The sequence below is a fragment of the Hymenobacter cheonanensis genome (assembly GCF_030581075.1).
Taxonomy (GTDB): domain Bacteria; phylum Bacteroidota; class Bacteroidia; order Cytophagales; family Hymenobacteraceae; genus Hymenobacter.
Window position 1 is genome coordinate 170125 of sequence record NZ_JAUQSW010000004.1, and the last position, 230686, is coordinate 400810.

A 230686-nucleotide genomic window follows, 5' to 3' on the forward strand; every position below is an offset into this window, starting at 1 on the left:
CCTGGCCCACCGGGTCGGCCGGCGGCTGCAAAAACGCCACGAACGGCGGCACCCACGGCCCGTAGTTGGCCCCGCTCAGCACGGCCGAAAAGATGTCGACCACCGCGCCCAGGCCGTAGCCTTTGTGCGAGCCGGTGGCGCCGCCTAGCGGCTGCAGCGCGCCGCCGTTCTTCACGGCGTTGGCGTCGGTGCTGGGGTGGCCCTCGGCGTCCTGGGCCCAGCCTTCGGGAATGGGTAGGTTCTTGCGCTGCGCGATTTCGAGCTTGCCGTTGGCGGCCGTGGTGGTAGCCATATCGAGCACAAAGTCGGGCTGCTCGCCGGCCGGCACGGCCACGGCTATCGGGTTGGTTCCCAGTAGTCTATCGAGCGAATACGTGGGCGCTACCAGCGGCGAGGCGTTGGTCATGGCAATGCCAATCATATCCTGCGCCAGCCCCAGCATAGCGTGGTAGCCGGCAATGCCGAAGTGATTGGAGTTCTTCACCGACACCCAACCGGTGCCCACCTGCACGGCCTTGCTCATGGCAATGCGCATGGCTTTGGGGCCCACCACCAGGCCCAGCCCGCCGTCGCCATCGACCACGGCCGTGCTCGGCGTTTCGTAGCTGATGCCTACCCGCGGCCGGGCATTGATGCGGCCCGCCTCCCAGAGGCGCACGTAGCCCGAAAGCCGTGCCACGCCGTGCGAATCGACGCCCCGCAAATCCGCCGAGAGCAGCGTTTCGGTGGCTAGGGTGGCGTCGGCCTCGGGGCAGCCGAGGGCCAGAAACACGCGCTCGGCAAAGGTGAACAGCTGCTGATAAGAGAAAGTAGACATAAGAAAAGTAGGCCGGCCCGCGCAAGCAAAAGCACTGGGTAAAAGGGCGCGTTGCGAGCCGCAAACCTACTGCCGCCGTGCCGAGGCCGTTGCTTTGGTTATTTGTTGTCAAATTTATGCCTTGATAACGAACGGGTTAACTTATTTCAACGTAAAATTTAGTTTAAAACTAAATTTTACGTTGAAAAGTCACGTACTTCGCTTTATCAATTGCTACCCCGCCTTATGCAACCGCCATTTCCCGAACTTACCCGCGCCGAAGAGCAGGTGATGCAGCTGCTCTGGCAGCGCGGCCCCAGCTACGTTAAAGACCTGCGCGAGGCGCTGCCCGCGCCGCTGCCCGCCCTCACTACGGTGAGCACCATCGTGCGCATTCTCGAGCAAAAGGGCTTTGTGGGCTACGAGCCGGTGGGGCGCGGCTACCGCTACCACGCCCTGGTGGCGCAGGATGATTACCGGCGCTTTTCCTTGCGCAAGCTGCTGCGCGGCTACTTCGGCGGCTCGTTTGGGCAGCTGGTTTCCTTTTTCGCTCAGGATGAAAACCTCGACGCCACCCAGCTCGATGCCCTGCTGCGCCAGGCCCCGCCTGATGAGCCAGCCGAACCCGACCCGTCTGCCGAAAATTAGCCCTGGTTTAAGCAAGCAGCGCCATGCCACGTCTTTTGCTACTGAGCTTATTGCTGGCCCTGGCCACGGCCTGCGCCAGCACCCGGCCCACCGGCCGCACCGACCGCCAGGGCGACCGCCAAGGGCGCTACCGCACCTACTACGACGACGCCCGCACGCAGCTTTTTATGCGGGGCCGCTACCGGCACGGGCAGCCGGTGGGGCGCTGGCGCTACTACGCGCAAGCCGGCGAGTTGCAGCACAAGGAGCACTACCGCCGGCACGGCCTCAGCGACATCACCTATTACTACCCTAGCGGCCGGGTGTCAAAACAGGGCCACGCGCGCCTGGCCGACGAGCCGGATGGCCTGCACTTCTACTGGTTCGGCGCCTGGAACTACTACTCGCCCGCCGGGGCGCTCGATAGCGTGCAGGTATATAAGCTGGGCAAGCGCATCAGCACCCGCCGCCTGGCTGCAAGCCAAATCTTGCTGGCTAACTAACTGGCCTACTACCATTTGCCACTACTTGCCGTTTGTGTTATGAATACTTCCTTTTTGACGGGCTGGCTGGCGGGTACGCTGCTGCCGCTCGGGGCCGTCTGGCTCTTGTTTCGGCTGGGGCTGCGCGGCGAGCGGTGCTTTGGCTACAACCGGGCCTTGCTGCTGCTGGCGCCGGTGGTGGCCGTGGTGCTGCCGCTGCTGCCCCGCCCTAGTCTGGCCGGCTGGCTAGCCCCTGCTGCCCCGCCGATGGTTATAGCGCAGGTGGTAGCGCTGCCCACGCCCCGTGTGGGGCTAGCGTCTGCGCCAAGCTGGCAGCCCGGTACATGGCTGATTAGCTTGTACCTACTCGGGGTGCTGATGGCGCTGAGCTGCCTGGCTTACCGCTATGTGCGGCTGCGGCGCGCCACTCGCCAGTTGCCCCGTGAGCGCCGGCCCGGCTACGTGCTGGCCTACACCGGCGGGCGGCTGCCCACCAGCTCGTTCGGCCGCACCATTTTTTGGGATGATACAGCCGACTTCACGCCCGCCGAGGCTACGTCGGTGCTGGCCCACGAGCTAGCGCACGTGCGCCAGGGGCACAGCTACGAGATGCTATGGCTCGAAGTGTGGCGGGCGCTGCTCTGGTTCAATCCCTTCGCTCACCTGCTGCTGCCCGCCCTGCGCCTTACCCACGAGCTGCTGGCCGACTGGGAGGCCATGCTGCTGGTGGCTAGCCCTGCCGATGCGCTGGCCCCGGCGCCACCCTACCCGTCGCTGCTGGCCCGGCTGGCCGTGCGCCGCATGGTAGGTCCGAGCTACTCTTCACTGGTTCAATCGTTTGCCTTTTCCTTCACCCTAACCCGAATTGCCATGTTGCAGAATCAGATTCCCGTGCGCCGCTGGAAGCAGTGGCTAGCCTTGCCGATAGTGGGCGGGGTTTTTTTGGCCACGGCTTGCCAGTCGGCCACCGACCAGCCGGCGCCGAGTACCGCCAAACAAGCGGCTGCCCGCGCAACCGAAGAAATAGCTCCCCCTCCGCCCCCGACGCTTACCACGGTGCCGGTATCAGCAGTAGATGCCGCTGGCCGCATCTACACCTACGTCGAGCAGATGCCCCAACTGCCCGGCAATCCTGGGGTAACGCCCATCGTCCAGCAGATTCAAGCTAATTTGGTATACCCGACCGGCGCACAGCAGGAAGGTAGGGTCTTTGTCAGCTTTACCGTGCAGGCCGATGGCCACGTGAGTGATACCAAAGTGGTGAAGGGCCTCGCCCCGGCCTACGATGAGGCGGTGGTAGCGGCCATTGAGAAGCTGCCGCGCTTTGTGCCGGGTAAGCAGTCGGGCAAGGCAGTGGCCGTGAGTTTTACGGTGCCGGTGCTATTCAAGAGCCAGCCATAAATAATTGAAGAACAGTAAAAAGCCTGGCTTTTTGCGCAAAGAATCCCGCGCCATCGAATACCACTAGGGTTTTACGGTGCTAATTTGCGGCCAGGCAGGCAGCTACTGCTGTTGTTGCTGCTGTTGCTGCTGTTGCTGCTCCCAGTCGAGGTATTTACGGTAAGAGTTGACGGCAGGGGCGGGGCTAGGGGCTTGCTGCACGTAGGTAGGCTTATCAGATGGCTCGTTGCCGGCAATGGGACGGCCGTTTTCGATGTGTACCGTCACTTCCAGGGTGTGGGCGCCGGTGCCTTTGTAGGTGCCCTTCACGGGGGTGCAGTCGGCAAAGTGGCGGCCGAGGGCCATGCGCACGTGCCCGTCGTTCACGATGCAGTTATTGGTGGGGTCGAGGCCTAGCCAGCCGTAGAAGGGGATGTAGGCCTCGACCCAGGCGTGGGTGGCGCCGGCCCCGCGCACGCCCTCCTCGCGGGGGCACACGTAGCCGCTCACGTAGCGGGCGGGCAGGCCATTGAGGCGCAGCAGGTGCAGCAGCAGGTGGGCAAAATCCTGGCACACGCCCGCCCGCAGCCGCCAAATATCTTCAATGGGCGTTTCAATACTCGTCACGCCCTGCTGATACTGGAAGTTATCGTGCACGTACTCCGATAGTTCGAGCGCCTGCTTCAGCGGCTTGGCCCCGAACGTGACGATGCCCCCTAGCGCCGCCCGCAGCTCGGCTTCGACGTCGGCGGGCGGCACTTTCAGAAAGTCCATGAAGGCCACGTCGGCGCGCAGGCCGGCCAGGTGGGCCCACTGGGCCTCAGCGGTTTCGGCATCCATCGGAAACTGGATGGCGTGGGTTTCGACCTCGGCCAGCGAGTCGATGACCAACTCCGAATGCGGCTGAATAAGCGAAAACACGCCCACCTGGTTGCCAAAGTAATCGGTGAACAAGGCCACTTCGGGCTGCCCGGTAATGTTGACGGTGTGGTTTTTCACGGTCAGGCGCGCATCGGGCAGCGGGTATATCATCAGCTGGTTGGCACAGTCGATAACGGGCGCGGCGTAGGCGTAGCGCGTGCGGTGCTGAATTTTATAAGTAGCCATACCTGCTCACTATCAGTTGAAATAAGACGTGCTGAGCGCCGCCGTAATATCGAGCAGCTCGCCCTTCACCTGCCCCAAAAACGACCCTAGCGCGCCGCCCTGCTGGGCCTGCAAGGTGCTGTAGGCCACTGTAGTGCGCGCCTTGCCGATAAGAAAGCGCAGCTGCTCGTAGCTCTCGGGCCGGCTCTTATCCTTAAGGCGCTCGCAGTAGCGCAGCAGCTGGCCCAGGCTATAGAGCAGCGAGTGCGGGAAGTCGGGATTATACAAAATCAGCTCCAGCACGCTGCTCGCGTCGAGTTGGCCCTGGTAGGTTTTTACGTACAATTCATACCCTAACAGGCTGTAGAGCAGGTAGCGCAGCTCGTGGTTGCCGGCCTCGGGCTCGCGCTCAAACAGGTGCTGATTGAGGCGCAGCAGCTCCACGGTTTGCAGGGCGCGCTCCAAAAATTTGCCCAGCTTGAGGAAGATATAGCCTTCATCGCGCGGCATGGTGTTTTGCACCGTGCCTACGTACAATACGCTTTGCCTCAGTAAATTATCTAGGCCCGACACGGGGTCTTCGCCCAGCGTTTGGTGGGCTAGCGCATCGTGCCGGATAAGGTGGTAGTAGTCGTTCAGCGTCTGCCACAGTTCCTTGGTAATGTGGTCTTGCACAGCGCGCGCATTCTCGCGGCCCTGCACAATGTTGCGGTAGGCCGAGGCCGCGTTGTCGCGGTCGAACAGCAGGTGGTAGAGTACCTGCGGCGTGTGCGGCGCGCGCCTGGCCAGCTCCTTTTCACTGAGGTCGCCGTAAGTCAGCAGCAGCGGCTGCCAGCCCCAGTAGTGCGGCTCATCCTGCGAGGCAATATACTGAATACGAATAGTTTGCAGCATGACCTGGGTGCGCTCCATGTAGCGGCCCAGCCAGTAGATAGTATCGGCAACGCGAGAAAGCATAGGTAGGGGCTAATGAGTCGATTAGGCGCCTAGCACCCAGGTATCTTTGCTGCCGCCGCCCTGCGACGAGTTTACAATCAGCGAGCCTTCGCGCAGGGCCACCCGCGTGAGGCCGCCCGGCACAATATCAATGCCGCCAGGCCCGCACAGCGCAAACGGCCGCAGGTCGATGCGCCGCGGCTGGAGCTTGCCTTCGATGTAGCACGGCGTAGAAGAGAGGCTGATGATGGGCTGGGCGATGAAGCTGCGCGGGTCGGCCAGAATGGCGGTGCGGAAATCGTCCATTTCCTGCTCGGTGGCCGCGCTGCCAATGAGCATGCCGTAGCCGCCGCTTTCGTTGGTGCGCTTGATAACCATCTTATCCATGTCCTTGAAAACCAACTCGCGGTGCTCCGGATGCTCCAGTTGGTAAGTGGGCACGTTTTTCAGAATTGGCTCCTCGTTGAGGTAGTAGCGTATCATGTCGGGCACGTAGCAGTACACGGCCTTGTCGTCGGCCACGCCGTTGCCCATCGCGTTCACTATCGCCACGTTGCCCTTGCGGTAGGCCCAGTACAGGCCCGGCACGCCGAGCGCACTATCGGGCCGAAAGGCCAGCGGGTCGAGAAACTCGTCGTCGACGCGCCGGTAAATGACGTCTACTTTTTCCAGGCCGCGCGTGGTTTTCATGTACACAAAGTGGTTGTGCACAAGGAGGTCGCGGCCCTCTACCAGTTGAATGCCCATGAGGCGGGCTAGGGTGCTGTGCTCAAAATAAGCCGAGTTGTAGATGCCCGGTGAGAGCAGCACCACCGTGGGGTCGCTCGTTTGGCGGTCGGCCAGGGCCAGCAGGTTGCGGTACAATAAATCGGGGTAGTCCTTGACGGGCAGCACGTTGCTCTTGGGTAGCAAGTCGGGGAAAATGCGGTACGTAATGCTCCGATTTTCCAGCATATACGACACGCCGGAGGGCGTGCGCAGGTTGTCTTCGAGCACGTAAAACTCGCCGTCGTGGTCCCGAATAAGGTCCACGCCCGCTACGTGGGTATACACGTCGTGCGGCACGTTCACATTCACCATCTCGCGCAAAAACTGCGGGCACGAGTACACCAGCGCCGCCGGCACCACGCCATCCTTGATGATAAACTGCTGATGGTAAATGTCTTTGAGAAAGATATTGAGCGCCTTCAGCCGCTGCTTAATGCCCGCCTCTATGCGCAGCCACTCGCTGTTGGAGATAATGCGCGGAATAATATCGAACGGAAATATCTTTTCAATACCCTCGCCGCTGCTGTACACGGTGAAGGTAATGCCTTGGCTCATAAAGAGTTTCTTGGCCAGCTCGTCCTTGCGGGTCATCTCGGCCCCCGCCAGGCCCGCAATGGCTGCCACAAAGTGCTGATACTCGGCCCGCACACCTTCGGTCCGAAACATCTCGTCCCACACCTGGGGCTGATTCTGGTAAGAAGCTAGTAATGGGTTAGACATTAGGGGCAGCAGTTTGGTAAAAGGCCATCAGCCAGCAAAACATGCACGTATGCGGCTAGCTAGGGGCTAAATAAACGGCTAAAAAATTCAAAAGGCTACTGTCTCGGGTGAATGCCCCTTCCGTTATAGGGTGCTTTAGGTAAAATACCGATTTCGTAAGAAAATAAGGGCTAAGCCCAACCACTGCCTTTGGCTCCCCGTTGAGCAAGGCAATTTTTAGCGCTATTTCCGTGAAGCTTTTTACCTGCACCCACTGCGGCCAAGTGCTGTATTTTGAAAACAGCCGTTGCGAAAAATGCCAGTATTTGTTAGGGTTCGAGGCTACCCGGCGGCAGCTGCTGCCGCTGGAGGCGCCGCCCGATGGCCATACCTTCCGCCTGTATGGTGAGCCCGATGGCCCCACGTACGCCTACTGCGCCAACCACGAGCACGGTGTGTGTAACTGGCTGGTACCCAGCGAGAGCACCACGCCGTTTTGCCCGGCCTGCGCCCTCAACCGCACCATTCCCGACTTGGCGCACCCCGGCTACCTGGCCCGCTGGCGCGACCTGGAAACGGCCAAGCACCGGCTCATTTATAGTTTGCTGTGCCTGCACTTGCCCGTGGTGAGTAAAAGCGTGTACCCCAAAGAAGGTCTGCAATTCGACTTCAAGGCCGATGAAAGCCCCGGGCAGCGCGTGCTTACGGGCCACGACAACGGCCTCATTACCATCAATATCGCCGAAGCCGATGCCATCGAGCGCGAGCAAGCCAAGCAGTCTATGAACGAGGTGTACCGCACGCTGCTGGGGCACTTCCGGCACGAGGTAGGTCACTACTATTGGGACCGCCTTATTGCCGACTCGCCCAACCTGGATGGCTTCCGGCAACTGTTTGGCGATGAGCAGCTAGACTACGGTGAGGCACTCAAAAAGCACTACGCCCGGGGCGCCCCGCCCGACTGGCCGCAGCACTACATCAGCGCCTACGCCAGCAGCCACCCCTGGGAAGACTGGGCCGAAACCTGGGCCCACTACCTGCACATTCTCGACACGCTGCAAACCGCTTATGCCTTCGGCCTGCGCCTCGACCCGCTCGACGCGGCCCCTGGCCAGGGCCTGCGCGCTGCTATGCAAGACCCCTATCAAGTGGCTGACTTCGGGCAGATTATGGCCATGTGGCTGCCCCTGACCTTCGCCATGAACAGCCTCAACCGCAGCATGGGCCAGCCCGACCCGTACCCGTTCATCATCAGCCCGGCGGTGGCCGATAAGCTGGCCTTTATTCATAAGGTGGCCGGTGGCCGCGGGGGGCTAGCTCCGGCCCAGCAACTCGGACAGTAAGCCTTCCTTGAGGGCGAAGGCGGAGGTGGTAATCTGGGTTAACTCGTAGGTAGTCAGTACGTACTTTACAATAACGCTGGCTACTACCAGCATATCGGCCCGCATCGGAAACATGCCGGGCAGGGCCACGCGCCCATCGTGGTCGAGGGTGAGGAGCTGGGCGAACTGCTGCTCGAAGTCGGCCAGTGGCAGTGCGGTGCTGGGCGGCAGGTCGGCCTCGCGGCGCACCTGGCCCACGCTGAGGTCGGCCAGGGTGTCGAAGCTGCCCGAGCTGCCTACCAGGCTGGCCAGCGGGCCGTGCGCGGCCACGGCGGCAGTGAGGGGGGCTAGCTTATCGGCCAGGTATTCGAGCTCGGCCGCCACCTGCTCGCGCGGAAACACGCCGCTAGGGTCAGGGAAAAACTTGTCGAGCAGGCGCTGAGCGCCAATTTCAAAGCTGTGCTTCCAGAAAATGCTGTCCTCATTAGCGATGATAAACTCGACCGAGCCGCCGCCGATGTCCATCAATAAATGCTTGGCCTGCCCCAGCGGAATGGCCTGCCGGATGCCTTTGGCAATAAGCTCGGCCTCGCGGCTGCCGGCAATCACTTCGACCTGAATGCCGGTGCTGTCCAGGATATCGCGCACGAGGTCGGGGCCGTTGCGCGATACGCGCATGGCGCTGGTGGCCGTGGCGCGCACCTCCGTAACCTGGTGCAGCTCAATCTCTTCCTTGAAGCCGCGCACCGTTTGCAGGGCGCGGGCGTAGGGCAGGGGCGCAATTTCACCCTTGCTGATGCCGCCTTCGCCCAGGCGCACGCCCACTTTGGTGCGCACCAGCACGTGCGGCGGCTGGCCGGGCCGGTCTTCCACAATCAGCAGGTGGAAGGTATTGGTACCCATGTCGATAAGGGCTAGCCGGCGGTGATGAACGGGGGCGTGCATAAAAAATAAATCAAATCAGAGTTGCTTGTGCATCTGCACAATAGGAAGGGTTTGCCCATCGGGCAGCACCGGCGAAAGCCGCGCACCGGCCGCGTAGCCCAGCGCGGCATACAGCGGTTCGCCGGGCAAGGTAGCCGCTAATTCCAGGCGTTGAAAGCCGGCCTGGCGCGCCGCGGCCTCGCACACCGCCAGGATGGCCCGGCCCACGCCCTGCCGGGCCCAGCTCGGGTGCACAAAAAATGCCCGGATGCGCGCCGCATCCTGGGCGGGGTCGAGGAGCGGGTCGGCGGCGACCTTGTGCTGGTCGCCGCCGTAGAGTGTGTGGCGCCGGCTCCAGCCGCCGCAGCCCGCCAGGTGGCCGTCGATTTCGGCTACGTAATAGGTGCCATCAATTATTAGCTGCGTATCCACGCCAAAAACGTAGCGCAGGGCACTGTCAATTTGGGCCGGAGCGTAATACGCCACGCTCAGCTGCCGCACCGACTGCTCGATGAGCGCATTTAGCTCGGCCACTTCACCGAGGCGGGCGGGGCGCGTGTGCACCGGCATGGCTAAAGGGCGCTAGGTGGCAAAGCGGCAGAAGGTGCCCAGCGGCAGCTTGCGCTGGCCGGCGTCGTGCAGGTATATCTCACCCAGCTCGCGCACGGCCTTTTTGCCCGGGAAAATAGCCTGGGTCAGGTTGTCCAGTATCAGCCCCGAAAAGCCTAGCGAATACAGGTTCACCACAAAAAAATGGTCTTCCGGGTCGAGCAGCTGCTGGCTGAGCTTGAGCAGCTCGTTCAGTTCATCTTCGAGCTGCCACTTCTCGCCGTTGGGGCCGCGGCCGTAGGCGGGCGGGTCCAGGATGAGGCCCTGGTACTTGCTGCCGCGCTTCACCTCGCGGCGCACGTATTTCATGGCGTCTTCCACGAGCCAGCGCACGCCGTCGAGCTGGCTGGCCTCCATGTTGTCGCGGGCCCAGAAGTTGACCTGCTTCACCGAGTCGAGGTGCGTAACGTCGGCGCCGGCGGCGCGGGCCGCTAGGGTGGCCGCGCCGGTATAGGCGAATAAATTCAGCACGCGCGGCAGCTGGGCGCGGCGCGCTTTCGTCTGGTTATAAATGAATTGCCAGTTGGGGTCCTGCTCCGGAAACAGGCCCACGTGCTTGAACGAGGAGAGCCCTAGCCGAAACTTCAGCCGGAGGCCGCCGGGCCGCTCGTAAGCGATAACCCATTGCTCGGGCATCCCTTTCTTGAGGCTCCACTGGCCTTTTTCGGTGCTGCCGGGGGCGCGGGCAAAGGTGGCATCGGCCTGCTGCCACTCGCTGGCGGGCAGGTGCGCATCCCAGATGGCCTGCGGCTCGGGGCGGGCCAGCACGTACTTGCCAAAGCGCTCGAGCTTCTGAAAATTGCCGCTGTCGAGCAGCTCGTAGTCGGGCCAGGGAGAGGTGGTGAGAAAATCGTACACGAGCCAGGAAACGGAATGAGCGGGCGCGGGGCCCATGCTAGAATCGGCAAAGGTCGGGCGAGCGGCGGAAAGATGCAGATTCTTTCAGTCTTTTTAAACCAGCTTGGGTGGATTGCGTAAACACAGCCAGACCTGCGGCTTATTTAATAAGCCTTTGATTACCAAATAATTAATCTAAAATTCATTTTTATGCCTGCCACCCAAGAAAAGCTCGCCAAGCCTACGTTGTTGCACACGCCTTCAGACCTCGACGAGCAAGGCCGCGCCAAACTCAGCGACAGCCTGAACCTGCTGGTTTCGGACTTGTTCGCGCTTTACCTCAAGACCAAAAATTACCACTGGCACATGAGCGGTCGCCATTTCCGCGACTACCACTTGCTGCTGGATGAGCAGGCTGACCAGATTTTCGGTATCACCGATGAAGTAGCTGAGCGTGTGCGTAAGCTGGGCTACCCCACCATTCATTCGATTGGTGAAATAGGCCGCAAGCAGCGCGTAAAAGACAACGATGACGTGTTTGAGAACCCGCTCGATATGCTCATCGACCTGCAAAACGAGAACCGCACCCTCGTGCACAACATGCGCGAGACGCACGAAATTGCCGATGATATCAAGGACGTAGCTACTGCTAGCCTGCTCGAAGTGTATATCGACCAGGCCGAGCGCCGCGCTTGGTTCCTGTTCGAGGCTAGCCGCGATATCAACTAAGCAGCTGCTAAGTAGGGTTATAAGAAAAGAGGGCTGCCCGGTACGTACCGGGCAGCCCTCCTTTTTTTGCTATTGCGCGGCAGCCAACTGGCTTTAGGGCTGGCCGCCACCGCCGGCCGAGCCGTACACCTGCCCGGTGGCATAGCTGGCGTCGCTGGCGGCCAGCTGCACGTAAATGGAGGCCAGTTCGGCGGGTTGGCCGGGGCGGCCCATCGGCGTTTTGCCGCCAAACTCCTTGAGGTTTTCCTGGGTCGAGCCGCCCGCTACCTGCAAAGGCGTCCAGATGGGGCCGGGCGCCACGCCGTTTACCCGGATGCCCTTGGGCGCGAGCTGCTTGGCCAGCGACTTCACGTAGTTCATGGTCGCGGCCTTGGTCTGGGCGTAGTCGTACAGGTTGGGGCTAGGGTCGTAGGCCTGCTCGGAGGTGGTGCCGATGATGGCCGAGCCGGGCGGCAGGTGCGGCAGGGCAGCCTTGATAATCCAGAAGGGCGCGTAGATGTTGGTTTTCATCGTGGCGTCGAAGTCCTCAGTGGTGAGGTCCAGGATAGACTGGCGCTGCTGCTGCCGGCCCGCGTTGTTCACCACAATGTCGAGCCCGCCGAGCTGGCGCACGGCTTCGGTCACCAGCTTTTGGCAGAAAGCTTCCTCGCGCAAATCACCGGGAATGGCAATGCCCTTGCGGCCTTCTTTACGAATCAGGGCAATAACTTCTTTGGCATCAGCCTCTTCGGCTGGCAGGTAGTTGATGGCCACATCGGCGCCCTCGCGGGCGTAGGCAATGGCTGCCGCGCGGCCCATGCCCGAGTCGCCGCCCGTGATAAGTGCTTTGCGGCCCGCCAGGCGGCCCGAGCCCTTGTAGCTGGTTTCGCCGTGGTCGGGGCGGGGCGTCATTTGGCTGGCTAGCCCCGGAAACGGCTGCGACTGCCCCTGAAAGGGCGGCTTGGGATATTTGGTGGTGGGGTCGACGAGCGCCGCCGGGGCGGCATTGGTACTTGTGGGTGCGCCCTCGGCGGGCAAGATAGGCGCTACGGCCGCCGCGGCCAGGCTAGCCCCCAGGCCGCCCAATATCTGGCGCCGGCTCATGTTATTTTCCTTATCCATGGGTAAGAATGATGCTTGAAAATTGCTTGGTAAACACCCCGTAGAATACGCTGGCTACCCCCGGCGGTTGCTACGGTGGCGCTTATACTAAGACGCTATCCGGGAAATAAGCAGAAGGGCCTTGCTGAGCCCGGGGAGGCTACTCGCAGCTGGCGCCAACGAGCTGGCACGGGCGGCCTGCCAGCTTTTTGAAAGCACAAAGGGTGCCCTCCGCAGAAGGGCACCCTTTGTAAAAGGTAAGCCAGTGAGGCGGGCTAGCGCTTGGCAGTTTGCAGTTGCAGCACGCCGGCTTGCAAGCCGGCCGCCGTGGCTTTTACCTGCACGGGGCCAGCGGTTTCGCTAGCCTGCACAATGGCCACCAGCTGCCCCTGGAAGGCGTGCATCTGGGGCTCCTGGAAGGGCTCCAGGTTGGTAGCATCGCCGTTGCCGACGGCCCGAAACTTGCCCGCGCCGCTCACCGTGAAGTGCAACTGCTGGGTAGCGCCGGGGCAGAGGTTGCCCTGCGCGTCTTCGACCCGGGCGATGAGGTAGGCGAGGTCCTCGCCATCGGCGGCAAGCCTGGTATGGTCGGCCAAGAGGCGGATGTGGTGGGGCGCGCCGGCCGTGCGAACTTCTTCGGTGCCAAGGATGTTGCCCTGCGCATCGTAGGCCACTACCTTAATGCTGCCGGGCTGGTACACCACGTCTTTCCACTCGAGGCGGTAGCGGGTTTGCGGGTCGGTGGCGCCGGGACCGGCTTTGGTTTGGCGGCCCTGGCTTTTGCCATTTACAAAAAGCTCGGCCGAGGCGCCGTTGGTGTAGCAGAACACGGGCGTAACCTGGCCTTCGCGGCCGGGCCAGGTCCAGTGGGGCAGCAGGTGCACGGTGGGCTGGCTAGGGTTCCAGCGGGCGCGGTAGAGGTAGTAGCGGTCCTTGGGCTGGCTGGCCAGGTCCAGAATGCCGAAGTACGAGCTGTGCGAGGGCCATTTTTCGTCGTAGGGCGTGGGCTCGCCGAGGTAGTCGAAGCCGGTCCACACAAACTCGCCGGCCACGGCCGGCCCGTCGTCCTGGGCCGCAAACTCGATGTCCGGAATCTGCGACCAGTTGCAGGCTTCGAGGTCATAAGACGACGATTGATTGTCGTCGTACTTCTTGTCCTTGCCCAGCACGGCCGGAAACTTGTACACCCCGCGCGAACTCACGGTGCTGGCCGTTTCGGTGCCTAGCAAAAACCCCTGCGGCAGCTTGGCCAGGGCCTCGGCATAGCGGTGGGGCTTGTAGTTGAAGCCCGGTATATCGAGCACGGCGGCAAAGCCATACTTGAAATCGTCGTCGAAGCGGTCCATACCGGCCGTTACGGGGCGGGTGGGGTCTTCGCGGTGCACAATGTCTTGCAGGCGCCTGGCAATGGCCGGGCCTTCGGGCGTGCTCTGGTCGGGCACCTCGTTGCCAATGCTCCACATAATGGCGCTGGGGTGGTTGCGGTCGCGGTGCACCATGTTCACGAGGTCTTTCTCCACCCACTGGTCGAAATACTGGCTGTAGCCATTCTTCACCTTGGGCGCCTTCCACTCGTCAAACGACTCTACCATCACCATAAAGCCCAGCTCGTCGCAGAGCGTCATCAGCTCGGGCGCAGGCATGTTGTGCGACGTCCGGATGGCATCGCAGCCCATGTCCTTGAGCAGCACAAGCTGGTGGCGCAACGCGGCCGTATTGATGGCCGTGCCCAGCGGCCCGAGGTCGTGGTGGTTGCACACGCCCCTAAACTTGCGCGGTTGGCCATTGAGCGAGAAGCCTTTGCCCTTTTCAAAGGTAAAAGAGCGAATGCCAAACGGCGTCTTGTACGTGTCCTGCACCGCCGTGCCCGCCAGCAGCTTCGACTCGGCGGTGTAGAGCGTGGGCGTTTCGGGCGACCACAGCTTGGGCGACTTCACCACAAAATTCTGCTCTGTTTCCCGGCCCGCTACTACGGCCGTGGTGGCGGTGGCTACCACCTGGCCGGCGGCGTTGCGCAGGTCGGTTTGCAGCTTCAGGCCGGTGGTGCCGGCGGGCGCCGCTACCTGCGTTTTGAGCTTCACCGTGGCCGCGCTGGCCGTGATGCTAGGCGTGGTAACGTAGGTGCCCCATACCGGCACGTGCGCGCCTTTGGTGGTGATAAGGTGCACGTTGCGGTACAGGCCCGCGCCCGGGTACCAGCGCGAGGCTTCGGCGAAATTCTCCAGGCGCACGGCCAGGGTATTGGGGCCGCTAGCCCGCAGGTAGGGTGTGATATCGACCGAAAACGAGTTGTAGCCATACGGCCAGAACATCACTTCCTTGCCGTTGATATACACGCGGGCGTTGCTCATGGCGCCGTCAAACAGCAGCACGGCCTGGCCGCCCTTGCCCAGCGCGGGCACGGCTAGCTGGCGCCGGTACCAGCCCACCCCAATGAAGGGCAGCCCGCCCGTGCGGCCGGCTTTGAGGGTGGCTTGCTGCTCGTTATTCTGCTCAATCTTAACGGCTTGCAAGTCATTCTTGCCGTCAAATGGCCCGCTGATGGCCCAGTCGTGCGGAATGCGCACAGTCTGCCACTGCGCGTCATTCAGCTCGGGCTTGGCGCCATCGGGCTGGTCGCCTTTGGTAAATTTCCAGTTGGTAGTGAGCAGCGTTTCCTGGCGGCTTTGGGCGGCGGCGGGCAGGCTGGCGGCCAGCAGCAGCGCCGCCGCGAAGGATTTAGGAAGAGACATAGGGCAGGCAAGTAGGGCCGCAAAAAAGCAGCCAGCGGGGCCGGCAAGTTACGGCCAGGGTCCCCAAACGCTGGTTGGCGAGGGCTAGCGCCTGTTCGGCTAGGGCCTGTGCCGGTTGGGCTAGCCCCCTGGCCGAAGCTGGGCAGCAAAGCCCTAGCTTTACATGATGCGTAGCTTTTTGCGAAGAAAATCGGCGGGCTGGCCGCGGCTGCTTATGGCGCTAGCCGGGCTAGGGGCCACGGCGTGCGCCAGCCCCAGCACGCCCGTTGCCTCTCCCGAAGAATACCTGCACTGCCGCGAGGTGTACCGGCCCGTGCGCGGCCAACTCTACGACCGCCAAGGTACCTTGTTGGTAGCTAATGAGGTAATATACACGCTTAGCCTGCCGCGCCTGCCGCAGCTCGATACCGTGGCCTTCAACCAGCTAATGGGCTGGCCCGAGGGCGCCTTGCAGGCGCGGGTGTTTGCGGCCCGGCTGCCGGCCGGCCCGCCGCCCCACCGCCCGGCCCCGGTGGCCGACTCGCTGGGCGTGGTGGCCCCCGACACGGCCAAGCCTAAGCCAGCGCCGCCCCGCGTGCAGCGCTGGCCCATCGAGCTGACCCTCACCAGGCCCGAGGCCGACAGCCTGCGCCGCCACGCCAGCCAGTGGCCTGGCCTGGCGGTGCGCCAGCGCCGCGCGCGCACCTACCGCACCACCGTGGCCGCGCCGGTGCTCGGCTACCAGCCGGCGGCGGCTCCGGAGTTCTTATACCTGGCCCAAAGGCTGGAGCGGGGCCGCTTCTACCGCCTGCGCAACAGCGGCATCGAGGGCTACTATAACAGCCTGCTGGCCGGCCACCGGGGCGCCTACCACCCCCTCACCGATGGCCACGGCCGCGTGCACGGCACCTGGGCGGCCGACACGGTATTTCGGCAGGGCCAGGACTTGCACCTGACCATCGACCTGGGCCTGCAAGCCTACGCCGAGCGCCTGCTGGGCGAGCGGCGCGGCTACATTGTGGCCCTCGACCCCACTACCGGCGAAATTCTGGCCTGCGTGTCGGCGCCCACCTACGACCCCGCCGCCCTCACCAGCCCCGGCCGCAACCCCGAGCGCCGCGCCCTGCTGCGCAACCCCGACCAGCCGCTGCTGAACCGCCCCGCCGTGCTGGCCCAGCCGCCGGGCTCGGTATTCAAGCTCGTGAATGCGGCCGTGGCCTTGCAGCTAGGGGCCATCACGGCCAACACGCCCTTTCCGTGCGACCAGTCGCTCATCAACTGCGTGCACCCGCACCCGGCGGCCCGCAACCTTACGATGGCCCTGAAATACAGCTGCAACCCGTATTTCTACCAGGTATTGCGGGCCGTGGTAGAGCCCCGGCCCGACTCGGCGGCCACGGCGGCCGATACCGTGGCGGCTCGCCACGCCCACCTGGCCGCCTGGCGGCGCTGCGTGCGCTCGTTTGGGCTCGACACCTTGCTAGGGGTCGATGTGGCCCGCGAGCAGCCCGGCTTTCTGCCCACGCCCGCCTACTACGACAAAGCCCGCCGCACCCGCAACTGGACCTTCAAGTCTATCTACTCGCTTAGCATCGGGCAGGGCGAAATCAACCTCACGGGCCTGCAAACGGCTAATGTGCTGGCCGCCATTGCTAACCGGGGCTGGTTTATCACGCCGCATTTTGTGCGCAGCATCGGCCGCTCGGGGCAGCCGCTGGCGCGCTTCACCGAGCGCCACCGCCCCCTGGTAGATAGCACCAACCTGGCCGCGCTGGTGCCCGGCATGGTGGCCGCTATGCAGCGCGGCGGCACCGCCGAGCTGGCTAGCCTCGCCGATGTAGGCATCACCATCGCTGGCAAAACGGGCACCGTGCAAAACGATGAGGGCGACGACCACGCCACCTTCGCTGGCTTCGCCCCGGCTACTAAACCCAAAATCGTGGTGGCCGTGTACCTCGAAAATGCGGGCTTCGGCGGGTTGTCTGCCGCGCCCTGCGCCGCGCTCCTCATGGAGAAGTATCTGAAGGGCAAAATCGCGCCCAAGCGCAAAAAATGGGAGTACTGGTTGCGCTGCGGCGACCTGGCCAGCCAGGGGCACTAAGGCCACGCGTTGCCGAAAAGCCGCAGAAAATTCTGCCGGCGCGAGCGTAGCGACAATTCTCTCAGTACGACCTTTGTAAAAAGGCCTTAGCCAGGCAGGTTTGGCTGGCAGCGAAGCGCGGGCACCTAGCCGCGCCTGCCGCGCCAGAGCTACCGTTATAGTAATTGACCCAAAAATGACCTTCCATAAATACCAGGGCACCGGCAACGACTTCGTTATCCTCGACGACCGCGCTCAGCAGTTCGATGAAACTGACCACGCCCGCATCGCGCACCTGTGCCACCGCCGCTTCGGCATCGGGGCCGATGGCCTGATGCTGCTGCGCAACCGCGCCGGCTACGACTTCGAGATGGTGTACTTCAACGCCGATGGCCACCCTAGCACCATGTGCGGCAACGGTGGCCGCTGCCTCGTGGCCTTTGCCAAACACCTGGGTATCATCACCGATAAGGCCTATTTTCTGGCTGTGGATGGCCCCCACGAGGCCCGCGTGGAAGCCGATGGCACCGTGCGCCTCAAGATGATAGACGTGGCCGCCGCCCAGCCCGCCGGGGTGGGGGAGGAGGACGTTTTTCTGCACACCGGCTCGCCGCACCACATCCACTTTCTCGACCTTGAGGAACATCATTCGCTGGCCGAGTTCGATGTGTACGGCCACGGCCACGACATTCGCTTCGACCAGGCCTACGACCCGGCCGGCGTCAACGTCAACTTCGTGGAGGTGCCCGCCGACCCTAGCCACCCCTGGCCCGTGCGCACCTACGAGCGGGGCGTCGAAAACGAAACGCTGAGCTGCGGCACCGGCGTCACGGCTGTGGCCCTGGCAGCCTCGGCTAGGGGCGCTGTTTCGCCGGTGCAGCTGCAAGCAGCGGGTGGCCTGCTCGAAGTAGCCTTCGACCACCGCCCCGACGGCGGCTTCGAAAACGTGTGGCTGAGCGGCCCCGCCGTGCGCGTTTTTGGCGGCGAAATCTAGGCCGTATGGTGACGCTGCGTGCCCTCGAACCCGACGATTTAGAATTTTTATTTCAGCTCGAAAACGACCCCGCGCTGTGGGCCGTGTCCGATGTACTGCCGGCCCCCATTTCGCGCCACGCCCTGCGCGAATACCTGCGCCACGCCGCCGCCAGCCTGGCCGAAGCGGGCCAGATGCGCCTGATTATCACTTCTGAAGAAAAACTGCCCGTGGGCACGCTCGACTTGTTCGACTACTCGGTGCTGCACCAGCGGGCGGGCGTGGGCATTACGGTGCTGGCGGCGGCGCGGCGCCGCGGCTACGCCCAGGCCGCGCTCGCGGCCCTGCTGCCCTACGCCCGGCAGGGCCTGCAGCTGCACCAGCTATACTGCACCGTAGCAGCCGATAATGGCCCTAGCCTCAGCCTGTTCAAAAAAGCGGGTTTTCGACGTGTGGGCGTGCGCCAGGACTGGCTGCGTAAAAACACCGCCACCGGCTGGGTAAATGCGGTTGAGCTACAGCTTATACTGAGCGAGGAAGGCTAGCTGGTCCGAAAAACTAGCATTTTAAGCGCCGCCATATCCTTTTTGAGGGTTCTGCGTAGAAAAGGCTAGGTTACCGTCCGCCGGATGTTTTTGCCCGGCTGTTGCGGTTCTTAAAGCTCTTTCCTGTCTTTTTTCATGCCGCTTTCTACTCCGGCGGAGGCACCTGTGCGTGCCGCCACCACCGCCCCGGCTGCGGGCCAAGCCGACGCTACTTCTCTTACGTATTCGCTACCCGATTTGGTGTGTTTTGCCCACCTGCATTGGGATTTTGTTTGGCAGCGCCCACAGCATCTGCTGTCCCGCTTTGCGCAGCACGGCCGGGTATTTTACATCGAGGATGCCTTCTACCACGCCGATGACCTCATCGAGCCGCATATGGAAGTGAAGGAGCGGCAGAATGGGGTGAAAGTACTGGTGGTGCACCTGCCCCAGCGCTTGCGCGGCAACGAGCAGGCTAGCGACGAAGCTCAGGTGAAGGTGCTGAAGCAGTTTTTTGCGGATAACGAGGTTAATACCTACGTTTTCTGGATTTACACTCCTATGGCCATGAGCCGGGCGCGCCAGTTTGCCCCCGTCCTCACCGTGTACGACTGCATGGATGAGCTAGCCCAGTTTAAGTTTGCCCCGCCCGAGCTGCGCCAGCGCGAGCAGGAGTTGTTTCAGCAGGCCGACCTCGTGTTCACCGGCGGCCAGCGCCTCTACGAAGCCAAGCGCGAGCAGCACCACGATGCCCACGCCTTCCCGAGCAGCATCGACAAGGCCCACTTTGGCCAGGCCCGCGACCCCCAGCTGGCCGAGCCCGCCGACCAGGCCGGCATTGCGCACCCGCGCGTTGGCTTCTTCGGCGTGGTTGATGAGCGCCTGGATATTGAGCTGCTGGGCCACCTGGCCACGAACCATCCGGAGTGGCAATTTGTCATAATCGGACCGGTGGTCAAGATTGACCCCGCTTCGCTGCCCCACAACAAAAATATTCATTACCTCGGCGGTAAGAATTACCAGGAACTACCCGCATATTTGCGGGGCTGGGACGTAGCCACGCTGCTTTTTGCGCGCAACGAAAGCACCGAATTTATCTCGCCTACCAAAACGCCGGAGTATTTGGCCGCCGGCCGGCCGGTAGTAAGCACCAGCATCCGCGATGTGGTTCGCCCCTACGGCGACCTCAACCTGGTTCAGATTGCCGACGACCCGAAGGAATTTGGGCAGGCCATTGCCCGCGCGCTGGAGCAGGGCAAGGATGCCGATTGGCGCACCCGCACCGACGACTACCTGGCTACCATTAGCTGGGACCTGACCTGGCAGAATATGGTGAACCTGATGCAGGAGCGCTTGGCTGCCAAGGCCTAGCCTACCCGCGCTGGCCCACCCGCCTACCCATAAGCTACCGAATACGTATAAACTTCTAATCTTACCTCCTCTAAATTTTCCTCCCATGTTTGACTATCTCATCGTCGGGGCCGGCTTCGCTGGCAGCGTGCTGGCCGAACGGCTAGCCACCCGCAGCAACAAAAAAGTGCTTGTTATCGACAAGCGTAGCCACATTGGGGGAAATGCCTATGACCATTATAATGAGGATGGTATCCTGATTCACAAGTACGGCCCGCACATCTTTCACACCAACTCGAAGGACGTATTTGACTACCTCGGCAACTTCACCGACTGGCGCCCCTACGAGCACCGCGTGCTCGCCTCGGTAGATGGCCAACTGGTACCGATGCCGATTAACCTCGATACTATTAACAAGCTCTACGGCCTGAACCTGACCAGCTTCCAGGTAGAGGAGTTCTTTGCTTCGGTAGCCGAGGAAGTACCCGTAGTGAAAACGTCGGAGGACGTGGTAGTGAGCAAGGTGGGCCGTGAGCTATACAACAAATTCTTCAAAAACTACACGAACAAGCAGTGGGGCCTAGACCCCTCGCAGCTGGATAAGTCGGTGACGAGCCGCGTACCTACCCGCACCAACCGCGACGACCGCTACTTTACCGATACCTACCAGGCCATGCCGCTGCACGGCTATACCCGCATGTTTGAGAAGATGCTCGACCACCCGAACATCAAAATCATGCTCAATACCGACTATCACGAGGTTATTAAATTTATCCCCTTTAAGGAGATGATTTTCAGTGGCCCGGTAGACGAGTATTTCGACTTCCAGTTTGGCAAGCTGCCCTACCGCTCGCTCGAGTTCAAGCACGACACCCTGAACAAAGAGCAGCACCTGGCCGCGCCGGTAGTAAACTATCCCAACGAGCACGCTTACACCCGCATCACCGAGTTTAAGGCTCTCACCGGCCAGAGCCACCCTAAAACGGCCATCGTGTACGAGTACCCGCAGGCCGAGGGCGACCCCTACTACCCGGTGCCCATGCCCGAAAACGCCGAGCTGTATGCCAAATACAAAAAGCTCGCCGACGAAACGCCTAATGTACACTTCGTAGGCCGCCTGGCTACCTACAAATATTACAACATGGACCAGGTGGTAGCCCAGGCTTTGACTTTGTATAAGAAGCTGACTGACAAAGAAGAAGCTAACAAGCCCGTGCGCCCGGCCATTGCCGGCTCCACGGCCCTGGTGGAGAAGCTCGTGAACCGCGAGCCGGCCAAAGAATAAGTATAGTGCGAGCCAGGCAACGCAGGCTCAGCTAATCCGTTAGAGAAATGGTGGTGCTTATCGGTTGATAAGTGCCACCATTTCTTTCTTTTAGCCCCCTGCTTTATGTCTTTCCGCACCGCTTTTGCCGCGCTGGCTCTGTCAGTTGTTGCGCTGGCCGCCCAGGCTCAGTATCATGACCGCGACCACCACGACCGTGGCCGCCACGAGCGCCGCCACTACGACCGCCGGGCCCCGCGCCGCGTGGTAGTGGTGCAGCCGCGCCGCAACGTGATTGTGGTGCCGCGCCACCGCTAGGCCACCCGGCGGCAGTATTTTGCCACCTGCCAATATTTCCGCCTCGTAAAACCCTGCACTCTTTTTGAGAGTGTGGGGTTTTATAGTTTAGGGCTAGTCGCCCGGTTCGGCGGGTAGGCCGTAAATTTGCCCAATACGCGCTGTCCTTTTTAGTCAATTTGTTTACCCAATGTTAGATTTCTTCGGCAAAACCGTCGCCAAGCTGTTTGGCTCCAAGGCAGAAAAGGACCTCAAGGACGTGGTACCTTACGTGGCCCTCATTAATGCGGAATATGCCAAACTGGCCGGCCTCACCGATGACCAGCTGCGCCAGCGCACTCAAGAGGTGCGCCAGCAAATTGACGGCAAGCTAGCGGGCATTGATGGGCAGATTGCTGGCCTGCAAAGCCAGATTGACACCCAGCCCAATCTGGATGTGAGCCGCAAGGAGGCCATCTTTGAGCAAATCGACGCCCTCGAAAAGCAGCGCAACAAAGACCTCGAAGCTGCCCTCACCGACGTGCTGCCCCAGGCCTTTGCCATTGTGAAGGAAACCGCCCGCCGCTACGCCCAAAACGGCCAGCTGGTAGTAACGGCTACCGACATTGACCGCGACATTGCCCGCACCAAGTCGAACGTGACCATCGTGGGCGACAAGGCCACTTGGAGCAACAAGTGGCTGGCCGCCGGCGCCGAGATTACCTGGGACATGGTGCACTACGATGTCCAGCTAATTGGCGGCGTAGTGCTGCACCAGGGTAAGATTGCCGAAATGGCCACTGGTGAGGGTAAAACACTCGTGTCGACCCTGCCCGCGTTCCTGAACGCGCTGGGCGGCCGCGGCGTGCACCTCGTAACGGTAAACGACTACCTGGCCAAGCGCGACTCGGAGTGGAATGCGCCGCTGTTTGAATTTCACGGCCTGACGGTGGATTGCATCGATAAGCACCAACCCAATACCGACGCCCGCCGCAACGCCTACCTGGCCGACATCACATACGGCACCAACAACGAATTTGGCTTCGACTACCTGCGCGACAATATGGCCCGCGACCCTAGCGAGCTGGTGCAGCGCAAGCACCACTACGCAATGGTCGACGAAGTGGACTCCGTGCTGATTGACGATGCGCGGACGCCGCTCATCATCTCGGGCCCCGTGCCTAAGGGCGACGTGCATGAGTTCTTGCAGCTCAAGCCGCGTATTCAGCGCTTGGTAGATGAGCAGAAAAAGCTGGTGCAGAACTACTTGGTGCAAGCTCGCAAACTCATTGCCGAAGGCAAAACCGGCGCCGAGGAAGGCGGTAAAAACGGCGATGGCGGGCTAGCCCTGTTCCGCGCCTACCGCGGCCTGCCCAAGAGCAAGCCGCTCATCAAATTCCTGAGTGAATCGGGGATGCGCGTGGTGTTGCAGCAGGTCGAGAACCACTACATGGCCGACAACTCGCGCCAGATGCCGGAGGCCGACAAGCCGCTGTTCTTCACCATTGATGAGAAAAACAACCAGATTGAGCTGACCGAAAAAGGCATTGACTTGATTACGGCGCAGGGCGAAGACCCGCACCTGTTCATCATGCCCGATATCGGCGTTGAAATTGCCAACATCGAGAAGGCCGAAGCCCTGACTGCCGAGGAGAAGCTCCAGCAGAAGGAGCAGCTCATGAGCGACTACCAGGAAAAAAGCGAGCGCGTACACACCGTGAACCAGCTCCTGAAAGCTTACACCCTGTTTGAGCGCGACGACCAGTACATCCTGAGCCAGGAAGGCAAGGTGATGATTGTGGACGAGCAGACCGGCCGCGTAATGGAAGGTCGCCGCTACTCCGACGGCCTGCACCAAGCCATCGAGGCCAAGGAAGGCGTGCGCATCGAAGATGCCACGCAGACCTACGCCACGGTGACGCTGCAGAACTTCTTCCGCATGTACCACAAGCTGGGCGGCATGACCGGCACGGCCGAAACCGAAGCCGGCGAGCTGTGGGAAATCTACAAGCTCGACGTGGTGGTGATTCCGACCAACCGGCCCATCTCGCGCAAAGACGACCACGACAAGGTGTACCGCACGGTGCGCGAGAAGTACAACGCCGTAGCCGAGGAAATTCAAGCCCTAGTGCAGGCCGGCCGACCCGTACTGGTTGGTACGACTTCAGTTGAAATATCCGAGCTAGTGAGCCGGATGCTGAAGCTGCGCGGCATCAAGCACCAGGTGCTGAACGCCAAGCAGAACCAGCGCGAAGCTGAGATTGTGGCCGCCGCCGGCTACCCCGGCACCGTGACCATCGCCACCAACATGGCCGGCCGCGGCACCGACATCAAGCTCCGCGAGACCTCGCGCGAGGCGGGGGGGCTAGCCATCATCGGCACCGAGCGCCACGAAAGCCGCCGCGTCGACCGCCAGCTGCGGGGCCGCGCCGGCCGCCAGGGCGACCCGGGCTCGTCGCAGTTCTTCGTGTCTTTGGAAGACAACCTGATGCGTTTGTTCGGCTCGGAGCGCATTGCCAAGCTCATGGACCGCATGGGCATGGAAGAAGGCGAAGTGATTCAGCATTCGATGATTACCTCGTCGATTGAGCGCGCCCAGAAGAAGGTAGAAGAAAACAACTTCGGCACCCGCAAGCGCCTGCTGGAGTACGACGACGTGATGAACGCCCAGCGCGAGGTGGTGTACCGCCGCCGCCGCAACGCCCTCTTCGGCGAGCGCCTGGAGCTGGATATTCTTAATTTGATTTATGACGTGAGCGAGGACATCGCCGCCGGCCATAAAATCACGAACGACTTTGAGGATTTCAAGCTGGCCATCATCAAGGACTTCGGCTACGATACGCACATCACGGCCCAGGAATTCAGCGCCCTGACGGCCGAGCGCCTCACCCAGAAGCTCTACGACGAAGCCACCGGCTACTACGAAAGCAAGAACGAGCACATCGGCCAGAACTCGCTGCCGATGATAAACGACCTGCTGAGCCAGAACACACCTTACGAGAATATTGCCATCCCGTTCACCGATGGCCACAAGCACACGCAGGTAGTTGCCAACCTGCGCAAGGCGCAGGCTAGCAACGGGTTGGATATTATTCGCCAGATGGAAAAGGGTGCCGTGCTCTCGACCATCGACGAGGCCTGGACCCAGCACTTGCGCCAGATGGACGACCTCAAGCAGGTGGTGCAAAACGCAGTGTACGAACAGAAAGACCCGCTCCTGGTGTACAAGTTCGAGGCCTTCGAGCTGTTCAAGCGCATGCTGGCTAAGGTGAACCACAGCACCAGCGGCTTCCTCTTTAAGGCCGACGTGCCGGTGGCGGCCGAAGCCGGCTTTGCTGAGCCGGATTTCTTCTACGAGGATGACATTTCGGAGCCGCTGCCCAAGCTGAAGGCCGAGAAGGCGGTGTCGGACGTGAGCCTCGGCGCTGGCCAGGAAGACCTCGACCAGGCCGCCGAGCTGGGGCTAGCCCCGCCCATCAAGCAAGAGCCGGTGCGCAGCCAGAAAATCGCTAACCGCAACGACAAGGTGACCGTGCAGTACATGGACGGCCGCGTGGTGCGCGATGTCAAGTTTAAGACGGTGGAGGAAGACCTCGCCGCCGAGCGCTGCGTGCTGGTAGAAGAGGCGTAGTTGCTTAAACTATTGGTAGAATAGAAAAGGCCCGCTCGTGCGGGCCTTTTCTATTGCTGGCTGGTGCAAGGGTATATTCACTGAATAAACCCGGCAGATTAAATGATTCGACAGCTGTTTATCCTCTTTGCGTCAGCAGTACTGCTGCTGGCTGGGCTAGCGGCGCGGGCACAGGCCCCGGCCTGGCAAGACATAGAGCCGCTGCCGAATTATAACATAGATGCTACCGCTGCTGCGGCCAGTGGGGATGTGTATCTGGCGGGCACGCTCCTGCACTATGCCGATGATGGAAACGCCGACCCCGTAAGGGGCCCAACCTACCTGGGCAGCAACGCTTTTGTAGCTAAATGGAGCGCCGCTACCCGGCGCATAGCCTGGCTGGTGCCAACGGGTACCGCTTACGAAGACTACGCCACTGCCCTTGCTGTTAAAGGGGACACGGTGTACGTAGCAGGTTCCTTTTTGAAGGAAACCGAGGGGTTTGGCCGCCCGCTGAAAGCTATCGGTGACCGCGACGTATTCGTCACCCGTCTCATCGACCACGGCTCCCGCGCCACTGTCGACTGGACGCAGCAGCTAGGGTATCTGAACAGTCATACGACAGTTAGCTTCTTAACGCTGAGCGGCTCGGCGCTCTACCTGGCCGGCAACAGCCAGACCCATCTGGATAGCCTCAGCGCTAAAACCGGCAAAAGCGTGCCGCACGGCTATACGTTCGTGGCTAGGGTAGCCGCCAACGAGGCCACCGGAGCCATCAATTGGCGCCGCACCTGGCCCACCGATGTTGACTACCACGCGCTGGTGGGGCTAGCGGCCCAGCCGGGCAAAGTGTACCTGGCCACCACTACCTGGCAGCAAACGCCCCCGCGCACCCAGCCCCTGGAAGGTGCCCACCAGGAAGGCGCGTTGCCGCACAACGCCGACTATCGCCTGCACCTTACCCAGCTCAGCGACCAGGGCCAGGCCTGGCACCTCGACTGGACCCGCACCGAAGCCGGGGCCGCTACCGGCCTGGCCGTGGCGGGGGCGGCGCTCTACGTACTGGGCCGCGAAGATGCCGACCGTGCCTTCGAGGCCCCGCATCAGCCGGCCGTGGCTCCCGCGGCATCGGGCGATATGTTCTTGGCTAAGCTCTCGCTGGCTAACCCCGCCGCCCCGCCGGTGTGGGTGCAGCGCCTGCCCGGCAGCGGCTTCGACGAAAATAGCATCCTGAAGGCCGTGGCCGTGCGCGGCGAGCGGGTGTACGTGGGGGGTACTTTTGGCAGCCCGCAGCTAGCGCTGGGCCCCTGGCTGCTAACCAATGCCAAGCCGTACTCAGGAGGAGAGCGCAATTTGTTTGTGGCCCAGCTCACCGACTTCGGGGCTAGCAGCCGCTTTGATTGGGCCCAGCGCATGGGCAACGAAAACTATGCCCGGCTGCGGGCATTCGCGCTGGTGGGCGCACGGTTATATGTGAACGGCCACTACCAGGGCTATCACGGCCAGCCGGTATTGCTGGGCGAGCAGCAGTTTTTACTGCGCAACGACCACGAAGTATTGTTGCAGGGCTGGCTGCCGGTGGGCAACTAAAAGCCGAGGCTACGCCTGGGTAGCTGCCTGGCCCGCTGAGCGCTATCGGCCCGCTCGCTACCGGATGCCTCTGCCCGTGCCCGCCGTACCTTTGCCCCATGCCCAACCTCGCCGCTACCTTCGACCACACCTTGCTGCGGCCCGACTGCACCGAAACCCAGATAATTCAGCTTTGCCAGGAGGCCCGGCAGCACGGCTTTGCCAGTGCCTGCGTGCCGCCGTGCCACGTGGCGCTGGCCGCCCGCGAGCTTAGCGGCGCGAGCGTGGCGGTGTGCACGGTTATCGGCTTTCCGCTCGGGTATAGCAGCAGCCGGGTCAAGTTTCGGGAAGCCGAAATAGCCCTGGCCGAGGGCGCCACCGAGCTGGATGTAGTGCTGAACGTGTCGCTGCTCAAATCGGGCCAGCTCGACGCCGTAAAGGCCGAAATTGAAGACCTCGCTGACCTGGCCGACGTGCACGACGCCCTGCTCAAGGTCATCATCGAAACGGCCCTGCTGAGCGAGGAGGAGATGGAAACGGCCGCCAGGCTCTGCGCCGAAGCCGGCGCCCACTTCGTGAAAACCAGCACCGGCTTTGCCAGCCGCGGCGCCTCGGTGGCCGATGTGGAGCTGCTGCGCCGCGTGCTGCCCGCCGGGGTGCGCATCAAGGCGAGCGGCGGCATCCGCACCCGCCAGCAGGCCCTGGCCATGCTGGCCGCTGGCGCCGACCGCCTGGGCACGTCTAACAGTTTGGCTATTTTGCAGGAAGATGAAAATGCGCCTTCGTAACGCCGTGTTATTCTTGAGTTTGCCGCTGTTGGCGGCCTGCGCGGCTACCTCTCCGGCCGCCCCCGCTGCCCGCGCCCAAACGCCGGCCGACACCACCCGCAAGCCCGTGCCGGCTAGCCCCACCGAGGATGTGGCCAAGTATCGGCCCGTGTTTGCGGCGCCTGCGCCTGCTGGCCCTGCAGCGGCTGGCTTGCCCCGGCCCGCTAGCCCCACCGCGCCCACTAGCCGGCCCGCGGCCATCCCGCCGCCCACCAGCCACGTGACGGCGCAAGTGGAGCAGCGCCTGCGCGACCAGGCCTTCACCAACCAGAACGTGAAGTACGCCAGTGGCTTCCGGGTGCGGGCCTACCTGGGCCTGGAGCGCGACCAGGTGATGAATATTCGCCGCCAAATCATCAGCCGCTACCCCGACGAGACTGACTATATTACCTTCAAGCAGCCCGTGTACCGGCTCTATGTAGGCGACTACCTCACCAAGCTCGACGCCGCGCGCGGCCTGGCCCGGGTGCGGCAGTTTGTGCCGCGCGCCGAACTCGAGCCCATGCAGGTGCTGCTGAATAAGGTACCGTAGCGAACCATATAAAAAAAGGAACGTCCTGCTCATCTGGCGTCCGCTTGCCGAAGCAGCTCGCTCGTGCCGCTAGGGTCACTACCGTATCGATGCGAGCGAGAGGCGTCACTGCGTCCAGCAGGACAATAAGTTAGGATTGTGTTATGCTTGATACCTTAAAATCCCGCGCCGCGGCGCTAGCCCCCGAGCTGTCGGCCGTGCGCCGCCACCTGCACGCCCACCCCGAATTGTCGTTCAAGGAAACCGAAACCTCGGCTTTTGTGACCAAACAGCTGCAAGCCATGGGGCTGGCCCCCTACGCCGTGGCGGGCACCGGCGTGGTGGCCCTCATCGAGGGGCAGCCGGGCGGGCCGGTAGTGGCCCTGCGCGCCGACATGGATGCGCTGCCCATTCAGGAGCTGAGCGAGGTCGAGTATAAGTCGCAAAACCCGGGCGTGATGCACGCCTGCGGCCACGATGTGCACACCACCTGCCTGCTAGGGGCTGCCCGCCTGCTCACCGAGCAGCGCGCCAACTTCCGGGGCACGGTAAAGCTGATTTTCCAGCCCGGCGAAGAATTGCTGCCCGGCGGCGCCTCGCTAATGATAAAAGACGGCGTGCTCGAAAACCCCGCCCCGGCCGAGGTGCTGGGCCAGCACGTGTTTCCGCGCCTGCCGGTGGGCCAGATTGGCCTGCGGCCGGGCCGCTACATGGCCAGCACCGACGAGCTGTACCTGCGCATCAAGGGCCAGGGCGGCCACGGCGCCATGCCCGAGCTTAACCTCGACCCGGTGCTGGTAGCGGCCCACCTTATTGTGGCCGCCCAGCAGATAGTAAGCCGCCGCGCCAACCCTAAAATGCCCTCGGTGCTAAGCTTTGGCAAGGTCATCGCCAATGGCGCCACCAACGTCATCCCCGACGAGGTGTACATCGAAGGCACCTTCCGCACCCTCGATGAAGCCTGGCGCGACGAGGCCCACCGGCACCTGCGCCAGCTCTGCGAGGGGCTGGCCGCCAGCATGGGCGCCGTGTGCGAGCTGGAAATCCGCCGGGGCTACCCCTGCCTCGACAACAACCCCGCCGTGACGGCCCGCGTGCGCGCCGCCGCCGAGCAGTACCTGGGCGCCGAAAACGTGATTGAGCTTGACCAGTGGCTGGCCGCCGAAGACTTTGCCTACTTCTCGCAGGCGGCGCCGGCCTGCTTCTACCGCCTCGGCACCCGCGCCGCCGATGGCCGCTTTGCCGCCTCGGTGCACACGCCCATCTTCAATATCGATGAGCAGGCCCTGAGCCTGGGCGCGGGGCTTATGGCCTGGCTTACCTTGCAGGAGCTAGGGGGCTAGTCGGCTCTTAATCAATTTACTGCCTGGCATTATTATTCCTGATTTATGCGTTATCTGCTACTGGCCGGCCTGCTACTGGCAGCTTCGGCTGCCGCTGCCCAAACTACCCGCACGGTGCAAGCCACCGAGCTATGGCCGGAGGCCCAGGGTGAGCTAGCCCTGCAAAACGGCGATTACCTGCTGCTAGGCCTGCGCGGCGAGCGTTCGCAGGCCGATAACTCTTACACGAACAACAACCGCAGCCTGGGCTTCAACGCTTACCGGCTCATGGCGGGCTACGAGCATTTCTGGAGCCCGGCCTGGAGCGTGGGCGGCACGCTGCGCCTCACCGGCGGCCCGGGGCAGCTCAACCTGCTGGTACCCGAGGTATTGCTGCGCCACCGCTCGCCCATTTTCGGGGGTATCACCTTTGGCCAGCGCCTGAGTGTGGAACGGCTGTTTTTCGTTAATACCCAAACCGCGGCGGGCATTGAGGGCCAAACGTGGACGCGCCTGCGCCTGGACCTCGAAAAGCTGCTGCCCCTGGGTACCGAGGCCGCCGGCCTGGCCCTGCGCCCGCGCCTGAGCTACGAGGCCAGCACCCACCTGCGCCTGCAAAAAGCGGCCGGCGACCCTGACGAGCGCACTATCCAGTTTACCAGCCTGCGGGGCGAGCTAGGGGTGCGCGTGTCGCCGAGCTTTGATTTTACGCCGTGGTTTGCCTACCAGACGAGCTATGGAACGTCTCTACCCCAATATGATAATAATGGGAATCAGGTGCGGGGCGGGAAGTACAACGACGTATACCCTACGGTGGGGCTCGACCTGCGCTACACCCTGCTGCCAGCCGGCGGCAAAGCTGCCCGGCAGCAGCTGCCCACGCAACACTAAGGCAAATATGATGTCAAATTGGCATCAAATAAAAATATCTAAAACACTTTTAATTTCGTTGAAAGGCATTTATTAGGGAATTTAACTCGGTTGAGTTGGCTGGTTGATGTAGCGGCGAAGACATTTTGTCGTTATAAACAGTCCGGCATAAAATTTAAGGAGTACTGGTAGCGCTGCCCGTCAGGCGGTTCGCTGTTAACCTAAACATCTTCCTTTTATCATGTCTGCCCTTTTGTATAATAACCGGCCTGCCGTTCGCCCTACCCGCGCCTTCAACTCCATGCTGAGCGAGCTGCTGCGTGATGCCCAGCCGGCCACTCCCCAGCCTTCGACCTCTTTCGTGCCCGCCGCCGACATCTTCGAAACGGCCCAGGGCTTTGAGCTGCACCTGGCCCTGCCGGGCGTGGCTAAGGATGCCGTGAGCATCGACTTCCAGGACAACCAACTGGTAGTAACCGGCAGCCGCCCCGCCCCGGCCACCGAGGGCGAAGACGCCCCCAAGCTGCGCCGCGTAGAAACCCGCTTCGGCGAGTTCCGCCGCACCTTCCGCCTGCCCGAAACGGTGAACGTGAAAGCCATTACGGCCGAACTGGCTGATGGCCTGCTGCGCGTAACGCTGCCCTTCGACACCGAGAAAGTAACCAAGCAGCACATCGAAGTGCGCTAGGCCGCTCCCGACCAGAAAGGCACCCACCGGGTGCCTTTTTTGGTCCGGGGTTTGTACAGAATCGGGCGGCACGCAACCGTTGCGCACTAGCCAGGCTCTTTTTTGCGTTGAGGCTGCGAAAAAGTAAACTCTTTGTTATTTTCGCGGGTACTAAATAGGGAGCCGCCTGGTGGCCGTGCTCCGTTTGCTGTTTCTTTCTTCCTTTCTCTTTTTAACTCAACCCCAATGCAAGCTAAACAAATGATGCTCGGCCTCTTGACTTCTGCCGTACTCGGTGGGGGCGTGGCCGTGGGGGGATACAAGCTGCTGGAATCCGAGCCGGGCAACGTGGCTCAAACGACGGTGGCTTCCGACCCCCAGGTTCGTTATACTTCGGCCATGCGTAGCAGTGCCTACGCCGCGCCCGAAGGCCTGAATTTTGTAGCCGCCGCCGCTGCTACCACGCCGGCCGTAGTGCACGTAATGACGGAGTACAAGGCTGAGCCCCAGCAGCAAAGCCGGATGCAGATGGACCCCTTCCTGCGCCAGTTCTTCGGCGACCAGTTTGAGGGCCGGCAGCGCGAGCCGCAGGGTGGGGGCGAAGGCTCGGGCTCGGGCGTGATTATTGCCGCCAACGGCTACATCGTGACGAATAACCACGTGATTGACAAGGCCTCGAAAATCACGGTGGTGCTCGACGACAAGCGCAAGTACGACGCCGAGCTGGTGGGCGCCGACCCCAGCACCGACCTGGCCGTGCTCAAGGTAAAGGCTGATAACCTGCCGTTTATCAAGTATGGCAACTCCGATGATGTGAAAGTAGGCCAGTGGGTGCTGGCCGTGGGCAACCCCTTCAACCTGAACTCGACCGTAACGGCCGGCATCATCTCGGCCAAGGGCCGCAGCATCGGCATTCTGGCCAAGGAGCAAAATGGCATGGGCGTGGAGTCGTACATCCAGACCGACGCCGTGGTGAACCCCGGCAACTCGGGCGGCGCCTTGGTGAACACCAACGGCGACCTTATCGGCATCAACTCGGCCATCTCGTCGCACACCGGCTCGTTTGAAGGCTACGCTTTTGCCGTGCCCAGCTCCATCGTGAGCAAGGTGGTGGATGACCTGCTGAAATACAAAGTGGTGCAGCGTGCCCTGCTAGGGGTGCGCATCCAGGAAGTGGATGCCCGCCTGGCTTCGGAGAAGAAGCTCAACACCCTGAACGGCGTGTATGTGCAGGGCCTGGGCGAGAAAAGCTCGGCCGCCGCGGCGGGCCTGAAGGTGGGTGACATCATCACCGACATCAACGGCATTCCGGTGAACACGGCTTCGCAGCTGCAGGAGCAGGTATCGCGCTTCCGCCCCGGCGATAAAATCAAGGTGAACTACCTGCGCGGCGCCAATAAGGAAGCCACGACGGCCACGCTCTACAACGCCTCAAACACCACGGCCGTGGTGAAAGAGCTGCCCGCCGAGGCTGCCATTACGTACGAAGGCGCCAAAATAACCCCGGTAAATGCGCGGCTGCAAAACCTGCTCGGCATTGAGGGCGGGGCCCAGATTACGGGCATCAAGGGCAGCAACTTCAAGGAAACCGGCATGGCCGACGGCTTCATCATCACGCGCATTGATAAGAATGCCGTGCGCAAGCCGGGCGATGTGCAAGCCTTCCTCGACGAGGCCAAGGACAACTCGGGCGCGCTCGTAGAGGGCGTGTATCCCGATGGCCGCAAGGCCTTCTACCCCATCGGCCGCGAGTAGTCGCTAGCCGCTGTTTCGCAAAAAAGCCCCCGCCAGCTACTGGCGGGGGCTTTTTTGTGGCTGTCAAATTTCCAGCGGTCAGGGCTGGCCGTCCTGATAAGGTCAAGGGCACCGACACAGACAAGCCGTCAAATTTCCAGCGGCTACGGCTGGCCTGTGCTAGTCTACCGCCAGGTGCGTGGTAGCGGTGGTGCCGCCCGCCGCCACGCGCAGGGCGTACACCCCAGGGGCTAGCCCGGTAAGGTCAAGCTCGGTAGCAGCTGCACTGGCCGCCGCCGGGGCCAGCCGCGTGCGCACCACCCGGCCCAGCGCATCGAATAGCGTAAGGGTGGCCGGGCCGCCGGTGGTGGGTAGCACCACGGTAGCCCGGCCGTGCGCCGGGTTGGGGTAGGTGAGGAGCGTAGCAGCCGTAGCGGCAGCAGGCACCGTAGCCAAGGCCTCGGCCGACCCCAGCGTAGCCGCGAAGCTCGTGTAGTAGGGTGCATTTGTGGTGGGGGTAAGGGCGCCGAAAGTGGCCGGCTGGCTGGCATCGCCCCCCACGTAAAGCAGGTTGGGCGCGGGCAGCAGGGCCAGCGTGCGGGCATTGTCTTCGGCAGGGCCGCCGGCCGTCTGGACCCAGCCGAAGCTGGCGCTGGCCCCGGCATCGGGCAGGTACGCCACAAACCCGTCGTAGCTCCCCTGGCTGGTGCGGCTGAGGGCGGCGCTGCCAAAAGTGGCCGTGCCCTGAAAGCTGCCGGCCACGTAAACCCGGTTGCCGGCCACGGCCAGGCTGCGCAGGCGCTCATCGGCCGGGCCGCCCGCCCGCTGGGCCCATTGAAAATCGGCGCCGGGGCCCGCATCCACGAGCTTGGCCACGAAGGCATCGTGGCCGCCCGCCGTAGCAAGGGTTTGATTGCCAAAGCTGGCCGTGCTGCTGTTGAAGGTGCCGGCCACGTAAAGATTTGGCCCCACCGCGGCTAGGGCCGTGGTATAGTCGTAGCCGGTGCCGCCCGCCCGGCGCACCCAGCCAAAGCTGCTGCTGGCCCCGGCATCGGTGAGCTTGGCCACAAACACATCGGGGTTGGGGAAGGTGGGCACCGGGTCGGCATTGGCGAGGGTGAACGGGCCGAAGGTGGCCGTGCCGCTGGTGAAATTGCCCGCCACGTACACGTCGCTCCCCACCACGGCCAGGGCCACGGCGTAATCGTCGCGATTGCCGCCCGCCTGCTGCGCCCACACCGGCGCGGCGCCCGTGCCGGCATCGGTCAGCTTCAACACAAACGCGTTAGCGCCGAATACGGAGTCGTAATCGCGCAGCAGCGTGGTGCCATCCATCGCCAGCCGCCCGTTGAACGAGCCGGCCAGGTACAGGCTGCTGCCGGCCACCACTAGGGCATTGGCGCTGCCGCCACTGGTTTGGAAGCCGTGCGCCCACACAAAGCTGGCGCTGCTGCCCAGGTCGGTGAGCTTGGCGATAAACGTGCCGCTGCCGCCCAGGGAAAGGGTTTGCACGCTGAGGCTGCCGAAATAGGTGATGTAACTGTTCGAGACGCCCGTAACGTACACCGTGTTGCCGCTTACGGCCAGCGCCGTTGCAAAGTCGCCATCGTTGCCGCCCATGCGTTGGGCCCACACAAACTGGCCGGTAGCCGGGCTCCACTTGGCTATAAAAGCATCCTGCAAGCCCTCGCAGGGCAGCGTAGTAGCCCCGAAGGTAGCCGGACTGTTGTAGTAGGTGCCGGCCACGTACACGTTGCCGCTGGCATCGGTAGCCGAAGTAGTGATTGAAGAAATGCCACCACTAGCCAGCACAGCCTGCCGCCAGGCCGGCGCCTGCGCGGTGGCCAGATGCGGCAGTACGGCCACCAGCAACAACAGCTTCAGCAGCCGCAGCGGGCTGCCAGGCCCGGCAAAAAGTAGAAAAGCCATGCGGAAAAGGGGTAAGGGTGAATGAGTAATGAAAGCCCGGCCGGGGCAGCCTGCGGGCGGCCAGCCCACCGGGCCGGCGGCAATGCGAAGATATTCGGCAGCCAAGCCAGCGTTGCAGCCCGCCGGTTATTTTTTGCCAGCCCCCCCGCCGGCCGCTGTGCGCGTTAGCACGCTTGCCAACCAGCCCGCCGCCGGCCCCTCTGCTAGCCGTGCCCCGCGCCGGCAATGCCCAAACCCGCTAGTTTTGTACTGGCGCCTCCGAGCGCCTGCTGCTTATGTCTACACCCGCTACTTACGCCCCCGATAGCTTTACCATCGACTACCGACCCGAGCAGCATTTGCTGGTGGGGCGCTGGCTGCGGCCCGCGCCGCTGGCCGAGCTAAAGGCCCACTACGCCGCTTTGCTGGCCGCCGCCGTGGCCCACGGCCACTGCCGCCACTGGCTGCTCGATGTGCGCCGCCGCCACATCAACGATGCGGCGGCCATTGCGTGGTTTGGCGAGTTCAGCCACCAGCTGCCCGAGGCGCTGGGCCAGCCCGTGGCGCTCGCCTACTTCGCGATGGTAGACCAGCGCGCCGCCACCGAAAACGCCGGCCTGCGCGAAAACATGCGCCAGGGCGCCGTGCAGGGCAATCGATACTGCTACTTCAACCAGGAGAGTGAGGCGCTGGCCTGGCTCTTGCAGCAGCCCTAGCCCGGCGGCGGCCCTGCTACCTTTGGCTTCTCCCACCCCTTTGTTTTTTCCCTTAGATATGAAGCAGGCCCTCGAAGAAGCCACCACCCCCGACGTAACCGTGCCGCACCCGCACCAGGACCCCCACGGCATTCGCGACGTGCTGCGCCAGCTCGGCGTGCAGCCCGAAAACCCGGCCTACAGCACCGGCCGCGCCTGGGGCGGGGCTAGCAACGCCTCAAGAATAATTGTGTCGCCGGCTGATGGCCAGCGCATTGCGGCCGTTGCCCAGGCCACCGTGGCCGACTACCACACCGTGGTAGCCGCCGCCGAGGCCGCGTTTCCGAAGTGGCGGCTGGTGCCCGCGCCCCAGCGCGGCGATGTGGTGCGCCAGATAGGGCTAGCCCTGCGCCAGCACAAAGAAGCCCTGGGCAAGCTGGTGAGCTACGAGATGGGCAAAATATTGCAGGAAGGCCTGGGCGAAGTGCAGGAGATGATTGACATCTGCGACTTTGCGGTGGGTTTGAGCCGGCAGCTGCACGGCTTCACCATGCACTCGGAGCGGCCCGCGCACCGCATGTACGAGCAGTACCACCCGCTAGGGGTGGTGGGCATCATCTCGGCCTTCAACTTCCCGGTGGCCGTGTGGAGCTGGAACGCCATGCTGGCCGCCGTGTGCGGCGATGTCTGCATCTGGAAGCCTTCGGAAAAAACGCCGCTGGCCGCCGTGGCCGTGCAGCACCTCATCGAGCAAGTGCTGGCCGACAACGACGTGCCCGAAGGAGTCTTCAACCTCGTGCTAGGCCACGCCGACGTGGGCCAGGCCCTGGCCGCCGACGAGCGCGTGCCGCTGGTATCGGCCACGGGCAGCACCCGCATGGGCCGGGCCGTGGGCGCCGCCGTGGGCCAGCGCCTGGGCCGCGCCCTGCTGGAGCTAGGGGGTAATAATGCCATCATCCTCACCCCGCAGGCCGACCTCGACATGGCCATGCGCGCCATTGTGTTTGGGGCGGTGGGCACGGCCGGGCAGCGCTGCACCACCACGCGCCGCCTCATCATCCACGACAGTATTTACGACGAGGTAACCCAGCGCCTGCTGGCCGCCTACGCCAAGCTGCCGGTGGGCCACCCGCTGCAAGCCGGCACCCTGGTAGGCCCGCTCATCGATGCCGACGCGGTAACGCTGTTTACCAATGCCTTAGAGGCTGTGCAAAAGGAAGGCGGCACGCTGCTCACCGGCGGGCAGGTGCTGAGTAGCGCCGAGCTGCACGGCGGCCACTACGTGCTGCCAGCCCTGGTAGCCGCCGAAAACCACTACGCCACCGTGCAGGCCGAAACCTTCGCGCCCATCCTCTACCTGCTGAAGTACTCGGGCGGCGTGGAGAATGCCGTGGCGCAGCAAAACGGCGTGAAGCAGGGCCTCTCGTCGTCCATCTTCACCCTGAACCTGCGCGAGGCCGAAGCCTTCCTGGGCCACGCCGGTTCCGACTGCGGCATTGCCAACGTGAACATCGGCACGAGCGGCGCCGAAATCGGCGGGGCCTTCGGTGGCGAGAAGGAAACGGGCGGCGGCCGCGAGTCGGGCTCCGATGCCTGGCGCGTGTACATGCGCCGCCAGACTAACACCATCAACTACGGCACCGAATTGCCACTGGCCCAAGGTATTAAGTTTGATATCTAAGCTGCTAGCCTTGGCCGAAGCCAGGTGCTGACTGCGAACAAAAAACACGGCCACTGTGCCCTACCTGATGGGTAGGGCACGGTGGCCGTGTTGCTTAATTAATGTTACCGCCCACGGGTAGGCCGCTGGGTACTTTGGCCGGCACGGTGCGGTCGTAGCTGCTAGCCGTCAAGGAGTTGAGGAAGGCAATAATCGCCTGCTTGTTCGTAACGCGCGTCGGAAACTGCGCGTCGCGCTGGTTAGTAGCCACATGCGGGTTGGCCGAGCGCGACCCGCCGGGGCCGGGGTCGTAGAAATCGAGCACGCCCGCCAGGTTGGGCACGGTGCCGCTGTGCATGTAGGGTGCCGTGAGGGCCACATTGCGCAGGCTAGGGGTGCGGAAGGCGTAGGTGCCGTTAGCGCCCGTGTCCGAGGCCGCGTTCTTCGGGTTGTCGGCCACGCCCATTACGTGTAGCTGGTAGTCGCTGAGCATGGGGCCGCTGTGGCAGTTGGCGCAGCCGCTCTGCACAAACGCCTGCATACCCTGGACCTGCTCGGCGCTGAGCGCCGAGGTAGTACCGCGCATGTACTGGTCGAAGGGCGAGTCGGTGGCCACCAAACTGCGCTCGAAGCAGGCCAGCGCCTGGCTCAGGGTTGTGGCCGTGATGGGCTGCGTCCCCCCAAAAGCTGCCTGAAAAAGCGTGGTGTAAGCCGGCACGCGGCGCAGCCGCGCCACGGCCGAGTCGAGGGCCAGACCTTCGGCGTAGGCGTGGCCGCGCATTTCTTCCAGGGTGCTGAGCGGCCGCAGGGCCTGCGTTTCGAGCGACTGGGCGCGGCTGTCCCAGAACATGCTGGCCAGCGCCGGGTCTACGCTGCCGTTGGTAGTGAGGCCGTTATAGGCGGTATTGAGCACCGTTTGGGTGTTGCGCTGCCCGAACGGGATGGTGTTAGGGGCCTGGAAGTGCCGCGCGGTGCCCAGCCCCCGCCCATTCTCGCCAATGGCCAAATCCAGGGCGTCGGCGTAGCCGGTGGCGGGGTGGTGGCAGCTGGCGCAGCTCACATCCTTGCCGCCCGAGAGAATAGGGTCCCAGAACAGGGCGCGGCCCAATTCTACCTTGGCTGGGCTGCTGGGGTTGTCGGCCGGGGCCAGGGCCGCGAGGGGCAGGGCCGCCAGGTTGTTCGGAAAAGGCGAAGTAGCCTGCTTTTGGCAGGCAGCCGCCGCAACGAGCAGCAGCGCCGAGGCTAGCAAAGAAGTGAGCTGAGCAGTAGAGTTAGCGGCCATACCGTCGAAAGAGAAAGACGTGTAATCTATTTTAAATCTACTAATCAGGCCGCGCTGAAACTGCTGATTATCGACCATTTTGCCCCTTGGCCAGACGAATGGCTGACCGCCGGGAATGCCTCCTGCGCTCCGACACCGCCGGGCGTAAGGCAGCGGGTACCCAAAGAGAGGCTAGCCGGGCGTGCAGCGATACAGGCTAGCCAAGCGCCGCCCGCACCCGCGGCCGGGCGGCCAGGGTATCTTTGCCCAACGGCTATGGCAGCACTTTTTGAGGCGATTTTTACTTGGCTAGGGGCGCGGGTGGCGCACCGGCACTGGCGCTGGGGGCTAGCCGCGCTGTGCCTGCTGGTGGCGGCCACGTTTCAGTTTCCCAAGGTCAACCACGCCTACGCCCAGCTTTTTGCCCACACCGAGGCGCTCGATGAAAAGCTGCGCCGCATCGGCGAACAGATTGCGGCGCCCTTCGCCCGGCACTCCGATGTGTCGTCGACGCACCTGGCCAAGATGAGCTTTCGGCTGGCGGTGCCGCTGCTGGCTAGGGTGCTGCATTTGTCGCTGGCGCAGCTGCTGGCCTTGCAGGTGCTGGCGGGCTTCGCCGTGTTTTACCAGGTGGCGGGCCTGCTCGAAGCCAGCCTGCGCGACCGCGTGGCGGCGGCGCTGCTCACGCTGGGGCTGGCGCTCACGTACTTCGGCTACGAGTATACCTATGATTTGAGCGGGTATTTCGACGGACTGGGCTACGCGGCACTCATCGTGGCGCTGGGTTCGCGGCGCTGGCCGGCCATTTTTGGGCTGGTGCTGGCCGGCGGCTTTGTTGATGAGCGGGTGCTGGCCGCCTCGGCGCTGCTGGTGTTCTGGTACGGCGCCCGGCAGCACGAGTGGCAAGTGCCTGGCCTGCTGCGCTTTATATGCACGCGGCCGGCCACGGCGGTGTACGCGGCCTGGCTCGCCTACGGCGCGCTGCGGCTAGCCCTGGCCTGGCGCTACGGCCTGCACACGCCGGGCGGACTGGTGGGCGCGTCGGCGCTTTTCCACAGCAGCTGGCACGAGCTGCTGGCGCTGGGCTTCGTCACGGGCTTGTCGAGCTACTGGCTGCCGGTGGTGCTGGCGGCGGCCCTGCTGGCCTACCAGCGGCGGTGGCTGATGCTGAACTTGTTGCTGGGCAGCTTCGCGCCCATTTTTGGGGGAGCATTTGCCGTTACTGACATCACGCGCAGCCTGGCTTTTGGCATGCCGGTGGCGCTCATCAGCCTCGATTTGCTGGGGCGCCACACCACGCTGGCCGAGCGGCGCTACCTGGCACTGGTGGTGCTGTTCTTCGCGCTGCTTATTCCGGCCTATTTCACCACGGGCTACCTGCAATATGCCGGCCCGGTGTGGCTGGTGCTGCTACGGGCGCTGGCGGGCCGGTCGTATCAGTGAGTAGCCTTCGAGGCTGGCGCCGATGGCGCGGGGCTCTGCCCCGTGCCTATTATTGGCAGGCGTCTGGCCTGCGGGCGTAGGGTTGCTCGTGCAACGAGTGCCGGCCAGAGGCCGGCGAAATAGTAGACACGGGGCAGAGCCCTAGCCAGCACGCTGGTGCGCGAGCTAAAAAAAACGGCCGGCTAAATAGTAGACACGGGGCAGAGCCCCGCGCCATCGGAGCTTTTAGCTGGCCTTAGCGCGAGGCTACTTGTCGTAGCGCACGTCGCCGTGGCCCTTCAGGATAAGGCCGTTGTTGTTAAAAACCACGTAGTAGAGCCGGTAGCGCTCGCCGGGCGTCAGCCCCAGCTTGGCATAGTCGAATGTTGTGGCGTAGTAGCCGCTGCCGGCGTAGCCGTGGGGCAGGCGCAGCACTTCCTTGAAGTCGCGGCTCACGAGCACGGCCGCGGTCGAAAACGGGCTGGGGCCGCTAGCCCCGTTTTTGCTGACGACGGCCCAGGTGGCCCCGGCGGCGGGGTTGGGGTACAGGGTCAGCCGGTCCAGGAAGCCGGTTTGCGGGGTGTCGTCGAGCGAGATGCTTAGCTCCGGAAACAGCGCCTTTTCCTGGGCGGTCCAGGTGGCGTCGGCGGTCCAGTCGGTGGGGTCCTGGGTGCCGTTGGCCATGCCACTGGCGTCGCGGTAGGAGATGCCGTCGCCGGCCCCAAAGTCGAGGCCTGGGCTAGCGTCGTCCGATTGGTGGTGGCAGGCGGCCAGCATCAGCCCAAGGGCGGCAACAAGTAAGGGTTTTCGCATAGCGGAAAAGAAATTATTCGACCAAGATACGCGCTGGCCAGCCCCTCAATTTGCCTTCTTAAAATCGCCCCGCGAAAAGTATTTCTCAATCAGGCAGTACACCAAAATGAAGAAGTAGCGGCTGCCCATCTCCTTGATTTTGAGCTTCGATTCGCCGTATTTGCGGTTGGTCCACGAGTTGGGCAGCACGGCGTAGGTGTAGCCGCGCACAATGGCCTTGAGCGGCAGCTCCAGCGTGAGGTTGAAGTGCGGCGAGAGGAAGGGCTTGAGCCCATCCATGGTGCTGCGCCGGTACAGTTTAAAGGCGTTGGTGCAGTCGTTGTAGCGCAGCCGAAATACGGCCCGCACAATGGTGTTGGCCACCCGGTTGAGGGTTTTTTTGTGGGCCGGGTAGTCTACCACGCGCCCGCCCTTCATCCAGCGCGAGCCAAATACGCAGTCGTAGCCTTCGAGCAGCTTGTGGTAAAAGCGCACGAGGTCGGCGGGGTCGTCCGAGAGGTCAGCCATCATCACGGCCACGCAGTCGCCCTGGTAGCGCTCCAGGCCGTAGCGCACGGCGTAGCCAAAGCCGTTGGGGCCGGGATTGGTGTAGTACGTGAGAGTCGGAATTTCCTCGGCTAGGGCCGTGAGGCGGGCCAGGGTGCCATCCTTCGAGTTGTCGTTGGTGACGACAATTTCGTGGGCTATGCCTTCCTGCACCAGCTTGGCGTGCAGTGTGCGCAGCGTTTCCGCTATGCTTTCTTCCTCGTTGTAGGCCGGGATTACGACGCTGAGCTTCATACCGCTTGGCGCAGGCGCAATTCGTTGAAAATCTGCGTCAGCGTGCTCACCAGGTCATATTCGGGCTGCCAGCCAGGGTAGTGGCGCTGAAAATGGCCCACGTCGCTCACGTACCAAATGTGGTCGCCCACCCGGTTTTGGTTTGAGTAGGTGTACTGCATTTTGTTGCCCGTAATAGTTTCGCAGAGCGCGATGGCTTCCTGCATCGAGCAGTTGGCAAAGCGCCCGCCGCCGGCGTTGTACACCTGCCCGCCCGCCCGCGGCGCCTGGTAAAAATGCCAGAACATATTCACCAGGTCGTGGGCGTGAATGTTGTCGCGCACCTGCTTGCCCTTGTAGCCAAACACCGTGTAGGGCTGCCCCGTAATGGCGCACTTCATGAGGTAGGAGAGGAAGCCGTGCAGCTGCGCCCCCGCGTGGCGCGGCCCCGTGAGGCAGCCGCCCCGAAACACGGCCGTTTTCAGCCCAAAGTAGCGGCCGTACTCCTGCGCCAGCACATCGGCGGCCACCTTGCTAGCCCCAAAAACCGAGTGCGTAGTGTGGTCAATGCTCAGCTGCTCGTCGATGCCGTTCTCGAAATAGGCGTGGCGCGGGTCGATTTCCCAGCGGGTTTCCAGCTCTACCAGGGGCAGCAGGTTGGGGTTGTCGCCGTATACTTTGTTGGTCGAGGTGAAGATAAATACCGCCTCGGGGCAGTGCAAGCGGGTCAATTCCAGTAGGTTGAGCGTGCCGGTGGCGTTGATGCTGAAGTCGGTAAACGGCTCGCGGGCGGCCCAGTCGTGGCTGGGCTGGGCGGCGGTGTGCACCACCAGGGCCAGGTCGGCGCCGTACTCCTGAAAGATGGCCGTGAGCGCGGGCACGTCGCGGATGTCGGCGGCGTGGTGGCGGTAGTTGGCGTAGTCGGCTTGCAGGCGCTGGCGGTTCCAGTCGGTGGAGGCGGCTTCGCCAAAAAAGTAGCGCCGCATGTCGTTGTCGACGCCCACCACCAAGTCAAACTTATCGCTGAAAAACGCCACGGCCTCCGAGCCAATCAGCCCGCCGGCCCCGGTAACGAGGGCAACTTTCATATGTGTACGCAACCAGTATAAACCACAAAAGTAAACGTTCGTCATGCTGAGCCTGCCGAAGCATCTTGCTTGTATCGTTAGGCTAGTAACCTAGCGGCGCGAGTGAGATGCTTCGGCAGGCTCAGCATGACGAACGCCTTTGACGAATGCCTGTAAGAAATTCAGCTTGCGCTACATGCCCAAAATGGGCTTTAAGTCGGCTTCATTCGCCCGCAGCCAGTCGTATACGTCCTGCACCAGCTGGCGCACCGGGCGGCTAGGGGCCCAGCCGGTGGCGGCGCTCACGCGGGCATTGTCGGTGAGGTAAAGGGCGATGTCGGCGGGCCGGGTTTCGGCTTCGGCATGAATAGGTACTTCATTGCCAGTGATTTCCTGGCACAGCGCCGTGAGTTCCTGCAGCGACACGCTGCCGGCTAGCCCGCCGCCCACGTTGTAGGTCTGGCCATTGTGGCTGGCCAGGTTGGCTAGCTGAATTTCGAGCAGGTCGTACAAGTCATCGACGTGCAGCACGTCGCGCACCTGCTTGCCGGTGCCGCCGAAGCCGATATAGCCCAGGCCCTGCCGCCAGAAGTGGCGCGCCACCCACAGCACCACCACGCCCTGGTCGACCTTGCCCATCTGCCAGGGCCCGGCCAGCACCCCGCAGCGGTTGATGATGGTTTTTAAGCCGTAGAAATGGTGGTACTCCTGAATGAGATATTCCGAGCACAGCTTGGTGGCGCCGTAGAGCGAGCGGTAACCTTCGAGCGGAAAATTCTCGGCTAGCCCCGCCGGGCTCATGCCGGGCATGGGCTGGGCGGGCGCCACCTCGAAGCGTGTGGCGCCTTCGGTGAGGGCTATCTGCTCAATCTGGTTGATGGGATACACCCGGCTGGTCGACAGAAACACGAACGCCGCCCCGTGCTTTCGCGCGTAGTTCAGGCAGTTGATGGTACCCAGCAGGTTGGTATTCACCAGGTAATCGGGCGCCGAGGTGAGGCCGGCCAGCACCGACGGCTCGGCCGAGGCCTCAATGACGACCTCCACGGCGGGCAGGGCGTCAAAATCTTCCTGATTGCGGATGTCGCCGTGCACAAACTCCACGCCGCCCTGGCGTAGGCGCGGCAGGTTCAGCTCCGAGCCCCGGCGCTTGAGGTTGTCGAGGGCAATCACGCGGGCCTCGGGGTGCGCCGCCTTGAAGCGCAGCGCCAGCGTGGCGCCCACGAACCCAGCCCCGCCCGTAATCAAAAAAGAAGTCAAGTCAACCAGCAATTAAGTAGAACAGGCTGCAAAGTTGCACCCGCTGGCCGGGAGTTGCGGGCTAGCCCCGCGCTCACTAAAAAGCCCGGCGAACCAAGCATTGCTTGGCTCGCCGGGCTGCTGAATAGTAAGTAGCTTGGGGCAACCAACTATTTATTGGTGGTTTGCACTACATCGGGCAACACTTTGCTCAGGGCTTCGGCCTGGGCGCGGGTGAAATTGCCTTGTACCTGCACCAGCACAAACGAGCCGAGCGCGTCGGGCATGGTGCCGGTAGCTACCAGCTCGCTCACGTTGTCGCCGTTGGCCTTCACTACGTAGTGGTAGTCGGTGGCTCCGGCGCTGGACGTAACGAGCGAAGTATAGCGCTCGGCTTGCAGCAGGCCATTCACTTCGCTGTTAAGGCCGGCATCGACCAGGTTGCGGGCGCTGCCCGAGGTGGGCGTAAAGGTCATGGCCCGCGCCGTGCGAATGCCGGTGATGGCATTAGTCAGGTCGTTGCCACCCAGCAGCTTGCCCACCCGCACCAGGGCTAGCCGCTGCAGCAGGTCGGCCGACCACTCGGTGGTGCGGAAGCCCGGGCGGTCGCGGTACTTGGCAAAAAACGCGGGCACCGTGCGGGCCGGCGTATCGGGGCCGCCCCGGCTGGCCTGGCAGCCCGCCAGCAGGGCCAGCGCAATAATCAGCGCCAGCAGCTGCAAGCCCAGGCGGCTGCGCAGCGGCCGGTGGGGGGTAGGGGCACAGTCTAAAAAATGCATGGATGCGGCGGGCTAGCTGTGGGCGCCAGCCGTCGAGCCTGCGTCGGTCGGGTCGGTTTCGCCGCGGCGCTGGCCCTGGCTGTCGCGCGGGCCTTCGGCCTGGCTTATCTCATCATCTTCATCCGTCGAGACGTATTCGTTGGTGATGGGGCCGAGGCCGCCGGTTTTCTGGGCCAGGTCGGCTTCGGCCTGGGCAAACTTGAGGTTGAGCAGCGAGTCGTCGGCGGGCTTTTGGGTGTTATCAGCCATAAAAAGCAAGCCGGGCGGCTGAATGGTGAGCGACCGCCGGGCTAGGGGTAGTACGCGCCAGCTTGGCGCGGGGTTGGGGCGGCGCAACGGCGGGCCAGGGGCTATTTTTGCGCCCGCACTACTCCGCTACCTTCGCTATGCCACATTCGCACCCGCACCACGACCTCGACGAAACCCACAACCCCTGGCAGACGCTGAGCACCGAAATTAAGTACCAGAACCCCTGGATTCGGGTGCGGCAAGACGAGATAATCAACCCCAGCGGCAACCCCGGCGTCTACGGCGTGGTGTCGATGAAGAACAAAGCCATCGGCATCGTTCCGGTTGATAGTGAAGGCAATACCTGGCTCGTGGGCCAGTACCGCTACACCCTGAACGAGTACACCTGGGAAATTCCGATGGGCGGCGGCCCCGTCGAACTCGACGTGCTGGAGTCGGCCCAGCGCGAGCTGCGCGAGGAAACCGGCCTGCTTGCCGCCCGCTGGACGCGCATTGCCCGCCTGCACACCTCCAACTCGGTTACCGACGAAGAAGGCTTCGTTTTTCTGGCCGAAGGCCTTAGCCAGGGCGACTGGGAGCCCGAAGAAACCGAAGACCTGCGCCTCTGGAAGCTGCCGCTAGCCCACGCCGTGGACCTGTGCATGGCCGACCGCATTACCGACGCCATCAGCGTGGCCGGCCTGCTCAAGGCCGAGAAAGTGCTGGCTGCCAGGGGCAAGTGATTAGCTGCCAGGGGGCAATTGCCACAAGAAATTCTGCTGGCTGCTCCCCGTTCCCTGCCACCTGTTCGCTGTTCACTGTAAATTTGCCCGTATGCCTGCTTTCCTGCGCACCCTCGGCCACCGGCTTTACACCACGTGGGCCACGTTCTGGTTTGTGCTGCCGTTTTTCCTTACCTATCCACTCCAGCTTATTCTGGTGCGCCGGCCCGAGTGGCGGCATTATTTGCACAGCATCAACCGCAACTGGGCCAAGCTCTCCATTTTTATGTGGGGCGTGCCGCTCGAAATAGTGCGCGAGAGCACCAAGCCCGTGCCGCAGCCCTGCATTTACGTGGCCAACCACGGCTCGTACATCGACATTCTGGTGCTCTTTTACACCATTCCGGGCTTTCTTAACATGATGGGCAAGGATGCGCTGGTGAAATTTCCGCTGTGGGGGCCCATCTTCGGCAAAACCTACATTCCCGTTAATCGCCGCAGCGTGGTAAGCCGGGGCCGCGCTTTTGCCCTGGCCAAGCAGGGTTTGAAGGAAGGCCGGCCGCTCGCCCTTTTCCCCGAGGGCACCATCGGCCCCAAGCCCGGCGAGGAGCTGCAGCCCTTCCAAGACGGCGCGTTTCAGATGGCCATCAGCCTGGGCGTGCCCCTGGTGCCGGTGAGTATGCCCTTGAACCACAAGTTTATGCCTTCGGTTGCGGGCCTGCGGGTGCGCCACGCACCGCTGCGCGTCGTGTTTCACGAAGCCATCGAAACCAAAGGCCTCACCGAGGCCGACGTGCCCGCCCTCAAGGCCAGGGTAATGGCCCAGATTGCCGACGACTTTGTGCCCGAAGGCCGGGGCATTCCGGAGGCGAGCTACTTTTTTAAACAGGCCTGAAAAGGAGCAGGGCCGAAGCCGGCGGGTTGCGCCGGGCTTTTTAGCTAGCCCTTGCTAGGCCTGATAATCAGCATTTTTAACATACGCATCATGAAAACCGACCTCGAAACCATCCGGGGGCTGGCTCACCTGGCCCGCCTCGAATTTGACCCCGCCCGCGAGGGCCAGATGCTTGCCGACCTGAACGGCATTCTTGATTGGGTAGCCCAGCTTGAGCAGGTCGATACCGAAGGCGTGGCGCCGCTGGTGCACCTCTCGCACGAAATCAACGTGCTGCGCGACGATGAGGCCCGCAACACCGTGAGCCACCAAGAGGGCCTGCGCAATGCCCCGCGCAAGGACTCGGACTATTTCCGCGTGCCCAAGGTGCTTGATTAGTGCCTGCTAGCCAAGCAAAAACGTCCGTCATGCTGAGCTTGCCGAAGCATCTTGCCCAAACTGCTAGGGGTACTAACTCCAACGGTGCGACCAAGATGCTTCGGCAAGCTCAGCATGACGGGCGTTTTTCTTCTTTGATACTGATAACCTGCTTTTTAGTAACGCTGCTCCTTGCCTGAATTTTCGTTTTTGCGCCGCCTGCCGGGGCTGCCCGCTTTGCTGGCGCTGCTGGCCCTGGCCGGCGCCCTGTATTTCTACTTCACCGGCGAAAGCGCCACGCTGCCCGTGCAGCTGGTGCCGCACCTGGCGCCCGTGCCCCTCGTGCTCGACTCGGTGGCAGTGGGCCCGGCGCGGCTGGCGCTGCCGGTAAGCGGCTTCATCACCACGCTCACCCACGATGTGGGCGGGCCCTACACCCAGCCGCTGGCGGCCGGGCTGTGGCTGGGCGTGCTGGCCCTGGCGCTAGCCGGGTGGCTGGCGGTGGTAAGCATGCTGGCGCGGCCGGCCTTTCTGGCTGGCACCGTGCCGGTAGTATTTCTGCTAATGTCGCTCAATGCCGATGCGCTGGGCATTTTCAGCGAATCCAAGCAATATTTTCTGTACCTGACCCTCGCCTTGTTAGGAGCGGCCGCGCTGGGCTTGCAAGCCTTCGGCGATAGCGTGCGGGTGGTGTGGCGGGTCGCTATTTTCCTGGTACTGGTGGGCGGGTTGGTGGCCCTGCTGCTAGCCCGCACCAAGCTGCCGCTGGATGAAACCGCCCTGCACCTCGCCGCCTACGCCACGCCGGCCGGGGCGGGGCTGGTGGCCGCGCTCATTGGGTGGGTAGGGGTGGAGAATATCCGGGCCCTGCTGTGGTTTAATACCCAGGCCGAGCGGCCCGAAGGGCGGTTTGGGCTGCTGCCTTTCGTGCTGGCCAGCTTGCTGTACCTGGGCGCGCTAGGGCTCTATTATTGGAACGACGGGGTGCTGGCCCTCGGGGGCGGCCTGCACCTCGACCCGCTGGTACTGCTGCTGCCGGCCATCGCCACCGCCGGGCTGGGGCTGCGCGAGCGGGCGCCCAGCTACGGTGGCTGGCTGCCCTACGCGGCGGCCAGGCCCCTGTATTGGCTGCTGGTAGCGGCGGCCGCAGCGGCGCTGGGCTACGCCCTGGCCACGGCCAATACGCCGTTGCTGGCCGCGGCGCGGGCCTTTAGCGGGCGGGCGCTGGGGCTGCTGGGGGCGGCCTTTTTGCTCTACGTGCTGGTCAATTTTGGCGCGCTCATCCGGCAGCGGCTGCCGGTGCACCGGGTGGTGTTTGAGCCGCGCCGGCTGCCGTTTTATACCGTGTACATTCTGGGGCTGGCGGGGCTGTTTTTGTTTGAGCTGCGCAACAACTGGCCGCTGCTCGACTTGGTGCAGGCCGGGCAATACAACCAGCTCGGCGACCTGGCCCGCCAGCAAAGCGAGGCCCGGCCCGACGACCTGCCGCTAGCCTTGCTGGCCGAGCGCTACTACGCCGAAAGCGGCGACGTGCTAGCCCGCTTCAACCGCACGGCGCAGCTGGGGCGGGCGGCCCTCTACCGCTTCCGCGACCAGCGCCAGAACGAGCTGAATGCCCTGCGCCGCGCCCTAAAGCGCCAGCCCGACGAGAAAATCAGCCTTAAGCTCAACGCCTTGCTCACCGAGCCTGCTGACTTCTTCGACGCGCTGGAGGTGATGCGCGAGGCCCGCCGCGCCGCGCCGGGCAGCTTCGCGCTGGCTTCCGACATGGCCCAGCTTTTCACCCGCTCGGCGCTCACCGATTCGGTAGCCTTTTACCTCGACAAAGCCGAGCGGCTGAAGTCGAACAGCTACGTAAGCCGTACCAATCAGCTAGGTTTCCTGCTGAGCCAAAGCCTCTTGCCCGCCGCCCAAAAGCTAGCCGCCGCTTCGAAAGCCACGCCTGCCGAGCCGGGCCTGCTGGCTAATAAGCAGCTGCTTCAACTGCTAGCCCCAGCACCGGCCGCACCTGCGCCCGCGCCAGCCGGCACTTCCGCTAGCCTCGACGGCGCGGCCTTCGCCCAGCTCTACCACACGGCGCTGCTAACGGCGCGGGCTGGCCAGCCCGGCGCGTGCCGCCGCCTCACCGGCGAGTTGACCCGCCTGGCCGGCTCCGCCGCCAACGAGCCGTACTACGAGCAGATTCTCTTTTTGCAAGCCTTGCTGCGCCACGCGGCCGGCGACGAGCTGGCCGCCCGCCAGACCCTGGCGCCGCTCACGGTGGGCACCACGCCCACGGCGGGCTATTACCAGTATGTGCTGGGGCTCTGGCAGTTGCAGCAGCAGCAGTACGCCACCGCGGCCAGCCAGCTGGCCCTAGCCGCCGGGCATGGTGCGGCCGATGCCCAGCTGCCCCGTGCCTGGGCCCTGGCCCTGGCCGGCCAGGTCGATTCGGCGCAGGCAGCCTACCGGCGGCTAGCCCGCGATTCGACCCAAGGGCGTGCGGCGGCGCGGTTGGGGCAGGCGCTGCGGGAGCCGGCTTTGCTGGCTCGGGGGCCAGGTACCAGGCTTAGCGGCAGCGCCGAGCTGGCCGCTGCCCGGCAGGCCGAGGCCGCCGGCCCGGCGGCGCAGGCTGGCAGGCTCTATCAACGGCTAGTGGCCGAAGCGCCCTTCAACGAAACAGCCGTGCTGGCGGCCGCCCGCTACTTTTCGCAGCAAAAAGCCTACACCGATGCTTACGATGCCCTCAACAAAGGGCTGGCCGAAAACCCCGCCTCGCTGCCGCTGCTGCAAGCCTACGCCCTGGCCGCCGCCGACGCGGGGCTGGCTGAGCTAGGCCAGTCGGCGCTCGCGCAGCTGCGCCCGCGCCTGAGCCCGGCTGCTTACGCTAACTTGCTGGCGCAATTTGCGGTGCGCCGGGCGGCGCACGCCGCCGCCGGGGCTGCTTTTGACCAGCCGCCCGTTCCTGCCCGCTGATTTTTGCCTTTTCTTATGACTCCTGCCAGCCCAACGCCTTACGTCATTCAGACCACCGACATCGCCAAAGAATACGTGATGGGGACGGAGCACATTCACGCCCTGCGCTCGGTGAGCATCGACATCAAGCGCGGGGAGTACGTGGCATTTATGGGCCCGTCGGGCTCGGGTAAGAGTACGCTCATGAACATTGTGGGCTGCCTCGATACGCCTAGCCAGGGCCAGTATATCCTCAATGGCCAGGACGTGAGCCGCATGAGCGACAACCAGCTGGCCGAGGTGCGCAACAAGGAAATCGGCTTTGTTTTCCAGACTTTCAACCTGCTGCCGCGCTCTACCTCGCTCGAAAACGTGGCCCTGCCGCTCATCTACGCCGGCCTGGGCAAACGCGAGCGCACCGAGCGCGCCCTCGAAGCCCTGCGCTCGGTGGGCCTGGCTGACCGCGCCGGCCACCGCCCCAACGAGCTTTCGGGCGGCCAGCGCCAGCGCGTGGCCATTGCCCGCGCGCTCGTTAACACCCCTAGCGTGCTGCTGGCCGACGAGCCCACCGGCGCCCTCGACTCGAAAACCAGCTATGAAATCATGGCTCTCTTCGAGGCGCTTTATGCCAAGGGCAACACCATTATTATGGTGACGCACGAGGAAGACATTGCCCACTATGCGCACCGCATTGTGCGCCTGCGCGATGGCCTCATCGAAACCGACGACGTAAACCACAACATCTCGCAGCCGGCCGTCAGCTCGCTAAGCGCTTAGCGCTACCCCAAAGCAGCCCCGCGTAGCGGCCCTGGCCGCAGCTCAGCTAGCCTGCCCGCGCAGCGGGCGCATCCGTTAAATCTGTTAATTCTGAGGTCCATGAAGATATACACCAAAACCGGCGACACCGGCCTGACCTCGCTCATTGGCGGCACGCGGGTGCCCAAGTCGAGCCTGCGCATCGATAGTTACGGCACTGTGGATGAGCTGAACTCGTACATCGGCCTGCTGCGCGACCAGGAGGTGAACGCCCCGCGCCGCGAGATTTTGAAGGAAATCCAGGACCGCCTCTTCACCATCGGCTCGCACCTGGCCACTGACCCGGATAAGGATGTGCGCCAGCGAATTCCGGACCTGCACGCCGCCGACGTAGCCCTGCTCGAAACCGAGATGGACCAAATGAACGAGGTGCTAGCCCCGCTGCGCGAGTTTGTGCTGCCCGGCGGGCACCCGGCCGTGTCGTTTGGGCACGTGGCCCGCTGCGTGTGCCGCCGCGCCGAGCGCCTCGTCATTCACCTGCGCGAAGAATCGCCGGTTGAAGATTTGGTGGTGATGTACCTCAACCGCCTGTCCGACTACCTATTCGTGCTCAGCCGCGCCATGGCCCACGACCTGGGCGTGGCCGAAGTAACCTGGAAGCCACGCGTCTAAGTTGCCGGGGCTAGCCACTGGCCAGCGCGGCGCTGCAACATTCGGCCGGCTCGTTTGTCCCTCTTTGTATCCTTCCCACCCATTCTGGTGCCGCTAGCCTGGCTAGCCTACCGTTTTTTGGTTTTAACCTCGCCTACTTATGCTTGACACGCTCGCTATCGACGTACAGCCCACTACCGCCTCCCGCCTCACCGAGCTGGACCCCGCCAACATGGAGTTTGGCAAGCTCTTCGCCGACCACATGCTGAGTGTGGAATTTACGGGCGGCGAGTGGCAGCAGCCGCGCATCGTGCCCTACGGCCCGCTGGCCATCAGCCCCGCTAACTCGGCCATCCACTACGGCCAGGCTATTTTTGAAGGTATGAAGGCCTACCGCCAGGCCGACGGCAGCGTGGCCCTGTTTCGGCCCCTCGACAACTGGCGCCGCCTCAATGCCTCGGCCGAGCGCATGGCCATGCCTACCATCCCGGAAGATATCTTTATGCAGGGCCTACGCGAGTTGGTGAAGCTCGACGCCGCCTGGGTGCCTAATATTGCTGGTAGCTCGCTCTACATCCGGCCCTTCATGTTTGCCACCGACGGCGCGCTAGGGGTGCGGCCGTCCGAAACCTACCACTTCGGCATCATCACCTGCCCGGTATCGGCCTTCTTCACCAAGCCGGTGCGGGTGCGCTTCGAGCAGCAGTACGTGCGCGCTGCCCCCGGAGGCGCCGGCTACGCCAAAAATGCCGGCAACTACGGCGCCGCCATGCTGCCCAGCAAGCTGGCCCAGCAGGCGGGCTACCACCAGCTCATCTGGACCGATGCCTCGGAGCACCAGTACGTAGAAGAGTCGGGCGCCATGAACGTGATGTTTGTACTTGATGGCAAGCTTATTACGCCCGAGCTATCTACTTCCATTCTCGACGGCATCACCCGCCGCTCGGTGCTGGAGCTGGCCCGTACCTGGGGCGTGCCCGTGGAGGAGCGCCGCGTGTCGAGCCGCGAAATAATTGAGGGCCTGGCCGCCGGCCGCCTCACCGAAGCCTTTGGTGTGGGCACGGCCGCCACCATCGCGCCCATTGCCACCATGGGCTACGAGGGCCGCGACCATGACCTGCCGGCGCTCACCGATACGTCGTTTGCCCGCCGGGTAGGGGCGGCCCTGGAGGCCATCCGCACCGGCCACGCCGCCGATGCCCACGGCTGGATGGTAGCCGTGTAAGCTGCCGGGCTAGCCCATTCTACGCCGTAAAAAAGCTGCTCGCCTGCCGAGCGGCTTTTTTTATGCCGACCTTTGTCCCCCGGCCGGGTGGTTTGCCCGGCCACTCATTTAGCCATTTCACCACATGACCCAAGACCAGATAAAGGACTTGAGGGGCCGCGCCGAGGCTCTGAGGAGGTATCTTTGACTACGATACCCGTAAAGAACAGGTAACCGCAGCCGAAGCCGAGACGCTGGCCCCCGATTTCTGGGATGACTCGAAGGCCGCCGAGGCCAAGCTCAAGGAAATCAAGAGCCTCAAAACCTGGACCGACGACTACGAAGCCGTGCAGCAGGCCGTGGCCGACACCGACGTGCTCTACGACTTTTACCGCGAGGGCGAGGCCAGCGAGGCCGAAATGCAGGCCGAGTACGATGCCACCCAGGCCAAGGTTGAGGCGCTGGAGTTCAAGCGGATGCTCTCCGATGAGGAAGACCAGCTAGCCGCCATCATCGACATCAACCCCGGCGCCGGCGGCACCGAAAGCCAGGACTGGGCCGAGATGCTCATGCGCATGTACATCATGTGGGGCGAGAGCAAGGGCTTCACCGTGAAGCAGCTAAGCTACCAGCCCGGCGAGGGCGCCGGTATCAAGTCGGCCTCGCTGGAGATTGACGGGCCCTTCGCCTACGGCTACCTCAAAAGCGAGATTGGCGTGCACCGGCTCGTGCGCATGTCGCCCTTCGACAGCAGCGGGCGGCGGCACACGTCGTTTGCCTCCGTTTTTGCCTACCCGGTGGTCGATGACACGATTAACATCGAAATCAACCCCGCCGACATTTCCTGGGATACCTTCCGGGCCGGCGGCGCGGGCGGCCAGAACGTGAACAAGGTCGAAACGGCCGTGCGCCTCACGCACGCCCCCAGCGGTATCATCATCGCGGTGCAGATTGAGCGCTCGCAGCTCATGAATAAAGAGCACGCCCTGCGCATGCTCAAGTCGCGCCTCTACCAGCAGGAGATGGACAAGCGCAACCTGGAGCGCGACAAGGTTGAGGCCACTAAAAAGCGCATCGACTTCGGCTCCCAGATTCGCAACTACGTGCTGCACCCTTACAAGCTCATCAAAGACCTGCGCACCGGCATTGAGCGCACCGACGTGCAAAACGTGCTGGATGGGGATTTGGACGAGTATATCAAAGGCTACCTGATGCAGAACTAGGCTAGCAAGCTTTGCTTTGGATTCAGGATATAAAAAAACCCCCGCATCAGGCAGATGCGGGGGTTTTTTAGTGCTCGTAACCGCGCTTGGCTACGGGTTAGCAGCATCCCACTGCTTTTCGGCAGAAGGCTTGTCCAGATTGGGAATCAGCTTGTAGGTGCCACCCACGCTGGCCGGCGCAGCACCTGAGCTGTACATCAATGTCTGGCCAGACGAAACCGTGGGCGCATAGCGACCCAAGCGACGCAGGTCAACAAGGCGGTGGCCTTCGTAAAACAGCGAATAGCGGCGCTGCTTCAGAATTTCATCGATGTAATCGGAAGCTTGCGTAAACGAAGCTGCCGTACGGGCAGCCAGGCCGCCGGCTCTTGTCCGAATCACATTGATGTCGGCTACTGCGCCGGCTAGGTCGTTTGACTTAGCCTTGGCTTCTGCCGATATCAGAATGAGTTCTTCATTGCGAATGATATCGAGGCTCGACGTCGGCGAAGTAAACAGCTTAGCATCAAAGTCGGCCGGTATAGTACCAACCGTTTGGCCGGGGCCTACGTGCGCCGGGGCCTTGGCCAGGCGCAGGTCACCGGCTTCGGCTTCCGACACGAAGTTGTCCGTTGCTACCACCAGTGTGGCTGGGTTAGAACCAGTTGAGGAGGTAGGCAGCGCTTGGTAGTAGGGGTTGCTGACGTCGTTGGCAATGGAAGGGTTAAACGTGATTTTCGGCCCGAGCGTCAAGCTAGCCGTTTGGCTATAGAATGACTGTGCCAGGGCAGCAAGGGCGCCGGCGTTATCACCTTGGTAAAGAGCCACACGGGCTGCCAGCGCCCGGTTTACCTTCAAGAAAGTGGCGGGCGTGTCGAACCCACTGTAGCCGCTGGAAAGCGGGAAGGGAAAGCTGCTTCCGCCAGCGGCTAGCTCCGTCGCGGCCTGGTCAAGCAGCTGGCGGATATTGGTTAGGGCATCAGCAGGCTTCACAAAAGGCCCGGGCTTCAAGATATTGTCCAGGTCTACCCGAATGCCGATATCGCCCATCAAGTCAAGCTCATGCAGCTTGCCCAACGCTTCGTAGGTGTGGCTGAAGCCGGCAGCAGCTTTCTTCTGTGCATCCGTAATGCTGTTGGTGCCATTAACAGAGGCCAAGAATACTTTGGCTGACCGCACCACGCGGGCAAAGCCATTGTAAGCGCCAACACTGTAAAAAGCGTTATCGTCGTAGGAACCTTTGGTGCCATAGATTTCGCCTACCCAACGCGACTCGCTTTTGGCAAGTACCGACACCTCGCGGCCTAGCGAGCCAATGACCATGTTATTGGCGCCGTTGTTGGCGTGGCCCAAGCGCAAAGAGGCTTCCAGCGCTACCCCGAGCGCGCTAATCTGCGTGGGAGTGGCATTGGCAGTTACGCTCTCCAGGCTGGCGTTGTTAGGGTCGGTAACCGGGTCAATGGTAGTGGGACTGCACCCAGCGCCTACCAGCAGCAGCGCAACGGTACCGGCAAGTACGGTGTTGCGACGCTGATTATTAAAAATAGTTTGCATACACAAGTGAGAAGTAAAAGATTAGAAATCAGCGCTGATACGCAGGAAGTACTTTCGCACCCCTGGGTAGCTCAACACATCTACTTGCGCGCCGGTTGCAGTCTGGCCAAAGTTCGATACTTCGGGGTCGTAGCCACGATAGTTCGTCCAAGTAATCAGGTTGCTACCCGATACACCAATACGCACGTTTTTGACGTAGTTCTTGAAAGCCCCCTCCCGAATGCTGGCAGGCAGTGTGTAGTAGATAGAGGCCTCGCGCAGGCGCACATACCCGGCATTTTCGATGAACTGAGCTGCTGATACAGCACCTTGGGCATTGCGGTAAGCACCGAAGGTGATAGGCGTGCCGTTAGCCGTAACCTGGCCGCTGTTCTGCGAATAATCGTAGCTGGTACCAAACGCGTCGGTTTGAGTGAGGGTCAGGTTGCTGATGTAGCCATCCTTCTTCCAGTGCAGCAAAAACGATACTTCGAAGTTTTTAGCAATGGTAAAGCTGTTGAGCGACGAGAACTGGAAGGTAGGCTGAGCATCGCCGTAGCGCGTCAGATTGCTAGGGGTGTTCGGGTTGTCAACGGCATTGCGGGGAGTGCCATACCAGCGGGAAGGGGATTCACCAAGGGCGAAGTAGGTAGTGCCATAGCTGGCGCCAAAGCTGCTGCTCGAAACGAATGCCGGTACGATGATGCGCGTTACTTCCGAGCGGTTGAGCCAGAATTGGTTGTTCGAGGTCCAGCTGAAGTTGGTCGAGCGCACCGGGTTCAGGGTCAACCCAATTTCCAGACCACGGTTGCGCAGGTCGCCAACCGGGTAAGAGGAGATAGACGTAACGCCCGTGCTCGGAGCCAGCGCATACGTGTTGATAATCCCAATAACCTTCTTGTTATAAACAGTGGCCTCCAGCTGGATGCGGTTATTGAAGAAGCCCAGGTCGATACCGGCTTCCAGCTCCGTAGCGCGCTCGGGCCCGATAGTTGGGTTGCCCACGGTAGTAGCTGGGAGCAAGCCTACGCGGCTACCCGTGCTGATGCCCGAGAGTGCCGAAAAAGTGCCACCGAAAGGGGCAGGGTTACCAGTTTCGCCGTAGGCAGCCCGCAGCTTGATTTGGTTAACTGCTTCAGCCGTCCAGAAGTCAAATTTGGTCAAGTTGATGGCCAGTGAGGCCTTGGGGAAAGCGTAGAGTTTTGAAGGGTCGCCGTTGCGGCTCGACTTATCAAAGCGAATGCCGCCGGTAGCAATAATCCGGTCATTATAGTTTACCTCCTGCTGAGCGATGTAGCCAACGTCAGTTTGGTCCGAGAGGAAAGTATTCTGCGTGATAATCGTGCCCCGGTTTGGCAATAGCGGACCAGGAGCGAGGTTTTGGCCTTGCTGATAGGTCTGATTCGCCGTGAGGTTAAGGCGAACCGCCCCTACTTGCGAAGTCAGGCTGATGTTCTGACCAAGTTTCCAGTCATAAATCAGGAAGCTTTGCAGGTTGTAGTTGAAAAACTGAGTTTTGGCCACCCGGGCCACGCCCGGAAAGTTTTGGCTGAGCTGGGACTGCAAATCGGCTGGCAAGGCGAGCAGAGCGTTGCTGTTTGAGAAGTCAATGCCGCCCTGTGCTGCCAGGCGCAGCGAAGAATTTTCCTTTTCCAGAATGTGCAGCGTAGCAGTAGAAGCCTCCGTCACCCGGTCGGTACGCTCCTGGTTAACGGCCCGGGAGATGATAGCCAGGGGGTTGTCATTAGAGTACGGCGCCGCCGAGGGAAAGATACCCTGGGCATCTTGGTGCAGCTCGGCGTAGTTAGGAATCTGGAACAGGTTGTAAGCAATTGCTACCCCGTTGTTATCATTTCCGAAAAAGCCCCGGCGGTTAGTCGAATTGCTATAGCCTGAATTCAGGCTTAAGTCAATCAGCTTACCTATTTTCTGGTCCACGTTGGCCCGGATGGAATTGCGCTGAAAGTTGGTATTTGCTACAATACCATCTTCGCGCGTGGTGTTGCCCGAAACGAAGAAGCGTGTACGGTCCGTGCCACCCGATACGCTGACCCCCGTGCTACGGGTGAAAGCATTGTGGTCAAAAATCTCCTTCTCATAGTCATAAATCTTGCCGCTAGCCTGCGCCGCCGCTAGCTTAGCTTTCTCCGCGGTAGCATCAGCGCCTGAGTAAAACTGGTCAATCTTGGCAGGCGTCCAGCCTTCTGTGCCGAGCAAATGCCAAGGCTGAGCAAAACCAATGTCCTGCGACAGGCTCACACGGGTTTGGCCAGCTACGCCACGCTTGGTTTTGATTAGAATAACACCAGCACTTGCGCGCGTGCCATAGATAGCGGCAGCACTAGGGCCTTTGAGTATCTCAATTGACTCAATATCGTTAGGATTGAGTTCTGAAATGCGGTTCGTGCCGTTGTCCTGGTTGGTAGTGCCGGCAGCCGAAGATGCACCTGTAAAGGCCGCCGCGCCAGCGCCATTGCCTACTTCGGCACTGATGGCGTACACGCCATCGATAACATATAGTGGCTGGCTAGCCCCCGAGATAGTAGAGATGCCGCGCAGCTGGATGCTGACACCCCCGCCGGGCGCCCCACTGGTCATGTTGATGTTTGCCCCAGCTACTTTGCCATTCAGGGCCGCATCTACCGTCGAAGGCCGGGTGCTGCCAGTCAGCTCCTGCGCTGATACGGTAGCAACTGAGTTAGCCAGGTTGGAGCGCTTTACAGTAGAGGCCAAGCCGTTGACCACTACCTCATCAAGCTGCTTCACGTCGGTGGCCAGGGCCACATCAACGGTAGAGCCCTCGATAGCACGCTCCTGCGATACATATCCGATAAAGCTGAAGGTGAGGCGGGTAGCGTTAGCCGGCACGCTCAGTGAGTAGGCGCCATCGGCGTTGGTGGAGGTGCCAGTAGTAGTGCCCTTCGCAAGCACCGTTACGCCGGGTAGCCCTTGCCCACTAGTGCGGTCTGTAACCCGGCCTGAAATAGTTCGGTCCTGCGCAAATGCCTGGTGCCACAGACAACTGAGTAGCAAGACCATTAGTAGAGAAAATTGCTTCATACTATGTGGTTTGGGAAAAGTGAAAATAGACTTGCTCACGCAACGGAATGAGGCGAATCTGCGGCCAAGTTATTAATTTTTTGCTAATTTTTGGAAATATTGCCCAGTTCTGGATGGTGAGCAGTGAAGGGTATTATTTAAAGAGTTGACTTATCGCGAGTAAGCCGCAGCCAGACAATTGTGGAGGGGGTAGCAGGGCATGGCCAACGAGTGAAAACTCGCGTCCGGAATGATTCACACCACCTGCACAGAGAGCCGGCCTCTGCAGGTTAACTTTTGATTAAGTTATAAAAATGCCCCCGGGATGCACCGCCAGTTGCATAATTTCTAGCGGCGCTGGATTACCTTGCGGCTTCAACTAATCCGTGCCATCGGCGTCTGGCGGCTTTACCTATCTTTTTTACCTTCTCATTTTTTCAATGAAAAAAACCCTACTCATGAGTTTTATACTCATGTTCACGCTATTTCAAGCGGTACTGGCGCAGACGCGGACTGTGTCGGGCCGGGTAACCGACCAAAAGTCAGGCGAAGGCTTGCCCGGGGTAACGGTGCTGCTTAAGGGAACTACGAATGGTGTCTCCACGAACTCCGATGGGGCATTCAGCCTTAGCGTACCGGCTACGGGCGGCACGCTGGTATTTAGCTCGGTTAACTATGTAACGCAGGAGCGGGCTATCGGCACGCAGTCGGAGTTTGCCATTGGCCTAGCCACCGATACCAAGCAGCTGAGCGAAGTAGTCGTGACCGGCTACGGCACCCAGGAGCGCCGCGACCTGACGGGCTCTATCGCTACGGTACAAGGCGAAACGGTTTCTAACCTGGCTTCGCCGAGCTTCGCGCAGCAGCTGGCCGGCCGTGCAGCCGGTGTGCAGGTGCAAACGCCCAGCGGCCTGCTGGGGCAGCAGCCGCGCATTCTTATCCGCGGCACCAACTCCATCAGCGGCAGCAGCTCGCCACTGATAGTAGTAGATGGCCAGCCGATTTTTACGGGTCAGCTCAGTGGCATCGACACCAACGGCTCTAGCGGCCTGGCCGACATCAACCCCAACGATATCGAGTCATACGAAGTATTGAAGGACGGCTCGGCTACCGCTATCTACGGTTCGCGCGCGGCCAACGGCGTTATTCTTATCACCACTAAGCATGGTAAGAAAGGCAAAGCAACCGTTACGTACGATACGTACATGGGCGTTGCCCAAACCCTGAAGCGCTACAAGCTGCTGGATGCGGATGACTTCGTAACTATCAGCAACGAAAAATACGCTAACCAGGGTAACACTGGCCGCATTGCCGAGTCGTACACGGATGCTAGCGGCAACCGCGTGTCAACCGACTGGCAGGACCAGGTTTTCCGCACGGGCTTCCAGCAAAACCACGCGCTGACGGTGTCGGGCGCTACCGATAAGACTAATTATTTCTTTTCGGCCGGCTTCACCGACCAGAGCGGGGTAATTAAGCCGAACACCCTGCAGCGCTTTACTTTCCGCGCCAACATCGACAGCGAAGTGAAAAGCTGGCTGCGCATTGGGATGAACGCCGGCCTCACCCGTTCGCAAACGATTGGTTTGAACACGGGCGGCAACGCTCTGTCGGGCAACGTAGCTGCCTCCCTGCTGCTGTTCCCGAACGTGCCGGCGCGTAACCCCGATGGTACGCCTTACCTGAACTCGGCCGGTATTCTGGGCCAGGGTAATAATGCGATACCCATCAACTTCAACTACCCCAACATCCTGTTCTCACTCGAGAACAACATCTACCGCTCTACCAGCTACCGCATTCTGGCCAACACCTACGCGGAGGTAGAGCCCCTGAAAAACTTCCGCCTGCGCACGCAGCTCAGCACGGATACGCAGCTTGAGGACGACTTCCAGTACTGGGACCCGCGCGCTGGCGACGGCCGGGGCCTCAACGGTCTGGTGCTGCAAAACTTCAGCCCCAATATTCGCTGGAACTGGATAAACACGGCTACCTACAACAACATTATTGCCGAAAATCATAAGATTAACGCAGTAGCAGGGGTAGAATACCAGAAGACCAATTCCAACACTTACTACGCACAAGGCACGGGCCTTTCGGACCGCGCCCTGGGCCAGAACAACATCATCAGCGGCACAGTAACCAACCAGTACAGTGGTGGTGACTTTGTGCAGCAAGGCCTGCAGTCGTACTTCGGGCGTCTCAACTACGCTTTCAAAGATCGCTACCTGCTGAGCGCTACGCTGCGTTCGGATGCCGTGTCGGGCCTGGGTGTTGGGCACAACCGCGGTTGGTTCCCGGGTGGCTCGGTGGGCTGGCGTGTATCGCAGGAGGAGTTCTTCAAGAACGCCAGCATAGCTAGCGTGTGGACAGACTTCAAACTGCGTGCTTCGTATGCCCGCGTGGGTAACCTGCCCCCGTCCTACTATCCCGCCGCTGGCATCTACAGCGCGGCTCAGTACGCGTCGCAGGCTGGTATCAGCTACAGCAACGTAGGCAACCCGCTGCTACAGTGGGAAACCTCGAAGAAGGAAGACTATGGCATCGACCTGGGTTTCTACGGCGGTCGCATCACGTTCAGCGCCGACTACTATCGCAACAACATCGATGGCTTGATTCTGGCCGTACCTACTCCTCCTAGCCTGGGTGTTCCCAACAACTCCTACAACGCTAACGCGGGCACGATGTACAATAAAGGCCTGGAGTTGAACCTGACGACGCAGAACATCCGCAACGATAACTTCACGTGGTCGACCAACATCAACTTCTCGACCAACACCAACCAGGTAACTTCGCTTGGCGAGGGTGGGGCTCCCATCTACGCCCAGTACCTGGGCGGTAACTACAACGTTACGCAAGTAGGCCAGTCTATCGGTTCGCTGTGGGGCTATGATTACCAGGGAGTAAACTCCGCCAACGGTAACCCGCTCTACAAAAAGATTGATGGCACCATCATCCAGGGCAACCTGGCCACCTCGCGCTACTACGTATACGACCCGGCCAACCCGACGGCTCTGACCACTACTTCGTCCCTGACCACGGCTGATAAAATCATTCTGGGCCGTACCAACCCGAAACTGTTCGGCGGCTTCGACAACACATTCACGTTTAAGGGCTTTGACCTGGACGTGTTCCTGCGCTACAACTTTGGCAACCAAATCATGAACGTTACGCGTCAGCAATTGCTGCAGCAGACGTTTGTAAACAACGGCTCCGAGATTCTGGACCGCTGGCAGAAGCCGGGCGACGTAACCAGCACGCCCCGCTTGTTTTACAACAGCACGGACTTCAGCAACAACACGAGCAGCGCCTCGTCGCGTTTTGTAGAGAGCGGAAACTTTGTGCGGATTCAGAACATTACCCTCGGGTATACGCTGCCTACCAACGTTGTCAGTGTCATTGGCTTGAGCCGCGTTCGGGTATATGCCCAGGTACAGAACCTGTACACGTTCACGAACTATCGTGGGGTTGACCCCGAGGTTAACAGCACCTCTACCAGCGGCAACACAGTATCGAACAACGCTGCTGGCATCGACTACAACAGCAACCCGCAGCAGCGGGTATTCACGGGTGGTCTGAACGTAGCTTTCTAACCTTGATTTAGTTGATTCTAATGAAAAATATTGTGACTTTTATAGCCGCCAGCCGTCAACGGGTCCTAGCGGCAGCTTTTACCCTTACCCTGGGGTTGGGTGCCTGCAACGTAACGGACCTGCAGCCCCTTGATGCCCTCTCCGATGCGGCCGTATACAACGACCCCTCGCGCGTGGCCCTGGCCGTGACCGGCGTATATGATGCCGCGCAATCGGGCTTCTACAACGGTAACGTGGGTGGCGCCCGCGGCTATCCGTTTGGCGCCGCTGCCAACGAGCAGGGCGATGTGCGTGGTGAAGACCTGGTGGATGAGGCCGGCTTCTTCGGCGTGGTTTACAACAACCAGTACACGGCGTCCAGCCCCAACATCGTGTATATGTGGGCCAACTGCTACGCCCTCATTAACAAGGCCAACATTACCATCGACGGTATCAAAACGGCCGCTACTGGCGGGGTAATTTCCGCCAGCGACGAGCTGGTGTATGAAGGCGAACTCCGCTTCCTGCGTGCTTTGTCGCACCTGGAGTTGGTCATCAACTTCTCGCGCCCTTACGTGGATGGGAGTGGCAGCAACCCGGGGGTGCCTTACCGGACCCTAGCCAACAACACGCAAACCAACATCACCGAAAGTGCCAAGCAGGGCCGGGGCACAGTAGCCGATGACTACACGGCTATGCTCGCTGACCTGGATTTTGCCGAAGCCAACCTGCCTGCTACCCGCTCGGGTTTTGGTGCCTCGGGGTCGGTAACGCGGGCTACCAAAGGCGCGGCCATCGCGCTGAAGCAACGCATCCGCCTCTACCAGGGCAACTGGGCTGCGGCCATTACGGAAGGCAATAAGCTCATCAATACCACTACGCTTGTTAGCCCCATTGGCAACTATCAGTTGGCTGCTACGCAGCGGGCGGCTTTCATCGGTGCCGGGGTTACCAGTGAAAACATTTTCTCGATTGAGAACAACGCAGTGGATAACCCCGGGGTAAACGGTGCGCTGGCCAATGCCTATGGCTCATCGGCCGCGCCGTCGGTTGGTATCAATGGCCGGGCCCTCCTGGCGGTTAGCCCGAACCTGTACAACGCCTCTTTCTTCACCTGCGGCGACCTGCGCCGCACGGTAATGATGCAGCAGGATGGCGGCAGCCGTACCACGGCCTACGTTATCAAGAAGTACCTTGATGCCACGACTTCTTCGGACTTCGCGCCCATCATCCGGTACGCCGAAGTGCTCTTGAACCAGGCCGAAGCCCTGTCGCGCACCGGCAACAGCACCCTGGCCCTCACGCTGCTCAACGCCGTGCGTAACCGCTCGGTAACAACGGCCGCCGACCAATACGCCGCTGGCTCGCTCACCGGCACTGCGCTCACGCAGGCCATCCTGAACGAGCGTCGGGTTGAGTTCATTGGTGAAGGTTTCCGGTGGGGCGACATCGCCCGCCTCTCGGTAGAGCCCACCTTCGCGCCGATAACCGGCGGTGGTATCCCGGCCAAGTTTACCAGTGCAGTAGCCCTGGGCTCCAAGTACTCCTGCGGCACCCCGGCTACCGGGCAAACGGTACCGGCTATTCCGTACTCTAACCCGCTGTTTCTGTGGCCCATCCCCAGCACCGAGACGCAGACTAACCCTGTGCTGGCCGCTCAGCAGAATCCTGGTTACTAGGTTCTGCTAGCCCGGTTGCTTAACCGCTTTTTAAAGGCCCCCAACCTAGTAGGTTGGGGGCCTTTTTATTCATACATTTTACTCTATTAATGAAAAAAATTCCGCTAAAAATTCAGGTGATGTACATTTTTGCTCCTACTTTAGGGGCTTCGCTTTCCAGTTACCTTTTAATTACACCCTTATTACCAAACAGTACATGAAAAGAAGTTTACTGATGAGCCTGATGCTCATGCTCACCTTGTTCCAAGTGGTGCTCGCGCAAACGCGCACCATATCGGGGCGGGTCATAGACCAAAAAACCGGGGAAGGCCTGCCCGGAGCAACTGTGTTGCTGAAGGGTACCACTACGGGCGTGTCTACCGCCGCAGATGGTCGCTTCTCGCTAGCCGTGCCCGAAACAGGGGGTACGCTTACCATCAGCTCGGTAGGCATGCTCACCCAGGAGATAGCGCTAGGCAACCGCACTACGGTAGAGGCTTCGCTGGCAACTGATAGCAAGCAGCTTACTGAGGTAGTAGTAACCGGCTACGGCCAGCAGCAGGAGCGCCGTGATATCACGGGTGGGGTAGTATCGGTGAAGGGCTCTGAGTTTCAAAATCAGCCAGTAATTGGTGCCGACCAAGCCTTGCAGGGCCGGGCAGCCGGTGTGCAGGTTACCCAAAACTCGGGTACCCCGGGGTCTGGCGTAGCGGTGCGGGTGCGTGGCCCGGGGTCCATCTCCGCCAGCAACGAGCCGCTGTACGTGGTTGACGGGCTGCCGATTAATACGGGTAGCTACTCGCAGCTAGGGGTGGGCAACCAGCAGACGAATGCGCTGTCGGACCTGAACCCCAATGATATTGCTTCAATTGAAGTACTGAAAGAAGCTTCCGCCGCTGCCATCTACGGCTCGCGGGCTACCAACGGGGTAGTGCTTATCACCACCAAGCGTGGCCGTGCGGGCAAAACGCAGGTTTCGCTCGATTACTACACCGGCATCCAGAAGGCGTGGAAACTGCCGAAGGCCCTCACGGGTCCGCAGCAGGTACAGCTGTTTCTGGACGAGGTACAGAACCGCTACCCGGTTTCTGCCGCCGGTAATATTACGGCCTTTGGTACCAACTGGCGCAGCTATGCCGACCTGGCAGCTTACACATTCTCGAACCCACGTACGTCTACGACTGGTGGCGTTACGTCGGTAATCGACGACAATACGGGGGTGCGCGACCTGCGGTTTTTTCAAGACCCCTCAACGTCTCCTTCCACTAACTGGGCAAACGAGATTTTCCGGACGGCGCCCATCAGCAACTATGGCTTGACGTTTACCGGGGGCACGGACCGTACCCGTTTCCGCGTTTCCACGAACTATTTCGACCAGCAGGGCACCATCATTGGGTCGGGCTACAAGCGGGCTAGCGCGCGCCTGAGCCTCGACAACAACCTGAGCGACAAAGTGCGCATGGGTACCAGCATTGGCCTGAGCCGTGGCACGAACATTCGCATCAACAACGACAACAATATCAACGGGGTACTGAGCGCCGCAGTACTAGTGGCGAGTGATATTCCGGTGTACCGCCCCGATGGCACGTATGCCAAGGACCCTGGCGGCTCGACCGAAAACCCCGTAGTAGCGGGCACCGAGCCCTACATCCGTAGCGTGAGCGACCGCCTGATTGGCTCTTATTATGCAGAATTTGAGTTAATTAAGAACTTGAAGTATCGTGCTACATTCGGTCTCGACTACCTGACCCTGAATGACCAGCGCTTCTTGCCCACCACCACCAACACCGGGGCTGGTGTGAATGGCCAGGCCACGGAAGCCAACTCGACGGATATCAACTTCAACCACATCAGCTCGCTGAACTACAGCCACACCTTCAACGAGGCGCACACGGTATCGGCGCTGCTCGTGGCTGAATACCAGCAGGATAACTACCACGACTCGTTTGAGCAGGCTACTGGCTTCCCGAGCAATGCCATCCGCCAGCTGTCGGCCGGTGCCACCAAAGTAGAAGCTACGTCGACGGCTACGTCCTGGAACTTCTTCGGTACGCTGGCTAAGGTGACGTACAACTTCAAAGACCGCTACCTGCTCGACGCGAGCGTGCGCCGCGATGGTTCTTCGCGCTTTGGTACCAATAACCGCTACGGATATTTTCCCGCTGTTTCGGCGGGTTGGCGCATTGCGCAGGAGCGCTTTATGCAAGACCAGACGGCCGTGAGCGAACTGAAGCTGCGGGCTAGCTACGGCCAGACCGGCAACAGCTTTATTCCCAACTTCGCATCACGTGGTCTCATCAGCCCTGGCTATAACTACTTGGGCCTGGGTGGCCTGATTGTATCGCAGTTGGCTAACCCTGACCTGCGCTGGGAGCGCACCGAAGGCTACAACGTAGGCCTGGATGTGGGCTTCCTGCAAAACCGCCTGTACCTGTCGGGTGATGTTTACATCCGCAAGACTTCGGACCTGCTCCTGAACCAGCCCCTGCCCAGCGATACCGGCTTCCTGTCCTTCCAGAGCAACATCGGCTCGATGGAGAATAAAGGCATCGAGCTGGCCCTGACTACTATCAACATGCGTAGCGAAGACCCCCGGGGCTTCAACTGGGAAACCAATTTCAACTGGACGCTCAACCGCAATAAAATCACGCAGCTGGTAGCGCCTGAGAACAACCCCATTGCGGCGGGCTTTGCTAGCCGCATCCAGGTTGGCCAGCCGCTAGGGGCCTTCTACGGCTACCGGATGGATGGTATTTTCCAGACGCAGGACGAAATTGCTGCCGCCAATGCCAACGCCGCTGCCAAAAACGGTGCCGGTACTATCTATCAGAACACGACTACCGCCCCCGGCGATGTGCGCTTCCGCGACCTGAACGGGGATGGTCGCATCACGGCCGATGACCAGGAAATCATCGGTAGCGCGCAACCCAAGTACTACGGTGGCATCACGAACACCATTCGTTTCATGGGTGTTGACTTCACGGTTTTGTTTCAGTACAATGTGGGTAACCAGATATACAACAACAATATCGCGTTTGCCCAGGGTATGAACGGCGTATTCGGCCAGGATGCTGCCGTGCTCAACCGCTGGACGACCACTAACACCAATACCAACATTCCGCGGGCGGTATATGGTGACCCGAGCAGCAACCGCCGGGTATCGGACCGCTTTATCGAGGATGGCTCGTATGGCCGCTTCAAATTGGTAACGCTAGGGTACACCCTGCCCCAGGCCCTGACCCAGAAGGCGCACATTTCGACGGCGCGCATCTATGTGCAAGCTCAGAACCTGGTGACGTTCACCAAGTACTCGGGCTTCGACCCAGAGGTAAACACCTTCAGCGGGACGAACCAGGCTGCCAACGCGGCGCCGGGTACCGACTTCCTCACCTATCCGCAGTCGCGCACGCTTACGGCTGGTGTAACCCTGGGCTTCTAATTACTTGCAATCAATGACTTCTTTACTATCTACCTCTCTTCGCCAAGTGGCCAGCCGCTCGGCGCTCCTGCTTGCACTGGGCCTGGGGCTGGGCGCTTGCGAAAAAATTCTGGACCAAACTCCCCAGAACAGCCTGGATGCCAGCACGGGCTTCACCACCCGCCAAGATGCGGTTGCGGGCTTGCGCGGCTGCTACGATGCCCTGCAAAGCGCCAACTACTATGGCCTGCGCTACGAAACGTTTGCCGACCTTATCTCGGGTAATATCCGGCATACGGGTACCTTCCCGACCTTCGCGCAGATTTACCAAAACCAGATTCTGCCCGATAACACGGATACCCGCAGCGTATGGATTGCGGTGTACGACGCCATCAACCGCACCAATTACTTCATCCAGAGCGTAGCCAAAATCAGTGACCCGGCCTACAACACGGCCTCGGCCATCGGGGAGGCGCGGGCCCTGCGGGCCCTGCACTACATGAACCTGCTAGGCTACTGGGGCGGCTCTACCCAAGGCTACGGCTACAGCGGTGGGGTGGGGGTGCCCCTGCGCCTGCTGCCCACCCTGGCCGTTGGGGCAGATACCCAGCCGGTAGTGCGCGCCAGCGAGGCCGACGTAGTGACGGCTATCCGGGCTGACCTGGACTACGCGGTGGCCAACCTGGCTTCTACTGCTACCACGGGCATCACCAAAAACTCGGCCCTAGCCCTGCGGGCGCGCTTCGAGCTGCGCATGCGCAATTACACCGATGCGCTGACCTTCGCCAAGCAGGTAACGGGGAATATTAATACGACGGCTGATAACCTCTTCCAGCTGACGTTCTCCGTAACGGATGCCAACCAACTGGCTTTCTTCTGGTTCCCTAGCGCGCTGGGTGGTCGCAACGAGCTGGACCCATCCAACGAGCTGGCTGCTGCCCACCCCACTGGCGACCTGCGCCTGCCCATCAACGTAGTGACTTCGGCTAATGCTACATCGGTGTACCCGGCTGGCACTACCCGCAAGTATTATCGAATTTCTACGAATGACGACCCGGTAAACGTGATTCGCTATTCGGAGGTAGTTTTGACCATCGCCGAGGCCGCCGCCCAAACCAACGACCTGCCAACGGCCATTACGCAGGTGAATCTCATTCGGGCTAAGGCGGGCCTGGCGGCTACCACTGCCACCACCCAGGCAGCCTTACTCACGGAAATTCTGCTGCAGCGCCGGCTAGAGCTGGCGCACGAAGGCCTTTACTGGTTTGACCTGCGCCGCACCAATACCGTGCAGGCGGCGCTGCCGACGTACACGCAGACGTTCCGCAACCTGTGGCCTATTCCAACCCAGGAAATCCTGAACTCGAAAGGTGTACTGGCGCAGAATACGGGTTACTAGCTGGCCTTCTGCCCCAAGCAAAAAGCAGCCCCGGCCAACTTGGCCGGGGCTGCTTTTTGCTTGGGGCAGAAGGCCAGGGCCTCAGAGAATGTACTGGCTCATATCGCGGTTCTTTACCATGTCGCGCAGGCGCTCTTCTACCAGCTGGGGCGTGATGGTGAGCTGCGTGCCGGCGCCCAGCTTATCGGGCACGTCGAAGAGCAGCTCGTTCAGCAGGCGGCTCATCACGGTGTGCAGGCGCCGGGCCCCGATATTTTCGACCTCCGAATTGACCTCGAACGCGATTTCGGCCAGCTTAAGCAGGGCCTCATCCTCAAACTCCAGGTGCACGTCTTCGGCCGTCAGCAGGGCCTGGTACTGCTTGGTGAGCGCGTTTTTGGGGTCTTTCAGAATGCGGTAGAAGTCGTCTTTGGTCAGGCTTTGCAGCTCGACGCGGATGGGAAAGCGGCCCTGCAGCTCCGGAATGAGGTCGCTAGGCTTGCTAACATGGAAAGCGCCGGCGGCGATGAACAGAATGTGGTCGGTGTTCACGATGCCGTACTTGGTGTTCACGGCCGAGCCCTCCACAATGGGCAGCAGGTCGCGCTGCACGCCCTGGCGGCTCACGTCGGGGCCACCGCCGCTTTTGCCGCTGCCGCTGGTCGCTACTTTGTCAATTTCGTCGATGAAGATGATGCCTGAGTTTTCGGCCTGCCGGATGGCTTCTTCCTTCACCTCGTCCATGTCCACGAGCTTGGCGGCTTCTTCGTCCAGCAGCAGCTTGCGGGCCTCAGCTACCGACACCTTGCGCTTGCGCGATTTCTTGGGCAGCATGTTGCCCAGCATATCCTGCAGGCCCGACATGGTGGCTTCGTCCATCATGCCCGGCGCGCCCATAATACCCACGCTAGGGCTGCCTTGGGCCACATTTATCTCGATGCGGCGGTCCTCAAGCTCGCCGTTGCGGATTTTCTGGCGGAAGCGCTCGCGGGTGCGCTCGTTCAGCTCCTGGTCGGAGCCCGGCACGGCGTCGGCGGCAATGCTTTCGCCGCTGCTGCCGAAGCCCAGGCTGCCTCCGCTGCCGCTGGCCGGCGCCTTCAGGGGTGGAATGAGGGCATCCAGAATAATGTCTTCCACAGCCTGGGCGGCCTGGGCTTTCACGGCCTCCTGGCGGCGCTGGCGCAGGCGGCTCACGGCCTGCTCGGCCAGGTCGCGCACCATGCTTTCCACGTCGCGGCCCACGTAGCCGACTTCGGTGAATTTGCTAGCCTCCACTTTTACAAAAGGGGCATCGGCCAGGATGGCGAGGCGGCGGGCAATCTCGGTTTTGCCCACGCCCGTGGCCCCAATCATGAGGATATTATTGGGCACAATCTCCTTTTGCATGTCGGCCGGGGCGTGCAGGCGGCGCCAGCGGTTACGCAACGCAATGGCCACGTGGCGCTTAGCCTCGTGCTGGCCAATGATGTATTTGTCAAGCTCGGCCACAATCTGGGCCGGGGTCAGGAAAGAGGTATCTAACATAAAGAAAAAAGATGCGCAGGGTGCCGCGGGGGTAAAACGCAGGGCCGCACAGTGGGGGTAGAACAACCCGGCGGAACCCGGCGTTTTATCCCCGCGCAACGCTGGGCAAAATAATTAGTGCGCCAAGGAGGAAGGAGCCGCCCCAAACCGGCGGCTCAGGGTAAAATAGTTGCTGCTGCCGGCGGCCTGCAGGGTGGCATACGTGTAATCGAGCTGAAACTGCGAGATGCGAACCATAGCCCCAAAGCTGAAGCCCGCGCCGCCGCCCACGTTGTCGAGGCGCAGCTCGCGGGCCTGCAAGTGGTTGTAGCCGGCGCGCAGGCTCAGGCCCTTGCCCAGCAGCAGCTCGGCGGCGGCCGTAAAGTGCCGGGCCAGGTTATCGCCCCAATTAAAGCTGGGCTTCACTTCCACGTTGTTGGCGTCGAGGGTGCCGCGGGCATTGGGGTCGAGGTACTGGATATTCCACTGGTGCAGGTGGTGGGCCGTGAAGGTGAAGCGCAGCGGCATGTGCTCGGGCTTCACGGTGGTGCCGAGCTGCACATCGAGCGGCAGCGGCTCGCGGGCGCTGGCGGTGTAGGGTTTCAGCATGTAGCCGGCGTTCTTCACTACCAGGCCCACCGTAAAATCCTGCGCGCTGGGCTTGTAGAGCACGCCCGCATCGGCAGCCAGCCCCACGGCGCGGTTGCCAGCAATGCCCGACACGGCCAGCTTGGCCGCCAAGCCAAAGGTAAACTTACCCTTCGTGTACGAGTCGGCCCCCGTCAGGGCGTACTCATTCACCGAAAAGGTGCCTAGCGAATTACCAGCCGCATCGTAGCTCTCCAAACTGCCGTAGCTGAGGTAGGTGAGGCCCAGCCCGAAGCGCCCGCGCTTTTCGGTAGTAAACGCATATGCCGCCGTGCTCTGCTTAATGTCGCTCACGTAACTGACGTAGCTCACGGCCGCCGCGTGGTCCATATCGGCATTGAGCAGCGCCGGGCTGGCAAAAAACTGCGTAGGGTCGGCGCTGCGCGCTGAGGCCGTCATGCCCCCTAGCGCGGCCACCTGCGCCGAGGGCGGCAACGTGAGAAACGGAAACGCCGCGCGCCCGCCAATCTGAGCCTGCGCAGCAAGCGGCAGCGCTAAAAGAAACGGTAGGAGTTGCTTCATATAAACAAGGTAACGAGCGCGGGACCAGCTTTCGCCTGAGGCCAGCCAAAAAACGGCTTTCCGGCTGGCCCCGGGCGAAAGGCTGTTTTGGCCTGCTACTGCACCTCCACGCTGGGGCCGGCGGGCGCGGGCGCCTCATCGCGCACGGGCAGGCTTTGGGGCCGGGCCACCAGCTCGGGCAGCAGGGCCTCGGCCAGCACGTCATCCACGCGCTCGGCGTAGTGAATGCGCACGCCCTTGAGGTACTCGGCCGGGATTTCCTCCACGTCCTTGCGGTTTTTAGGCGACAAAATAATGAGGTCGATGCCGGCGCGGCGGGCGGCCAGCAGCTTTTCCTTGATGCCGCCCACCGGCAGTACCCGGCCGCGCAGGGTTATCTCGCCGGTCATGGCCATCTTCGGCCGAATCTTGCGCTGGGTGTAGGCCGAGGCAATGCTCGTAAAAATGGCGATGCCCGCGCTCGGTCCATCTTTCGGAATGCCGCCCTCGGGAAAGTGAATATGCAGGTCGTACTGCTCAAACAGGCGGTAGTCAATGCCCAGCTCATCGGCCCGCGAGCGCAGGTAGGAGAGGGCCGTAATGGCCGATTCCTTCATCACATCGCCGAGCTGGCCCGAGAGCGTGAGCTTGCCCCGGCCCCGGCTCAGGAGGCTCTCCACGAACAGGATATCGCCGCCCACACTCGTCCAGGCCAGGCCCGTTACCACGCCGGCCGTGTCGTGGTCCTGGTCCTTGTCGCGCTCGAAGCGCGGCATACCCAGGATTTTCTGCACGTCGCTAGGGTCAATTTGCGCGGGCAGTGGCTCCTTGCCGGCCTTGCGGCGGGCCAGGTTGCGGGTGAGGGCGGCCAGCTGGCGCTCCAGGCTGCGCACGCCGCTCTCGCGGGTGTAGTCGTCGGCCACGCGGTGCAGCGCGGCGTCCGTGATTTTAACTTCCGTCTCGCCCAGGCCGTGCTCGCGCAGCTGCTTGGGCCAGAGGTGCTTGCGGGCAATCTGCACCTTCTCCTCCTGCGTGTAGCCGGTAAGGTCGATAATCTCCATGCGGTCGCGCAGGGCCGGCTGAATGGTATCGAGCGAGTTGGCAGTGGCGATGAACAGCACCTTGCTCAGGTCGTACTCCACCTCCAGGTAGTTGTCGGTGAAGGTCGAGTTCTGCTCGGGGTCCAGCACTTCCAGCAAGGCGGAGCTAGGGTCGCCGCGAAAGTCGCTGCTCACCTTATCAATCTCGTCCAGAATAATCACCGGGTTGCTCACGCCCGCCTTCTTTATCTGCGAGATAATGCGGCCGGGCATGGCGCCCACGTAGGTTTTGCGGTGGCCCCGAATCTCGGCCTCGTCGCGCACGCCGCCCAGGCTCAGGCGCACGTATTTGCGGCCCAGCGCCGTGGCAATGCTGCGGCCCAGCGAAGTTTTGCCCACGCCGGGCGGGCCGTAGAGGCACAAAATCGGCGCCTTGAGGTCTTGCTTCAGCTTGAGCACGGCTAAGTATTCGAGGATGCGCTCCTTTACTTTTTCGAGGCCGAAGTGGTCGGCATCGAGGATTTTCTTGGTCGTTTTGAGGTTGAACTTGTCCTTGGTCGTTTCGCCCCAGGGCAGGTCGAGCAAAAACTCCAAATAGCTGAACGTCACCGGGTAGTCGGGCGACATCTGGTTGATGCGCCCCAGCTTGGCCAGCTCCTTGTCGAAGTGCTTGGCCGTGGCTTCGCTCCACTTTTTGCCCAGCGCCCGCTGCCGCAGGGCGGCTACATCGCCCTCGGCGCTGCCTTCGCCCTGGCCCAGCTCGTCTTGCAGGGTTTTGAGCTGCTTGCGCAGGAAATACTCGCGCTGCTCGGCGTCGATGCCAGTGTGCACCTTGGTGCGAATGTCGTTCTTAATTTCCAGCAGCTCAATCTGGCGCAGCAAGGCTTCGAGCAGCTGGCGGCCCTGGGCCTCGGGGTCGGCCAGCTCCAGCAGCAGCTGCTTGGCGGGCAGTTCCAGCTGCACGTTGGAGGAGAGAAAATGAATGAGAAAGGCCGGCGACTGAATACCGTCGAGCATGGTGCGCGCCTCCATCGGGATTTCGGGCGTCAGCTCCAGCACCTTGCCAGCGGCCTCGCGCAGGCTTTGCAGCAGCACCATTTCGCCGTCTATTTCGGCATCGAGCGCCCGCTCGTCGAAGTACGTGACCCTGGCCGTGAGCTGCGGCGAGTACGTCAGCTGCTCGCCCACGTAAAAGCGCACCTGCCCCTGCAGGATGATGGTGACGGTATCGTCGGGCTGGTCGATGACTTTGAGAATGCGGGCCAGGGTGCCCACGGGGTGCAGGTCGTCGGTGCTGGGCTCGTCGGCGTCGGGGTGGCGCTGGGCCACCACGCCCACGAGCTTCTCGTTTTTAGCGGCCAGCTTGCGCACCAGCCGGATGCTCTTTTTGCGCGTCACCGTCACGGGCAGCACCACGCCCGGAAAGAGCACGGTGTTGCGCACCGGCAGCAGGGCCAGCACGGCGGGCGCATCGGCGGCGGGGAGCAGGTGGTCGGGGTCGGCGGCCATAATGGCAATGGCTTCAGAAGGAGAATCAGGGCCAACGGCCAGCAGGCGGCCGGGGCCAGACAAATCAAAGGGCATGGGCAAAGCAGAAAAAGCCGGCCGGCGCGGAATAGCACAAGCCGGCTGCCAGAGTGGCAGCCAGTTTCCGCTAGGCTAAGGTACGCAGGCCGGGGGCGGGTGGGGGCAAGGGCCGTGCCAGCCCGGCCGGGGCCGCCAAAGCTACGGCCCCCGGCCGGGCCGGCATAGCAATTTGCTAATACTGGCTATTGTGTGAGAACTTGCAGGCCCGTTCCGTTCCCACTGCCCAGCCAATGCGCTTCTCGCTACTTCTTTGTCTTTTGAGCAGCTGGCTGCTGGTGGTGGGCGTGGCCCGGCCGGGGCTGGCCCAGCGTACGCCGCGCCCGGCTGTCAAGCCTGGCAAAGCTGCTGCGGGGCCTGCCACGCGGCCCGCCAGCCCGCCAAAGCCAGCCTACCAGCAGCGGGCGCTGAAGGGCCGCGTGACGCGCCGCCTGCGCCTGCACGCCGACGGCACACCCGATTTTCCAAATGTCAACCGAATTGCCTTTTTCGAGGATAAGAAGGCGCTCAAGGCCATTCAGCGGGCCGAGCGCCGCCACCGCTACGCCGAGGCGCGCGCGCTGCTCACGCAGTACGTCGGCCAGTTTGGCATCGAGAATTTTTACCGCAACACCGACCTGCTCTGGCATCTGGGGCAGCTATTGCAGCGCGATAGCACCCAGCAGGAGCTGGCCAAGGCGTATTTTCGGCTAGCCCTCAAGCACCACCGCACCGACGTGCGGCGCGTGCAGCTCTACTACGACTCGCTGGAGGAGAAAACGGCCATTCTCTACGTGCCGCTCAAGGTGTATTACGACGTGGTGGAGTACCGCAAGAGCGTCAACACCTTTCACCCGCCCAAAAATGTGTACACCAGCATGGGCGACGCCGTGAACTCGAAGTACCCCGATTACGGCCCCGCCCTGGGCGCTGCCGATACCGTGCTGCTGTTCAGCTCGAAGCGCCCGCTGGGCAAGGGCGTGCGCACCCGCGAGCAGGAAGATTTGTACGTGTCGCACAAGGAAGGCGAGAATTTCTGGACCGACGCCCAGCCGCTGCCCAAGCCGATAAATTCGCAGTACAACGAGGGCTCGGCGTGCTTCTCGCACGATGGCAAGACGATTTTCTTCGCCCGCTGCGAGTGCCCCACCTGCCACGGCAACTGCGACCTCTACACCGCCAGCCTCGGCAAAGACGGCAAGTGGAGCACGCCCAAGAGCCTGGGCCCGCTCGTCAATTCCGTGGCCTGGGATTCGCAGCCCACGCTCTCGCCCAAGGAGGATACGCTGTATTTCGCCTCCGACCGGCTAGGGGGCTTCGGCCTCAGCGACATCTACTACACCGTGAAGGGCAAAAACGGCCAGTGGGGCCGCGCCCTGAATATGGGCCCCGTGGTGAACACCCGCGAGAGCGAGGTAAGCCCGTTTTTTCACCCGCTCTACCAGGTGCTGTACTTCAGCTCGCGGGGCCAGCTGCTGAATTTTGGTGACTTCGACATCTACAAAACGTACCGCGTGAAAGGCCGCTGGCAGGAGCCGCGTAACATCGGGCCGCTCGTAAATGGCAAAGGGTCAGAATATTACTTCACCATCGACAGCCAGAGCAAAAACCTCTACTACGCCCGCTCCGAGGAAAAGGACCTCAATAACCTCGACCTCTATTCCTTCCCGCTGCCCATGGAGGCCCAGCCGCTGGCCACTACCCAGGTAGCCGGCACCCTGCTCGACTCGGTGAGCAGCCGGCCGCTCAAAGGCATGGTTAGCATTATCGACCTCGATAATGGCATTGAGGTGGCTAGCAAGTACTTGCGGGCCGACGGCTCGTTCGATTTTGAGCTGATGGAGGGCTCGCACTACGCCATGCTTATTCAAAGCCCCGATGCGTTTTCGGTCGAAAAAAAGTTTGAGTTGAAAGGCGATACCGTGATGACGATGCTCACCACGAGCATCGACTACAAGCTGCCGCTCATCTTCAAAAATATTGAATTTGAGGCAAATAAGTCGAATATTTCGCCCGCCATGCAGCCCACCCTCGACCGCATCACGCTCTTTCTGGTCGACCACCCTACCTACAAGCTCAACATTGCCGGCCACACCGATGGGCGCGGCGACCCCGAGGTAAACGAAAAGCTCTCGCAGGACCGCGCCGAGGAAATCCGGCGCTACATCGAGCGCAAGGGCAAGCTAGGCCCCAACCGCATCGAGAGCTTCGGCTACGGCTCCAGCAAGCCCCTCAAAGACGAGCTGACCGAGGCCGATGCCCGCATCAACCGGCGGGTAGAATTTCGATTGGTGAAGCCGGAGAGCAGTAAGGGCGCGGGCGACTGGAAGTAACTGATTGTCAGCTAGGCCACTCGCGCGCCAGGTTTTGCTCGCGCATGCACTTGAAATGCCCCTGTGGGCACTGCCCAAAGCCGATTTTGGAGCACGGCCGGCAGGGCAGCCCTAGTACTTCGAGCGCCTCAAACTTGGTGCGGTAGGGGTACATGCCGAATTGCGGCACCGTGTTGCCCCACACGCTGTAAATCTCCTTTTTGAAGGCCGAGGCAATGTGCATGAGCCCCGTATCGTGGCTGACCACAAACTGCGCCTGCCGCAGCAGCGAAGCTGACTGATGCAGCGAAAACTGCCCGCAGCCGTTGAAAATGAGCGAAGTAGCCGCCAGCTGAATTACGTGGCCGGTGCTTTCGTCCTCGGGGCCGCCTAGCAGCACCACCGGGCGCGGCGCCAGGTTAGTAACCAGCTCGATGAGTTTCTCCACGGGGAGACGCTTGGTGGCGTGCTGCGCCCCGATGGCCACCGCCACGTATTCCCAGGGCCGGAAGCCGGCCGGCAGCTCGGCGGCCAGGTCCACTTCCTGGCTGGCCGGAATGAAATAATCGAGCCCCTTGCCATCATCGCGGACGCCGAGCGGCGCGGCGGCCGCCCGGTAGCGCTCCACGATGTGCACCGGCGGCAATTGGTTGACTTTGAAACGCACCAACAAGTATTTCTGCCAGTTCAGCTTGTCGAAGGCGCGGCCCGGCACGCCCGGGAGTTGCAGGCGAATAAGGCTGGTGCGCAGGTTGTTATGCAAATCCACGATGAAGTCGAACCGCTCGGCGCGCAGCTCGCGCACCAGTTCGCCCAGGCTGCCGCTCAGCAGGTGCAGCTTATCCACGTAGGGGCTAGCCTCGAAAAGCTTGGCGAAGGCCGGCTTGGTGGCAAAGTGCACCTGGGCGCCCGGCAGCTGGGTTTTCAGCTGCCGCACCACCGGGGTAGTCAGCACAATATCGCCTATGGAAGAAAAGCGCAGAACCAGGATTTTCATTCGTTTAAGACTACAACCGTCATGCAGCGCGCAGCGAAGCATCTCGCTTGCAGTAGTATAGGATTAGTATCCTAACGGTTGCGAGCGAGATGCTTCGCTGCGCGCTGCATGACGATTTTTAACTTCTAACGTTGTTTGCGCGCCGCGAAATACGCTGCCGCCTCGTCTACGGACTTCGTGTTGAAAGTCATCTCCTTGGTTAGCATGCCTTTGCGGCCGGCCAGCACGCCGTAGCGCATATCGGCGTAGCCATCGGTGTGGTGGGCGTCGGGGTTGATGCTGAGCTGCACGCCCTGGCTGATGGCGTAGCGCACCCAGCGCCAGTCGAGGTCGAGCCGCCAGGGGTTGGCGTTGATTTCGATGATGACCTGGTGCTCGGCGCAGGCATCAATAACCGCTTTAAAATCAATGGGGTAGCCGGCCCGGCGCAGTAGCAGGCGGCCGGTAGGGTGGCCCAGCATGGTAGTGTGCGGGTTGGCAATGGCGGCCAGCAGCCGCTCGGTAGCGCGGGCTTCATCCATCTTCAGGTTGGAGTGGATGCTGGCCACGATAAAATCGAACGAGTCGCGCAGTTCCGCGTCGTAGTCCAGGCTGCCATCGCCCAGAATATCAGCTTCGATACCCTTGAAAATGCGGAACGGGGCTAGCTCCTGGTTCAGCTCGTCAATTTCGCGCTGCTGCTGGCGCACGCGCTCGGGGCCCAGGCCCTGGGCGTAGTGCGCCGCCTGCGAGTGGTCGCAGATGCCGAGGTACTCGTAGCCCGCATCGCGCAGAAAAGTAGCCATCTGGCGCAGCGAGTGGCTGCCGTCCGAGTAGGTGCTGTGGTTGTGCAGCGAGCCGCGCAAGTCGCTGTCTTCCAGCAGGCGCGGAATTTTGTGCTCGGCGGCCAGTTCTATTTCGCCCAGGCCCTCGCGCAGTTCGGGTACCACGTATTGCAGGCCGGCTTTCTCATAGAGTGCTTCCTCGCTGGCAAAGCGCTCGCGCTTGGCCCACTGGCGCAGGCTAGCGGGCTGCCCGGGGCCGGCCGAAGGCAAGGTGGCGCCCAGGTGCGCCTCGTTGCCGGTGCTCACAAATAGCTGATTGACAAAATCATCAACTGCCACCACGCGCACGGCCACGGCCACGCCCGATTCAGCCACGGTGCCGCGCCAGGCGAAGGGGCCCGAGCGCAACACATTGGGTCGCAGGCCGGGGGCCGCATTCAGCAGGGCATGCACGGGCGCCGGGTCGGGGCTAGCCACGAGCAGCTCGATGGTGTCTACTATTTCGAGGGCGCGGCGCACCTCGCCGGTGGCGGCTACATCGGCCACGCCGGGCAGTGGGCGCAGGCGGGCGGCGAGGTCGTTGGCCAATTGCTCGGCTTGCGAAAACAGCAGTTTGCCCGCGCTCTGGTCAGTGAAGGCCAGCGCGGCCAGGATGCTTTCCTGGGTTTTGGCCCCGAAGCCTTTAAGCTTGGCTACTAGCCCGGCCTCGGCGGCTTCGCGCAGCTGCTCGGGGCTTTCGATGCCGGCGTCGCGCCATAGCGCACGCACTTTTTTAGGGCCGATGCCCTTGATATTCAGCAGCTCTACCACGCCGGGGGGCGTTTTGTCGAGCAGCTCTTGCAGCTCCTTGAAGGTGCCGGTGTCGAGCAGCTCGGCCACCTTGGCGGCCTGGGTTTTGCTCAGGCCGGTGCGGTCGGGCAGGCCAGGCCGTTCGACTTCGGCTACCGTAAACTCCAGCTGCTCCAGGGCCGTGGCGGTGCCTTCGTAGGCCCTGATTTTGAAGGCGTTTTCGTCGTGTAGCTCTAGCAGCTGGGCCGTGAGCCGGAAGGCTTTGATGAGGGCGCGGTTGTCCATGTGGGAAGTGGGGCAGGGGGCAGCTAAGCCGGGCCAGGCCCGGCGACCGGGCTGGCCGCGGGGCTACCTGCCCCGCCAGCCCTAGCCAGCCACCGCCCAAAAGTACGGCCCCGGCAATGGGCGGGATGCCCAAATTGTCGTACACTTACGCCTTATGGTTTCTGCTACACGATTGGGCGGGCTGATGGGCCTTGTGCTGCTGGCCGCCGCCTGCCACCCCGACCACCCCGCCGAGCTGCCCGCCGGCCGCCTGGCCGCCCTGCGCGGCACCTGGCTGCTCGTGCCCGAGGCCAGCCACGCCGATACCCTTTGCTACCGCCGCAACACCTACCGCTTCAAATACCGGCCGGGTGGGCGGCCGGGCTTCCGGCTGGGGCCGGCCCAGCGCTTTGTGCGCTACGACGTGGCCCCCGGCGGCGGGCTGGTGGCCCAGGAAGGCACCTGGACTGAAACTACTACTGGCCGCCTGCTCATTCACCTGCCCGAGCTGGAGCCCGCCGCTCCCGATTATGAGCTGGAAGTGCTTGATTATAAGCAGGGAATATTGCGCCTGCGCCGCCTCAACGAGCGGCCCGCCGTCGAAATTATCCGCAACCCCTAGCACGTCCGCAATCAGGAAGCCCCTAGCCGGGTTTTGACGGTGATAAGCACCTCATTGGCCAGGATGAGGCTGGATTTTCCCAGATTATAATCCAGCCGGTTGATGCGGAACTGCCCTTGCAATTCATGCGTGGGCGACACCGTGAAGGGTAGTTTGACTTCGTGCGAAATACCTTTCATGGTCAGTGTAAAGGTGCCTTCGTACTGTTCGCCGCCCGTTTTTCGGAAGGCAATGGACTGCATGGTAATGGTGGGGTACTTCTCGGCGTCAAAATAATCAGGCTTTTGCAAGTGCTTGTCGCGCAAGACAATGCCCGTTTGAATAGTGCCGACCGGCACCGACGCCCGCACGCTGGCTTGCTCCAGGTGTGCCGGGTCGAACTGCCCCGTGGCGGTGAGGCCCGTCAGCGAGCCATCAACCGTGAGCCCGGCATTCACAATCTGAAAATGGATTGCGTCCTCCTGGCCCTGGCGCCCGCCGGCCAGGGGGCTGGCTAGCAGGCTGGTAAACCAACTGAGCGCAAGTAAGAAGCTGAGCATCATAGTGTTTTGAGAAAGGCTAGCAGGGCGGCGCGGTCAGGCGGGGCTAGCTCCAGCCCAAACTCGTGGCCACGCACGGCGCGGGTAGCCACGCCCGCGCCCCGAAAGCCGGTGGGCACGTAGTCGTCGCGCAGGCGCCGCGGGTCCAGCATATCGTCGAGGCTAGCCAGCGAGCCGTCGTGCAAAAATGGCCCCCGGTACCACACGCCACGTAGCGAGGGCACTTTGTAGTAGCCGGTGCCGCGCCGGGTTTTGAGGGTGTAGCTAGGGTCGGTACCAATGGATATCTCAAAAATATCGTACTTCTGCCGGTGTTCGTCGGGCACCTCAAAGCCATCGGCGGGCGTGAGCATGTTGTTGGTATAGAGCGGCGGCGTGTGGCAGCTTACGCAGCCCTGCTTGATAAAAATCTGGCTGCCGCGCTGGCTGAGGGCCGTGGGCCGATTGGGGTTGGTGGGCGGCCTGAGCGAGTACACGTACCTGGCCAGGGCATAGAGTTGCGCCTCGCTGTAGCGGTCGAAGGTGCCCGAAAAAGTGGCTTTGCCGGCCGGGGGCAGGGTTTGGTGCTTGGTGCCGGCCGGGATGTAGCCGTCGTAGCTAGCCATAAAATCCAGGGCTTGGTTGATGGCGATGTAGCGCATCATGTCGCCGATGCCCCGGTGCCGGGCCAGGCCGCCGTGGTCGAGATACAGGCGGTCCTTCACCCCAATAAGGTCGGGCACCGAGGGCGGAAACAGAATGCTGGTGCCCTGCCGGCCGTTGGTGCCGGGCGGCAAGGCATCAAAAGCCTGCGCAATTTGCTCCTTGGGCTGGCGGCTGAGGCGCGAATTGGGGTCGCCGGGTACAAACGGCGCGTCGAACAGCGTGCCGGTGACGTACTGCACGGCCGGCTCTGGAAAGTTAGGGTCGTGGCGAATATTCCAAGCCGTGGCGGCATCGCCCGGAAAATTGCCCTGGGCGCCTTTCAGCACCAGCCCGTTTTTTTCGACGCGGGTGTGGCACATGGCGCACGAGAGGTTGCCGAGCAGCACCTTGCCCGTTGAGGCCACCACGTAGCGGGCGTAGGGCATGATGCCGTCCTTGGTAACGGGCATTTTGGTAGCGGCGTAAAAAGCCGGGTCGCGCACGTTGTCCAGGGTAATCACCGCCCCATCCACGTCGATGGGCAGCTCAAACAGCAGCTCGCCGGCCTTTATCCAATCCGCTTCGGTATGAAGCGTTTGGGGGTCAAATACCACCTGCGGCTCCTGTTTTTTAAGCCACTCCAGGTAGCCCTTGGGCTCGCGGCCGGGGGCGTATACCGGGTAGTTCTTGTAGGCGATGCGCTCGGGCAGCTGGTAGTAGTAGGCAGCCGGCACGTGCCGGGGCGAGGCCTTGGCGGTGGCTAGCGGCAGCTCGGCGGCGGCCAGCGCCGTGCTGTCCCAGGTCCGCGGAATGAGGGGCTTGAAGACCCCCAGCAAGGCCGACGGCTGCCGGCCGGCACCGGCAACCCGCGAGCCCGCTGCTACGAGCAGCGCCAGGGCCAGGCATAAACCTCCGAATAAAAGCTGTTTCATAGCTGGTTGGCAGCAAAAGGATAATCAGAGCAAGCGCTAATATATTGAGGGCCAGGCCATCGGCCAGTGAGGCTAGCTGAATGGCTGGCGCGCGTATGCGAATGCCCCCGTCTGGTGGGGCGAAGCGCGTGGCCATGCCGCTAGGGCCATCGGTACCCGCAGCCCGACCTTTGCGGGCATGAACCACTGGCTCGTTAAATCTGAACCCGAAGCGTACTCCTGGGCCGACTTTGTGCGCGATGGCGGCACCGACTGGACCGGCGTGCGCAATTACCAGGCCCGCAACAACCTGCAAGCCATGCAGCCCGGCGACCTGGCTCTGTTCTACCACAGCGTAAGCGAAAAGGCCGTGGTGGGCGTGGCCCTCGTGCACGCCGCCCATGCCCCCGATGCCACCGCCGAAGCCGGCAGCCCCTGGGTGGCCGTGCACCTGCGGCCCCATGCGCCGCTAGCCCGCCCCGTGCCGCTGGCCGCCCTCAAGGCCGAGGCCCGGCTGGCGCAGCTGGGCCTGCTGCGGCAGTCGCGGCTGTCCGTCACGCCGGTGCGGCCCGAAGAATTTGACCTCATTCTGGCCCTGGCCGAGGGCTAGCGCGCTCTGGCCAAAAAGGGTGGGAGAGGGGGTTGCCAAAGCTGCGAAAAAAAGGTATCTTCGTACACAAGCCCCCTAACTAATTGCGCCCGGGCTGCGTTGCGAGGCTAGCTATGAAACACTTCTTCGCTTTTTGGTGCTGCCTGCTGCCGCTAGGGCTGTGGGCCCAGCGTACCCCCCCGCCGCCCCCGGCCGATGCGCCCGTGCAGGCAGCCCGCACCGAGCTGGTGCTCGACCCCACCTTTGATGAGGTGCAGGTGCAGACCCTGCCCGCCGACACGGCCGTGGTGCTGCTCATCCGGCACGAAGAGCCGGGCCTGCGCCACCGGGCGCACTACGTGTTTCAGCAATACGGCGCCGACCTGCACCTGCGCCGCGAGGTGCCCGTCGACATTCCGCCCGAGTTTGAGATGCAGCGCCTGTGCGCCGAGCCGGGCATTGTGTACGCGCTGTTTCGGGCCCCCGAAACCGCCGGCAAGCTGCTGGCCGTGGCCTACGATGCGCACGGCGGCCAGCTGCGCGTGCAGCCCTTCGATACCAAGCTGTGCCGCCAGGTGGTGGGCCTGAAGGCAATGGCCGGCCGGCTCCTGGTGAATGTGACCCTTGCCGACCAGCAGCACCAGACGGTGCTGCTGCTGAACGTGGCTAATGGGCAGTTTCAGTTTTTGCCTTCCCTCTACGAGCCGCTCGATACCGAGCTTACCAGCGTGGCCGACCGCCCCGCCGGCCGGGCCGAGTTTGTGCTCAGCCAAAGCAATGGCCGCAAGCAGCGCCTGCAGCTCAAGCGTCTCTCGGCCGACCAGGGCCAGCTGCTAAGCTCCGAATTTGTGCAAACCGAGAGCGAGCGCAGCTTGCTCACGGCCCAGCTTAGCCCGCCCGAGGATACCGCCGCCCGCCTGCTGGCCGGCACCTACGGCCTGCGCGACCTGCACTACGCCCAAGGCCTTTTTGCTACCGACCTCACGCCGCGCGCCACTGCCACCACGGCCACGGGCCGCCCGGCACTGCGCTTCTACGATTTCAAGCGCTTCCGGCACTTCTTCGACTACCTCAACCCCACCCGCGAGGCCAAACTGCGCGGCCGCGCCGCCCGGCGCGAGGCCCGCGAGGCTAGCCCTCTGCAATGGCACTACCACCTGCTGCTGCACGAGATGCTGCGCCAGCCCGACGGCGGCTACACGCTCGTGGCCGAGGTGTACACGCCCCAGTACAGCTACTCGCCCTACAACGGGCTGCCGCTGAGCCCGTACGCGGTAACGGGGCACAACTCGTACAGCGCGTTTGGCGGCTATGCCCCTTACAACAACTATGGCTCTAACCGCGCTTTTGTGGGCTTCCGCACCACCCACGTGCTGGTGTGCGGCTTCGATAAGCGGGGCAACCTGCTGTGGGACAACAACTTTGTAGTGGGCCCCGGCCTGGTGCGCTCGGGCCTGGAGGAGGCCGTGCAGCCCCTGACGCTGGCCAACGGCCACCTCGTGCTGGCTTACCTGCTCGATAACGAGCTGCACTATAAGCGCATCAACCAGAGCGAGGCCAGCCCCAACGATACCAAGGTAGACCTGCTTACCAGCGCCAGCGCCCAGGTCGAAAAAGTGCTCGATGTGAGCCAGCCCGACCTGCTGCCCTGGGGCGATAATACCTTTATCGCCAGCGGCTTCCAGCGCATTAAGGTTGACCGGGGCGCCGAGCGGCAGGTGTTCTTTTTGCAGGCGCTGCACTTTTAGCGTAGGGGGGCTGGCCCGGCCGTTCCGACCTTTGGGGCCAGCCCCAGCCCGGTTTATGGCCGTGGGCTGCCTTGCCGTATGCCCCTTGCTAGCCCTCCCAAGACGAAAACGCCGATGCTCAGTCTGCTGGCCACCCGCACCGGCCACCCGCACGAGGCGGGCCTCGACGAGGCCGGGCGCGGCTGCCTGGCCGGGCCGGTGTTTGCCGCCGCCGTCATCCTGCCGCCCGATTTCAATCCACCTTTTCTCAACGATTCCAAGCAGCTGACGGCCCGCCGCCGCGAGGCGCTGCGCGCCCTCATCTGCGCCGAGGCCGTGGCCTGGGCCGTGGGCGAGGCCTCTACCGCCGAAATTGCGGCCATCAATATTGCCCAGGCGAGCTACCTGGCCATGCACCGGGCCGTGGCGGCCCTGGCGGTGCCGGCCACGCACCTGCTGGTCGATGGCAACCGCTTCCGGCCCTACCCCGGCCTGCCGCACACCTGCGTAGTGGGCGGCGATGGCCGCTACCGCCACATTGCGGCGGCTTCCATCCTGGCCAAGACTTTCCGGGATGAGCACCTGCTGGCGCTGGCCCAGGAATACCCGCAGTATGGCTGGGCCCAAAACGCGGGCTACCCCACGGCCGCCCACCGGGCGGCGCTGCGCGAGCATGGCCCTAGTCCGCACCACCGGCCCACCTTCCGGCTTGAGTACTAGGGCTTACTGGCTGTCTTTCAGCTTCAGCAAATCCAGAAACAGGCTGAAGCCATCGACCGTGCCACCGCCCTCGCCGCCAAACGAGTCGAAGGTAAGCGGCTTGATGATGTAGCCGCTCACGCCCAGCGTGCTGGCGCCCGAGCGGTCCACGTCGAGGTCCGACGTGGTCATAATGAACACGTTGAGGTCACTGAATTCGGGGTCGTCGCGCAGGATTTTGAGCAGCTCCAGGCCGTTGAGGCGCGGCATGTTCAGGTCGAGCATCACTAGGCTGGGGCGGGCTATTTTGGTTTCACCGTTTTCGCCCCGCAGCAGGTTCAGCGCCTCGCGGCCATTTTTGGCGTGGATAAGCGGCACGGCGATATTTTGCTTGCGCAGTTCCCGCTGCACGTTCATCACATCCATCTGGTCGTCTTCGACGAGAAGAATGCTGGGCGAGGCGGGGGAAGAAAGGGGAGACATAGCGAAAAAAGCAGACGGAGCCGGTATAGGCAGGCTTAACTAACGAGACAAAATAGGAAAAGATGCGAGGGGCGTTATTTGGCCGCCGCCACCAGCTGGGCGGCCGGCACGGCCTGCTGGCTCGTAGAGGCGGGCTTGGCAGCGGGCTTCTTGGGCCAGGTGAAAAAGAACGTGGCGCCCTCGCCCTCGGCCGACTCTACCCAGATGCGGCCGCCCTGGCGCTCCACTATTTTTTTAACAATGGCTAGCCCCACGCCGGTGCTTTCGAGGGCGTCGCGCTCTACCAGGGTCTGGAAAATGATGAAAATGCGCTCGTGGTACTCGGGCGCGATGCCCGGGCCATCGTCCTGCACCGAGAAGCGGTAGAAGGCGTCGCTCATGTCCTCGCAGCCAATGCGGATGGTGCCGGTGCTCGGGTGGTCGTGATACTTTATAGCGTTGGAAATCAGGTTGGTAAAAACCTGTTGCAGCTGGGTGCGGTTGGTGGGCAGCGTGGGCAGGAAGAAGGGCAGCTCCAGGTGCATGCCCTCGGGCAGGCCCACCGTGTCGGTGATTTCGCGCAGCAGCTGGCGCACGAATACGGCCTCGTTGGCCTCGGCTACCTTGCCCACCCTAGCCAGGGCCAGAATGCCGGTAATGAGGTTTTCCATGCGGTGCACGCGCTGCCGCATCAGGGCCAGAAACTCGCGGATGTGGGGCGGCAGCGAGTCCTTGCCCATGTCTTCCTCAATCCAGCGCGAGGCGCTTTCGATGCCCCGCAAGGGCGCCTTCAGGTCATGCGACACCACGTAGGCAAACTGGTCTAGCTCCTGGTTGCGGCCCTCCAGCTGGCTGATATTCTGGTCGATGGTGCGGGCCATCGTGTTGAGCGCGGTCGTCAGCTCGGATATTTCATCGTGCTCGGTATCGACAAGCTGGGTTTTGTAATCGCCGTCGGCCAGGCGGCGGGCCATGGCTATCATGCCGCGCAGGCGGCGGGCCAGCAGCCGCACCATGTACACGGCCCACAGCAGGCCAAACACCAGCGCCAGCCCCGTAATGAGGCCCGAGAGCTTCTGGGCCCGCGAGATGCTGTCGGCCAGGCGCTGGCGCTGCGCTTGGCGGTTGGCGTTCTCCACCTTGTCAAACTCCGCCATCTGATACCGGATGGCGTCCATTATCTGCTTGCCGGCGAGGCCCTCGGCCAGGCTGGCGTGGGGCATACCTACTAGCCCCTGCTGCTGCGCAATGCGCTGGTGGGCAGCGCGCTTCTCGCTTATCATCAGGTGGGTGTAGGTGGCCCACTGGCGGTAGCGGTGCTGGGTGGTATCGAGGCGCTGGCGCTGGGTGGGCTCGGCGGCCAGCTCATCGCGCAGGGTATTGAAGCGGTGCAGCAGGTCGCGCTCGCCGTGGTAGTAGGGCTCCAGCAGCTGCTCATTGCCTAGCAGCAGGTAGCCCCGAAAGCCGGTTTCCATATCAATAATGCTGCGCAGCAGCGTGGCCCCGTCGGCCGAGGTGCGCTGGGAAGCTTCCACGCGCTGCGAGTTGCGCAGCACCTGGCCCGCGAGGCGGTAATTAACCACTACCACGGCGGCAAATAAGCCCAGCAGCAGTAAAAATCCAGCAAAAAGCTTGGTAGTAAGGTTAATTTTCATGGCAGGCAGGCGTCGTCACGCTTGCGCAGTACGCAGTTTGGCCTCCATAGTTTGCAGCAGCTCCAGGATGTAATCGGCCAGCACCTGCACTTCGCCAAAGCCCGCCAGGGCCTCCTCGCGGCGGCTCGAGAGGTGCAAATCCATGAGCCGGTTGGCCTGCTGGTGAATGAGGCGGTGCTTGAGGTCCAGCTCGCGCATCTCGGGCAGGTGGCGGTAGGCCCCCTGGCGGCGCTCGGTTATCCACTGGCCCAGGCCGCACTGGTCGGCGTCGCGCAGGGGGCCTTCCTCGTTGCCGTTGCCGTGCAAAAAAGAGCGTAGCCGGGCCTTGAAGGAAAAATGCTTGACGAGGGCAGACTCAAAATCCTGCTTGATAGCTTCGGGGCTCATGGGGCAAAGGTAAGCCTTACGTAACGCCGCGTTGCGCGGGTGCGAAGTAGCTTTGCGGGTGCCTAGCCGGGTCGGCTGGCCTTGCCCATCCCTTTGTTTTTCATGGAAGCTACCCCGCTCAAAACCGTTGCCCTGCACGATACCCACCAGCAGCTAGGCGCCAAGATTGTTCCCTTTGCCGGCTATGCCATGCCCGTGCGCTACTCCTCCGACCTGGAAGAGCACCACACCGTGCGGCGCGGGGTGGGCATCTTCGACGTGTCGCACATGGGCGAGTTTCGGGTGCGCGGCCCGCAGGCGCTCGCGCTCATTCAGCGCACCACCAGCAACGACGCCAGCAAGCTGCAACCCGGCAAGGCGCAGTACTCGTGCCTGCCCAACGCCACCGGCGGCATCGTCGACGACCTGCTGGTGTACATGCTAGGGGAGGAAGATTACTTCTTGGTAGTCAATGCTTCTAACATTGAGAAAGACTGGAACTGGCTGCAACAGCACAACACCGAGGGCGCCGAGATGGAAAATGTTTCCGACCAGCTCAGCCTCTTTGCCGTGCAGGGCCCTAAGGCCGCCCAGGCGTTAGCCTCGCTCACTGAGGTAGACCTGGCCAGCATTCCGTACTATAGCTTCGTGCAGGGCACGTTTGCGGGCGCGCCCAACGTCATTATCTCGGCCACGGGCTACACCGGGGCGGGCGGCTTCGAGTTGTATATTCCCAATGAGCACGCCGCTGATGTGTGGAACAAAATTATGGAAGCCGGCCAGCCCTTCGACCTCAAGCCCATCGGGCTAGGGGCGCGCGACACGCTGCGCCTCGAAATGGGCTACTGCCTCTACGGCAACGACATTGACGACACCACCTCGCCCCTCGAAGCCGGCCTGGGCTGGATTACCAAGTTCACCAAAGACTTCACCAACAGCGAGGCACTGAAAGCCCAGAAAGCCGCCGGCGTAACGCGCAAGCTCGTGGGCTTCGTAATGGATGGCCCCGGCGGCCTGCCCCGCGCGCACTACCCGCTGGTCGATGCCGCGGGCCAGGCCATTGGCGAAGTTACGAGCGGCGGGCAGTCGCCGAGCCTCAGCAAAGGCATCGGCCTGGGCTACGTGAAAACCGAGCTGGCTAGCCCCGGCACCCAGATTTTTGTGCAGGTGCGCGGCAAAAATCTGCCCGCCACCGTGGCCAAGCTGCCGCTGGTGCCCGGCACCGAGGAAGTGTAGTCTTTATTGTTTGCCAATCATAACCGACTGTCATTGCGAGCGCAGCGAAGCAATCGCATCAGAACGAGCCGCGTGGGTTCCGTTCCGGTGCGATTGCTTCGCTGCGCTCGCAATGACAATGACTTAGTGTAACGACTAGTACAAGCATGAAACTCGACGTTTGCTTTTCGCCCGAGCTGCTGCCGCTCTATGACCTGCGCGGCCGGGTGGCCGTTATCGTGGACGTGCTGCGCGCCACCAGCACCATCGTCACGGCCCTGGCGGCGGGCGTTACGGAGGTTTTCCCCACGGCTACCCTCGACGAGTGCGCCGCGCTGGGCCGCGACCAAGGCTGCATTACGGCGGCCGAGCGCGATGGCGTGGCCGCCGCCGGCTTCGACTTGGGCAATTCGCCCTTCGGCTTTCTCGATGGCAAGCTGGCAGTGAAGGGCCGGGCGCTGGCCATCAGCACCACCAACGGCACTATGGCCCTGCACCGCTCGCTCACGGCCGAGGCCATTGTGTGCGGCGCATTCCTCAACCTGAGCGCGGTAGTCGACTTCGTAGTGGCGCAGCAGCGCGACGTGCTGGTAGTGTGCGCCGGCTGGAAGGGCAGCTTCTGCCTCGAAGACAGCATCTTCGGCGGCGCGCTGGCCGAGCGGCTAGCTCCGCTGGGCTTCGACATAGCCTCTTCTGATGCTGGGCTGGCGGCCCTGCACCTGTGGCAGCACGCCAAGCCCACCTGGCCCGAATACCTGCTGCAATCGGCCGCCGTGCGCCGCCTCAATGCCCTGGAGGCGCACGACGATTTCACGTTTTGCATGCACGTCGATACCCACCCCGATATTCTGCCCGTGTGGCGCACCGACCGGCTGGTGCGCGGCTAGGCCCTACTGCGCCGAAAAGCGGTAGGCGGCCGGCGTGAGGCCCGTTTTGTTCTTGAACAGCCGGCTGAAATACTGAGGATACTCGAAGCCGAGCTGAAAAGCCGTTTCATTAATAGTCAGCGACGTGCTGAGCAGCAGGCTCTTCGCCTTTTCGATAAGGGCGTGGTGAATGTGCTGCTGGGTATTCTGGCCCGTGAGCGAGCGCAGCATGTCGCTGAGGTAGGCCGGCGACACATGCAGCGCATCGGCGAAGTACTGCACCGTGGGCAGGGGCTGGCTTTCGCCCTGGGCAAAGTAGCCGGTCAGCAGCGCCTCGAAGCGGCTGAGCAGGTCGTGCTCGGCCGGCCGCCGCGTCAGGAACTGCCGGTGGTAGAAGCGGTTAGCGTAGTTGAGCAATACTTCGAGCTGCGACACCAGCACATCCTGGCTGAAGCTGTCGATGGGCTGCTCGCACTCGCGCCGCAGGCCGTCCACCACGCCGTCGAGCAGGCTTTCTTCCCGGCCCGAGAGGTGCAGCGCCTCGTGCACTTGGTACGAAAAGTAGGTGTAGCCCGCCAGCTTCTTGGCTAGGGGGTACTTGTGCAGCAGGTCGGGGTGAAAGACGAGCAGCCAGCCGCTTAGCTCCGAGGTATCAATCGAGTCGTTGTTTTCGCACAGTTGTCCCGGCGCATAAAATGCCAGCACGCCCTCACTGAAATCGTAGGCCCGGTGCCCGTACTGAATGCGGCCTTTCAGATTCTTTTTCAGAGCGATAATGTAGAGCTGCCGCAGCGCCGGCCCGCTAGGGGGCGTGTGGTGCAGCGAGTGCCTGAGGTCGATAACCGTGAGCAGCGGGTGCACCGGCGGCGGAAAGCCGAAGTGTTGCGTGAAGTCTGACACCGTGGCCAGGGTGCGAAACTCTTTGGATGACTGTTTCATAGCGGAGAATAAAAGTGGCGGAATTGTCGGGGTGATACAGCTGGTCGCCCTAGCGCATCACCTCACCCCCGGCCCCTCTCCTTGGGAGAGGGGAGCCGACCGCGAGCAAAAGGCCGCAGTCGTCAGGCTCCCCTCTCCCCAAGGAGAGGGGCCGGGGGTGAGGTTAATCGTTGAACGAGGCTATCTAACCCGATGCACGCACCTACCAACTGATTAACAGATAAAACCGGCAAATAGCCGGCCCTAAAACCCTGCTGGGTACGCGGCGCCTGCGGCGCTGCCCACCGGCATAATAGCATCCAATTCCGCCAGCTCAGCTGGGGTAAGGACAAGAGCGGCAGCGGCCACGTTGGCTTCCAAGTACTTGCGGCGCTTGGTGCCCGGAATTACGACTACCTCCTGGGCCAGCACCCAGGCCAGGGCCAGCTGCGCGGGCGTCACGCCCTTGGCGGTGGCCTGGGCCTTGAGCTTCTCTACCAACTCCAGGTTCTTGTAGAAGTTTTCGCCCTGGTAGCGCGGAAACCAGCGGCGCGAGTCGTTGGCCTCGAAGTCGTCGGGCGTCTTGATATCGCCCGACAAAAAGCCCCGCCCCAGCGGCGAATATGCCACGAAGCCAATGCCCAGCTCGCGCGCTGCCGCAAGGATGCCTTCGTCCTCCACCCGCCGGTCGAAGAGCGAGTATTCGCTTTCGAGGGCCGAGATGGGGTGCACGGCGTGGGCGCGGCGCAGGGTGTCGGCGGGCACCTCGCTCAGGCCGAGGTAGCGCACCTTGCCTTCCTCTACAAGGCGGCTCATGGCGCCCACGGTTTCTTCGATAGGCGTGGCGGGGTCTACGCGGTGCAGGTAGTAGAGGTCCACGTAGTCGGTGCCCAGGTTTTTGAGCGAGCGCTCGATGCTCTTGCGCACGTACTCGGGCCGGCCGTTGTAGCCGCCGGTCCACTGCTCGTTGTCATCCACTTCGAAGCCGAATTTGGTGGCTACCGTGAACTTGTCGCGCTGGCCAGTCAGCACTTTGGCTACCAGGCGCTCGTTTTTCATCGGGCCGTAGAGGTCGGCCGTATCCAGCATGTCCACGCCCAGATCCAGGGCGCGGTGCAGGGTAGCCAGGCTTTCGGCTTCGTCGGCCTCGCCATACACGCTCATGCCGTTGATGCCGCCGGTCATGCCCATGCAGCCCAGGCCTTCTACCGAAACTTGCAGGCCCTGGCTACCCAGCGGTACTTTCTTGATAGTGCTCATAAGGTATTGCTTGTGAGGGGTTATGCGAAAAATAATTCCTCTGCAAAGGTCCGGCTAGCCCCTAAGGCTGCGCCTATACAAACCCGCGCTTTTGCAATACAAAACGCGCCCTCACCCACGCCAGCCTCGCACCGTAGCGCCGCCAAACACGCTCTTATTGCCGGCCGGCGAAAAAATGCCGTAGGGAAACACCGTCTCCGGCGCGCTAGCCTCATCCAGCGCCCGCAGTTGCTCGGGCGAAAGCTGAATGTCGAGCGCCGCGATGCTGTCGTGCAGCTGCTCGACCCGGCTAGCCCCTACAATGGGCGCGCTCACGCCGGGCTGGGCCAGCACCCAGGCCAGCGCCACCTGCGCCAGCGGGCGCTCCAGCTGCGCGGCTACCGGCCGCAGGGCCTCCAGAATACGCCAGTTGCGGTCAGTAAACAGCGTGTTGCCGAAGGGGTTAGGGCCGCTGAGGCGGCCTTCGCCGGTAGCGCCACCTTTGGCGCGCTGGTACTTGCCGGCCAGAAAGCCGGCGGCCAACGGGCTCCACGGGGCTAGCCCCAGGCCACATTCGCGGGCGGCGGGCACGTACTCGTGCTCGATATTGCGCTCGACCAGCGAGTAGGCGAGCTGCATGGCAATGGGGCCGGGCACGCCGTGCGCGGCGGCCAGCGTGGCCGCCTTAGTAGTATACCAGGCCGGCATATCGGAAAAGCCGAAGTAGCGGATTTTGCCGGCCCGCACGAGGTCGCCGAGGGTTTGCAGCACTTCCTCCACGGGCGTCACGGTGTCCCACACGTGCAGCCAATACAGGTCCACGTAGTCGGTTTTGAGGCGGCGCAGCGAGCCTTCAAGGGCACGGTAAATCTGCTTGCGGCCGTTGCCGCTGGCATTGGGGTTGCCGGCCTCGGCGCTGAAGCCAAACTTGGTGGCTAGCACCAGCTTGTCGCGCAGCTTCCGCTCGGCCAGGTAGCCGCCCAGCAGCTCTTCGCTACGCCCGCCGGCATACACGTCGGCCGTGTCCACGAAGTTGCCGCCCGCATCCACGTAGGCATTGAAAATAGCCTGCGACACCTCATCGGGCGAGCCCCAGCGGGCGGTGCCAAACGTCATGGTGCCCAAGGACAGCGGGCTGACTACCAAGCCCGAGCGGCCCAGCGTGCGAAAATCGGTAAGTGACATAGGAGTGAGGCTAGGGGGTATCTGCTGGGTACAACAGGCCTGGCCCCACAAAGGTCCTGCCGGGGCTAGCGGGCGGCGGTATACAAACTGCGGTTTGTGCTACACGAAATGAGGCGCCGCTAGTAGGCTAGCGGGCGCTTACCAGCCTTTGGTGGCTGTTATCAGTTGCTCGCGAAACGATTCTGTAATATTTTGGGGCGTATACTCTGACATCAGTATGCTTTCCAGCGAATCACTACCACCAGCATCGTAGCCAAAATAACCGTACTCAAAGTCAAAAAAGCGGTAAGCCAAGCCGCTAGCATCTGGCGTAAGCGTAAGGTTGAAGAAGAGGCTGAATTGCTCTTCATCAGCATTCATAATACGCACCCGGTAGCAGCTCTCTTTCGGTATACCACCATATGTGGTGCCGCTTGACTGAATAAAACTCCGTATTGTTTCCGGAGAATCATTAGTTAAGGTTCGCCGGTACCAGCGCCGCACCAGTCGCTGCCGTTGCGCCTCGGTGCGAATACTATCGGGCCACGGCAAGCGGCCAACGAATTCAATTTTGCCAGTGGCTGCATTGCGCGGCCACGGCCGGGCGACCTGCGCCCAGGCCATCCGGCTAGCCATCATCAAGATGATAAAGAGCAGTGCTCTCACGCCGACACCGGCGCAAACTCCGTCACCGCCTCACCTAAATCCAGCACTTCTACACCCGGCCGGGCGGCCTCGATGATGCTAGCCCCGGCCGCCGAGCGATAGCCGCCGGCGCAGTGCACCAGCACCGGCTTGTCGGTCGGAATCTCGCCTACGCGCTCGCGCAGCTCGGGCAGCGGAATGAGCAAGGCGTTGGGAAACAGCGGGTCGTGGGCCTCGGTGCGGTTGCGGATGTCCACGATGGTGAACTCCTCGGGGTACTGGCGCACGGCGGCTACCTCCACGGTAGGGCTGGTGGCGGGCTGGGTGGCGGGGGCCAGCAGAGCGCCCTTGATATTGCCCTCGTAGCCAATTTTGGCGGCTTTGCGAATCACGGCGTCGAGCTGAATCTGGGTGTCGGCGAGCAGGTAGAATTTCTCTTGCGGCCCCACCACCGACCCTAGCCAGGTTTCAAACTTGCCGCCATCCTGCAGGTTGATAGCGCCCGGCAGGTGGCCGGCGCGGAACTTAGCCGCCGGCCGGGTGTCGATAACAAGCACGCCGGGGGCTAGCGGCGTGCCGGCGTGCAGGCGTGGCACCGCCCGGATGCTGTCCTCAAAATTGGGCGCGCCCTGCTTATTAAGCTGCACGTCGTGCCCAAAGTATTTGGGCATAAATGGCTGGTCTTCGAGCAGCACTTTCACAAACTCAAGCTCCGACATGGGTTGCAGCGCGTAGTTGGTGGCCAGCTCCTTGGCAATGGTACTGTCGAGGTCGGGGCTGGTGGTTTTGCCGCAGAGCGAGCCGGGGCCGTGGGCCGGGTACACGCGCGTGGCGGGCGGCAGCGCCATCAGCTTCTGGCGCAAGCTGGTGTAGAGCTGGGCGGCCAGCGCCTCGCGGGCGTGGCCGCCGGCGGCCTCGGCCTCGCGCAGGTCGGGCCGGCCCACGTCGCCCACAAACAGCGTGTCGCCCGTGAATACGGCGCGGGTCTGGGCGGCTTCATCCATGAGCAGCACGCTGATGCTGTCGGGCGAGTGGCCGGGGGTATTCAGGGCGTGCAGTTCCACATTGCCGAGCTTGATGCGGTCGCCGTCGTCGAAATTTTTGTGGGGGTAGCGGGCGCCGGTGAGCTTGCTGCAATAGATAGTGGCATCGGTTTCCTGGGCTATTTCCAGGTGGCTGCTCACAAAGTCGGCGTGGGGGTGCGTCTCAATCACGGCCACAATCTGGGCGTCGTGCTCGTCGGCAAAGTCGTAGTAGGGCTGCGGGTCGCGGCCGGGGTCGATAACGGCCACCTGCCGGCCCGCCCGAATGGCGTAGGAGGCGTGGGCCAGGCCTTTATCGTAAAACTGTTGAATTTGCACCGCAGGGGTGCTACTACTGGGTAAGGGCATTGGGGTACGGTGGCAGCGGATGAGCTAAACGCCTGATTATCGGGCTGCCGGGGTAGGTGACAGGGTCAAATATAACGAGCCGCCTCAACATCGGGCTAGCCCCCGTAGTTCGCTGGGCTGCGCCGAGCCGCAAAAAGCCCCGGCCGTAGGGCCGGGGCTTTGGGGCAGGCAGAGGAGACAAAAGCTAGCTTTTGGCCTTCTGCTTGTCGCCGTGCTCGCCATGATGATGATGCTCCTTTTTCATAGCTGCGAGCTTGCCGTACTGGTCGGCGCTGAGCACGCCTTGCAGCTGGGCCTGGTACTTGGCGTGGCCGGCCTTCATTTCCTGGTGCAGGGCCTGGCGCTGCTCCTTGGCCGGGTATTTGGCTTTGAGGGCCTGGCCTTCCTGGGCCTGGGCCAGCATTATCTGGTGCACTTTGGCCTGCTGGTCGGCGCTCAGGCTCAGTTTTTTGGTGAGCATGGCCGTGCGGTGCTCGGCACGCTGCTCGGGCGTTTTGTGCTCGCCCTTGCCCATGCGGTGCACGCGGTGGGTAGGCAGCTGGGTAGTGGTGGCAGCAGGCGTAGTCTGGGCAAAGCTGGCGGTGGTAAAGGCCAGGGCGGCCAGCAGAAGCAGGGACTTTTTCATAATAAGAATTGAGAAACTAGTAAGCAGAAAAAAGAGGAGAAAAGCAGGAAGCGCGGCCGCGCTGGCTCCGGGTACCCAGCTAAATACAAGGAGCTTGCCAAAGCTGCGCCGCGCCTCACAACGCGCTGGCTGTGCCGATAAAGGCGGCTTTTTTGCCGACGAAGCAGGCAGCCACCCTAGCCAGCGGGTGGCTCAGCCTTGGGTTAACAGGCTCCCTGCGCGCCCACTAGGCGGCGCGGCGCATCGCGCCCGACCTTTGCCGGCATGTCTGATTTTCGCCTGCGCGTATTTGCCGCCGTGGCCCGGCACCTCAGCTTCACCAAGGCCGGGCAAGAGCTGTTTGTGAGCCAGCCGGCCGTCACCAAGCATATCCGCGAGCTGGAGGCGCAGTACGGCCAGCGCCTGCTGGAGCGGCGCGGCAACCGCGTGAGCCTCACTGAGGCCGGCCGCCTGCTGCACGCCCACGCCGAGACCGTGGCCGCCGCTGCCCAGCAGCTCGAAGCGCAGTTGCTAGGCCTGCGCGACCCCGAGGAGGCCGCCGGCCGCCTGCGCCTGGGCGCCAGCACCACGCTCAGCCAATACGTGCTGCCGGCCTGGCTGCCCGCCTTCCAGGCGCGCTACCCGCAGGTGCAGCTCAGCTTGCTGAGCGCTAATAGCGAGCGCATTGCCGAGGCGCTGCTGCGCGGCGAGCTGGATTTGGGCTTTGTAGAAGGCCGCACCAAAAGCCGCGACCTGCACTACGAATTGTTGCTGCCCGATGAGCTGGTGGCCGTGCGCCGGGCCACGCCCGCCGGCCCGCCCGCCCGGCCCGTGCCGCTGGCCGAGGCCCTGGCTAGCCCTCTGGTGCTGCGCGAGCGCGGCTCGGGCACCCTCGAAGTGCTGGAAATGGCCCTGCGCGAGCGCAAAATCAAGCTCAGCGAGTTGCAGGTAGCGTTTTACCTCGATAGTACTGAGGCCATTAAGAGTTACCTCGAAGCGGCGCCAGCGGCGCTCGGCTTCGTATCGCGCCAGGCCCTGAAGCGCGAGCTGGCGGCGGGCCTACTCGAAGTGGTGCCCGTGCAGGGGCTAGCCCTGCCCCGGCAGTTTGAGGCCGTGTGGGTGCAGGGCCAGCCGCTACTACGCACTGCGCAACGATTCCTGAGCTTCGGGCAGCAGCGCGCTAAGCCAGTTGCATAACCAATGGTTATGTACAATAAGTATTTGTAATTACCATAGCGAGAGTAGATTGCGTAATTTTGGGGACCTAATTAGCACGTCCCATGCCTGCTCTGCTCGAAAATTCGCCCTCGGCTGCCACCCCGGCCACCGGTTTTTTTCGCCACTTTCATACCCCGCATCTGGTGCTGGGCCGGCCGGTATCGCTGCGCCAGGTGGTGTTTGGGCTGCTGCTGGTGTTTTGCCTCACGCCCTGGGCCTCGCCGCCGCTGGCGCTGGCGCTCGGGCTAGCCCTGGCCCAAACGGTGGGCAATCCCTTTGTGGCGCGAACCAAAATGCTGACTTCCAAGCTACTTCAGTTTTCGGTTATCGGCCTGGGCTTTGGTATGAATGCCCACGCGGCGGTGCAGGCTGGCCGGCAGGGCATTGTATTTACGGTGGTTTCTATCTTCGGTACGCTGCTGCTGGGCTTTGTGGTGGGCCGGTGGCTGGGGCTGGGGCGGCGCGTGGTGCACCTTATTTCGTGCGGCACTGCCATTTGTGGGGGCTCGGCCATCGCGGCCATCGGGCCGGTGCTACGGGCCAAAGACGAAGAGATGTCGGTGGCGCTGGGCACGGTGTTCGTGCTCAATGCGCTGGCACTGTTTGCGTTCCCACCCATCGGCCACGCGCTGCACCTGAGCCAGCAGCAGTTTGGGCTGTGGTGCGCCATCGCCATCCACGATACCAGCTCGGTGGTGGGCGCGGCGGCGGCCTACGGCAACCAGGCCCTCGAAATAGCCACCACCGTGAAGCTCGCCCGGGCCTTGTGGATTATCCCGGTATCGCTGGGCACGGCCTTGGTTTTCAAGCAAGAAGGCGTAAAAATCACGGTACCGTATTTCATTCTGGGCTTTATCCTGGCCATGCTTTTCAACACTTACGTGCCAGCCGCCAAGGCGCTGGGCCCGCTGATGGTGAGCCTGGCCAAGACGGGCCTCACGGCCACGCTGTTCTTCATTGGGGCGGGCTTATCGAACAGCGTGTTGCGGGTAGTGGGCCTCAAGCCCTACGTGCTGGGCATTGTGCTGTGGCTGGTCATTGCCGGCGCTTCGCTCTTCGTCATTCGGCACGCGGTGTAGCGGGCTGGCTAGCGCGGGGCCGGCACTTTGCGTTAAAGCAAGCCGTACCTCCGCGTCTGTTTTTATCCCATGCTTCCTTCTGCCTCGAATAGTCCGCTTTCCCTTCCCGACCGGCTAGCCCTGCAACGCACCCGCCTGGCCAACGAGCGCACGCTGCTCACCTACGTGCGCACGAGCCTGGCGCTGGTGGGCTTTGGGCTGGCGCTCTTGCAGTTTCACCCCGAGCGGGGCGGGCGGCTGGGGTATACGGCGCTGGCCGTGGCCGGCGTGGTGCTGGCGGTGGGCCTGTGGCGCTTTCGGGTGCACCGCCGCCAGCTGGCAGCCTGCCAGCTGGCGGCGGGCAAGGCCTAGCGCCCCACCTGGCTGGTGCTGTGCAGCTGGCCAATGCGAGCGGCCTTGTACTGCTGGTAGCGCACGTACTGCGCCGGCGTGAGCACGCCCCGAATCAGTTCATCAGACTTGGCGCGGTCGAAGGCCATGGCCGTGCGCAGGGCGCCGGGGTCGTCGTGGTGGGCCGTGAGGTCGGCATCCATGTGCTGGCGGGTGAGGAGGAGTACCTGCCGCAGGCGGGCTTGCTGGTCGGGCGAGAGGCCTAGCTCCTGGGCCATGCGCTGGGCCTGGCTGGCGGCTGCCGCCTGGGCGGCGGGCGTGGGCGGCGCCAGCTGGGCGGCGGCCGGGCTGGCCAGGGCAAGTAAAAGAGCGAAAGCCGATAGATAGGTAGCCATTAAAGATAAAGCTGGAAATAAGGCCTAAGATAAAGGAGCAATGAAGAGCGCCCGGCCGCTGCCGGTAGCCGGCTCAGGCCAGCCCGGCGGGGGCTGCAAAGTTGCGGCCAAACGGCCCGTGGAGGCTAGTCGCAAAGTTTAGCGTATTTTCGGCCCGGCTGACTATTCTCCAGCTATTACCTCAACGCGAAAAAACCGTTACCAGTACCTCCCCCCACTCGTTCTTTTCCTCACTTTTGCATGGCTAGTATTTTTGCCAAAAAACCGCTTGCCCAACTCCTGGGCGAAGCCAACTCTACCGGCCACGGCGCGCTCAAGCGCACGCTGGGCGCCGGCAACCTCGTGGCGCTGGGCGTGGGCGCCATTATTGGGGCGGGCCTGTTTGTGCGCACGGCCAGCGCGGCGGCCCAGGCCTCGGGCCCGGGCGTGACGCTCGCCTTCATCCTGGCGGCCTTCGGCTGCGTGTTTGCGGGCCTGTGCTACGCCGAGTTTGCGGCCATGATTCCGATTGCCGGCTCGGCCTACACCTACGCCTACACCACCATGGGCGAGTTTGTGGCCTGGATTATCGGCTGGGCGCTCATCATGGAATACGCGCTGGGCGCGGCCACCGTGTCCATCGCCTGGAGCGAATACCTGAACAAGCTCTTAGAAGTTTTTGGCACCAGTATACCTTATAATCTCAGCCACTCGCCCTTCGAACACGCCGTGGTAAACGGCGTGACCCAGCACGGGCTGGTCAACCTGCCGGCATTGCTCATCATCGTGATGCTGAGCTTGTTGCTGGTGAAAGGCACCCAGGAGTCGGCGCTGTTCAACGCCGTTATCGTCATCCTCAAAACCCTTATCGTGGTGGTGTTCATCGCCGTGGGCTGGCAGTTCATCAACGGGGCCAACCACACGCCCTACCTCATTCCGGCCGATGCCGTGGTGAAAAACGGCGCCGGCGAAGTGGTACGCACTTACGAAGGCTTTTTCAAGCACGGCCTGGGGGGCATTATCGGCGGCGCGGGCATTGTGTTCTTCGCCTTCATCGGCTTCGACGCCGTGAGCACGGCCGCGCAGGAGGCCAAAAACCCCAAGCGCGACATGCCCATTGGCATTCTGGGCTCGCTGGCCATTTGCACGGTGCTCTACATCCTCTTCGGCCACGTGCTGACGGGCGTAGCCAACTGGCGCGAATTTGCCGACCCCGCCCTGGGCGGCGAGGCTAGCGTGGCCTACGCCATCCGGGCGCACATGCCCGGCTACGGCTGGCTGGCCACGGCCGTGACGGTAGGTATCCTGCTGGGCTTCACCTCGGTTATTCTGGTAATGCTGATGGGCCAGAGCCGCGTATTTTTCTCGATGGCTAAGGATGGCCTGATGCCCAAAGCCTTCTCCGAGCTGCACCCCAAGTTCAACACGCCCTACAAATCCAACCTCATGCTGATGGTGTTCGTGGGCTTGTTCGCGGCCTTCGTGCCCGGCTCGCTGGCCGGCGACCTCACCTCGTTTGGCACGCTGCTAGCCTTCGTGCTGGTAAGCATCGGCGTGTGGATTATGCGCAAGTCGGACCCCGAGCAGCCGCGCCCGTTCCGCGCGCCGCTTTCCACCCCTAGCTTCCCGCTGGTGCCCATCATGGGTGCTCTGGTGTGCACGCTGCTGATTGTGGGCCTCGACTCGTTTACGCTGCAAGTGGCCTTTGGCTGGATGCTGCTCGGTTTTATCGTGTACTTCCTCTACGGCAAGGCCAACTCGATGCTGCAAAAAGGCATTGTAGTAGTGCCCACCGAGATGGATGAAGAGGCTTTCATTAAGCCCAACTCGCCGGGTAGCGAATATTAGTAGCTTCACTAAACTCAAAAAAAGCCCCGCTGACTAGCGGGGCTTTTTTTGAGCCTTTTCCTTAGCTCGGCCGGCTAGGGTGTGCCGATGGCCGGTCGAAACTGCGCCAGCCAGGCCAGCGCCTCGGCTTCGTCGGTAAACCAATTGGCCCGGTAGGCGGCCGACAGGATAATGGGCGCCGGGAGGGCATAGCCCCGGGCATTGAGGGCTAGCCACAGCTCGGGCTGGGCCAGAAAAGCCACGCACGGAATACGACCCAGGCTCAGGTGTACTCGCGGAAAAAATTCGTCGCGCAGCCACTCGTACATATCGAGCGGCTGAGGCACGCTATCAACGCGGCCATCGAGCAGCCAGAAGGGGCAAGTGTAGTGTTTGGCCCAAGCTAGCAGCAGTTCACTCACTTCCGTAAACTCGGTAGCCGATAATGGGCGCAGCATCTTGCCCTGCAGCAAAGCAGGCTGCGCCTGATAGTGTACAGCGAAGTAGCCGGGCAGGGTAGGAAGCATGGCGCAGCAGCGGTTGGCCGTACTAAGCTACTCATTTAGTGGCTTTCACCTCGCTCTGTAGCTTCAGAACTTTATCGCCATTGTCTTGCACAATCACGAGGGCCGGGTCGTCGGCCGTGCCGTTGCGGTGAATGTCGTGGCCCTTGATTTTAACGGTCGTGGCTTCTTTGTGAACCGACTCTATTTTGCCGGTGGCCGTGCCGGTGCCGTATTTCCAGCTGACTTTGGTGCCTTTGCGCATGGGATGGGGAAGGTTGAGCGTTTGAGCAGCTATACTGCGAAAGCCCACCTCAGGATATGCCTGCCCGGCCCGCCGCCCGCCGCCGCTTTGCGTAGGCAACCGGGGGCTAGCCGGGGTTTCGGCTGGCTGCCCGACCTTTGCGCCTATGCTTCGAGTACTTTTCCTGTGTTTACTGGCACTTTCGGCCGGTGCCCAAGCGCCCCTGGCGCCCGACAACCGTGCGCTCTACGGCATCATCAACCGCGCCAGCGGGCGCTGCCTCGATGTGCAGCGGGCCGCCACCACCAGCGGCGCGGCCGCCGTGCAGTGGGAGTTTACCCACGCTCCCAGCCAGCAGTGGCACCTCGTGCTCATTCGGGAGGGCGGCGAGTACTACCGCCTCGAAGCCAGGCACAGCACCCAGTGCCTGACCCTGGAAGTGAACACGCTAGCCCCCAGCGGGGCCAATACGCCGCTGGTGCAGCGGCCCTTCACGGGGGGGCTGGGCCAGCAGTGGCGGCTGGTGCCCACCGGCCAGGTGGGCTCGTTTCAGCTCGAAAACCGGCTCGATGGCCGGGTGGCCACCCTGGCCGTCAATGACAAGTTCAACAACACGGCCATTGTGGCGGCGCGCAGCGTGGGGCGCCTCAGCCAGCAGTGGCGCCTGTTTCAGCTGCAGCTAAAGCTGGCCAGCGGGCCGCCCTACTTTGCCGCGCCCGAGCCGCTGGCCGCGCTAGCCTCGCCGGCCGGCAGCGAGCTGCAGCCGGTGCCGGCCCCCGATGGCGAGCGCCTGTACTTCACCCGCACGCGTTTTGCCGGCAACGTGGAGGGCGCCGCCGAAAGCGGCGATATCTGGCTGAGCCAGAGTACTGATAAGGGCCGCACTTGGGGGGCGCCCACCCACCTCGACACCCCCGCCGGCCTCAACACGCCCCAGAACAATGCCGTGCAGGCCGTAGTAGGCCCGGCCGCTAGCCCGGCGCTGCTGCTGCGCGGCACCTACGAGGCGGCTGGCTTCCGCGACGAAGGCGTGTCGCGGGTGGCGCTGGCGGGCGGCGGGCGGCCCACGCCGCTGCGCATTGCCAATTATTCTTCGAGCAGCCCGGCGACTAACTTTTTTATGTCGGCCGATGAGAAAGTGCTGCTGCTGAGCCTGGAGCGCGAAGACTCGCAGGGAGCCAACGACCTGTACATCAGCCGGCCCGATGGCGCCGGCGGCTACTCGGCGCCCGTGAGCCTGGGCGCGGTGGTCAACTCGCCGGGCTACGAGTTTGCGCCCTGGCTCACGGCCGATGGCAAAACGCTGTACTTCGCCTCCTACGGCCACCAAGGCTACGGCTCGGCCGATATTTTTGTGAGCCAGCGCCTCGACGACAGCTACACCAAGTGGAGCCAGCCCGAAAACCTGGGCCCGCGCTTCAACGGACCGGGCTACGACGCCTTTTTTGCGCTCGGGCCCGACGGCACGGCCTACTATGCCAGCACCGGCCCCAAAGACACGGCCCCCAAAAAGCTGTTCCGCACGCCCGCCGGCCCGCCGCCCGCCCCCGATTCGGCAGCCATTGCCACGGCTGCGGCGGCCGCGGCCAACCCGCTGGGCCAGGCGCGGGCGCTGCTCACGGGCCGGGTAATTGATGCCCGCACCAACAAGCCGCTTGAAGGCGGCGCCGAGGTGCAGGCCCTCATGATAGGCGGCCCCATCGACTTCCGCAGCACGGCGCGGGCCGACCAAGTGGGCTTTCAGATGTCGCTAGCCCCCGGGCGCTACCGCCTGACGACCACGGCCGGCCTGCTCACCCGCGTCGATACGCTTACGGTGCGGGCCGGCGAGTCGCGCCGCTACGAGCCGCGCCTCACGCCTGCCACCGTGGGCTCGCGCCTCGATTTGCCGGCCATTATTTTCACCCAGAGCCAGGCCAAGCTCATCGGCTCGTCCTACGCCACGCTCAACACGCTGGCCAATTCGATGAAGGAAAACCCGAGCCTGGAAATTCGCCTCGAAGGCCACACCGACAACCAGGGCCCGGCCGATAAAAACCAGGTACTCAGCGAGCAGCGCGTGGCCGAGGTGAAGCGCTACCTCGTGGGCCGGGGCGTGGCCGAAAGCCGCATCACCACCATCGGCTACGGCGGCTCGCGCCCTAAGTTTGGCAACGACCGCGAGGAAACCCGCAAGCTCAACCGCCGCGTGGAACTCGTGATTACAAAGTAGCCGGCGCGTGGGCTAGCCCAGCCAACCCAGCTACTCGGTCCGGCTGCTCCGGCAAGCATTCGAGGCCCAGGGCCGAGCCATCGGCCGGGTCGTAGGCGGCGTGGCTCAGTATGCGCTGGCCCAGCGCCAGGGCCTGCCGGGGCAGCGCCCGCATACCCGGCTGCCACGGCACCGCCGAGGGCGGCCAGCAATAAGGCGTGCCCGCCAGCAGCCGAATGGCCTGCGTGACGCGGCGCAGCTGCTCGCCCAGGCCCGCCAGGAAAGAGGCGGTAGCCCGTTGCAGGGCCACCGCCTCGGCCTCGGCAATCTGATACTTAGCAGCATAGGCCGGCAGGCGGCTGGCAAACTGCTTGAGCCAGGCGGCGGTAGATAAGTCGCCGGTGGTAGGATAAGCGGGATACATACCCGCAAAATAAGCAGAAAAGCTGAATAGTTTAGTGCGCTAACTGGCTGGTTATTCAGGGTATTAAGTGATTTTATCCTGCCTATAGCGAGAGATAAAGGAGTTGCCTTGCAGTTCAATTGGGTGCGCAATGCCTTCGCAATGCCTCCAGAAGCTAGCAGGCGCCTAGTGTGAACCCCGGGGCGAGCCACGTAGCTAGCTGCTCGCATTTATCAGAAGCCAGCAGGCTCCTGGTGTAGGCCTTGGCGCCGGGCCAGCGGCGGCTCTGGCTACATGGGCACGCCCGGCGCTGCCACGGCCCCACCCAGCGCAGCCGGCTGGGCGCCGCCAAAGCCGGGCGCCAAAAAAACGAGCCGGCCGGCTCGTTCCTTACTGCCTTGAGTGCCAGAGCGCTAGTTGGCGCCGGTGCCGTTGGTGGTGCCGCTGGCGCCGGTGCCGCCCGTGGTGGGGGTGCCGGTGGTACCCGTGGGGCTGCCGCTCATGGTGCCGCCCGTGGTGGAGGTGCCGGGGCTGCTGCCGTTCATGGTGCCGCTGGCCGGGGCGCCCATTGTGCCGCCCGAGCCCGTCGAGTCGGGCATGCCGCCTACTTTGCTCGCCGCCGAGTCGGTGCCCAGGGTGCTGCTAGGGGTGTTGGTAGAAGTGTCGGTGCCGTTGCCGCCGCAGCTGCCCAGCAGCAGGCCGCCGAGCATAAGGGCCGCTAGGGCGCGGCCGGAAAAGGAATGTCGCATACAAAAAAGGGCGTAGGTGAAAAGCTAACTAATTGGTATACGGCGGGTCAGTAGAATAGGCTGGCCAAGACACACCTACTCTTCTGCTATCGAGCTAGCCCACTGGCGGCCCTGGCACGGCCCGCGCCGCTTGCTCTGGTGCAAGGCCGCCCGCAGGCAGCGCCCGCCGCTGAGGTTGGGATGGGCCCAACCGGCCCGGCTCGCGTTTCTGCCCGCTGGCCCCTGCTGGCCCACGCTCGCGCCGCCTGGCCGGATGGGCCGGCCGGTAATTTCTGGCGCAATTGCCCGGCCGGGCGGGCGACGCGACGCGGGCACTGTAGCTTTGTAGGTTCGCTTATTCTCACTGGGTATATATGACATCCCGCGCATTGGAAAAACTCTACTTCGAAAGTGCCGCCGGCCGGCTCTATTATAATGCCGCCGGCTACGTGCGCCTGGCCTGGGCACCCGGCCGCCTGTCGCTCGCCGCTATTCAGGCCTACTACGAGCAGGTGCTGGCCCTGCTCATCAGCACGGGCAGCCACCGCATTTTGTCCGAGCACGGGCAGCGGGCGCCCCTGCCGGTTGAGGCCCAGCAGTGGCTCACTACCAATTGGATACCGCGTGCGCAGTCGCTGGCCCGCACCCGGCACTGCGCCATTGTGGAGGGGGCCAACCCCCTGCACCGCCTCTCTACCCAGTCGGTGGTGAGCGCGGCGCCCAGCGATTTTACGTTCAAGCGCTTCGATACCATTCAGGAAGCCGAAGCCTGGCTGGCCGGTGTGGCCCAATAACGGAATTGTGCAGCTGGCCGGCTAGGGCAGCATACGCAAAAAAGCCCGGCCAATCGGCCGGGCTTTTTGGTTGATAAACAGACGCTAGCCGTGCTTATTGCTTCACGAAGCGCTGCACGAAGGTGTGCTGGCCGTCGCTGGCGCGCAGCAGGTAGAGGCCGCCGGCCAGGCCCGACACGTCGAGCTGGCCATTGCCCTGGTAGCGGGCGGCCGATACGGCCGCGCCGCGGGCGTCGAGTACTTCCACCTTAGTGAGGGTGGCATTCGAGCTAAGCGACAGCGTGAGCGTGGTAAGCGCCGGGTTGGGGTAGAGGCTCAGCACGGCATCGGCGCTGAGGCTGGCCGTGGCCGGGCCGGCCAGCGAGGCTACGGCCGGGGCCGCAATGGTGCCGCCCGTCACGCTGATGCTGTAGTCCTCGGTTTCGCCGTAGCTGTAGCTGCCGCAGGCGGTGGTGGCCGAGTTGTCGCTCATTACCACGCGCAGGCGGGTTGTGCCGTTTTTGGCGGTGGTGGGTACCGTCCAGGTGCTGGTGACGTTGCCGGCAGTGGCGGCTACCGAGCCATAGTCCATGCGCTCGGCGCTCTCGAAGGTCCCGTTCTGGTTCCAGTCCACGTAAATGCCCCAGTACTCGGTGTAGGCCGAGCCGGTGAAGCCAGCGCTCAGGGTCATGGTCTGGCTCGAGCCGGCCGCTACGCTGGTGCTCAGGGCCGTGCCATCGTAATAGCCACCATCGGCGCCGCTGCTGCGGTTGATGCTGCCAAGCTGCACCAGGTCAATGTACTCATACGCCACGCTGCTGCCCTTGCTGGTGCAGTACGTAACGGTAGCCGGCGGAGTAGTGGTGCCGCCGCCGCTGTAAGCCGCGCCGATGCCCACGGCTGCCCAGGCGTTGGTTACCGACTGCGTCTGGGTCGAGGTAGCGCCAAACAGGTCGGTAGCCGCCTGAATGGAGTAGGTACGGGCGTTGGCGTAGGTCGAGCTGGCCGTCATGTACACGCTTTCCATGCGGAAAGTGATTTTGGCAGCGTCGGTGAGGCCAATGCCCGTCACGGCGAAGGCTGCGCCCTTCTCGTTGGTGCCGCTTTTGCCGGCGCTGATGAGGTAGTACCAGTAGTTGAGCACGCCTGAGTTGGTGTGCACGCCGCCGTTGTCGGCGGTGCCGGTATACCAGTTGGTGCCTTTGTAGTAAGCCGGCTGGCCGTAAGTGCCGGGGCTGCTCATCGAGCGCAGGGCGCCGCCGGCCTTCATGATTTCCTCGCCAATGAGGTAGGTCGACTTGCCGGTGAGGGTATATTTATCCACCGTGTACTTCTCCACGCTAGCCCCCCAGATGTCGGAGAGGCCCTCGTTCATGGCGCCCGACTCGTTGGAATACGTCAGGTTGGCGGTTTTTTCGCACACCGCGTGGCCGATTTCGTGGCCGCACACGTCGAGGGCCGTCAGGGGCTTGAAGGTGCTGGCGCCGTCGCCGTAAGTCATTACCGAGCCGTTCCAGTAGGCATTTTCGTAGCCCACGCCGTCGCCGGGCGTGTCGTCGAAGTGCACGTAGCTCTTGATTTTAGCGCCCGCGTTGTCGTAGCTGTTGCGCCCAAAAACGCCCTTCCAATAATCATAGGTGCTTTGCGCGCCGAAGTGCGCATCGCCGGCCACGTTGTCGTAGTTGGCGTTGTTGTACTCCGTCCAGCTGTTGTCGGCATCAATGAAGTCGGTGGCCGACGTGTAGCTGCTGCCCTTCTTGCAGTTGTAGGTTTCGATGCCCAGGCCGCGGGTGTACTCGCGCAGGTGGTAGCCGCCGGTAGCAGTTTCATCGGCCAGCGAGCGGTTGCCGCTGTAGGCGGTGGCAAAAGTGGCCGTGGCGGCCGTAGCCGTAGTATTATGGGTGCCCTTGGTGCTGCGCGTGCTGTGCTTGATGATGTCATCCTTGAGCACAATTTCGCCCGAGTGGGCATCTACGTAGATGTAGGCGCGGCTCACCGGCTGCTCGGCATACACGTTAAGTTTCCAGGCCAGCACCAGGGGGCCGGTTTCGGCATTCTGGCGGGCGTCGCGCACCAGCACCAGCTCGCCCTGCGGCTTGTAGGTGGCGGCGGGGTCGCTTTCCATCACCTTTAGGCCGGCTTCCTCGCGGGCATCCTGCCACATGTATTTTTTGGCGCCTACAAAGGCCATCGCCCGGGCCAGGGCCGCGTCGGCGCTCAGCGAGGGCGTCACGTTGGCCACTTCTATCTTTTCGAAGTCGCCGCTCAGCGTCTCAATCTGGCCGCCGCGCGAGTGGGCCGTGTACGTGGCGTGCTCCACCTTCACGCCTTTGTAAAACTGCTCGAACTTCTGGTGGCTGAAGCCGAGCTGGTCAGTTTCGGTGCGGGCGGGCTTCAGCTGGTCGTTGGTGCCTAGCGCCAGCTGCTGGCGCAATACCAACTCGCCATCGGCGGCGCGGGAGGCGGCGCGGCCGGCCGGCGTAAACTGGATGAGGGTGGGCTGGCCGTCGCGGCCAAGTTCTTTCTTGGCAACGCGGCCATCTTGCGCGCTAGCCAGGTGAGGGAGGGTTGCGGCGGACATGGCAAGCCAGGCCACTGCGTGGTACTTGTGGAACATAGAACGTTGGTTTGGTAAAAAGAGAGAGTGTAAAATTGCCCGAAGGCGGCGCAAGATAGAGAAACATTTTATATCGCCAAACTTTCACTTTATGAATTTTAAATGAAGTATTGAATGCGATGAGTAGCTTGATTTACACCTTCTTCCTGCAATAGTTTCCATTAATATGAGTTTAAATGCAGTACGACATGATTTTTGGCTGAACCCGGAATAAGCGGTCAGGCCCAAACGATAGGCCCATGTGCCAGCCCCTGGCGGCCGCTCGACGAAATTGGACAATGAGAAGAAGCGATTTTGGGTGAAAAAGCCGAAATTTTGTGGAGGCCAGGGCCGGCGGGCTGGTTGCTGTGCCCGGCAAAAGGCCCGGGGCGGCCTGGCCAGCGCATCCAAAACGCGCTGAAAGCCCGTAGGTACCCACCACCGCTGCCCGGGTTTTTACGCCCAAAGCTTGCCGGCCAGCCCACCCACCGGGCGTAACTAAGGCCGGTACTTGGTCGTTACGGCACGGTGCTTGTTTACTGGCCAGGCATCCAGTTGATTTTAGCTTTCTTTCGCCATGAAAAATCTTCGCGTTTTCTTCAGTCTTTTCCTATTAGCGGCCATTCTGGGTAGCACGTTCACTGTGCAGGCGCAGCGCCGCTTTAGCCCGCAGGCCAAAGGCGCCGTTATCGGCGCTGGTGGCGGGGCCATTTTGGGCGCCGTTATCAATAAGCGCAACCGCAAAGTAGGCGGCCTCATCGGGGGCCTGGCCGGTGCCGGCGCTGGCTACGCTGTGGGTAAGCACATCGACAATCGCCAGAAAAAGCGGGCCGCCGCTATTGCGGCCGTAGAGCGGCAGGAAGCTTACCGCGCCGCGGCCAACCGCCGCGCCTACCTGGCTAGCCGCCCCACCACCGTTACTACCCGCGAAACAGTGGTGCGGGGCTACACGCCCTCGGCTACTACGGCGGTTGCCGCCGGCGCCACCGCCCTCACGGCCGCCTCGGTAATGCCGGGCTACCCGGCTATGGCTACGGCCTCGGCCTACTTGCCCAACCCCGCCCCGGCCGACCCCTCTAACCCCTACGCGGGAACCACGTATCGCCAGCGTAGCTGGTAGCCGCCGCACCCAGCGGCTGCGCAAAAGCCCAGGCCGCCCGGCCTGGGCTTTTGGTTTCTTTCTCCGTTCTTTCTCTCAAACACCTGATTATCATGCGTACTTCCCTGGCCCGCCTTGTGTTGCTAGGTGCCCTGCCGCTGCTGGCGGCGTGCAGCAAATCAGCCGACTCGGCGGCGGCTAGCGCCACTAGTGCCGCCGACCTCGACCGGCAGTTTCTCACTGCCTGGAACAACAAGGACCTCGAAAAAACCCTCAGCTACCTCGCCGACGATGTGCAGTTTTTGCAGGGCAATGCCCACTTCAGCGGCAAGGCCGAGGTGAGCGATAAATGGGTGCGCGCCACCCAAGGCAGCATCAGCAACCTGCGCACCAGCGTGGTGAGCGCCACCAGCACCGACAAGCTGGCCTACGAGGCCGGTACGTTTTCGGTGGATGTGCTGCCGGCCAGCGGCCAGCCGGCCGGCGTGGGTCAGGGCAACTTTTTGCTGCTGTGGAAGCCCGCTGCCGATGGCACCTGGAAGCTGAGCTACGCCCAGCTCGAAGACCTGCCCGTGCTGCGCCGCTAGGCCCGTTAGTCAATTTAACAATGCAAGCCGCTGGCCCCTGGCCAGCGGCTTGCGTATGTACGGGGCCCGCCACTCGGTTGGCGCCGTATTCTTGCCCAGTATGATTTCAACTTTGCACCCCAACCTGCCCGCAGCGGCCGACTTGCAGCGCCTCGGCAAAGCGCTGGCCGCGCTCGACGCCATTAATTCGCCCGACTGGGAGTACCGCTACTACTCGTACAACCCGGAGTGGAGTGAGCAGGAGCAGGTGCTCGAAATGCGCGACGGCGAGGGCGACCAGATGCTGATTTTATTTCGGCCCGAAGGCTGTGTCATCAACGGCTTTCTGCACGAATACGACCAGCCCGACCTCAGGCAGGTGACGCGCGGCCTGCCCGCGGCCTTCGACGACTTTATGTTTGGCGAGCCGGTGGCCTCCATCGGCACCACGTTTTGCCTGTGGTACACGCCGGCCCACGGCTGGCAGCACGGCGTGGTGGAGAACGAGGACGATGGCTCGGAGGAGCTGCTGGAGATTTTTGATAACCAGCCCGCTACCTATGCCGAGTGGGCCAACGAATATTACCTCGATGATACGGACCGCGCTCTGCTTACGCCCGAGGCCGTAGCGGCCGTGTACCACCACGAGCCGCTGACCAAGGAAAAGGTGCTGGCCATCAATGAAGAAACCACCGACTGGACCATGCTCGCCGCCGACTTGCAGGAAATCGGGTATCCCTACAACTTCAGCTAGCGCCGCCGTGGCCCGGGCAATGCGAAAGTGGTGGGTGCTAGCCAGCTGGCTGCTGGCCTGGCCCGCGGGGGCGCAGCCGGCCAGCCCCACCTTTAGCGTGGTGCCGCTGGGGGTGAAGGGCGGCCTGGCCGAAGGCAACCTCTCGGCCTACCTGGTGGCCGCGGCGGGCCGCCCCGATTACATCTGCCTCGACGCGGGCAGCCTGCGGCCGGGTGCGGAAAAGGCCGTGGCGAGCCACGTTTTTGCTACGCCGGTTGAGGAGGTACTGCGGCAGCGCATCAAGGGCTACTGCCTGTCGCACCCGCACCTCGACCACGTGGCGGGCCTGCTGCTCAATGCTCCCGATGATGCCGCCAAGCCAATTTATGGGCTAGCCAGTTGCCTGGCCACCGTGCAGCAGGATTATTTCAACTGGCGCGCCTGGCCCAACTTCGGCAACGGCGGCCCGCCGCCCGCGCTGGGCAAGTACCAGCTGCGGCCCCTGGCGCCCGGCCAGGAAACGGCCCTCGAAAATACGTCGCTCAGCGTGCGGGCTTTTCCACTCAGCCACGGCAGCAACATGCAGAGCACGGCTTTTTTGGTACGCAGCGGGGCTAGCTACCTGTTGTACCTGGGCGACACTGGCGCCGATGAAGTAGAGCATTCGCGTTGCCTGCACAGCCTCTGGCTAGCCGTGTGGCCCCTGGTGCAGGCCCACCAGGTAAAGGCCATTTTCATCGAGGCTTCTTATCCCAATGCGCAACCCACCGCGCAGCTGTTCGGCCACCTCACGCCGGCGCTGCTGCTGCGCGAGCTAGGGGTGCTGGCGCAGCTTGCGGGCCCGGCGGCGGTGCGTGGACTGCCGGTTGTGATTACCCACCTCAAGCCCACGCCTGGCAACGAGGCACTTATCAAAGAGCAGCTGGCGGCCGGTAATACGCTGGGGCTGCGGTTGGTTTTTCCCGAGCAGGGGCGGGCGTTGCAGTTCTGAGGGCGAATGCAATAACTGGGGGAAAACGGGGCTACTCTGCCCAGCCGCTCGCCGTAGCTCTACCGCACCGCTGGGGTCGTTTGGCGGGGAGGCCACGCCCAGCGAACGCCGGATGAAAAGAGCCCGAAAGCGGGAGTGCTGCCCACGCCCCAAGAAGCAAATAACTACTCGCGCCCGGCCCCGGCGCCAGTAAAATACAGTGCCGGGCGTAACGAACCAGCCGCGGGGCGGTAGTCGAGATAGCAGCCGAAAAGCTGCACCTTTGCGTCTCGTTCTTTTCTGCTTGGTCATGCATTTGCGCCGCCAGTTTGCCAGCCTGTTTTTGCTAGCTATGCTTTGCCTGGCTGCCCCTGCGCTGTGGGCGCAGGCGCCCGCGGTGGCTCGCCTCAAAGCCGCTCTGCGCCAACCCATTAGCGAGGTGCCAGTGGCCGATTCGCTGCTAGCCCAGGCGCGGCAGCTGGGCTACGTGCCCGGCCAGATAGTGGCCCTGAGCCGGCTGGCCAGCCTGCGGCTGCAAGCCCAGCAGCCCGGGCAGGCCACGCCGCTGCTGCAAGAGGCCACGCAGCTGGCCGGCCAGCTCACCGAGCTTAGCGAAGAGGGCTGGGCCCTGAATGAAGTGGGGGCGGTGCAGCGGCGGCTGGCGCGCGTGGCGCCCGCCACCCTCCGGGCCTACGACCCCCTGGTGAAGGAGCTAGGGGCGGCGATGCGCCGCAACCGGCCCACGCCGCCCGAAATTCCTTCGCAAGAAGGCTTGGAAGTGCTCAGGGAATTGGGAATCAATCCGGTAGTGCCGAACGGGCCAGCTACCGGCGCTGGCCGGCGCCTGGGCCGCGCTGTGCCGCCGGCGCCCACCCCAAGGCAGGAGGCAGTACCCCAGCCCGGCACTTCAGCCTTCCAGCAATACCTGCGTGCCCAGCTGGCCCAGGTTATCCCAACCGATAAGTGGCTCGATACCCTGCTAGCGGCCAAAAGCAGCTCGCCGCAGGTGGCGCGGCGCCTCGCGGCCAGCCGCCAGGCCCGCGACCGTAGCCAGGCCCTGAGCACCGCCGCCGCCCAACAGGGCAACTACGCCAAGGCGCTGGACTACTTCCGCCAGTACACGGCTTACAAGGACAGCCTCACTGCCGCCGCCACCGCCAACCGGCTCGCCACGCTGGCCTACCGCCAAAACCTGCTCCGCAAAGAAGCCCAGATTCAGCGCCTTACCCAGGCCCGCCTGCTGAGCGAGCAGGAAGCGCAGCGCCAGCGGCAGGCGGTAACGAAGCTGGCCATCAGCTTTGCGCTCCTGGTGGGGCTAGCCGTGGTGCTCATCCGCAGCAACCGCGCCAAGCAGCGCGCCAACCAGCAGCTCAACGCGCAAAAGGAAGCCGTGCAGCAAGCCCTGGCCGACCTCAAAACTGCCCAAACCCAGCTCGTGCAGGCCGAGAAAATGGCCTCGCTGGGCGAACTCACGGCCGGCATCGCCCACGAGATTCAAAACCCGCTCAACTTCGTCACCAATTTCTCCGAAGTGAGCACCGAGCTGCTGGCCGAGCTGGCCGAAGAAGCTGCCCGCCCCACCCGCGACCCCGAGCTGGAGCGCGAGCTGCTGGCCGATGTGCAGGCCAACCTCCAGAAAATCAGCCAGCACGGCCAGCGCGCCTCGTCCATTGTGAAGGGCATGCTGGCCCACAGCCGCGCCAGCACCGGCGAGCGCCAGCCCACCGACCTCAACGCCCTCACCCAGGAGTACCTCCAGCTAGCCTACCACGGCGCCCGCGCCAAAGACAAGGGCTTCGATGCGCGTCTCACCACCTACTTTGCGCCGGGGTTGCCCGCCGTGCCCGTCGTTCCCCAGGATATCAGCCGGGTGCTGCTCAATGTGCTCAGCAACGCCTTTTACGCCGTGCACCAGCGCCAGCGCACGGCCGGCCCCGGCTACCAGCCCGAGGTTCAGGTGCGCACTGAGCGCACGGCTAGCCAGGTCAACATTAAAATTCGCGACAATGGCAGCGGCGTGCCCGAGGCACTTAAGCAAAAGATATTCAACCCCTTCTTCACCACCAAGCCCACCGGCGAGGGCACCGGCCTGGGCCTCTCGCTCAGCTACGACAGCATCACCAAGGGCCACGGCGGTACTTTTACCCTAGCCAGCGAGGAAGGCCAGTTCACGGAAGTGACGATTACGTTGCCGGTGGGGAATTGAGTACAATACACTTAGCTCTAAATACTATGGAACAGCAAATAGTGGTATCCGTTATTAAGCAGCAGCTGAAAAAATTAACTCAATCTTCAACAGTAGGAGAGGTAAGTTCTTTGGTTTTTTTTGATATTAACAAAGAGAAACTTCACTTTATTAAAGAAATTGTATTTAAAGAATTTAGTGAAATAGAATTCAAACTTAAGTCAGCAAGAGCTAGAGAAATAGCGAAGCTTCAGACCTCTTCAAATTGGGTGGGAGAAAAAATAATTGAATTGAGAAGACGATATAATGATTTAGAAGCAAGTCAGTTTATTTCAGAGCACGAAGAAGACTTGAGAAAGGCTGAACAAGATAGAATAGAGCATACGTCAACAGAATTAAAAATCCTGACTGATGAGCTAGAGTTAGTAGAGATTGACCTGAATGAGTACTTTTTGGGTAAAAAACGCTTTGAAGAATTATGTGGAAAAGTCGACTTTTATAGATTAAGACTATTTTTCCGAGATGAACATAATAATGATAGGCATGCTCTTACAGATGAAGAAAGAGAATACGTTAAACTATACTATATTGATAAAAAAATTCGCAATGCAAAATATGTTTTCTGTTACAACATCGACTTGCAAAGCCCAAATTATAATTTCGAATTTTTGTTACATAGTCTTTTTAAATGGGACCGTATAAAATGGTCAACATTTTGTTTTTCAATAACTAAAACGCAGGTTTCTAGTGTTGCAAGCAACTTTGTAAATTCAGAACTCCAATTTAAAAGAATTCAATTTGAATAATTCGGTAATTAGCGGAGCTAAATGGGCATTCCTGCTATTAGCTACTCTCAGCGTTTCCGCTACCCACGCCCAAACCATCCACTCGCCCTCGGGCAAGCTCGCTCTGCGCTTCAGCCTGAGCGCGGCCGGCGAGCCCACCTACCAGCTGAGCTACGGCGCCAAGCCGGTGCTGAAACCCAGCCGGCTAGGGGTGCTGGTGAAGGGCCAGTCCGGCTTTGAGCAGGGCCTGACGGTGACGCGCATCGACAGCAGCCAGCACGACGATACCTGGACGCCGGTGTGGGGCGAAACCAAGACCATTCGCAACCACTACCGCGAGCTAGCCGTGACGGTGCAGCAGGCCACCGCGCCCCGGCGCCAGATGGTGCTGCGCTTCCGGGTGTTCGACGACGGGCTGGGCTTCCGCTACGAGTGGGCGGCGCAGCCGGGCTTCACCTACTTCGTGGTGAGCGGCGAGCGCACCGAGTTCAACCTGCCCGCCGACCACCAGGCGTTCTGGATTCCGGGCGACTACGACTCGAACGAGTACGCCTACACCACCTCGCGGCTGAGCGCCGTGAACACCACGCCCATCAAGCCCATCGAGCTGCCGGCCGCGCCCACGCGGGTGCAAACGCCGCTCATGCTCAAGGCCGATAACGGGCTGTACGTCAATATCCACGAGGCGGCGCTGGTCAATTACCCGGCCATGATGCTGAACGTGGATACCAAAACCTTCGGCCTGGCCAGCCAGCTCGTGCCCGACGCCGTGGGCAACCTCGCCTACCTGCAAGCGCCCGAGCACACGCCCTGGCGCACGGTAGTAGTGGCCGACAACGCGCCCGCCGTGCTAGCCAGCAAGCTCATTCTCAACCTCAACGAGCCCAGCAAAATCGCCGACACGGGCTGGATTAAGCCTCAGAAATTCGTGGGCGTGTGGTGGGAGATGCAAACCGGCAAAGCCACCTGGAACTACGCCGACACCACCAACATCAAGCTGGCTGGCACCGACTGGAACAAGCTCAAACCCAACGGCCGCCACGGTGCCAACACGGCCAACGTGAAGCGCTACATCGACTTTGCCGCCGCGCACCACATCCCCGGCGTGCTGGTCGAGGGCTGGAACGTGGGCTGGGAAGACTGGGTCGGCAACTGGAAGGAAGAGGTGTTCGACTTCGTGACGCCCTACCCCGACTTTGCGGTGGATGAGCTGCGCAATTACGCCGCTGGGAAGGGCGTCAACATCATTATGCACCACGAAACCAGCGGCTCGGTCACCAACTACGAGCGCCGCCAGGAGGATGCCTACAAGTTTATGAACGACCACGGCTACACCTCGGTGAAAACCGGCTACGTGGGCAAAATCATCCCCAGGGGCGAGCACCACGACGGCCAGTGGATGGTGAACCACTACGTGCGTACCGCCCAAAAAACGGCCGCCAGCCGCATTATGGTCGATATGCACGAATCGGTGCGCCCCACTGGGCTGCACCGCACCTACCCCAACTGGCTGGCCTGCGAAGCCGCCCGCGGCAACGAGTTCAACGCCTTCAGCGAGGGCAACCCGCCCGAGCACGAGACGATTCTGCCCTTCACCCGCTTCATGGGCGGGCCCATGGACTACACGCCCGGCATCTTCAAGCTCACCAACTACGAGCCCACCGGCCAGCGCCGCGTGCACACCACCCTAGCCAAGCAGCTGGCCCTGTACGTGACCCTGTACTCGCCCCTGCAAATGGCCGCTGACCTGCCCGAAAACTACAACCAGCACCTCGACGCCTTCAAGTTCATCGAAGACGTGCCCGTGGATTGGGATGACACGCGCATTCTGGCCGCCGAGCCCGGCGACTATCTCACCACCGTGCGCAAGGCCAAGGGCAAAGACGAGTGGTACCTGGGCAGCATCACCGATGAAAACGCCCGCACCCAGCCCATTAAGCTCGATTTCCTCACGCCCGGCCAGCGCTACGAAGCCACCATCTACGCCGACGGCAAAGGCGCCGACTGGCAGAAGAACCCCGCCAGCTATCAGATTACCAAGCAAGTCGTTACCAGCAAGTCGGCCCTCGTGCTGAAGCTGGCGGCGGGCGGCGGCGCGGCCATCAGCTTCAAGCCGGTTGTAAAATAAATGGCTGCTTACGCCTTTGTCACGCCCGAATTTGGGCTGGATGAAACCGGCCTGCACCGGCTGCGCAGCCGGTTTGCGTTCGCACACATTCCGTATGCCGCCATGAGTAGGGTGGAGGTGACGCGCGGCCGGTCGGTGCAAAACTGGTGGCTGCTGCTGGCCTTCGGGCTGGCCTGCCTGGGCGTGGGCCTCTGGACGGCCGTCAGCCTCTACCTCTTCCTGACCTCGCCCAGGCCGGAGGGCCGTGTCGACGTGCGGGCCGTGGCCACGCCCCTCATTCCGACGGTGCTAGGTATGGTAGCCATCTGGCAGGCCCTGCGGGTTGAAGAAATCCTGGTGGTGTACTACGGAAAGCGGAGCCTGGTGCTGCCACTCAGCAACTTAAAAACCGGCAGCGCAGCCGAGCTGCGGCATTACCTCGCCCAGCGCACCGCCGCCGGTAAGCGGCCAGTGAGCTGAAGGCTGGAGTAGCAAGTAAAAAAAGGAGGCCTTAGCGGAGCCTGGCGGGCTAGCCCGCCAGGCTCCGCTAAGGCCTCCTTTTGGTAGGCAACCGGCCTAGTTGGTTACTTCTTTTTAGCTGGTTTGGTGGGCGCGGCCGGGGTGGGCTTGGGCGGGGCCGCATCCAGAAAGGCCTTTAGGGCCGGCGAGGGCTTGCCATCGTCGGCCCAGGCGCTGAGCTGATAGCCGCTCCAGCTTTTGGCACCTTCGGGCTCCCAGTAAAACACGCCCAGGCCCTTGCCCTGAGGCACGGCCCGCACGGCCTGCTGGGTGGCTACGAGCATGTCGTAAGTGTTTTGCACCTGGGTATAATCGTTGCCGACTTCGGCCACCACCACTTCCTTGCCGGGGTAGCGCTGCACCATATCGGCCAGGTTGGCGCGCAGGTTGGCTATGGAAGCCGTGTAGTCCTGCTTGAGCCAGTAGGGATAATACGACATGCCGATGACGTCGAACTTGCCACCGTTGGCCGTAAGCTGGTCGAAGAAATTGCGGTACAGCGCGTTATCGTTGCCCCGGTCGAGGTGCACAATCACCTTGGTGGTGGGGCTCACGGCCTTCACCGCCGCGTAGCCTTTGCTGATGAGCTGGGCTAGCTGCGGAAAGTTTTTGGTGCTGCCCTCGGGCCAGAGCATACCGCCCGGTATTTCATTGCCCACCTGCACCCATTCGGGCGTCACGCCGGCGGCCTTCAGCAGCTGCATGGTGCTGAAAGTGTGGTCGTACACATCGGTAAGCAGCTGCGCGAAGGAGTGGCCGGCCCAGGCGGCGGGCTTGGCCTGCTTGCCCGGGTCGGCCCAGGTATCGCTGTAGTGGAAGTCTATCATCACCCGGAAGCCGCGGTCGGCGGCGCGCTTGGCCATGGCCGCTACTTCGGCGGGGCTGCAATGCCCACTGGCCTTGTCAGCAGAAGGATTGACGAATACCCGCAGCCGTATCGCGTTGATGCCCTGGGCTTTCAGAATCGTGAGGCAGTCCTGGGCCACTCCCTGCTCGTTGTAGAACGTGTAGCCGGTGGCCTCCATTTGCTGGAGCCAGCCTACGTCGGCACCTTTGGCAAAGGTTTGGGCAGTAGCAGTAGGCGCGGCCGCCAGGGTGCTGCCCCAGGCCAGGCCTAGCAGCAGCGCGGCGCGCCGGGGTGCCACGGAGAAGATGTTCATAAGAAGCAGATAAGAAAGAGCCGCAAAGCTAGCCCCGGCGCCAAAAGATGCCGGTAGCCCCGCCTTTGCCCCGGCCGGGCAGCCAGAGTTGGCGTAGCGCCTCTGGCCGCTTCCTAAGGGCTTGCGTGCTGGCGCGCCTTTCGGGCGGCTATGCGCGCTACTCCTCACGGCCGGCCTGGTACCGGCTGACTTAGAGCGTGTTTGGGAGCCGCAAGCCTTTGTGCTCCCAAACTATTTGAATTGTATACTGATTCGTTTGATTAGCATTTTCCGGCCTCGTAGCGTTGCCTGACCTTTGTGGGGCAACACCACCAAGCGCCCCGTGACAAAACTATTGCCTAGCCCGGCCTGCCGGCTGCGAGCGATGCCAGGATGAACCGCAGCGGGCCCGGGCCCCGGCCGCTGACCAGAGTACTTGCCCTAGTCAATGGGGACAAGGGGGAGGGAAGATTCGCCGGCTTCAGTGCGCGCCTTTTGCCCCGTTCTCCACTGCCTCACCAATAGCCACGCAACCCACCCCACCGCATGAAAACGCTATTTCTGGCCTTGGGCCTGCTTCTTACCGGCCTGCCGCCGGCCCATGCGCAGGCCAAGCTACCCGGTGCTGCCGGCGCCGCCTTCACCCAAGAGGAGCAGGAACTCCTGGCCCTCTCGAAAACCAAATGGACCTGGATGGCCGACAAAAACGTCGACGCCTTAAACGGGCTTTTTAAGCAGAGCTGCGTCTTCGTGCACATGGGCGGCAGCTGGGGAAAAGACCAGGAGCTGGGCATCATCAAGGGTGGGATGATTTGGTACAAGAAAGCCGAAGTGTATTCGGCGGCCGTGAACACCTTTGGCAACACCGCCATCCTGCTGAATGACATTGACCTGGTGGCCATGGTCGGCGGCAAGGAAGCTGTTAATCCCTTCATGGTGACGGAGGTGTACCTCAAAGAGGACGGCGAGTGGAAGCTGGGCTCGCTCACGTTCTCGCACCTGGCCCGGCCGCTTAAATTGACTGGCAGCGCCAATCAGCCGCCGCAACACTAACGCCGAGCTGCTTATTGGCCTAGCGGTTAATCATTTGCTGCGCCTGGGCAGAGTAGCGGGTGCCCTGAATTTCTACCTGACTGAGCGCCTGCTCGATGCTGTGCTGGCCTGCTTGGCGGCGGCGATGTGGCCTAGCAGGTCGACCAGCGCCTGGTTGGCCTGCCGGGCTTCGGGCGCAAAGCGCGGCACCGTGTTGCGAAAGTCGGACTTATCAAACTGCGTGCTTTCGTAAATCCTGCCCGTCAGAAACCCCTTGCCCAGCGGGCTAAACGGCACGAAGCCAATGCCTGGCTCGGCCAGGGTGGGCAGCACGCTTTGCTCGGGCTCGCGCCACCAAAGCGAGTACTCGCTTTGCAGGGCCGCTACGGGCTGCACCGCGGGGGCCGTTTGCCGAAGGCAAACGGCCCCCAGGCCTCAATCTGCACGCCGTTGTCGGCCATAAACTGCTGCTCGGCTACCTGCTGGTGGAAGGGGTGGGTTTCTACCTGGTTCACGGCGGGCTTTACCTCGTGCTGCACCAAAAAATCCATGAGGCGGTCGGGGGCAAAATTGCTGCCGCCGATGGCCCTGATGCGGCCAGCCTGGTAAAGCTCCTCCGTAGCGCGCCATGCGCCGTGCACATCGCCAAAAGGCTGGTGAATGAGGTAGAGGTCCAGGTAGGCGAGCCCGAGCTTCTGCATCGACGCCTCAAACGCCTGCCGGGCCCCCGCGTAGCTGGCATCCTGCACCCACAGCTTGGTGGTGATAAACAGCTCCTCGCGGGGCCCGCCGCTGCGCTTAATGGCTTTGCCCACGGCCTCCTCGTTCATATAAGAAGCAGCGGTATCAATCAGCTGGTAGCCCACTTTAATGGCTTCGACGACGCTGGCTTCGCACTCGGCGGGGTCAGGAACCTGGAAAACGCCAAAACCCAGCACGGGCATTTTTACGCCATTATTTAATTCTACGGTCTGTATTTTGTCTTCTCTGAAAAATGATGAGCGGCGTTTATTTGCTAAGTAATTGATAAGTAGGTAATTTTGGCGAGCTTGCGGACTATTGCGCATCCCTGCCCGGCTGAACAAAATGCTGATTTCAGGACCGATACACTCGCTTCAAACTGCTGGATAAAGGTCGGGTAGCGCTACCCGGCCGGAAAACACGAATGAAACGGCTTGGTATAGTATTCAAACATTTTTTAAAGCGGGCCGGTCGTGCTACGGCGGGTTGGTAGCCGGGCTAGGGCTTTGCGGGGGCGCTGCCCGTCCCGAAAAGCAGTGGCGTAAGGCTAGCGCTGCATCCCGGCGCAGCGCGTGCGCTGCTGCGGCTGCTCAGCTACCACCAGCAGCACGCAGCCAACAGCCACGAAACTGCCGGGCCGGGCCCGCCGGAACCCAGCGCGCCGGCCGGTCCGGCTTGCCGGAGCTAATATCGAAAAAAGGCTCGGGAGCTGCTCGGCGCCGGCAGTACTTCCATTGCCAGCGCCGATAGCCAGCGTTGCGCGCCGGCAGCGCTGGCCCTAATTGACCCTCCGTAGTAGGTGCCATCCATCTTGCCCTGGCCAGTAATTTAGCTGCTTACCACATGAGAAAAATCAGAATCATAGAACACGTCTCGCTGGATGGCGTGCTGCAGCACGAAAACGGCGACGGCTTCGCGCACGGCAACTGGACGACTCCCTACCGAACCCCGGCGGGGCTAGCGGCCGTCGTTGAGGCCTATGGCAGTAGCTTCGACTTGCTGCTGGGCCGCCGCACCTACGATGCCTGGGCCGGCTTCTGGCCGCAGGCCGGGGATAGCCCAATGGCAAATAACCTGAATGCGGCCACCAAGTACGTTGCCACCCACCGGCCCGACGGCCTCGACTGGGGCCCGGTCGCGGACCTGGGCGCGGATGTTTTCGCCGGTATTCGCGCGCTCAAGGCCACGGACGGCCCGGACCTCATCGTCTGCGGCAGCTCCACGCTCACGTCCGTGCTGCTCGGGCAGGGGCTGGCCGAGGAGGTGGTGCTGCTGGTCTACCCGGTTTTGCTAGGCCGGGGCAAGCGCTTGTTTGCAGACCAGGCCGAACCGTGCGAGCTTGCCTTCGTCAGCTCACAGGCGACGTCCACGGGCGTGCTCCTCAACACGTACCGGCACGTGGGCGCGCTGCGGCCCTGAGGTGGTCTACTACCGCAGAATGAATTTGCCAGCGGGCAGCAAGAGCAGGCAAAGTACGTGCATCAGGTCGGGGCTACTATGGAAAGGCCGCGTTGCTGCAGGTCCGCCCTCCGTGCTCACCACTTCCACCGGCCGGTTCAGCCCCGTCAGCCGCGTTATTTTTTGAGGTAGCGGCTCATAAACTGATTGGCCAACACCGGCAGCAGCCGGGCCCCGTCATGCTGCCGCTCGGGTGTGGCCTGGCGGCCCAGGGTTTCGGCCGCCCGCCGGCTCAGGTACACGCTCACCGTGGCCCGCGCCTTGGGTTGCACTTAATGCTTCCTGGTACCCAGCGCCGGGGCCAATAATTGGTCCACTGCTCAAGTACTTAGTGCGGTTTTGCTAAATCAGTGTTAAACCGGCCCATGAAGGAATGGTCGACCCGGATGCGGGGGCGAGCGGGGTGGGAGTTGTAGGGGTATCAGTGCCAGGAGTGGCGAGTTGGGGTAGCACCTCGTTCAGCAGCACCTGCTTACTAAGGCGCGCTTCCTCCCAAACGACCTCGACATGAGCGTCCGCTAGTTGGGGTAGCAGTGCGGGTTAGCTCCAGGGTAGTATCGAGGGTTTGAAACCCCAGCTCCGTTAGGTGCGCGAGCGACTCGATGCGGCTGTTGAGGGCTTGCTGATTCTGCAGGATAACCTGCAGGGTTTCCTGTAGGGTAGTGGGCGTCTGTCATAGGTCAGGTTGCTTAGGGCGGGGTGGCATAGCAGTCCCTTAAGCTAGCGCGCTACCAATCCAAGCCAGCTTCGTTGGGGGGCGCCAGCGGCGTAGTGAGGGTGTTATGCAGCCTGGCGCCAGCTTGCGCCAAGGCCTCGTCAAAGGCCTTGCGCAGGCGGGTAGCAGCGGAGTTGCCGGTAGCCTTCGGGGGTGATTGCTGCAGGAAAGCAGCTTCGACTGATTGGTAATAGGGCACGCCAACCGGACTAATCATTTCCAGGGTTAGCTCGTCGAATCGGTATTGATAGCGGCCCTCGCGCATGGATACCTGAGCCAGGAAGTAGAGGGTCCGAGGCGGGACATCATACGAAGCGTTTATCGCTTGGCTACCAGCCACAAATAGCACATCGGTGCCTAGCTCGCTCACAACAAGTGGGGGTTTGTTAGCTGTACTTACCCGGTGCGCCCATACTTTAGCCCGCGCTACTAAGCTGCTCTGAATCACGCCTGGCGTAGGTACTACGGCCATGTAGGTAACAAGCCCTGTGGTAGTGTTGACGGGCAAGGGGGCCAGCAATTGCTGCGCGTGGCCCAAGCCAATGCACAGGCAAAAAAGCAGGGTGAAAAAAGCTCTCATAGACTGTTTAGCGGCACATTTTATACAGCCCCCGATAAGCTCCGTTTTGTGGATGCTTATTGGTAGCTTTACTGCAAGTATAACATTCTCTTAATTTACATGAAAATGGAGCCGCTTCCCCTAGACGAATACTTATTGTATAACGGTTATCAAGAGCTACAGGAGCGGGTTGAGAGGTTTGACCCCTATGATATGATTAGGGCCTCCTCTTTACTGCGCCAGATGTTTTTGGATGGGGGTGGCATTGCGCCGGCAATAGCTAAAAGGTATAATGTTAAGCTGTTGTTTTCAATAATTAATTTTCCGGATTTTGGGAAGTGTAACGAGGATTATGTCTTTGAATATGTTCAACTAGCGCCTAATCCACGATTAAATCACCGGCTGATTTCAGTCGATTTAAACCAGTTTTTTCGAACGCCTTGCATCGCTACTCAAGAAAGGGTAATAACAGTGCGAGAAATAATTCTTATGGTTGCGCATGTGAACGGTGGAGTGCATCTCGGCCAGCCTAAAAATAAGAATCCAGAGCAAGTCGACCTTCTGGCAATTGATAAAATATTCAGTTTAGGAGGGGTACCTACAACTCTTCACTGCTTATTAGCTCTGACTAAGGTTGTATTAGAAGCCTTATCCCCAATTATACAGGCAATTGATGCAGCGGCAGAAGCAGGCTGAGAGTAGCAATCTACGCCCGGGTATCGACCAAAGGCCCGTCGGTCGATAACCAACTGCCCGACCTGCGCACCCATGCCCTGGCCCACGGCTACACAGTATATATATAACAAGTACACCGGGAAGGAGCGTGGGGGCACTGCGAACCGCGAGCAGTTCACGCAGTTCTTCACCGCTGCCCACAAGCGGCGCTTCGACCTGGTACTGTTCCGGAACCCCGACCGCTTCAGCCACGAGGGCGCCCTGCCCACGCTCCAGCACCTGAACCTGCTGGAGAGCTACGGCGTGGGCTATAAGTCCTACACCGAGCAGTACCTGGACTCGACCGGCCTTTTTAAGGAGGCGGTGTGGTGAGCATTCTGGCCATCGTGGCCAAGCATCTAGGCAACGGAATTTTGCCGGCTATATGCGTGAGCCCGCGCAAAAGTGGCACGCCCTGATGCGCTAGCGGGGGCGGGGTAGGTACTAGTACGGGTAGGTCACGTAGAAATACTTGTGCTTGTAAAACAAGTAGTTATTCTCTTTAATTTCCTCCGGCCGAATCATTGCTTTGTGGTGTACATTTTTCACCACTCACTTCTCTATCGTCATGGGAAAATCAAAAGGGATTGAAGAAAAAGAAAAAGCCAACCAGGAGTTTCGCGCCTTTATGGATACGCTGCAAGCGGAAGCGAAGGTTCGGGAGGATGGCATTCAACAAGAGGTCGATGCTCTCGTAGCCAAGCACTACAATGCCAACAAATGGGACCACGCCCGCCTGTTTGGCAACCGGCAGAGTGATTACCAGAACTACGACGACTGGAGCCTCGACCGCATCGTGAAGATTACCGAATCAATTGGCAACGCGTTGAAGGGCGGCAACTTTCCTAGCGCAGCAGTACCCGGCTCGAAAGAGGCCGAGAAGAGTACCGTTGACGAAGCGAAAGAATTTATCGCCAGCTTTGCCGGCGACTACGACCTCGTAATTGCGCGGGTGCAAGCCATGGTTTCGGCAGTGCTGTCGCAATTCTCGGTGGCATCCAGTGTCTCGCAGAAGGCCGTGCTGAAGGACATGCCGCTCTCCGGGGGCCTGCACTTATTTTTCGGTTCAATGGGCTCCGTTTATCAGAATCAGAAGTTCTTCTCCAACCAATACATCGGCTCGTTTCAGATTGTATTTGAGACGTACATGAGCGTGAAGGAGGCCCAGACCATTGGCCTGCAACAAATTCTGGCCACAACGGAGTATGAGCTTAATGTGCTGAACAGCCTCATTATCAGTATTCGGGATGCGCAGAAGAAGAGCCTGACGGAGATTCTTAAAAACAACCCGCAGGATTATACTTCCACCTACGCCACGTATAAATTGGCGCTGGACATCACGAAGGCCGACCGCGATGTTGTGGAGCAGAAGTACAACGAATACAACTCGGCGGTGGAGGCCGTCGATACGGTTTACGCGCAGCTAGCACTGCCGGGGGCCAGTGGCGCGGCCCCGACCGGAACGCTCGCCCTGGAGACGCTCTTCAGTGGCAAGCAGCTGGAAGTAGCGCAGCGCTACGTGCGGGAGAAGCAGGCAGCATTGGCCCCTGCCTAGCCGCTAGTGACCAAAAAAAGCCCCGCCAATCGGCGGGGCTTTTTTTGAGTGGCCTGGGCAGTTAGGGGCGATTGTTAGGTGCCGGACTGTGAAGAGAGTAGCATCCATAAATTCCCCTGAATGTCGAGGCCAAACAGGGCGGCGTTGCTGCCAAATAGGCCCGTACCCACGGGCAGCACAACGTTCGTATTCGAGGCCGGCTGGCCCAAGTCCGTCCACTGCCAGGCCGTGTCGTACCAACAGGCCCAGGTATTCTGTTCCTGGTTCAGGGCAAAGGCGTAGGCATCGCCGTTGCTCACTACGGTCGTGCCCAGCGGCTGCGTGAGCGAGACGTTGCTGCCGGGCGGGCTCTCCTTGCCCCATTGCCAGTTGTCGTTGGTGAGCCAGCTGTTCCAGAGCACGTCCTGGGGGGCTAGTACCAGCACGTTGGGGTCACCGCCTGCTACCACGGTGCCCAGCGGCATGCCCACCTGCGGGCCGTTGGGCAGCTGATACTACTGCCAGCCGCTGCCGTCGAGCCAGCAGGTCCAGAGGTTGCCGGGCGCGTCGAGCACCAGGGCGTTGAAGTAGCCGCCGGCCGTAGTGGTGCCCACGCCAACGGCGGGCTGCGCGCCGTTGGGCTGGCCCAGGTTAGTCCATTGCCAGCTCGTGCTGCCGAGCGTGAGAGAGGAAGCTGTACTCGTAGGAAGAAGAGAGAAATAGAGGGGCTGCAAGACTAAGGCAGTGGCTACTGCGGCAAACGTACTAGCCTGGCCCGAATGGGCGCCGGCCGGCGTGGCCCCAACGCCCGCGGCGGCGGGCCCGGGGGCAGTCCTGGCCCCGCCGTAGCCACTGGGGCGGGGGCCAAAATCGACCCTGCGCCGCACGTAAGCCACTTTCAGGGTGCGGGTAGCCGTGCGGCAAGATGCGGCACACCTAGAAGTATATAAGCAGCTAAATAATGTATTTATACGCGTCTCAGCAGCAGGTATTTATATGCTGTTTTGTGCAGAAGCTGCGGCCCGTAAGCGAGCGTTTAGCGCTGCGCTAGCTAAGCTGGTACGAGAAAATAGTCCAATCTTGCAGCACCGTAGTATCTTGGTCGAATAAAGCACTTCCTACCCACCCTTACCCTGCTGCTGGCCCTGGCGGCACCACCCTAGCCGCGCCCCCACGCTCAGCTACTCCAGTGGCGGCGGCCCCAGCGCCCCCACGGCGACCATGTGCGTGTGCATGAGCCCGACCGCCTACCACAGCTCCGAGGGCTGCAATGGGCTAAACCGCTGCTCGCATCCGCTCAAGGCCATGCCCACGAGTGAGGCGGAGAAGCTGGGGAAGCGGGCGTGTCGGAAGTGTTTTTAATAATTAAAAAGTGCGTTGAACATGGAGGCCTTATCCTTTGAACAAATAAAAAAGTTGTCTACTAAGGCTTCTGATGATGAAGTAGCCGGAATCGCTGCTGATATTAGTCAGCTTTTGGGTCGCAATCCTGTATTCTTTGCGGATATTGAGCCTTTAATATATTTTATTTTGGGAAGGGTTAATGCCTTAGTGATTCTTTCCAAAATGGGGCTTTTTTGGGATGCAGAAATAATACTCCGTACGGTATTAGAGGCATTTATCAAATTTCTAAAAATAGTTAGTCAAGAGGAATTAGCAGATTTAGAAAAAAAGCTCGATGAATTTTGGGTTGTACTTGATGAAATAGATAGAGTTTCGCATTCTGACAGGGCAAAAGAGTTGATAAATTCGGGTAGAATTACTACTCCCGAAACTATTAGACAGTTAATTCTTCTGCCTGAAGAAGAGGCTATAATCAAAGCCAAGCCTAGCTGGGGCAACAGGAGTTATCGTACTAAGCTCAAGAATGATTGGTCATTTAGTGCGATTCTGATGGACGTACTTAAAATGGACAGAATGACTCCATTAATCTCGTTCGAGATGATGCAGTATTATTATAAGCTAGCTAGCCATGTTGCGCATGCAGATAAGCAAGGAATAAATTTTGTACAAGGGCTTGAAAGAAAGGAAGGCGATTATAAAGTAACGTCTCAGTTAACTGTCTACATAAAACAGTTAAAGGTTGCTACTCAAATACCTTATTGGATTTCTTTAGAGTTGACGAAGCTATTAAATGACCGGGAGAAGGGCAATGAAATTTTAGCAAAATATAGAGCGTACACGCAGAATATCATTGCTTTGCATAAGCCTGTAATGCAGGAGCTTGATAGATTGACTGGTGAGTTCATTAGGGATAATAATATTAGACATGAATACCACGGTCCATTACGTCCGAGAGAATAATCCACTGGGAATGACCAGTAACTAGAATAAAAAAGCCCGGCCAACCGGCAGGGCTTTTTTGTGTGCAGTAGGGAAGGATAGGAGATACCTATGCGGCGTCATCCATCGCATCAAGTTGCGCGATAGCTGCCCGCTTCATATCGGCATCGACATGCACGTACTTCATGGTGGTGCTGATTTTGGCGTGGTCCATCAGCTTTTGCAGTACCGTGATGTTGCCGCCCCGGCGCACAAACTCGGTGCCGAATGTTTCGCGGCCCACGTGCCAGTGGATGCGCGACTCGATGCCCAGCATCTGGCCGATGGCCGTGAGCACGCGGTTGGAATACTGGTCGGTGTAGTTGTAGAAGCCGGGCAAATCCTCTTCCTCTTGCGCCTCTTGCAGGTAAGCCACTGCCTTGCGGGTGAGCGGCAGCATCGTCTCCTGAAGCTTCTTGGCTTAAGTCTTCTGAGCCTTAAAAATCAGCTCCCGGTTCTCCAGCTTGGCGGCCCCGATGTTCTTGAGGTCGCCCAGCCGCAAGGACGAGTTGCAGCTGAAGAGGAATTTGGCCAGTACCCGCCGGTAGATGGTGCCCGGTGTGCAGAGCCGGTAGTACGCCTCCAGCTTGGCCAGCTCGTCGGGCTTCAGTGCCTTCCACTTGCCGGGCTCGTCCTTGTTTTTGAAGTGCTCATACGGATTCTCTAACTTGAGCCGGTCCTTCTTAGCCAAGGCTAGGTACGTTTTCACGTCCTTGTGCCGCCCCCAGCGTGTATTGAGGCTCTTCACCCTTTTAAGCAGGTAGTCGTTGAATTCATCGGCAAACTCTAGGCTCAGCGTGTGGAAGGCAATGACTTCCCGGAATCGCTTCAACTCGCGCCAGGTGCTAAGGTGGTTTTTCTTCGTGTTATCCGAAATCTTGCCTTTGCGGTGGCGCTCGATGATTTTGTGGTGGAAGTAGCTCACAAAGTCGGTTTTGCTGCCCTCCGTGTTGAAGTCCTGCAAAAACTTCTCAGCCGTGAGCACCATGTTGCTCAGCCGACACCCGACGAAAATGGTGTTGGCCTTGGCCCTGGCCTGGCCGATGAGCAGCGAGTAGTCGTCGGCCAGTTGGGAAAAGGCTTCCGCTCCGCCAGCCCGTGCCTGGGCCGCCGCCAGCTGCTCGGCGTAGTCGGCTGGCCGAGACCTGGGCGGGCGGCTAGCCAGGCACTTGCCTTCTGCCTCGTCGAAGAGAGCTATCGGCCAGGCAATGCCCAGGCTCAGCTGCATCACCCGCCGGTCTATTATGACCACTAAGCGCACCTGGCAGGTGCCGTCCTTACGCGCCGGCCGGCGCGTAAGGACGGTAGCAGAATAGCCCATGTTGGTCAACAATATTTTTTTTGGTCAACAAATGGTAAACAATGGGGTAGGATGAAAGCAGGAAAGGCCCTTTCTCACGTATGAGAAGGGGCCTTCTAGTAGCATTCTGAGCTATTTCACTAGCTCCTAGTACCCAGAGCCGGGGTCGAACCGGCACACCTTGCGGTATTGGTGTTTGAGACCAACGCGTCTACCGATTCCGCCATCTGGGCATTTCATGCCGCTCGGTCGGTAATTACGAGCGGGCCGCAAAGGTAGCTAATTGCTGGCGAAGCCGCAAGAGATAGCGTTTTTTTAGATAATACGTCTTCACTTGGGCTAGCGCGGCGGGGCGATGGCCGGCGGGCAGGCCGGCATAGCCGGCCAGTACGGGCTGAATACCAGCGTCGAGCGTATCGGCTAGGGCCGATACTTCGGTGGTTAGCTTGGCAGTGGCGGCAGGGTCGGGCTCAAATTCCAGCTCCATTAGCTGTTCGTTGAGGTCCATGACCTCCATCAAAAAGTCAGGGGGCAGCTGGTTTTGGGCGCTGCCTTCTTCCAGCAGGCCATGCTGGCCTAGCAGGTAGGCCATGCGGCGGTCGGGGTCGGCGAGGGTGCGGTAGGCGTCGGTGTTGAGGGTACTCAGGCGCAGGGCCTCGGCTTGGGCGGCGGGAGTGTCCTGGGCGTGGAAGTCGGGGTGCAGCTCACGGCTGAGCTGATAATACTTGGCCTTGAGGGCCGCCTCATCGAGTAAGAAAGCTTCGGGTAGGCCGTAAAAGGCGAAATAATCGGGAGTATCAGGCATAGAAGGGGGCCGGTAGGCGGGAAGGGCTAGCCCGGCACCCAAGAGTACCGGCCCGGCCGGGCATTAGTTGAGAAATTGATTGAAAAATTAGGCGCCCTCCGCCACGCGCACCACCGAAAAGGCCTGTGCCGGGCTAGCCAGCAGCTGCTTGGTGGCGGGCCACACCTCCCCAAACAGGGCCGAGCGGCGGTAGGCATCCAGGGCCGCGGCATCGTGCCAGTGGCTATAGGTGCAGTAGGTGTGGGGGTGGTCGGCATCCTGCCACAGTTCGAGGTGCTGGCAGCCGGGCTGCTGGCGAATGCGGCTTTCGGCCTGCCGAAACAGCTGTAAAAAATCGGCTACGTGGGCCGGCGACAGGGGAAGGCGAACGAGACGGATGAGCACGGATAGAAGGGACTAGGCTTGATAATCAGGTAAATCGAGGCGGGTTGGATAAGCTCGGGCTTAACCTCTGGGCCGGCCGGGCGTACAAGGTGGCTTCTAACTCATCATTTACTACCAATTTTTCTCATGCGTTACGCTCCCCGTGCCCTCTGGCTGGCTGCTCCGGCCCTAGCGGCCTTGTCGATGCTTGCTTCCTGCAGCGACAAACCCAAAGAAACCGACACCGAAAAAACGGCCGTTGTAGTACCCAGCGAAGCTAATTCGGCAGCCGACAGCTCGGCTACGCCCGCCGCTAAAACTGACTCGACCGTAGCCCCTAAATAAGGAGCCAGTGTTTCGTAATTTAAAAGGCCCGTCGACTACTTGTCGGTGGGCCTTTTTTGCGGGCTATTCGGCAAAGCGTACATCTACCTGCGAATCAAAGTATAAGCCTAGCAGCTCGCTGGCGTGTCCCTGGTTGATGGCCACCGACAGGCAGCCCTGGGGGTTGAAGGTGCACACGATTTCGCCGGGGGGCGCGGCTGCAAAGTGCGGGCGCAGTTCGCGCACAATTTCGCGGCCGAAGTGCACGGCCGCCGGGCGGCCCCGGCCCACCACCTCTACCGCCTCGCGCGAGATGTTGGTGATAAGGTTGCCGTAGTGGTCTACGTGCACCACGTGGCCGGTAATGCGGTTGTCTTGCAGGCGCAGCTGCCGGTTGGTGAGCAGGTACAGGTCCGTTACGGGCGGGCCCAGGCTGCTGAGGGGCTGGCCCAGGGCTAGCCGCACGGCGGCCGGCGCCAAAATATCGCGGGTGGGGTTGAGCGACACCGGCTGCAGGTTGGCCGCGGGCGCCGCGCCGGCCGTCGGCAGGGCGTCGGGGCTAGCCAGGCGCACCAGCTGGGCGGGCACACCGTCGCAGAGCAGCGGCAGCAGGCCATTGTCGGCGGCCACAAAGTAGTGGCCCGCGTGCTCGGCGGCGTGCCAGGCGGGCGTGGCCACGGCGCCGGCGTCGCTGGCGCCGTAATCGCTCACCGTAATAAGGTGCGTGGTGCCGGCCGGGAAGTCGCGAAACACGGCCCGCAGAACGTGCACGGCGTGCGCGATGTTGTAAGGCTCGACGCCGTGGGTGATGTCCATCACCGGCAGCGCCGGGGCCAAATGCAGCAAACGGGCCTTGAGCGCGGCCACGTAGTGGTCGCGGTAGCCAAAATCCGTAAGCAGTGTCAGTACCCCCATGCCCGCAGTTGCCAGGTTCTTCGTAGTATTGTTTGGTTGGCCGGCTGGCTAGCCGGCGCGGCTGCAAAAGTAGCCTAGTTTTTGGTAGTCGGCCGGGAGTTTTTCCCGCGTTCCGGTGTTGCTAAAAATGATGCCAGCCCCGGGCGCACTGCCGCAGGCCGTTACGCTTTCAGTTCTTTTTTCTCTTCTTTTCCCTCTGCCCACCTAGCTTGGTCGAAAAAGTCATCACCCTCGAAAATGTGTCCCTGGTTGACTTCCTGGGGGCCGATAACCAAAATATCCGTCGTATTTCGGCTGCTTTTCCGGGCAGTAAAATTGTGTCCCGGGGCAACGAAATCAAGATTCAGGGCCCCACCGAAGTCATCGCGCGGGTCAACGATATTCTCAGCTCGCTCATCGAGCACTACCACCAGTACGGGGCCATCACCGACCGCGACGTAAACCAATACCTGTCAGCTACTTCTGAGGAGGCCGAGGGCCGGGTGCTGGCCGCCTCGCCCGACGTGATTCTGTTCGGGGCCAAGGGCGGGGTCATCAAGGCCAAAACGCCCAACCAGCAGAAGCTGGTGGACACCGTGATGAAGCACGACCTCACCTTCACGCTAGGCCCCGCCGGTACCGGCAAAACCTATATTTCGGTGGCGCTCGCCGTGCGAGCCCTTAAGAATAAGGAGGTTAAGAAAATCATCATCTCGCGCCCCGTGGTGGAGGCCGGCGAAAGCCTGGGTTTTTTGCCCGGCGACATGAAGGAAAAGGTCGACCCTTACCTGCGCCCGATTTACGACGCCCTGGAAGACATGATTCCGGCCGAAAAGCTGAAGTTTTACCAGGAAAACAAGATTATCGAAATCGCCCCGCTAGCCTACATGCGCGGCCGCACCCTGAACAACGCCTTCGTGCTGCTCGACGAGGCCCAGAATACCACGCCGAGCCAGATTAAGATGTTCCTGACGCGCATGGGCCCGAGCGCCAAGGTGATGGTGAACGGCGACCGCAGCCAGATTGACTTGCCCACCCGCCAGAAATCGGGCCTGATGCAGGCGCTTGATATTCTGAAGGATATCCCCGGTATCGGCTACGTGGAGATGACGGCCGAGGACGTGGTGCGCCACCGCCTGGTGAAGGAAATTGTGCAGGCCTACGACAAGTACGACGTGGCCGAGCAGCGCCGCGAGGCCGAGTTTAAGCAGCGCCGCCGCGAGGGCAACGAGCGCAGCAACGGCCGCCGGACTTCTGAAAACGAAGAGTTGGAACTGCCCGTCAACCACGAGCAGGCGCTGTAAGCCTGTTTGGAGTAAAAAGCCGTCATGCTGAGTCTGTCGAAGCAGCTTGGTCGCGTCGCTAGGGTACCAACCCAACGATTCGAGTAAGCTGTTTCGGCAAGCTCAGCATGACGGCTTTTAGCTTTGTATGTAAATTAGTAGCTACTGAAAGCCATGACTACCGTTGAAAAAATAACCGACCTGCGCGACCTCGACGCGGCTTTCACCATTCGCGAAAAGGTATTTGTGGGTGAGCAAAAAGTGCCCGCCGATGCCGAGTACGACCAGTACGACCGCGCCGGCACCACCCGCCACTACCTGGCCCGCGTGGATGGCCAGCCCGCCGGCGCCGCCCGCTGGCGCCCCACCGACCACGGCGTGAAACTGGAGCGCTTTGCCGTGCTGCCCGAGTTCCGGAACCAAGGCGTGGGCGAGGCCCTTGTGCACCGCGTGCTGGCCGATGTGCGCGCCGAAGCCCCCGACGCCGCCCAGGTGTATATGCACGCCCAGCTGCGCGCCATTCCGCTCTACGAGCGCACCGGCTTTCGCAAAGTGGGGGAGATGTTTGAGGAGTGCGACATTCAGCACTACCAGATGGTGCTAGGGTAGCAATACCTCCCCAAGCCTGACAAAGGCTTGCCGCTGAAATGTGGCGGGCCTTTTTTGCAGGGATTAAGACAGGGCGCAGAAGCTGATGAGGAAATAGTAGCTATTCTTGTATGCCCTAGCTAGTCTTACCTTCTCTTACGCAATGCTCTCCTGGTCCTCGGCTCCTTTTTTGCGCGTGGCGCTGGCGTTTATAGCGGGCGTGGCGGGCTACCTGTATCTAGGGCAAGACTGGGCCGGCAGCGCCGCGCCCTGGGCCGCGGGCCTGGTGCTGGCCTACGTGCTGGGGTGGGTGTGGAGCCGGCGGCGGGCTAGCCCCGCCACGACTGATGCCGTAGGTATAGTGGGCCTGCTGGCCGTGGCGGCGCTCGGCTTTGCCCGCAGCCAGGCCGTGACGGAAAGCCGCCGGCCCGACCACATCGGGCACCTGGCGCCGCGCATCGAGTTTTACCAGGCCACTGTGGATGAAGCGCCCGTGGTGCGGGCCAATACCTTCGCCACCACCGTGCGGGTGCGGGCCGTGCGAGTGGGCGGGCGCTGGCAGCGGGCTGGCGGGGGCATCCGCATCAGCCTGCCGCGCCACGAAACGGCCGACTCGGTGCCCGCCCCGCGCTACGGCGACGTATGGCTGGTGCAGGGCCGGCCCGAGCTTAGCAAGGGCCCCGCCAACCTGGGCGAGTTCGACTACCGCCGCTACCTCCAAACCCACCAGGTGTACCACGCCCAGTTTGTGCACACGGGCCAGTATAAAGTGCTGGGCTACGCGCCCCTCAACTGGGCCGTGGCCCTGAGCCAGCGCACGGCCGCCGTGCTCGATGGCGTGCTGCGCCGCTACGTGCCCAGCCACCGCGAGTACGCACTGGGCACGGCGCTCGTGCTGGGTTTCAAGGACGATATTGACCACGACACGCGCCAGGCCTACGCCAACACCGGCACCACGCATATTATGGCCGTGAGCGGCTTGCAGGTGGGGCTGCTGTTTGCGGCGTTGCAGTGGCTGCTGGCGCGGGTGCCGCTGGGCGGCGCGGTGCTGCGCCGGCGCCTGCTCACGGCGGGGCTGGGGCTAGCCCTTATCTGGAGCTACGCCCTGCTCACGGGGCTGTCGGCGTCGGTGCTGCGGGCCACGGTTATGTTTACGCTCGTCATCATCGGGCAAGCCTGGGAGCGGCAGAGCAGCTTGTTTAATACGCTGAGCGCGGCGGCGTTCGGGCTGCTTTTATGGAATCCGTACCTGCTCTGCGACGTTGGTTTTCAGCTTTCCTTCCTGGCCGTGCTCAGCATTGTGTACCTGCAGCCTGCTATTGTGGGCTGGCTCGATGTGCGCAATGCCGTGCTCGACCGCCGCCGCAGCTGGCACGCCCCGGCCGCCCAAAAAGCCTGGCGCGCCGCCGCCTGGCTGGCCGATGCCAGCTGGCAGCTCACGGCATTGTCGCTGGCCGCGCAGGTGGCCACGTTTCCGCTGGGGCTGTACTATTTTCATCAGTTTCCGTTTAACTTTCTGCTGTCCAATTTGATAGCGGTGCCCATTTCGAGCCTGGCCGTGTACGTGGGCGTAGTGCTACTGCTGGCTAAAGGCCTGGTGGCACTCATCGGGCTAGCCCTGCCCGCTGCTGCCAGCGCGGTGCTCGACTACCTGCCGCGGGCAGTCGGCTACCTGTTCGAAGGCCTCATCTGGCTGTTCAACGAATACATTTTTCTCATCGGCCGGCTGCTGCCAGGCGCCGTTATCGGTAATATTCACCTCAGCCAGGCCCAGACATTGTTGGTTTTTTTGCTGATAGGCGCATTCTGCGTATTTGTAGCTTCCAAGCGGCTGGCCTGGGCGGGGTGGTGCGTGGCCCTGCTGGCCCTGTATGCCGGCAGCCGCGTGGCCGAGGCGCGGGCCGTGGCGCCGCTGCGCGAGTTTGTGGTGTACAGCATCCCGCGCCGCTCGGTGGTAGGTTTCTGGCAGGGCGCGGCCCCCGAGTTCGTTACTGCCGACTCGCTGCCGCTCTCCGAAACCGAGCGCACCTACCGCCTGCGGCCCAGCCTGATACTGCGCCGCGTGCGCGCCCCGCGCTACTGCGTGGGCTGGCGCGGGGCTAGCGTGCCCGCTAGCCAGGTAGCCCCGCCCGATAGCCTCGAGCAAACCTTCCGCTACCCGCCCGCGCCGCTGGTGCTGGCCCGCTGGCGCGGCCTGCGGCTGGCCTTCGTGAGCGGCAGCCTGCGCCGGCTGGCTAGCCCCGCACCCGCCCAGCGAGCCGATATTATTGTGCTGCGCCGCAATGCTTACCTATACCCCGATGCCCTGGCCGCGCACTTCGGGGCCGGCGCGCAGGTGGTGTTCGATTCGTCGTGCCAGCGCTGGTACGTGGCCCGGCACGACTCGGCCCTGCGCGCCGCCGGCTTTCGCACCTGGGATGTGAACGAGCAGGGCGCCTTCACTTACCAGCTCCCGGCTGGCCGCTGAAGCGAGGCCAAACAGCCTTTTCGGGGGGTAAGGCGGCTAGCTGGTCGAATAAAACTACCCGGCAGGCAACTAGTGCCTGCCATTCAGCGAGTCTTCAAAATATCGCCCTAACTTGGGCCGTTCAACCCGCGCAGCCGCTTTCGCCGTATCTCGTTTACTATGACCGACTATCTCACTCCGGAACTGGACACGCTGCGCTTTCTGCACTATGAAGTGCAGGACCGCCTGGCCTACATCACGCTCAACCGGCCCGCTAAGCGCAATGCGCTTAGCGCCAATGTGGTAACCGAGTTGAAGCAGGCTTTCGAGCAGGCCGAAGCCGATGATAAGGTCAAGGTTATCATCCTGCGGGCTGCTGGCGAGGTATTTTGCGCCGGCGCCGACCTAAAGTATCTGCAAGAGTTGCAAGACAATACGTACCAGGAAAACCTGGCCGACAGCACGCACCTCATGCAGCTCTTCCACCAGATTTATACGGGTAAGAAGCTCGTAATCGGGCAGGTGCAGGGCCACGCGCTGGCCGGCGGCTGCGGGCTGGCTGCCCTTTGCGACATCACCTTTGCCGTGCCCGAAGCCAAGTTTGGCTACACCGAAGTCAAAATTGGTTTCCTGCCCGCCGTGGTCAGCGTGTTTTTGCTGCGCCGCATCGGCGAGGCCCGCACCAAGCAGCTGCTGCTCAGCGGCGATACCATCACGGCCCAGCAAGCGCTTGACTATGGCCTCATTACGTTTATTGCCGAGAAGGAAAAGCTGGCCGATACCGTGCGCACTTACGCCCTGCGGCTAGCCCGCGAAAATTCGGGCCACAGCATCGAAATCACCAAGGAAATTCTGGCCCGCCTGCCCGAGCTAGCCCTCGAAGATGGCCTGCGCTACGCCGCCGAGCGCAACGCCGCCGCCCGTGCCTCTGATGATTGCCGCCGCGGCATCGCCGCCTTTCTGAACAAAGAGAAGATAGACTGGTAAACTACTGCCGCCCAATTAGTATCACTGCGCGCACCAAAGTGGAGCGCGGCAATCTTTCCTTATCGTTGGGCTCAGGACCCTGGCGAGTTGAAAGGTTGCCGCGCTTTTTTGCGTTGCGCCCGCCACGACCCGTAATTTTATGCTATGTCGATTTTTGCTGCCCTAGCCATCACCCTCGCCACCTTCACCTTCATGGAATTCTGGGCGTGGTTCATGCACAAATACGTGCAGCACGGGCCGCTGTGGGTGCTGCACCGCTCGCACCACGTGCGTCCCAGTCCGCGGCCCTTCGAGCGAAATGATTGGTTTTTTGTGATTTATGGGGCGCTCTCGGCTGTGCTATTCATCACCGGCGACAACGGTGCGCGCTGGTGGTTTTGGGTGGGCGTGGGCATTGCGGCCTACGGCAGCGTGTACTTTTTTGTGCACGACGGCCTGATTCACGGCCGGCTGCCCTTCTGGAAAAAGACGGACAGCGTGTACTTGCGTGCCCTCAACATGGCCCACAAAATGCACCATAAAACCCAGGGCCGCGACCACTCGCAGGAGTTTGGGCTGCTGTGGGTGTCGCCCAAATACCTGCGCCTGGCCCGCGAGCAGGCCGCTAAAAAACGGGCCTAGCGTACTTTGCGCCGGTTGCGGCAAACTATTTGCGGGGTTGGCGAATTTGATAACGTAGTAAGCTACTGCGTTAGGCACCGAAAAAACTGACTACTTATAACTAGCGATGTCGCACCGCTGGCCTGGGCCAGGGTGGGAATGTTATTTGTCCTTCCAATTCAACTACCTGTGGCTCATTATTCTATTAGCGATTTGGAGCAGCTTTCCGGCGTGAAAGCACATACCATTCGCATTTGGGAGCAGCGGTATAATCTGCTGCAGCCCAGCCGGACTGCAACCAACATTCGTTCCTACGGGGAGGCCGACCTGCGCCGGCTGCTCAACGTGGCTACGCTGTGCGCGCGCGGCCAGCGCATCTCACAAGTGGTGCGCATGAGCGAGGCTGAGTGCCAGGCCGCCGCCCTAGCCCTCTGCAACGAGGTGCAGCCCGCCGATGGGCCGCGCCTCAACGCCCTGCTCACGGCTGCCCTCGACCTCGACGAGCCGCGCCTGCACCGCCAGTTCGACGAGGCCATCGAGGAGCTGGGTACCGAAGATACCATTCTGCGCCTGGGCTACCCCTTGCTGCAGCGCCTGAGCGTATCCTGGAAAGAAGGCTCGCTGAGCCTGGCCCAGGAGCGCCTCGTAACGCAGCTGCTGCGCCAGGAGCTGCTGGCCTCGGCCGATGCCCTGCCGCTCATTCCGCTAACCCAGGCCGAGGCGCCGCGCTGGCTGCTTTTTCTGCCCGAGGGCGAGTGGCAAGAGCTAGCGCTGCTGTTTATGAACTACGCCCTGCGCGCGCGCGGCCGGCAGGTGCTGTACCTGGGCCCCAACCTGCCCCTGGCCGATGTAGTGGCCACGGCCAAAGCGTTTAAGCCGGCCGTTATTGCCACGGTGCTGACCACGGTGCCGGCCCGCAACCAGGTGCGCAGCTACGCCGCCGAGCTGCGTGCGCAGTGCCCCGACGCCTCGGTTATTTTGTTCGGCTCGCTGGCGGTGCAAACGCCGGCCTTGCCCGATGGTTGCCTGCCATTGGCGTGCCTGCACGAGTTCCGTGATTTAATTCCGTTTGTAAATCAGCCGGTTGAGGCCGAGTTAACCGAAAAATAATCTGCGGGCTTGGCCGTCAGGTTATTATTGTACGTACATGGGTGCGCCCAACTCGTATACTAGGGGGGTGGCGTAAAAAAGCCGAGAAATCAGCCGTGCAATGAGCCGGAGTTCTTGGCTTGTGGTCTATCTTTGTTTAAGATTCTGCTACGAACCCTTCTACAATATGACTTCTCTGGAATTCACCTCCCAAGTGCAGAAAATCTCCTCTTCGCTCCGCCCCGTGGCCATGAACCTCACCCGCGATGCGGATGATGCGAAAGACCTGGTTCAGGAAACGTTGCTGAAGGCACTGCTCAATAAAGATAAATTTAAAGCGGGTACTAACTTGAAGGCGTGGTTGTACACCATCATGCGCAACACCTTCATTAACAATTATAATAAGATTACCAAGCGTAGCTCGAACATCGATTCGACGGAGTACTTCCAGTACTTCAACACCGATGAGAACTACATTACGCATAATGGCGCTACCACCGATTTTGTGGTGCGTGACATCAACGAGGCCATCGCTAGCCTGGGCACCGACTACCGCACGCCCTTCATGATGTACTACATCGGCTACAAGTACCTCGAAATTGCCGAGAAGCTGCAAATCCCGATTGGTACCGTGAAAAACCGCATTCACATTGCCCGCAAGGACCTCAAGGCCGCCCTCAAGGTATACGCGCCCGCGGGTGCCGACCGCGTCGGCAGCGTGCTGGCCGACGAAGTTGAGGACTAACTTGCTGCCTCGAATACCGAAAGCCGCGCCTTCCGTTCGTTCGGAAGGCGCGGCTTTTTTTATAACCTGAAGGGCCTTTCGGCTGTCATGCAAGCGGCGGGCCGCCGGGCTGCGCCGTTGATTTCTTATTGAACACAGAATGCCGAACGCAGTAGTTATTGGGGCAGGTTTCGCGGGCTTGTCGGCCGCCACCACGCTGGCGCAGGCCGGCTGGCAGGTAACGCTGCTGGAAAAGAATAGCGGCCCCGGCGGTCGGGCGCGGGTATTTGAGGCCCAGGGCTTTACCTTCGATATGGGCCCTAGCTGGTACTGGATGCCGGGCGTTTTTGAGCAGTATTTCGAGAAGTTTGGGAAGAAGGTGGCCGACTACTACGAGCTGGTGCGCCTCGACCCCTCGTACCAAGTCATTTTTGCCGGCGACGATGCCGTAGATATTCCCGCTAGCATGACCGAACTGCGCCAGCTATTCGAAAGCCTGGAGCCGGGCAGCGCGGCGCGGCTCGACGAGTTTTTGGCCCAGGCTAAATACAAATACGAGGTCGGCATCAACAAATTTGTGCACTTGCCCAGCCGTTCAGTCACCGAGTTTATCGACTGGGAAATCGTGAAGGGGGCCGTGCGGCTCGACTTGCTGCAAAGCATGGCCAAGCATGCGCGCAAGTTCTTCAGCCATCCCAAGCTGCTCAAGCTCATTGAGTTTCCGGTATTGTTTCTGGGGGCCACGCCCGAGAATACGCCCGCGCTCTACTCGCTCATGAACTACGCCGACCTCGCGCTCGGCACCTGGTATCCCAAGGGCGGCATGCACCAGATAGTGCGCGGCATGGTGGCCGTGGCCGAGGAGCTAGGGGTCAAAATCGAGTACAACCAGGAGGTGCGCGAACTAGTGGTGGAGCGCGGCCATGCCACCGGCGTGCGCACGGCCAGCGGCTTTTGGCCGGCTAGCGCGGTGGTGGCCGGGGCCGACTACCACCACATCGAACAGCAGGTGCTAGCTCCTGAGTACCGCCACTACTCGCCCGCCTACTGGGACGCGCGGACTATGGCGCCGTCGTCGCTGCTCTTTTACCTGGGTGTGAACCGCAAGCTGGCGAAGCTGCTGCACCACAACCTGTTTTTTGACGAAGACTTCAGCCAGCACGCCCACGAAATTTATGAGGTGCCGCAGTGGCCGAGCCGGCCGCTGTTCTACGCCTCAGTGCCTAGCAAAACCGACCCCACGGTGGCGCCCGAGGGCCAGGAAAACCTGTTCCTGCTCATTCCGGTGGCGCCCGACCTCGATGACCCCGAAGCCACCCGCGAGAAGTACTATAACCTGTTGATGGATAGGCTCGAAAAGCACTGCGGCCACCCTATTCGCGAGCACGTGGTGTACAAGCGCAGCTACGCCCACCGCGATTTCGTGCGCGACTATCACTCCTTTAAAGGCAATGCCTACGGGCTGGCCAACACGCTGAAGCAGACCGCTATTTTGAAGCCCACGCTCAAGAGTAAAAAAGTGGATAATCTGTACTTTACCGGCCAGCTCACGGTGCCGGGGCCAGGCGTGCCGCCCTCGCTCATCTCGGGCCAGGTGGTGGCGGGCGAGGTTTTAAAGGAAATTAAAAAGTAGTAGAACGTCATGCAGACCGAAGGGAAGCATCTCGCGCGGTGCAGTATTGATGGCGTAAGCAACGGTGCGGGCGAGATGCTTCCCTTCGGTCTGCATGACGTTCTTTTGTAATGATTCACGCATTCATGGACCACGAACAGCTTTTTACCGACACCAGCCTGGCGTGCGCGCAGCTTATCACGCGGCGCTACAGCACGTCGTTTTCGCTGGGCATCCGCACGCTCGATAAGGCGCTGCACCGGGCCATTTATGCCGTGTATGGCTTCGTGCGCTGGGCCGATGAAATCGTGGACACCTTCCACAGCCGCGACAAGGCGGCCCTGCTAGCCGGATTCGAGCGTGACACCTACGCGGCCATTGCAGCCGGCTTCAGCCTGAACCCGGTGCTGCACGCCTTTCAGTGGGCGGTGAACATGTATCAGATTGACCACGAGTTTATTGATGCCTTCCTGCGTAGCATGGAAATGGACCTGGAGGACCGTAACTACCGCCAGGAGCTATACGAGCAGTACATCTACGGCTCGGCCGAAGTGGTGGGGCTGATGTGCCTGCGCGTATTTTGCCAGGGCCAGCCGGCGCTGTTCGAGCAGCTGCGGGCGCCCGCCCGGCGGCTGGGGGCGGCGTTTCAGAAGGTGAATTTCCTGCGCGATATCCGCTCCGATTACGAGGAGCGGGGCCGCGTGTACTTCCCGGGCCTGCGCTACGAGCAGTTCAACGACGAAGCCAAGCGGGCGGTGGAGGCCGACATCCGGGCCGATTTTGAGGCCGCCTACGAGGGCATTCGGCAGCTGCCGCGGCAGGCGCGGCTAGGGGTGTACCTGGCCTATATCTACTACCTCAAGCTGTTTCAGAAGCTGCGGCGCGCGCCCGCCACCCAGGTGCTGGCCGAGCGCGTGCGCCTGCCCGACAATACCAAGCTGCTGCTGCTGGCGGGCTCGTGGCTGCGCTACCGCCTGCGGGCGGTGTAGCCCGGGGCGCTAGGGCACTCTGCGCGGGGTTTTGCCGTTGAAGCAGGCTAGCCCCCACGCGCCCTTTGCGCGGCCCGTAGCTTTGCGCTCATGAAACGACTACTTGTTCTTGCCCTGCTGAGCGCGTTGCCGGCAGCTTCCGGCGCGGTAGCGGGTCGGCCTTTTCCCCGAATTTCCTTTATGTCGCCTCTTCAGCCGGCCGCCCTGCGCCGCCACTACGAGCAAGCCGCCGCCGATAAGCAGGCCGGCGAAAAATTCTATAACCTGCTGCGCGACTACGCCGGCCAGGACGCCCTGGTGCTAGGGTATAAGGCTGCCTCCGAGGCTATTAAGGCCCGCGATGCGTCGATGCTCAACAAGCTCACCTACGTGCAGCAGGCCGCCAAAACCTTCGACCAGGCCGTGGGCCTGGACAGCAACAACGCCGAAATCCGCTTCCTGCGCTTCTCGGTAGAGAGCAACCTGCCGCCCTTCCTGGGTTTGAGCAAGCACGTAGACGAAGACAAAGCCTTTTTGCTACAGGCCGCGCTCCAGCACCCCGGGTCGGGCATGGATGCGGAAGCCTTTCAGACCGTGCGCGGTTTCCTGGTAGACCGCAAGCACGTGAGCGACGACGAGGCCCAGCGCCTGGCCCGGGTGAAAAGCTAGGCGAAATTTTGTGCGTAACGTTCAGAATTTGGGTCGTTCCCGATAACCTTGTGCGGCAGTTCGGAGTTAGCTTCGCGGTATGCAGTCCGGTTTGCACCTCAGCGTTCGTATAGACCCCAACTCCGGCTTTTGCTTTGGGGTCATTTACGCTATTCAGATGGCCGAAGACCTGCTCGAAGAGCAGGGGTATCTGTACTGCCTGGGCGATATCGTGCACAATGATGAAGAAGTGCAGCGCCTCGAAAACAAGGGCTTACGCATCATTGGCCACGAGCAGTTTGCGGGGCTGCGCAACGAGGCGGTGCTCATCAGGGCGCACGGCGAGCCGCCGAGCACTTATCAGCAGGCGATGGAAAACAACCTGACCCTCATTGATGCCAGCTGCCCGGTGGTGCTCAAGCTCCAAAACCGCATCAAGGCCAGCTTCGACCGGCGCGAAAAAATCTTCATCTACGGCAAGCACGGCCATGCCGAAGTGGTAGGCCTGCTGGGCCAAACCAGCGGCGAGGCCGTAGTATTTGAAAACCTGGACGAGCTACTGCGCCACGAGCTTCCCTCTGCTATTACGCTCTACAGCCAGACTACCAAGAGTACCGATTCTTTTTATCGCATTAAGAATGAGCTGCTTGAGCGCGGGTTTAGTGTAAATGCCAACGATACCATCTGCCGGCAGGTGAGCAACCGCGACGAGGCCCTGCGACGCTTCGCGGCGCAGTTCGACCAGATTGTGTTCGTGTCAGGCACCAAAAGCTCGAACGGCAAGGTGCTCTACCAGGTGTGCAAAGACACCAACCCGCAAACGCATTTCGTGTCCAACGTCGAGCAGCTGTGCCCTAGCTGGTTTTTGCCGGGCCAATCGGTGGGTATTTGTGGCGCTACCAGCACCCCCATGTGGCTGATGGAACAGGTGCGCGACGCCTTGGAGCGCCTGTAGTCTGAACCACGGATTCGACGGATTTTCAGATTAATCGGATTTCTGGGACGACTTTTTGGCCTACTTTGGGGTTAAGAACTCAGCAAGGCTGCTTACTGCAAACTTGTCGCTGCCTCATTAGCGAATCGCCCACAATATCCGTGATAGCCGAAAAATCCGTCGAAGCCGTAATTCAACGAGTAGCGCCCGCGCCGATTGGCCGCAAGGGCGTGGTTTCGGCCGCACTGATTATGGGGAGCTGGGCGGGGCTGCTCACCTTTTTGCTGGGCTTCTACCGGCCCGACTGGCACTCGCCGGCGCCTTACCTGCTGGTGCTGCTGCAAACGCACTTATACACCGGGCTTTACATCACGGCGCACGATGCCATGCACGGCGTAGTAAGCTTAAATAAGCGGCTTAACAACGCCATTGGCACGGTGTGCGCGCTGCTGTTTGCCTACAACTGGTTTCCGCGCCAGCTGCCCAAGCACCACGACCACCATCGCCACGTAGGCACCCAGGCCGACCCCGATTTTCACCCCGAAGACCACGCCGGCTTCCTGCCCTGGCTAGCCCGCTTCGCCTGGAACTACGTGACCTGGTGGCAGGTGCTGCTGATGGCCGCGACCTACAACGTGCTGAAAGTCTGGTTTCCGCAGGCCAATGTTATCGCTTTCTGGATGGTGCCGGCGGTGCTGGCCACGTTGCAATTGTTTTTCTTCGGCACCTACCTGCCGCACCGCGGCGAGCACGAGGCTGATAATAAGCACAAGTCGCGCAGCCAGCTGCGGCACCACGTATGGGCGTTTGTGAGCTGCTATTTTTTTGGCTACCACTACGAGCACCACGACCAGCCCTACCTGCCGTGGTGGCGCCTGTGGCGCACTAAGTAGCGCGGACTTATAGTCCGCGAGCGAAACCGTTGCTGCTCGGCTACTCGCGGACTGAAAGTCCGCGCTACTTCTTAGCCAGCCGGGCGGCGATTTCCTCCTTGGTGAGGAAGGACCAGGCCACGAAGCGGCTTTTCTTTTGACCCTGCGCCATCTCAATGGTTTTTACCTGCAAGGCCTCGGCCTGCTTGAGAAAATAGTGCGCGCTAATCAGGCTGGCCTTTTTGGAGACGAGCGAGGTGTACCAGGTGCTGGCTCGTGGCAGCTGCTTGCTTTCGGCGATGAGCTGGCGCAGAAAGGCTTCTTCGCCGCCAGGATACCACAGCTCGTTGCTTTGGCCGCCAAAATTACGGTCGGGGGCCGCGCGACGGTTACCGCTGAGGTTGGCCGTTTTGCGCTGGGTAGCGGCATCAGCCTCGGCTGCCGAGGCGTGGAAGGGCGGGTTGCAGATGGTGGCGTCGAAGACTTCGCCGGACTTCATAACGCCCACCAGCATGTGCTTGGGGTCGGCCTGCAGGCGGCAGTCGATAGCGCCGGTCAGGCCGGGGTTGGCGGCCACCAGTTGTTTGGCGGCGTTTAAGGCCACCGGGTCGGTATCGGCCCCGGCAAAGCGCCAGCCGTACTCGCGGTGCCCCAGAATGGGGTAAATGCAGTTGGCGCCCACGCCAATGTCGAGCACGCGCACGGTGCGGCCGGTGGGCACCACGCCGCCGTTGCTCTCAGCCAGCAAATCGGCCAGGTAGTGGAGGTAATCGGCCCGGCCGGGGATGGGCGGGCACAGGTAGCCAGCCGGAATATCCCAGGTATCGACGCCGTAAAATTGTCGCAGCAGCGCTTGGTTGAGCGCCTTCACAGCAGCTGGGTCGGCAAAGTCAATGGACGCATCGCCGAACTCATTGGTGCGCACAAAGGGGGCTAGCGCGGGGCTGCTTTGCACAAGCTGCGCAAAATCGTAGCGACCCCGGTGGCGATTGCGCGGGTGCAGCTGGTCTTTGTCGGCGGGCGAGGCGGGGAGGGATTTTTTCATGAGATAAGCAAAAAAGCAAGCAGGCCGCCTGGGTGGGCGGCCTGCTTGGGGTGGCCACTGGCGGCTGGGCCAGCAGCAAAAGTCGGTACGAAAAGGCTAGCCGGGCGCTAGTGGGTGCTGGCCGTTTTTTTGCAGCACTCGGGCAGGCGGTCGTAGGCGCGGGCGTCGGCCGTTACGTTATCGGCGTCGTAGCCTGTTTTTTGCACGGCGGTGCGCAGCACTTCGGGGCTAGTTTTGGCCGGGTTGTAGGTCACAGTAAGGACTTTGCTGGGCACATCGAGGTTAGCGGCCTGCACGCCCTTTTCGTAGGCCAGGCTTTTTTCGAGGCGCGCCTTGCACATGTCACACACGGCCGAGGTCTTGAACTGCACCATTTCGGTGCCTTTTTTAGCAGAGCTAGCGACGGCTACAGGAGCGGTCTGGGCCTGGGCGGCAGTGCCGGCGAAGCTCAGCAGCGCGAGCAGAGAAAATGCGGAAGCTTTCATAAAAACGAAACAGTTAAAAAGAAATAATAAGTGCCTTTGGTAAGCAAACCACAAGCCAGCCTACCCAAAATCAGTCAGCTTGCGCAGCAAGCGTATCCACGAAATCCGTTGGTCCTAGTCGATGCGATACCTGAGCCCGGCGTAGGTGAGGCGGCCGTAGACCGGGCCCCACACCATAGCCGCATCAAAACCCGAGCTGAAGGGCGTGGCCGCGTTCTGGATGGGGTCGGGCTGGCGGTAGTTGGTGAGGTTTTCGACGCCCACGTACACCTCCAGGCGCTTGAAGGCGCGGGTGAGCTGGGCGTTGAGCGCCGCGTAGCGGGGGGCGTATTCGAGGCCGGCGGTGCCGGTGCCGTGGGCGTGGCCGCCACCCACGCCATCGGCGGGCAGGTGGGCTAGCGGGCGCTCGCCGTACCACTGCACAGTGAGGTCGGCGCGCCACTTATCGAAGGCCGAGGCGTAGCCCAGGTTCAGGAAGGCGCGGTTTTGGGGCGTGAGGGGCTTGGGCAGGAGCTGGCCGGCGTAAGTGCTCTGCACATCGAGCCACTTGTAGGCGGCTTTCACTTGCAGGCCTTTGAGGGGCTCGGCTTGCACCTCGGCCTGGGCGCTGCGGGCGAAGGAGCGGGCGCCCGGCGTGAGGTTATCCAGAATAATGTACTGCGGCGTGGTGTACATATCGGCCACCAGCTGGTTCTGGAAGATGGTGTTGTAGTAATCGACCACCAGCGTAGCGGGCCGGCCCAGCACCTGGAAATACTGCGTGAGCGAGCCGCCCAGGTTCCAGGCTTTCTCAGGCTGGAGATTCGGCACGAGGTAGTACTGCCGGGCGCTGGCCAGCATGGCCGCGTTGTCGGCAATGGGGTTGGGCACCCGGAAGCCGCGGCCGGCCGAGAGGCGCAGCGCCGTGGCCGGCCGCACGTCGTACTTAAGGTTGAAGCGCGGCGTGACTTGCCAGCCGTAGAGGTTGTGGTAGTCGGTGCGCAGGCCGGCCACCACGGTCAGGTTGCGGGTGTTGGCGTAGGTGTACTCGGCGAAGGCACCGGGCACGCGCTCGGTGCGTTGCAGCCGGATGGGGCTAGCCAGTAGCGCGGGCGTGTCGCCGTTGGTGAGCTGCTCTTTGTAATCGTCGTAGAGAAAGCTCAGGCCCGTGCGGTACGTGTGGCGCGTGTCGCCAATCACGCTCTGGAACAGCAGCGTAGCTTGGCCGGTATTCTGGTGGCCGTCGTAGCGGCGCGGGCCGCTGTCTTGCCGGAAGGAGTAGGCCGAAGTGAAATCGTGGCTCGTGCCATTCACCAGCAAGCCCAGGCTTTGGAAGGGCCGGCCGGGCCAGGTGTAGGAGGTGCGCGCCTGGGCCGTGTAGCGGTCGGTAGTCTGGGTGGTGCCGTAGGCCGTGCGGTAGGCGTCGGCTCCGTTTTCGCGGAAGCCGAGCTGGCCGCCCTGGCGCGTTTCGCGGATGGCGCCCACGCCCAGCTCGGCCACCAGGCCGGTGCCCGACTTGTACTTCACCTTGTCGTAGCCGTTGAATTGCGTGGCTAGGGGCAGGTCGAGAAAGCCATCGCCGTTGCGGTCCACGCGGTTGCTGAGGTGGTCGGTGTGCAGCAGCAGCACGTTGCTCCACTTCTTGTTGAAGCGTTGCGAGGCCACGGCGTTGAGGTCAAATTTGCCGAGGTCGTTCACGTAGGCATTCAGCAAAAGCTGGTCGGTGAGGTCGGGCTCCTTGAGCTGCACGTTCACCTGGCCCGAAATGCCTTCGTAGCCATTCACCACCGAGCCGGTGCCCTTGATGATGTCGATGCTGCCAATCCAGGGGCCCGCCAGGTACCCGAGCCGGTAGGGGGCCGAGAGGCCGCGCAGGGCCGGCTGGTTGTCGATGGTGAGCAGCGAATACGCCCCGTCGAGGCCTAGCAGCTGTATTTGCTTGGCGCCGCTCACGGCATCGGCGGTGCTCACCTCCACGGCGGCGTTGGTTTCGAAGCTCTCGGCCAGGTTGCAGCAGGCTGATTTGGTGAGGTCGCGGGCGCTGATGGTTTGCATACTGCCCACCGACTTGGCCGAGTAGGCGAGGGCTTTGGCCGTCACGGTTACTTCGCCCAGCGCCGCGCCGCCGCGCAGGCTCACGCGCAAATACGGCGTGCCGCTGGTGGGCACGGCCAGGGTATCGGCCGCGTAGCCCACGGCGCTCACGATGAGGCGGGGCTTGGCCTGGGCCGGAAAGGGCAGCGTGAACACGCCTGCGCCGTCGGTGGTAGTGGTGGGGCCGCTAGCCCCGCCCGGCAGCAGCCAGCGCACTACAGCGCCGGGTACGGGGCTAGCCGCGCCGCCGGTTTCGCGCACCTCGCCGCGCACGGCGACACCACTCTGGGCGCGGGCCAGCAGCGGCAGGCTGCCAAAAAGTAGAAATAAGAAGCGCGGACTAATTCCGCTGGATAGACTCATTTGGGCTGAAAGTTAGCAATTTCGGAAAAACATACGGCCAGGCTTCGCCGCCCGGACTTGCGGTTTTCAGAAAAAGCTACACTACCAGCGTGCAGTGCCGCGCCAGCAGCACGCGCCCCGCCCGCGGCACGCCGGGCGGCGACGAATTGGCGGCCGTGCCCACGGCCACGCCGGCCGCCAGCGGCACGCTGAGGCCGGGGCTAGCCCATACTGGCGTAGGCAGCAGCGCCGGGGGCAGCTGCTGGGGCGGTTTGGGCAGCCACTTGGCTAGCCCCGCGTCGGCACTTTGGGCGCTGAGCTTGTGGTGCAGATGGCTGACGTCGCAGCAGCCATCGGCGCGGCGCTTGGCTGACGCCGACCGTTGGTTGCCGCAGGGGCGGCCGGGCTTGGGTGGGCTGGTATCCTCTTCGTGGCTAGCCAGCCCGGGCAGGCTGAGGGCCACCGTGCTGCGCCCGCTGATGCGGCAGCGGTGCCGCTCGGCCGTGAGGCCCACCGACGTAGCCAGCACCAGCAGGGCCAGCAAGGCACTCAGCAAACGGTGACGGTAGGGGAGGGGACGCGGCATAGCCCCGCAAAGATACGGCCCGCCAACTTGCTGCTTGCGTGCAAATCGGCGGGCCGCAGGGTGCAGAATTGCGCAGTAGCGCGGACTTTCAGTCCGCGAGTTCATGCCGTTCGGAAATCGGGCTAGCGGCGCACTTGCGGACTACAAAGTCCGCGCTACTTCTTGGCGGCTTTTACCTGTTCGTAGGCTATTTTTTGGAGCTGCACGGCTACCTCCGGCGCGATGCCGAGGCTAGCGGCGGCTTGCTCCTGGGCGCCCAGCTTGCGCGGGTCGTAGCCGGTTACTTCGGCCAGCACCACGCAGGCATTGAGGTAGGCACCGTAGATGCTGGGGTGGTAGTGGTCGCGGCCCCAGAGGTCGACCTTGCCGGGCTCGGCGGTGTCGTAGGGGTTGGGGTCGGCCACGCCCTGGCGCACGGCCCGCAGCCAGGCATCGCCGGCGGGGGCCACGCCCGCAAAGTTTTTATCCTGCGCCGCTTCCTGGTAGTAGGCGCGGTGCAGGTCGGTGGTCATCGAGTCGAGGGGCAGGCCGGTGTAGCCTTTGCCGGCGGGATAGGTCTGGTCGGCGCGGGCCCAGGTCTGGTAGAGGTACACTTTGGCGCGGGGGCTAGCCGCGTGCACGGCCTGCTCCAGCTTGGTGGCGTACTCGTAGAAGCGCGCCGGCTGGCCGCCGTGGCGCGCCGGCACCGGGCCGGTGCTGTAGTCGTGCATAATGACTTTATCCCACTTCGGCTGCCGAATAACGGCCAGCGCGCTGTCGTAGTGAAACTTGAGCGTTTGCCCGCTGATGGCCTCCAGGTGCACCTCGTAGTTGAGGCCCGCCTCGTCGGTAAACTTCTTAAAAATGCCGGGAATGCCGCCCCAGGGCCCCTGCTCGTGCTCGTACTGGCGGCGGCGCTGGCCGGTGCGGTTGGGCCTGTAATTCTCGTCGGTGATGGCGGCGGCATTGTAGTTCAGCACCGGCTCGAAGGCCCCGTGAAAAAAGCTGTTGCCCACGAAAAGAATAACAGTCGGTTTTTTAATCGGGTCGGGCTTGGGTGCGGCGGTGTGGCCGGCGGCAGCAGTGGCTAGCAGCAGGCCCAGCAATGGCAGGCGAAAAGGCATAGCAGAAGGTAAGTAAAAAGTGGAAAGGCTGAGCAGGAGTGCTTCAGGAGGGCTTAGGCTTTTTAGGTGGCTTGGCGGCGGCGGCAGTTTCCCAAGGAGCCGGCGCCGTGCGGCCCAGCCACAGCACCAGAAACTGCCACTGCCGGCGGTGCTTTTTTGCATTGAAAGGCGCTTCGTACACAAAGCCCTTTATCGGCCCATTGTGGTGCTCCCAGCACTGCCTGGAATGGGCGGCCCATTCCTTTTGCCAAGCCGCCAGCTGAGGTAGCAATTCGGGTAGCCAGTGGTCGGCCTCCTTCATGGCGGCCTTCAGAATGAGGTGCGCCGGCTTGTAAAGCGAGCGCTTAATGGTCTGGTAGCTAGGCCACAGCAGCTCTAGCTCGTGCCCAATGCGCTGGGCCTCCAGCTTGGGTTCGGCCAGGGTACGGTAGTTGCGGTAGTGCTGCATCACCGTCGTAGCCCATTGCTGGCGCAATAGCTGGTCGCATTCCTGCCACACAAACTGCTCACGGTCAACGAGGCGTATCCGGCTCAGATTTATAAGCTGCGCCAGCTGCGGGTCGGCATAGAGCGTGGGCAGCACCGTTTCGCGGTAAAATTGCAGCACCTCCCGGTTGTAAGCCAGCTCGTTGGCGGCCAGTTTAGTGAGGCTCTCCACCTGGGCGCCGTATTGAGCCACGGCTGTGGCATGGTCGGGCAGGTAGCGCGCCAGCTGCTCGGCCGACAGGATGCGCTGCATGGTCGCCAGCTCAAAATCCAGGCGTTCCCAATCGGTAAGGTACTTGCCGCGCGGCAAGTCCTTGGTTTGCTGCTCCATCAAATACAGCTGCTCGGCCTGCTCAAACGTCAGCTTCAGGTCAGGATAAACCTGTTTCAGAACGTTGACTTGCCAGCGGTACTCTTTTTTGTCCATGCAGAAAGGGGGCGCTAGGGAGAGGTGAGGCGAAGGTCAGCCGCCGGCTTCTACTCAAAATCGAGGTGCTTATTGAAAAACGGCAGCACCTGCTGGTACATGCGCCCGGTGGGCCCCATGATACGGCTGCCGTGGGTGCCCTCATACTCCTCGGCCGTGTGCCGGATGCCGTACACCGTGAGCAGGTTGCTGAACTGGCGGCAAGTGGGCGGAATGTGCTTCACCTCGTCCTGCGCGCCCCAGTCGAACGCAAACGCTCGCAATTGGCGCAGGGCGGCCGGGTGTATCGGCAGGGTATAGAGGGGCGAGGCCAGCACCCAGCGCGCCAGCACGGCATCGCGCCGGGCCAGGCTGTCAGCCCCCAGCGAGCCGGGGAAATTAGCCCCAAATGGCGCAGCCTTGGGGTTGGGCGAAAAGGCCCGGGCCAGCGACACCGCCGCTAGGGTGGTGTGGCTGCGCTGCGCCTCGGCGGCGCTGGTGGCCCGCAGCGCCGGGCCCACGCCGGGGCCGGGCAGGTAGCTGGGGTGCGGCCCCAGAAAAGCCGGGCTCAGGGCGTAGGCGGCGGCCCAGGTGCCGGAGTAGGCCAGGGCTAGCCGCACGGTGCCGCCCCCGCCCATCGAGTGGCCGGCCAGCCCCCGGCTGCCGGGCCGGGCCAGGGTGCGAAACTGCTTGTCGATGAAGGCAATAAGCTCGCGGGCCGTAAAGTCGGCCCAGGGGCCGTTGGTGGCCGAGTTGGCGTACCAGCTGCCGCCAAAGCGCGTTTGCTCGTCGGGCACCACTACGATAAGCGGGCGGATTTGCCCGGCCGCAATGGCCTGGTCGAGCAGCGCCTTCATGCCATCCTGGTTGAAAATCAGGCTGTCATTCCAGGTGAAGCCGTGCAGGTAGTACAGTACCGGATAGCGCTGGCCGGGGCTGGCCTCGTAGCCGGCGGGCAGGTACACGCTCACGCGGCGGCGCGGGTTTTCGCCGCCCGGGTTGCCGTGCAGCAGCTTCGAGTCGAGGTGCGTGACAACCACGCGGCCGGCGGGGGGCGCGGTTTGGGCAGCTAGCCGGAGAGAGGCTAGTAGTAGGAGCAGTATGTATAAATTTTTCATAACATATTGTCAGTTGGTGTTCTAGTGCCAAGCCCCACCCCCGGCCCCTCCCCTGCGGGGGAGGGGACCTGACGATTTTATGACTGCGCCTTTATGACTGCGCCGCCGTGGCCCCCCTCCCCCGCAGGGGAGGGGCCGGGGGTGGGGCTGCTATTTCTTCAGCTCCGCCCGCAGCGCGCCGATAACCTCCGGGTTCGGCACGCAGTTCTTGAACTTGATATTCTCCAGGATAACCGGCAGGTCGGCGGCGCTCTTCACATCGACCGGATACGGCGGCTTGATGCGCAGGAGCGCGGCAATGGGCTTGTCGTTGAAGCGCTTATACGTCCAGTTGCACCAGCCGATGCCCATGCTGTTGAGGTTGCGGGCGGCCTCGCCCATCCACTGGGCCGAGTTTTCGCCGGTTTCGCCCACCCACACCGGCACCTGCTGCGCCTGGCGAAACTGCACGAGGTTGGCAATGGCCCCGAGCTGGTTGGCGTCGGGGTTGCTGGCATCCACGGCGTTGCTAAGCGGATACTTGGGCAAGATGCTGTAACGGTGCGAGTTATATACCAAATTCTCCTGATGGGTAAAAGTCTTTTTCTCAATACCGTTGTAGTTATTGCCAAAGCCATTGCCTTCGAGCAGCAGCAGGTGCTGGTCGCCCTCGGCGCGCACCGTGTTGATGAGCTTCTCAAACATGGCCTGGATGGGCGGGTTGCCGCCGGGCACGTTATTAGGCTCATTGATAAGGTCATACATGGCAATGCGGCCGTCGTGCTTGTAGCGTCGCGCCAGGGTCGCCCACAGGCCGTTGGTCATCTCCTGGTACACCGGCTCCTGCCAGAAGTCGTTGGCTTTCAGCGCGTCGGCAATATTGGTATCGGTGCCCTGGGCGCCGGGGGCGGCGTGCAGGTCGAGCACCACGTAGAGCTTGTTGGCCGCGCACCAGGCTAGGGTCTTGTCAATCAGCCGGATGGCTTCGAGCTTAGCGGGCTCTCTGAACAGCTCGCCCTTTTGCTGCCACTCCTGCAGCTTGGCCACGTAGTCAGCGTAGGGCACGGTGCCCCGAATGACGCCGTTGCGCACGGCGCGCTGGCTAGGGGTCAGAAACAGGTCGTAGTGCAGCGGCAGCCGGATGCAGTTAAAGCCCTGCTGGGCAATGAAGTCGATGTCTTCTTTCGTGATAAAATTGTCGCGATACTGCTGGTAGAATTTCTCCACCTGCGCGTCGCTCAGGCCCGCGCCATACAGCACTTTTTTCACCGAGCCCTGGGTGCCGCCGTAGCCGGGCTTCATCATGTAGCCTTCCTGCAACAGCCAGCCGCCCAGGTTCATGCCTTGCAGCAGCACCTCATGGTGCTGGGCATCCACTAGTTTGGGGCCTTCGGCGCGGAGCAGGGGGCTGGTAGTGGTTTGGCTGGCGCCGACCTGCGGTTGGGCCAGAGTGGATAGACCAGCCAGCAGGATAAGGGAGAGCGGAGAGTAAAAACGCATGAAAGCAGGGTGGGAAAAAACGGTGTTGGAAAGGTGGCAATTGCAAGCCTAGCAAGCACAAAACGGCTGTCATGCTGAACGCAGTGAAGCATTTCGCTCGCATCGTGAGGGTAGTGACCCAGGCGGCGCGAGCGAGATGCTTCACTGCGTTCAGCATGACAGCCGTTTTGTGCTTAAATGCTTATTTACAACTAGTTGATAACGTAGGTCGCCATCGAGTGGGGGGCGGCGGTGGTGCTGGCGGCCTGGCCCTTTATCCAGAGCAGAAACTCCTGGGGCTTGTCGCCGCTATTCATCACCACCACGGCCACTTTGCCGTCGGGGTTGCGGAAGGCGGTGGCTTGCAGCCAGTCGCGGGTGGTGGTGGTGGCCACGCGCCGGGCGCCGGGGCGGATGAACTTCGAGAAGTGCCCGATGTAGTAGTAGGCGTTGGTATAAAGCAGCTTACCGGCCTTGGTATCGGCAATGATGGGCGCGAAGCAGAAGTTGCCCACGTGGTTGGGGCCGCCGGTTTCGTCGAGCAGGATGTTCCAGTCGGTCCAGCCCACGGTGCCGGCGTTGAAGTCGTTTATCATCGAGTGGCCGTAGCGCTCGCCCAGGCGCCACTCGTTTAGCTGGTCAAACTTGAAGCTCTCCACGCACGCCTCCGTCAGCATGAGGTTGGTGGCGGGGTAGGTTTCGTGCACGCGGCGCACGTTGTCGAAGAGCATACCGCTGCCGGTCCAGGTTTCGTACCAATGGTAGCCGATGCCCCACACGTACTTGGCGGCGGCCGGGTCGTCGAGCACCGTGCTGGCGCGCTGGTACACGAGGTCGCGGTTGTGGTCCCAGGCAATGAGCTTTTTGCCGCCCAGCCCGTTCTTGGCCAGCGTCGGCCCGAGGTATTCCTTGATAAAGTCGCGCTCTTCCTCGGCCGTGTAAAGGCACGATTCCCACTTCTGGGTGGCCATTTCCTCGTTTTGCACCGTGAGGCCCCAGATGGGCATGCCCATCTTCTCGTAGGTCTGGATAAACTTCACGAAGTAGTCGGCCCAGGGCTGCCGAAACTGGGGCAGCAGCTTGCCGCCGTGCAGCAGGTCGTGGTTGGTTTTCATGAACGCCGGCGGGCTCCAGGGGCTCACAAAGAGCGGCAGCTTGCCGCCCGCCGCCGCCGTAGCCTGCTTGATGAGCGGAATCTTGTACTGCTCATCGTGCCTGACGCTGAACGACTTGAGGCTGGCGTCGTTGTCGGCGATGTAGGTGTAGCTGTCGCTCGAAAAGTCGCAGCTCCCGATGTTGGTGCGGGCCAGCGAGTAGCCAATGCCCTGGCTAGGGCTGTAGTACGCTTGCAGCAGTTCCTGCTGCTGGGCCTTGGGCAGCTTGGCAAAAGTTTCGGCCGCGGCATCGGTAAGCGCCCCGCCGATGCCGAGCAGCGTCTGAAACTGGTGGCTAGGGTCGACAAACACGCACACCTGCGTTTCGACGGGCTGGGCGGCCGGCGCGAAGCTGAGGGCCGCGCCGGGGGCTAGCCGCTGCGTAGTGCCCTGGGCGGTGGTAAATACCTGCGCCTTTTTGCCGGCGGCCGAGTATGAGGTAGTTTGGGCAGCGGCCGGGCCGAGGCCGAGCGCCGCAGCCAGCAGCGTCGGCAAAAGCTTAGTAGTCATCAAAAAGAAAACGGGTGGGAAAAGAAGGAAACCAGCGCCCAGGCGCCTACCAAATATAGGTGGCTACCGCGCCGCCGTAGAGCGCGGTGCTCACCGACTTGCCTTTGTACTGAATGTTGAAGCTTTGCAGCGTATTGCCCGTGTTCACCACCATCAGCACGCGCTTGCCGCCAGGGGTTTTGTAGGCCACGTTGGGCAGGTTGGTGGGCACGTTGGTGGCCACGCGCACCGAGCCGGGGCGCACAAACTTGGCGGCGTGGCCCACGCTGTAGTAGGCCGGGTTGCGGGCCACGGCATCGCCGCTGATGGTAACGGCCCCCAGGCACTGGGTGCAGCCGCCGGGCGTGTGCGGGCCAAAGTTGGCGTCGTTGCCCAGGTTCCACTCCAGCACGTTGCGGCTCCAGTTGCGCGGGGCCGCAATCACGAGGTTGGCGGCGTGCCAGGGCACGTCGGCGGCAAAGTTGCCGGGCGCCTGGGTCCACTGCTCGGTAAAGTACACATTCTTATTGGGGTAGGCATTGTGTACCGTGGTCAGCGCGTCCATCGTGCCCCCGTAGAGGTGGAAGGCCGAGCCATCGACAAAGGGGCTAGCCCCGGCATCGGCAAATACCGTCATGGGGTACTGCGGGTTGTCGGCGTTGTGGTCCCAGGCAATAATCTTGGTCGTAATACCCGCCGAGCGGAAAGCCGGCCCCACGTAGTTGGCGATAAAAGATGCCTGCTCGGTGGCCTGCATCACCATGCTCGGGTTGTTGCCACCGTAGAGCGGCTCATTTTGCAGGGTCACGGCGTCGATGGTGATACCGGCGGCCCGCATGCCCTGAATGTATTTCACAAAGTATTGGGCATACGCCCCGTAGTACTGCGATTGAAGCGAGCCGCCCTTGTACGGGTTGCTGGCATCGGCCTGCTGCTTCATCCAGGGCGGCGCCGTCCAGGGCGAGCCCAGAATCTTGATGCTGGGATTCACGGCCAGGATTTCCTTCAGCACCGGAATCATGTAGGCCTGGTCGGGCGCCAGGTTGAAGTTGGCCAGGGTGGGGTCGGCCGGGCCATCGTCGTAGGTATACACGTACTCGTTGAGGTCGGAGGCGCCGATGCTCACGCGCAGGTAGCTGATGCCCAGCGAGGTACTGTCGGTGGCAAACAGCTCCTTGATGAGGGCCGCCCGCGCCGGGGCCGACATCCGGCTCATCACCTGCGCGCTGCCCCCGGTGAGGCAGTAGCCAAAGCCATCCATCGTCTGGTAGGTCTGGGTGGTATCGACCACGATGGTGGGGTCGGCACTGGTGCCGGCGGCAAACTGCAGGTTCACCTTCTGGCGGGCAAACAGGGCCGACTTGTCGGGCATCGTCAGCCACATGGCCACCTGCGAGGGGCCGGTGGGCGTGGGGGCAGGAGTGGGCGTCGGCGTGGGCGCGGGGGCCGCCGCCGAGCCGCCATCGTCTTTTTTGCAGCCGGTGGCCAGCACAGCAAGCAGGGCCAGCGCGGGCGCGGCCCGCTGCCAGCGCGAAGAAAGAGAAACGAACATGAACCGGGTGGGATTAAAAAGAAAAGCGAAGTGAAAGCCGGGCGCTACCACACGTAGGTGGCCACGGCGCCGGCCGGCAGCGTGGCCGCCGCCGTCTGGCCCTGGTAGCGCAGGCCAAAGGTTTGGGGGCTAGCCTGGTCGTTCACCACCAGCAGCACGTGGCCGCCGCTAGGGGTGCGGTAAGCCACATTGGGCAGCACCCCGGCGCTCGTCGAGCCGATGCGCACGGCGCCAGTGGGCACAAACTTGCTGGCGTGGGCCACCGTGTAGTAGGCCACGTTGCGCGTCACCTGGTCGCCGGGGGCTAGCGTGAGGGCGCCCAGGCACTGGTTGCAGCCGCCGGGCGTGTGCGGGTTCTGGTCGGGGTCGGCGGCCAGGTTCCACTCCAGCACGGCCTTGGCCCAGTTGCGCGGCGCCCCTATTTCGAGGTTTTTCACGTGCCAGTCGAGGTTGCTGGCGAAGGTCGTTTTGGAGCCCGTCCACTGCTCAGTAAAGTACACGTTCTTAGTCGGGTAGGCGTCGTGCACTTTGCTCAGCGCCTCAATGGGGCCGGCGTAGAGGTGAAAGGCCGCGCCATCCACAAAGGGGCTAGCCGCCGCATTGCCCAGCACTGTAAGCGGATACTCGGGCTTGTCGGCGTTGTGGTCGTAACAGATAATCTTGGTTTTCAGGCCCGCCTTCTGGAAAGCCGGCCCCAGGTGCAGGCCGATAAACTCGGCCTGTTGCTCGGCCAGCATTAGCAGGCTGGGGTTATTGCCGGGGTGCAGCGGCTCGTTCTGCACCGTAATGGCATCGAGCGGAATGCCGGCCGCCTGCATGCCCTGGATGTACTGCACAAAGTACTGGGCATAAGCCCCGTAAAACTCCGGCTTGAGCGAGCCGCCCTTGGTGGCCTCGTTGGTTTTCATCCAGGCCGGCGGGCTCCAGGGCGAGCCCAGCAGCTTGATTTTAGGGTTGATGGCCAGAATTTCTTTCAGCACCGGAATAAGGTGCTTTTCGTCGGGCGCCAGGCTGAAGTGGGCTAGCGTGGGGTCGGTCTGGCCGGCCGGCAGGTCGTCGTAGCTGAACACCGCCGCGTCGAGGTCCGAGGCCCCGATGCTGATACGCAGGTAGCTCACCCCAATATCTTGGGGCCCAGTGCCAAACAGCTCGCGCAGCAGCTTGGCCCTGGCGGGCGCGCTCATGGCGTGCAGAAGCTCGGCGCTGCCCCCGGTGAGGCAGTAGCCAAAGCCATCCATGGTTTGAAAGCGCTGGCTGTCATCAACTTCAATAACGGGGCCGGCCGGCGCAGCGGCCTTGCCGAAGGCGAGTGGGCCGGGCTGCTGGCGCAGTTGCTGGCTCTGGTCGGGGGTGGTGACCCAGGCCGTAATGCCACCTTTGGGGCTGGCCGGGCGGCGCTGGGCGTGGGCCGGCAGCAGCACAAAGGCCGAGCACGTAGCCAGGCCCAGGACAACAAGATGCGTAGTAATGCGGGTGGTTTTCAAGGGAAAAGGAGACTAGAATATAGCTAAAAGTACGCGTGCCCGGGCGGTGCGCGCCGCCGGGCGCTAAAAGGCCCGCCGGGCCGGGCCTGAGCCGGCACGACGGGCCACACGTGCAGCAGGAAGCCAAAGGCCGTTCCGGGGCAAAAGAGCCAGACTATTTCACTTTTCCCACCCCGCCCCGAAACGGCCACTACCAAGGGGCCTAGCGCGCTGGCAGCGGCGCGCTAGGCCTTGAGAATATTAGTAGCCAGGGTTTTGCTGGCTCTGGGGGTTGCTGTTCAGCTCGGCCTGCGGAATGGGGAAGAGCAGGTAGTTGACATCGCGGGCACCGCCGCGGCGCTGGGCAATAATGTCGAGCGCCGTGATGGTGTGCACGGCCGAGGCATCGGCGATGGTGTGGCGGGCGTAGCGCACCAGGTCCCACCAGCGCTCGCCTTCAAAGGCAAACTCCAGGCGGCGCTGGCGCTCTATTTCGGCCCGCATGGCCTGCTTGGTGAGGGCCTGCGGCGAGGCCAGCGTGAGGGCCGCGAGGCCAGCGCGCTGGCGCACCAGGTTGAGCTTGGCCAGCACATCGGCCGAGGGGCCGGTTTGCTCGTTCACGGCCTCGGCGTAGCTCAGCAGCACCTCGGCGTAGCGCAGCACGTAGCAGTTATCCACCGAGTTGAAGCCATTGCCGATGCTCGTCCACTTGTACACAAACGGGCCGCGGTCGTTGGCGTTGGCGCCGTTGGTTTTGGGGTTTTTGGCGTCGAGGTAGCTCACGTGGTCGCGGCCCACGAGGTTGCCGCTGCTGCCCAGAATGTTGCCGTTGTAGGCCCAGCGCTTGTCGTTTACGGTGTCGGCAAAGGCAATCAGCTCGGTTGTGGGTATATTGAACTTGGCGTAGGAATACGTGGCGATGGGCAGCGGCAGCACCTCGTCGGCAATGAGGTTATTGCCGTCGGCCGAGCCGGCAAACTGAATTTCGAAGAGCGACTCAGCACCTTTGTTCTCGGCCGGAAACAGCGACTTGAAAGTCGAGTTGAGCGGAACGTTGTTGGCAATAACCTTGGCCGCCGCGGCCTGCGCGCCGGCCCAGTTGCGCTGGGTCAGCAGCACGCGGGCTAGCAGGGCATTGGCGGCGTTGCGGCCGGCGCGGTTGGGGTTGGAAAGCGGCATCTGGATGGCCGCGCGCTGCAAGTCGGCCACCACCTGGGCATACACCTGGTCGGCGGCCGTGCGGGGCAGGTTAATCTCGCTGGCCGCGCTGGTTTCGGTGGGTTGCAGGCGCAGCGGCACGGCCCCGTAGGCCCGCACCAGCTGGAAGTAGCACAGGCCCCGGATGAAGCGCGCCTCGCCCTGAATCTGGCTGCGGCGGGCAGTGTCCATCGTAATAGTAGGCACGTACTTGAGCACCGTATTGGCCCGGTTGATGCCCAGGTAACACTGCCGGTACAGGTTGCCCACCTGGCTGGTAGTGGGCGTCCAGTTGATGGTGCGCAGCGCGTTCACGTCGTTGTTGGCGCTGGTGCAGTTGTCGGTCGGCATCTCGCCGATGGTGTAGTAGTCCTGGCCGTAGAGGCCGGGGCCCTGCAAGGCATCGTAGGTGGCCGTGATGCTGGCCTCCGCGTCGTCGCCCGAGGTAAAGAAGTTGCTGGGGGTGATATTCGTCAGCGGCTCCTTCTGCAAGAAATTGCAGCCAGCCAGCAGCGTCAGCCCGCAAACGGGAATAAATAAGAGCTTTTTCATGGGAATTCTGGGCTAGAAGGTCGGGCTTAAAAAGTGGCGTTGAGGCCCACGGTATAGGTGCGCGCCTGCGGGTACACGCCAAAGTCGCGGCCCACGCTGATGGTCGAGGTGGGGTCGGCGGCCACCTCCGGGTCGTAGCCCGAGTACTTGGTCCAGGTCACCAGGTTTTGGGCCGTGGCATACACGCGCATACTCTTAATGGCGGCGCGCTTCGAGAGGCCCACCGGCACGGTGTAGCCCAGCGTCACGTTTTTGAGGCGCACGTAGGAGCCGTCCTCCATGAAGCGGGTCGATTCGCGGTTGTTGCTGTTGGGGTCGCCAAACACGGGGCGCGGAATCACGGTGTTGGTGTTGCTCGGCGTCCAGTGGTTGAGCACGGCCGTGCTCTGGTTGAGGGCCGTAGTCTGGCCCTCGGTCACGGTGCGGGTCTGGTTGTAGATATCGTTGCCGAAGCTGCCTTGGAAGAACACACTCACATCCACACCCTTAAATGAGAAGGTGTTGGTGACGCCGGCAAACAGCCTGGGGTTGGGGTTGCCAATCACCACGCGGTCGTTGGCGTCGATTTTGCCGTCGCCGTTGATGTCCTTAAACTTCACGTCGCCGGGGGCCGTGGCGGCCACCTGGTAGTAGCCCGTACTCGAGCCGCGGTTCAGGCGGGCCAGCTCATCGGCACTCTGGATGAGGCCATCGGTGGCGTAGCCGTAGAAGGCCCCTAGCGGCACGCCCACCTGCGTAATGGTGTAGGTGTTGATGATGCTGCGCGGCACCGCCACGCCGGCGTCGTTAATCTGGGTGCCCAGGTCGAGCACCTTGTTGCGGTTGCCGCTCACGTTGAAGTTGGTGCTCCAGCTAAAGCCGCCGTTCTGGCCCTGCACGTTGGCCGTCACGAGGCCAATCTCAATGCCCCGGTTCTCAATCTTGCCGATGTTATCAACCACCGTGAGGCTGCCCGCGCCGGTGCTCTGCGGAATGGGCACCTGCGTCAGCACATCCACCGTGCGCTTGTTGTAGATGTCGAAGGTGAAGGTGAGGCGGTTGCTGAACATGGCCAGGTCGAGGCCGCCGTTGTACTGGTAAGTGGTTTCCCACTTCACGTCGTTGCCGATGCTGCTGGTCGAGATGCCGCCCAGTATGGCCGAGCCCGAGCCCTGGTAGTTGTAGCCCGTGGCGTAGGTCGAGTAGCGGGCGTAGGGCCCGATTACCGACTCGTTGCCGTTGGCCCCGAAGCTAGCCCGCACCTTCAGGTCCGATACCACGCTGTTCTGGGGGAAGAAGCTCTCCTTCGACACGCGCCAGCCCAGGGCCACGGCCGGGAAGTAGCCAAAGCGGTGCGCCGCGCTGAAGCGGCTGCTGGCATCGGCCCGGAAGCTCACCGTGGCCAGGTAGCGCTCATCGTAGTTGTAGATGGCGCGGCCAAAGAAGCTCAGAATAGCCCACTGGTCCTCAAAGCTGTACGGGATGCCGTTGGCCGTGGCGCCCGCGCTGAGGTAGGGCACCGCGTTGGAGGGGAACCCCTTGGTGCCCGCCCCCGAGGTAACGCGGTCGGAGGACTGCATCGACTGGCCGGCGAGCAGCGTCAGGTTATGCTTGTCGCCGAAAGTCTTATTGAACGTCAGCGTGTTTTCCAGTAGCCAGATTACCTGCTGGTTGAGGGCCGTATTGGCCGAGCCGCGCGTGGAAGGGTCGGCGGCCGACGTGCCGGGGTAGTTGCGGCTGTAAAAAGCGTTCTCGTTCTGGGTGCGGAAATCGATGCCCACCGACGAGCGCAGCTTCAGGCTTTTCAGAATATCCAGCTCGCCGTAGAGGTTGCCGATGGCCTGGTACACCACGGCCTGGTTGCTGGTTTCGAGCAGGTTGCCCACCGGGTTGTCGCTCAGCGTGAAGGGGTTGGTGCCGTAGGTGCCATCGGCCTTGCGCACCGGAATGGTCGGAATCTGCGTCAGGGCCCCCAGCACCGTGCCCGAGTTGCCGAGCGCCGCCTCCGAGCGCACCGAGCCGTTGGTGTGGCTGCGGCTCAGGTTGAGGTTGGTGCCCAGGCGGAAGCGGCTGCCCACCTGCTGGTCGAGGTTAATCTTGAAATTGTAGCGGTCGAAGCCCGAGTTGATGTTGATGCCATCCTGGCTGAAATAGCCGCCGGCCACGTAGTAGCGCGTTTTTTCGGTGCCGCCGCTCACGTTCAGCTGGTAGCTCTGCTGGTTGGCCGGGCGGAAAATAGCGTCCTGCCAGTCCGTATTGTAGGGCCCGGGGTTGGCCGGGTCGGAGTTGACGGGGTTGCCAGGGTCGGCGAAAGCCGGCGGCCGGCCGGCATTCGTCAGAATCTCGTTGTATTCCTGGGCAAACTGCTGCGAGTTAAGCACCCCGAGCTTGTTGCGCAGGTACTGGCGGCCGTAGTACACGTTCAGGCCCACTTGCGCCTGGCCCACCTTGCCCCGCTTGGTGGTGATAACCACTACGCCGTTCGAAGCCCGGATGCCGTAGATAGCCGCCGCCGCGCCATCCTTCAGCACGTCGATGCTCTCGATATCGGCCGGGTTGATGGTATTGAGCGGGTTGAGGCGCTGGCTGTTGCTCGTGATTTCCTGCTCGTAGGTCGGCAGCACGGGCACCCCGTCAATCACGTACAGCGGCGAAGCGTTGCCGGTAATAGTGGCGCTGCCGCGAATCCGCACGTTGATGCCCGCGCCGGGCGCGCCGCTAGGGGCCGTTACCTGCACACCCGGTGCCTGGCCCTGCAAGGCCTGGTCGAAGCCGGCCACCGGCTGGCGCTCGATGGCCGCCGCGCCCACCGAGGTTACGGCCGTGGTCAGCTCCTGGCGGGTCTGGGTGCCGTAGCCCACCACCACCACTTCGTTCAGGCTCTGCTGGTCGTCTTGCAGCTGAATGTTGAAGGTCGTGGTATTACCCACGGCCACTTCCTGGCGCACATACCCTACCGAGCTGAATACCAAGGTGCTATTCTCCGGTACGCTCAGCGAAAAGCGGCCGTCGGGCCCGGTGGCGGTGCCCGTACTGGTGCCCTTCACGAGCACCGTTACGCCGGGCAGGGGCTCGCCCTTGGCGTCGGTTACGCGGCCGGCCACCGCCACGGCCTGCGGCGCGGCGGCGGCCGCGGCGGCGCCAGCGGGGCTAGTCGTGGCCGGGCGGCCGGTTACCACAAAGTAGTTGGCCCGCAGCTCTTTAAACTGCAGGTTGGCCGCGGGCAGCACCGTGGCCAGGCGCGCGGCCAGCGAGGGGGCCAGCTCGGCGGGCACCGGCACGCGCTTGTTGTCTACCACGTTGCTTTCGTAGAAAATGGTGGCGTGGTACTCGCTCTCCCACTGCTTGAGCAGCGCTTTGAGCGAAACCGAGCTGGCGCGCGTGGCGGGTGGCGCGCTCTGCACGGGCAGGTTGGCGGCCAGCAGCTGGGCCGAAGCCGGCGTGGCTAGCGCATGGAGCAGCAAGACGCCCGCCGCCAGCGAGGCCGGACGGCGGTAGTGCTTACCCACAGGAGTAAGGAGTGGTAGCATAAGCGGGTGGGGGAAAGAGTGAAAAAACTAAGGCTTTTCGGCCAGCGTCAGGCGGTTGCCCTGGCGGGTGGCCCGGAGCTGGAAGGTTTCTTCCAGGGCTTGCAGCAGCGTGGCGAGGTCGCTCACGGGCACGGTGCCCGTCACGCGGCGGCGGTTGAGTTCGGGGGTGGTCACGGCCACGTCGAGGCCGTAGGTATCGTGCAGGCGGGTGGCCAGCTCGGCAATGGTGGTTTCGTCGAGCACAAGCTGGGCATCTTTCCAGGCGGCGTAGGGGGCAGTGTGCACCTTCTTGTGCGTTACGAGGGCCGGCTGGTCGTCGTGGGTTTCCACAAGCTCGCCGGGGCGCAGCAGCACATCGGGCTGCTGGTGGTCGTCAAACTCGACCCGCACCTTGCCTTGCAGCAGCACCACGCGCGTTTGGTCGCGGCGGCGGGCCACCACAAACTTGGTGCCCAGCACCTCCACCTGCAGCCCGGCCGTGGTGTGCACCAGAAAGCGCTGATTGTTAGCCAGGTGCTGCACCGAGAAAAAGCCCTCGCCATCGAGCCACACCTCGCGGGGCTGGTCGGGGAGCCAGGTGGCGGCGTAGCGCAGGGTCGAGTGGCCGTTCAGGGTCACCTGCGAGCCGTCGGGCAGCGTCAGGGCGCGGGTCTGGCCAAAGCCGGTAGCCACGGCCAGCGGGGCCGGGGCGCGGGGCACGTGGTAGAATATCCAGCTGCCCCCGGCTAGGGCCGCCGCCAGCCCGGCCGCCGCGGCCCAGCGCCGCCACACCGGCGCCGGCTGGTGGCGCGGCGCGGCGGGGGCCAGGTGCAGGCGGGTGCGCCGCAGCAGGGCCTCGTAATCGGGCTCGTCGGGCGGCGGCTGGGCCAGGGCCGGTGCGGCGGCCAGGGCTTCCCAGTGCAGCTGCATCCAGTGCTGGGCCAGCAGCTGGTTGGCGGGCTGCGCCAGCCAGGCGCGCACGGCGGCGGCTTCGGCGGCGGTGGCCGTGCCGGCGGCGTAGGCCGCTACGAGGGCTTGGGTAATGGGAGGAGGCATAGAAGAAGCGCCGCGACTACTGCAAAAAAGCGCGCCTGGCAACTGGCGGCGGGGGCCGGGTGCCCCCTCATTTGCAGTAATACACCGTGCTGGCGGCCTCCCCCTTAGTCACCCCTCAAAAAAAATTAGCGCGGCGCGGCCCCGGCGCGTTTGGGGCGGCCTAGCAGCGGCGCGGCGTGGCTGGGCTGCGCCAGGCGCAGCAGGCCATTGGTGCTCTGGGCCAGGTTGCGAAGCGAGTCGGGCTGGTGGGGGCGGCGGCCACCGAGCGGGGCATACAGCTCCAGGCTCGATTTGAGGAGCGAATCGGCCGCCAGGGCGCGGGCCTCGTCGGCATTCATGCCGGCCCGGTAAAAAAGCCAGTTGCGGTACTGCACCCGCCGGGGCGCCCGGCTGCCCCCGAGGCTGAGCTGCCGGGTCAGCAGCCGTTCGGGCAGGCGGCCCACCTCGGCCCCGTCGAGGTACAGCGCGGTGTACCCCGCGGCGTAGTAGTGGGCAAGGGCCAGCTGGTGCCAGCGGTTGTCATTCACGCGCTGCGGGGTGGCTAGCCGCCCGCCCCGGGCCGAGGTGTAGGCCAGCCCCCCGCCGGGCGCAATGCTTAGGCTGCCGCTCGCCGTGCTGTCTTGCAAGCCTACCAGCTGCCCCGTGCCGGCCGTGCGAAAGCTGACGACCTGCGTGAACGGGTGCAGCAAGGCTTCGGGCCGCAGCACCAGGCTAGCTGCGCCGGGCCCGCCGCTGCCCAGCCGCACGCCGGCCGTGGGCTGCCGGCGCGGCAGGGCCTTGCCCGCCCGCAGCGCATCGAACAGGGAGGGCACAATGGCATGGGCCAGCTCGGCGTGGCCGGCGTCGTTGGGGTGCAGGGCATCGTCCCAGTAGCCGGGCGCCCAGTGGCCGGCGCCGTCGTCCACGGCCCCCAGCAGGTTGATGCTGGGCACGGCCCAGGCGTGCAGCAGCAGGTTCATCTGCTTGATGAAGGCATAATCTTCGGGCGTGTAGTCGTTGCGGGTGTAGCAGTTGGCCACCACCGGCACCAGCCCCTGGGCCCGCGCCCGCTGCACCAGCTGCGCGAGGTTGGTTTTAAACTGCTCGAAAATGGGCTGGCCGCCGCCGTGAATGCCTTCGTTGCCCAGCGACAGCGCCAGCACCACGTAGCGCCCGCGCTGGGGCGCCAGGTCGCGCGGCCAGCGGGCAGCCACTTTGGTCGTGTTATCGCCGGGCACCGAGATGTTGGCTACCGTCCAGGCCGCACCCTGGCCGGCGGTGGCGCGCCGGCCCAGCAGCGCGGCGTAGCGCGCTACGTAGCCATACTTGTTGGTAGCGCCCTGCCCAAAAGGTACCGACGAGCCGAAGAACACAATTTTCAGCGGGTTCAGCGTATCGGCGGGCTGCTGGGCCAGGGGCGGGCGGGCGGGGGCTAGCGGGGCGGCGCCCGCGCCCAACTGCGGAGGAAGTGCCAAGCCAGCTGCGCCGAGCAGCCCGGCCAGGGTTAGATTGAGGAAAAGGGAAGTCGACATAAATAGTCATAAATAGTAAGGAGTAGAAGTGCCAGGCAATGAAGCGCGGCTAGGGGGGCTAGGGGGTGAGGTTGACGTCCGAAGTACCAAAATCAAACCGCGCCCCGCGCCGCTAGCCCGCCAAAAAACCAGTAGGCTCCCCCGTATGCGTCAGCGTGAGCCGGTGCATGGCGCGGGTGCACGCCACGTAGAGCATGCCCTTATCCACGGCCGTGTGGTAGGTGCGAGCCGTGGCGAAGGGCACAACGACCTCGTCAAATTCGAGGCCCTTGGCCAAATGCGCCGTGGTGATGATGATGCCCTCCTTGAAGGTCGCCGACTCGGCCGTAAGCAGCTGCCCGCCATCGGCTTGCAGGGCCTCATAAACCGCCCGGGCCTGCCCCAGCGTTTTGCAGATAATGCCCAGCGACTGCTGGCCGGCGCCCTGAAAGGCCGCCGCCAGCTCCCGAATGGCCTGCAACTCCTGAGCTGGGCTAGCAAAGCGCAGCACGGCGGGCGCCTGCCCGTGGCGCTGCAGCGGCACCAGCCGCGGGTTGGGCACAATGCGCTGGGCAAAGGTTGTGATTTCGACGGTCGAGCGGTAGCTGCGGTGCAGCTCCACCACCTCGGCCTGCGGAAAAACCCGCTCGATGGTTTCGGCCGGGGAAGCGCTGTAGGGATTCACCGTCTGGCTCACATCACCCAGGATGGTTTTGCGGCACCCAAACACGCGGGCCAGCACCGCGTACTGCACGGGGGTATAGTCCTGCATCTCGTCTATTACCAGGTGCTTCACGTGCTCGTAGGCCGTGCCGCCTTCCAGCCGCAGGCGTAGGTAAATGAGGGCAAACACATCGGCGTATTCCAGGCGCTGGCCCGGCTCGTAGCGCAGCAGCTCGGGCCGGCCCAGCCAGCGAAAAAAATCGCGGTACAGGTCCGGCACCTGCGTAAACTTGAACATGTGCGCCACGGCCTCGCCAATGGTGCCTTTCTCCTGCCCCGTGAGCTTGCGGCCAACGGCGTCGCGCACGTAGTTGCGCACATCCTGGGCCACCAGCGGGAAGCGCTTCAGGAGCGGCACCCGGTGGTAGGCTTTAAACTTGGCCAGAATAAACGGCAGCGGTACCACGGTCTTGCCCACCCGCAGTTCCTTGCTAGCGAAGTAGTTATTCTCAATATACAGCAGGTACTGGTTCAGCTGCCCCAGAAATTCCACCGACGACTTGACCCGGATGCGCTCGATAAACGCCGGGTCGGGGTTTTCGAGCAGCGCCGAAACCTGTTCGAAAAACGTCTGGAAGGTGTAGCCGCCGCCCAGCAAATCGGCGGCCAGCTCCTCCATGCCCAACTCCGGAATATGGTCCTCGCCCAGCTCGGGCAGCACGTTCGAGATGTAGTCGGCAAACACCTTGTTGGGCGAGATGATGAGCACGTCGCGCGCCGTAATCGTGTCGCGGAAGCGGTACAGCAAAAACGCAATGCGGTGCAGGGCAATCGAGGTTTTGCCCGAGCCCGCCACGCCCTGAATGACCATTACCGACGCCGTTTCATTGCGAATCACGGCGTTCTGGTCGCGCTGAATGGTGGCCACGATGGTCTTCAGCTTGTCGTCCGAAGACTTGGCTAGCTCGCGCTGCAGCACGTCGTCGTGGATGTTTACGTCGTTTTCGAGCATAAACTCCAGGCGCCCGTCGCGGATTTTGTACTGCCGCTTGCGCTCGATAACGCCCGGCACCGTGCCCGAAGGCGTGGGGTAGGAGGCCTCCCCTAGCTCGTAATCGTAGAACAGCGATGAGATGGGCGCCCGCCAGTCGTAGATGAGGCTCTGCCGCTGCTGCTCGTCCAGAAACGAGTACATGCCAATGTAGACCGGCACGGCGGGCTTGCCCAACGGGGCAAAATCGACCCGCCCAAAATAAGGCGACTGGCTCAGCTTGAGCAGCTTGCGCTTGCGCGCCACGGCGGCTTCGCCCGTAAAAGCCATGCGGTTGATGGACTGGTCGGCGGCTACCATATCCGCGTCGTCCATGCCCGACTGGTTTTCGTGGATGTACTGCTTCTTCTCCCGCAGCTCGGCCGAAAACTGCCGCACGGCCTCGTCGCCGCGCCGGATGGCCAGCGCCAGCTTCTCCTTTATCTCTTCCAGGTAGTCTCGTTCGGCTTGCTCGGTGGCGTTCATCCTGGCTCAGGGTAATAGGCTAACAAACCGCAAAGGTGCCAGAAAATTCAGGGCTAGCGCAGCTGGCAGCTGGTTTTGGCCCCCCCCCGCGCCGGCCGGTAGCTGGCTCTAAAGCTCTTGCGCTTGGGCTACCCTAGCCAGCCACAGCCCTCAGCGCTTGCCGAGCGCCAGGGCCAGCAGCAGCCCCAGCACGCCGCCCCCGTGCAGGTTAAAATACTTGCGCAACGTCTTCAGCGCCTGCATAATGTGGGCCTCCACTGTCTTCACCGATACGCCCTGGCGCTCGGCAATTTCGGGGTAGGAGAGTCCCTGCTGCCGGCTCAGCACAAACACCTCGCGCTGCTTGGGCGGCAGGCGGTCGAGGGCGGCCAGGTACAGCGCCTCCATTTCCTGGTACTCGGCCTCGTTGGCCACGCTGGCGGGGCTGGTGGCCGCCACCTGGCCGTGCAGGCGCAGGTGGTGCTGGTCGCGCCGCAGCTCATTCAGCACCGCGTGGTGGGCCGTGGTAAAGAGGTAACCTTTCAGCGGAATATCGTCGCGCAGCTGCCCGCGCTTCTCCCAAATCTTGATAAAGCACTCCTGCACAATCTCTTCAGCCGCCGGCCGCGACTTGAGGTAGCTATACGCAAAGCGATACACCAGCGCGCTGTAGTGCCGGAACAGGGCATCAAACGCCCGCTCGTCGTCCTGTTTCAGGCGGCGCAGGCAGTCCGGTTCCGAAAAGGCGGGTGGGGCGGGCAAGGGGCTAAAAAGCTGAGATGATGCCGAAAATTAACAGGAAAATGATAGACCTTGTCACTGATTGCCTCGCCGGTCGGCGCCGGGGCTAGCGAAAGGCCTTTGCTAGTGCTAAAGGAAGGTTGCCGGTGCCAAATCCGGAAGCGGTTAAGGATTGGGAGGCAAGAGTAAATGCCGTTTTTGCAACATTGTTTCGCTAAAAATAAAATTTGCGACCGCCACATTTTAGTTTCGATTTTGCCCCGAAACCGCTGCTGAATAGGCTTTTCCGGCTATGCAACAAAGATGCATTAGTAAGTAAAGGTGCGTCTGTAGCTCGTAGAGGCACTTTCGGGGCTGTGGTAGAAAGTGGTAGAAAGTGGCGGGTTTTTTGAAAGCACGCGTACTTTTGTTATCCTAGCCTAGGCCGCTGCCGGGCAGGCCTTTTCTCTCATGCACCAGCTCCTGTCCGGCGAATACGACTGCAAGCTCGACCCCAAAGGTCGGCTGGTGCTGCCTGCCAAGGTGAAGGCCAGCTTGCCCGAGGCCTACGCCAGCCAGCTGGTGCTGGTGCGCGGCTTCGAGCCCTGCCTGGTGCTGTACCCGCGCTCGGCCTGGGAGCTGATTCACGCCAAAGTGATGGCCCTGGATGAGTTTAACGAGGAGTACCGGCAGTTTCAGCGCAATTTTTTTCGGGGTATGACCGAAGTGGAGCTTGACAGCATTGGCCGCTTTGGCCTGCCGGGCTCCATGCGCCGCTACGCCGGCCTCGAAAAAGAAGCGGTGATAGTGGGCCTCGGCAACCGCTGCGAAGTGTGGGACCCCGCCCGCTACGACGAACATTTAATCAAAGACCAGCAAGCCTTCTCCAAACTCGCGCAGAAGTTCTTGTCGGCCACCCCCGAAACGCCGGCCCTGCCCGGCCTGGCCGCATGAGCACCCGCCCCAACGATACCGCCTACCACCGCCCCGTGATGCTGGCCGAATGCCTGGCCGGCCTCGACCTCGTGCCCGGTGGCCGCTACGTCGACGTCACCTTCGGCGGCGGCGGCCACTCGGCGCGCATTCTGGATAAGCTAACTGAGGGCCACCTCTATAGCTTCGACCAGGATGAGGCCGCCGAGCGCCAGGCCGCCGAGCTGGCCCGGCCGCAGTTCACCTTCATCCGGGCCAATTTTCGACACCTCACCGCCGAGCTAGCCCAGCGCGGTGCGCTGCCCGTGGATGGCCTGCTGGCCGACCTGGGCGTGTCGTCGCACCAGTTCGACACCGCCGAGCGGGGCTTCAGCACGCGCTTCGACGGGCCGCTCGATATGCGCATGGACCCGCACGACAGTAGCGTAGCCACCGCCGCCGACGTGCTAAATGACTACGACGAGGCCGCGCTGCACCGCATTTTTGGCATGTATGGCGAGGTAACCAACGCGCGCACCCTGGCCACCACCGTGGTGCAGGCCCGTCGCCAGCGCCCGCTGCGCACCATTCAGGAGCTTAAGCAAGCCATTCAGCCCGTAGTGGCCCGCGGCAAAGAGAATAAATACCTGGCTCAAGTGTTTCAGGCCCTGCGCATTGAGGTCAACGACGAGCTGACGGCCCTGCAGGAAATGCTGACCCAGACCGCCCAGGTGCTGCGCCCGGGCGGCCGGCTCGTCGTGATGAGCTACCACTCGCTCGAAGACCGGCTGGTAAAGAATTTCCTGAGTCAGGGCAAGTTTTTCGGGCAGGCCGAAAAGGATTTATACGGCCGCGTGGCGCTGCCTTTCGAGTCGCTCACGCGCAAGCCCACCGAGGCCTCGGCCGACGAAGTAGCCGAAAATAGCCGCGCCCGCAGCGCCAAGCTGCGCATCGGCGTGCGAACCTCTATTCCTGCGTAAGAGCATGGCCGGTAATACAATACGTCCCGCCGCGGCTGGTCCGCCCCGCGCCAACACCGTGCGCCCCCCCCGGGTACCGGAGCCTGTAAACGAGGTTCCGGTTGAGCCAGCAGGGCCGCCCGTAGTTGCGCCGGTTCCGCTCGCTAGGGCCGCTGCTGCGCCCGCGCCCGCCGAACCCAAAGCTGCCGCGCCGCTGCCGACCGAACCCAAAAAAATGCGCAAGCCCGCGCCGGCTCCCGTCGAGTTTACGGCCCCGGCCTGGGACCGCAACGAGGGCGTGACGGCCACCGGCTGGAGCTTGTTTTCGCTGCTCGACCGCTTTACCGGCCTCGACGGGCTGTTTCGCGAAGGCTTGCCGGTGCGCTTTCTGCCCAAGTTGTTGTTCGTGATGCTGCTCATCCTGCTCTACATCGGCAACACGCACTATGGCAACCGCATGAACCGTAACATCCAGCGGCTCAAGCAGGAAACCGAAGACTTGCGCGCCGACTACACCACCCTGAAGTCGGACTACATGGAGGCCAGCAAGCAGAGCGAAGTGGCCCGCAAGGTGGCGGCCATCGGGCTGGTCGAGAGTTCGTCGCCGCCCTTCCGCATTGCCGTGCCCGCCGGCCGCCTCGACGAGGCCCAGCTCGAAACCATGCCCGTGCTCACCGCCGATACCCTGGCCGCCCGCGCCGCCCGCGACTCGGTAGCGTCCGTCCGGGCCGATTCTATCCAGGGCCGGGCGCGCCGCCAGCAGCTAGGCCTGCCCGCCGATGACACGCCCGAGCTTGGCGCCCCACCGCCCGGCCTGGCCCCCGAAGACTCGGCCAGTGGGCCTGCTACAAATGCTAATCGATTGGCTACTAGAATAGAAAGAAAATCAGCAGCAGCTAAAAAGCAGCCTGATAGTACAAAAAAGCACAAGACAGTTCAAACGGTTCCTGGCCGCTCGGCCAAAGCTGATTTTAAAAAGTCGTCCCATGAAAGGCAGCGTTAAGAAATCCATTGTCACGCGGGTGCGGCTCGCGTTTCTGGGGGTGACGCTGTTTTCCGGCGCCGTGGCCTGGAAAATCTCGCACATCCAGTACCAGGAAGGCGCCAAGTGGCGCGCCCTGGAACAGGAGCGCCGCATCAGCTACCAGCCGGTGCCGGCTACCAGGGGCAATATTTACTCTGATAATGAGAGTATTATGGCTACGTCGCTACCTTTTTACCGGGTGGCCTGGGACCCCGGCGTGGTAGACGATGCCACGTTTAGCGCTAAAGTAGATTCGCTGGCCGGCTGCCTGGCGCACTTCTTTCAGGACCGCAGCAAGGAGGAATACAAGCACAAGCTGATGGCTGCCCACGGCGACCATGATGTGCGCTACATCCGGCTGAACTCGCGGCAGATTAACTTTCAGGAAAAGAAGGAGTTGGCGAGCTGGCCCATCTTCCGGGCCAAGCGCCGGGGCGGGGTCATTTTTGAAAAAGTTGATAAGCGCTTCCGGCCCTTTGGCGGGCTAGCCCAGCGCACGGTGGGCTTCGTGAATGAAGACAAAAACGGCGCGGGCCTAGAGTTTACGTTCCAGCAGAAGCTGGCGGGCCGGCCGGGCGAGGCGCTGTTTGAGCGCGTGCCGGGCGGCTTCAAACCCGTGTACGACGGCACCGAAATCAAGCCCCAGCCGGGCTACGATGTAAAGACAACCCTCGACATCAACCTGCAGGATGGGGCCGAGGATGCGCTTTACAAGGCTTTGGTGGCCAACGACGCCAAGTACGGCTGCGTGATTTTGATGGAGGTGAAAACCGGCGAAATCAAGGCCGTGGCCAACCTCGGCAAGGCCGAAGACGGCACCTACAAGGAAGACTACAACTACGCCTTTGCCGACCAGGGCCGCACCGAGCCGGGCTCGACCTTCAAGCTGGCGTCGATGACGGCGGTGTTCGAGGCTGACCCTGGCCTGCAGCTCGACGATATGGTGGACACCGGCCCTGGCCGGATGCTCATTGGCGGGGCCGTGAAAACCGATTCGCACGCCAACGGCCGCATCACGGTGCAGCAGGTGTTTGAGAAATCGAGCAACATTGGGGTGGCGCGGCTGGTGCAGGAGCACTTTGCCGGCAACCCCACGCGCTACACCGACTACCTCAAGAAATTTGGGCTGGATAAACCGCTAGGCTTCCAGATGAACGGCGAGGCCCTGCCCTACGTGAAAGACCCCCGCGACCGCAGCTGGAGCCGCACTTCGCTTTCCACGATGGCCATCGGCTACGAGCTGAAGCTGGCGCCCCTCCAAACGCTGGCTTTCTACAACGCCGTGGCCAACGGCGGCGTGAAAGTGGCGCCCATGATAGTGCGCGAAATCAAGCAGGCCGACCAGGTAGTGGAGCACTTCGAGACGCAGGTGCTGAACCCCAAAATCTGTTCCGATGCCACCCTGCGCAAGCTGCACGCTATGCTGGAAGGCGTGGTGCTGGAAGGCACGGCCAAGGCCATCCGGCCCAAGGACTACAGCATTGCCGGCAAAACGGGCACGGCCTGGAAGTTCAAGAACGGCCGCTACACCAAAACGTACTCGACCAGCTTCTGCGGTTTTTTCCCGGCCGATAAGCCCAAGTACAGCTGCATCGTAGTGATTGACTCGCCGAGCAAGGGCCGCATCTACGGCGGCGACGTGGCCGCCCCGGTGTTCCGCGACGTGGCCGACAAGTGCATGGCCCGCGACCAGGCCAGCCAGCGGCCCATGCTGGCTAGGGTGCCCGCCCGCCGCACGCCCGTGCCGCTGGTGCGCGCCGGCTTGCAACAGGAAATTGCGTTGGTGTGCGACCGCATCGGCCTGCCCGGCCAAACCCACGCCACCGGCGGCGAGGAGTGGGTGCGCGCCACGGCGGCCGTCGATACGGCATTCGTGGCGCGTACCGTGTCGCTGCGCCCCGATGCCAGCGTGGCGCACCCCGGCCGGATGCCCGACGTGCGCGGCCTTACCCTACGCGACGCCCTGTTTTTACTTGAAAACCGGGGCCTGAAAGTACAGGCCAGCGGCACTGGCCGCGTGCGCGAGCAGTCGCTAGCCCCCGGCGAGTTTGCCAAGCGCGGCCTCGTGGTAGGGCTTATTCTCACGCCCACCGCCGCGCCCACCGCCGCGCCGCTAGCCCTGCCCGCGCCGGTGCACACCGAAGTAGAGGAGAATACGCTGCTCATTCCGGCCGAGTCGGGCACCCGGGCCAAGGCGCTGAAGCCTGCCGCACTTGCGGCCAAGACTGCCGCGAAGCCGACTGCTGCCAAGGCCAAAGCCTCGACCACTAAACCCGCGAGCGCCCTAGCTGAAACCACCAGCAAGCCAGACGCTAAGGTGACCAGAAAGCCAGCCAGCTCACCATCGAAAGACAAGCCAGCCAAGGAAAAGCCAGCTATCGCTACACCCAAAGAAAAGCCGGCCAAGGCTAAAAAGTCAGCCCCTAATACTAAGGCGGATATCCGCACGACTCAGCGAAGCGCGGCGCCCGCTTCGGCACCTTCGGCGGGAACTTCGCCGGTCAAAAAAGGAGCTTCTGCTGCCAAAAACCGAAAAACTGCATGAGTACGCTGCCCCTTTTTGCTTTGCTCACCGAGGTTGACGTGCTAGCCCAGCATGGTAGCCCCGACGTGCCCGTGGCCGGCCTCACCCTCGACTCGCGTCAGGCGGGGCTGGGCATGCTGTTTTGCGCCCTGCGCGGCACGGCCACCGATGGGCACAGGTTCATCGGCAAGGCGGTGGCGCAGGGCGCGGCTGTAATTGTCTGCGAGGAGCTGCCGGCCGAGCTTAGTCCCGCCACCACCTACGTGCAGGTGGCCGACAGCGCCGCCGCATTAGGGCCGATTGCCAGCGCCTTCTACGGCCACCCCTCGCGCCAGCTGACCCTGGTGGGCGTGACCGGCACCAACGGCAAAACGACCTGCGCTACGCTCTTGCACAAGCTGTTGCGCGAGCTGGGCTACCACGCCGGCCTGCTGAGCACGGTGCAGAACCAGATTGACGAAACCGTAATCCCGAGCACCCACACCACGCCCGATGCCATTCGGCTCAACGAGCTGCTGGCCCAGATGGTGGCCGCCGGCTGCACCCACGCCTGCATGGAAGTGAGCAGCCACGCCGTGGCCCAGCACCGGGTGGGCGGGCTGCGCTTCGCGGGCGGGGTTTTTACTAACCTCACCCACGACCACCTCGACTACCACGGCACCTTCGATAATTACCTGAAAGCCAAGAAGGGCTTTTTCGACGCGCTGCCCAAAACCGCGTTCGCCCTCACCAATGCCGACGACAAGCGCGGCCCAGTGATGCTGCAGAACACGGCCGCCCGCCGTGCCAGCTATTCGCTGCGCTCGGCCGCCGATTTTCGGGCCCGGCTGGTCGATAACAGCCTGGCGGGTCTGCTGCTCGATATCGACGGCCGCGAGGTGCATTTCCGCCTCATCGGAGTTTTCAACGCCTATAACCTGCTGGCCGTGTATGGCGCGGCCGTGCTGCTGGGTGAAGACCCCACCGAGGTACTCACCATTTTGTCGGGCCTGACCACGGCGCCCGGCCGCTTCGAGCCCGTAACGGTGCCCGGCCAAGCTATTTCGGGGCTGGTGGACTATGCCCACACGCCCGACGCCCTCGAAAACGTGCTCCAAACGTTGCTTCAAACGCGCCGGCCCGAGCAGCGCATCATCACGGTGGTGGGCTGCGGCGGCAACCGCGATGCTACCAAGCGCCCCATTATGGCCCGGCTCGCCGCCCAGCTCTCGGATGCCGTGATTTTGACTTCTGACAACCCGCGCGACGAGGACCCCCTGGCCATCCTCGACCAGATGCAGGCCGGCATTCTGCCGCCCGCCGATGCGCACACTCAAACCATCGCCGACCGCCGCCAGGCTATTCGGGCCGCCGTGGCCCTGGCCCGCCCCGGCGACCTTGTACTGGTGGCCGGCAAAGGCCACGAAACCTACCAGGAAATCAAGGGCGTGAAAACCCACTTCGACGACCGCGAAGAGCTGCGCGCCGCTTTGCTCGAACGTAAAAAGTAAAAATTATGAAGTAGAAAATTAGGAGTTTTTTGCCACCCTGGCGCCCAATTCCTAATTCATACCTCATAATTCATAATTCCAAAAGATGCTCTACTATCTCTTTCGCTACCTGCACGAACACTTTCACTTGCCCGGCGCGGGCGTGTTTCAGTACACGACCTTTCGGGCGGGGCTTTCCGTGATTGTGTCGCTGCTTATTGCCCAGCTTTTTGGCGCGCGCCTCATTCGGGTGCTCCAGCGCAAGCAGGTGGGCGAAACCATCCGCGACCTTGGCCTGCAGGGCCAGAGCGAGAAAAAGGGCACGCCCACCATGGGCGGTCTCATTATTCTGCTGGCCATTCTGGTGCCGGTGCTGCTGTTTGCCCGGCTGCGCAATATATACATTATCCTCATGCTGCTGAGCACGGTGTGGCTAGGGCTCATCGGCTTCCTCGACGACTACATCAAGGTCTTTCGCAAGAACAAAGAAGGCCTGAGCGGGCGCTTTAAAGTACTGGGCCAGATTGGCTTAGGCCTCACCGTGGGCTGGGTGCTCTACTACAGCAACGAGGTAACTGTGCGCGAATACCTGCTGCCCAACGGCCAGTACTCGGCCATCGACGCCACCAAAGTGTGGAAAGACGTGCACCTGACCCTGACCACGGTGCCGTTCATGAAAAACAACGAGCTGAACTACGGCGACTTTTTCTCGAATGCGCAACTGGTTTTCAAGGACTTCTACGGCCTGCTCTACATTCCGCTGGTTATCGTCATCATCACGGCCGTGAGCAATGGCGCCAATATTACCGACGGCCTCGATGGGCTGGCGGCCGGCACCTCGGCCATTATCGGCCTCACGCTGGCCATTTTCGCTTTCGTGAGTGGCAATGCCTTGCTGGCTGACTACCTGGATGTTATGTTCATTCCGGATTCGGGCGAGCTGGTTATTTTCTGTACCGCTTTCGTCGGCGCCTGCATCGGCTTTCTCTGGTATAACTCGTACCCGGCGCAGGTATTTATGGGCGATACGGGCTCGCTGGCGCTGGGCGGCATCATTGCGGTGCTAGCCCTCATCGTGCGCAAAGAGCTGCTGATTCCGGTGCTGTGCGGCGTGTTTTTGATTGAGAACCTGTCGGTTATCGTGCAGGTAAGCTGGTTTAAATACACCAAGCGCAAGTATGGCGAGGGCCGCCGCCTGCTGCGCATGTCGCCGCTGCACCACCACTACCAGAAGCTGGGCTACCACGAATCCAAGATTGTGTCGCGCTTCTGGATTGTGGGTATTATGCTGGCCGTCATTACCTTGGTTACTTTAAAGCTGCGTTAACATCATGGCTGAAAACGCGAAATATATCGTCATTCTCGGCGCCGCCGAAAGCGGAGTGGGCGCGGCCTTGCTAGCCCAGGCTAAGGGCTTCGGCGTGTTCGTGTCGGACCGGGGCGCTATTCAGCCCCAGTACAAGGAAAAGCTGGCCAAAGCGGGTATCGAATTTGAGGAAAACCAGCACACCCTCGACCGCATTTTGCAGGCTAGCGAGGTAATTAAAAGCCCCGGTATTCCGGAAAAAGCGCCCGTCATTAAAGCTTTGCGGGAAAAGAAAATCCCGATTCATTCCGAGATTGAGTTTGCCAGCCGCTACACCAAGGCGCGCTTCGTGGCCATTACCGGCACCAACGGCAAAACCACCACCACGCTGCTTACCTACCACCTATTAAAGGAATCTGGCTTCAAGGTGGGGCTGGCCGGCAACATCGGCTACTCGCTGGCCGAGCAGGTAATCGACGACAAGCACCAGTATTACGTGCTGGAATTGAGCAGCTTCCAGCTCGATGATATCACCGATTTCCATCCCTGGATTGCGCTGCTGCTCAACATCACCCCCGACCACCTCGACCGCTACGACTACTCGCTGGAGAAATACGCTCGGGCCAAGCTGCGCATTGCCGAAAATCTGGTTACCGATGACTACCTGATTTACAACGCCGACGATGAGAATACGGGCCGTTTCCTGACCACGGCTTTTATGACGGCCTTCACGCTGCCCTTCAGCCTGCACCACCGGCCCGACTACCACCTGGCCGGCTACTACGAGGACGAATGCACCCTGCGCGTGCACCTGCCCATCGAGGACCGCCACCCCGATAAGGTGAGTATCAAAAACTCGCCGCTCATCGGCCAGCACAACCAGCAGAATATGGCCGCCGCCATTTTGGCGGCCCGCGTGGCCGGCGCCTCGCCCGCCCAGATTGAGGCCGCGCTGCGCACCTTCCAGAATGCCGACCATCGCCTGCAACTCGTGCGCGAGCTGAACGACGTGCAGTTTATCGACGACAGCAAGGCCACCAACGTGGAGGCCGCCTGGTACGCCCTCGACGGCATTAAGCGGCCCATTGTGTGGATTGCCGGCGGCACCGACAAAGGCAACGACTACGCCAGCATTGAGCCGCTGGCCGAGCAAAAAGTAAAAGCGCTCGTGTGCCTCGGCGTGGATAATGCCAAGCTGCGCGCCGCGTTTGAAGCCAAAGTGCCGCACCTCGAAGAAACCCAAAGCATGGCCGATGCCGTGCGCCGCGCCGCCGCCCTGGCTAGCCCCGGCGACGTGGTGCTGCTCTCGCCCTGCTGCGCCAGCTTCGATTTATTTAAAAACTACGAAGACCGGGGCCGGCAGTTTGCCGCCACCGTGCAGGCCCTAACTACTTAGTAAGTAGGCGCCTGAATCTGCGAAATCAGTTAAATCCGTTAAACCTGCGGTCTATGGAAACCACCCGGCACACCTGGTTGCAGCGCAACCTCAAAGGCGACCCCATTCTGTGGGCCATCGTTATCCTGTTTTCGCTCATCAGCATCGCGGTTGTGTACTCGGCCACCGGCACGCTGGCCTACCGCAACGAGCTGCACGGCCGCACCGGCTCGGTCGAGCTTATTGTGCTTAAGCATACAAGCCTGATATTCATCGGGCTGGGCCTGATGTGGCTGGCGCACCGCATCGACTACCGTCACTATTCGCGGCTGTCGCTGTACGCGCTGCTTATTTCGGTGCCGCTGCTGCTGTTCACTTATTTTATGGGTGGCGAAATGAATGGCGCCTCGCGCTGGCTCACCATTCCGGTAATTAACCAGACGTTCCAGCCGTCCGACCTGGCCAAGCTGGCGTTGATTTCGCACCTCGCCAGCATGCTCAGCCGCCGCCAGCAGCACCTGCACGATTTCTGGAGCACGCTCTTCCCGGTAATGCTTTGGGTAGGGGTTATCTGCGGGCTGATTGTGCTGTCGAATGCGTCTACCGCGCTTTTACTATTTCTGACCTGCCTGCTGCTCATGTTCATCGGCCGCGTGCCCATCAAGCAGATGCTGGTGATGGTGGCCATTGGCGTAGTACTGGGCGGGGCGGGGCTAGCGGCCGGCCAGCGCCTGGGCACCGTAATGTCGCGCGTTACCAATTTCACCGACAAAACCAAAAAGCCGCAGTTTCAGCTTGAGCACTCGTTTATCGCCATTGCCACGGGCGGCCTCACCGGCAAAGGCCCCGGCAAAAGCACCGAGCGCAACATTATGCCGCATCCGTATTCCGACTTTATCTACGCCATTATTATCGAGGAATATGGCATGATTGGCGGCTTGTTCGTGCTCTTTCTTTACCTGGCTTTTTTATATCGAGGATTAAAAACCGTGATGAATAGCCAGGGCGCCTTCGGCGGCCTGCTCTCGGCGGGCCTGAGCTTCAGTTTGGTGTTGCAGGCAATGGTAAATATGGGCGTGGCCGTAGGGCTAGGGCCCGTTACGGGCCTGCCGCTGCCCATGCTAAGTATGGGTGGCACCTCGCTCATTTTCACCGGATTAAGCGTAGGGGTTATTCTGGCCGTAAGCCGCGGCGAGCGCGAAACCCGCCCCATGAAAGGCGAGCCCGCCGACACGGTGCGCATTCCGAGCCAGCGGGCGCAGTACGCTTGATGATTGTGAATAGTCGAGTAGCGCTTGTTATGTTTATTCTAAAATTAATTAACGCCGGGCTGCCAACAATTACCAATCAATAATTACCAATAATCAGATGAAATTTATTATTTCCGGCGGCGGCACGGGCGGCCACATTTTTCCGGCGGTAGCTATCGCGAATGAAATTCGGCGGCGACAGCCCGATGCTGATATTTTATTTGTGGGCGCCAATGGCCGCATGGAAATGACGCGCGTGCCCGAAGCCGGCTACCCCATTGTGGGCCTCGATATTACCGGCTTGCAGCGCCGCCTCACGCCGCAGAATATTTTATTTCCGGTGCGGGTATTTCGCTCGGTGCGCAAGGCCGGAAAATTAATTCAGGAGTTTCGGCCCGATGCCGTGGTGGGCGTGGGTGGTTACGCTTCGGCGCCGGTGTTATTAGCCGCCACTTCGCGTGGCATTCCGAGTTTGATTCAGGAGCAGAATTCCTATGCTGGCCTGGTTAATAAACTGCTGGGCCGCCGCGTGAGCAAAATATGTGTGGCCTACGACGGGATGGATAAATTCTTCCCGGCCGAGAAAATTGTGCTCACCGGCAACCCCGTGCGCACCGAAATTGCCTACAGCAGCCGCGCCGAGGCGCAGCAATTCTTCAACCTCGACCCAAGCAAGAAAACCTTGCTCGTAATTGGCGGCAGCCTGGGTGCGCGCACCCTCAACCTGGCCACGGCCGCCGCCCTGCCGCGCCTCCAGGAAGCCGGCGTGCAATTGCTCTGGCAAACCGGCAAGGTATACTTCCCCGAAGCCCAGCAGCAGGCCGCACCCTACGCCGCCAGCCACCTGCAGGCGCTGGAGTTTATCGGGCGCATGGACCTGGCTTACGCCGCCGCCGATGTAGTTATCAGCCGGGCCGGTGCGCTCTCAATATCAGAGCTTTGTCTTACGGGTAAGGCCAGCGTGCTGGTGCCCTCGCCCAACGTGGCCGAAGACCACCAAACCAAAAATGCCCTGGCCCTGGTGGGCAAATGCGCGGCCGTGCTCATCACCGACGAGCACGCGCTCACCCGCCTCTACGATGAGGCCCTGCGCCTGCTCGCCGACCCCGGCCGCCAGCAGCAGCTAGGCCAGCGCGTGCACGAGCTGGCGCGCCCCCAGGCCACTACCGCCATTGTGGACGAATTATTTAAGTTGCTAGCTAAATAAAGTGGCTGTTATACCAAACGTAGTGAAGCACGGCATTTTGAATTACTAATGCAGCAATTTCCGTACATATTTTTTCTGGGTATTGGGGGCATTGGCATGTCGGCGCTGGCGCGCTGGTTTAAGGCTAACGGCCACCAGGTGAGCGGCTACGATAAAACCGAAACGCCCCTTACGCTCGCCCTGCAGGCCGAAGGCATTGCCGTGCACTACGCCGATGCGGTCGAAAATATTCCGCTGGAAATTCGGGAAAACAAAGCGCAGACTTTAGTCGTGCTCACGCCTGCTATTCCGGCCACGAGCCTCGAATGGGCGTGGCTGCGGGCGCAGGGCTACGATATTCGCAAGCGCAGCCAGGTGCTAGGGGTGCTCACGCAGGGCCGGCCCACCATTGCGGTGGCCGGCACCCACGGCAAAACCACCACCAGCAGCATGGTAGCGCATTTACTGCACCATGCCGGCCTCGACGCGGGCGCGTTTCTGGGTGGCATTGCCGTCAATCTGGGCTCAAATTTATTGCTGCCCAAAAGTCCCGCTGCCCCGGTGGTAGTGGAGGCCGATGAGTACGACCGCAGCTTCCTGACCCTGCACCCCGACGTGGCTATTGTCACGAGCACCGACGCCGACCACCTCGACATTTACGGCGAGCAAAGCGCGCTTATCGACTCATTTTGCCAGTTTGTGAGCCAGCTAAAGCCCGGCGGCACGCTGCTGCTCAATCATACGGCCGATGCGCGCGTGGCCGCCGCCGTGCCGCCCGGCACGCGGGTGCTGCGCTACGGCCTCACCGCCGCGCAGGGCCCCGATTTATTTGCTGCCAATATCACCGCCGAAGGCCACGAGTTTCACTTCGATTTACACGGCCCGCTAGGGATAATAGCCGGGCTGAAGCTGGCCGTGCCGGGTTTCCACAACGTAGAAAATATGCTGGCTGCCGCCGCTGCGGCGCAATTATTTGGCGTAGCCGAAACGCAACTGCCTGAGGCCGTGGCGGCCTACCGGGGTGTAAAAAGACGCTTCGAATTTATCGTAACCGGCCCCGCCAAGGTGTACGTAGACGATTACGCCCACCACCCCCGCGAGATTGAAGCCTTCCTGCGTTCGCTGCGGGCGCTGTACCCGGAGAAGAAATTGCGCGTCGTTTTTCAGCCCCATTTATTTACCCGCACCCGCGATTTTGCCGAGGGCTTTTCGCAAAGCCTGAGCCTGGCCGATGAGGTAGTGCTGCTGGATATTTATCCGGCCCGCGAGCTGCCGCTGCCGGGCGTCACGGCGGCCATGCTGCTCGATGCCATTACGGCGCCAGCTAAATCGCTGCAAACCAAGGCGCAAGTATTGGAAAATGCTGAAAATAATTCTACATTTGACATCTTAGCCACCGTAGGGGCCGGCGATATAGACACACTAGTGCCGCAGCTGAAAAAGATAGTGGAAAAGAGGGCCTAGTGCTTATAGATGCTTGTAGCCGAATGGGTTGAGTTTGTTTTTTCGATACCGTGTTAGTTTGCCAATTAAAAAATGGATAAGTCAGTCCGCAATTTGCTTGTCGCGCTTGCCTGCCTGCTGGGGCTGGGGGGCATGGCCGCGTTTGCGGCGCTGCGGCAGGCCCACCGCCCGGTGCAAAATATCGTGGTGAATGTGGCCAACGAGTTTGATAATTATTTTATCAGTGAGCGTGGCGTTACGGCCTTGCTCACCAATGGCGGCAAGGAGCCCGTGCTCGGCACCGTGCCCGAAGGCCCGCGCCTGCGCGAACTCGAAAACCGCCTCAAGGCGCATCCCTTCGTGCGCAGCGCGCAGGTGTACCGCGACCTGGCCGGTAACCTGCACGCCGATGTGCACCAGAACCGCCCCATTGCCCGCCTGGTGCACCCCGACGACCGCCTCGACAGCTACGTCGATGCCGATGGCCAGCGCCTGCCGCTTTCGCCGCTCTACACGGCTAGGGTGGCCACGGTGAGCCGGGCCGGTGGGGGCACGCTGCCTACCACCTTTTTCCGGGACAGCACCAGCCGCGGCTACCTCGAATTTTTGCGCTACGTAGATGAGCACCCCTTCTGGAAAGCCCAGGTGGCCGAAGTTTTTGTGGAGCCCGGCGGCAAGCTCAGCTTTACGCAGCAGGTAGGCGACCAGCGCATTGAGTTTGGCGCGCCGGAGAATATTTCAGAAAAATTCGCGAAATTGATGGTATTTTACCGGCAGATTCCTTCGGTCTTGGGCTGGGATACGTACCATCGCGTCAACGTAGAATACCAAAACCAAATAATTTGCGAGTAGTAACTACTTGGCAATCAAAATCCTGATTTTTATACACTTTGCTAACTAGTTTAGCTGCTGCTCTTTCACTGCCACTCCGTCCTTATGCAACAAGATAAAATAGTCGTCGGTCTCGACATTGGCACCACGAAAATTTGCGCCTTGGTGGGCCGTAAAAACGAGTACGGCAAGCTCGAAATTCTGGGCATGGGCAAGGCCGTGTCGGAAGGCGTGCAGCGCGGCGTCGTGCTCAATATCGACAAAACCGTGGACGCCATCAAGCGGGCCATCCGGCAGGCTGAGGAGCAGTCGGGCATCGATATCGGCGTGGTAAACGTGGGCATTGCCGGGCAGCACATTAAATCGCTGCAACACAATGGCTCGATTACGCGCCCCAGCGGCGACAACGAGATAACCCAGGACGATGTGAACCGCCTCACGGCCGACATGTACCGCCTGGTGACGCCGCCCGGCTCGCAGATTATCCACGTGATGCCCCAGGATTACAAAGTTGACTTTGAAGGTGGCGTAACGGACCCCATCGGCATGGCCGGCGTGCGCCTGGAAGGCAACTTCCACATTATCACGGCCCAAAGCGCCGCCATCAATAACATCAATAAGTGCGTGACCAAGGCGGGGCTAGCCATTGCCGACCTGATTCTGGAGCCGCTGGCGTCGAGCGTATCGGTGCTGAGCGACGAAGAAAAGGAAGCCGGCGTGGCCCTGATTGATATTGGCGGTGGCACCACTGACCTCGCCGTGTTCAAGGACGGCATTATCCGCCACGCGGCGGTGCTGCCGTTTGGGGGCAACATTATTACCCAGGATATCAAGCAGGGCTGCAACGTGACGCCCAACCAGGCCGAGCAATTGAAGGTAAAGTTTGGCAAAGCCATTGCCGAGGAGGCTAGCGACTACGAAATCGTGAGCATTCCGGGCCTGCCCAACCGCCCACCCAAGGAGGTATCGCTCAAGAACCTGGCTTATATTATCGAAGCCCGCATGTCGGAGATTATCGAGCTGGTATACGCCGAAATCTACCGCATGGGCCTGCAGGACCACCTGTCGGCCGGTATTGTGCTGACGGGTGGCGGCTCGCAGCTCCAAAACCTGGAGCAGCTCACCGAGTACCTCACCGGCCTCGACACGCGCATCGGCTACCCTAACCAGCACCTGGGCAAGGGTAAAATCGAAGCCGTAAAATCGCCGATGCACGCTACCGGCGTGGGCCTCGTGCTAGCCGGCTACCAGGCACAGGACGAGCGCATTGCCCGCCCCGGCTATGCCGAAGAAGAGCTGGCTTCGGCCTCGCCCTATAGCTACCAGCCCGCCGCGCCCGCCCCGGCGCCGGTGGTGCCCAGCTTTACTACGCCGGCGCCCACCGCTGCGCCCGCCCCGGCGGCGCCCGCCGCCAGCACCCCCGAGGCACCCAAGCCCCCGAAAGAGCAGAAGGGCCTCAAGTTTTTGGGTGACATCACCCGTAAGCTAAAGGGAATTCTGATTGATGATTTTGATGATAAGCAATACTAGGTTGAGCTATGAGTTATGAGTTATAAGTTATGAATTGGCTGGCTAACTGCCTGATGGACAATTTATAACTCATAACTCATAACTTGTAACTCATAACTCAACAAGTTATGAATTTTACCTTCGACATTCCTGCCCAGAGCCGCTCCATCATCAAGGTGATTGGGGTAGGGGGCGGGGGCTCCAACGCCGTGAAGCACATGCACAAGCAGGGCATCAAGGACGTGGAGTTTATTATTTGCAACACCGACCGGCAGGCGCTCGAAAGCTCCACTGTGCCCAACAAGCTTCAGATTGGGGTTGACCTGACCGAAGGGCTAGGGGCCGGCGCCAAGCCCGAGCGCGGCCGCCAGGCGGCGCTGGAAAGCCGCGAGCAGATTCGCGAGCTGCTCAGCAACGGCACCAAGATGCTGTTTATCACGGCGGGTATGGGCGGCGGCACGGGCACGGGCGCGGCGCCCGTAATCGCGCAGGTGGCCCAGGAGCTGAACATCCTGACGGTGGGCATCGTGACGGCGCCTTTCCTTTTTGAGGGCAAGAAAAAGCGTGACCAGGCCGAGCAGGGCATCAAGGAGCTGAGTGAGCACTGCGATACGGTGCTCGTGATTCTCAACGATAAGCTGCGCCAGCTTTACGGCAATCTTACAATGGGCCAGGCTTTTGCAAAAGCCGATACCGTGTTAACGACGGCCGCCAAGTCGATTGCCGAGATTATCACGGTGACCAGCGACGTGAACGTGGACTTCGAAGACGTGAAAACGGTGATGAAGGACTCGGGCGCCGCCGTGATGGGCTCGTCTATTACGGAAGGCGAAAACCGCGCCCGCCGCGCCGCCGAGGAGGCGTTGAACTCGCCGCTGCTCAACAACACGGATATTAAAGGCGCGCAGCGCATTCTGCTCAGCATTATGTCGGGCGACCAGGCCGAGCTGGAAATGGATGAGCTGTCGGAAATCACCGAGTACATCCAGGACAAAGCCGGTGAGGATGCCGAAATGATTTTCGGCCACGGCACCGACGATACGCTGGGCCAGAGCATTCGGGTGACGGTAATTGCCACGGGCTTTGCCCGCGAGGCCCACACCATCTCGACTAACAGCCGCCCCGAAGCCGCGCCCGAGCCCGTAGCCGCCGCCCCGGCTACCGAGGTGCAGGCCCCAAGCTTTATGCAGGACCGGCCCAGCCAGCCGGCACCGGCTGCACCCGTGGTGCCCACTTTTACCACGCCCGCCGCCCCCGAGCCCGCTCGCGTAACCTACGAACTGAACGGCCCCAGCGTGCCCGTGGCCCAAACGGGCCTAGCCGGCGCGCCCATTACCGCGCCCGGCGACCCGGTGCTGGTGACCGGCCAAAATCAGCCGCAGGGGGCTGGCCAGCCGGTGCCCGCGCCGCGCCCGCGCCCGGCCATGCTGGAGGCCCAGGCCGAGGAGCGCCGCCGCCGCTTGCAGCAGCTAAGCCAGAACCAGGGGCTTTCGCCCGAGGCCACGACCCACCTCGACACGCCGGCTTACCTGCGCCGGGGCCAGAAGCTGGAGCCGGTAACGCCAAGCAGCGCCCAGAATATTTCGCGTTTCAACCTGAGCGACGACAATGAGCTGCTGGGCGATAACCGGTTTTTGCACGACAACGTGGACTAGGTGCACTACCTTATAAGCGACGAAAAAGCGCCCCGCTGGCTAGCCCAGCGGGGCGCTTTTTGTGGTAGCTAGGGTCAGTCAGCAATGGCCACGGGTTGCTCTGCCACGGGGCGCGAGTAGGCAAACTGGCGCCGAAGCCGGTCGAGCGGGGCTTCCAGCCAATACCACGAAGCGGCGCTCAGGCCAACTAAGATGGGCGCCAGGAGCACTACGGTCGGCAAGGGGCTCAGCCAGAAGTGCCGCAGGCTGGCTGCATTGGGCAGGCTGGCCGGCAGCAGATGGTACACCAGCCGCTGATAAAACACGGGCAGCAGCAGGTGGTAGAGATACAGCCCGTAGCTGCGTTCACCCAGCCATTGGGCCAGCGGGTGGCGCAGCCAGCGGGCAGCGCGCGGGGCCGTGAGCAGCCAGCGCAGCGTGCAGTACGAGGCCAGCGCCCCCAGGCTGTGTCCGATAACTACCCAGTACAGCTGGCCCGTCGGGCCTAGCTGCGAAAAGTACCAGCCCGCCGCCCAGGCTAGCCAGGCGGCCGCCACCAGCTTGCCCGAAAAGTTATCGGCCACAGTGCGTAGGCGCGGGGCCTGCAAGCGCAGCAAAGCGCCGGCCGCAAACAAGTCGAGGCAGGCGGGCAAGAGCACCGTTACGAAGCCCGGCCCCACGGCCCACACCCAGCCGGCGCGAAACAAAAAGGCAAAACCAATGACGGCCCATAAGCCGGCTTGCGTGGTGCGCAGCCGCCGCAACAGCGTGAGCAGCAGCGGCCACAGCAGGTAAAACTGCTCTTCTAAGGCCATCGTCCAGAAGTGGCCCAGGCCCTCGGGCCAGCTTTGCAGCCGGTAGCACAGCAGGTTGGTGGCGGGCAAAATAAACCAGAGCGGGTATTGGTGCAGCGTAACCAGCGGCAGTGCCGCCGATAGTGCCAGCACTACGTAATAAGCAGGCGTAAGGCGTAGCGCCCGCCGTAGGTAAAACACGCCCAGGCGCCGCCCCCAGGCGCCGGCGCCACCCCAGTAAATATCGTTCTTCCAAATCAGGCCCGAAATAAGGTAGCCACTGAGCGTGATGAACAGCATGCGGCCCGGCGAGCCAAAGGGCCAGGGCGACAGCGTCCAGTGCACCAGGATGACCAGGCCCACGGCCACCGCCCGAACGCCCATTAGCTCGGGCTGATAAGTAGGGGTGATGGGGCTAGTGGCGGGTAGGGCAGGCATTGAGCGCGCAAATTACGCGGGCGCGGCCCGTGGCCCTAGTGCGGGTCGGCAAACCGCGGGTCGCTGATGAACGTCGAGTCGGTGAGGGTTTTTAAAAAGGCAATAACCTGCTTCTTTTCGGTGGCCGTGAGGTCCATGTGGGTGCCGAAAGGCGGGTCGTTGATGCCCAATATGAGGTTGTTGTCGAGGCCAGGGCTAGCCATCTGCACGTGGTCGGAGTAGTGGTCGAGCACTTCCTCCAGCGTTTTGAAGCGTCCGTCGTGCATGTAGGGCGCGGTGAGGGCAATGTTGCGCAGCGTGGGCGCGATAAACTTGCCCTGGTCCACGGCCAGCTTGGTAACGCCCGCCCGCCCGGGGTCGGCAAACGTGAGGTCGAGGCCGTTATTGAAAAAAGTACCCTCAAAATTCGACGACATCAGCGGCTGGGAGTGGCAGTGAAAGCACTCGGCCCCGCGCACCGAGCCCGGCGCAATGTGGGTGGTATAAAGCTGCAGGCCCTTCACCTCATCGGCCGTGAAGCCGGTGCGGGTGGCCATGTAGGTGTCGTAGCGCGAGGAGCCCGAAATAAGCGTGCGCTCGAACTGCGCCAGTGCCTTCAGGGTCAGCTCGGGCGTGATGGTTTGCGTGCCGAAGGCCGCCAGAAACAGCGGGGGGTACAGCGAAGTGGCTTGGAGCCTGGCCACGCTGGTAGCCAGGGGCTGGTGCAGCTCAATAGTGTTTTCGAGGGGCTTCTGGGCCTGGGTTTCGAGCGTAGTAAAGGCGCCATCCCAGGTTAATTGCTTGCTCCAAAGCACGTTGGTGAGCGACATAGTGCCGCGCGGGTTGGGCACGCCATCTACGCCCACGGCTAGGGGCAGGCCGTCGGTGAAGGCCTTGCTTTGCTGGTGGCACGAGCCGCAGCTCATGGTGCCGGTGCTCGACAAGGCTTTTTCGTAGAACAGCCGGCGGCCCAGCGCCACGCCTTCATTGGTAAGCGGGTTATCGGCCGGAATAACGGGCGTGGGAAAGCCCGCCGGCAGCGTGAGCGAGTAGGCTGTGGGCTTGGCCGGCGTGGGGGCGGGGTTGTCGGTGCCCGGGGTATCCTTGCCGCAGCTGGCCGCCGCCAGCAGCACGGCCGTGCTCAGCAGCATTCCTACCCAAGAAGCAAACGACGCGCGAAAGGCCATAAGAGCAAAAAAATGAGCACCGTAAAGGCGGCGCGTTGCGCCGACAACGACGAAGGTAAGGCGGTTAGTTTCGGGCGGTGGGGCTGGCTGCGCTGGCCCGGCAGCTTAGGGCTGCGGCGGGGGCGCCAGCCGGTGGTCGGTCAGGAAATCATTATCGGTCAACGTAGCCAGAAAGGCCAGTAAATCAGCTTGTTCCTTAGCAGAAAGCGCAATGCCGAGCCGGCTGCCGGGTGGGCGTAGCAGCGGGTCGAGGGTGGCCGAGGGCTGCACGCCGTGGTCGTAGTGGGCCAGCACCTGGGGTAGGGTGGCAAAGCGGCCATCGTGCATGTAGGGCGCGGTGCGGGCCACATTGCGCAGGCTCGGCACCTTAAAAAGGCCCCGGTCGGTGGGCCGGGCGGTGATGTGCGCCCGGCCCGAATCGGCCGGAAACGTGCGGTCGAGGCCGTTGTTGTGGAAGCGCTCGTCGGTAAACAAGTCGGTGGCGTGGCAGCTGCCGCACTTGGCTTTAAAAGTCACTAGGCCGTTCACTTCCTGCGGGGTAAGCTCGCCGCCCGCCTCGTGGCGCACGTACTTGTCGTAGCGCGAGTTGGCCGAGGTGAGGCTAGCCACAAACTGCGCCAGTGCCCGCAGAAACTGCGGCGTATCAATCTTCCCCGGCCCGTAGATGGCCGCAAACTGCCGGCGGTAGTCCGCATCGGCATTGAGGCGGGCCAGGGCGCGGGCCAGAGGCATGTTCATCTCGGCCGGGCTGGTGAGCGGGGCCAGCGCCTGCAGCTCCAGGCCCAGCACGCCGCCATCGGCCATGAAGCCCTGGCGCCAGCGCAGGTTTTGCAGGGCGGGTGCGTTGCGCGGGGCTAGCCGCCCCGCAACGCCGGGGCTGAGGCGGTGGCCCGCGTGCGAGAACGCCGCCTCGGCCCGGTGGCACGACCCGCAAGAGACGGTGCCATCGCTGGACAGCCGGGGGTCGTAAAACAGCCGGCGCCCCAGCGCGAAGGTGGCCGCGTCGGGCGCGTTCCTGGCTAGCCCATACACCATCGCCGGGAAGTTGGCGGGCTGCCCGGTGCCCGGCACGGCCCGCGCTACAGCGGCCACCCGGCCGCCGCCCGCGCTGGCCGCCACCCCCCCGGCCAGCACAAGCAGGGCCGCCGGCCGCCAGTGGGCCCGCAGCCGGCGCAGGGCCCGCAAAGGGTGAGGTAAGCGCCGCATGGCCGCTAGCTAGTTAGTTAGCCTGCAAAGACTTGACCGTGAACATGCCGGCCGCGTAGTTCTGGGCAATCTGCACGGCGCGGGTGCCCGGCATCATTATCTCCTGGAAGGAGCCCAGCGCCACGTGGCTGCCGGGGCTAGCGCCGTCAAACATCTTCAGCACATCGGCCGCAAAGAGAATTTTGGGCGACTGGCCGGCCCGCACCAGCAGGGTGCTGCCATTGAGCGAAGGGCTGGCCGTGACGATGGCGCTGTAGGGCTGGCGGTAGCCCCCCACGTGGCAGGTAATGGGGTTGGGCGCGCTGCCCGACGTGGCGGTGCCCTCCAGCTTCAGGAAAATATGGCCCGAGGACCAGGCCCAGTACATGTTGTTGGCCGGGTTGAGGTCGCCGGTGAGGGCGAGCGGGTCGCCCTTGGTAGTGGTCGAGTCTACGCCCACCACAAAGCTCACCCCGGTGTAGTCGCCGCTAGGCACATTGCTGATGGTGAAGCTGGTAGAGCTGGCCTTGGCGGCGTCTACCAAGTGATACTCGCCCGGCGCGGCGTAGGTGCTACCGTCGGTCTTGGTAAACTTGACGTTGGAGAGGTAATATTTGAACGTGCTCACCGTGAAGGTTTCGCCGCTGGCGGTGGTGTACACGGTGCCATCGAGGGCGAGGGCCTTAGTACCCACCATGTTCGCCAGCTCAAACGCGACGGTGCCTGTTGTGGGCTGGCTATCAGCATCTTTCTTGCAGCTAAGAAGCCAGGAAGCGGCAGCGGCCAGCACAACAAAAACGGGAAGAAGAAGACGGCGGTTTGTCATCGGAAAAATGCTTGGCAACGTAAAACTGGATAGACGCCCCAGAGGGACTACTTGCCCCACGGCAGGGCCCGCAACAGCCTGCTACTCACGCGGTGCCGGATAGCGTATCCTCACACGTAGTAAGCGCGGAAAGTTCAGCCGGGCCGCACCAGCTGCCGGGTTGAGCATAAAAGCTGGCGCCGGCATATCGCGCGTCGGCACCTGGCGCAGGGGCAGCGCGGGGCGCAAACAAACCGGTGGGTGCGTCATGGGCAGCGGGTAAAACAGCTCTCTTCCAAAGATAACAGTGTCTGGGTTAGCACTTGATGAGCAAAACGCCCGTTGGCCCACTGCGCTCGGCGGCCGCCCGGGCTGGCCCGGCCAGCGGCCGCTAGGCCGCCAGCAGCGCCAGGGCCTGCTCGCGCAGCAGCTGCGCAAAGAGCGGGCTGGCCAGCGTGCCCTCGGCCGAGAGGTGCTGGCTGATGCCGGGCAGGCGCACGCGCTGCGGCAGCACGGTAGTGCCCAGGTAAAACAGGATGTCGGTTAAGTGGCTCAGGGCCAGCGCGCCGCCCATGCCGCCGCTGCTCAGGCTGATGAGGGCGGCTTTTTTGCCCCGGATGCCGCCGGGGTAGGGCAGGGCGTCGATAAACGACTTGAGCGCGCCGGGAATGGAGCAGTTGTACTCGGGCGCAATAATGACAAGCTTATCCGAGTGGTCGAGCGGGGCGATGAAGGCGTTGAAATCGGGGTGCTGGCCGGCGTTGTGGTAGAGGGCCACGTTCAGAAAGTCGGCCGGCAGCTCCGTTAAGTCCAGCAGTTGGTGCGGGGCGCCCAGCTCGGTGAGCAGCTCGGCGTAGAAGTCGGCCACGATACGCGCGCGCGACTGGGGGCGGTTGGTGCCGACAAGAATGGTAATCAAGTTGTTAAGTATTAATTATTAGTGGTTAATTGAAAAATGGTTAAGTAGCACTGGCCGGATAGTAGTCAGAAATCATTCACCACTAACAATTAACCATTAACAATTAAAAAAGTCCTTTTATCCAGCCGCCATCCACGGCGGTGGAGGTGCCGGTGATGTAGCTAGCCCGCTCGGAGCACAGGAAGGCCGCCAGCGCGGCAAACTCGCGGGGCTCGCCGAGGCGGCGCATGGGTATCTCGCTGGTCCAGCGTTCGCTGGCCTGCTCGGGCGTGATGCCCTCGCGGGTGGCGGCGGCCTGGGCCAGGCTCTCGACGCGCCCGGTGCGGGTGTAGCCGGGCAAGATGCAGTTGACCGTGATGCCATCGGTGGCTACTTCGGTGGCCAGGGTGCGCGCTAGCCCGGTTACGGCCGCCCGCAGGCTGTTCGAGAGCAGCAGGCCGCCCACCGGCTGCTTCACGCTGATGGATGTGATGTTGAGAATCCGACCCCAGCCCCGGGCCTTCATGCCGGGCAACACGGCGCGCGTCAGCTCCACTACGCTCGTGAGCAGCAGGCGGGTCGCGGCCTCCCAGGCGGCGGCATCGTGCTGCGCGAAGGTGCCAGCGGGCGGCCCGCCCGCATTGGTAACCAGGATGTCAATCTGGCCAAACTCGGCTAGGCCGGCCTGCACCAGCCGGGCCACGTCGGCGGGGTTGGCTACGTCGGCGGCCACGCCCAGCACCCGCGCGCCGGTACTGGCCCGGATTTCGGCGCAGGTTTGCTGCAAGGTTTCGTCGGTGCGGGCGCACAGGATGAGGCTGGCGCCTTCGGCGGCCAATTCTTCGGCGGTGGCGCGGCCCAGGCCCTTGCTAGCGGCGGCCACCAGGGCTACTTTTCCTTTGAGTCCGAGGTCCATATTTTGGGTGAGAAAGTGAAGCTGATTGAAAAGTATACGCTTCGTCATGCTGAGCGCAGCCGAAGCATCTTGATAGGGTGCTGCCAAACGGGTGGCCAAGATGCTTCGACTCCGCTCCGCTACGTTCAGCATGACGAGAGGATTAATACCTAAGCGTCTTTATTTTAACCATAATCACTTTTTTGCCTCCTCGCCTCGCAAATAGCTGTCGCTGCCATCGAGCCAATCCTGGCGCGGGGGGCTGAACACGTCTACGTCGAGGGTGTCTTCCAGGGCCTCGGCGGTGTGGGGCAGCCACGACGGGATGGTGAGCACCTCGCCGGCCCGCACGATAACTTCCTGGCTGCCATCCTCACCCAGGTGAAAGCGCAGGGCGCCTTCCAGGATGTAGGTAATCTGCTCATTATGGTGCGAGTGCTTGGGCACTATCGCGCCTTTCTTGAGGTACACGTGGGCCAGCATCATCTGGTCGCCGGTGATGAGGCGGCGCCCGATGGTGTCGGACAGCTCTTCCTTGGGTATATCGGCCCAGCGGTAGAGGGTGGCGGGAGGGATGGCGGACATGAGTGGAAATGAGGGGTGGGTGGTGGTACAACGGTCTAAGAACGGCCAGCCGCTGCGCGGGCTGCTTTACGGCTCCACCACTAGCCCGTATTTGGCGAGCAGGCCCGGTAGGCCGGCCAGCGCAAAGCGAGCGCCGGTGAGGTCGTTGGCCTCGGGGTCGAGGGTGAAGCCGGTGGCGTTGGTGAAATCGGCCCCGGCCAGGCGGGTAGCGTGAAACACCGTGCGGGTGAGGTCGCAGCCGGGAAAAGCGGCGTTGGTGAGGTCGGCGTTGGTGAAATCGGTTTCGTCGAGGGTGCAGCGCTCGAAGCGCGTGCCGGCCAGCTTCTTGCCGCCAAAGGAGGCGTAGCGCAGCTGGCAGTCGGCGAAATGCACGCCGAACAGCATGTCCTGGCACGCCGAAAAAGCCACGCCCAACAGCTTGCAATCGGCAAAGGCCACGTTTTGCAGCGCCGTGCCCGCTAGCCTGGCCGTGGTGAGGTTGCAGCGCTCGAAGAGGCAGTCCTCGAAGCGCAGGCCGGCCAGGCCAGCCCCGCTCAGTTCGCAATTGACGAAGCGAAACTGCTCAAAGTCAGGGCCCAGCGCCAGCAGGCGCGGCGCGTCGAGGCCGGTGAGCACGTTTTCGGCCGGGAAAGAATCGGGCTTGCGCAGGGCGGTGGGTTTGCGGCGGGGCTTCATGCGGGGCGAAATAACGGCACGCCGTACCAACCTCCGGCGGCACTTGGTAGTTTAAGGCGGGTTATGCCTAGCCCGGGCGGCCCGTCTGGGCCGGGCCGGGGCTAGCTCGTGTTATATGCCTGTTGCCTCCCGCACTATTTATTTTAAGAACAACGTTGGCTGCCTGTGGGAAGAACCAGAGGCCTACCTGCACCTCGAATATTATTCCGGCCCGCGCGAAGATGTGCAGTTTCGGGCCTTGCTCACGCACGTGCGCCAGGCCATGCAGCGCCGGGGCTGGGGCCGCCTGCTCATCAACCAGCAGCAGATGAGCCCCTTTACCCCTAGTGAAGAAAGCTGGATGGTGAACGAGTGGCTGCCGCAGGCCGTACTCGAAAATGGCTACCGCCACGGCGCCGTAGTAGTGGCGCACGACGTATTTGCCCGGCTGGCCATGGCGGGCCTCGTAATGACCAGCCGCAAGCTGGGCCATACTTACCGCAACTTCGAGCACGAGCCGGAGGCGGTGGCCTGGCTGCTGGCTCAGTAAAAACCGTTTACCAAGGCGAGCGCCGCGCAGCCATCTCTTCTTTTTGCTGGGTTAATGCCCTTGGCGTGGAGGAAAGATGACCGCGCTGCGCTCGCCTTGGCAAACAGCGGTTGTGGGCTAGCCTTCCTGCCCGGCCAGCAAATCTTCAAACGTTTGGCGGCGGCGGATGAGGCGCGGGGCCGCATCGCCATCGAGCAGCACCTCGGCGGGGCGCAGGCGCGAGTTGAACGAGCTGCTCATCTCGAAGCCGTAGGCGCCGGCGTTGTGAAAGGCCAGCACGTCGCCCTCGCGCACCTCGGGCAGCAGGCGGTCCCAGGCAAAGGTGTCGGTTTCGCAGATGTTGCCCACTACCGTGTACAGCCGCTCGGGACCGCTGGGGTGGCTCAGGTTGGAGATATGGTGGTACGCATCGTACATCATGGGCCTAATCAGGTGGTTAAAGCCCGAATTGACCCCCGCAAACACGGTGGCGGTAGTCTGTTTCACGGTTGAAACCTCGACCAGTAAGTAGCCGCTTTCGCTCACCAGGTACTTGCCGGGCTCAAACCAGGCTTCGAGGGGCCGGCCGTATTCCTGCTCAAACTCGGCAAAGGCCGCCGCTACCTGCCGGCCCAGGCTAGCCACGTCGGTTTCGGGGTCGCCGGGCTTGTAGGGCACTTTGAAGCCCGAGCCCAGGTCCAGAAACTCCAGCTGCGGGAAGCGCCGGGCGGCGTCGAACAGAATATCCAGCGCCCGCAAAAACACGGCAATATCCTTGATTTCGGAGCCCGTGTGCATGTGCAGGCCGCGCACGTGCAGGCCGGTGCCCTTCACCACGCGCTCGAGGTGGCGCATCTGGTGAATGCTGATGCCAAACTTGCTGTCGATGTGGCCGGTCGAGATTTTGTAGTTGCCGCCCGCCTCAATGTGCGGGTTCAGGCGCACGCACACCGGGTAGCTGCCGCCGTAGGTGGCGCCAAACTGCTCGAGCAGCGACAGGTTGTCGATGTTGAGGTTCACGCCCAGCTCCTTTGCCTCCACCAATTCGCTGAAAGCTACGCTGTTGGGCGTGAAGAGAATGTTCTCGGGCTGAAAGCCCACGTGCAGCCCTAGCCGCACTTCGTTGAGGCTCACGCAGTCGAGGCCCGCGCCTTCGGCCAGCAGTATTTTCAGAATAGCGACGTTGGTGAGCGCCTTGCAGGCGTAAAAAAACCGCGTGGGGTGGCCGCTGAACGCGGCAGTAAGCTTGTGATACTGCGCCCGAATGGTATCGGCCTGGTACACGTAGAGCGGGGTGCCAAACTGCTGAGCGGCAGCCAGCAGGGCAGAAGCAGGGAGTGCGGACATAAGTACCCGCAAAAATACGCCCGCTGGCCCCGCCCGCGCACCCGGCCCCGGCGAGCAAGTATGCGTAAGGCGGTTATTTAAGTTAAAACGGCGCCTTATGTCCCAATCCCTGCCCGAAGTTTGGCTGCGCGGCCCGCTGCCCGCCGTGCCGCCGCTGCTGCAGCCCGTGGCCCACGCCCTGCTGCAAGCCCGCGAAGAAGTAGCCGAAATGATGCACGACTTTCCGCCCGCCCGGCTGGCCGAGCGCCCGCTGGGGCTGGCCTCGGTGGGCTTTCACCTGCGCCACCTCACGGGCGTGCTCGACCGCACCTTTACCTACGCTCGGGGCGAGGCGCTGCGCGAAGCCCAGCTAGCCTACCTGGCCGCCGAAGGCCAGCCGCCCACCCACGCCGGCGCGGTGGCCGAGCTGGTGCAGGCCTTCAGCCAGCAAGTCGATAAGGCCCTGGCGCAGCTGCAAGCCACGCCCGAAAATACCCTGCCCGAGTGGCGCGGCGTGGGCCGGGCGCAACTGCCGAGCACCGTAATGGGCCTGCTGGTGCACGCCGCCGAGCATACCACCCGGCACGTGGGCCAGCTGCTGGTAACGGCCAGGGTGGTGCGCCAGACATAAGGCAGTGAGGGTAATTATTTGAACCCAGGCCTTAGATTTGGCTGGGCCCCGGTAGGGCTCGCGGCGCGGCTTGCGCGTAAAAACTGTGGCTACTCGTAGAAAATTTCTCGCCTCCTCGGCCGCCAGCCTGACGCTGCTGGCCGCCCGCCCGGCCGCCGCCGTGCCGCTGGCCCCGCGCCCCGGCGTGCGCGGCAAAGCGCTCGTTATCTCAACCTGGAACGATGGCATTGCGGCCAACCAGGCGGCCTGGGAAATTCTGAAAAAAGGCGGCCCCGCCCTCGACGCCGCCGAGGCTGGCGTGATGGTGACCGAGGCCTCGCAAAACTGCTGCGTGGGCCTGGGCGGCAACCCCGACCGCGACGGCATCGTGACGCTCGACGCCTGCATCATGGACCATAAATTCAACTGCGGCAGCGTGGCGGCGCTGGAGCGCATCAAGCACCCCATCCAGGTGGCGCGGCGCGTGATGGAAAAAACGCCCCACGTGATGCTGGTGGGCGAGGGCGCCCAGCAGTTTGCCGTGGCCCAGGGCTTTCCGCTGGAGCCCGCCCAACTCAGCCCCGATGCTGAGAAGAACTACCGCGAGTGGCTGAAAACCAGCCAGTACAAGCCCGTTATCAATATTGAAAACAGCGGCAATCTTCAACCCGGCCCCGTGGGCGGCCCCCAAAACCACGACACCATTGCCCTGCTAGCCCTAGATGCGACCGGCAACCTCAGCGGCAGCTGCACCACCAGCGGCATGGGCTTCAAGATGCGCGGCCGGGTGGGCGACTCGCCGCTCATCGGCTCGGGCTTATACGTTGATAATGAGGTGGGGGCCGCCGCCGCCACCGGCCAGGGTGAAGACGTGATTCGCATGGCCGGCGCCCACACCGTGGTCGAGCTGATGCGCCAGGGCTTGTCGCCCACGGCGGCGTGCCGCGCGGCCATCGAGCGCGTGGCGCGCATCAAAGGCGCCCAGGCCAAGGACATTCAGGTGTGCTTTATCGCCGTGAACAACCAGGGCATAACGGGCGCTTTCGCCCTGCAAAAAGGCTTCAGCTACGCGTTGTGCAACGCCGCCGACCAGCGCCAACTGCTTAAGAGCGAGTATTTGCTGAAGTAGGCGGCGCTAATTAGGTATTAAGTAGCAAGGAAAAAACGACCGTCATGCTGAGCTTGCCGAAGCATCTTGCTCGCACCGCTAGGAGGTGCTAATCCTAAAAGTGTAAGCAAGATGCTTCGGCAAGCTCAGCATGACGGTCGTGTTCAGTTGTTGCCGCTTACGCTAACTTGAAGCCCGGGCGGTATTCGCGCTTCACGAACTGGTTGACCTCGTCGAGGTTGGTGATGCGCATCTGCGCATTGTCCCAGAGCAGCTTGCGGCCGCGGCCGGGGTAGTTGAAGCCCTGGCCGGTGGCCTTGGGCTGCTGCAAATCGTAGCCCCGGATGGCCAAGTTGGCCATCAGCAGGGCTTCGGTGAGCGGGCCGGCCAGCTCGAAGGGCGAGCTGACGGGCATTTTGCCGGCGCCGGCCAGGCAGGCTTCTACCCACTGGCCGTAGTGGCCGTTGGCCTGGCCGGGCACGCGGGTCAGGGTCTGGGGCACGTGCACCTCCTGGTTGCGCGAGAGGGGCAGCAGGCGCGGGTCGGCGCCGTAGGTGCTGGCCATCATCTTGCCCTTGGTGCCGATGAAAAGCGTGCCGTTGCCGCCATCGCCAAACAGCTCGTTGGGGCCTAGCTCGTCGGGGCGCTCGGGCTGAATGCCGCCGTCCATCCAGTGCACCGTAATGTCGCCCTTGGTTTTGGCCGTTTTCGGGAACGTAAGCGTGACGTGGCTGCTAGGGGGGCAGCTGTCGGGGAAATACCCGCGCTTAAACTCGTCCACGTACACGCTGCCCACGCTGGCCTGCACCGAGTTGGCATACTGCAAATCGAGCACCCGGAAGGGCGCCTCCAGCAGGTGGCAGCCCATGTCGCCGAGGGCGCCGGTGCCGTAGTCCCACCAGCCGCGCCAGTTGAAGGGAATGAGGTGGTCGACGTACTCGCGCTGCGGCGCCGTGCCCAGCCACAGGTCCCAATCCAGCTCGGGCGGCACGCTGGCCTTGGTGGTGGGCCAGGCAATGCCCTGGGGCCACACGGGCCGGTCGGTCCAGCAATAAATAGTGTGCACATCGCCGATGGTGCCGGCGTCGTACCACTCGCGCAGCTGGCGCACGCCGTCGTTGGAGGCGCCCTGGTTGCCCATCTGGGTCACCACCTTGGGGTAGCGCCGGGCCGCGTCGGTGAGGGCGCGGGCCTCGTAAATGTCGTGGGTCAGCGGCTTTTGCACGTACACGTGCTTGCCGAGCTGCATGGCCGCCAGGGTCGTTACGGCGTGGTTGTGGTCGGGCGTCGATACCGATACGGCGTCGAAATGCTTGTGCTCCTTGTCGAAAAGCTGCCGCCAGTCCTTCACGTACTTGGCCTGCGGAAAGGCCTTGCGCGAGTTGGCAGCGCGGCGGTCGTCCACGTCGCAGAGGTAGGCGATGCGGGCCTTGCCGGTTTTGGCAAAGGCGTCGATGTCGCTCTGGCCCTTGCCGCCCACGCCCACGCTGGCAATCACGAGCTGGTCGCTAGGGGCCGTGTAGCCCTTGCCGCCCAGCACAAAGCGCGGCACAATAAGGATGCCGCTCGTGGCTAGGGCGCCTTGTTTTAAGAATGAGCGCCGCGAAGGCACTTCCGGAAGCTGGCTCATAGAGAACGCATTGGATGGGAAAAGGTGGGCAAAAGGTACGCCAGCCCGCGCACTTTTCGCCCACCTTTCCTGCGCACGCACGCTCAAAAACCAGCCCGCTACTTGCGCGGCCTGGCGCGCTCGTACTGCACGGGCCACGCCACCTCGGCGCCCAGCGCGTGGGCGGCGTGCAGCGGGAAGTAGGGGTCGCGCAGCTCTTCGCGGGCTAGCAGCACGAGGTCGGCCTGGCCGCTGGCCACGATTTGCTCGGCTTCCTCGGGCGTGGTGATGAGGCCTACCGCGCCGGTGGCTAGCCCCGTTTCGCGCTTGATGCGCTCAGCAAACCCGACCTGATAGCCGGGGCCGACCGGAATCCGGGCTTTCTCCACGTTGCCGCCGCTGGAGGCATCCACGAGGTCCACGCCGCGGTCGCGCAGCCAAGTGGCGAGCTGCACCGAGTCGTCGGCCGTCCAGCCGCCTTCGGTCCAGTCGGTGGCCGAGATGCGCACGAACAGTGGGAAATCGTCGGGCAATACCTGGCGCACGGCGGCCACCACCTCCAGCAGCAGCCGGATGCGGTTTTCAAACGAGCCGCCGTAGGTGTCGGTGCGCTGGTTGCTGAGCGGCGATAAAAACTCGTGCAGCAGGTAGCCGTGCGCCGCGTGCAGCTCAATCACCTTAAAGCCAGCGGCCAGCGAGCGCTCGGTGGCGCTGCGAAAGTCGGCGATTACCTTCTTAATACCGGCCGCTTCGAGCGCCACCGGCAGCGGGTAGTTGTCGGAGAATTTGAGCGCGCTGGGCGCTACTACCTGCCAGCCGCCTTCAGCTTCGGGCACCGCGCCGTGGCCGGGGGCTAGCCAGCTGGTGTAGGTGCTGGCCTTGCGGCCGGCGTGGGCCAGCTGCACGCCCGGCACGCAGCCTTGCGCTTCGATAAACTGATTGATACGCTTCTGAAACTCAATGTGCTCATCTTTCCAGATGCCCAGGTCCTCGGGCGTGATGCGGCCCTCGGGCGATATGGCGGTGGCTTCCTGAATAAGCAGGCTGGCCCCGCCCACGGCGCGGCTGCCCAGGTGCACCAGGTGCCAGTCGTTGGCAAAGCCATCGTGGGCACTGTATTGGCACATGGGCGACACCACAAGGCGATTTTTCAGCGTGAGGCCGCGCAGGGTCAGCGGCTCGAACAAGGTAGACATAAGCAAAAAAATAAGGCGGCGCCCGCCAGGGTGGGGCGCCGCAAGTAGCATTCCAAGCTGTCTAAACCGGCCCGGCGGGGAGAGGTTGCCACGGCCGCGCTTATTCCTGGCGCCGGCAACTCTTTGCCGCCTTCGGCACGTACAGGCAGGCTAGCAACCTCTTTTCCACACGTATTATTCTCTATGTTTCAGGAAGCCTCCACTGCCGAAGCCCTCGACCGTACTGCGGCCGAAACCATGCCCGATGCCGCCTGCGACGCCTCGCGCCGCCACTTCATCAACCACGCCGGGCGCGGCCTGCTCGCCGCCGGGCTGGCCAGCGCCCTGCCGCTAGCCTCGGCCGAAGCCGCCGACCTTAGCGGCTTCGGCACGCCCGCGCCGCCCACCGGCCCGCTCGACATCAAGCTGCCGCCCCTCGAAGCGCCTACCGACCCCAAGGCCGGCCCTTTTCCCAACCCCGATGCGCCCGAGCAGCGCGTGGGCTTTGCCATCGTTGGGCTGGGCCACCTCACGCTGGCCGAGATTCTGCCCGCTTTCGGCCAGGCCAAGCACTGCAAGCCGGTGGCCTTGGTGAGCGGCGACGCCGATAAAATGGCTAAAGCTGCCAAGCAATACGGCATTAAGCCCAGCAGCTGCTACTCGTATGCCAACTACGATAAGCTCAAGGATAACCCAGAAGTGGAGGTGATTTACATTGTGTTGCCCAATTCCATGCACCACGAGTTCACCATTCGCGGGGCCAAGGCCGGCAAGCACATTCTCTGCGAAAAGCCGATGGCCAACTCGGTGAAGGAGTGCGAGGAGATGATTGCGGCCTGCAACAAGGCCGGCAAAAAGCTGATGATTGCCTACCGCATTCAGTACGAGCCGCTTAACCGCGCGGCCCAAAAAATGGTGCGCGACAAAACCTATGGCCAGACCAAGCTCATCCAGATGATGAACTGCCAAAACCAGGCCCACGACCAGCAGTGGCGCCACAAAAAAGCCCTGGCCGGCGGCGGTTCGCTGCCCGATGTGGGCCTGTACTGCCTCAACACCACCCGTTTTCTGCTAGGGGAGGAGCCGACCGAAGTTTCGGCCCAAATCTACACCACGCCCGGCGACGACCGCTTCAAAGAAATCGAAGAGAACGTGAGCTTTACGCTGCGTTTCCCGAGCGGCGTCATCTCGCAGTGCATGACGGGCTACGGCTCGTTCAACGCCAAAAGCTACGCCGTGCACGCCGAAACCGGCACCATCAAAATGGACCCGGCATTTCCCTACAAAGGCCTCAAGCAAGAGCTGGTGCACGCCCCCAACGGCAAGCAATTGATAGAGCAGCCCAGCAACCCCGACAAACAGCAGTTTGCCCTTGAAATGGACCACATGGCCGAGTGCGTGCGCGGCAACAAAACGCCCTACACGCCCGGCGAGGAAGGCTTGCAGGACCAGCGCATTATGGAGGCTATCTATCAGTCGGCCAAGGAGAACCGGCCCGTAAAGCTGGCCGGCAGCGGCGGCAAGCTGGACGCCTTCCGGGGCACGCCGCCCACCGAGGAGCAAGCGTAGGCCATCTAAGTAAATACAGTTGACTTGCATACGCCTGTCATGCTGAACGCAGTGAAGCATCTCGCTCACATCGCTAGGGTAGTAATCCAACGATGCGGGCGAGATGCTTCACTGCGTTCAGCGTGACAGGCGTGTTTAGGGATGCTGCTGTGCGTGATTCTTCTACTTTTACCTATTCTACCCTTTTCCCACCCCATGAAAAACCAATTCTTCCGCTCCTACCTGGCGTTGGCTTTGGCGGCGCTTACCAGCACGCTGGCCCTGGCTAGCCCACCCGCCGGCCCTGTTAAAGTTACTGTGCGCCAGACCAGTGGCCGCTACGAGCTGCTGCGTGGCGGCCAGCCCTATTTTGTGAAGGGCGCGGGCGGCAGTCAGTACCCCGAGCGCATTGCGGCCTACGGCGGCAACTCTATCCGCACCTGGGGCACCGCCGACGCGCCGAAGGTGCTGGCCGCCGCCAACCAGCACCACCTCACCGTGATGCTAGGCCTCGACGTGGCCCGCGAGCGCCACGGCTTCGACTACAACGATGCGGCGGCCGTGGCGGCGCAGCTGCAAAAAATTAAGGGTGAAGTTCTTAAATACAAAGACGACCCGGACGTGCTGGTCTGGGGCATCGGCAATGAGCTGAACCTCGACTACACCAACCCCAAGGTGTGGGACGCCGTGAACGACATCGCCAAGATGATTCACGAAGTAGACCCCAACCACCCAACCTCGACGGTGCTGGCGGGGGCTAGCAAAAAGGAAATCGAGTTTGTGAAAACGCGCTGCCCGGCCGTGGACATCTTGAGTATCAATACCTACGCCGGGCTAGCCACGCTGCCCCAGCAGGTAGCCGATGCCGGCTGGACCGGCCCCTACCTTGTGGCCGAATGGGGCCCCACCGGCCACTGGGAATGCCCGCAAACCCCCTGGAAAGCCCCGGTAGAAGAAACCAGCAGCCAAAAAGCCGCCGTGTACCAAAGCCGCTACGAGGCCTCGGTGCTGAAGGACCGGGCGCACTGCCTGGGCTCCTACGTGTTCCTGTGGGGCCAGAAGCAGGAGCGCACGCCCACCTGGTATGGTCTCTTCACCGAAGACGGCCAGGAAACCGAGGTAATGGATGTGCTGCAATACGAGTGGAGCGGCCATTGGCCCAAGAACCGGGCGCCGCATATCGCTGACTATAAGCTGAATGGTAAAGCTGCCACCGAAGGCATTTACCTGAAGCCCGGTCAGGCATATCCCGCCACGACCACCGTTACCGACCCCGAGCGCGACGCGCTTACCTACCAGTGGGAATTGCTGCCCGAAAGCACCGACCTCAAGCAGGGCGGCGACCGCGAGAGCCGCCCTACGCCCGTGGCGGGCGCCCTGCCGACCGGGGCTAAGGCCCAAACCACCCTTACTGCCCCTAGCCAGCCGGGCGCCTACCGGCTCTTCGTGTACGCCCACGACGGGCACGGCAACGTGGCCACCGGCAATATTCCGTTCTTCGTGCAGCCATAACTGTTTGGCTGCCCGGTGGGTTGATAGGCCTATGCGCACCGTCATTCAAAAGCACCGGGCCGTGAATGCGCCCATTGCTGACCTCGTTACGTACCGGGCAATCCCCACGCCCTCAATCGAATACCTCGACCCGTTTCTATTCCTGAACCACCACGGGCCGCAGGTATACCGGGCTAATAACCGGGGCTTGCCCTTTGGCCCGCACCCGCACCGGGGCTTCGAAACGGTGACGTTTATCCTAGAAGGCGACATTTTACACAAGGACAGCAGCGGCCACGAAAGCGTAATCGAGGCCGGCGGCATTCAGTGGATGACGGCCGGCTCGGGCCTCATCCACGCCGAAATTTCCTCGGATAACTTCAAGAAAACGGGCGGCCCGCTCGAAATTCTTCAGCTCTGGGTCAATCTGCCGGCCAAGTTCAAGATGACCGAGCCGCGCTACATTGGCTTGCAAGCCACTGAAATACCGGCCGTGCCGCTAGCCCCCGGCGTGGTAGCCCACGCCGTATCGGGCGAGTGGGGCGGGGCCGCCGGCGCCGTGCAGCCGCTGGCCGATGTAGCGCTGGCCTGGCTCGACCTGGCGGCGGGCGCCCCCGTGGCGGTGCCCATTGCGACTAGCCGCAGCATTTTTTTCTACGTGGTGCGCGGCAGCGTGCGTGTGAATGGCACGCAGGTCTTCGCCCGCGAGCTGGCCGAGTTCGACCACGAGGGCAGCGAGCTGGGCATCGAAGCGTTGAGCGACAGTGTGTTGCTGCTAGGCCACGCCGAGCCGTTTGGCGAGCCCGTAGCCTCGGCCGGGCCGTTTGTGATGAACACCGAAGCCGAAATCCGGCAGGCTTACGCCGACTATCAGCAGGGTAAATTCGGCACCTGGCACGGCTAAAACAAGGGATAAAAAGCAGCCAGGAAACTTGCCAGTTTGAAATTCCTGCCTACCTTGCCACCCAATTCGACCAGTATCATGTTCAGCAACCGCTACTTTTTTGGCTTCTATTATTTTACGCCGCCCGCGTAGAACGAGTCGCCATGTAGCTAAGCCACTGAAATTTAGCAGCGCCACTCGTTCTTCGGGTGGCGCTTTTTTTATGTTTTGCCGCTGGGCCAGCGCCCATCTTTTCCTTATCGCCATGCCGCAGCACGTTGCCATTCAAGGGTTCAAAGGGAGTTTCCACGAAGTAGCTGCCCGCCAGTATTTCGGCGCGGCGCCTGCCCTGAATTTCTGCGCCACCTTTGGCGAGGTAGTGGCCCAGGTAGCCGATGGCCGCGCCGATGCCGCTCTCATGGCGATGGAAAACTCGCTGGCTGGCAGTATTTTACCTAATTATCTGCTGCTGGAGCGCAACGCGCTCACCATCACCGGCGAGATTTACCTGCCCATTCACCAGCACCTGCTGGCGCTGCCGGGCACCACGCTGGCCGATATTGAGGCCGTCCATTCGCACCCCATGGCCCTGCGCCAGTGCGGCGATTACCTGAGCCAATACCCTGGCTGGCAGCTGGTTGAAACCGAGGATACCGGCCTCAGCGCCCAGCTGCTGGCCGAGCGCCAAACTCCTGGCGTGGCCGTAATAGCCGGCGCCCAGGCTGCCGAGGCCTTCGGCCTGCAGATACTAGCCCTCGCCATCAACGACGACCCAAGCAACTACACCCGCTTTCTGGTGCTGGAGCGGGCCGCCGAGGCCCAGCCGGTGGCTAGCCCCGATAAGGCGTCGCTGTACTTCTACACCTCGCACGCGCCGGGCATGCTGGCGCGGGTGCTCACGCTGGTGGCTGGCCACGGCCTGAATTTGAGTAAGTTGCAGTCGTGCCCCCGACCCAGCCAGCCCTGGCACTACGGCTTCCACGCCGATGTAGAATTTGCCACGCCCACCCAGCTAGACGCTCTGCTGGCCGAGCTGCCCGCCGTGACCGAAGAGCTGCGCGTGCTGGGTACTTACCAACGCGGCAGCATGGTGTTTGGGCAGGATGAGACTGGGGAGAACCACCGCGGTCGTCATGCTGAACGCAGTGAAGCAGCTCATTTGGTGCAGTAAATCAATCGTTGAGTGCCAACCGAACGGTGCAGGCGAGATGCTTCACTGTGTTCAGCATGACGACCGCTTTTAGTGAATAATGTAATGCAAGTTTCCACTGCCAGCCGCCTGGCTCACACCGGCGAATACTACTTCTCGCGCAAGCTGCGCGAGCTAGCCGCCCTCAACGCGGCGGGGGCCAATATTATCAGCCTGGGCATTGGCAGCCCCGATTTGCCGCCGCACCCAAGCGTGGTGGCCGCGCTGGCCGCCACCGCCAGCCAGCCGGGCGCCCACGGCTACCAGAGCTACCAGGGCACACCGGCTCTGCGGCAGGCAATGGCTGCTTTTTACCAGAAAAGCTACGGCGTGGCCCTCGACCCCGCTACCGAGGTGCTGCCCCTGGCCGGCTCTAAAGAAGGCCTGATGCACATCGGCATGGCTTTTTTGGAAGCGGGCGACGCGGTGCTCATTCCCAACCCCGGCTACCCGACTTACCGGGCGGTGGCTGAAATCTGCGGGGCTGAAGTGCGCGAGTACGACCTGACCGCCGCCACCGGCTGGCTGCCCGATTTAGATGCGCTGGCCCAGAGCGACTTGCGCCGCGTGAAGCTGATGCTCGTCAACTACCCGCACATGCCCACCGGCACGCCGGCTAGCCCCGAGTTTCTGCAAAAGCTGGTCGAGTTTGCTGCCACCCACAACATTATGCTGGTGCACGACAACCCGTATGGCTTCGTGCTGAACGAGACGCCGCCCACGAGTTTGCTCAGCATTCCGGGCGCTAAGGAAGTAGCGCTGGAGCTTAACTCGCTCAGCAAGAGCCACAACCTGGCGGGCTGGCGCGTAGGAATGCTGGTGGGCCGCGCCGACTGGCTGACGGAGGTGCTGCGCTTCAAGAGCAACATGGATTCGGGGATGTTTCTGGGAACTCAGCAGGCTGCCGTGGCCGCGCTGGCACTGGGCGAGGAGTGGTTTGCGGAGCTGAACGCTACCTACCGCGCCCGCCGCGCGCTGGTGCACGAGCTGCTGGCTGCGCTAGGCTGCGAAGCCGCGCCGGGCCAGACGGGCCTGTTTATCTGGGCCAAAGTGCCGCCGCCCTACGCCGATGGCTACGCCCTCAGCGACGCTGTGCTGGCCGAAGCCCGCGTGTTTCTGACGCCCGGCGGCATCTTCGGCAGCAATGGCAGCGGCTACATCCGCGCCAGCCTCTGCCAGCCCGAAAGCGTGCTGCGCGAAGCATTGGAGCGCGTAAAACTTGTAGCTGCCTAGCGCCATGACTATCAGTATCATCGGCTTAGGCTTGATTGGCGGTTCGCTGGCGCTTAGCCTGCGGCAGCACGGCCTAGCCAGCCGGCTCATTGGCGTGGAAGCCAGCCCCGCCTACGCCCGCCGGGCGCTGGAGCTGGGCCTGGTGGATGAAATGGCCCCCGACCTGGCCAGCGCCGTGGCGCCGGCCAGCCTCGTCATCGTGGCCGTGCCCATGGATGCTATGCTAACGGTGCTGCCCCAGGTACTGAATTTAGTATCTGGCCAGCAAATAGTTATCGACGTAGGCTCGACTAAAAACAACCTGCTGGCCGCCGTGGCGGAGCACCCGCGCCGGGGCCGCTTCGTGGCCGTGCACCCCATGGCCGGCACCGAGTACTCGGGCCCCGACGCCGCAATAAGGGGCTTGTTCGAAGGCAAGACCCTGGTAGTGTGCGATGCCGAAATGAGCGACCCCGATGCCGTGGCCACCGTCGAAACGCTGTTTCGGGCCTTGCCCATGCGGGTGCTGCACCTCGGCGCGGCCGACCACGACCTGCACACGGCCTACGTGTCGCACATCTCGCACCTTACATCGTTTGCGCTGGCGCTCACGGTGTTGGAGAAAGAACAGCGCGGCGAGCAGCGCATTTTTGACCTGGCGGGCGGCGGCTTTGCCTCCACCGTGCGGCTGGCCAAGAGCGCGCCGGCCACCTGGGTGCCCATCTTCCGCCAAAACCGCGAAAACGTGCTGGATGTGCTGGATGAGCACCTGGTGCAGCTCAATAAGCTGCGCAATATGCTGGCCGGCGAAGACTACGCCGGGCTGACTACGCAACTGGAACACGCCAACGAAATAAAAAAAATTATTCCTTAACGCCTTGTCCTTGCGAGCAGCGCGAAGCAATCGCACCTATACGGAACCCGAGCAGCTCGTCTTGATGCGATTGCTTCGCGCTGCTCGCAAGGACAATCGTGAATTACTACTTAACTAGCAATCAACTCAACACCCCATGTTCAACGACCTTTTCAACCGCAAGCCCGAGGATAAGCCTTTCCTCATCTCCGGCCCCTGCTCGGCCGAAACCGAGGAGCAAGTACTCGAAACCTGCCAGCGCCTGGCCGCCACCGGCAAGGTGCAGGCCCTGCGCGCCGGCATCTGGAAGCCCCGCACCAAGCCCGGCGGCTTCGAGGGCGTAGGGGCCAAGGGCCTACCCTGGCTCAAGAAGGCTAGCGAGCTCACCGGCCTGCCGGTGGCCGTGGAAGTAGCCACCGCCAAGCATGTGGAAGACTGCCTGGCCTTCGGCGTGGACCTGGTGTGGGTGGGCGCGCGCACCACCGGCAACCCGTTTTCGGTACAGGAAATCGCCAATGCCCTGCGCGGCGTGGATATTCCGGTGCTGGTCAAAAACCCCATTCACCCCGAGCTGGAACTGTGGGTAGGTGCCATCGAGCGCTTGCAAAAGGCTGGTTTGAAGCAGGTTGGTATGATTCACCGCGGGTTTTCGAGCTACGGCAACACCGACTACCGCAACGCGCCAATGTGGCACCTGCCCATCGAGATGAAGCGCCGCATGCCCGACATGCCCATCCTCAACGACCCTAGCCACATCTGCGGCCGCCGCGATACGCTGTTTGGCGTGGCGCAGCAGGCATTGGACCTGGACTTTGATGGGACGATGATTGAGAGCCATATCGACCCCGACAATGCCTGGAGCGATGCCAAGCAGCAAATCACGCCCGAGGTGCTCAAGCAGCTCATCACCGACCTGGTGTGGCGCCACGAAACCACTGATAAAGAAGAATTTGTGAACGCGCTGGCCGGCCTGCGCGAGCAAATCAACAACCTCGACGCCGAGGTGATGCAGCTGCTGGGCCGCCGCATGGCCGTGGCCGAGAAAATTGGCCAGTACAAGAAGGAGAACGACATTACCATCCTGCAAACTGCCCGCCTCAACGAGATTCTGGAGCGCAGCAAGCGCCAGGGCGCGCAAGTGGGCCTCACCGCAGAGTTTGTGGAGCGCTACATGGAGGCCGTCCACCTGGAGTCGGTGATGCGCCAAGAGCGGGTGATGAATAGCTAACACAAATCGTCTGTCATTGCGAGCGCAACGCAGTGGAGCGCAGTAATCTTTCTTTGTCGTTGGATTAGTAACCCAAGCGTGAAGGAGAGATTGCCACGCTCCACTGCGTTGCGCTCGCAATGACAGTTAGTAGAGATGCGGCGCGTACTTTTCAGCAATGAAAAAATCTGCCCAATTTCTTCTGCTCGCCACTACGCTGCTGGCTAGCCTCGCCGCTCAGGCTCAACGCCTGCCCAAAGCCCAGCATGAACTGCTGATTACGCCCGCCACCGCTGCCTGGGGGTACTACGATGCGGCGGCCCAGCCCGTGCTGCGCATCAAATCGGGCGAGACGGTGCAGGTGCATACCCTGCTGACTTCCAGCCCCACGCGCCTCGAAGGCGCGGGCGTGGCCCCGGCGCAGGTCGAGCAGTCGCTGCGCGACATCTATGACAAGGTGACCAATAAGGGGCCAGGCGGGCACATCCTCACCGGGCCCATTTTTGTGGAAGGCGCCGAGCCGGGTGATGTGCTGGAAGTGCGCATCAAAGCCATTGAGCTGGCCATTCCCTACGCTTACAATGGCTTCGGGCCGAAGAGCGGGTTTATTCCCGAAGACTTTGGCTACGCCAAAATGAAGATTATTCCGCTCGATAAGAAACGGATGGTGGCCGACTTTGCGCCGGGTATTGAAATTCCGCTGCACCCGTTTTTTGGTAGCATGGGCGTGGCGCCGCCCGTGGCGATGGGCCGCGTAAACAGCGCGCCGCCCGGCATCTTCGGCGGCAACCTCGATAACAAAGACTTGGTGGTAGGCACTACGCTCTACCTGCCGGTGCACGTGCCGGGCGCGCTGTTTTTCGTGGGCGACGGCCACGCCGGGCAGGGCAACGGCGAGGTCGACATTACGGCGCTCGAAACGTCGCTGGTCGGCAACCTGGAGTTTATCGTGCACAAAGACATGCACCTCACGGTGCCCCGCGCCGAAACGCCGACCCACTACATCAGCATGGGCCTGAACGAGGATTTGACCCTAGCCAGCAAGCAGGCAGTGCGCGAAATGATTGATTTCCTGATGAAAACGAAAGGCATGACGAAAGACGATGCCTACATGCTGTGCAGCGTGGCCGCCGACCTCAACGTGACGCAGGTAGTAGACGGCACCCGCGGCGCGCACATGCTGCTGCCCAAGAGCATTTTCGATAAGAAGAAGTAAGCTGCGGTTATAAATCAAAAAACGGCTGTCATGCTGAACAAAGTGAAGCATCTCGTTCGCATCGTTAGGCAAATGACCCTAGCGGTGCGAGCGAGATGCTTCCTTCGTCAGCATGACCCGCGTGTTTATTTCTGCGTGTTGTCAGCCAGAAACTTCCCGACGTTCTCGTTCAGAAACTTCGCGTCGGCGGGGTTGCTGGCGGCGCCGGCGGTGTGGCCCCACAAGGAGGGAATAGGCAGCAGCTGCACGCCCGGTATAAACGCCGCCTCGTAGCGCGCATCGCCCACCGGAAAGTACAAATCGGTTTCGGAAGGCATGTAGAGAATAGGTACTTTAATGGAGCGCAGCGCCTTTTCGACATCGCCGCCGAAGCCGGGGCTAGTGCCTACGTTGTGGTACTCCCAGGTGCGCATCTGGGCGATGAGGTCGTTGGCGTCGGCGCCGGGGATGAAGTGCGTGCGGTAATTATTGAGTACCTGCTCGAAGGTGACGCCGGGCTTTTCTTCGCTGCGCCACAGCTCTTTGCGCCACCACTCCTGCGAGAAGAGCCAGCCCGTCCAGACGGTGGCAAAGGCCTCGATGCCTTTGGTGGGCGGCGCGGTGTAGTCGCCGTTTTGGAAAGCCGCGTCGGCGGTGAGGGCGGCAATCTGGCCTTCGAGGCGCACCACGCCGTGCGGGTAGTTTTTGGCCGTGCCCGAGGTAGCCACGATGCGGTCGGCGAAGGTGGGGTAGCTCACGGCCCACTGAAACGCTTGCTCGGCGCCCATCGAGAAGCCGATGAGCGCGCGCAGATGGGTTATTTTCAGTTCTTTGGTCAACAGCTCATGCACGGCCTGCACGTTGTCGCGAATGGTCATCACCGGGAAGCGCGGGCCGTGAAACGGCTCGGGCGTGTTACTGGGGGAGGACGAGCGGCCGTTGCCAAAAAGCTCGGTTGTGACCAGAAACAACTTGGTGGTATCCAAGCACTTGCCTGGGCCGATAAGCCACTCGTAGCCCCGGTGCCCGGCCATGTAATGCGAGGGCAGCAGCACGGCATTGTCGCGCCGGGCGTTTAGGTGGCCGTAGGTGCCGTAGCCCACCCGCGCCTGCGGCAGCACGGCGCCGCCCTCGGTTTTGAAATTGGTGAGCGTGAAAAAGTGGTGCGGTACCGGGCTGGCCGCCGGCTTGGTTTGGGCCTGGGCGGCGAAGGCTGCAAGCAGCCATAGCAACGTAAAAATTTGGCGCATAGAAGACTAGAGAGTGATAAAATGGATAAGTGCGGCGAAGCTCCGCCGCGGGCTTAACGCAAAAAAGGCTGGCAGCGGCCGCTCCAAGTGTAAATGAACACTGGGGACGGCCACTGCCAGCCTTTTTTAATGGCCGCTGTCGAGGACGGCAGCGGGCTTAGTAGTTAGATGCTTACGCTATCCAGGCCTTTTTGCAGGGCCGTGGGCTGCAACTCAGGGTTGCCGGTGCCTTCCACGCGCGCTACCGTTACGTCGGTCATGCCCAGGAAGCCGAGCACCGTTTTCAGGTACGGGGCCACGAAGTCGTAGGAAGTCATGGGGCCTTCGGAGTACACGCCGCCGCTCGACATGGCCACGTACACTTTTTTGCCTTTTACCAAGCCCTCGGGGCCGGCGGCGCTGTAGCGGAACGTGATGCCGGCGCGGGCAATGTGGTCAATCCAGGCTTTGAGCGTCGACGGAATGCCGAAGTTGTAGAGCGGCGCGTCGATAACGAGCACGTCGGCGGCCATAATTTCGGCGATAGACTCGTCGGAGTGGCGTACGGCTTCCCGCTGCTCGGGTGTGCGGCTCTCGGCCGGCGTGAAGAACGACTGTAAATGCGCCTCCTCCAGGTGGGGGAAGGGCTTGTTGGTGAGGTCGCGGACTTGCACCGTGCTACCGGGGTTGGCGGCCTGGAGCTTCTCAACGATGCCGTTGCCGAGCTTGATGCTGTACGACTCGCCCTTGCGCGGGCTCGAAATGATGCGGAGAATATGCATTGGGAGTAAGGAAAAAAGCTGCTGCCACAGGCGCAGTACAGGTGATTGGTATTGCTAACTTAAGGTTACTAGCTAGTGTTTGGTAAGCAAACTACAGGAAGTAAGCAATTGTTAGCCCTGAACCACTTACCTTTAGGTAAGCACCTCTTTTCAGCTTTATGGAAGCGCATTTTCCTTCCCAATGCCAAGCCGTCATTGGTCCCCTTCGCGATGCCCTGGATGTTGTCAACGGCAAGTGGAAGCTCCAGATTCTGGTCGCCATCCGTAGCGGCAACCACCGCTTTCGCGATATCGAGCGCAGCATTCCGCTGCTGTCTTCCAAGGTGCTGTCCAAGGAGTTAAAGGATTTGGAAGCCCACCAGCTCATTCGCCGCACGGTGCACCAGGGGCCGCCCGTCACGGTCGAGTACGACGCCCTGCCCTACGCCTCGACGCTGGACCCCGTCATCTTCGCGCTCCGCGACTGGGGTGTGGCGCACCGGCGCAAAATAACCGGCAAGGAAGCGCCCGTTGCCAGCTAGCCGCCCGAGAAAGCACCCTGGCCGCTCCTTACTTCAGCGCCAGAATCTGTTTAAGCTCGGCCGGGCTCACGGTGAGCAGGCCCACTTTGGGCAGGCGCTCGGTAAGGGTGCGCCAGTTGGGCTCCTGCTGGAAAATGGGCCGCAGCAGGGCTAGCGCAGCGGGCACCTGCTGCTTGTTGGCCAGCGTAATGGCGTGCCAGTACTTCATTTCCAGGTTAGTAGGAAACATCTTTTCGGCGGCCTGATATTCCTGGATGGCAAGCGGCATGTCGTTTTTCTCCACCGCCAGGTCGCCGGCATTCATGTGGTCGTAGCGCGGTGCAGCTTCAGCAGGCGGCGCAGCTCTACCAGGGGCTGGGCGGCGTCGTCCACGCGCAGGTCCACGAGGCGGTCGGCCCAGGGGCCTTCGGTAGTGGTGCCGCGCACCACGAGCAGGGCGGCCGACTGCCGGCCCCGAATGTCGCCGCCGGCAGCCTGGGCCGCGTCGAGGGCGGCTAGCACGCGCTCGGCCAGCGGCAGGGCGGCGTTGGCTTCGTAGGCCTTGGCCATGGCGCCCCACACAGTGGCGTTGAGCATCATATTGGCCTGCACCGAAAACTGGTTGCCCTGCTGGTGGCCGGCCATGTCCACGCATTTTTTGCCGGTGTGGGTAGCCACGCGGCCCTGGTTGTCGAGAATAGCGACCTGGCGCACCTCGCGGCCTTCGTCGTCGCGCAGCAACTCATCCAGCGCCTGTTGGGCCGACTTGCCGCCCTTGAGCAGGGCTAGCCCGCGCAGGCCAAACGACTTATTGGTAAACGACTGCGTGGCCACCACGCCCACGCCGGCCTCGCCCCAGCTCACGCTGGTGCCCACCGAAAACCAGTGGCTTTGCACGGCCACGGCCATTTCGCCGGTCTTCGGGTCGCGGGCCACAATGCTGAAGGTGTGCGCCAGCGGGTCGGTGGCCGAGTAAACAGACTGGGCCTGCGCGGCCGGGTGCCCTAGCCAGAGCAGCGCGGCCAGAAAGGGGAAAAGTTTGCGAAGCATAAAACGGGAAGAAGAAAAGCGAATGTAGCGCCGCCCCGCGCGGGCCAGTAGCCGCTAAGGCAATTGCAGCAGGACTTAGGTAGCCAAGAGGCTGAAAACCTACGCCGGTTCTGCTAAACCCCAACGGCCCCCCGGCAGAGCTGCCAGGGGGCCGTTGGGGTTTAAAATGGGCCTGGCCAACCCGGGCAGTTACTCTACCGTGAGGCGCTGGCTAAGGGTGCCCGCGCTGCTTTGTAGGCGCAGGGTGTAGAGGCCGGGAGCCACGCCGCCCAACGGCAGGGCGCGGGCACTCTCGGCCGAGGCGGGTAGGCGGCACTGCAACACCACTTGGCCCAGCGAGTTGAACAAGGCCACCTCTACGGCCTGTGCGGCCAGGCTAGCCGGCAGGTTCAGCACTACGCTACCCGCCGCCGGGTTGGGGTAGAGGAAGGCGCCGGCCGTGGCGGCGCTGGCGGCGCGGGTGCCCAAGGCGGTGCTTTTCACGTAGTTGCGCAGCCACACCAGCGAGGGGCGCTCGGTAGCGTCGGTATTTACCAGGGGTGCGCCCTGGGCCGTGCGCCAGTGGCCGGGGCGGTAGCCCCAGAGCGTCACGCCTTTCACGTTGGGGTTTTCCCAAAACAGCGGAAACACCCGCTGATACTCAGCCAGCTGCACAGCGTCGTCGAGGCCATCGCTGTCATACTCCGTGATGTAGAGCGGCACGCCCGGGCCCGCCAGCGTGGCCATGTTGCCATTGATAGTAGCCGCCGTTTGACCCGCCGTTGAGAAAGCGTGGCCCTGAATGCCCACGCCATCGATAAGGCCACGGGTTTTGAGCAGGTTAATGATGTTGACGTAAGTAGCGGCGCGGGTCGAAGAATTCTCCACGCTGTACTCATTCAGCATGAGCTTGGCGCTGGGAAAATACTGGCGGGCTAGCTGGAAAGACGTGATTATCCAGTCGTAGCCGGTGGTGCCGGTGCCCCCTAGCGCGTTGATGTAGGCGCCGCCGGTGGGGTCTACGCTGCCGGTGGGCGTAGTGGGCGAGCCAATGGTAACCAGCCCGGTGGGCGGCGTGTTGATGGGCTCATTCACTACGTCAATAAAGTCGATTTTGGGGTAGCGGGCGGCCAGGGCGGCAAACCAGATTTTGATTTCCGCGAGTTGGTCGGCGGCCGGCAGGCTGGCTATCCAGGTGGGCTGCTGCGCGCCCCAGATGAGCGTGTGCAGCCGGAAGATGCTGCCCGACTTGGTGGCGCGGTTATAAGCGCTGTCGAGGTCGGCCCAGTTGAAGGTGCCGCGCGTGCCTTCTACGCTGCCCCACTTGCCGCCGTTTTCGGGTGTCACGGCGTTCCAGTAGCGCGTGAAGTTGGGCGATTGCGCCGCGCTGTAGGCGCAGCCCAGGTACTTGCTCTTACCAGTGGCTAGCGGCGGGCCGGCCGGCACAAACTGCACGGGCGCGGTAGTCGAGCCCTGAGCGCCGGCATCGAGGTTAGCCACCGTAAAAAACAAGCCCGACTGCCCAAACACGAACTTGTCGAAGTCCAGGCCGTCTTCGCGGGCGCCAATCTGAAACGTTTGGGTAAGCGCCCCGGCCGCCACCGTGAAGGTGGTAGCCGCGCTGCCGTTCACGATAAACTTCGACATATCGACCCATTTCCACACGCCGGTGCCGCCGCTGCCGGTGCCGTCTACGGCTAGGGCACCGCCCGCCACGTAGCCCACGTTGAAGAGGCCGTTGGCATTCACCCAGTCGGCGCTGGTAGTGGCAAAGTCCTTGGCGCCGAACGATTTGGCGTAGAAGTAGCTGTCGTCATTAGCCCCGGCCGACCCCACCCGCAGGCGGGCGTACAAGTCATAGGTGCCCGGCCCCGGAAAGGTAACCGTGTAGGTGAGCACCCGCGCCGCCGTGCCCGGGGCCGAGCCGCCCCCCGCCACCGACGACACGTCGCTGAGCGAAGTAATGTAGGTAACGGCCGGAGTTGAGCCCGAAGCGGCGGCCGTGCGCACGGCCCAATCGCCGGTAGTGGTATTGGGTAGGGGCGTGGGCGGGTTGGTGGAGGTGCCGGTTTCGGCTTCCACCACCACGGGGGCGTTCTGGGCTAAAAGGGTGAAGTGGCTGCCCAGGGCGGCCACCAGCGCAATAACTATGCGTTGAGGTGTCTTCATAGCGAAGCAATATTGGGTGGGAAAAGGAGGGGGCCGGGACTGATGCCAGCGCGGCAAAAGGCCCTAGCCATTGGCTAAAATTACTTTCCTCCTTGGTGCAATAAATGCCTGTTTATGAAATAGATAAGATGATAAAATACTGCAAACGTTTGTGATAGCCGGACAAACGTTTGTGATAGGTTGAAATGCCCGAATTTTATAAGCAGCCGCTTTTAACGCCCCTGGCGCCAGCTCCAGCGGTGCCCAGCTAAGGGGGGCCAGCGTGGCTGGCGGCTCTTTTTACCCACAAGTTGAAGCCACTCACTTGCTGACTAACAGCTTGGTAAAAGCCTGGCATAAGTACGCTGGGCAAGCTAGCGCAGCTCCTTCAGAGCCAAGCCGCTCGTGAACATTGCCCCAATCAACAAAAGCACTGACTCAGGCCAGCAGCTTGTAGCCCACGCCGCGCACGTTCACGATTTGCACCTGCGGGTCGTGGCGCAGGTAGCGCCGCAGGCGGGTGATGAACACGTCGAGCGAGCGGCCGTTGAAAAAGCTGTCGTGGCCCCACAGGGCTTGCAGCACGGCGGTGCGCGTCAGCACCTGGTTGCGCTGGTCGAGCAGGCACTTCAGTAGCTCGGCCTCGCGGTGGGTGAGGCTGGTGGCGGGCTGGCTGCCATCGGCCAGGGCCAAGCGCTGCTGCGGGTGGTCGAAGCGGTAGCGGCCAATGGCCAGCGGCCCGGCCGCCGGCGTAGCCACGGCTACCGGAGGCCGGCCCAGCAGCGCCCGAATGCGCACCACCAGTTCCTCCAGGCTAAAGGGCTTTTTGAGGTAGTCGTTGCCGCCCAGCTCGAAGCCCTGCACCACATCGGTGGGCTGCGAGCGGGCCGTGAGAAACAGAATGGGCACGGCCGCATCGACCTGCCGAATCTGGGTGACCAGGGCAAAGCCGTCGCGCACGGGCAGCATCACATCGGCCACCACCAGGTCGGGCCGCACCTCGCCAAACAGCTCCCAGCCGCGCGCGCCATCGGCGGCGTGGTGCACCGTGAAGCCGCGCGTTTCGAGGCTGTCCTGCACAATGCGGGCTAGCGAAAGCTCGTCTTCAACGAGTAGGAGAATGGGCATTTTGGTAGTAGATAGTGATTGATAATCAAGTGGTAATGGCAGCAGGCAGCCACACCACAAACGCGCTGCCGCCGCCCGGCGCGGGGCGCACGTGCACCCGCCCGCCGTGGGCGGCCACCACCTGCCGCACGTAGTAGAGCCCTAGCCCAAAGCCCTTTACGGGGTGCAGATTGCCGGCCGGCACCCGAAAAAACTGCTCAAAAACGGCCTCTTGGTAGCTGGCCGCAATGCCGGGGCCATTGTCGGCCACCGTGAGCTGCCAGCCGCCGGCCACGGGCTGGCCGTGCACGCCGATGCGCACATCGTCGCCCGAGTATTTGAGGGCATTATCGAGCAGGTTGTCGAGGGCGCCGGCCAGGTGCAGGCGGTCGGCCAGCAGGGTGTCAGTGGGCGATAGGCTAACGTCAAACCGCACGTGCTTAGTGGTTTGCAGCTCGTGGCGCCGCACCAGCTCAGCCACCAGCTCGGCCGGGTGCAGGGGCTCGGGGTGCAGCGCCAGCGGGTGGCCGGGGCGCTCGGCCACGGCAATGTGCAGCACCTTGTCAACCAGGCTGGCCAGGCGGTGCAGCTCGTGCCGGGCCAGGCTGAGGTAAGTGGCGGTACGCTCGGCATCGGCCAGCGCCCCAAAATCCTGCAACGCTTCCACAGCCGCCGATACCGTGGCGAGCGGCGTTTTCAGCTCGTGGGTCATGTTGTTGATGAAATCACTTTTGACCTCCGAGAGCTTTTTCTGGCGCAGTATGGTGCTCAGCATCAAGGCAAAGCAGCCCGTGGTGAGGCCTAGCAGCAGCGCCGAGCCCGCCAACGCCCCGGCCAGGCGGCCCAGCACAAAGGCCCGGGGCGGCCGAAACGAGGCCACCACCGCCGTGCCCCGCACGGGGTTGAGCTGCACGGCGGGCGTGTGCATGGAAAAGCCCGCCCGCCCGGCCGCCACCGCCGCGGCCGGGGCCGTGAGCGTATCGAGCCGAAAGGGCAGCGCTACCTGGCGCCGCCGCAGCTCGGCGCGGTAGGCGCGGGCTAGCTGGGCCACGCTTACCGGCTGCTTGCCCTGCCAGTTGCTGATAACGAAGCTCGACAGCTGGCGGGCCAGCGAATCGGTGCGGGCCGCGCGGATGGCTTGCGTAGGTGGGGGCGCTGCCGGGCGGGCCTTAGGCGCGGGCCAGGGGCGCCCGGCCTGCGCGGGCGTGAGGCCGGTATCAAGCTGTTCTATTTGCCAGTGGTGGGGGCGGCCGGGGGCATCGCCGGGGCTAGCGTAGTCGTTGAACCGGATATTGAACACCTTTTGGGTGCGGCTCAGCTGCTGGCGCTGCACCACGGCTTCGAGCGCCTCGTGGGCCGTGCGCTCCACCTGCGCCGTGGCCAGCTGGTAGCTGCCGTAGAGCCAGTACGCCTGAAAGCCGTAGCTGCCCAGCAGGCACACGGCCAGTAACCCAAAAATGAAGCGAAGGCGGCGTTGCATACCCAGGTAAAAGCAGCTCGAAAGTACGCCCCGCGGGTGGCGCCGGCCGGGCCGTTAACATTCATTAACAAAGAATAACAGTGCTTTACGAAGCCCCGCGCGTCCTTTGTGCTGTTCAATTTCGCGGCCTTTTCCGGGCGCGTTGCTCTGCGTAAGTCTTGGCAGCCAGGCTGGGCAAGCGGCTCCGCTTGCACCATTTCTAGCGGCTCCGCTTGCACCATCTGACACTGCTACTCACCTCTTTTTTTGTTTCCTTTTAGCCATGAACTACTGTTTTATCTTGCTGCTGAGCTTGCTGGCCAGCGCCTCTGGCTTTGCCCAGGCTACCGCGCCAGCCCTGGTCAATGCGGCGTTTAATGCCCACATGGCCAATAACTTTCGCCAGGCCGGCCAGCTCTACGAGCAGGCGTTTGCGCTGCCCGGCGCGCCGCCCTCGGCGGGCCAGCTCTACAACTCGGCCTGCAGCTGGGCGCTGGCCGGCGAGCCCACCAAGGCCTTCCGCAACCTGAACCGCGCTACCGAAGCGGGCTGGGACAACCTCACGCAGCTCAAAACCGACCCCGACCTGGCTAGCCTCCGCCCCGACAAGCGTTGGCCCCAGTTATTGAAAAAGGCCGAAGCCGCCGTGGCCCGCGTCGAGGCCACCCAGAATATTCCCCTCAAGCGCGAGCTACAGGCCATGCACGAGTCGGACCAGGGCCCGCGCCGCGTGCTGGGCCCCTTGCAACAGCGCTACCCGGCCGGGGCGCCCCAGCTCGATTCGCTTTACCAGCAAATGAAGCTGCACGACACCCAAAACGAAGCGCGGGTGAAAGCCATTATTGCGCAGTATGGCTGGCCGGGTGCCAGCCTGGTGGGCCGCGCCGGCAGCAGCACGGCTTTTCTGGTGCTGCAGCATTCCAACCTGGCTACTATTCAGGAGTACTTGCCGCTCATCCGGCAGGCGGCCGCCAAAGGCGAGCTGGGCAAAGGCGAGCTGGCGTTGATGGAAGACCGGGTACTAATCTTTCAGAATAAGCCGCAAGTATATGGAAGCCAAGTGCGCTCGAATGCCGCAACGGGCAAAATGGAGTTTTACCCCATCCAGGACGAGGCGCACGTAGATGAGCGCCGGGCCACCATGGAGCTAGGGCCGCTGGCCGACTACGCCAGGATGTTCAACTTCACCTACGTGCCGGCGAAATAGCAGTCACCAAGCTGGCGGTCTTGGGTGAAAGCGCGGATTAAAGGCTGCTTGGCCTAGCTCCCCGGCTGCCGGCGAACAGGGCATTTGGCTGCGTCGGGCATTGTCCTTCTAGCGTCTGGGCGGGCCTAGTAGCCGGCACTCTCTTGCGGCCGCCACTCTTCTTTTAACACGGACATCACCAGTTTATCGTGAAACACGCCTTGCCGACAAGCCGCCTGTCGCAACCGCCCTTCCAGGAGGAAGCCCGCTTTTGTGTAGGCTTTCAACCCGCCCGTGTTCAGTTCGGAAACCGTGAGCATAATGCGATTGAGCTGGTAGTTGGTAAAGCCCAGGTCAACGATTTGCCTGGTTACTGCCGTGCCCAGGCCCTTGCCCCACGCGGCTTTCTCCCCGATAAAGATGAAGTATTCTCCCGATTGGTTCGTGGCCGAAATACCCGTGAGGCCCGCATAGCCCACCAACGCGTTGGTTTCCTCCCAATAAATACCCAAGTTCAGGGTATTGGCCTGCTGCAGGGTGGCCGCAAACCACTGGTCAATTTGGGCGTCGGTCTTCAGGCTTTGAAAAACCGAGAGCGAATACATAATGACTTCCGGGTCGCGGAGCCAGCGGTAAAAGTGCGCCACGTGTTCGGGGTGCAAGGGAGCGAGCTTTACCATAGTCCTGTTTCAGTAAGTACCTACCTCGAAGTAGGCAGGGGCCAAAAGTAAGCAGGCGCTAACCCCGGTACTGGCTTGCAAACAACTTATTCAGCCGCCCTGAGTGCTGCGCCAGAGTGCCCTTGCATAACAGCCAAGGCCGCGCCCGGTAGCGCCGCAGCGGCTACCAGGCGCGGCCTTGGCTGTTAGCGGTGGGGCTAGCCCGGTTTTAGAACGGGTAGCCGATGGCCAGGTTCAGGCGGCCGGTCTTGTCGTCGGGGGTGCCGTAGTTGGCGCGCAGCGGAATGGCGTAGTCGAAGCGAATGACGAAAAACTGCACGTCGATGCGCAGGCCCACGCCCGTGCCCACGGCTAGCTGCTGCAAAAACGTGCTGGCCTGAAACTGCCCGCCCGGCCGCTGCGGGTCGTTATTCACGAGCCAGATATTGCCCGCATCCAGAAACACGGCGCCCTTCACGTAGGGAAACAAATCCTGGCGGTACTCAATGTTGCCTTCCAGGCGCAGGTCGCCCACCTGGTCGTAGTAATTGCTCACAATGTCGGTCGCCACCGGCTTGTACGAGCCCGGCCCAATCTGGCGCGCCGCGTAGGCCCTAATGGAGTTGGGGCCGCCAATGCCGTACTGGCGCAAATACGGCAGCGTGCCGCCCGCCGAGTTGCCGTAGGGCAGGCCCACCCCAATTTGCAGGCGGCCCACAATACGGTTGCCCGAGGTGGGGTTGGCACTGATGCGGTAGTACTCGCGCAGCTCCAAATCGAACTTAGCGTATTGCGCAAAGCGCTGACCCGCAATGGTGTAATATTCGGTAGGCGACTTCTGACCTACCACCGCGCTGCTGATGGCGTTGGCAATGTTGCCGCTGACCTCGGCCATGCCCTGGAAGAAAATCTGCTGGCGGCGGTTTTCCAGCACTTGCTGGTTGTAGGTGTAGCGGTACGAGCTGGCCAGGATAAACTGCGCCTGATAAGCCTGCTTGAGAAACGGCCGCAGCCGCAGCACCCTATCAAACGCCGTATCGGTCGAAACGGCGTTGTACGAGACGTCTATCAGCTTAAGCTCCTGCTCGTTGGTAATCTTGGTTTTCCAGCTATAGCCGTAGTTGGCCGAGTAGCTGGTGGTAGCAAAGTAGCCCGTGCGCGTCACGTACCGAATGCCCGCCCCAAAGTTGGTGCGCGGCTGAAAGTCAGAATTGACCAGGCGCGGATTCAGAAAGGGTAGGTGAGGCGCAATGAGGCGCGGCACGATAAGCTGGGCGTTGATACCAAACTCATTGGAGATAAGACCGGTATTGCTGCGGCTTTCGGCGTTGGCCGGCGCCTTGGTCTGCGTTTCGGTCGAGGCCACGGCGTTGATGAGCAGCTGCTCGGCCCCGCGCAACGCCGAGCGGTTGCGGTACTGAATAGTGAGGCCCGGCCCGGTAAAGCCGTTGCTCTTGCTCACTAGCTGCAACTCGGCGCGCAAACTCTTCTTTTTGAGCTGCGTCATCAAGATATCCGAGTCGAGGCGGGCGCGGCCGGCCGAGTCGCCGGCGGCCGAGGGCCGAAACTTGATTTCGACGAAGCGGAAAGTACCCAGGCTCATGAGGCGGCTCAGCGTCTGGTCGCGGCGCTTTTGCCGAAACAGGCTGTCGGGATACAAAAACACGGCCCGCGTAATGGCCCGCGCCCGAAACACTTCCTCGTCAGGGTAATACAGGTACTTCTGAAACCGGACGGGGTTGCGCTCGGTAGTGTCGGTGAGCACGTAGTTGGTGTTCAGGCTAATGGTTTTCAGCCAGTAGGGCCGCCGGGCGCGGGCGGGCGTCTCCCCCTTTATCTTAAAGTACACATTGGCCTTGCCTTGCAGCGTGCTATCGACCTGAAACAGCAGGTAATTGGGGTTGAAGTAGTAGAACCCCTGGTTTTTGAGCGCCAGGTCGATGCGCACCCGCTCGTTGGTAAACACGTCGAGGTCGTAGGGGTCGCCGGCCTTGAGCAGGCTAGCCGCCTGGGTGCCCCGGATGGCTTTTTCCAGTAGCGAATCGCCCAGTGGAAAGCGAATGTCTTGAATAAGATATTGTTGGCCCGGGTGAGCGGTGTAGTTTACCTGGGCCGTTTTTTCCTGCTCCTCCACCTTGCTGCTCACCGAGCCGTGGAAGTAGCCCCGGTTTTGGAGGCGGTTGGTCATCAGGTCGCGCGTTTGCTTGGCCTGCACCTGGCTCAGCAGCACCGGCGCCTCGCCAAACTTATCGGCCAGTAAGTGGCCTAGCCCCTTGCTTTTGCCCACGCCCAGGTGCCAGAAATACAGCTTGGGCCGCTGCCCCAGAATGGCGCCGTTGGGCTTGGGCCGCACCACGCTCTCCAGCTCGGTTTGCAGGGCAGCCTGGTTGCGTAGCTTGGTGGGCGCGTCGATGCTCACCTTACTGCCGGTATATAGTTTCTGGCCCTCCGGAATGTACTTCAGCCCCGAGCACGAGGCCAGCAGCAGCCCGGCCAGCAGCGCCGCGCCGCGGCCAGCCAGCCGGCCGGCGCTGGCCCGGCGGTAAGTTCTCAAGAGGTTGATAGGCTGATAAATAAACTTCATTCTGAATTACTGGCTGGTCGTGGCGCGGCGGGTAGTGTCGCGGCGCACGGTGCTGGGGTTGTTGACGGCGGCGGCCGAGTCGGCCAGCTGCTGCTCGTGGCGCTTGCGCTCCTCGGTATCCTTCTTGTCTTGCTTGCGCGAGTCGCGCAGCTCCCGCTTTACCTCGGGCGCGAGCTTGGCAAACAAGTCCTTGAAATTGTTGTAGTCGCGCTGGAATACCAGCGATGCCCCCGTGCGCACAATGTTGCCGTCGATGTCCTCATAGGCATTCTGGCGGAAGGCGCGCAGGCGCAGGCGGCCATCCTTAAGCAGGGTGTATTCCAGGCTCACGTCGCCGGCAAAGTTGCTGGCCGCGCTGCTGCCCTGCGTGGCCTGGGTGCCCGTGTTGCCACTCAGCGGCACGTCGGTGCCGAGCCGCACGGTGAGGCGGTTGTTGAGCAGCTGGCGGCGCACGGCCACATTCAGGTCGGTGCGGCTCTGGGCCGAGCCGGTGCTGTAGTCGGCCTGGTTGGTAATACCCAGGTCGAGGCCCAGGCCAGCCAGGTACTTGCCGGTCAGGCTCTGGAGCTGGTCGGTCAGCACCTGGCTCACCGAGCCGCGCAGCTGGCTGGCAATGATGCCCTCGCCGGCCGTCGTCTCAAACGGGTTTTGCTGAATGAAGCGCCCTAGCACGAGCAGCGAGAACACCTGCTTGCTCTGCTCCGAGGTGTTGGTGGGCTGGCGCAGCTGGGCCAGCTTGGCTTCTACCTCGCCCCCTAGCGCCCCGCGCTGGTCCTCGGGCAGCGTAATGTCGAAGCCAATGGTCGGCTTGCTCAGCTGGTCGGTTACCTTAATGGCTACGTTGAAAGGCAAAGCGTTGCGCGCTAATGTATTAGCATACTGGCTGTCGCTGCCCTGGCCGGCCAACAGCTCGGCCGGTGCCGTTTTTATCTTGTAGATAGCCGTGATGTTGAGGTCGGCATTATACGGGTCGCCGTTCCAGACTATCGACGAGCCGCGGGCGATGATGAATTCGCGCGTCACCAGGCCGTAGAGCGAGAGCTTGTACTTGCCGCGGCGCACGTCGAGGCGGCCGGTCAGCGTCAGGTTGCCGCTAGGGTCGAGGGTGGTGGTGAGGGTGCCCGCCGCCCGCACGCGCAGGTTATCGCCGCTCACCGGGTCCACGATGAAGGTAAACGGCGTGTTGTCGTTAATCGTAATCGTGGCCGTAATGTCGTAGCCAATGGCGCTCGTATTCGTCGAGTCGGGCTCGCTGAGCACCACCAGATGGGGCTTGGGCCGGGGCTTGAGGTCCACAAACTGCACAATGCCCTCGCGGGCCACCACGCTAGGGTCGGCGGCGGGGTTTTCCACCGTCAGGTCCGAGCCATCGACCACCGTGGCGCGGGTGTCAATTTTGATGAGCGAGAGTGGCCCCGTGAGGCGCGTCTCCGAATCGACCACCAGGCGCCCATAGTACAGGGTGTTGTCCTTGGTGCGCCGGCTTTTCACGGCCAGAAACTTATTGGTCGTCACGCGCAGGTCGAAGGCGTAGTCCACCAGGTTTTTGGTCAGCAGGTAGCCATTGGCCACGGCCTTGTTGCCGGCCGAGTCGAGCACCGTAAAGTTGTTGAAGGCGATGCCCCGGTCGTCAAACGTCACCGGCTGGCTCACCAGGCGGAACGGCGACCCTAGCTGCGGCACCACAAAGCTGGCGTCGGGCGAGGTCGTGAGCTGGCCGCGCACCTGCGGCGCGCTCGTAGTGCCCGCAATGGTGAGCTGCCCGCTCAAAAAGCCGGTGGCCTGCGTTATCTGCCCGGCCGAGAACGGCTCGGCCGTTTTCACGTTCAGGCGGGCCACGTCGAGCACAAAATCGAGCGGGTTGGCGCCGGCCGTGCGATAAGCCCCGCGCAGCGTCACGTCATTGCCGCCGCCCCCGGTCAGGCGAGCGTTCACGTCGTAGCGGTCGGCCACCGGGTTGCTGGCCTGCAAAGCCAGGTCGCCGAGCACTATCTTATTATACAGCAAATCCTTAATGGTCAGGTTGGCCGTGAAAGCCTGCCTGGCGGTGCCCAGGTTACGGGCCACGGCCTCGCCATTCAGCGTGCCGCCCAGCGTAGAGTCGGCCTGGCCGATGGCCTTGCTCACGATGCCCAGGTTGAACTGCTCGAAGCGCACGGCCAGCGGTGAGGTATTCACGGCCGGGTTCTGGCTCTGCACCACCAAGGCCGAGGTACCGTTGGTCAGGCGCAGGTTGTTGGCCACAATGGTGCCGTCGGCGTTGTAGCGCACGTAGTTGCCGGCGCCCGCCGTCCAAGTATCGTAGTTGATAATCTGGTCGTTGGCAAAGGCAAATTGGTAGGCGCTGCCCCGGCCTTGCGTCAGCACCTCCAGGGCGCCGGCCAGGGCTAGCCGCTCGCGGTTGCTGCTGTCGCCCAAAATGGAGGCGCGGGTATTAATCTTATTATCAGCCACATTGCCCACAATGCTGGGGCGGCGCAGCGTCAGGCTCGTGTCTTGCCGGGCGCGCGCCAGGCGCAGCGCGTAGTCGAGCTTGCTAGGGTCCGAGTTCACGTCCAGCGTGAGCGAGTCGAGCCGGTAGTTCTGGTAGCGAATAAAGCGAATGTCGGTTTTGGCCGTGAGGCGGGCGGCGGCGCGGCTGTAGTCGCCGGCCAGCACAAAGGGCGACAAGCGCCGCAGCCCCGGCACAAACTGGCGCACCAGCCGGGTGTTTTTCACGCGCAGCGAGTACGTAAACTGCTGATTGCCTTGCTCATTCCGAAACGGCGCCACGCCCGCCAGGTGAAAATACCGGTTGATGTGCCGCTGCAACTCCGTGGCCAAATCGCCCAGGTGCACATTGCCATCAAGCTTGATGGCCGCCACGTTCGAGTTGAAATCGACGGCCGTGCGGGTAGCCGTTTGCACAATGCGCCCCTGCACCGAGTCGAGCGGAATGCGCTGCTTATCCTTGGTAATCACGATGTGGTCGCCGCTAAACGTCCCGTTAATCGTGTTCAGGCTTGAGCCGCGCAGGTTGGCCTGTAGGTCGCCTTGTACTTTTAAGTTGCCACCCGTGTAAAAGCCCAGCGCCGTAAGGTTGGCCCCGCGCAGGTTCAGCGACGTTACCTCGTAGCTAGGGTTCTTGGCGTCGCGCAGGTTCACCACCGCTTTCAGGTCCAGGTCGAGGTTGGGGTCGTCGTGGCTGCTGGCCGCAATCGTGTACTTGCCCCGGTCAATGTCCACCGAAGTGGCCACGCCGTGGTAGGTATAGCCATTATAGCGGGCGCTCTGCACGTTGGCCGTCAGCTTGCCCACCAGGGTGTTGGGGTCCTGCAAGTTGCCGGTGGCATTAATGCGCCCGGTGCCCGTAATGGGCCCGATAGTCGGGTCTTTCAGCAGCTTACCCGCATCAAAATTCTGTACCGCAAAGGTGCCCACCAGCGGCTGCTGGCCGTTGGCCTGTTTGGCGCCCAGCTTGCCGCTGAAAGCCACGTTGCCGTAGGTCGAGCGCAGCTTTAGGTTGGTATCGAAGGCGAGCGTAGTGGGCCGCCCCTTAAAAGTGCCGCTCAGCGAGAGGCTAGGGGGGATGCTGATATTGCCAGGCACCGTGCCCTTGGGTAGCACGCTCAGCAGGTCGGCGCGCGTGGTAGTAAATTTCTGAATATCAAGGTCTACGTACAAGCGGCCATCCACATTGGGAAGGCCCACGATGTGCGCCCGGCGCGCCTGCACCACCGTATTGCGCAGGCCCACAAAGTCGAGGTTGCGCACCAGCAGGTCGCCCAGCCGGCCGGTTACCAGGCCACTCAGCAAAATGCTTTGGTTGGGGCCGGTGGTAAAGGGCGGCGTGCTCGCCAGGCTCGGCACCAGGTATAAGATGTCGCGGAAGCCTAGCCGGGTGTTGCGCAAATCGCCGCTCAGGCCCAGGTTGGGCAGGTCGTCGGCAATGGCACTCAGGCTCTTATAGCGCAAGCCCAGGCTACGCTTGATGCGCGAGTTGGGCGTTATCAAATCGAGGCTGTCCAGGGCAATCTGCACCGAATCGTACACCACATTGGCCCGGGCCGAGCTGATGGCGAAGCCGCTCTGGTCTTTGCCCGCCAGGTTGTCCAGCTTCAGCGTTGTGCGGTTTTCGGTAAAGGTCAGGTCGCGCGTATTCAGCACTAAGTCAGTGAAGTGCAGGTGGCTGTAGTCGAGTGCCGGGTAGCGGGTTTTGAGCTTCGGGTCGTTGAAATTGTCGAAGTTCACCGCCACCTGGCTGATGTCGGACTGCGCCAGGGTCACGCGCCACTTAAGAGGAGCGGCCGTAGCTTTTTGGGCCGCCTCATCCACCTTGCGCACGGCCTCGGCGGGGTTGATAACGCGCTGGGATACCGGCACATTCTGGTTCTGGGCGTAGGCAAAAGTGGTGTTCTTCAGTGTCAGCTTATCGAGGTCGATGCGCTCGTTTTTCAGGTCGATATTCTTGGCCGTGACATCGGCTAGCCCGATTTTGCTGTCGATATACTGCGCGGCCGGGGCATTCTTATAAGTAAAGGCCACGTCTTCCAGCGTCGCTTTATTCAGGCCAAACGTGAGGGCTAGCGGCGCTTCCGGCTTCTTATTATCGAGTTCGGGCGCGGTTTTGATTTGCTCCATGCGGATGGCGGCGTGGCGCAGGGCCACGTTATCCACCTTATACACAGCGTTATCCACATCCACCTCATCCATGTTCACCAGCAGGTCGCCGAGCTTGGCGCGCAAGTCGGAGCCAGCCACTTGGTCGTTTTGCGTAAACAGGATATTGGCCAGGTGCACCCGCCCAATGTCGTACTTCAGGCCCGAGCTGGTAGTATCGACCGGCGCCGTGGGGTCGGTGAAGGCCTTGATAATGAAGTCGTAGTTATTAACGCTGTCGGGTTCGGTGCGGGTCAGGCGCACGCGGCCGTTTTCCAGCTCTACATCTTTGATATTGACCTGCTTCTTGAGCAGCGCGAAAATATCGACGCTCACACCCAGGTGGCCCACGCTCAGCAGCGTATCGCGCTGCTGGTCGGCCAGGTACACGTTGTCGAAATTGATGGCGTGCCGAAAATCGGTGCGAAAGGTGCCTAGCCGTACTTCAGTTTTTAGCTTATCGCGCAGGTAGCCTTCGGCGCGACGTGCTACAAAGTCTTGGCCAGCAGGAAATTGCAGGTACACAACCACGCCAACCACCAGCAGCAAAACCAGCGCAATCAGACCAAAGACAACGTACAGAAAGCGCCGTAGATAAACTGACACAGGCAGAAAAAGCTAAGTGAAGCCGCGCCCAGCTTCAGTAAAGGAACAGAATTATGGCTTTCCAAACGGGAAACAGTCGGCCGGGGTTGGCTAAAAGCCGACGGAAAGTGCGGAATAAGGTTTCACCTAGCTAGCCGGGCAACGTTGCCAACGGGTGTTTCTAGTATGCAGCGGCGGGCCCGCAAACCCGGGGCCTGCCGTTACTTTGCCCCATGCAGCCTACTTCCGCCCCCGACTACCGCCCCCTCATTCGCCAGGCCTTTGCCGAGATGGAAAAAGTGGTGGTGGGCCAGCGTGCCCTCGTCAACCGCCTGCTGATTGGTGTTTTCACCGGCGGCCACATCCTGCTGGAGGGCGTGCCGGGGCTAGCTAAAACACTTACCGTGAGCACTCTGTCGCAGGTGTTGCACCTGCATTTTCAGCGGGTGCAGTTCACGCCCGACCTGTTGCCGTCGGACCTCGTGGGCACCATGATTTACAACCAGAACCAGTCGGTATTCGAGGTAAAGAAAGGACCCATCTTCGCCAACCTTGTGCTGGCCGACGAAATAAACCGCTCGCCGGCCAAGGTGCAGAGCGCGCTGCTGGAGGCGATGCAGGAAAATCAGGTCACCATCGGCGAAACCACCTACCCGCTCGACCGGCCTTTCCTGGTGCTAGCCACCCAAAACCCTGTGGAGCAAGAGGGTACCTACCCGCTGCCCGAGGCGCAGGTCGACCGCTTTATGCTGAAGGTGCACGTCGACTACCTGAAAAAGGCCGACGAGCTGGAGGTAATGCGCCGGATGGCCAACATGGGGTTCCAGGGCGATGTGCAGCCGGTGCTCACCAAAGAGGACATCTTTGGCATTCGCGACCAGATAAACCAGGTGCAGATTTCGGACACGCTGGAGAAGTACCTTATTGAGTTGGTGTTTGCCACGCGCCGCCCAGCCGACTACGACTTGCCCGAGTTTGCCCAAGCTGTGCAGTTTGGGGCTAGCCCGCGCGCCAGCATTGCGCTGCACCGCGCCGCCCGCGCCGTGGCCTACCTCGACGGCCGCGACTATGTACTGCCCGAAGACATCAAGGATGTGGCCGCCGACGTGCTCAATCACCGCATTTTGATGACGTATGAGGCGGAGGCCGACGGCATCCGCACCCACGACCTGATTGAGGCCATTCTGCGAAAAGTACCCATTTCATAGGCTAGCAGTGCGTTAAGTACGCCAGGCGGCCGAGAATTAACCTTTTTTTCACCATGTCGTTAAAGGCAGACCAAAAGCGGTTTCCGTCATGGAAGCCAGCTTAGTTCTTTCCACCGAAAACACTACTGACATGAAAAAGCTATTTGTTCTCGCCGCTTTGCTGACCGCTGGTGCCTATTCGGCTAGCGCCCAAACCGGCACGACGACCACCACGACCCGCCAGACCACCACGACGCCGGCAACCACGACTTCGACCTACCCGGTGCAAACCACCGTGCCGTCGTCGACCACAACCGAGTCGACTACCACCACTGCTACGCCCGCCCCTACCACCACGGTAGTGCAGCCGGTAATTCCCGCCGGCCGGGTAAAAAGCAACGGCCGCAAAGTGAAAATCAAGTAGGCATTTGCTAGCCTGCGTTTTTGTTAAGAGCCGCCCGCAAGTAGTTGCGGGCGGCTCTTTTTTGCTACCTAGCGGTGGCTCGCCGCCTGTTCCAGCAGCCGCTGCATTTGCGCGGCTAGCGCCCTGCGGTCAAATTCGGTCCGGGCAAGGACTTGGCCGCGCGCGCCGGCCGCGGCCAGGCCCTGCGGGTCGGCAAGGGCCGCCTGCAGCCGGCTGGCCAGCGCCGGCGCATCGCCAGCTGGGGTGTACCAGCCGCAGCCGTGCGCTTCGACCAGGGTTTTGGTCCAGCCTTGGTTGGTAACCACTACCGGCGTGGCCACGGCCAGCGCATCGTAGAGCTTGGCGGGCGAGTTGGCATCGAGCACCGGCAAGCCTAAGAAAGAAACCACGGCCACATCGGCCAGCGCAAACCAGGTAAAAACCGCGTGCCGCGGCTGCCCGCCCACCAGCCGGATGCGCCCCGGCCAGCGCGCCGCTGCCGCCGCTACCAGCGGCGCAAAGTAGCCGTGCCCCAAAAATAGAAACGTCACGCCCGGCTCAGCGGCCACCAGGGCTTCGGCCGCCGCCACCACCGTGGGCATGTCATTGGCCCGGCCGAATGTGCCCGCGTAGAGCACTATGCGCTGGCCGGCTAGCCCCTGCTCGTGGCGCAGGGCCGCCACCGCGGCGGGTGTGGCCCGGGCCGCCAGGTGCAGGTCGGTACCATTGAGCAGCGTCGTTATTTTGGCCGGGGGCAGGCCTAGCCCGGCTACATAGGCGCTCATATCGGGCGAGAGGGGCACGATGTGCGCCGCGCTTTCATACAGCCTTTTCTCCAGCGCGAACAACTGCTGCCGGGCCAGTGCCGTAGGCACGGCGCCCATGGCCACCGGAAACGAGGGCCACAAATCCTGCACCTCAAACACCCACGGCACCCCCCAGTGCCGCGCCACCCGCGCCGCCGCCCAGGCCGCCGTAAGTGGCGTGCTGATGCCCCACACCACATCGGGCCGGGCCAGGCGGCGGCCAGCGCGCACCGCCCAGGCCGCGTATTGGGCAAAGGCCAGCGCCCGCCGCGCCGGGCCCATCTTGTTGTTGTAGGGAATGTTAGCCTCCAGTATTTCCACCCCCGGCGGTACCCAGGGCCACTGCTGCGTAAGCTGCTGGCTGCGCCAGGCAGGAGTCGTGAGCAGTGTTACGCGGTGGTGCTGCGCAATTTCAGCCAGCAGCGTGTAGTGCCGGCTGGTGGCCGGGCAGTCGGGGCTGGTGTGGTACTGGCTGAAAACCGCGATGTGCATTTCTTCAATGAGTGAATGAGGGAGTTGGTGAATGAGTGAATAAGAAAGACAGACACTCATTCATTCACCAACTCACTCATTCACTCATTATTTTTTGGGTCGATAATGCGAGTCGTTGAGCAATCGTTGCGTATCCTTTTGCGCCATCAGCTGGGCTAGCGTCACGTCGGAATGCTCGGCCATGTACTTGCGCACTATTTGCAGGCCTACCCACTGGCCCACCCGGCCGGGGCAGGTGCGGTCAATCTCAGGCACGTTGGGCCGCTCACCCACGTATTTCTGAATCACGAAAGGCGTGGTGCTGAAGAGCAGATTGTTCTCCAGAAAATGCCCCCAGATGCGCGCCTCGTTGAATTTGACATTCGCCAACTCCTTCGCCGAATAGCCCAGCAGCAGCGAATCGGGGGTGCAGGGCAGCACCTGGCCCGCAAAGTAGAGCCGCTTGCCCTGGTCCACCATCTGGTCGAGCATCGAGGTAGCAGTGAGCTGGTGGCGGTTGTACTTGCTCGACACGGCCAGGGCTAGCGTGGGCAGCACGTTGGCCGGGCGGTAGCGCCGCAGCATATACTGCGGCAGGTCGGGCCGGTACTTGGCCTGCGGCCCGGCAAACCAATCAATGCTGATAACCAGCAGGCTGTCATTGATATAGATATCCTTGCCCAGCAGCCCGCTCACGTAGGTAGCGGCCACGGGCGGTGTCTTAAAGTCAGGAAAGTAATAGTTCACCCGCCCAAACATTCCGGCCATATCCTTGCGCAAAGCGGACGAATCGGCGAAGGCCGTCGCCGTTTGCTGACTCAGCTGCTGCAAGGCAGGGTTGGTGGCTAGCTGCGCCAGGGCCTTGGCCAGGGTGTCGGGCGGGGCTTGGCCGGCTTGCAGGTAGTAGCGTCCAAAAACCGGATTGGCCCGCATAAAATGCAACCCTTGCGCCGGATTCTTAATCTGAAAGAAAGTCCGTTCGAGGTGCGTCAGGTGCAGCGGTGCGGTGGGCGCACCGGCGGCGGGGTCGGGCCGGCAGCCATCGGCCGCGCCCTGGCGGCAGCCGGCTAGCAGCCCAGCCGCTGCCAGCAGCCCCAAAATAAAAGAAGAGAGTTTCAAGCGCGGAGTATTTTTGTGCAAAATTACACTTGTTCAACGCCCTATCCCGTTCCCTAGTACCAAGTAGTGCTTATCACCACCTTATGAAAAAAATATTTCTTACCCTCGCCGCCCTCGCCGTGGCTCCTGCTGCCTTCGCGCAAGTTGAAATCGGCCTCAAAATATCTCCGTCTATCAGCTACCTGCGTACCAGCTCGCAAAGCAATGATTTCCAGAATGGTAATAGCAAAATAGGTTTCGGCGGCGGTATTTTCCTCGATTATTTTTTCGGCGAAAACTACGCCTTCAACACCGGCTTGTTTCTGACGGGTAAAGGCGGCTCGTACTCCTATAAAGAAGGAACGGTACTTGGCACGCCCGGTTCGGTGGGCACCACCACCGTTACCCAAAAGCTAGGCATCGATTACCTGGAGCTGCCAGTAACCATTAAGCTCTTCACCAACGAGATATCCCCGGGCACCCGCTTGTATTTCCAGGTGGGCCCATCGGTGGCGGTGCCCGTAGGGGCCCGCATCAACGGCGATAAGTACAGCAACGACCCCTTCAATTCCAATGCCCAAACGAAGGCGTCTGACCGTGTGTTTGCCGTTGACTTTAACGTACTAGGGTCAATCGGAGCCGAGTACCAGTTGGGCCACAGCACCAAAGTGCTCACAGGCATCAGCTACCACCACGGATTAGTTGACCTTGACCGCTACTTTGAGAAAGACCGGGGCTTCAGCGACGTAAGCATTAAAAACAGCGTTTTTGCCCTGGATTTAGGGCTCAAATTCTAATCACGGATTAGCACGGATTTCAGCGGATTTCACGGATTTGGTGGACACCGCTGATGCTTGCCACTATATAAGCTTAATCACAAAAAAGGCTACCCAAATGGGTAGCCTTTTTTGTGTACCGTAAATCTTAGCGGCGTCCACAAAATCCGTGAAATCCGCTCTAATTCGTGCTAATCCGTGATTTCGACGACCTCGCGGTCCTGCGCGCGCGCCATGGCGGCGGCGGCCGAGTGCAGCTCAATCTGCTCGCCGTGCTCGTCTTCGATTCGGAAGTCGGTGAGGCCTAGCGAAGTATCCTTCATTACCTTTACCCACTTATAGTATTTCAAATACCATTTCATCTGCCGGCTCACCAGCCCTTTGGTATAGAAAGCGTGCAGGAATGGATGCACAAAAAGCGTGATACCCGCCTGATTCTGATTAACCAGCAGGTCATCAATGCTATTGTCAATCTCGTCGGTAACCTGGATGGAGGCGGAAATCTTGCCGGTGCCGCCGCAGGTAGGGCACACCTCGCCGGTCACGATAGTCTCGGCCGGGCGCACCCGTTGCCGGGTTATCTGCATCAGCCCAAACTTGGTAATGGGCAGGATAGTAAACTTGGCCTTATCC

Annotated in this window: 197 protein-coding genes and 1 tRNA gene (2 of these 198 running past the window's edge); 103 read left to right on the top strand and 95 right to left on the bottom strand. The window is 62.2% G+C overall.

Annotation, left to right across the window (positions count from 1 at the left end):
- A protein-coding gene (locus Q5H89_RS09545) for an Ldh family oxidoreductase (protein ID WP_305019076.1) crosses the window boundary here: on the bottom strand, positions 1-817 show its 5' portion. 248 nt of this gene lie to the left of the window's left edge; the window shows 817 of its 1065 coding nt (coding positions 1-817); its start codon is at positions 815-817; its stop codon lies off the left edge, out of view.
- Between the two features lie 225 nt (positions 818-1042).
- Between Q5H89_RS09545 and Q5H89_RS09550 the strand changes: the two genes are divergently transcribed.
- Genes Q5H89_RS09550 through Q5H89_RS09560 form a run of 3 tightly spaced genes read left to right on the top strand, consistent with a single transcriptional unit; the run spans position 1043 to position 3306 of the window.
- Positions 1043-1444 carry a BlaI/MecI/CopY family transcriptional regulator gene (locus Q5H89_RS09550; protein ID WP_305019077.1) on the top strand — a complete coding sequence of 134 codons (402 nt, stop codon included), beginning with the start codon at positions 1043-1045 and terminating at the stop codon, positions 1442-1444.
- A gap of 23 nt (positions 1445-1467) precedes the next feature.
- A complete protein-coding gene (locus tag Q5H89_RS09555; RefSeq protein WP_305019078.1) occupies positions 1468-1926 on the top strand; it encodes a toxin-antitoxin system YwqK family antitoxin in 459 nt (152 codons plus the stop codon).
- Between the two features lie 39 nt (positions 1927-1965).
- A complete protein-coding gene (locus Q5H89_RS09560; protein ID WP_305019079.1) occupies positions 1966-3306 on the top strand; it encodes a M56 family metallopeptidase in 1341 nt (446 codons plus the stop codon).
- 102 nt (positions 3307-3408) lie between these two features.
- Here Q5H89_RS09560 and Q5H89_RS09565 read toward each other — a convergent pair whose 3' ends face one another.
- From Q5H89_RS09565 to Q5H89_RS09575, 3 genes are read right to left on the bottom strand one after another with little or no spacing between them, the layout of a single operon-like run.
- On the bottom strand, positions 3409-4392 hold the full coding sequence (locus tag Q5H89_RS09565; RefSeq protein ID WP_305019080.1) for a transglutaminase family protein: 984 nt from the start codon (positions 4390-4392) through the stop codon (positions 3409-3411).
- A gap of 12 nt (positions 4393-4404) precedes the next feature.
- Complete coding sequence (locus Q5H89_RS09570; protein WP_305019081.1) at positions 4405-5328, bottom strand: alpha-E domain-containing protein; 924 nt, start codon at positions 5326-5328, stop codon at positions 4405-4407.
- Between the two features lie 21 nt (positions 5329-5349).
- A complete protein-coding gene (locus tag Q5H89_RS09575; protein WP_305019082.1) occupies positions 5350-6795 on the bottom strand; it encodes a circularly permuted type 2 ATP-grasp protein in 1446 nt (481 codons plus the stop codon).
- 230 nt (positions 6796-7025) lie between these two features.
- On the opposite strand from Q5H89_RS09575, the gene Q5H89_RS09580 reads away from it, so the two are divergent.
- Positions 7026-8117: a zinc-binding metallopeptidase family protein gene (locus Q5H89_RS09580; protein ID WP_305019083.1), complete on the top strand. Its 1092-nt coding sequence runs from the start codon at positions 7026-7028 to the stop codon at positions 8115-8117.
- On the opposite strand, the gene Q5H89_RS09585 is transcribed toward Q5H89_RS09580, so the two are convergent.
- Genes Q5H89_RS09585 through Q5H89_RS09595 form a run of 3 tightly spaced genes read right to left on the bottom strand, consistent with a single transcriptional unit; the run spans position 8088 to position 10487 of the window.
- Positions 8088-9041, bottom strand: a complete 954-nt coding sequence (locus tag Q5H89_RS09585; protein ID WP_305019084.1) for a Ppx/GppA phosphatase family protein — start codon at positions 9039-9041, stop codon at positions 8088-8090. The genes Q5H89_RS09580 and Q5H89_RS09585 overlap by 30 nt on opposite strands.
- 15 nt (positions 9042-9056) lie before the next feature.
- Entirely contained in the window at positions 9057-9590 is a 534-nt protein-coding gene (locus tag Q5H89_RS09590; protein WP_305019085.1) for a GNAT family N-acetyltransferase, read from the bottom strand.
- Between the two features lie 12 nt (positions 9591-9602).
- The gene (locus tag Q5H89_RS09595) at positions 9603-10487 is read right to left on the bottom strand and encodes a class I SAM-dependent methyltransferase (protein WP_305019086.1); all 885 of its coding nucleotides are present in this window, start codon (positions 10485-10487) and stop codon (positions 9603-9605) included.
- A gap of 189 nt (positions 10488-10676) precedes the next feature.
- Here Q5H89_RS09595 and Q5H89_RS09600 point away from each other — a divergent pair, with 189 nt between their 5' ends.
- Positions 10677-11195 (top strand): Dps family protein, encoded by a 519-nt coding sequence (locus Q5H89_RS09600; RefSeq protein WP_305019087.1) that lies wholly within the window; start codon positions 10677-10679, stop codon positions 11193-11195.
- 93 nt (positions 11196-11288) lie between these two features.
- Here the strand turns inward: Q5H89_RS09600 and Q5H89_RS09605 are convergent, their stop codons facing one another.
- Positions 11289-12296 carry an SDR family oxidoreductase gene (locus tag Q5H89_RS09605; protein WP_305019088.1) on the bottom strand — a complete coding sequence of 336 codons (1008 nt, stop codon included), beginning with the start codon at positions 12294-12296 and terminating at the stop codon, positions 11289-11291.
- Positions 12297-12550: 254 nt separating this feature from the next.
- Positions 12551-15007 carry a beta-galactosidase GalB gene (galB, locus tag Q5H89_RS09610; protein ID WP_305019089.1) on the bottom strand — a complete coding sequence of 819 codons (2457 nt, stop codon included), beginning with the start codon at positions 15005-15007 and terminating at the stop codon, positions 12551-12553.
- Between the two features lie 166 nt (positions 15008-15173).
- On the opposite strand from galB, the gene Q5H89_RS09615 reads away from it, so the two are divergent.
- The 14 genes from Q5H89_RS09615 to Q5H89_RS09680 all read left to right on the top strand — a co-directional run bounded on the left by Q5H89_RS09615 (position 15174) and on the right by Q5H89_RS09680 (position 32584).
- Positions 15174-17087 carry a peptidoglycan D,D-transpeptidase FtsI family protein gene (locus Q5H89_RS09615; RefSeq protein WP_305019090.1) on the top strand — a complete coding sequence of 638 codons (1914 nt, stop codon included), beginning with the start codon at positions 15174-15176 and terminating at the stop codon, positions 17085-17087.
- A gap of 175 nt (positions 17088-17262) precedes the next feature.
- On the top strand, positions 17263-18060 hold the full coding sequence (gene dapF, locus Q5H89_RS09620; RefSeq protein WP_305019091.1) for a diaminopimelate epimerase: 798 nt from the start codon (positions 17263-17265) through the stop codon (positions 18058-18060).
- A 5-nt stretch (positions 18061-18065) separates the two neighbouring features.
- On the top strand, positions 18066-18584 hold the full coding sequence (locus tag Q5H89_RS09625) for a GNAT family N-acetyltransferase (protein ID WP_305019092.1): 519 nt from the start codon (positions 18066-18068) through the stop codon (positions 18582-18584).
- A 135-nt stretch (positions 18585-18719) separates the two neighbouring features.
- On the top strand, positions 18720-19934 hold the full coding sequence (locus Q5H89_RS09630; RefSeq protein ID WP_305019093.1) for a glycosyltransferase family 1 protein: 1215 nt from the start codon (positions 18720-18722) through the stop codon (positions 19932-19934).
- 85 nt (positions 19935-20019) lie between these two features.
- Complete coding sequence (gene glf / locus Q5H89_RS09635) at positions 20020-21198, top strand: UDP-galactopyranose mutase (protein WP_305019094.1); 1179 nt, start codon at positions 20020-20022, stop codon at positions 21196-21198.
- A gap of 105 nt (positions 21199-21303) precedes the next feature.
- Positions 21304-21495, top strand: a complete 192-nt coding sequence (locus Q5H89_RS09640) for a hypothetical protein (protein ID WP_305019095.1) — start codon at positions 21304-21306, stop codon at positions 21493-21495.
- A 169-nt stretch (positions 21496-21664) separates the two neighbouring features.
- Positions 21665-25084: a preprotein translocase subunit SecA gene (gene secA / locus Q5H89_RS09645; RefSeq protein WP_305019096.1), complete on the top strand. Its 3420-nt coding sequence runs from the start codon at positions 21665-21667 to the stop codon at positions 25082-25084.
- A 102-nt stretch (positions 25085-25186) separates the two neighbouring features.
- Positions 25187-26653: a hypothetical protein gene (locus tag Q5H89_RS09650; RefSeq protein ID WP_305019097.1), complete on the top strand. Its 1467-nt coding sequence runs from the start codon at positions 25187-25189 to the stop codon at positions 26651-26653.
- 98 nt (positions 26654-26751) lie between these two features.
- On the top strand, positions 26752-27420 hold the full coding sequence (gene deoC, locus Q5H89_RS09655) for a deoxyribose-phosphate aldolase (protein ID WP_305019098.1): 669 nt from the start codon (positions 26752-26754) through the stop codon (positions 27418-27420).
- Positions 27407-27991 (top strand): sporulation protein, encoded by a 585-nt coding sequence (locus tag Q5H89_RS09660; protein WP_305019099.1) that lies wholly within the window; start codon positions 27407-27409, stop codon positions 27989-27991. Before deoC ends, Q5H89_RS09660 begins: the two co-directional genes overlap by 14 nt.
- Positions 27992-28134: 143 nt before the next feature.
- Positions 28135-29313 carry a M20 metallopeptidase family protein gene (locus tag Q5H89_RS09665; protein WP_305019100.1) on the top strand — a complete coding sequence of 393 codons (1179 nt, stop codon included), beginning with the start codon at positions 28135-28137 and terminating at the stop codon, positions 29311-29313.
- Between the two features lie 45 nt (positions 29314-29358).
- Entirely contained in the window at positions 29359-30183 is an 825-nt protein-coding gene (locus tag Q5H89_RS09670) for a hypothetical protein (RefSeq protein WP_305019101.1), read from the top strand.
- Positions 30184-30403: 220 nt separating this feature from the next.
- A complete protein-coding gene (locus tag Q5H89_RS09675) occupies positions 30404-30850 on the top strand; it encodes an Hsp20/alpha crystallin family protein (RefSeq protein ID WP_305019102.1) in 447 nt (148 codons plus the stop codon).
- 225 nt (positions 30851-31075) lie between these two features.
- Positions 31076-32584: a trypsin-like peptidase domain-containing protein gene (locus Q5H89_RS09680; RefSeq protein WP_305019103.1), complete on the top strand. Its 1509-nt coding sequence runs from the start codon at positions 31076-31078 to the stop codon at positions 32582-32584.
- A 159-nt stretch (positions 32585-32743) separates the two neighbouring features.
- Here Q5H89_RS09680 and Q5H89_RS09685 read toward each other — a convergent pair whose 3' ends face one another.
- A complete protein-coding gene (locus Q5H89_RS09685) occupies positions 32744-34492 on the bottom strand; it encodes a T9SS type A sorting domain-containing protein (RefSeq protein ID WP_305019104.1) in 1749 nt (582 codons plus the stop codon).
- A gap of 275 nt (positions 34493-34767) precedes the next feature.
- Between Q5H89_RS09685 and Q5H89_RS09690 the strand changes: the two genes are divergently transcribed.
- Both Q5H89_RS09690 and amaB read left to right on the top strand, forming a co-directional pair.
- Positions 34768-35187: a hypothetical protein gene (locus Q5H89_RS09690; RefSeq protein WP_305019105.1), complete on the top strand. Its 420-nt coding sequence runs from the start codon at positions 34768-34770 to the stop codon at positions 35185-35187.
- 58 nt (positions 35188-35245) lie between these two features.
- Positions 35246-36847 (top strand): L-piperidine-6-carboxylate dehydrogenase, encoded by a 1602-nt coding sequence (amaB, locus tag Q5H89_RS09695; protein WP_305019343.1) that lies wholly within the window; start codon positions 35246-35248, stop codon positions 36845-36847.
- 94 nt (positions 36848-36941) lie between these two features.
- On the opposite strand, the gene Q5H89_RS09700 is transcribed toward amaB, so the two are convergent.
- Positions 36942-38108 carry a cytochrome-c peroxidase gene (locus Q5H89_RS09700; RefSeq protein ID WP_305019106.1) on the bottom strand — a complete coding sequence of 389 codons (1167 nt, stop codon included), beginning with the start codon at positions 38106-38108 and terminating at the stop codon, positions 36942-36944.
- A 255-nt stretch (positions 38109-38363) separates the two neighbouring features.
- Here Q5H89_RS09700 and Q5H89_RS09705 point away from each other — a divergent pair, with 255 nt between their 5' ends.
- On the top strand, positions 38364-39530 hold the full coding sequence (locus tag Q5H89_RS09705; RefSeq protein ID WP_305019107.1) for a hypothetical protein: 1167 nt from the start codon (positions 38364-38366) through the stop codon (positions 39528-39530).
- 246 nt (positions 39531-39776) lie between these two features.
- On the opposite strand, the gene Q5H89_RS09710 is transcribed toward Q5H89_RS09705, so the two are convergent.
- From Q5H89_RS09710 to Q5H89_RS09735, 6 genes are all read right to left on the bottom strand, one after another.
- Entirely contained in the window at positions 39777-40322 is a 546-nt protein-coding gene (locus tag Q5H89_RS09710; RefSeq protein ID WP_305019108.1) for a hypothetical protein, read from the bottom strand.
- Positions 40323-40367: 45 nt separating this feature from the next.
- Entirely contained in the window at positions 40368-41102 is a 735-nt protein-coding gene (locus Q5H89_RS09715) for a glycosyltransferase family 2 protein (RefSeq protein WP_305019109.1), read from the bottom strand.
- The gene (locus Q5H89_RS09720; protein WP_305019110.1) at positions 41099-42169 is read right to left on the bottom strand and encodes an NAD-dependent epimerase/dehydratase family protein; all 1071 of its coding nucleotides are present in this window, start codon (positions 42167-42169) and stop codon (positions 41099-41101) included. Before Q5H89_RS09720 ends, Q5H89_RS09715 begins: the two co-directional genes overlap by 4 nt.
- Before the next feature lie 171 nt (positions 42170-42340).
- A complete protein-coding gene (locus tag Q5H89_RS09725) occupies positions 42341-43408 on the bottom strand; it encodes an NAD-dependent epimerase/dehydratase family protein (protein ID WP_305019111.1) in 1068 nt (355 codons plus the stop codon).
- 149 nt (positions 43409-43557) lie between these two features.
- Positions 43558-44166 carry a DUF4252 domain-containing protein gene (locus Q5H89_RS09730; RefSeq protein ID WP_305019112.1) on the bottom strand — a complete coding sequence of 203 codons (609 nt, stop codon included), beginning with the start codon at positions 44164-44166 and terminating at the stop codon, positions 43558-43560.
- Positions 44167-44178: 12 nt separating this feature from the next.
- Positions 44179-44415: a hypothetical protein gene (locus Q5H89_RS09735; protein WP_305019113.1), complete on the bottom strand. Its 237-nt coding sequence runs from the start codon at positions 44413-44415 to the stop codon at positions 44179-44181.
- A gap of 137 nt (positions 44416-44552) precedes the next feature.
- Here Q5H89_RS09735 and Q5H89_RS09740 point away from each other — a divergent pair, with 137 nt between their 5' ends.
- The 8 genes from Q5H89_RS09740 to prfB all read left to right on the top strand — a co-directional run bounded on the left by Q5H89_RS09740 (position 44553) and on the right by prfB (position 53136).
- Positions 44553-45137 carry an NUDIX domain-containing protein gene (locus Q5H89_RS09740; protein WP_305019114.1) on the top strand — a complete coding sequence of 195 codons (585 nt, stop codon included), beginning with the start codon at positions 44553-44555 and terminating at the stop codon, positions 45135-45137.
- A gap of 91 nt (positions 45138-45228) precedes the next feature.
- Complete coding sequence (locus tag Q5H89_RS09745; RefSeq protein WP_305019115.1) at positions 45229-46011, top strand: lysophospholipid acyltransferase family protein; 783 nt, start codon at positions 45229-45231, stop codon at positions 46009-46011.
- 90 nt (positions 46012-46101) lie between these two features.
- The gene (gatC, locus tag Q5H89_RS09750; RefSeq protein WP_305019116.1) at positions 46102-46389 is read left to right on the top strand and encodes an Asp-tRNA(Asn)/Glu-tRNA(Gln) amidotransferase subunit GatC; all 288 of its coding nucleotides are present in this window, start codon (positions 46102-46104) and stop codon (positions 46387-46389) included.
- A gap of 171 nt (positions 46390-46560) precedes the next feature.
- Entirely contained in the window at positions 46561-49323 is a 2763-nt protein-coding gene (locus Q5H89_RS09755; RefSeq protein ID WP_305019117.1) for a hypothetical protein, read from the top strand.
- Positions 49324-49338: 15 nt separating this feature from the next.
- On the top strand, positions 49339-50079 hold the full coding sequence (locus Q5H89_RS09760; protein WP_305019118.1) for an ABC transporter ATP-binding protein: 741 nt from the start codon (positions 49339-49341) through the stop codon (positions 50077-50079).
- A 99-nt stretch (positions 50080-50178) separates the two neighbouring features.
- Entirely contained in the window at positions 50179-50730 is a 552-nt protein-coding gene (locus Q5H89_RS09765; protein WP_305019119.1) for a cob(I)yrinic acid a,c-diamide adenosyltransferase, read from the top strand.
- A gap of 139 nt (positions 50731-50869) precedes the next feature.
- Positions 50870-51934, top strand: a complete 1065-nt coding sequence (locus Q5H89_RS09770) for a branched-chain amino acid aminotransferase (RefSeq protein WP_305019120.1) — start codon at positions 50870-50872, stop codon at positions 51932-51934.
- 124 nt (positions 51935-52058) lie between these two features.
- Positions 52059-53136 (top strand): peptide chain release factor 2 gene (gene prfB / locus Q5H89_RS09775; RefSeq protein ID WP_305019121.1). Its coding sequence is split into 2 segments (ribosomal slippage): positions 52059-52118 and positions 52120-53136, totalling 1077 coding nucleotides; the frame shifts between segments, so codons are not numbered across the junction.
- Between the two features lie 90 nt (positions 53137-53226).
- Here the strand turns inward: prfB and Q5H89_RS09780 are convergent.
- Both Q5H89_RS09780 and Q5H89_RS09785 read right to left on the bottom strand, forming a co-directional pair.
- Positions 53227-54669: a RagB/SusD family nutrient uptake outer membrane protein gene (locus tag Q5H89_RS09780; RefSeq protein WP_305019122.1), complete on the bottom strand. Its 1443-nt coding sequence runs from the start codon at positions 54667-54669 to the stop codon at positions 53227-53229.
- A gap of 21 nt (positions 54670-54690) precedes the next feature.
- Positions 54691-57708 carry a SusC/RagA family TonB-linked outer membrane protein gene (locus tag Q5H89_RS09785; protein ID WP_305019123.1) on the bottom strand — a complete coding sequence of 1006 codons (3018 nt, stop codon included), beginning with the start codon at positions 57706-57708 and terminating at the stop codon, positions 54691-54693.
- A 452-nt stretch (positions 57709-58160) separates the two neighbouring features.
- Here Q5H89_RS09785 and Q5H89_RS09790 point away from each other — a divergent pair, with 452 nt between their 5' ends.
- The 4 genes from Q5H89_RS09790 (at position 58161) to Q5H89_RS09805 (ending at position 67731) form a co-directional block, all read left to right on the top strand.
- On the top strand, positions 58161-61277 hold the full coding sequence (locus tag Q5H89_RS09790; protein ID WP_305019124.1) for a SusC/RagA family TonB-linked outer membrane protein: 3117 nt from the start codon (positions 58161-58163) through the stop codon (positions 61275-61277).
- Between the two features lie 20 nt (positions 61278-61297).
- Positions 61298-62935 carry a RagB/SusD family nutrient uptake outer membrane protein gene (locus Q5H89_RS09795; RefSeq protein ID WP_305019125.1) on the top strand — a complete coding sequence of 546 codons (1638 nt, stop codon included), beginning with the start codon at positions 61298-61300 and terminating at the stop codon, positions 62933-62935.
- 196 nt (positions 62936-63131) lie between these two features.
- The gene (locus Q5H89_RS09800; RefSeq protein WP_305019126.1) at positions 63132-66353 is read left to right on the top strand and encodes a SusC/RagA family TonB-linked outer membrane protein; all 3222 of its coding nucleotides are present in this window, start codon (positions 63132-63134) and stop codon (positions 66351-66353) included.
- A 13-nt stretch (positions 66354-66366) separates the two neighbouring features.
- Entirely contained in the window at positions 66367-67731 is a 1365-nt protein-coding gene (locus tag Q5H89_RS09805) for a RagB/SusD family nutrient uptake outer membrane protein (RefSeq protein WP_305019127.1), read from the top strand.
- Positions 67732-67812: 81 nt separating this feature from the next.
- Here the strand turns inward: Q5H89_RS09805 and hslU are convergent, their stop codons facing one another.
- The 3 genes from hslU to lon form a co-directional block, all read right to left on the bottom strand.
- Positions 67813-69234 carry an ATP-dependent protease ATPase subunit HslU gene (gene hslU / locus Q5H89_RS09810; protein ID WP_305019128.1) on the bottom strand — a complete coding sequence of 474 codons (1422 nt, stop codon included), beginning with the start codon at positions 69232-69234 and terminating at the stop codon, positions 67813-67815.
- Positions 69235-69348: 114 nt separating this feature from the next.
- Positions 69349-70383, bottom strand: coding sequence for a type IX secretion system protein PorQ (gene porQ / locus Q5H89_RS09815; protein WP_305019129.1), 1035 nt, complete (start codon positions 70381-70383; stop codon positions 69349-69351).
- Positions 70384-70478: 95 nt separating this feature from the next.
- A complete protein-coding gene (lon, locus tag Q5H89_RS09820) occupies positions 70479-72986 on the bottom strand; it encodes an endopeptidase La (protein ID WP_369810651.1) in 2508 nt (835 codons plus the stop codon).
- Between the two features lie 260 nt (positions 72987-73246).
- Here lon and Q5H89_RS09825 point away from each other — a divergent pair, with 260 nt between their 5' ends.
- On the top strand, positions 73247-75298 hold the full coding sequence (locus Q5H89_RS09825) for an OmpA family protein (RefSeq protein ID WP_305019130.1): 2052 nt from the start codon (positions 73247-73249) through the stop codon (positions 75296-75298).
- A 7-nt stretch (positions 75299-75305) separates the two neighbouring features.
- On the opposite strand, the gene Q5H89_RS09830 is transcribed toward Q5H89_RS09825, so the two are convergent.
- Entirely contained in the window at positions 75306-76274 is a 969-nt protein-coding gene (locus tag Q5H89_RS09830; RefSeq protein WP_305019131.1) for a glycosyltransferase family 9 protein, read from the bottom strand.
- 125 nt (positions 76275-76399) lie between these two features.
- Positions 76400-78112 (bottom strand): helix-hairpin-helix domain-containing protein, encoded by a 1713-nt coding sequence (locus Q5H89_RS09835; RefSeq protein WP_305019132.1) that lies wholly within the window; start codon positions 78110-78112, stop codon positions 76400-76402.
- A gap of 154 nt (positions 78113-78266) precedes the next feature.
- Here Q5H89_RS09835 and Q5H89_RS09840 point away from each other — a divergent pair, with 154 nt between their 5' ends.
- Positions 78267-78713, top strand: coding sequence for a hypothetical protein (locus tag Q5H89_RS09840; RefSeq protein WP_305019133.1), 447 nt, complete (start codon positions 78267-78269; stop codon positions 78711-78713).
- Positions 78714-78724: 11 nt separating this feature from the next.
- On the opposite strand, the gene Q5H89_RS09845 is transcribed toward Q5H89_RS09840, so the two are convergent.
- Both Q5H89_RS09845 and Q5H89_RS09850 read right to left on the bottom strand, forming a co-directional pair.
- Entirely contained in the window at positions 78725-79255 is a 531-nt protein-coding gene (locus Q5H89_RS09845; RefSeq protein WP_305019134.1) for a YceI family protein, read from the bottom strand.
- Entirely contained in the window at positions 79252-80808 is a 1557-nt protein-coding gene (locus Q5H89_RS09850; RefSeq protein ID WP_305019135.1) for a hypothetical protein, read from the bottom strand. The genes Q5H89_RS09845 and Q5H89_RS09850 overlap by 4 nt, the downstream gene beginning before the upstream one ends.
- Positions 80809-80986: 178 nt before the next feature.
- On the opposite strand from Q5H89_RS09850, the gene Q5H89_RS09855 reads away from it, so the two are divergent.
- The 3 genes from Q5H89_RS09855 (at position 80987) to Q5H89_RS09865 (ending at position 83823) form a co-directional block, all read left to right on the top strand.
- Positions 80987-81397 (top strand): EVE domain-containing protein, encoded by a 411-nt coding sequence (locus tag Q5H89_RS09855; RefSeq protein WP_305019136.1) that lies wholly within the window; start codon positions 80987-80989, stop codon positions 81395-81397.
- A 113-nt stretch (positions 81398-81510) separates the two neighbouring features.
- On the top strand, positions 81511-83124 hold the full coding sequence (locus Q5H89_RS09860; RefSeq protein WP_305019137.1) for a hypothetical protein: 1614 nt from the start codon (positions 81511-81513) through the stop codon (positions 83122-83124).
- Between the two features lie 114 nt (positions 83125-83238).
- A complete protein-coding gene (locus tag Q5H89_RS09865; RefSeq protein ID WP_305019345.1) occupies positions 83239-83823 on the top strand; it encodes a ribonuclease HII in 585 nt (194 codons plus the stop codon).
- A gap of 3 nt (positions 83824-83826) precedes the next feature.
- On the opposite strand, the gene Q5H89_RS09870 is transcribed toward Q5H89_RS09865, so the two are convergent.
- The 3 genes from Q5H89_RS09870 to Q5H89_RS09880 all read right to left on the bottom strand — a co-directional run bounded on the left by Q5H89_RS09870 (position 83827) and on the right by Q5H89_RS09880 (position 86306).
- The gene (locus Q5H89_RS09870) at positions 83827-84285 is read right to left on the bottom strand and encodes a response regulator (RefSeq protein ID WP_305019138.1); all 459 of its coding nucleotides are present in this window, start codon (positions 84283-84285) and stop codon (positions 83827-83829) included.
- A gap of 74 nt (positions 84286-84359) precedes the next feature.
- Positions 84360-85919, bottom strand: coding sequence for a sensor histidine kinase (locus Q5H89_RS09875; protein ID WP_305019139.1), 1560 nt, complete (start codon positions 85917-85919; stop codon positions 84360-84362).
- A 15-nt stretch (positions 85920-85934) separates the two neighbouring features.
- Positions 85935-86306 carry a CZB domain-containing protein gene (locus tag Q5H89_RS09880; protein WP_305019140.1) on the bottom strand — a complete coding sequence of 124 codons (372 nt, stop codon included), beginning with the start codon at positions 86304-86306 and terminating at the stop codon, positions 85935-85937.
- A gap of 102 nt (positions 86307-86408) precedes the next feature.
- Between Q5H89_RS09880 and gcvT the strand changes: the two genes are divergently transcribed.
- On the top strand, positions 86409-87521 hold the full coding sequence (gcvT, locus tag Q5H89_RS09885) for a glycine cleavage system aminomethyltransferase GcvT (RefSeq protein WP_305019141.1): 1113 nt from the start codon (positions 86409-86411) through the stop codon (positions 87519-87521).
- A gap of 146 nt (positions 87522-87667) precedes the next feature.
- Positions 87668-88387: a 2-phosphosulfolactate phosphatase gene (locus Q5H89_RS09890; protein ID WP_305019142.1), complete on the top strand. Its 720-nt coding sequence runs from the start codon at positions 87668-87670 to the stop codon at positions 88385-88387.
- A 3-nt stretch (positions 88388-88390) separates the two neighbouring features.
- On the opposite strand, the gene Q5H89_RS09895 is transcribed toward Q5H89_RS09890, so the two are convergent.
- The 6 genes from Q5H89_RS09895 to Q5H89_RS09920 form a co-directional block, all read right to left on the bottom strand.
- Positions 88391-89305: a helix-turn-helix domain-containing protein gene (locus tag Q5H89_RS09895; RefSeq protein ID WP_305019143.1), complete on the bottom strand. Its 915-nt coding sequence runs from the start codon at positions 89303-89305 to the stop codon at positions 88391-88393.
- 243 nt (positions 89306-89548) lie between these two features.
- Entirely contained in the window at positions 89549-90544 is a 996-nt protein-coding gene (locus tag Q5H89_RS09900) for an aldo/keto reductase (protein ID WP_305019144.1), read from the bottom strand.
- A 111-nt stretch (positions 90545-90655) separates the two neighbouring features.
- Complete coding sequence (locus tag Q5H89_RS09905) at positions 90656-91708, bottom strand: aldo/keto reductase (RefSeq protein WP_305019145.1); 1053 nt, start codon at positions 91706-91708, stop codon at positions 90656-90658.
- 138 nt (positions 91709-91846) lie between these two features.
- On the bottom strand, positions 91847-92353 hold the full coding sequence (locus tag Q5H89_RS09910) for a hypothetical protein (protein WP_305019146.1): 507 nt from the start codon (positions 92351-92353) through the stop codon (positions 91847-91849).
- A complete protein-coding gene (locus tag Q5H89_RS09915) occupies positions 92350-93693 on the bottom strand; it encodes an MBL fold metallo-hydrolase (protein ID WP_305019147.1) in 1344 nt (447 codons plus the stop codon). The genes Q5H89_RS09910 and Q5H89_RS09915 overlap by 4 nt, the downstream gene beginning before the upstream one ends.
- 214 nt (positions 93694-93907) lie before the next feature.
- On the bottom strand, positions 93908-94348 hold the full coding sequence (locus tag Q5H89_RS09920) for a hypothetical protein (protein WP_305019148.1): 441 nt from the start codon (positions 94346-94348) through the stop codon (positions 93908-93910).
- A gap of 264 nt (positions 94349-94612) precedes the next feature.
- Between Q5H89_RS09920 and Q5H89_RS09925 the strand changes: the two genes are divergently transcribed.
- From Q5H89_RS09925 to Q5H89_RS09935, 3 genes are all read left to right on the top strand, one after another.
- On the top strand, positions 94613-95524 hold the full coding sequence (locus Q5H89_RS09925) for a LysR substrate-binding domain-containing protein (RefSeq protein WP_305019149.1): 912 nt from the start codon (positions 94613-94615) through the stop codon (positions 95522-95524).
- An 83-nt stretch (positions 95525-95607) separates the two neighbouring features.
- Positions 95608-96624 carry a YeiH family protein gene (locus Q5H89_RS09930; protein ID WP_305019150.1) on the top strand — a complete coding sequence of 339 codons (1017 nt, stop codon included), beginning with the start codon at positions 95608-95610 and terminating at the stop codon, positions 96622-96624.
- Positions 96625-96693: 69 nt separating this feature from the next.
- Complete coding sequence (locus tag Q5H89_RS09935) at positions 96694-96975, top strand: YidH family protein (RefSeq protein WP_305019151.1); 282 nt, start codon at positions 96694-96696, stop codon at positions 96973-96975.
- On the opposite strand, the gene Q5H89_RS09940 is transcribed toward Q5H89_RS09935, so the two are convergent.
- Complete coding sequence (locus Q5H89_RS09940; RefSeq protein WP_305019152.1) at positions 96972-97349, bottom strand: hypothetical protein; 378 nt, start codon at positions 97347-97349, stop codon at positions 96972-96974. The two genes, Q5H89_RS09935 and Q5H89_RS09940, sit on opposite strands and share 4 nt — an antisense overlap.
- A gap of 240 nt (positions 97350-97589) precedes the next feature.
- On the opposite strand from Q5H89_RS09940, the gene Q5H89_RS09945 reads away from it, so the two are divergent.
- Positions 97590-99176: an amino acid permease gene (locus Q5H89_RS09945; protein WP_305019153.1), complete on the top strand. Its 1587-nt coding sequence runs from the start codon at positions 97590-97592 to the stop codon at positions 99174-99176.
- 74 nt (positions 99177-99250) lie between these two features.
- On the opposite strand, the gene Q5H89_RS09950 is transcribed toward Q5H89_RS09945, so the two are convergent.
- Positions 99251-99682, bottom strand: coding sequence for a hypothetical protein (locus Q5H89_RS09950; protein WP_305019154.1), 432 nt, complete (start codon positions 99680-99682; stop codon positions 99251-99253).
- Between the two features lie 31 nt (positions 99683-99713).
- A complete protein-coding gene (locus tag Q5H89_RS09955) occupies positions 99714-99923 on the bottom strand; it encodes a hypervirulence associated TUDOR domain-containing protein (protein WP_305019155.1) in 210 nt (69 codons plus the stop codon).
- A gap of 145 nt (positions 99924-100068) precedes the next feature.
- Here Q5H89_RS09955 and Q5H89_RS09960 point away from each other — a divergent pair, with 145 nt between their 5' ends.
- Complete coding sequence (locus Q5H89_RS09960) at positions 100069-102114, top strand: RICIN domain-containing protein (RefSeq protein WP_305019156.1); 2046 nt, start codon at positions 100069-100071, stop codon at positions 102112-102114.
- Here the strand turns inward: Q5H89_RS09960 and Q5H89_RS09965 are convergent.
- Both Q5H89_RS09965 and Q5H89_RS09970 read right to left on the bottom strand, forming a co-directional pair.
- A complete protein-coding gene (locus Q5H89_RS09965; RefSeq protein WP_305019157.1) occupies positions 102104-102517 on the bottom strand; it encodes a hypothetical protein in 414 nt (137 codons plus the stop codon). The two genes, Q5H89_RS09960 and Q5H89_RS09965, sit on opposite strands and share 11 nt — an antisense overlap.
- Before the next feature lie 392 nt (positions 102518-102909).
- On the bottom strand, positions 102910-103245 hold the full coding sequence (locus Q5H89_RS09970) for a hypothetical protein (RefSeq protein ID WP_305019158.1): 336 nt from the start codon (positions 103243-103245) through the stop codon (positions 102910-102912).
- Between the two features lie 353 nt (positions 103246-103598).
- On the opposite strand from Q5H89_RS09970, the gene Q5H89_RS09975 reads away from it, so the two are divergent.
- Positions 103599-104018 carry a hypothetical protein gene (locus Q5H89_RS09975; RefSeq protein WP_305019159.1) on the top strand — a complete coding sequence of 140 codons (420 nt, stop codon included), beginning with the start codon at positions 103599-103601 and terminating at the stop codon, positions 104016-104018.
- A gap of 94 nt (positions 104019-104112) precedes the next feature.
- Here Q5H89_RS09975 and Q5H89_RS09980 read toward each other — a convergent pair whose 3' ends face one another.
- The gene (locus Q5H89_RS09980; protein WP_305019160.1) at positions 104113-106578 is read right to left on the bottom strand and encodes a M4 family metallopeptidase; all 2466 of its coding nucleotides are present in this window, start codon (positions 106576-106578) and stop codon (positions 104113-104115) included.
- Positions 106579-107170: 592 nt separating this feature from the next.
- Here Q5H89_RS09980 and Q5H89_RS09985 point away from each other — a divergent pair.
- From Q5H89_RS09985 to Q5H89_RS10020, 8 genes are all read left to right on the top strand, one after another.
- Entirely contained in the window at positions 107171-107713 is a 543-nt protein-coding gene (locus Q5H89_RS09985; protein ID WP_305019161.1) for a YMGG-like glycine zipper-containing protein, read from the top strand.
- Between the two features lie 92 nt (positions 107714-107805).
- Positions 107806-108279, top strand: a complete 474-nt coding sequence (locus tag Q5H89_RS09990; RefSeq protein ID WP_305019162.1) for a YybH family protein — start codon at positions 107806-107808, stop codon at positions 108277-108279.
- Between the two features lie 100 nt (positions 108280-108379).
- A complete protein-coding gene (locus Q5H89_RS09995) occupies positions 108380-109012 on the top strand; it encodes a hypothetical protein (protein WP_305019163.1) in 633 nt (210 codons plus the stop codon).
- A 19-nt stretch (positions 109013-109031) separates the two neighbouring features.
- Positions 109032-109982, top strand: coding sequence for an MBL fold metallo-hydrolase (locus Q5H89_RS10000; protein ID WP_305019164.1), 951 nt, complete (start codon positions 109032-109034; stop codon positions 109980-109982).
- Positions 109983-110271: 289 nt separating this feature from the next.
- Entirely contained in the window at positions 110272-112167 is a 1896-nt protein-coding gene (locus Q5H89_RS10005; protein WP_305019165.1) for a sensor histidine kinase, read from the top strand.
- A 26-nt stretch (positions 112168-112193) separates the two neighbouring features.
- Complete coding sequence (locus tag Q5H89_RS10010; protein WP_305019166.1) at positions 112194-112952, top strand: hypothetical protein; 759 nt, start codon at positions 112194-112196, stop codon at positions 112950-112952.
- Complete coding sequence (locus tag Q5H89_RS10015; protein ID WP_369810652.1) at positions 112945-115059, top strand: glycoside hydrolase family 97 protein; 2115 nt, start codon at positions 112945-112947, stop codon at positions 115057-115059. Before Q5H89_RS10010 ends, Q5H89_RS10015 begins: the two co-directional genes overlap by 8 nt.
- Entirely contained in the window at positions 115060-115518 is a 459-nt protein-coding gene (locus tag Q5H89_RS10020; RefSeq protein WP_305019167.1) for a hypothetical protein, read from the top strand. It abuts the gene before it with no gap.
- Between the two features lie 104 nt (positions 115519-115622).
- On the opposite strand, the gene Q5H89_RS10025 is transcribed toward Q5H89_RS10020, so the two are convergent.
- The gene (locus Q5H89_RS10025) at positions 115623-116717 is read right to left on the bottom strand and encodes a glycoside hydrolase family 53 protein (RefSeq protein ID WP_305019168.1); all 1095 of its coding nucleotides are present in this window, start codon (positions 116715-116717) and stop codon (positions 115623-115625) included.
- A gap of 525 nt (positions 116718-117242) precedes the next feature.
- Here Q5H89_RS10025 and Q5H89_RS10030 point away from each other — a divergent pair.
- Positions 117243-117749 carry a nuclear transport factor 2 family protein gene (locus tag Q5H89_RS10030; RefSeq protein ID WP_305019169.1) on the top strand — a complete coding sequence of 169 codons (507 nt, stop codon included), beginning with the start codon at positions 117243-117245 and terminating at the stop codon, positions 117747-117749.
- A 72-nt stretch (positions 117750-117821) separates the two neighbouring features.
- Here Q5H89_RS10030 and Q5H89_RS10035 read toward each other — a convergent pair whose 3' ends face one another.
- Positions 117822-118124: an aldo/keto reductase gene (locus tag Q5H89_RS10035; RefSeq protein WP_305019170.1), complete on the bottom strand. Its 303-nt coding sequence runs from the start codon at positions 118122-118124 to the stop codon at positions 117822-117824.
- Positions 118112-118672: an aldo/keto reductase gene (locus tag Q5H89_RS10040; RefSeq protein ID WP_305019171.1), complete on the bottom strand. Its 561-nt coding sequence runs from the start codon at positions 118670-118672 to the stop codon at positions 118112-118114. The genes Q5H89_RS10035 and Q5H89_RS10040 overlap by 13 nt, the downstream gene beginning before the upstream one ends.
- 640 nt (positions 118673-119312) lie before the next feature.
- On the opposite strand from Q5H89_RS10040, the gene Q5H89_RS10045 reads away from it, so the two are divergent.
- Positions 119313-119888 (top strand): dihydrofolate reductase family protein, encoded by a 576-nt coding sequence (locus tag Q5H89_RS10045; protein ID WP_305019172.1) that lies wholly within the window; start codon positions 119313-119315, stop codon positions 119886-119888.
- Between the two features lie 155 nt (positions 119889-120043).
- On the opposite strand, the gene Q5H89_RS10050 is transcribed toward Q5H89_RS10045, so the two are convergent.
- Together Q5H89_RS10050 and Q5H89_RS10055 are read right to left on the bottom strand one after the other, a co-directional pair.
- Complete coding sequence (locus tag Q5H89_RS10050) at positions 120044-120199, bottom strand: hypothetical protein (RefSeq protein ID WP_305019173.1); 156 nt, start codon at positions 120197-120199, stop codon at positions 120044-120046.
- 456 nt (positions 120200-120655) lie between these two features.
- The gene (locus Q5H89_RS10055) at positions 120656-120907 is read right to left on the bottom strand and encodes a hypothetical protein (RefSeq protein WP_305019174.1); all 252 of its coding nucleotides are present in this window, start codon (positions 120905-120907) and stop codon (positions 120656-120658) included.
- A gap of 414 nt (positions 120908-121321) precedes the next feature.
- Between Q5H89_RS10055 and Q5H89_RS10060 the strand changes: the two genes are divergently transcribed.
- The 3 genes from Q5H89_RS10060 (at position 121322) to Q5H89_RS10070 (ending at position 123470) form a co-directional block, all read left to right on the top strand.
- Positions 121322-121897, top strand: coding sequence for a hypothetical protein (locus Q5H89_RS10060; RefSeq protein ID WP_305019175.1), 576 nt, complete (start codon positions 121322-121324; stop codon positions 121895-121897).
- 72 nt (positions 121898-121969) lie between these two features.
- The gene (locus tag Q5H89_RS10065) at positions 121970-122248 is read left to right on the top strand and encodes a hypothetical protein (protein WP_305019176.1); all 279 of its coding nucleotides are present in this window, start codon (positions 121970-121972) and stop codon (positions 122246-122248) included.
- 235 nt (positions 122249-122483) lie between these two features.
- Positions 122484-123470, top strand: coding sequence for a hypothetical protein (locus Q5H89_RS10070; protein ID WP_305019177.1), 987 nt, complete (start codon positions 122484-122486; stop codon positions 123468-123470).
- A 74-nt stretch (positions 123471-123544) separates the two neighbouring features.
- Here the strand turns inward: Q5H89_RS10070 and Q5H89_RS10075 are convergent, their stop codons facing one another.
- The gene (locus tag Q5H89_RS10075) at positions 123545-123934 is read right to left on the bottom strand and encodes a hypothetical protein (RefSeq protein ID WP_305019178.1); all 390 of its coding nucleotides are present in this window, start codon (positions 123932-123934) and stop codon (positions 123545-123547) included.
- A 30-nt stretch (positions 123935-123964) separates the two neighbouring features.
- Entirely contained in the window at positions 123965-124183 is a 219-nt protein-coding gene (locus tag Q5H89_RS10080) for a hypothetical protein (RefSeq protein ID WP_305019179.1), read from the bottom strand.
- Positions 124184-124832: 649 nt separating this feature from the next.
- Here Q5H89_RS10080 and Q5H89_RS10085 point away from each other — a divergent pair.
- A complete protein-coding gene (locus Q5H89_RS10085; RefSeq protein WP_305019180.1) occupies positions 124833-125753 on the top strand; it encodes a DUF5677 domain-containing protein in 921 nt (306 codons plus the stop codon).
- A gap of 88 nt (positions 125754-125841) precedes the next feature.
- Here Q5H89_RS10085 and Q5H89_RS10090 read toward each other — a convergent pair whose 3' ends face one another.
- The 5 genes from Q5H89_RS10090 to Q5H89_RS10110 all read right to left on the bottom strand — a co-directional run bounded on the left by Q5H89_RS10090 (position 125842) and on the right by Q5H89_RS10110 (position 128260).
- Positions 125842-126171, bottom strand: coding sequence for a tyrosine-type recombinase/integrase (locus Q5H89_RS10090; protein WP_305019181.1), 330 nt, complete (start codon positions 126169-126171; stop codon positions 125842-125844).
- Between the two features lie 21 nt (positions 126172-126192).
- Positions 126193-127092, bottom strand: a complete 900-nt coding sequence (locus tag Q5H89_RS10095) for a phage integrase SAM-like domain-containing protein (protein ID WP_305019182.1) — start codon at positions 127090-127092, stop codon at positions 126193-126195.
- 130 nt (positions 127093-127222) lie between these two features.
- A tRNA-Leu gene (locus Q5H89_RS10100) sits at positions 127223-127304 on the bottom strand.
- Between the two features lie 23 nt (positions 127305-127327).
- Complete coding sequence (gene hscB / locus Q5H89_RS10105; RefSeq protein WP_305019183.1) at positions 127328-127876, bottom strand: Fe-S protein assembly co-chaperone HscB; 549 nt, start codon at positions 127874-127876, stop codon at positions 127328-127330.
- Positions 127877-127963: 87 nt separating this feature from the next.
- A complete protein-coding gene (locus tag Q5H89_RS10110; RefSeq protein ID WP_305019184.1) occupies positions 127964-128260 on the bottom strand; it encodes a putative quinol monooxygenase in 297 nt (98 codons plus the stop codon).
- A 126-nt stretch (positions 128261-128386) separates the two neighbouring features.
- Here Q5H89_RS10110 and Q5H89_RS10115 point away from each other — a divergent pair, with 126 nt between their 5' ends.
- Positions 128387-128584 (top strand): hypothetical protein, encoded by a 198-nt coding sequence (locus Q5H89_RS10115; protein ID WP_305019185.1) that lies wholly within the window; start codon positions 128387-128389, stop codon positions 128582-128584.
- Positions 128585-128647: 63 nt separating this feature from the next.
- Here the strand turns inward: Q5H89_RS10115 and Q5H89_RS10120 are convergent, their stop codons facing one another.
- Positions 128648-129478: an SAM hydrolase/SAM-dependent halogenase family protein gene (locus Q5H89_RS10120; RefSeq protein ID WP_305019186.1), complete on the bottom strand. Its 831-nt coding sequence runs from the start codon at positions 129476-129478 to the stop codon at positions 128648-128650.
- 209 nt (positions 129479-129687) lie between these two features.
- On the opposite strand from Q5H89_RS10120, the gene Q5H89_RS10125 reads away from it, so the two are divergent.
- From Q5H89_RS10125 to Q5H89_RS10180, 12 genes are all read left to right on the top strand, one after another.
- Complete coding sequence (locus Q5H89_RS10125) at positions 129688-130761, top strand: PhoH family protein (protein ID WP_305019187.1); 1074 nt, start codon at positions 129688-129690, stop codon at positions 130759-130761.
- A 153-nt stretch (positions 130762-130914) separates the two neighbouring features.
- The gene (locus tag Q5H89_RS10130) at positions 130915-131349 is read left to right on the top strand and encodes a GNAT family N-acetyltransferase (protein WP_305019188.1); all 435 of its coding nucleotides are present in this window, start codon (positions 130915-130917) and stop codon (positions 131347-131349) included.
- 142 nt (positions 131350-131491) lie between these two features.
- Positions 131492-133795, top strand: a complete 2304-nt coding sequence (locus Q5H89_RS10135) for a ComEC/Rec2 family competence protein (RefSeq protein WP_305019189.1) — start codon at positions 131492-131494, stop codon at positions 133793-133795.
- Between the two features lie 159 nt (positions 133796-133954).
- Entirely contained in the window at positions 133955-134761 is an 807-nt protein-coding gene (locus tag Q5H89_RS10140) for an enoyl-CoA hydratase/isomerase family protein (protein ID WP_305019191.1), read from the top strand.
- Between the two features lie 144 nt (positions 134762-134905).
- Positions 134906-135382: a sterol desaturase family protein gene (locus Q5H89_RS10145; RefSeq protein WP_305019192.1), complete on the top strand. Its 477-nt coding sequence runs from the start codon at positions 134906-134908 to the stop codon at positions 135380-135382.
- 192 nt (positions 135383-135574) lie between these two features.
- Positions 135575-136471 carry a MerR family transcriptional regulator gene (locus Q5H89_RS10150; protein ID WP_449271981.1) on the top strand — a complete coding sequence of 299 codons (897 nt, stop codon included), beginning with the start codon at positions 135575-135577 and terminating at the stop codon, positions 136469-136471.
- Positions 136472-136637: 166 nt separating this feature from the next.
- Positions 136638-137195, top strand: a complete 558-nt coding sequence (locus tag Q5H89_RS10155) for an RNA polymerase sigma factor (protein WP_305019194.1) — start codon at positions 136638-136640, stop codon at positions 137193-137195.
- Positions 137196-137334: 139 nt separating this feature from the next.
- The gene (locus Q5H89_RS10160; RefSeq protein WP_305019195.1) at positions 137335-138807 is read left to right on the top strand and encodes a phytoene desaturase family protein; all 1473 of its coding nucleotides are present in this window, start codon (positions 137335-137337) and stop codon (positions 138805-138807) included.
- A gap of 110 nt (positions 138808-138917) precedes the next feature.
- The gene (locus Q5H89_RS10165) at positions 138918-139775 is read left to right on the top strand and encodes a phytoene/squalene synthase family protein (RefSeq protein ID WP_305019196.1); all 858 of its coding nucleotides are present in this window, start codon (positions 138918-138920) and stop codon (positions 139773-139775) included.
- A gap of 180 nt (positions 139776-139955) precedes the next feature.
- The gene (locus Q5H89_RS10170; RefSeq protein ID WP_305019197.1) at positions 139956-140423 is read left to right on the top strand and encodes a hypothetical protein; all 468 of its coding nucleotides are present in this window, start codon (positions 139956-139958) and stop codon (positions 140421-140423) included.
- Between the two features lie 79 nt (positions 140424-140502).
- Positions 140503-141357, top strand: a complete 855-nt coding sequence (locus Q5H89_RS10175) for a 4-hydroxy-3-methylbut-2-enyl diphosphate reductase (RefSeq protein WP_305019198.1) — start codon at positions 140503-140505, stop codon at positions 141355-141357.
- A 230-nt stretch (positions 141358-141587) separates the two neighbouring features.
- Positions 141588-142229 (top strand): fatty acid desaturase, encoded by a 642-nt coding sequence (locus tag Q5H89_RS10180; RefSeq protein ID WP_305019347.1) that lies wholly within the window; start codon positions 141588-141590, stop codon positions 142227-142229.
- A gap of 64 nt (positions 142230-142293) precedes the next feature.
- Here Q5H89_RS10180 and rlmF read toward each other — a convergent pair whose 3' ends face one another.
- From rlmF to Q5H89_RS10265, 17 genes are all read right to left on the bottom strand, one after another.
- Positions 142294-143253, bottom strand: a complete 960-nt coding sequence (gene rlmF / locus Q5H89_RS10185; RefSeq protein WP_305019199.1) for a 23S rRNA (adenine(1618)-N(6))-methyltransferase RlmF — start codon at positions 143251-143253, stop codon at positions 142294-142296.
- 107 nt (positions 143254-143360) lie between these two features.
- On the bottom strand, positions 143361-143738 hold the full coding sequence (locus Q5H89_RS10190) for a heavy-metal-associated domain-containing protein (protein ID WP_305019200.1): 378 nt from the start codon (positions 143736-143738) through the stop codon (positions 143361-143363).
- A gap of 114 nt (positions 143739-143852) precedes the next feature.
- Positions 143853-146174: a TonB-dependent receptor gene (locus tag Q5H89_RS10195; protein WP_305019203.1), complete on the bottom strand. Its 2322-nt coding sequence runs from the start codon at positions 146172-146174 to the stop codon at positions 143853-143855.
- 76 nt (positions 146175-146250) lie between these two features.
- A complete protein-coding gene (locus tag Q5H89_RS10200) occupies positions 146251-146739 on the bottom strand; it encodes a hypothetical protein (RefSeq protein ID WP_305019204.1) in 489 nt (162 codons plus the stop codon).
- A 155-nt stretch (positions 146740-146894) separates the two neighbouring features.
- The gene (locus Q5H89_RS10205) at positions 146895-147842 is read right to left on the bottom strand and encodes a DUF4886 domain-containing protein (protein ID WP_305019205.1); all 948 of its coding nucleotides are present in this window, start codon (positions 147840-147842) and stop codon (positions 146895-146897) included.
- A 43-nt stretch (positions 147843-147885) separates the two neighbouring features.
- Complete coding sequence (locus Q5H89_RS10210) at positions 147886-148755, bottom strand: hypothetical protein (RefSeq protein WP_305019206.1); 870 nt, start codon at positions 148753-148755, stop codon at positions 147886-147888.
- Positions 148756-148805: 50 nt separating this feature from the next.
- The gene (locus Q5H89_RS10215) at positions 148806-149852 is read right to left on the bottom strand and encodes an alpha/beta hydrolase (RefSeq protein WP_305019207.1); all 1047 of its coding nucleotides are present in this window, start codon (positions 149850-149852) and stop codon (positions 148806-148808) included.
- A gap of 150 nt (positions 149853-150002) precedes the next feature.
- A complete protein-coding gene (locus Q5H89_RS10220; RefSeq protein ID WP_305019208.1) occupies positions 150003-151331 on the bottom strand; it encodes a glycoside hydrolase family 5 protein in 1329 nt (442 codons plus the stop codon).
- Between the two features lie 191 nt (positions 151332-151522).
- Positions 151523-152974, bottom strand: coding sequence for a glycoside hydrolase family 30 protein (locus Q5H89_RS10225; RefSeq protein WP_305019209.1), 1452 nt, complete (start codon positions 152972-152974; stop codon positions 151523-151525).
- A gap of 46 nt (positions 152975-153020) precedes the next feature.
- Positions 153021-154505 (bottom strand): glycoside hydrolase family 30 protein, encoded by a 1485-nt coding sequence (locus tag Q5H89_RS10230; protein WP_305019210.1) that lies wholly within the window; start codon positions 154503-154505, stop codon positions 153021-153023.
- 44 nt (positions 154506-154549) lie between these two features.
- Positions 154550-155926, bottom strand: coding sequence for a glycoside hydrolase family 30 protein (locus Q5H89_RS10235; protein ID WP_369810658.1), 1377 nt, complete (start codon positions 155924-155926; stop codon positions 154550-154552).
- Between the two features lie 303 nt (positions 155927-156229).
- On the bottom strand, positions 156230-157717 hold the full coding sequence (locus tag Q5H89_RS10240) for a RagB/SusD family nutrient uptake outer membrane protein (protein WP_305019212.1): 1488 nt from the start codon (positions 157715-157717) through the stop codon (positions 156230-156232).
- A gap of 26 nt (positions 157718-157743) precedes the next feature.
- Positions 157744-161226 (bottom strand): SusC/RagA family TonB-linked outer membrane protein, encoded by a 3483-nt coding sequence (locus tag Q5H89_RS10245; protein WP_305019213.1) that lies wholly within the window; start codon positions 161224-161226, stop codon positions 157744-157746.
- 27 nt (positions 161227-161253) lie between these two features.
- Positions 161254-162261: a FecR family protein gene (locus Q5H89_RS10250; protein WP_305019214.1), complete on the bottom strand. Its 1008-nt coding sequence runs from the start codon at positions 162259-162261 to the stop codon at positions 161254-161256.
- A gap of 125 nt (positions 162262-162386) precedes the next feature.
- On the bottom strand, positions 162387-163772 hold the full coding sequence (locus tag Q5H89_RS10255) for a GDSL-type esterase/lipase family protein (RefSeq protein ID WP_305019215.1): 1386 nt from the start codon (positions 163770-163772) through the stop codon (positions 162387-162389).
- Positions 163773-163884: 112 nt separating this feature from the next.
- Positions 163885-165930: a HelD family protein gene (locus Q5H89_RS10260; protein ID WP_305019216.1), complete on the bottom strand. Its 2046-nt coding sequence runs from the start codon at positions 165928-165930 to the stop codon at positions 163885-163887.
- A 150-nt stretch (positions 165931-166080) separates the two neighbouring features.
- Positions 166081-166671, bottom strand: coding sequence for an RNA polymerase sigma-70 factor (locus Q5H89_RS10265; RefSeq protein ID WP_305019217.1), 591 nt, complete (start codon positions 166669-166671; stop codon positions 166081-166083).
- Between the two features lie 429 nt (positions 166672-167100).
- On the opposite strand from Q5H89_RS10265, the gene mraZ reads away from it, so the two are divergent.
- From mraZ to ftsZ, 13 genes are all read left to right on the top strand, one after another.
- Positions 167101-167583 (top strand): division/cell wall cluster transcriptional repressor MraZ, encoded by a 483-nt coding sequence (gene mraZ, locus Q5H89_RS10270; RefSeq protein ID WP_305019218.1) that lies wholly within the window; start codon positions 167101-167103, stop codon positions 167581-167583.
- A complete protein-coding gene (gene rsmH / locus Q5H89_RS10275; RefSeq protein WP_305019219.1) occupies positions 167580-168521 on the top strand; it encodes a 16S rRNA (cytosine(1402)-N(4))-methyltransferase RsmH in 942 nt (313 codons plus the stop codon). The genes mraZ and rsmH overlap by 4 nt, the downstream gene beginning before the upstream one ends.
- A gap of 214 nt (positions 168522-168735) precedes the next feature.
- Positions 168736-169503 carry an FtsL-like putative cell division protein gene (locus Q5H89_RS10280; RefSeq protein ID WP_305019220.1) on the top strand — a complete coding sequence of 256 codons (768 nt, stop codon included), beginning with the start codon at positions 168736-168738 and terminating at the stop codon, positions 169501-169503.
- Positions 169487-172069, top strand: a complete 2583-nt coding sequence (locus Q5H89_RS10285) for a penicillin-binding protein (protein ID WP_369810653.1) — start codon at positions 169487-169489, stop codon at positions 172067-172069. Before Q5H89_RS10280 ends, Q5H89_RS10285 begins: the two co-directional genes overlap by 17 nt.
- A complete protein-coding gene (locus Q5H89_RS10290; RefSeq protein ID WP_305019221.1) occupies positions 172066-173538 on the top strand; it encodes a UDP-N-acetylmuramoyl-L-alanyl-D-glutamate--2,6-diaminopimelate ligase in 1473 nt (490 codons plus the stop codon). The genes Q5H89_RS10285 and Q5H89_RS10290 overlap by 4 nt, the downstream gene beginning before the upstream one ends.
- Before the next feature lie 85 nt (positions 173539-173623).
- Positions 173624-174844, top strand: coding sequence for a phospho-N-acetylmuramoyl-pentapeptide-transferase (gene mraY, locus Q5H89_RS10295; RefSeq protein ID WP_305019222.1), 1221 nt, complete (start codon positions 173624-173626; stop codon positions 174842-174844).
- A 4-nt stretch (positions 174845-174848) separates the two neighbouring features.
- Positions 174849-176219 (top strand): UDP-N-acetylmuramoyl-L-alanine--D-glutamate ligase, encoded by a 1371-nt coding sequence (gene murD / locus Q5H89_RS10300; RefSeq protein ID WP_305019223.1) that lies wholly within the window; start codon positions 174849-174851, stop codon positions 176217-176219.
- Positions 176220-176272: 53 nt separating this feature from the next.
- Entirely contained in the window at positions 176273-177469 is a 1197-nt protein-coding gene (locus Q5H89_RS10305; protein WP_305019224.1) for an FtsW/RodA/SpoVE family cell cycle protein, read from the top strand.
- Positions 177470-177566: 97 nt separating this feature from the next.
- Positions 177567-178655, top strand: a complete 1089-nt coding sequence (murG, locus tag Q5H89_RS10310; protein ID WP_305019225.1) for an undecaprenyldiphospho-muramoylpentapeptide beta-N-acetylglucosaminyltransferase — start codon at positions 177567-177569, stop codon at positions 178653-178655.
- Positions 178656-178703: 48 nt separating this feature from the next.
- Positions 178704-180098, top strand: a complete 1395-nt coding sequence (gene murC, locus Q5H89_RS10315; protein ID WP_305019226.1) for a UDP-N-acetylmuramate--L-alanine ligase — start codon at positions 178704-178706, stop codon at positions 180096-180098.
- 72 nt (positions 180099-180170) lie between these two features.
- Positions 180171-180929, top strand: coding sequence for a cell division protein FtsQ/DivIB (locus Q5H89_RS10320; protein WP_305019227.1), 759 nt, complete (start codon positions 180171-180173; stop codon positions 180927-180929).
- A gap of 84 nt (positions 180930-181013) precedes the next feature.
- Positions 181014-182438 carry a cell division protein FtsA gene (gene ftsA / locus Q5H89_RS10325; protein WP_305019228.1) on the top strand — a complete coding sequence of 475 codons (1425 nt, stop codon included), beginning with the start codon at positions 181014-181016 and terminating at the stop codon, positions 182436-182438.
- 107 nt (positions 182439-182545) lie between these two features.
- A complete protein-coding gene (ftsZ, locus tag Q5H89_RS10330) occupies positions 182546-184072 on the top strand; it encodes a cell division protein FtsZ (protein WP_305019229.1) in 1527 nt (508 codons plus the stop codon).
- Positions 184073-184146: 74 nt separating this feature from the next.
- Here the strand turns inward: ftsZ and Q5H89_RS10335 are convergent, their stop codons facing one another.
- The 8 genes from Q5H89_RS10335 to Q5H89_RS10370 form a co-directional block, all read right to left on the bottom strand.
- A complete protein-coding gene (locus Q5H89_RS10335; protein WP_305019230.1) occupies positions 184147-185283 on the bottom strand; it encodes an acyltransferase family protein in 1137 nt (378 codons plus the stop codon).
- Between the two features lie 35 nt (positions 185284-185318).
- Positions 185319-186449 (bottom strand): cytochrome-c peroxidase, encoded by a 1131-nt coding sequence (locus Q5H89_RS10340; RefSeq protein ID WP_305019231.1) that lies wholly within the window; start codon positions 186447-186449, stop codon positions 185319-185321.
- Positions 186450-186554: 105 nt separating this feature from the next.
- Positions 186555-187655 (bottom strand): cytochrome-c peroxidase, encoded by a 1101-nt coding sequence (locus Q5H89_RS10345; protein WP_305019232.1) that lies wholly within the window; start codon positions 187653-187655, stop codon positions 186555-186557.
- Positions 187656-187668: 13 nt separating this feature from the next.
- A complete protein-coding gene (locus Q5H89_RS10350) occupies positions 187669-188424 on the bottom strand; it encodes an MbnP family protein (protein ID WP_305019233.1) in 756 nt (251 codons plus the stop codon).
- A gap of 406 nt (positions 188425-188830) precedes the next feature.
- Complete coding sequence (locus Q5H89_RS10355) at positions 188831-189358, bottom strand: NADPH-dependent FMN reductase (protein ID WP_305019234.1); 528 nt, start codon at positions 189356-189358, stop codon at positions 188831-188833.
- A 103-nt stretch (positions 189359-189461) separates the two neighbouring features.
- On the bottom strand, positions 189462-190253 hold the full coding sequence (locus Q5H89_RS10360) for an SDR family oxidoreductase (RefSeq protein ID WP_305019235.1): 792 nt from the start codon (positions 190251-190253) through the stop codon (positions 189462-189464).
- Positions 190254-190427: 174 nt separating this feature from the next.
- Positions 190428-190817, bottom strand: coding sequence for a cupin domain-containing protein (locus Q5H89_RS10365; protein WP_305019236.1), 390 nt, complete (start codon positions 190815-190817; stop codon positions 190428-190430).
- Positions 190818-190883: 66 nt separating this feature from the next.
- On the bottom strand, positions 190884-191492 hold the full coding sequence (locus Q5H89_RS10370) for a pentapeptide repeat-containing protein (protein ID WP_305019237.1): 609 nt from the start codon (positions 191490-191492) through the stop codon (positions 190884-190886).
- A gap of 115 nt (positions 191493-191607) precedes the next feature.
- On the opposite strand from Q5H89_RS10370, the gene Q5H89_RS10375 reads away from it, so the two are divergent.
- Entirely contained in the window at positions 191608-192021 is a 414-nt protein-coding gene (locus Q5H89_RS10375; protein ID WP_305019238.1) for a hypothetical protein, read from the top strand.
- A gap of 117 nt (positions 192022-192138) precedes the next feature.
- On the opposite strand, the gene lysA is transcribed toward Q5H89_RS10375, so the two are convergent.
- Positions 192139-193347, bottom strand: coding sequence for a diaminopimelate decarboxylase (lysA, locus tag Q5H89_RS10380; RefSeq protein WP_305019239.1), 1209 nt, complete (start codon positions 193345-193347; stop codon positions 192139-192141).
- Between the two features lie 97 nt (positions 193348-193444).
- On the opposite strand from lysA, the gene Q5H89_RS10385 reads away from it, so the two are divergent.
- Both Q5H89_RS10385 and Q5H89_RS10390 read left to right on the top strand, forming a co-directional pair.
- The gene (locus Q5H89_RS10385; protein WP_305019240.1) at positions 193445-193957 is read left to right on the top strand and encodes a DinB family protein; all 513 of its coding nucleotides are present in this window, start codon (positions 193445-193447) and stop codon (positions 193955-193957) included.
- A gap of 85 nt (positions 193958-194042) precedes the next feature.
- A complete protein-coding gene (locus Q5H89_RS10390) occupies positions 194043-195065 on the top strand; it encodes a N(4)-(beta-N-acetylglucosaminyl)-L-asparaginase (RefSeq protein WP_305019241.1) in 1023 nt (340 codons plus the stop codon).
- A gap of 157 nt (positions 195066-195222) precedes the next feature.
- On the opposite strand, the gene Q5H89_RS10395 is transcribed toward Q5H89_RS10390, so the two are convergent.
- Both Q5H89_RS10395 and Q5H89_RS10400 read right to left on the bottom strand, forming a co-directional pair.
- A complete protein-coding gene (locus tag Q5H89_RS10395) occupies positions 195223-196674 on the bottom strand; it encodes a Gfo/Idh/MocA family protein (protein ID WP_305019242.1) in 1452 nt (483 codons plus the stop codon).
- A gap of 98 nt (positions 196675-196772) precedes the next feature.
- Positions 196773-197849 carry an NADH:flavin oxidoreductase/NADH oxidase gene (locus Q5H89_RS10400; protein WP_305019243.1) on the bottom strand — a complete coding sequence of 359 codons (1077 nt, stop codon included), beginning with the start codon at positions 197847-197849 and terminating at the stop codon, positions 196773-196775.
- Between the two features lie 183 nt (positions 197850-198032).
- Between Q5H89_RS10400 and Q5H89_RS10405 the strand changes: the two genes are divergently transcribed.
- The 8 genes from Q5H89_RS10405 (at position 198033) to Q5H89_RS10440 (ending at position 207427) form a co-directional block, all read left to right on the top strand.
- On the top strand, positions 198033-199397 hold the full coding sequence (locus Q5H89_RS10405; protein ID WP_305019244.1) for a Gfo/Idh/MocA family protein: 1365 nt from the start codon (positions 198033-198035) through the stop codon (positions 199395-199397).
- A gap of 195 nt (positions 199398-199592) precedes the next feature.
- Positions 199593-200888, top strand: coding sequence for a hypothetical protein (locus tag Q5H89_RS10410; RefSeq protein ID WP_305019245.1), 1296 nt, complete (start codon positions 199593-199595; stop codon positions 200886-200888).
- 31 nt (positions 200889-200919) lie between these two features.
- Positions 200920-201771: a pirin family protein gene (locus Q5H89_RS10415; protein ID WP_305019246.1), complete on the top strand. Its 852-nt coding sequence runs from the start codon at positions 200920-200922 to the stop codon at positions 201769-201771.
- A gap of 244 nt (positions 201772-202015) precedes the next feature.
- Positions 202016-202921 (top strand): prephenate dehydratase, encoded by a 906-nt coding sequence (locus tag Q5H89_RS10420; RefSeq protein ID WP_305019247.1) that lies wholly within the window; start codon positions 202016-202018, stop codon positions 202919-202921.
- 84 nt (positions 202922-203005) lie between these two features.
- Positions 203006-204172, top strand: coding sequence for a pyridoxal phosphate-dependent aminotransferase (locus Q5H89_RS10425; RefSeq protein WP_305019248.1), 1167 nt, complete (start codon positions 203006-203008; stop codon positions 204170-204172).
- A 4-nt stretch (positions 204173-204176) separates the two neighbouring features.
- Entirely contained in the window at positions 204177-205025 is an 849-nt protein-coding gene (locus Q5H89_RS10430; protein ID WP_305019249.1) for a prephenate dehydrogenase, read from the top strand.
- Between the two features lie 136 nt (positions 205026-205161).
- Positions 205162-206232 (top strand): chorismate mutase, encoded by a 1071-nt coding sequence (locus tag Q5H89_RS10435; protein ID WP_305019250.1) that lies wholly within the window; start codon positions 205162-205164, stop codon positions 206230-206232.
- 157 nt (positions 206233-206389) lie between these two features.
- Entirely contained in the window at positions 206390-207427 is a 1038-nt protein-coding gene (locus Q5H89_RS10440) for an acetamidase/formamidase family protein (RefSeq protein WP_305019251.1), read from the top strand.
- Between the two features lie 125 nt (positions 207428-207552).
- Here the strand turns inward: Q5H89_RS10440 and Q5H89_RS10445 are convergent, their stop codons facing one another.
- Positions 207553-208656, bottom strand: coding sequence for an alpha/beta fold hydrolase (locus Q5H89_RS10445; RefSeq protein ID WP_305019252.1), 1104 nt, complete (start codon positions 208654-208656; stop codon positions 207553-207555).
- A 164-nt stretch (positions 208657-208820) separates the two neighbouring features.
- Positions 208821-209417, bottom strand: coding sequence for an FMN-dependent NADH-azoreductase (locus Q5H89_RS10450; protein ID WP_305019253.1), 597 nt, complete (start codon positions 209415-209417; stop codon positions 208821-208823).
- 158 nt (positions 209418-209575) lie between these two features.
- Here Q5H89_RS10450 and Q5H89_RS10455 point away from each other — a divergent pair, with 158 nt between their 5' ends.
- Positions 209576-209938 carry a winged helix-turn-helix transcriptional regulator gene (locus Q5H89_RS10455; RefSeq protein WP_305019254.1) on the top strand — a complete coding sequence of 121 codons (363 nt, stop codon included), beginning with the start codon at positions 209576-209578 and terminating at the stop codon, positions 209936-209938.
- Positions 209939-209966: 28 nt separating this feature from the next.
- Here Q5H89_RS10455 and Q5H89_RS23250 read toward each other — a convergent pair whose 3' ends face one another.
- The 5 genes from Q5H89_RS23250 to Q5H89_RS10475 all read right to left on the bottom strand — a co-directional run bounded on the left by Q5H89_RS23250 (position 209967) and on the right by Q5H89_RS10475 (position 215681).
- Positions 209967-210242 carry a hypothetical protein gene (locus Q5H89_RS23250; RefSeq protein WP_369810655.1) on the bottom strand — a complete coding sequence of 92 codons (276 nt, stop codon included), beginning with the start codon at positions 210240-210242 and terminating at the stop codon, positions 209967-209969.
- Complete coding sequence (locus Q5H89_RS10460) at positions 210239-210967, bottom strand: DUF1028 domain-containing protein (protein ID WP_369810656.1); 729 nt, start codon at positions 210965-210967, stop codon at positions 210239-210241. The genes Q5H89_RS23250 and Q5H89_RS10460 overlap by 4 nt, the downstream gene beginning before the upstream one ends.
- 189 nt (positions 210968-211156) lie before the next feature.
- Positions 211157-213115, bottom strand: a complete 1959-nt coding sequence (locus Q5H89_RS10465) for an endo-1,4-beta-xylanase (protein ID WP_305019255.1) — start codon at positions 213113-213115, stop codon at positions 211157-211159.
- 417 nt (positions 213116-213532) lie between these two features.
- On the bottom strand, positions 213533-214222 hold the full coding sequence (locus Q5H89_RS10470) for a response regulator transcription factor (RefSeq protein WP_305019256.1): 690 nt from the start codon (positions 214220-214222) through the stop codon (positions 213533-213535).
- Between the two features lie 25 nt (positions 214223-214247).
- Complete coding sequence (locus tag Q5H89_RS10475; RefSeq protein WP_305019257.1) at positions 214248-215681, bottom strand: sensor histidine kinase; 1434 nt, start codon at positions 215679-215681, stop codon at positions 214248-214250.
- A gap of 262 nt (positions 215682-215943) precedes the next feature.
- Between Q5H89_RS10475 and Q5H89_RS10480 the strand changes: the two genes are divergently transcribed.
- Complete coding sequence (locus Q5H89_RS10480; protein WP_305019258.1) at positions 215944-216867, top strand: DUF6624 domain-containing protein; 924 nt, start codon at positions 215944-215946, stop codon at positions 216865-216867.
- A 125-nt stretch (positions 216868-216992) separates the two neighbouring features.
- Here the strand turns inward: Q5H89_RS10480 and Q5H89_RS10485 are convergent, their stop codons facing one another.
- From Q5H89_RS10485 to Q5H89_RS10495, 3 genes are all read right to left on the bottom strand, one after another.
- A complete protein-coding gene (locus tag Q5H89_RS10485; RefSeq protein WP_305019259.1) occupies positions 216993-217526 on the bottom strand; it encodes a GNAT family N-acetyltransferase in 534 nt (177 codons plus the stop codon).
- Positions 217527-217734: 208 nt separating this feature from the next.
- On the bottom strand, positions 217735-220089 hold the full coding sequence (gene tamL, locus Q5H89_RS10490; protein WP_305019260.1) for a translocation and assembly module lipoprotein TamL: 2355 nt from the start codon (positions 220087-220089) through the stop codon (positions 217735-217737).
- Between the two features lie 6 nt (positions 220090-220095).
- Entirely contained in the window at positions 220096-225333 is a 5238-nt protein-coding gene (locus tag Q5H89_RS10495; protein WP_305019261.1) for a translocation/assembly module TamB domain-containing protein, read from the bottom strand.
- A 212-nt stretch (positions 225334-225545) separates the two neighbouring features.
- Between Q5H89_RS10495 and Q5H89_RS10500 the strand changes: the two genes are divergently transcribed.
- Both Q5H89_RS10500 and Q5H89_RS10505 read left to right on the top strand, forming a co-directional pair.
- The gene (locus tag Q5H89_RS10500; protein ID WP_305019262.1) at positions 225546-226520 is read left to right on the top strand and encodes an AAA family ATPase; all 975 of its coding nucleotides are present in this window, start codon (positions 225546-225548) and stop codon (positions 226518-226520) included.
- A gap of 130 nt (positions 226521-226650) precedes the next feature.
- Positions 226651-226923: a hypothetical protein gene (locus Q5H89_RS10505; protein ID WP_305019263.1), complete on the top strand. Its 273-nt coding sequence runs from the start codon at positions 226651-226653 to the stop codon at positions 226921-226923.
- Positions 226924-226991: 68 nt separating this feature from the next.
- Here Q5H89_RS10505 and Q5H89_RS10510 read toward each other — a convergent pair whose 3' ends face one another.
- Complete coding sequence (locus tag Q5H89_RS10510; protein ID WP_305019264.1) at positions 226992-228200, bottom strand: glycosyltransferase family 4 protein; 1209 nt, start codon at positions 228198-228200, stop codon at positions 226992-226994.
- Positions 228201-228287: 87 nt separating this feature from the next.
- The gene (locus Q5H89_RS10515; protein ID WP_305019265.1) at positions 228288-229298 is read right to left on the bottom strand and encodes a gliding motility protein GldB-related protein; all 1011 of its coding nucleotides are present in this window, start codon (positions 229296-229298) and stop codon (positions 228288-228290) included.
- A gap of 83 nt (positions 229299-229381) precedes the next feature.
- Between Q5H89_RS10515 and Q5H89_RS10520 the strand changes: the two genes are divergently transcribed.
- Complete coding sequence (locus Q5H89_RS10520) at positions 229382-230074, top strand: porin family protein (protein WP_305019266.1); 693 nt, start codon at positions 229382-229384, stop codon at positions 230072-230074.
- A gap of 170 nt (positions 230075-230244) precedes the next feature.
- Here the strand turns inward: Q5H89_RS10520 and Q5H89_RS10525 are convergent, their stop codons facing one another.
- Positions 230245-230686: the end of an Rne/Rng family ribonuclease gene (locus Q5H89_RS10525; protein ID WP_305019267.1), read on the bottom strand. Its footprint extends 1169 nt past the window's final position; the window shows 442 of its 1611 coding nt (coding positions 1170-1611); the start codon falls outside the window, past its right edge — the gene reads right to left on this strand; it ends in the stop codon at positions 230245-230247.

Coding starts and splice junctions, on each gene's coding strand:
- Q5H89_RS09550 (WP_305019077.1), top strand. CDS start 1,043: ATGCAACCGCCATTTCCCGAACTTACCCGCGCCGAAGAGCAGGTGATG.
- Q5H89_RS09555 (WP_305019078.1), top strand. CDS start 1,468: ATGCCACGTCTTTTGCTACTGAGCTTATTGCTGGCCCTGGCCACGGCC.
- Q5H89_RS09560 (WP_305019079.1), top strand. CDS start 1,966: ATGAATACTTCCTTTTTGACGGGCTGGCTGGCGGGTACGCTGCTGCCG.
- Q5H89_RS09565 (WP_305019080.1), bottom strand. CDS start 4,392: ATGGCTACTTATAAAATTCAGCACCGCACGCGCTACGCCTACGCCGCG.
- Q5H89_RS09570 (WP_305019081.1), bottom strand. CDS start 5,328: ATGCTTTCTCGCGTTGCCGATACTATCTACTGGCTGGGCCGCTACATG.
- Q5H89_RS09575 (WP_305019082.1), bottom strand. CDS start 6,795: ATGTCTAACCCATTACTAGCTTCTTACCAGAATCAGCCCCAGGTGTGG.
- Q5H89_RS09585 (WP_305019084.1), bottom strand. CDS start 9,041: ATGCACGCCCCCGTTCATCACCGCCGGCTAGCCCTTATCGACATGGGT.
- Q5H89_RS09590 (WP_305019085.1), bottom strand. CDS start 9,590: ATGCCGGTGCACACGCGCCCCGCCCGCCTCGGTGAAGTGGCCGAGCTA.
- Q5H89_RS09600 (WP_305019087.1), top strand. CDS start 10,677: ATGCCTGCCACCCAAGAAAAGCTCGCCAAGCCTACGTTGTTGCACACG.
- Q5H89_RS09605 (WP_305019088.1), bottom strand. CDS start 12,296: ATGGATAAGGAAAATAACATGAGCCGGCGCCAGATATTGGGCGGCCTG.
- galB (WP_305019089.1), bottom strand. CDS start 15,007: ATGTCTCTTCCTAAATCCTTCGCGGCGGCGCTGCTGCTGGCCGCCAGC.
- Q5H89_RS09615 (WP_305019090.1), top strand. CDS start 15,174: ATGCGTAGCTTTTTGCGAAGAAAATCGGCGGGCTGGCCGCGGCTGCTT.
- dapF (WP_305019091.1), top strand. CDS start 17,263: ATGACCTTCCATAAATACCAGGGCACCGGCAACGACTTCGTTATCCTC.
- Q5H89_RS09625 (WP_305019092.1), top strand. CDS start 18,066: ATGGTGACGCTGCGTGCCCTCGAACCCGACGATTTAGAATTTTTATTT.
- Q5H89_RS09630 (WP_305019093.1), top strand. CDS start 18,720: ATGCCGCTTTCTACTCCGGCGGAGGCACCTGTGCGTGCCGCCACCACC.
- glf (WP_305019094.1), top strand. CDS start 20,020: ATGTTTGACTATCTCATCGTCGGGGCCGGCTTCGCTGGCAGCGTGCTG.
- Q5H89_RS09640 (WP_305019095.1), top strand. CDS start 21,304: ATGTCTTTCCGCACCGCTTTTGCCGCGCTGGCTCTGTCAGTTGTTGCG.
- secA (WP_305019096.1), top strand. CDS start 21,665: ATGTTAGATTTCTTCGGCAAAACCGTCGCCAAGCTGTTTGGCTCCAAG.
- Q5H89_RS09650 (WP_305019097.1), top strand. CDS start 25,187: ATGATTCGACAGCTGTTTATCCTCTTTGCGTCAGCAGTACTGCTGCTG.
- deoC (WP_305019098.1), top strand. CDS start 26,752: ATGCCCAACCTCGCCGCTACCTTCGACCACACCTTGCTGCGGCCCGAC.
- Q5H89_RS09660 (WP_305019099.1), top strand. CDS start 27,407: ATGCGCCTTCGTAACGCCGTGTTATTCTTGAGTTTGCCGCTGTTGGCG.
- Q5H89_RS09665 (WP_305019100.1), top strand. CDS start 28,135: ATGCTTGATACCTTAAAATCCCGCGCCGCGGCGCTAGCCCCCGAGCTG.
- Q5H89_RS09670 (WP_305019101.1), top strand. CDS start 29,359: ATGCGTTATCTGCTACTGGCCGGCCTGCTACTGGCAGCTTCGGCTGCC.
- Q5H89_RS09675 (WP_305019102.1), top strand. CDS start 30,404: ATGTCTGCCCTTTTGTATAATAACCGGCCTGCCGTTCGCCCTACCCGC.
- Q5H89_RS09680 (WP_305019103.1), top strand. CDS start 31,076: ATGCAAGCTAAACAAATGATGCTCGGCCTCTTGACTTCTGCCGTACTC.
- Q5H89_RS09685 (WP_305019104.1), bottom strand. CDS start 34,492: ATGGCTTTTCTACTTTTTGCCGGGCCTGGCAGCCCGCTGCGGCTGCTG.
- Q5H89_RS09690 (WP_305019105.1), top strand. CDS start 34,768: ATGTCTACACCCGCTACTTACGCCCCCGATAGCTTTACCATCGACTAC.
- amaB (WP_305019343.1), top strand. CDS start 35,246: ATGAAGCAGGCCCTCGAAGAAGCCACCACCCCCGACGTAACCGTGCCG.
- Q5H89_RS09700 (WP_305019106.1), bottom strand. CDS start 38,108: ATGGCCGCTAACTCTACTGCTCAGCTCACTTCTTTGCTAGCCTCGGCG.
- Q5H89_RS09705 (WP_305019107.1), top strand. CDS start 38,364: ATGGCAGCACTTTTTGAGGCGATTTTTACTTGGCTAGGGGCGCGGGTG.
- Q5H89_RS09710 (WP_305019108.1), bottom strand. CDS start 40,322: ATGCGAAAACCCTTACTTGTTGCCGCCCTTGGGCTGATGCTGGCCGCC.
- Q5H89_RS09715 (WP_305019109.1), bottom strand. CDS start 41,102: ATGAAGCTCAGCGTCGTAATCCCGGCCTACAACGAGGAAGAAAGCATA.
- Q5H89_RS09720 (WP_305019110.1), bottom strand. CDS start 42,169: ATGAAAGTTGCCCTCGTTACCGGGGCCGGCGGGCTGATTGGCTCGGAG.
- Q5H89_RS09730 (WP_305019112.1), bottom strand. CDS start 44,166: ATGCATTTTTTAGACTGTGCCCCTACCCCCCACCGGCCGCTGCGCAGC.
- Q5H89_RS09735 (WP_305019113.1), bottom strand. CDS start 44,415: ATGGCTGATAACACCCAAAAGCCCGCCGACGACTCGCTGCTCAACCTC.
- Q5H89_RS09740 (WP_305019114.1), top strand. CDS start 44,553: ATGCCACATTCGCACCCGCACCACGACCTCGACGAAACCCACAACCCC.
- Q5H89_RS09745 (WP_305019115.1), top strand. CDS start 45,229: ATGCCTGCTTTCCTGCGCACCCTCGGCCACCGGCTTTACACCACGTGG.
- gatC (WP_305019116.1), top strand. CDS start 46,102: ATGAAAACCGACCTCGAAACCATCCGGGGGCTGGCTCACCTGGCCCGC.
- Q5H89_RS09760 (WP_305019118.1), top strand. CDS start 49,339: ATGACTCCTGCCAGCCCAACGCCTTACGTCATTCAGACCACCGACATC.
- Q5H89_RS09765 (WP_305019119.1), top strand. CDS start 50,179: ATGAAGATATACACCAAAACCGGCGACACCGGCCTGACCTCGCTCATT.
- Q5H89_RS09770 (WP_305019120.1), top strand. CDS start 50,870: ATGCTTGACACGCTCGCTATCGACGTACAGCCCACTACCGCCTCCCGC.
- Q5H89_RS09780 (WP_305019122.1), bottom strand. CDS start 54,669: ATGCAAACTATTTTTAATAATCAGCGTCGCAACACCGTACTTGCCGGT.
- Q5H89_RS09785 (WP_305019123.1), bottom strand. CDS start 57,708: ATGAAGCAATTTTCTCTACTAATGGTCTTGCTACTCAGTTGTCTGTGG.
- Q5H89_RS09790 (WP_305019124.1), top strand. CDS start 58,161: ATGTTCACGCTATTTCAAGCGGTACTGGCGCAGACGCGGACTGTGTCG.
- Q5H89_RS09795 (WP_305019125.1), top strand. CDS start 61,298: ATGAAAAATATTGTGACTTTTATAGCCGCCAGCCGTCAACGGGTCCTA.
- Q5H89_RS09800 (WP_305019126.1), top strand. CDS start 63,132: ATGAAAAGAAGTTTACTGATGAGCCTGATGCTCATGCTCACCTTGTTC.
- Q5H89_RS09805 (WP_305019127.1), top strand. CDS start 66,367: ATGACTTCTTTACTATCTACCTCTCTTCGCCAAGTGGCCAGCCGCTCG.
- hslU (WP_305019128.1), bottom strand. CDS start 69,234: ATGTTAGATACCTCTTTCCTGACCCCGGCCCAGATTGTGGCCGAGCTT.
- porQ (WP_305019129.1), bottom strand. CDS start 70,383: ATGAAGCAACTCCTACCGTTTCTTTTAGCGCTGCCGCTTGCTGCGCAG.
- lon (WP_369810651.1), bottom strand. CDS start 72,986: ATGCCCTTTGATTTGTCTGGCCCCGGCCGCCTGCTGGCCGTTGGCCCT.
- Q5H89_RS09830 (WP_305019131.1), bottom strand. CDS start 76,274: ATGAAAATCCTGGTTCTGCGCTTTTCTTCCATAGGCGATATTGTGCTG.
- Q5H89_RS09835 (WP_305019132.1), bottom strand. CDS start 78,112: ATGGACAACCGCGCCCTCATCAAAGCCTTCCGGCTCACGGCCCAGCTG.
- Q5H89_RS09840 (WP_305019133.1), top strand. CDS start 78,267: ATGGTTTCTGCTACACGATTGGGCGGGCTGATGGGCCTTGTGCTGCTG.
- Q5H89_RS09845 (WP_305019134.1), bottom strand. CDS start 79,255: ATGATGCTCAGCTTCTTACTTGCGCTCAGTTGGTTTACCAGCCTGCTA.
- Q5H89_RS09850 (WP_305019135.1), bottom strand. CDS start 80,808: ATGAAACAGCTTTTATTCGGAGGTTTATGCCTGGCCCTGGCGCTGCTC.
- Q5H89_RS09855 (WP_305019136.1), top strand. CDS start 80,987: ATGAACCACTGGCTCGTTAAATCTGAACCCGAAGCGTACTCCTGGGCC.
- Q5H89_RS09860 (WP_305019137.1), top strand. CDS start 81,511: ATGAAACACTTCTTCGCTTTTTGGTGCTGCCTGCTGCCGCTAGGGCTG.
- Q5H89_RS09865 (WP_305019345.1), top strand. CDS start 83,239: ATGCTCAGTCTGCTGGCCACCCGCACCGGCCACCCGCACGAGGCGGGC.
- Q5H89_RS09870 (WP_305019138.1), bottom strand. CDS start 84,285: ATGTCTCCCCTTTCTTCCCCCGCCTCGCCCAGCATTCTTCTCGTCGAA.
- Q5H89_RS09875 (WP_305019139.1), bottom strand. CDS start 85,919: ATGAAAATTAACCTTACTACCAAGCTTTTTGCTGGATTTTTACTGCTG.
- Q5H89_RS09880 (WP_305019140.1), bottom strand. CDS start 86,306: ATGAGCCCCGAAGCTATCAAGCAGGATTTTGAGTCTGCCCTCGTCAAG.
- gcvT (WP_305019141.1), top strand. CDS start 86,409: ATGGAAGCTACCCCGCTCAAAACCGTTGCCCTGCACGATACCCACCAG.
- Q5H89_RS09890 (WP_305019142.1), top strand. CDS start 87,668: ATGAAACTCGACGTTTGCTTTTCGCCCGAGCTGCTGCCGCTCTATGAC.
- Q5H89_RS09895 (WP_305019143.1), bottom strand. CDS start 89,305: ATGAAACAGTCATCCAAAGAGTTTCGCACCCTGGCCACGGTGTCAGAC.
- Q5H89_RS09900 (WP_305019144.1), bottom strand. CDS start 90,544: ATGAGCACTATCAAGAAAGTACCGCTGGGTAGCCAGGGCCTGCAAGTT.
- Q5H89_RS09905 (WP_305019145.1), bottom strand. CDS start 91,708: ATGTCACTTACCGATTTTCGCACGCTGGGCCGCTCGGGCTTGGTAGTC.
- Q5H89_RS09920 (WP_305019148.1), bottom strand. CDS start 94,348: ATGAAAAAGTCCCTGCTTCTGCTGGCCGCCCTGGCCTTTACCACCGCC.
- Q5H89_RS09925 (WP_305019149.1), top strand. CDS start 94,613: ATGTCTGATTTTCGCCTGCGCGTATTTGCCGCCGTGGCCCGGCACCTC.
- Q5H89_RS09930 (WP_305019150.1), top strand. CDS start 95,608: ATGCCTGCTCTGCTCGAAAATTCGCCCTCGGCTGCCACCCCGGCCACC.
- Q5H89_RS09935 (WP_305019151.1), top strand. CDS start 96,694: ATGCTTCCTTCTGCCTCGAATAGTCCGCTTTCCCTTCCCGACCGGCTA.
- Q5H89_RS09940 (WP_305019152.1), bottom strand. CDS start 97,349: ATGGCTACCTATCTATCGGCTTTCGCTCTTTTACTTGCCCTGGCCAGC.
- Q5H89_RS09945 (WP_305019153.1), top strand. CDS start 97,590: ATGGCTAGTATTTTTGCCAAAAAACCGCTTGCCCAACTCCTGGGCGAA.
- Q5H89_RS09950 (WP_305019154.1), bottom strand. CDS start 99,682: ATGCTTCCTACCCTGCCCGGCTACTTCGCTGTACACTATCAGGCGCAG.
- Q5H89_RS09955 (WP_305019155.1), bottom strand. CDS start 99,923: ATGCGCAAAGGCACCAAAGTCAGCTGGAAATACGGCACCGGCACGGCC.
- Q5H89_RS09960 (WP_305019156.1), top strand. CDS start 100,069: ATGCTTCGAGTACTTTTCCTGTGTTTACTGGCACTTTCGGCCGGTGCC.
- Q5H89_RS09965 (WP_305019157.1), bottom strand. CDS start 102,517: ATGTATCCCGCTTATCCTACCACCGGCGACTTATCTACCGCCGCCTGG.
- Q5H89_RS09970 (WP_305019158.1), bottom strand. CDS start 103,245: ATGCGACATTCCTTTTCCGGCCGCGCCCTAGCGGCCCTTATGCTCGGC.
- Q5H89_RS09975 (WP_305019159.1), top strand. CDS start 103,599: ATGACATCCCGCGCATTGGAAAAACTCTACTTCGAAAGTGCCGCCGGC.
- Q5H89_RS09980 (WP_305019160.1), bottom strand. CDS start 106,578: ATGTCCGCCGCAACCCTCCCTCACCTGGCTAGCGCGCAAGATGGCCGC.
- Q5H89_RS09985 (WP_305019161.1), top strand. CDS start 107,171: ATGAAAAATCTTCGCGTTTTCTTCAGTCTTTTCCTATTAGCGGCCATT.
- Q5H89_RS09990 (WP_305019162.1), top strand. CDS start 107,806: ATGCGTACTTCCCTGGCCCGCCTTGTGTTGCTAGGTGCCCTGCCGCTG.
- Q5H89_RS09995 (WP_305019163.1), top strand. CDS start 108,380: ATGATTTCAACTTTGCACCCCAACCTGCCCGCAGCGGCCGACTTGCAG.
- Q5H89_RS10000 (WP_305019164.1), top strand. CDS start 109,032: ATGCGAAAGTGGTGGGTGCTAGCCAGCTGGCTGCTGGCCTGGCCCGCG.
- Q5H89_RS10005 (WP_305019165.1), top strand. CDS start 110,272: ATGCATTTGCGCCGCCAGTTTGCCAGCCTGTTTTTGCTAGCTATGCTT.
- Q5H89_RS10010 (WP_305019166.1), top strand. CDS start 112,194: ATGGAACAGCAAATAGTGGTATCCGTTATTAAGCAGCAGCTGAAAAAA.
- Q5H89_RS10020 (WP_305019167.1), top strand. CDS start 115,060: ATGGCTGCTTACGCCTTTGTCACGCCCGAATTTGGGCTGGATGAAACC.
- Q5H89_RS10025 (WP_305019168.1), bottom strand. CDS start 116,717: ATGAACATCTTCTCCGTGGCACCCCGGCGCGCCGCGCTGCTGCTAGGC.
- Q5H89_RS10030 (WP_305019169.1), top strand. CDS start 117,243: ATGAAAACGCTATTTCTGGCCTTGGGCCTGCTTCTTACCGGCCTGCCG.
- Q5H89_RS10040 (WP_305019171.1), bottom strand. CDS start 118,672: ATGCCCGTGCTGGGTTTTGGCGTTTTCCAGGTTCCTGACCCCGCCGAG.
- Q5H89_RS10045 (WP_305019172.1), top strand. CDS start 119,313: ATGAGAAAAATCAGAATCATAGAACACGTCTCGCTGGATGGCGTGCTG.
- Q5H89_RS10055 (WP_305019174.1), bottom strand. CDS start 120,907: ATGCGCGAGGGCCGCTATCAATACCGATTCGACGAGCTAACCCTGGAA.
- Q5H89_RS10060 (WP_305019175.1), top strand. CDS start 121,322: ATGAAAATGGAGCCGCTTCCCCTAGACGAATACTTATTGTATAACGGT.
- Q5H89_RS10065 (WP_305019176.1), top strand. CDS start 121,970: ATGCCCTGGCCCACGGCTACACAGTATATATATAACAAGTACACCGGG.
- Q5H89_RS10070 (WP_305019177.1), top strand. CDS start 122,484: ATGGGAAAATCAAAAGGGATTGAAGAAAAAGAAAAAGCCAACCAGGAG.
- Q5H89_RS10075 (WP_305019178.1), bottom strand. CDS start 123,934: ATGCCGCTGGGCACCGTGGTAGCAGGCGGTGACCCCAACGTGCTGGTA.
- Q5H89_RS10085 (WP_305019180.1), top strand. CDS start 124,833: ATGGAGGCCTTATCCTTTGAACAAATAAAAAAGTTGTCTACTAAGGCT.
- Q5H89_RS10090 (WP_305019181.1), bottom strand. CDS start 126,171: ATGCTGCCGCTCACCCGCAAGGCAGTGGCTTACCTGCAAGAGGCGCAA.
- Q5H89_RS10095 (WP_305019182.1), bottom strand. CDS start 127,092: ATGGGCTATTCTGCTACCGTCCTTACGCGCCGGCCGGCGCGTAAGGAC.
- hscB (WP_305019183.1), bottom strand. CDS start 127,876: ATGCCTGATACTCCCGATTATTTCGCCTTTTACGGCCTACCCGAAGCT.
- Q5H89_RS10115 (WP_305019185.1), top strand. CDS start 128,387: ATGCGTTACGCTCCCCGTGCCCTCTGGCTGGCTGCTCCGGCCCTAGCG.
- Q5H89_RS10120 (WP_305019186.1), bottom strand. CDS start 129,478: ATGGGGGTACTGACACTGCTTACGGATTTTGGCTACCGCGACCACTAC.
- Q5H89_RS10130 (WP_305019188.1), top strand. CDS start 130,915: ATGACTACCGTTGAAAAAATAACCGACCTGCGCGACCTCGACGCGGCT.
- Q5H89_RS10135 (WP_305019189.1), top strand. CDS start 131,492: ATGCTCTCCTGGTCCTCGGCTCCTTTTTTGCGCGTGGCGCTGGCGTTT.
- Q5H89_RS10140 (WP_305019191.1), top strand. CDS start 133,955: ATGACCGACTATCTCACTCCGGAACTGGACACGCTGCGCTTTCTGCAC.
- Q5H89_RS10145 (WP_305019192.1), top strand. CDS start 134,906: ATGTCGATTTTTGCTGCCCTAGCCATCACCCTCGCCACCTTCACCTTC.
- Q5H89_RS10155 (WP_305019194.1), top strand. CDS start 136,638: ATGACTTCTCTGGAATTCACCTCCCAAGTGCAGAAAATCTCCTCTTCG.
- Q5H89_RS10160 (WP_305019195.1), top strand. CDS start 137,335: ATGCCGAACGCAGTAGTTATTGGGGCAGGTTTCGCGGGCTTGTCGGCC.
- Q5H89_RS10165 (WP_305019196.1), top strand. CDS start 138,918: ATGATTCACGCATTCATGGACCACGAACAGCTTTTTACCGACACCAGC.
- Q5H89_RS10170 (WP_305019197.1), top strand. CDS start 139,956: ATGTCGCCTCTTCAGCCGGCCGCCCTGCGCCGCCACTACGAGCAAGCC.
- Q5H89_RS10175 (WP_305019198.1), top strand. CDS start 140,503: ATGCAGTCCGGTTTGCACCTCAGCGTTCGTATAGACCCCAACTCCGGC.
- Q5H89_RS10180 (WP_305019347.1), top strand. CDS start 141,588: ATGGGGAGCTGGGCGGGGCTGCTCACCTTTTTGCTGGGCTTCTACCGG.
- rlmF (WP_305019199.1), bottom strand. CDS start 143,253: ATGAAAAAATCCCTCCCCGCCTCGCCCGCCGACAAAGACCAGCTGCAC.
- Q5H89_RS10190 (WP_305019200.1), bottom strand. CDS start 143,738: ATGAAAGCTTCCGCATTTTCTCTGCTCGCGCTGCTGAGCTTCGCCGGC.
- Q5H89_RS10195 (WP_305019203.1), bottom strand. CDS start 146,174: ATGAGTCTATCCAGCGGAATTAGTCCGCGCTTCTTATTTCTACTTTTT.
- Q5H89_RS10200 (WP_305019204.1), bottom strand. CDS start 146,739: ATGCCGCGTCCCCTCCCCTACCGTCACCGTTTGCTGAGTGCCTTGCTG.
- Q5H89_RS10205 (WP_305019205.1), bottom strand. CDS start 147,842: ATGCCTTTTCGCCTGCCATTGCTGGGCCTGCTGCTAGCCACTGCTGCC.
- Q5H89_RS10210 (WP_305019206.1), bottom strand. CDS start 148,755: ATGGACAAAAAAGAGTACCGCTGGCAAGTCAACGTTCTGAAACAGGTT.
- Q5H89_RS10215 (WP_305019207.1), bottom strand. CDS start 149,852: ATGAAAAATTTATACATACTGCTCCTACTACTAGCCTCTCTCCGGCTA.
- Q5H89_RS10220 (WP_305019208.1), bottom strand. CDS start 151,331: ATGCGTTTTTACTCTCCGCTCTCCCTTATCCTGCTGGCTGGTCTATCC.
- Q5H89_RS10225 (WP_305019209.1), bottom strand. CDS start 152,974: ATGACTACTAAGCTTTTGCCGACGCTGCTGGCTGCGGCGCTCGGCCTC.
- Q5H89_RS10230 (WP_305019210.1), bottom strand. CDS start 154,505: ATGTTCGTTTCTCTTTCTTCGCGCTGGCAGCGGGCCGCGCCCGCGCTG.
- Q5H89_RS10240 (WP_305019212.1), bottom strand. CDS start 157,717: ATGAAAAAGCTCTTATTTATTCCCGTTTGCGGGCTGACGCTGCTGGCT.
- Q5H89_RS10245 (WP_305019213.1), bottom strand. CDS start 161,226: ATGCTACCACTCCTTACTCCTGTGGGTAAGCACTACCGCCGTCCGGCC.
- Q5H89_RS10250 (WP_305019214.1), bottom strand. CDS start 162,261: ATGCCTCCTCCCATTACCCAAGCCCTCGTAGCGGCCTACGCCGCCGGC.
- Q5H89_RS10255 (WP_305019215.1), bottom strand. CDS start 163,772: ATGTCGACTTCCCTTTTCCTCAATCTAACCCTGGCCGGGCTGCTCGGC.
- Q5H89_RS10260 (WP_305019216.1), bottom strand. CDS start 165,930: ATGAACGCCACCGAGCAAGCCGAACGAGACTACCTGGAAGAGATAAAG.
- mraZ (WP_305019218.1), top strand. CDS start 167,101: ATGCACCAGCTCCTGTCCGGCGAATACGACTGCAAGCTCGACCCCAAA.
- rsmH (WP_305019219.1), top strand. CDS start 167,580: ATGAGCACCCGCCCCAACGATACCGCCTACCACCGCCCCGTGATGCTG.
- Q5H89_RS10280 (WP_305019220.1), top strand. CDS start 168,736: ATGCGCAAGCCCGCGCCGGCTCCCGTCGAGTTTACGGCCCCGGCCTGG.
- Q5H89_RS10285 (WP_369810653.1), top strand. CDS start 169,487: ATGAAAGGCAGCGTTAAGAAATCCATTGTCACGCGGGTGCGGCTCGCG.
- Q5H89_RS10290 (WP_305019221.1), top strand. CDS start 172,066: ATGAGTACGCTGCCCCTTTTTGCTTTGCTCACCGAGGTTGACGTGCTA.
- mraY (WP_305019222.1), top strand. CDS start 173,624: ATGCTCTACTATCTCTTTCGCTACCTGCACGAACACTTTCACTTGCCC.
- murD (WP_305019223.1), top strand. CDS start 174,849: ATGGCTGAAAACGCGAAATATATCGTCATTCTCGGCGCCGCCGAAAGC.
- Q5H89_RS10305 (WP_305019224.1), top strand. CDS start 176,273: ATGGAAACCACCCGGCACACCTGGTTGCAGCGCAACCTCAAAGGCGAC.
- murG (WP_305019225.1), top strand. CDS start 177,567: ATGAAATTTATTATTTCCGGCGGCGGCACGGGCGGCCACATTTTTCCG.
- murC (WP_305019226.1), top strand. CDS start 178,704: ATGCAGCAATTTCCGTACATATTTTTTCTGGGTATTGGGGGCATTGGC.
- Q5H89_RS10320 (WP_305019227.1), top strand. CDS start 180,171: ATGGATAAGTCAGTCCGCAATTTGCTTGTCGCGCTTGCCTGCCTGCTG.
- ftsA (WP_305019228.1), top strand. CDS start 181,014: ATGCAACAAGATAAAATAGTCGTCGGTCTCGACATTGGCACCACGAAA.
- ftsZ (WP_305019229.1), top strand. CDS start 182,546: ATGAATTTTACCTTCGACATTCCTGCCCAGAGCCGCTCCATCATCAAG.
- Q5H89_RS10335 (WP_305019230.1), bottom strand. CDS start 185,283: ATGCCTGCCCTACCCGCCACTAGCCCCATCACCCCTACTTATCAGCCC.
- Q5H89_RS10340 (WP_305019231.1), bottom strand. CDS start 186,449: ATGGCCTTTCGCGCGTCGTTTGCTTCTTGGGTAGGAATGCTGCTGAGC.
- Q5H89_RS10345 (WP_305019232.1), bottom strand. CDS start 187,655: ATGCGGCGCTTACCTCACCCTTTGCGGGCCCTGCGCCGGCTGCGGGCC.
- Q5H89_RS10360 (WP_305019235.1), bottom strand. CDS start 190,253: ATGGACCTCGGACTCAAAGGAAAAGTAGCCCTGGTGGCCGCCGCTAGC.
- Q5H89_RS10365 (WP_305019236.1), bottom strand. CDS start 190,817: ATGTCCGCCATCCCTCCCGCCACCCTCTACCGCTGGGCCGATATACCC.
- Q5H89_RS10370 (WP_305019237.1), bottom strand. CDS start 191,492: ATGAAGCCCCGCCGCAAACCCACCGCCCTGCGCAAGCCCGATTCTTTC.
- Q5H89_RS10375 (WP_305019238.1), top strand. CDS start 191,608: ATGCCTGTTGCCTCCCGCACTATTTATTTTAAGAACAACGTTGGCTGC.
- lysA (WP_305019239.1), bottom strand. CDS start 193,347: ATGTCCGCACTCCCTGCTTCTGCCCTGCTGGCTGCCGCTCAGCAGTTT.
- Q5H89_RS10385 (WP_305019240.1), top strand. CDS start 193,445: ATGTCCCAATCCCTGCCCGAAGTTTGGCTGCGCGGCCCGCTGCCCGCC.
- Q5H89_RS10395 (WP_305019242.1), bottom strand. CDS start 196,674: ATGAGCCAGCTTCCGGAAGTGCCTTCGCGGCGCTCATTCTTAAAACAA.
- Q5H89_RS10400 (WP_305019243.1), bottom strand. CDS start 197,849: ATGTCTACCTTGTTCGAGCCGCTGACCCTGCGCGGCCTCACGCTGAAA.
- Q5H89_RS10405 (WP_305019244.1), top strand. CDS start 198,033: ATGTTTCAGGAAGCCTCCACTGCCGAAGCCCTCGACCGTACTGCGGCC.
- Q5H89_RS10410 (WP_305019245.1), top strand. CDS start 199,593: ATGAAAAACCAATTCTTCCGCTCCTACCTGGCGTTGGCTTTGGCGGCG.
- Q5H89_RS10415 (WP_305019246.1), top strand. CDS start 200,920: ATGCGCACCGTCATTCAAAAGCACCGGGCCGTGAATGCGCCCATTGCT.
- Q5H89_RS10420 (WP_305019247.1), top strand. CDS start 202,016: ATGCCGCAGCACGTTGCCATTCAAGGGTTCAAAGGGAGTTTCCACGAA.
- Q5H89_RS10425 (WP_305019248.1), top strand. CDS start 203,006: ATGCAAGTTTCCACTGCCAGCCGCCTGGCTCACACCGGCGAATACTAC.
- Q5H89_RS10430 (WP_305019249.1), top strand. CDS start 204,177: ATGACTATCAGTATCATCGGCTTAGGCTTGATTGGCGGTTCGCTGGCG.
- Q5H89_RS10435 (WP_305019250.1), top strand. CDS start 205,162: ATGTTCAACGACCTTTTCAACCGCAAGCCCGAGGATAAGCCTTTCCTC.
- Q5H89_RS10440 (WP_305019251.1), top strand. CDS start 206,390: ATGAAAAAATCTGCCCAATTTCTTCTGCTCGCCACTACGCTGCTGGCT.
- Q5H89_RS10445 (WP_305019252.1), bottom strand. CDS start 208,656: ATGCGCCAAATTTTTACGTTGCTATGGCTGCTTGCAGCCTTCGCCGCC.
- Q5H89_RS10450 (WP_305019253.1), bottom strand. CDS start 209,417: ATGCATATTCTCCGCATCATTTCGAGCCCGCGCAAGGGCGAGTCGTAC.
- Q5H89_RS10455 (WP_305019254.1), top strand. CDS start 209,576: ATGGAAGCGCATTTTCCTTCCCAATGCCAAGCCGTCATTGGTCCCCTT.
- Q5H89_RS23250 (WP_369810655.1), bottom strand. CDS start 210,242: ATGAATGCCGGCGACCTGGCGGTGGAGAAAAACGACATGCCGCTTGCC.
- Q5H89_RS10460 (WP_369810656.1), bottom strand. CDS start 210,967: ATGCTTCGCAAACTTTTCCCCTTTCTGGCCGCGCTGCTCTGGCTAGGG.
- Q5H89_RS10465 (WP_305019255.1), bottom strand. CDS start 213,115: ATGAAGACACCTCAACGCATAGTTATTGCGCTGGTGGCCGCCCTGGGC.
- Q5H89_RS10470 (WP_305019256.1), bottom strand. CDS start 214,222: ATGCCCATTCTCCTACTCGTTGAAGACGAGCTTTCGCTAGCCCGCATT.
- Q5H89_RS10475 (WP_305019257.1), bottom strand. CDS start 215,681: ATGCAACGCCGCCTTCGCTTCATTTTTGGGTTACTGGCCGTGTGCCTG.
- Q5H89_RS10480 (WP_305019258.1), top strand. CDS start 215,944: ATGAACTACTGTTTTATCTTGCTGCTGAGCTTGCTGGCCAGCGCCTCT.
- Q5H89_RS10485 (WP_305019259.1), bottom strand. CDS start 217,526: ATGGTAAAGCTCGCTCCCTTGCACCCCGAACACGTGGCGCACTTTTAC.
- tamL (WP_305019260.1), bottom strand. CDS start 220,089: ATGAAGTTTATTTATCAGCCTATCAACCTCTTGAGAACTTACCGCCGG.
- Q5H89_RS10500 (WP_305019262.1), top strand. CDS start 225,546: ATGCAGCCTACTTCCGCCCCCGACTACCGCCCCCTCATTCGCCAGGCC.
- Q5H89_RS10505 (WP_305019263.1), top strand. CDS start 226,651: ATGAAAAAGCTATTTGTTCTCGCCGCTTTGCTGACCGCTGGTGCCTAT.
- Q5H89_RS10510 (WP_305019264.1), bottom strand. CDS start 228,200: ATGCACATCGCGGTTTTCAGCCAGTACCACACCAGCCCCGACTGCCCG.
- Q5H89_RS10520 (WP_305019266.1), top strand. CDS start 229,382: ATGAAAAAAATATTTCTTACCCTCGCCGCCCTCGCCGTGGCTCCTGCT.